The sequence below is a fragment of the Planococcus rifietoensis genome, from assembly GCF_001465795.2.
Lineage (GTDB): Bacteria > Bacillota > Bacilli > Bacillales_A > Planococcaceae > Planococcus > Planococcus rifietoensis.
Map to the genome: position 1 here is coordinate 2,603,356 of NZ_CP013659.2, position 229,323 is coordinate 2,832,678.

234 protein-coding genes, 2 riboswitches and 1 other annotated feature (2 of these 237 cut by a window edge) are annotated in these 229,323 nt (G+C 49.1%); of the genes, 62 read left to right on the forward strand and 172 right to left on the reverse strand.

The genetic code is table 11. The features are described 5' to 3' along the window. The 28 genes from AUC31_RS12850 to AUC31_RS12985 all read right to left on the reverse strand — a co-directional run. Positions 1 to 251: the beginning of a sugar ABC transporter ATP-binding protein gene (locus AUC31_RS12850; protein WP_058383785.1), read on the reverse strand. It extends 1,252 nt beyond the left edge of the window; the window shows 251 of its 1,503 coding nt (coding positions 1-251); it begins with the start codon at positions 249 to 251; its stop codon lies beyond the left edge, outside the window. 26 nt (positions 252 to 277) lie between these two features. Then, positions 278 to 664 (reverse strand): D-ribose pyranase, encoded by a 387-nt coding sequence (rbsD, locus tag AUC31_RS12855; RefSeq protein ID WP_058382806.1) that lies wholly within the window; start codon positions 662 to 664, stop codon positions 278 to 280. After that, a complete protein-coding gene (gene rbsK, locus AUC31_RS12860; RefSeq protein WP_058382805.1) occupies positions 661 to 1,536 on the reverse strand; it encodes a ribokinase in 876 nt (291 codons plus the stop codon). The genes rbsD and rbsK overlap by 4 nt, the downstream gene beginning before the upstream one ends. Continuing rightward, positions 1,536 to 2,516 (reverse strand): LacI family DNA-binding transcriptional regulator, encoded by a 981-nt coding sequence (locus tag AUC31_RS12865; protein ID WP_058382804.1) that lies wholly within the window; start codon positions 2,514 to 2,516, stop codon positions 1,536 to 1,538. The genes rbsK and AUC31_RS12865 overlap by 1 nt, the downstream gene beginning before the upstream one ends. A gap of 144 nt (positions 2,517 to 2,660) precedes the next feature. After that, on the reverse strand, positions 2,661 to 3,029 hold the full coding sequence (locus AUC31_RS12870) for a hypothetical protein (protein ID WP_058382803.1): 369 nt from the start codon (positions 3,027 to 3,029) through the stop codon (positions 2,661 to 2,663). Between the two features lie 78 nt (positions 3,030 to 3,107). Further along, positions 3,108 to 4,520: an MBL fold metallo-hydrolase gene (locus AUC31_RS12875; protein ID WP_058382802.1), complete on the reverse strand. Its 1,413-nt coding sequence runs from the start codon at positions 4,518 to 4,520 to the stop codon at positions 3,108 to 3,110. A gap of 161 nt (positions 4,521 to 4,681) precedes the next feature. Next, complete coding sequence (locus AUC31_RS12880) at positions 4,682 to 5,506, reverse strand: enoyl-CoA hydratase-related protein (RefSeq protein ID WP_058382801.1); 825 nt, start codon at positions 5,504 to 5,506, stop codon at positions 4,682 to 4,684. Further along, positions 5,484 to 6,386 carry an NAD(P)H-dependent flavin oxidoreductase gene (locus AUC31_RS12885; protein ID WP_058382800.1) on the reverse strand — a complete coding sequence of 301 codons (903 nt, stop codon included), beginning with the start codon at positions 6,384 to 6,386 and terminating at the stop codon, positions 5,484 to 5,486. The genes AUC31_RS12880 and AUC31_RS12885 overlap by 23 nt, the downstream gene beginning before the upstream one ends. Further along, positions 6,379 to 7,560 (reverse strand): acetyl-CoA C-acetyltransferase, encoded by a 1,182-nt coding sequence (locus AUC31_RS12890; RefSeq protein ID WP_058382799.1) that lies wholly within the window; start codon positions 7,558 to 7,560, stop codon positions 6,379 to 6,381. The genes AUC31_RS12885 and AUC31_RS12890 overlap by 8 nt, the downstream gene beginning before the upstream one ends. Positions 7,561 to 7,765: 205 nt before the next feature. Next, positions 7,766 to 8,749, reverse strand: coding sequence for a quinone oxidoreductase family protein (locus AUC31_RS12895; RefSeq protein ID WP_058382798.1), 984 nt, complete (start codon positions 8,747 to 8,749; stop codon positions 7,766 to 7,768). 16 nt (positions 8,750 to 8,765) lie between these two features. Next, positions 8,766 to 10,148 carry a short-chain fatty acid transporter gene (locus tag AUC31_RS12900; RefSeq protein ID WP_058382797.1) on the reverse strand — a complete coding sequence of 461 codons (1,383 nt, stop codon included), beginning with the start codon at positions 10,146 to 10,148 and terminating at the stop codon, positions 8,766 to 8,768. A 19-nt stretch (positions 10,149 to 10,167) separates the two neighbouring features. After that, complete coding sequence (locus AUC31_RS12905) at positions 10,168 to 10,941, reverse strand: SDR family NAD(P)-dependent oxidoreductase (RefSeq protein ID WP_058382796.1); 774 nt, start codon at positions 10,939 to 10,941, stop codon at positions 10,168 to 10,170. A 40-nt stretch (positions 10,942 to 10,981) separates the two neighbouring features. Further along, complete coding sequence (locus AUC31_RS12910; protein ID WP_058382795.1) at positions 10,982 to 11,353, reverse strand: MaoC/PaaZ C-terminal domain-containing protein; 372 nt, start codon at positions 11,351 to 11,353, stop codon at positions 10,982 to 10,984. Beyond that, positions 11,304 to 11,777 (reverse strand): FAS1-like dehydratase domain-containing protein, encoded by a 474-nt coding sequence (locus AUC31_RS12915; RefSeq protein ID WP_058382794.1) that lies wholly within the window; start codon positions 11,775 to 11,777, stop codon positions 11,304 to 11,306. Before AUC31_RS12915 ends, AUC31_RS12910 begins: the two co-directional genes overlap by 50 nt. A gap of 98 nt (positions 11,778 to 11,875) precedes the next feature. Next, a complete protein-coding gene (locus tag AUC31_RS12920; RefSeq protein WP_237150610.1) occupies positions 11,876 to 12,928 on the reverse strand; it encodes a phosphotransferase family protein in 1,053 nt (350 codons plus the stop codon). Between the two features lie 16 nt (positions 12,929 to 12,944). Continuing rightward, complete coding sequence (locus AUC31_RS12925; protein WP_058382793.1) at positions 12,945 to 13,790, reverse strand: 3-hydroxybutyryl-CoA dehydrogenase; 846 nt, start codon at positions 13,788 to 13,790, stop codon at positions 12,945 to 12,947. 16 nt (positions 13,791 to 13,806) lie between these two features. Further along, the gene (locus tag AUC31_RS12930; protein ID WP_058382792.1) at positions 13,807 to 14,589 is read right to left on the reverse strand and encodes an enoyl-CoA hydratase/isomerase family protein; all 783 of its coding nucleotides are present in this window, start codon (positions 14,587 to 14,589) and stop codon (positions 13,807 to 13,809) included. A gap of 12 nt (positions 14,590 to 14,601) precedes the next feature. Then, positions 14,602 to 15,345, reverse strand: a complete 744-nt coding sequence (locus tag AUC31_RS12935) for a 2-phosphosulfolactate phosphatase (protein WP_058382791.1) — start codon at positions 15,343 to 15,345, stop codon at positions 14,602 to 14,604. 18 nt (positions 15,346 to 15,363) lie between these two features. Then, complete coding sequence (locus AUC31_RS12940) at positions 15,364 to 15,957, reverse strand: TetR/AcrR family transcriptional regulator (RefSeq protein WP_058382790.1); 594 nt, start codon at positions 15,955 to 15,957, stop codon at positions 15,364 to 15,366. 24 nt (positions 15,958 to 15,981) lie between these two features. Beyond that, positions 15,982 to 16,527 (reverse strand): TRAP transporter small permease, encoded by a 546-nt coding sequence (locus AUC31_RS12945; protein WP_058382789.1) that lies wholly within the window; start codon positions 16,525 to 16,527, stop codon positions 15,982 to 15,984. Between the two features lie 18 nt (positions 16,528 to 16,545). Beyond that, on the reverse strand, positions 16,546 to 17,868 hold the full coding sequence (locus tag AUC31_RS12950; protein WP_058382788.1) for a TRAP transporter large permease: 1,323 nt from the start codon (positions 17,866 to 17,868) through the stop codon (positions 16,546 to 16,548). A 74-nt stretch (positions 17,869 to 17,942) separates the two neighbouring features. After that, entirely contained in the window at positions 17,943 to 19,055 is a 1,113-nt protein-coding gene (gene dctP, locus AUC31_RS12955; protein ID WP_058382787.1) for a TRAP transporter substrate-binding protein DctP, read from the reverse strand. A gap of 57 nt (positions 19,056 to 19,112) precedes the next feature. After that, positions 19,113 to 19,889 carry an enoyl-CoA hydratase/isomerase family protein gene (locus AUC31_RS12960; protein WP_058382786.1) on the reverse strand — a complete coding sequence of 259 codons (777 nt, stop codon included), beginning with the start codon at positions 19,887 to 19,889 and terminating at the stop codon, positions 19,113 to 19,115. A gap of 13 nt (positions 19,890 to 19,902) precedes the next feature. After that, positions 19,903 to 20,889 (reverse strand): NADPH:quinone oxidoreductase family protein, encoded by a 987-nt coding sequence (locus AUC31_RS12965; protein ID WP_335339100.1) that lies wholly within the window; start codon positions 20,887 to 20,889, stop codon positions 19,903 to 19,905. Positions 20,890 to 20,907: 18 nt separating this feature from the next. Continuing rightward, positions 20,908 to 22,134, reverse strand: a complete 1,227-nt coding sequence (locus AUC31_RS12970; protein WP_058382785.1) for an acyl-CoA dehydrogenase family protein — start codon at positions 22,132 to 22,134, stop codon at positions 20,908 to 20,910. Further along, the gene (locus tag AUC31_RS12975) at positions 22,127 to 23,716 is read right to left on the reverse strand and encodes a class I adenylate-forming enzyme family protein (RefSeq protein WP_237150611.1); all 1,590 of its coding nucleotides are present in this window, start codon (positions 23,714 to 23,716) and stop codon (positions 22,127 to 22,129) included. The genes AUC31_RS12970 and AUC31_RS12975 overlap by 8 nt, the downstream gene beginning before the upstream one ends. A 219-nt stretch (positions 23,717 to 23,935) precedes the next feature. Then, positions 23,936 to 24,652 (reverse strand): YebC/PmpR family DNA-binding transcriptional regulator, encoded by a 717-nt coding sequence (locus tag AUC31_RS12980; protein ID WP_058382784.1) that lies wholly within the window; start codon positions 24,650 to 24,652, stop codon positions 23,936 to 23,938. Between the two features lie 199 nt (positions 24,653 to 24,851). Then, complete coding sequence (locus AUC31_RS12985; RefSeq protein ID WP_058382783.1) at positions 24,852 to 25,949, reverse strand: nitric oxide synthase oxygenase; 1,098 nt, start codon at positions 25,947 to 25,949, stop codon at positions 24,852 to 24,854. Between the two features lie 224 nt (positions 25,950 to 26,173). On the opposite strand from AUC31_RS12985, the gene AUC31_RS12990 reads away from it, so the two are divergent. Then, positions 26,174 to 26,974, forward strand: a complete 801-nt coding sequence (locus AUC31_RS12990; protein WP_058382782.1) for an HAD family hydrolase — start codon at positions 26,174 to 26,176, stop codon at positions 26,972 to 26,974. Positions 26,975 to 27,027: 53 nt separating this feature from the next. Here the strand turns inward: AUC31_RS12990 and serA are convergent, their stop codons facing one another. After that, positions 27,028 to 28,614: a phosphoglycerate dehydrogenase gene (gene serA / locus AUC31_RS12995; RefSeq protein ID WP_058382781.1), complete on the reverse strand. Its 1,587-nt coding sequence runs from the start codon at positions 28,612 to 28,614 to the stop codon at positions 27,028 to 27,030. Further along, positions 28,614 to 29,771 carry a pyridoxal-phosphate-dependent aminotransferase family protein gene (locus AUC31_RS13000; RefSeq protein ID WP_058382780.1) on the reverse strand — a complete coding sequence of 386 codons (1,158 nt, stop codon included), beginning with the start codon at positions 29,769 to 29,771 and terminating at the stop codon, positions 28,614 to 28,616. The genes serA and AUC31_RS13000 overlap by 1 nt, the downstream gene beginning before the upstream one ends. 81 nt (positions 29,772 to 29,852) lie before the next feature. Beyond that, positions 29,853 to 30,077: a binding site (T-box leader), on the reverse strand. Between the two features lie 338 nt (positions 30,078 to 30,415). Between AUC31_RS13000 and AUC31_RS13010 the strand changes: the two genes are divergently transcribed. The 5 genes from AUC31_RS13010 to AUC31_RS13030 all read left to right on the forward strand — a co-directional run bounded on the left by AUC31_RS13010 (position 30,416) and on the right by AUC31_RS13030 (position 36,102). Beyond that, positions 30,416 to 31,354, forward strand: coding sequence for a glycosyltransferase family 2 protein (locus AUC31_RS13010; protein WP_058382778.1), 939 nt, complete (start codon positions 30,416 to 30,418; stop codon positions 31,352 to 31,354). Further along, a complete protein-coding gene (locus AUC31_RS13015) occupies positions 31,344 to 31,739 on the forward strand; it encodes a GtrA family protein (RefSeq protein ID WP_058383781.1) in 396 nt (131 codons plus the stop codon). The genes AUC31_RS13010 and AUC31_RS13015 overlap by 11 nt, the downstream gene beginning before the upstream one ends. A 19-nt stretch (positions 31,740 to 31,758) precedes the next feature. Beyond that, positions 31,759 to 34,374, forward strand: coding sequence for a YfhO family protein (locus tag AUC31_RS13020; protein WP_058382777.1), 2,616 nt, complete (start codon positions 31,759 to 31,761; stop codon positions 34,372 to 34,374). 70 nt (positions 34,375 to 34,444) lie between these two features. Then, the gene (locus AUC31_RS13025) at positions 34,445 to 35,083 is read left to right on the forward strand and encodes a superoxide dismutase family protein (RefSeq protein ID WP_058382776.1); all 639 of its coding nucleotides are present in this window, start codon (positions 34,445 to 34,447) and stop codon (positions 35,081 to 35,083) included. 143 nt (positions 35,084 to 35,226) lie between these two features. Further along, positions 35,227 to 36,102 (forward strand): SDR family oxidoreductase, encoded by an 876-nt coding sequence (locus tag AUC31_RS13030; RefSeq protein ID WP_058382775.1) that lies wholly within the window; start codon positions 35,227 to 35,229, stop codon positions 36,100 to 36,102. Between the two features lie 45 nt (positions 36,103 to 36,147). Here the strand turns inward: AUC31_RS13030 and AUC31_RS13035 are convergent, their stop codons facing one another. The 3 genes from AUC31_RS13035 to ytvA (AUC31_RS13045) form a co-directional block, all read right to left on the reverse strand. Next, entirely contained in the window at positions 36,148 to 36,840 is a 693-nt protein-coding gene (locus AUC31_RS13035; RefSeq protein WP_058382774.1) for a YqjF family protein, read from the reverse strand. Positions 36,841 to 36,948: 108 nt separating this feature from the next. Next, entirely contained in the window at positions 36,949 to 37,233 is a 285-nt protein-coding gene (locus AUC31_RS13040; protein WP_058382773.1) for a hypothetical protein, read from the reverse strand. 220 nt (positions 37,234 to 37,453) lie between these two features. After that, on the reverse strand, positions 37,454 to 38,218 hold the full coding sequence (gene ytvA / locus AUC31_RS13045) for a YtvA family blue-light photoreceptor (protein WP_237150768.1): 765 nt from the start codon (positions 38,216 to 38,218) through the stop codon (positions 37,454 to 37,456). A 157-nt stretch (positions 38,219 to 38,375) separates the two neighbouring features. On the opposite strand from ytvA (AUC31_RS13045), the gene AUC31_RS13050 reads away from it, so the two are divergent. Next, positions 38,376 to 39,080, forward strand: coding sequence for a type 1 glutamine amidotransferase domain-containing protein (locus AUC31_RS13050; RefSeq protein WP_058382771.1), 705 nt, complete (start codon positions 38,376 to 38,378; stop codon positions 39,078 to 39,080). Between the two features lie 58 nt (positions 39,081 to 39,138). Next, on the forward strand, positions 39,139 to 39,366 hold the full coding sequence (locus AUC31_RS13055; protein WP_058382770.1) for a hypothetical protein: 228 nt from the start codon (positions 39,139 to 39,141) through the stop codon (positions 39,364 to 39,366). A 60-nt stretch (positions 39,367 to 39,426) separates the two neighbouring features. On the opposite strand, the gene AUC31_RS13060 is transcribed toward AUC31_RS13055, so the two are convergent. From AUC31_RS13060 to AUC31_RS13075, 4 genes are all read right to left on the reverse strand, one after another. Continuing rightward, positions 39,427 to 40,602, reverse strand: a complete 1,176-nt coding sequence (locus tag AUC31_RS13060) for a S1C family serine protease (RefSeq protein ID WP_058382769.1) — start codon at positions 40,600 to 40,602, stop codon at positions 39,427 to 39,429. A gap of 178 nt (positions 40,603 to 40,780) precedes the next feature. Beyond that, positions 40,781 to 42,184, reverse strand: coding sequence for a sensor histidine kinase (locus AUC31_RS13065; protein WP_058383780.1), 1,404 nt, complete (start codon positions 42,182 to 42,184; stop codon positions 40,781 to 40,783). Continuing rightward, positions 42,174 to 42,854: a response regulator transcription factor gene (locus AUC31_RS13070; RefSeq protein WP_058382768.1), complete on the reverse strand. Its 681-nt coding sequence runs from the start codon at positions 42,852 to 42,854 to the stop codon at positions 42,174 to 42,176. The genes AUC31_RS13065 and AUC31_RS13070 overlap by 11 nt, the downstream gene beginning before the upstream one ends. Before the next feature lie 77 nt (positions 42,855 to 42,931). Further along, positions 42,932 to 43,945 carry a GTPase gene (locus AUC31_RS13075; RefSeq protein ID WP_058382767.1) on the reverse strand — a complete coding sequence of 338 codons (1,014 nt, stop codon included), beginning with the start codon at positions 43,943 to 43,945 and terminating at the stop codon, positions 42,932 to 42,934. A 146-nt stretch (positions 43,946 to 44,091) separates the two neighbouring features. Between AUC31_RS13075 and AUC31_RS13080 the strand changes: the two genes are divergently transcribed. After that, on the forward strand, positions 44,092 to 44,418 hold the full coding sequence (locus tag AUC31_RS13080) for a CHY zinc finger protein (RefSeq protein ID WP_083509183.1): 327 nt from the start codon (positions 44,092 to 44,094) through the stop codon (positions 44,416 to 44,418). 83 nt (positions 44,419 to 44,501) lie between these two features. On the opposite strand, the gene AUC31_RS13085 is transcribed toward AUC31_RS13080, so the two are convergent. The 6 genes from AUC31_RS13085 to msrA all read right to left on the reverse strand — a co-directional run bounded on the left by AUC31_RS13085 (position 44,502) and on the right by msrA (position 48,678). Beyond that, positions 44,502 to 44,981 (reverse strand): GNAT family N-acetyltransferase, encoded by a 480-nt coding sequence (locus tag AUC31_RS13085; protein ID WP_058382765.1) that lies wholly within the window; start codon positions 44,979 to 44,981, stop codon positions 44,502 to 44,504. 23 nt (positions 44,982 to 45,004) lie between these two features. Next, positions 45,005 to 45,832, reverse strand: coding sequence for a metallophosphoesterase (locus tag AUC31_RS13090; protein WP_058382764.1), 828 nt, complete (start codon positions 45,830 to 45,832; stop codon positions 45,005 to 45,007). Positions 45,833 to 46,034: 202 nt separating this feature from the next. Further along, on the reverse strand, positions 46,035 to 46,820 hold the full coding sequence (locus AUC31_RS13095) for an ABC transporter permease (protein ID WP_058382763.1): 786 nt from the start codon (positions 46,818 to 46,820) through the stop codon (positions 46,035 to 46,037). Continuing rightward, positions 46,817 to 47,698, reverse strand: coding sequence for an ABC transporter ATP-binding protein (locus tag AUC31_RS13100; protein ID WP_058382762.1), 882 nt, complete (start codon positions 47,696 to 47,698; stop codon positions 46,817 to 46,819). The genes AUC31_RS13095 and AUC31_RS13100 overlap by 4 nt, the downstream gene beginning before the upstream one ends. Further along, the gene (locus AUC31_RS13105) at positions 47,695 to 47,889 is read right to left on the reverse strand and encodes a PLD nuclease N-terminal domain-containing protein (RefSeq protein ID WP_174520006.1); all 195 of its coding nucleotides are present in this window, start codon (positions 47,887 to 47,889) and stop codon (positions 47,695 to 47,697) included. Before AUC31_RS13105 ends, AUC31_RS13100 begins: the two co-directional genes overlap by 4 nt. Before the next feature lie 117 nt (positions 47,890 to 48,006). Next, positions 48,007 to 48,678 carry a peptide-methionine (S)-S-oxide reductase MsrA gene (gene msrA, locus AUC31_RS13110; protein ID WP_058382761.1) on the reverse strand — a complete coding sequence of 224 codons (672 nt, stop codon included), beginning with the start codon at positions 48,676 to 48,678 and terminating at the stop codon, positions 48,007 to 48,009. Positions 48,679 to 48,785: 107 nt separating this feature from the next. Between msrA and AUC31_RS13115 the strand changes: the two genes are divergently transcribed. Beyond that, a complete protein-coding gene (locus AUC31_RS13115; protein ID WP_083509184.1) occupies positions 48,786 to 49,370 on the forward strand; it encodes a protein-L-isoaspartate(D-aspartate) O-methyltransferase in 585 nt (194 codons plus the stop codon). A 21-nt stretch (positions 49,371 to 49,391) separates the two neighbouring features. Here the strand turns inward: AUC31_RS13115 and AUC31_RS13120 are convergent, their stop codons facing one another. Next, positions 49,392 to 49,877, reverse strand: coding sequence for a DUF2243 domain-containing protein (locus tag AUC31_RS13120; RefSeq protein ID WP_058382760.1), 486 nt, complete (start codon positions 49,875 to 49,877; stop codon positions 49,392 to 49,394). A 160-nt stretch (positions 49,878 to 50,037) separates the two neighbouring features. Here AUC31_RS13120 and AUC31_RS13125 point away from each other — a divergent pair, with 160 nt between their 5' ends. Further along, the gene (locus tag AUC31_RS13125) at positions 50,038 to 50,742 is read left to right on the forward strand and encodes a Na-translocating system protein MpsC family protein (protein ID WP_058382759.1); all 705 of its coding nucleotides are present in this window, start codon (positions 50,038 to 50,040) and stop codon (positions 50,740 to 50,742) included. A gap of 44 nt (positions 50,743 to 50,786) precedes the next feature. Here the strand turns inward: AUC31_RS13125 and AUC31_RS13130 are convergent, their stop codons facing one another. From AUC31_RS13130 to AUC31_RS13210, 17 genes are all read right to left on the reverse strand, one after another. Continuing rightward, positions 50,787 to 50,978, reverse strand: a complete 192-nt coding sequence (locus tag AUC31_RS13130) for a hypothetical protein (RefSeq protein ID WP_058382758.1) — start codon at positions 50,976 to 50,978, stop codon at positions 50,787 to 50,789. 167 nt (positions 50,979 to 51,145) lie between these two features. Then, on the reverse strand, positions 51,146 to 51,352 hold the full coding sequence (locus AUC31_RS13135; RefSeq protein WP_058382757.1) for a heavy-metal-associated domain-containing protein: 207 nt from the start codon (positions 51,350 to 51,352) through the stop codon (positions 51,146 to 51,148). Positions 51,353 to 51,388: 36 nt separating this feature from the next. Further along, positions 51,389 to 53,497 carry a type IA DNA topoisomerase gene (locus tag AUC31_RS13140; protein WP_058382756.1) on the reverse strand — a complete coding sequence of 703 codons (2,109 nt, stop codon included), beginning with the start codon at positions 53,495 to 53,497 and terminating at the stop codon, positions 51,389 to 51,391. A gap of 665 nt (positions 53,498 to 54,162) precedes the next feature. After that, positions 54,163 to 54,939, reverse strand: coding sequence for a sulfite exporter TauE/SafE family protein (locus AUC31_RS13145; RefSeq protein WP_058382755.1), 777 nt, complete (start codon positions 54,937 to 54,939; stop codon positions 54,163 to 54,165). A gap of 59 nt (positions 54,940 to 54,998) precedes the next feature. Further along, positions 54,999 to 55,226, reverse strand: a complete 228-nt coding sequence (locus AUC31_RS13150; protein ID WP_058382754.1) for a sulfurtransferase TusA family protein — start codon at positions 55,224 to 55,226, stop codon at positions 54,999 to 55,001. 52 nt (positions 55,227 to 55,278) lie between these two features. After that, on the reverse strand, positions 55,279 to 56,400 hold the full coding sequence (locus AUC31_RS13155) for an MBL fold metallo-hydrolase (RefSeq protein WP_058382753.1): 1,122 nt from the start codon (positions 56,398 to 56,400) through the stop codon (positions 55,279 to 55,281). A 103-nt stretch (positions 56,401 to 56,503) separates the two neighbouring features. Further along, on the reverse strand, positions 56,504 to 57,061 hold the full coding sequence (locus tag AUC31_RS13160; protein WP_058382752.1) for a sulfurtransferase TusA family protein: 558 nt from the start codon (positions 57,059 to 57,061) through the stop codon (positions 56,504 to 56,506). 45 nt (positions 57,062 to 57,106) lie between these two features. Beyond that, entirely contained in the window at positions 57,107 to 57,403 is a 297-nt protein-coding gene (locus tag AUC31_RS13165; RefSeq protein ID WP_058382751.1) for a rhodanese-like domain-containing protein, read from the reverse strand. An 18-nt stretch (positions 57,404 to 57,421) separates the two neighbouring features. Then, on the reverse strand, positions 57,422 to 57,787 hold the full coding sequence (locus AUC31_RS13170) for a rhodanese-like domain-containing protein (protein WP_058382750.1): 366 nt from the start codon (positions 57,785 to 57,787) through the stop codon (positions 57,422 to 57,424). 29 nt (positions 57,788 to 57,816) lie between these two features. Then, positions 57,817 to 58,296: a DsrE/DsrF/DrsH-like family protein gene (locus tag AUC31_RS13175; protein ID WP_058382749.1), complete on the reverse strand. Its 480-nt coding sequence runs from the start codon at positions 58,294 to 58,296 to the stop codon at positions 57,817 to 57,819. Positions 58,297 to 58,456: 160 nt separating this feature from the next. Further along, complete coding sequence (locus AUC31_RS13180; RefSeq protein WP_058382748.1) at positions 58,457 to 58,717, reverse strand: metal-sensitive transcriptional regulator; 261 nt, start codon at positions 58,715 to 58,717, stop codon at positions 58,457 to 58,459. A gap of 171 nt (positions 58,718 to 58,888) precedes the next feature. Further along, the gene (locus AUC31_RS13185) at positions 58,889 to 60,007 is read right to left on the reverse strand and encodes an MBL fold metallo-hydrolase (RefSeq protein ID WP_058382747.1); all 1,119 of its coding nucleotides are present in this window, start codon (positions 60,005 to 60,007) and stop codon (positions 58,889 to 58,891) included. Between the two features lie 28 nt (positions 60,008 to 60,035). Continuing rightward, on the reverse strand, positions 60,036 to 60,422 hold the full coding sequence (locus AUC31_RS13190) for a DUF302 domain-containing protein (RefSeq protein ID WP_058382746.1): 387 nt from the start codon (positions 60,420 to 60,422) through the stop codon (positions 60,036 to 60,038). Between the two features lie 129 nt (positions 60,423 to 60,551). Further along, entirely contained in the window at positions 60,552 to 61,931 is a 1,380-nt protein-coding gene (locus tag AUC31_RS13195; protein ID WP_237150613.1) for an SLC13 family permease, read from the reverse strand. Positions 61,932 to 61,942: 11 nt separating this feature from the next. After that, entirely contained in the window at positions 61,943 to 63,445 is a 1,503-nt protein-coding gene (locus AUC31_RS13200) for a tripartite tricarboxylate transporter permease (protein WP_058382745.1), read from the reverse strand. Positions 63,446 to 63,460: 15 nt separating this feature from the next. Then, positions 63,461 to 63,919, reverse strand: coding sequence for a tripartite tricarboxylate transporter TctB family protein (locus AUC31_RS13205; RefSeq protein ID WP_058382744.1), 459 nt, complete (start codon positions 63,917 to 63,919; stop codon positions 63,461 to 63,463). 112 nt (positions 63,920 to 64,031) lie between these two features. Then, a complete protein-coding gene (locus AUC31_RS13210; protein ID WP_058382743.1) occupies positions 64,032 to 65,039 on the reverse strand; it encodes a tripartite tricarboxylate transporter substrate binding protein in 1,008 nt (335 codons plus the stop codon). Between the two features lie 218 nt (positions 65,040 to 65,257). On the opposite strand from AUC31_RS13210, the gene AUC31_RS13215 reads away from it, so the two are divergent. Further along, positions 65,258 to 65,470 (forward strand): hypothetical protein, encoded by a 213-nt coding sequence (locus AUC31_RS13215; protein ID WP_058382742.1) that lies wholly within the window; start codon positions 65,258 to 65,260, stop codon positions 65,468 to 65,470. Positions 65,471 to 65,582: 112 nt separating this feature from the next. On the opposite strand, the gene AUC31_RS13220 is transcribed toward AUC31_RS13215, so the two are convergent. The 8 genes from AUC31_RS13220 to AUC31_RS13255 form a co-directional block, all read right to left on the reverse strand. Next, complete coding sequence (locus AUC31_RS13220; protein WP_058382741.1) at positions 65,583 to 66,251, reverse strand: response regulator; 669 nt, start codon at positions 66,249 to 66,251, stop codon at positions 65,583 to 65,585. Continuing rightward, complete coding sequence (locus AUC31_RS13225) at positions 66,251 to 67,843, reverse strand: ATP-binding protein (RefSeq protein WP_058382740.1); 1,593 nt, start codon at positions 67,841 to 67,843, stop codon at positions 66,251 to 66,253. The genes AUC31_RS13220 and AUC31_RS13225 overlap by 1 nt, the downstream gene beginning before the upstream one ends. 149 nt (positions 67,844 to 67,992) lie before the next feature. After that, complete coding sequence (locus AUC31_RS13230) at positions 67,993 to 68,439, reverse strand: OsmC family protein (protein ID WP_058382739.1); 447 nt, start codon at positions 68,437 to 68,439, stop codon at positions 67,993 to 67,995. A gap of 17 nt (positions 68,440 to 68,456) precedes the next feature. Beyond that, positions 68,457 to 69,395, reverse strand: a complete 939-nt coding sequence (locus AUC31_RS13235) for a carbohydrate kinase family protein (protein ID WP_058382738.1) — start codon at positions 69,393 to 69,395, stop codon at positions 68,457 to 68,459. A gap of 191 nt (positions 69,396 to 69,586) precedes the next feature. Next, on the reverse strand, positions 69,587 to 70,417 hold the full coding sequence (locus AUC31_RS13240) for a MetQ/NlpA family ABC transporter substrate-binding protein (RefSeq protein ID WP_058382737.1): 831 nt from the start codon (positions 70,415 to 70,417) through the stop codon (positions 69,587 to 69,589). Positions 70,418 to 70,429: 12 nt separating this feature from the next. Further along, positions 70,430 to 71,101, reverse strand: a complete 672-nt coding sequence (locus AUC31_RS13245) for a methionine ABC transporter permease (protein ID WP_058382736.1) — start codon at positions 71,099 to 71,101, stop codon at positions 70,430 to 70,432. Continuing rightward, positions 71,091 to 72,104: a methionine ABC transporter ATP-binding protein gene (locus AUC31_RS13250; RefSeq protein ID WP_058382735.1), complete on the reverse strand. Its 1,014-nt coding sequence runs from the start codon at positions 72,102 to 72,104 to the stop codon at positions 71,091 to 71,093. The genes AUC31_RS13245 and AUC31_RS13250 overlap by 11 nt, the downstream gene beginning before the upstream one ends. A gap of 71 nt (positions 72,105 to 72,175) precedes the next feature. Beyond that, positions 72,176 to 72,283, reverse strand: a riboswitch (SAM riboswitch). A gap of 46 nt (positions 72,284 to 72,329) precedes the next feature. Continuing rightward, complete coding sequence (locus AUC31_RS13255) at positions 72,330 to 73,124, reverse strand: carbon-nitrogen family hydrolase (protein WP_058382734.1); 795 nt, start codon at positions 73,122 to 73,124, stop codon at positions 72,330 to 72,332. An 85-nt stretch (positions 73,125 to 73,209) separates the two neighbouring features. Here AUC31_RS13255 and AUC31_RS13260 point away from each other — a divergent pair, with 85 nt between their 5' ends. Continuing rightward, positions 73,210 to 74,379: a pyridoxal phosphate-dependent aminotransferase gene (locus tag AUC31_RS13260; protein ID WP_058382733.1), complete on the forward strand. Its 1,170-nt coding sequence runs from the start codon at positions 73,210 to 73,212 to the stop codon at positions 74,377 to 74,379. Positions 74,380 to 74,413: 34 nt separating this feature from the next. Here AUC31_RS13260 and AUC31_RS13265 read toward each other — a convergent pair whose 3' ends face one another. Next, positions 74,414 to 76,690 (reverse strand): purple acid phosphatase family protein, encoded by a 2,277-nt coding sequence (locus tag AUC31_RS13265; protein WP_058382732.1) that lies wholly within the window; start codon positions 76,688 to 76,690, stop codon positions 74,414 to 74,416. A 265-nt stretch (positions 76,691 to 76,955) separates the two neighbouring features. Beyond that, positions 76,956 to 77,477 carry a signal peptidase I gene (gene lepB, locus AUC31_RS13270; protein ID WP_058382731.1) on the reverse strand — a complete coding sequence of 174 codons (522 nt, stop codon included), beginning with the start codon at positions 77,475 to 77,477 and terminating at the stop codon, positions 76,956 to 76,958. Positions 77,478 to 77,630: 153 nt separating this feature from the next. Between lepB and AUC31_RS13275 the strand changes: the two genes are divergently transcribed. Continuing rightward, a complete protein-coding gene (locus AUC31_RS13275) occupies positions 77,631 to 78,533 on the forward strand; it encodes an acetamidase/formamidase family protein (protein ID WP_058382730.1) in 903 nt (300 codons plus the stop codon). Between the two features lie 107 nt (positions 78,534 to 78,640). Beyond that, positions 78,641 to 79,660: an SEC-C metal-binding domain-containing protein gene (locus AUC31_RS13280; RefSeq protein WP_058382729.1), complete on the forward strand. Its 1,020-nt coding sequence runs from the start codon at positions 78,641 to 78,643 to the stop codon at positions 79,658 to 79,660. Positions 79,661 to 79,694: 34 nt separating this feature from the next. Here the strand turns inward: AUC31_RS13280 and AUC31_RS13285 are convergent, their stop codons facing one another. Next, on the reverse strand, positions 79,695 to 79,907 hold the full coding sequence (locus tag AUC31_RS13285; protein ID WP_058382728.1) for a hypothetical protein: 213 nt from the start codon (positions 79,905 to 79,907) through the stop codon (positions 79,695 to 79,697). A gap of 341 nt (positions 79,908 to 80,248) precedes the next feature. Here AUC31_RS13285 and AUC31_RS13290 point away from each other — a divergent pair, with 341 nt between their 5' ends. Further along, positions 80,249 to 80,767 carry a DUF421 domain-containing protein gene (locus AUC31_RS13290; RefSeq protein WP_058382727.1) on the forward strand — a complete coding sequence of 173 codons (519 nt, stop codon included), beginning with the start codon at positions 80,249 to 80,251 and terminating at the stop codon, positions 80,765 to 80,767. A gap of 9 nt (positions 80,768 to 80,776) precedes the next feature. On the opposite strand, the gene AUC31_RS13295 is transcribed toward AUC31_RS13290, so the two are convergent. Continuing rightward, on the reverse strand, positions 80,777 to 81,253 hold the full coding sequence (locus AUC31_RS13295; protein WP_058382726.1) for an acyl-CoA thioesterase: 477 nt from the start codon (positions 81,251 to 81,253) through the stop codon (positions 80,777 to 80,779). Between the two features lie 136 nt (positions 81,254 to 81,389). Between AUC31_RS13295 and AUC31_RS13300 the strand changes: the two genes are divergently transcribed. Next, positions 81,390 to 82,217: an AAC(3) family N-acetyltransferase gene (locus tag AUC31_RS13300; RefSeq protein WP_058382725.1), complete on the forward strand. Its 828-nt coding sequence runs from the start codon at positions 81,390 to 81,392 to the stop codon at positions 82,215 to 82,217. Between the two features lie 75 nt (positions 82,218 to 82,292). On the opposite strand, the gene AUC31_RS13305 is transcribed toward AUC31_RS13300, so the two are convergent. The 4 genes from AUC31_RS13305 to adh all read right to left on the reverse strand — a co-directional run bounded on the left by AUC31_RS13305 (position 82,293) and on the right by adh (position 85,141). Then, entirely contained in the window at positions 82,293 to 82,880 is a 588-nt protein-coding gene (locus AUC31_RS13305; RefSeq protein WP_058382724.1) for a Fic/DOC family protein, read from the reverse strand. Then, positions 82,873 to 83,061, reverse strand: a complete 189-nt coding sequence (locus AUC31_RS13310) for a hypothetical protein (RefSeq protein WP_058382723.1) — start codon at positions 83,059 to 83,061, stop codon at positions 82,873 to 82,875. The genes AUC31_RS13305 and AUC31_RS13310 overlap by 8 nt, the downstream gene beginning before the upstream one ends. 180 nt (positions 83,062 to 83,241) lie before the next feature. Continuing rightward, positions 83,242 to 83,601 carry a DUF779 domain-containing protein gene (locus tag AUC31_RS13315; protein ID WP_058382722.1) on the reverse strand — a complete coding sequence of 120 codons (360 nt, stop codon included), beginning with the start codon at positions 83,599 to 83,601 and terminating at the stop codon, positions 83,242 to 83,244. Between the two features lie 19 nt (positions 83,602 to 83,620). After that, a complete protein-coding gene (adh, locus tag AUC31_RS13320) occupies positions 83,621 to 85,141 on the reverse strand; it encodes an aldehyde dehydrogenase (RefSeq protein ID WP_058382721.1) in 1,521 nt (506 codons plus the stop codon). 209 nt (positions 85,142 to 85,350) lie between these two features. Here adh and rluF point away from each other — a divergent pair, with 209 nt between their 5' ends. Both rluF and AUC31_RS13330 read left to right on the forward strand, forming a co-directional pair. Continuing rightward, on the forward strand, positions 85,351 to 86,058 hold the full coding sequence (rluF, locus tag AUC31_RS13325; RefSeq protein ID WP_058382720.1) for a 23S rRNA pseudouridine(2604) synthase RluF: 708 nt from the start codon (positions 85,351 to 85,353) through the stop codon (positions 86,056 to 86,058). Positions 86,059 to 86,069: 11 nt separating this feature from the next. Then, the gene (locus AUC31_RS13330) at positions 86,070 to 86,786 is read left to right on the forward strand and encodes a DUF6904 family protein (protein WP_058382719.1); all 717 of its coding nucleotides are present in this window, start codon (positions 86,070 to 86,072) and stop codon (positions 86,784 to 86,786) included. Between the two features lie 32 nt (positions 86,787 to 86,818). On the opposite strand, the gene AUC31_RS13335 is transcribed toward AUC31_RS13330, so the two are convergent. Continuing rightward, on the reverse strand, positions 86,819 to 87,118 hold the full coding sequence (locus tag AUC31_RS13335; protein ID WP_058382718.1) for an AraC family ligand binding domain-containing protein: 300 nt from the start codon (positions 87,116 to 87,118) through the stop codon (positions 86,819 to 86,821). Positions 87,119 to 87,137: 19 nt separating this feature from the next. Beyond that, complete coding sequence (locus AUC31_RS13340) at positions 87,138 to 87,563, reverse strand: CBS domain-containing protein (RefSeq protein WP_058382717.1); 426 nt, start codon at positions 87,561 to 87,563, stop codon at positions 87,138 to 87,140. Between the two features lie 194 nt (positions 87,564 to 87,757). Here AUC31_RS13340 and AUC31_RS13345 point away from each other — a divergent pair, with 194 nt between their 5' ends. Further along, positions 87,758 to 88,528, forward strand: coding sequence for a SurA N-terminal domain-containing protein (locus AUC31_RS13345; protein WP_058382716.1), 771 nt, complete (start codon positions 87,758 to 87,760; stop codon positions 88,526 to 88,528). A gap of 84 nt (positions 88,529 to 88,612) precedes the next feature. Here the strand turns inward: AUC31_RS13345 and AUC31_RS13350 are convergent, their stop codons facing one another. The 4 genes from AUC31_RS13350 to AUC31_RS13365 form a co-directional block, all read right to left on the reverse strand. Then, positions 88,613 to 89,335 (reverse strand): amino acid ABC transporter ATP-binding protein, encoded by a 723-nt coding sequence (locus AUC31_RS13350; protein WP_058382715.1) that lies wholly within the window; start codon positions 89,333 to 89,335, stop codon positions 88,613 to 88,615. Between the two features lie 12 nt (positions 89,336 to 89,347). After that, positions 89,348 to 90,016 (reverse strand): amino acid ABC transporter permease, encoded by a 669-nt coding sequence (locus AUC31_RS13355; RefSeq protein WP_058382714.1) that lies wholly within the window; start codon positions 90,014 to 90,016, stop codon positions 89,348 to 89,350. A gap of 27 nt (positions 90,017 to 90,043) precedes the next feature. Further along, the gene (locus tag AUC31_RS13360) at positions 90,044 to 90,883 is read right to left on the reverse strand and encodes a transporter substrate-binding domain-containing protein (protein WP_058382713.1); all 840 of its coding nucleotides are present in this window, start codon (positions 90,881 to 90,883) and stop codon (positions 90,044 to 90,046) included. Between the two features lie 73 nt (positions 90,884 to 90,956). Beyond that, positions 90,957 to 91,796 carry a MurR/RpiR family transcriptional regulator gene (locus AUC31_RS13365; protein WP_058382712.1) on the reverse strand — a complete coding sequence of 280 codons (840 nt, stop codon included), beginning with the start codon at positions 91,794 to 91,796 and terminating at the stop codon, positions 90,957 to 90,959. Between the two features lie 269 nt (positions 91,797 to 92,065). Between AUC31_RS13365 and AUC31_RS13370 the strand changes: the two genes are divergently transcribed. Genes AUC31_RS13370 through AUC31_RS13385 form a run of 4 tightly spaced genes read left to right on the forward strand, consistent with a single transcriptional unit; the run spans position 92,066 to position 96,073 of the window. Next, entirely contained in the window at positions 92,066 to 92,818 is a 753-nt protein-coding gene (locus tag AUC31_RS13370) for a carotenoid biosynthesis protein (protein WP_237150615.1), read from the forward strand. Then, entirely contained in the window at positions 92,815 to 93,492 is a 678-nt protein-coding gene (locus AUC31_RS13375; protein ID WP_058382711.1) for a lysophospholipid acyltransferase family protein, read from the forward strand. The genes AUC31_RS13370 and AUC31_RS13375 overlap by 4 nt, the downstream gene beginning before the upstream one ends. Then, the gene (locus AUC31_RS13380; protein WP_058382710.1) at positions 93,489 to 94,592 is read left to right on the forward strand and encodes a glycosyltransferase family 2 protein; all 1,104 of its coding nucleotides are present in this window, start codon (positions 93,489 to 93,491) and stop codon (positions 94,590 to 94,592) included. The genes AUC31_RS13375 and AUC31_RS13380 overlap by 4 nt, the downstream gene beginning before the upstream one ends. Next, entirely contained in the window at positions 94,589 to 96,073 is a 1,485-nt protein-coding gene (locus AUC31_RS13385; RefSeq protein ID WP_058383776.1) for a phytoene desaturase family protein, read from the forward strand. Before AUC31_RS13380 ends, AUC31_RS13385 begins: the two co-directional genes overlap by 4 nt. Before the next feature lie 65 nt (positions 96,074 to 96,138). On the opposite strand, the gene AUC31_RS13390 is transcribed toward AUC31_RS13385, so the two are convergent. From AUC31_RS13390 to AUC31_RS13475, 18 genes are all read right to left on the reverse strand, one after another. Beyond that, positions 96,139 to 96,972, reverse strand: coding sequence for a phytoene/squalene synthase family protein (locus tag AUC31_RS13390; protein WP_335339101.1), 834 nt, complete (start codon positions 96,970 to 96,972; stop codon positions 96,139 to 96,141). Further along, entirely contained in the window at positions 96,969 to 98,420 is a 1,452-nt protein-coding gene (locus AUC31_RS13395; RefSeq protein WP_058382709.1) for a phytoene desaturase family protein, read from the reverse strand. The genes AUC31_RS13390 and AUC31_RS13395 overlap by 4 nt, the downstream gene beginning before the upstream one ends. Further along, positions 98,417 to 99,943, reverse strand: coding sequence for a phytoene desaturase family protein (locus tag AUC31_RS13400; protein WP_058382708.1), 1,527 nt, complete (start codon positions 99,941 to 99,943; stop codon positions 98,417 to 98,419). The genes AUC31_RS13395 and AUC31_RS13400 overlap by 4 nt, the downstream gene beginning before the upstream one ends. A 560-nt stretch (positions 99,944 to 100,503) precedes the next feature. Further along, positions 100,504 to 101,067: a 3D domain-containing protein gene (locus AUC31_RS13405; RefSeq protein ID WP_058382707.1), complete on the reverse strand. Its 564-nt coding sequence runs from the start codon at positions 101,065 to 101,067 to the stop codon at positions 100,504 to 100,506. Positions 101,068 to 101,299: 232 nt separating this feature from the next. Then, on the reverse strand, positions 101,300 to 102,745 hold the full coding sequence (locus tag AUC31_RS13410; RefSeq protein ID WP_058383774.1) for a DEAD/DEAH box helicase: 1,446 nt from the start codon (positions 102,743 to 102,745) through the stop codon (positions 101,300 to 101,302). A gap of 82 nt (positions 102,746 to 102,827) precedes the next feature. Further along, on the reverse strand, positions 102,828 to 104,699 hold the full coding sequence (locus AUC31_RS13415) for an alpha-E domain-containing protein (RefSeq protein WP_058382706.1): 1,872 nt from the start codon (positions 104,697 to 104,699) through the stop codon (positions 102,828 to 102,830). Further along, positions 104,700 to 106,157: a circularly permuted type 2 ATP-grasp protein gene (locus AUC31_RS13420; RefSeq protein WP_157073502.1), complete on the reverse strand. Its 1,458-nt coding sequence runs from the start codon at positions 106,155 to 106,157 to the stop codon at positions 104,700 to 104,702. Between the two features lie 140 nt (positions 106,158 to 106,297). Continuing rightward, positions 106,298 to 106,840, reverse strand: coding sequence for a hypothetical protein (locus AUC31_RS13425; RefSeq protein ID WP_058382705.1), 543 nt, complete (start codon positions 106,838 to 106,840; stop codon positions 106,298 to 106,300). A 118-nt stretch (positions 106,841 to 106,958) separates the two neighbouring features. Next, positions 106,959 to 107,873: an HD-GYP domain-containing protein gene (locus AUC31_RS13430; protein WP_058382704.1), complete on the reverse strand. Its 915-nt coding sequence runs from the start codon at positions 107,871 to 107,873 to the stop codon at positions 106,959 to 106,961. A gap of 88 nt (positions 107,874 to 107,961) precedes the next feature. Beyond that, on the reverse strand, positions 107,962 to 108,432 hold the full coding sequence (locus AUC31_RS13435; RefSeq protein ID WP_058382703.1) for a hypothetical protein: 471 nt from the start codon (positions 108,430 to 108,432) through the stop codon (positions 107,962 to 107,964). Positions 108,433 to 108,674: 242 nt separating this feature from the next. Further along, on the reverse strand, positions 108,675 to 110,162 hold the full coding sequence (locus AUC31_RS13440; RefSeq protein ID WP_058382702.1) for a glutamate synthase subunit beta: 1,488 nt from the start codon (positions 110,160 to 110,162) through the stop codon (positions 108,675 to 108,677). A gap of 65 nt (positions 110,163 to 110,227) precedes the next feature. Beyond that, positions 110,228 to 114,811, reverse strand: a complete 4,584-nt coding sequence (gltB, locus tag AUC31_RS13445; protein WP_058382701.1) for a glutamate synthase large subunit — start codon at positions 114,809 to 114,811, stop codon at positions 110,228 to 110,230. Between the two features lie 470 nt (positions 114,812 to 115,281). After that, the gene (recQ, locus tag AUC31_RS13450) at positions 115,282 to 117,057 is read right to left on the reverse strand and encodes a DNA helicase RecQ (protein WP_058382700.1); all 1,776 of its coding nucleotides are present in this window, start codon (positions 117,055 to 117,057) and stop codon (positions 115,282 to 115,284) included. Positions 117,058 to 117,215: 158 nt separating this feature from the next. Next, a complete protein-coding gene (locus AUC31_RS13455) occupies positions 117,216 to 117,701 on the reverse strand; it encodes a DUF4334 domain-containing protein (protein ID WP_058382699.1) in 486 nt (161 codons plus the stop codon). A gap of 18 nt (positions 117,702 to 117,719) precedes the next feature. Next, positions 117,720 to 118,505, reverse strand: a complete 786-nt coding sequence (locus tag AUC31_RS13460) for an SDR family oxidoreductase (protein ID WP_058382698.1) — start codon at positions 118,503 to 118,505, stop codon at positions 117,720 to 117,722. Between the two features lie 68 nt (positions 118,506 to 118,573). After that, the gene (locus tag AUC31_RS13465) at positions 118,574 to 119,074 is read right to left on the reverse strand and encodes a hypothetical protein (RefSeq protein ID WP_058382697.1); all 501 of its coding nucleotides are present in this window, start codon (positions 119,072 to 119,074) and stop codon (positions 118,574 to 118,576) included. 157 nt (positions 119,075 to 119,231) lie between these two features. Next, positions 119,232 to 119,585 (reverse strand): helix-turn-helix domain-containing protein, encoded by a 354-nt coding sequence (locus AUC31_RS13470; protein ID WP_058382696.1) that lies wholly within the window; start codon positions 119,583 to 119,585, stop codon positions 119,232 to 119,234. A 181-nt stretch (positions 119,586 to 119,766) separates the two neighbouring features. Further along, a complete protein-coding gene (locus tag AUC31_RS13475) occupies positions 119,767 to 120,396 on the reverse strand; it encodes a pentapeptide repeat-containing protein (RefSeq protein ID WP_058382695.1) in 630 nt (209 codons plus the stop codon). Positions 120,397 to 120,510: 114 nt separating this feature from the next. On the opposite strand from AUC31_RS13475, the gene AUC31_RS13480 reads away from it, so the two are divergent. From AUC31_RS13480 to AUC31_RS13490, 3 genes are read left to right on the forward strand one after another with little or no spacing between them, the layout of a single operon-like run. Next, on the forward strand, positions 120,511 to 121,206 hold the full coding sequence (locus AUC31_RS13480) for a DUF1538 domain-containing protein (RefSeq protein ID WP_058382694.1): 696 nt from the start codon (positions 120,511 to 120,513) through the stop codon (positions 121,204 to 121,206). Continuing rightward, positions 121,203 to 121,946, forward strand: a complete 744-nt coding sequence (locus tag AUC31_RS13485; protein WP_058382693.1) for a DUF1538 domain-containing protein — start codon at positions 121,203 to 121,205, stop codon at positions 121,944 to 121,946. The genes AUC31_RS13480 and AUC31_RS13485 overlap by 4 nt, the downstream gene beginning before the upstream one ends. Further along, complete coding sequence (locus AUC31_RS13490) at positions 121,930 to 122,619, forward strand: P-II family nitrogen regulator (protein WP_058382692.1); 690 nt, start codon at positions 121,930 to 121,932, stop codon at positions 122,617 to 122,619. The genes AUC31_RS13485 and AUC31_RS13490 overlap by 17 nt, the downstream gene beginning before the upstream one ends. A gap of 38 nt (positions 122,620 to 122,657) precedes the next feature. Here AUC31_RS13490 and AUC31_RS13495 read toward each other — a convergent pair whose 3' ends face one another. Beyond that, complete coding sequence (locus AUC31_RS13495) at positions 122,658 to 124,286, reverse strand: catalase (protein WP_058382691.1); 1,629 nt, start codon at positions 124,284 to 124,286, stop codon at positions 122,658 to 122,660. Positions 124,287 to 124,543: 257 nt separating this feature from the next. Here AUC31_RS13495 and AUC31_RS13500 point away from each other — a divergent pair, with 257 nt between their 5' ends. Next, entirely contained in the window at positions 124,544 to 125,695 is a 1,152-nt protein-coding gene (locus AUC31_RS13500) for a CDP-glycerol glycerophosphotransferase family protein (RefSeq protein ID WP_237150618.1), read from the forward strand. Positions 125,696 to 125,800: 105 nt separating this feature from the next. Here AUC31_RS13500 and AUC31_RS13505 read toward each other — a convergent pair whose 3' ends face one another. Continuing rightward, positions 125,801 to 126,565, reverse strand: coding sequence for an exodeoxyribonuclease III (locus tag AUC31_RS13505; protein WP_058382689.1), 765 nt, complete (start codon positions 126,563 to 126,565; stop codon positions 125,801 to 125,803). A 173-nt stretch (positions 126,566 to 126,738) separates the two neighbouring features. Between AUC31_RS13505 and AUC31_RS13510 the strand changes: the two genes are divergently transcribed. Further along, positions 126,739 to 128,016 carry an MFS transporter gene (locus AUC31_RS13510; RefSeq protein ID WP_058382688.1) on the forward strand — a complete coding sequence of 426 codons (1,278 nt, stop codon included), beginning with the start codon at positions 126,739 to 126,741 and terminating at the stop codon, positions 128,014 to 128,016. Positions 128,017 to 128,057: 41 nt separating this feature from the next. On the opposite strand, the gene AUC31_RS13515 is transcribed toward AUC31_RS13510, so the two are convergent. Next, on the reverse strand, positions 128,058 to 128,816 hold the full coding sequence (locus tag AUC31_RS13515) for a YkuS family protein (protein WP_058382687.1): 759 nt from the start codon (positions 128,814 to 128,816) through the stop codon (positions 128,058 to 128,060). A gap of 481 nt (positions 128,817 to 129,297) precedes the next feature. Beyond that, positions 129,298 to 130,422, reverse strand: a complete 1,125-nt coding sequence (locus AUC31_RS13520; RefSeq protein WP_058382686.1) for an ABC transporter ATP-binding protein — start codon at positions 130,420 to 130,422, stop codon at positions 129,298 to 129,300. 231 nt (positions 130,423 to 130,653) lie between these two features. Here AUC31_RS13520 and AUC31_RS13525 point away from each other — a divergent pair, with 231 nt between their 5' ends. The 3 genes from AUC31_RS13525 (at position 130,654) to AUC31_RS13535 (ending at position 133,817) form a co-directional block, all read left to right on the forward strand. Then, positions 130,654 to 131,979 carry an ABC transporter substrate-binding protein gene (locus AUC31_RS13525; RefSeq protein WP_058382685.1) on the forward strand — a complete coding sequence of 442 codons (1,326 nt, stop codon included), beginning with the start codon at positions 130,654 to 130,656 and terminating at the stop codon, positions 131,977 to 131,979. A gap of 12 nt (positions 131,980 to 131,991) precedes the next feature. Next, complete coding sequence (locus tag AUC31_RS13530; RefSeq protein ID WP_058382684.1) at positions 131,992 to 132,906, forward strand: carbohydrate ABC transporter permease; 915 nt, start codon at positions 131,992 to 131,994, stop codon at positions 132,904 to 132,906. 98 nt (positions 132,907 to 133,004) lie between these two features. After that, positions 133,005 to 133,817 (forward strand): carbohydrate ABC transporter permease, encoded by an 813-nt coding sequence (locus AUC31_RS13535; RefSeq protein WP_058383772.1) that lies wholly within the window; start codon positions 133,005 to 133,007, stop codon positions 133,815 to 133,817. A 96-nt stretch (positions 133,818 to 133,913) separates the two neighbouring features. Here AUC31_RS13535 and rlmN read toward each other — a convergent pair whose 3' ends face one another. Continuing rightward, on the reverse strand, positions 133,914 to 134,987 hold the full coding sequence (gene rlmN, locus AUC31_RS13540; RefSeq protein WP_058382683.1) for a dual-specificity RNA methyltransferase RlmN: 1,074 nt from the start codon (positions 134,985 to 134,987) through the stop codon (positions 133,914 to 133,916). Positions 134,988 to 135,152: 165 nt separating this feature from the next. Here rlmN and AUC31_RS13545 point away from each other — a divergent pair, with 165 nt between their 5' ends. Next, on the forward strand, positions 135,153 to 135,620 hold the full coding sequence (locus tag AUC31_RS13545) for a VOC family protein (RefSeq protein ID WP_058382682.1): 468 nt from the start codon (positions 135,153 to 135,155) through the stop codon (positions 135,618 to 135,620). A gap of 741 nt (positions 135,621 to 136,361) precedes the next feature. Here the strand turns inward: AUC31_RS13545 and AUC31_RS13550 are convergent. The 3 genes from AUC31_RS13550 to AUC31_RS13560 form a co-directional block, all read right to left on the reverse strand. Next, positions 136,362 to 137,876 (reverse strand): succinyl-CoA:acetate CoA-transferase ScpC, encoded by a 1,515-nt coding sequence (locus tag AUC31_RS13550; RefSeq protein WP_058382681.1) that lies wholly within the window; start codon positions 137,874 to 137,876, stop codon positions 136,362 to 136,364. A gap of 247 nt (positions 137,877 to 138,123) precedes the next feature. Further along, positions 138,124 to 138,768 (reverse strand): LytTR family DNA-binding domain-containing protein, encoded by a 645-nt coding sequence (locus AUC31_RS13555; protein WP_058382680.1) that lies wholly within the window; start codon positions 138,766 to 138,768, stop codon positions 138,124 to 138,126. A 100-nt stretch (positions 138,769 to 138,868) separates the two neighbouring features. Further along, positions 138,869 to 140,374 carry a succinyl-CoA:acetate CoA-transferase ScpC gene (locus AUC31_RS13560; RefSeq protein WP_058382679.1) on the reverse strand — a complete coding sequence of 502 codons (1,506 nt, stop codon included), beginning with the start codon at positions 140,372 to 140,374 and terminating at the stop codon, positions 138,869 to 138,871. Positions 140,375 to 140,597: 223 nt separating this feature from the next. On the opposite strand from AUC31_RS13560, the gene AUC31_RS13565 reads away from it, so the two are divergent. After that, positions 140,598 to 141,803, forward strand: a complete 1,206-nt coding sequence (locus tag AUC31_RS13565; RefSeq protein WP_058382678.1) for an MFS transporter — start codon at positions 140,598 to 140,600, stop codon at positions 141,801 to 141,803. 268 nt (positions 141,804 to 142,071) lie between these two features. Next, the gene (locus tag AUC31_RS13570) at positions 142,072 to 142,968 is read left to right on the forward strand and encodes a MerR family transcriptional regulator (protein ID WP_058382677.1); all 897 of its coding nucleotides are present in this window, start codon (positions 142,072 to 142,074) and stop codon (positions 142,966 to 142,968) included. A 49-nt stretch (positions 142,969 to 143,017) separates the two neighbouring features. On the opposite strand, the gene AUC31_RS13575 is transcribed toward AUC31_RS13570, so the two are convergent. From AUC31_RS13575 to AUC31_RS13615, 9 genes are all read right to left on the reverse strand, one after another. Beyond that, positions 143,018 to 143,203 carry a hypothetical protein gene (locus tag AUC31_RS13575; RefSeq protein WP_058383771.1) on the reverse strand — a complete coding sequence of 62 codons (186 nt, stop codon included), beginning with the start codon at positions 143,201 to 143,203 and terminating at the stop codon, positions 143,018 to 143,020. A gap of 378 nt (positions 143,204 to 143,581) precedes the next feature. Beyond that, entirely contained in the window at positions 143,582 to 144,880 is a 1,299-nt protein-coding gene (locus tag AUC31_RS13580) for an NCS2 family permease (protein ID WP_058382676.1), read from the reverse strand. A gap of 264 nt (positions 144,881 to 145,144) precedes the next feature. Further along, on the reverse strand, positions 145,145 to 146,356 hold the full coding sequence (locus AUC31_RS13585; protein ID WP_058382675.1) for a NupC/NupG family nucleoside CNT transporter: 1,212 nt from the start codon (positions 146,354 to 146,356) through the stop codon (positions 145,145 to 145,147). Between the two features lie 126 nt (positions 146,357 to 146,482). Beyond that, positions 146,483 to 147,835: a DHA2 family efflux MFS transporter permease subunit gene (locus AUC31_RS13590; protein ID WP_418054986.1), complete on the reverse strand. Its 1,353-nt coding sequence runs from the start codon at positions 147,833 to 147,835 to the stop codon at positions 146,483 to 146,485. A gap of 176 nt (positions 147,836 to 148,011) precedes the next feature. Then, on the reverse strand, positions 148,012 to 151,119 hold the full coding sequence (locus AUC31_RS13595; protein WP_058382673.1) for an efflux RND transporter permease subunit: 3,108 nt from the start codon (positions 151,117 to 151,119) through the stop codon (positions 148,012 to 148,014). 107 nt (positions 151,120 to 151,226) lie between these two features. Continuing rightward, entirely contained in the window at positions 151,227 to 151,472 is a 246-nt protein-coding gene (locus AUC31_RS13600; RefSeq protein ID WP_058382672.1) for a hypothetical protein, read from the reverse strand. A gap of 470 nt (positions 151,473 to 151,942) precedes the next feature. Beyond that, complete coding sequence (locus tag AUC31_RS13605) at positions 151,943 to 153,109, reverse strand: TraB/GumN family protein (protein WP_058383770.1); 1,167 nt, start codon at positions 153,107 to 153,109, stop codon at positions 151,943 to 151,945. A gap of 130 nt (positions 153,110 to 153,239) precedes the next feature. Next, positions 153,240 to 154,082 (reverse strand): KPN_02809 family neutral zinc metallopeptidase, encoded by an 843-nt coding sequence (ypfJ, locus tag AUC31_RS13610; protein ID WP_058382671.1) that lies wholly within the window; start codon positions 154,080 to 154,082, stop codon positions 153,240 to 153,242. A gap of 59 nt (positions 154,083 to 154,141) precedes the next feature. Then, the gene (locus AUC31_RS13615; RefSeq protein WP_058382670.1) at positions 154,142 to 154,738 is read right to left on the reverse strand and encodes a class I SAM-dependent methyltransferase; all 597 of its coding nucleotides are present in this window, start codon (positions 154,736 to 154,738) and stop codon (positions 154,142 to 154,144) included. Positions 154,739 to 154,888: 150 nt separating this feature from the next. After that, positions 154,889 to 155,067: riboswitch (Lysine riboswitch) on the forward strand. A 126-nt stretch (positions 155,068 to 155,193) separates the two neighbouring features. Here AUC31_RS13615 and dapA point away from each other — a divergent pair. Further along, on the forward strand, positions 155,194 to 156,084 hold the full coding sequence (dapA, locus tag AUC31_RS13620) for a 4-hydroxy-tetrahydrodipicolinate synthase (protein ID WP_058382669.1): 891 nt from the start codon (positions 155,194 to 155,196) through the stop codon (positions 156,082 to 156,084). Between the two features lie 45 nt (positions 156,085 to 156,129). On the opposite strand, the gene AUC31_RS13625 is transcribed toward dapA, so the two are convergent. Together AUC31_RS13625 and AUC31_RS13630 are read right to left on the reverse strand one after the other, a co-directional pair. Continuing rightward, entirely contained in the window at positions 156,130 to 156,966 is an 837-nt protein-coding gene (locus tag AUC31_RS13625) for an STAS domain-containing protein (protein ID WP_058382668.1), read from the reverse strand. Between the two features lie 132 nt (positions 156,967 to 157,098). Next, positions 157,099 to 158,100 carry a cell wall-binding repeat-containing protein gene (locus AUC31_RS13630; RefSeq protein ID WP_058382667.1) on the reverse strand — a complete coding sequence of 334 codons (1,002 nt, stop codon included), beginning with the start codon at positions 158,098 to 158,100 and terminating at the stop codon, positions 157,099 to 157,101. A gap of 298 nt (positions 158,101 to 158,398) precedes the next feature. Here AUC31_RS13630 and AUC31_RS13635 point away from each other — a divergent pair, with 298 nt between their 5' ends. Then, the gene (locus tag AUC31_RS13635; protein ID WP_058382666.1) at positions 158,399 to 159,229 is read left to right on the forward strand and encodes a DUF2382 domain-containing protein; all 831 of its coding nucleotides are present in this window, start codon (positions 158,399 to 158,401) and stop codon (positions 159,227 to 159,229) included. Between the two features lie 45 nt (positions 159,230 to 159,274). Here AUC31_RS13635 and AUC31_RS13640 read toward each other — a convergent pair whose 3' ends face one another. The 5 genes from AUC31_RS13640 to AUC31_RS13660 all read right to left on the reverse strand — a co-directional run bounded on the left by AUC31_RS13640 (position 159,275) and on the right by AUC31_RS13660 (position 163,429). Beyond that, positions 159,275 to 159,913, reverse strand: coding sequence for a Yip1 family protein (locus tag AUC31_RS13640; protein ID WP_058382665.1), 639 nt, complete (start codon positions 159,911 to 159,913; stop codon positions 159,275 to 159,277). 150 nt (positions 159,914 to 160,063) lie between these two features. Continuing rightward, on the reverse strand, positions 160,064 to 160,951 hold the full coding sequence (locus tag AUC31_RS13645; RefSeq protein WP_058382664.1) for an SDR family NAD(P)-dependent oxidoreductase: 888 nt from the start codon (positions 160,949 to 160,951) through the stop codon (positions 160,064 to 160,066). A 17-nt stretch (positions 160,952 to 160,968) separates the two neighbouring features. Then, positions 160,969 to 161,877: an SDR family NAD(P)-dependent oxidoreductase gene (locus tag AUC31_RS13650; RefSeq protein ID WP_058382663.1), complete on the reverse strand. Its 909-nt coding sequence runs from the start codon at positions 161,875 to 161,877 to the stop codon at positions 160,969 to 160,971. A gap of 243 nt (positions 161,878 to 162,120) precedes the next feature. After that, complete coding sequence (locus tag AUC31_RS13655) at positions 162,121 to 162,870, reverse strand: anti-sigma factor (RefSeq protein ID WP_058382662.1); 750 nt, start codon at positions 162,868 to 162,870, stop codon at positions 162,121 to 162,123. Next, entirely contained in the window at positions 162,851 to 163,429 is a 579-nt protein-coding gene (locus AUC31_RS13660; protein ID WP_058382661.1) for an RNA polymerase sigma factor, read from the reverse strand. The genes AUC31_RS13655 and AUC31_RS13660 overlap by 20 nt, the downstream gene beginning before the upstream one ends. Positions 163,430 to 163,810: 381 nt before the next feature. On the opposite strand from AUC31_RS13660, the gene AUC31_RS13665 reads away from it, so the two are divergent. Next, positions 163,811 to 164,794 carry a class F sortase gene (locus AUC31_RS13665; RefSeq protein ID WP_058382660.1) on the forward strand — a complete coding sequence of 328 codons (984 nt, stop codon included), beginning with the start codon at positions 163,811 to 163,813 and terminating at the stop codon, positions 164,792 to 164,794. A 1,577-nt stretch (positions 164,795 to 166,371) separates the two neighbouring features. On the opposite strand, the gene AUC31_RS13670 is transcribed toward AUC31_RS13665, so the two are convergent. Then, positions 166,372 to 167,733, reverse strand: coding sequence for a hypothetical protein (locus AUC31_RS13670; protein ID WP_058382659.1), 1,362 nt, complete (start codon positions 167,731 to 167,733; stop codon positions 166,372 to 166,374). Positions 167,734 to 167,864: 131 nt separating this feature from the next. Here AUC31_RS13670 and AUC31_RS13675 point away from each other — a divergent pair, with 131 nt between their 5' ends. From AUC31_RS13675 to AUC31_RS13685, 3 genes are all read left to right on the forward strand, one after another. Next, positions 167,865 to 168,371, forward strand: a complete 507-nt coding sequence (locus tag AUC31_RS13675; protein WP_058382658.1) for a DinB family protein — start codon at positions 167,865 to 167,867, stop codon at positions 168,369 to 168,371. 95 nt (positions 168,372 to 168,466) lie between these two features. Continuing rightward, on the forward strand, positions 168,467 to 168,766 hold the full coding sequence (locus tag AUC31_RS13680; RefSeq protein ID WP_058382657.1) for a hypothetical protein: 300 nt from the start codon (positions 168,467 to 168,469) through the stop codon (positions 168,764 to 168,766). Positions 168,767 to 168,922: 156 nt separating this feature from the next. Then, a complete protein-coding gene (locus AUC31_RS13685; RefSeq protein ID WP_058382656.1) occupies positions 168,923 to 172,096 on the forward strand; it encodes a bifunctional diguanylate cyclase/phosphodiesterase in 3,174 nt (1,057 codons plus the stop codon). A 48-nt stretch (positions 172,097 to 172,144) separates the two neighbouring features. Here the strand turns inward: AUC31_RS13685 and AUC31_RS13690 are convergent, their stop codons facing one another. Then, positions 172,145 to 173,203 (reverse strand): LLM class flavin-dependent oxidoreductase, encoded by a 1,059-nt coding sequence (locus tag AUC31_RS13690; protein ID WP_058382655.1) that lies wholly within the window; start codon positions 173,201 to 173,203, stop codon positions 172,145 to 172,147. Positions 173,204 to 173,622: 419 nt separating this feature from the next. Between AUC31_RS13690 and AUC31_RS13695 the strand changes: the two genes are divergently transcribed. Continuing rightward, on the forward strand, positions 173,623 to 174,903 hold the full coding sequence (locus AUC31_RS13695; protein WP_083509190.1) for an alpha/beta hydrolase: 1,281 nt from the start codon (positions 173,623 to 173,625) through the stop codon (positions 174,901 to 174,903). A 74-nt stretch (positions 174,904 to 174,977) separates the two neighbouring features. Here the strand turns inward: AUC31_RS13695 and AUC31_RS13700 are convergent, their stop codons facing one another. The 4 genes from AUC31_RS13700 to AUC31_RS13715 all read right to left on the reverse strand — a co-directional run bounded on the left by AUC31_RS13700 (position 174,978) and on the right by AUC31_RS13715 (position 178,127). Then, positions 174,978 to 175,688 (reverse strand): ABC transporter permease, encoded by a 711-nt coding sequence (locus AUC31_RS13700; protein WP_058382654.1) that lies wholly within the window; start codon positions 175,686 to 175,688, stop codon positions 174,978 to 174,980. Then, positions 175,685 to 176,530: an ABC transporter ATP-binding protein gene (locus AUC31_RS13705; protein WP_058382653.1), complete on the reverse strand. Its 846-nt coding sequence runs from the start codon at positions 176,528 to 176,530 to the stop codon at positions 175,685 to 175,687. Before AUC31_RS13705 ends, AUC31_RS13700 begins: the two co-directional genes overlap by 4 nt. A 137-nt stretch (positions 176,531 to 176,667) precedes the next feature. After that, positions 176,668 to 177,603, reverse strand: coding sequence for a response regulator transcription factor (locus AUC31_RS13710; protein WP_058382652.1), 936 nt, complete (start codon positions 177,601 to 177,603; stop codon positions 176,668 to 176,670). A 137-nt stretch (positions 177,604 to 177,740) separates the two neighbouring features. Beyond that, positions 177,741 to 178,127, reverse strand: a complete 387-nt coding sequence (locus AUC31_RS13715) for an RDD family protein (RefSeq protein WP_058382651.1) — start codon at positions 178,125 to 178,127, stop codon at positions 177,741 to 177,743. A 115-nt stretch (positions 178,128 to 178,242) separates the two neighbouring features. Here AUC31_RS13715 and AUC31_RS13720 point away from each other — a divergent pair, with 115 nt between their 5' ends. Next, positions 178,243 to 178,848, forward strand: coding sequence for a hypothetical protein (locus AUC31_RS13720; RefSeq protein ID WP_058382650.1), 606 nt, complete (start codon positions 178,243 to 178,245; stop codon positions 178,846 to 178,848). A 53-nt stretch (positions 178,849 to 178,901) separates the two neighbouring features. Here AUC31_RS13720 and abc-f read toward each other — a convergent pair whose 3' ends face one another. The 3 genes from abc-f to AUC31_RS13730 all read right to left on the reverse strand — a co-directional run bounded on the left by abc-f (position 178,902) and on the right by AUC31_RS13730 (position 181,509). Further along, positions 178,902 to 180,524 carry a ribosomal protection-like ABC-F family protein gene (gene abc-f / locus AUC31_RS13725; protein WP_058382649.1) on the reverse strand — a complete coding sequence of 541 codons (1,623 nt, stop codon included), beginning with the start codon at positions 180,522 to 180,524 and terminating at the stop codon, positions 178,902 to 178,904. 94 nt (positions 180,525 to 180,618) lie between these two features. Further along, positions 180,619 to 180,753 (reverse strand): hypothetical protein, encoded by a 135-nt coding sequence (locus AUC31_RS17995; protein WP_257721097.1) that lies wholly within the window; start codon positions 180,751 to 180,753, stop codon positions 180,619 to 180,621. 93 nt (positions 180,754 to 180,846) lie between these two features. Continuing rightward, on the reverse strand, positions 180,847 to 181,509 hold the full coding sequence (locus AUC31_RS13730) for an HAD family hydrolase (protein ID WP_058382648.1): 663 nt from the start codon (positions 181,507 to 181,509) through the stop codon (positions 180,847 to 180,849). Between the two features lie 96 nt (positions 181,510 to 181,605). On the opposite strand from AUC31_RS13730, the gene AUC31_RS13735 reads away from it, so the two are divergent. After that, positions 181,606 to 182,382, forward strand: a complete 777-nt coding sequence (locus AUC31_RS13735; RefSeq protein WP_058382647.1) for a potassium channel family protein — start codon at positions 181,606 to 181,608, stop codon at positions 182,380 to 182,382. 131 nt (positions 182,383 to 182,513) lie between these two features. Here the strand turns inward: AUC31_RS13735 and AUC31_RS13740 are convergent, their stop codons facing one another. Then, complete coding sequence (locus AUC31_RS13740; RefSeq protein WP_058382646.1) at positions 182,514 to 183,581, reverse strand: aldo/keto reductase; 1,068 nt, start codon at positions 183,579 to 183,581, stop codon at positions 182,514 to 182,516. Positions 183,582 to 183,671: 90 nt separating this feature from the next. Beyond that, a complete protein-coding gene (locus AUC31_RS13745; RefSeq protein ID WP_058382645.1) occupies positions 183,672 to 184,301 on the reverse strand; it encodes a TetR/AcrR family transcriptional regulator in 630 nt (209 codons plus the stop codon). Between the two features lie 223 nt (positions 184,302 to 184,524). Here AUC31_RS13745 and AUC31_RS13750 point away from each other — a divergent pair, with 223 nt between their 5' ends. Both AUC31_RS13750 and AUC31_RS13755 read left to right on the forward strand, forming a co-directional pair. Continuing rightward, positions 184,525 to 185,247, forward strand: a complete 723-nt coding sequence (locus tag AUC31_RS13750) for an ABC transporter ATP-binding protein (RefSeq protein ID WP_058382644.1) — start codon at positions 184,525 to 184,527, stop codon at positions 185,245 to 185,247. Beyond that, positions 185,244 to 186,272: an ABC transporter permease gene (locus tag AUC31_RS13755; protein WP_058382643.1), complete on the forward strand. Its 1,029-nt coding sequence runs from the start codon at positions 185,244 to 185,246 to the stop codon at positions 186,270 to 186,272. The genes AUC31_RS13750 and AUC31_RS13755 overlap by 4 nt, the downstream gene beginning before the upstream one ends. A gap of 52 nt (positions 186,273 to 186,324) precedes the next feature. Here AUC31_RS13755 and AUC31_RS13760 read toward each other — a convergent pair whose 3' ends face one another. Both AUC31_RS13760 and AUC31_RS13765 read right to left on the reverse strand, forming a co-directional pair. Next, positions 186,325 to 186,681: a hypothetical protein gene (locus AUC31_RS13760; protein ID WP_058382642.1), complete on the reverse strand. Its 357-nt coding sequence runs from the start codon at positions 186,679 to 186,681 to the stop codon at positions 186,325 to 186,327. A gap of 97 nt (positions 186,682 to 186,778) precedes the next feature. Then, entirely contained in the window at positions 186,779 to 187,894 is a 1,116-nt protein-coding gene (locus tag AUC31_RS13765; protein ID WP_058382641.1) for an MBL fold metallo-hydrolase, read from the reverse strand. Between the two features lie 263 nt (positions 187,895 to 188,157). Between AUC31_RS13765 and AUC31_RS13770 the strand changes: the two genes are divergently transcribed. Continuing rightward, positions 188,158 to 188,703: a plastocyanin/azurin family copper-binding protein gene (locus tag AUC31_RS13770; protein WP_058382640.1), complete on the forward strand. Its 546-nt coding sequence runs from the start codon at positions 188,158 to 188,160 to the stop codon at positions 188,701 to 188,703. 277 nt (positions 188,704 to 188,980) lie between these two features. Next, positions 188,981 to 189,994, forward strand: coding sequence for a DNA/RNA non-specific endonuclease (locus AUC31_RS13775; RefSeq protein ID WP_237150620.1), 1,014 nt, complete (start codon positions 188,981 to 188,983; stop codon positions 189,992 to 189,994). Between the two features lie 164 nt (positions 189,995 to 190,158). On the opposite strand, the gene AUC31_RS13780 is transcribed toward AUC31_RS13775, so the two are convergent. Continuing rightward, complete coding sequence (locus AUC31_RS13780) at positions 190,159 to 190,593, reverse strand: DUF4357 domain-containing protein (protein ID WP_058382639.1); 435 nt, start codon at positions 190,591 to 190,593, stop codon at positions 190,159 to 190,161. 256 nt (positions 190,594 to 190,849) lie between these two features. Between AUC31_RS13780 and AUC31_RS13785 the strand changes: the two genes are divergently transcribed. Continuing rightward, positions 190,850 to 191,404, forward strand: a complete 555-nt coding sequence (locus AUC31_RS13785) for a hypothetical protein (RefSeq protein ID WP_058382638.1) — start codon at positions 190,850 to 190,852, stop codon at positions 191,402 to 191,404. A 308-nt stretch (positions 191,405 to 191,712) separates the two neighbouring features. Here AUC31_RS13785 and AUC31_RS13790 read toward each other — a convergent pair whose 3' ends face one another. From AUC31_RS13790 to AUC31_RS13805, 4 genes are read right to left on the reverse strand one after another with little or no spacing between them, the layout of a single operon-like run. After that, positions 191,713 to 194,133 (reverse strand): DEAD/DEAH box helicase family protein, encoded by a 2,421-nt coding sequence (locus tag AUC31_RS13790; RefSeq protein ID WP_058382637.1) that lies wholly within the window; start codon positions 194,131 to 194,133, stop codon positions 191,713 to 191,715. Then, positions 194,126 to 194,452 carry a nucleoside triphosphate pyrophosphohydrolase gene (locus AUC31_RS13795; protein WP_058382636.1) on the reverse strand — a complete coding sequence of 109 codons (327 nt, stop codon included), beginning with the start codon at positions 194,450 to 194,452 and terminating at the stop codon, positions 194,126 to 194,128. Before AUC31_RS13795 ends, AUC31_RS13790 begins: the two co-directional genes overlap by 8 nt. A 26-nt stretch (positions 194,453 to 194,478) precedes the next feature. Further along, positions 194,479 to 197,367, reverse strand: coding sequence for a DEAD/DEAH box helicase (locus AUC31_RS13800; RefSeq protein ID WP_058382635.1), 2,889 nt, complete (start codon positions 197,365 to 197,367; stop codon positions 194,479 to 194,481). 27 nt (positions 197,368 to 197,394) lie between these two features. Beyond that, entirely contained in the window at positions 197,395 to 197,793 is a 399-nt protein-coding gene (locus tag AUC31_RS13805; RefSeq protein ID WP_058382634.1) for a (deoxy)nucleoside triphosphate pyrophosphohydrolase, read from the reverse strand. Positions 197,794 to 197,986: 193 nt separating this feature from the next. Here AUC31_RS13805 and AUC31_RS13810 point away from each other — a divergent pair, with 193 nt between their 5' ends. The 4 genes from AUC31_RS13810 to AUC31_RS13825 all read left to right on the forward strand — a co-directional run bounded on the left by AUC31_RS13810 (position 197,987) and on the right by AUC31_RS13825 (position 200,547). Then, the gene (locus AUC31_RS13810) at positions 197,987 to 198,349 is read left to right on the forward strand and encodes a cyclic-phosphate processing receiver domain-containing protein (protein ID WP_058382633.1); all 363 of its coding nucleotides are present in this window, start codon (positions 197,987 to 197,989) and stop codon (positions 198,347 to 198,349) included. Between the two features lie 314 nt (positions 198,350 to 198,663). Further along, positions 198,664 to 199,446 (forward strand): alpha/beta hydrolase, encoded by a 783-nt coding sequence (locus AUC31_RS13815; RefSeq protein ID WP_058382632.1) that lies wholly within the window; start codon positions 198,664 to 198,666, stop codon positions 199,444 to 199,446. Positions 199,447 to 199,638: 192 nt separating this feature from the next. Next, positions 199,639 to 200,016, forward strand: coding sequence for a hypothetical protein (locus AUC31_RS13820; protein ID WP_058382631.1), 378 nt, complete (start codon positions 199,639 to 199,641; stop codon positions 200,014 to 200,016). Positions 200,017 to 200,073: 57 nt separating this feature from the next. Continuing rightward, the gene (locus tag AUC31_RS13825; protein ID WP_157073503.1) at positions 200,074 to 200,547 is read left to right on the forward strand and encodes a hypothetical protein; all 474 of its coding nucleotides are present in this window, start codon (positions 200,074 to 200,076) and stop codon (positions 200,545 to 200,547) included. A gap of 255 nt (positions 200,548 to 200,802) precedes the next feature. Here AUC31_RS13825 and AUC31_RS13830 read toward each other — a convergent pair whose 3' ends face one another. Both AUC31_RS13830 and AUC31_RS17765 read right to left on the reverse strand, forming a co-directional pair. Then, positions 200,803 to 201,810 carry a hypothetical protein gene (locus AUC31_RS13830; protein WP_058382629.1) on the reverse strand — a complete coding sequence of 336 codons (1,008 nt, stop codon included), beginning with the start codon at positions 201,808 to 201,810 and terminating at the stop codon, positions 200,803 to 200,805. 463 nt (positions 201,811 to 202,273) lie between these two features. Beyond that, complete coding sequence (locus AUC31_RS17765; RefSeq protein ID WP_157073504.1) at positions 202,274 to 202,438, reverse strand: hypothetical protein; 165 nt, start codon at positions 202,436 to 202,438, stop codon at positions 202,274 to 202,276. 231 nt (positions 202,439 to 202,669) lie between these two features. Between AUC31_RS17765 and AUC31_RS13835 the strand changes: the two genes are divergently transcribed. Together AUC31_RS13835 and guaC are read left to right on the forward strand one after the other, a co-directional pair. Next, positions 202,670 to 203,464 carry a DUF817 domain-containing protein gene (locus AUC31_RS13835; RefSeq protein ID WP_058382628.1) on the forward strand — a complete coding sequence of 265 codons (795 nt, stop codon included), beginning with the start codon at positions 202,670 to 202,672 and terminating at the stop codon, positions 203,462 to 203,464. 123 nt (positions 203,465 to 203,587) lie between these two features. Beyond that, positions 203,588 to 204,571 carry a GMP reductase gene (guaC, locus tag AUC31_RS13840; protein WP_058382627.1) on the forward strand — a complete coding sequence of 328 codons (984 nt, stop codon included), beginning with the start codon at positions 203,588 to 203,590 and terminating at the stop codon, positions 204,569 to 204,571. Positions 204,572 to 204,633: 62 nt separating this feature from the next. Here guaC and AUC31_RS13845 read toward each other — a convergent pair whose 3' ends face one another. The 12 genes from AUC31_RS13845 to AUC31_RS13905 all read right to left on the reverse strand — a co-directional run bounded on the left by AUC31_RS13845 (position 204,634) and on the right by AUC31_RS13905 (position 214,894). Beyond that, a complete protein-coding gene (locus tag AUC31_RS13845; protein WP_058382626.1) occupies positions 204,634 to 205,629 on the reverse strand; it encodes an ABC transporter ATP-binding protein in 996 nt (331 codons plus the stop codon). Beyond that, positions 205,595 to 206,611 (reverse strand): ABC transporter ATP-binding protein, encoded by a 1,017-nt coding sequence (locus tag AUC31_RS13850; RefSeq protein WP_058382625.1) that lies wholly within the window; start codon positions 206,609 to 206,611, stop codon positions 205,595 to 205,597. The genes AUC31_RS13845 and AUC31_RS13850 overlap by 35 nt, the downstream gene beginning before the upstream one ends. 7 nt (positions 206,612 to 206,618) lie before the next feature. Then, positions 206,619 to 208,178, reverse strand: coding sequence for a glutathione ABC transporter substrate-binding protein (locus AUC31_RS13855; protein WP_058382624.1), 1,560 nt, complete (start codon positions 208,176 to 208,178; stop codon positions 206,619 to 206,621). Between the two features lie 20 nt (positions 208,179 to 208,198). Beyond that, positions 208,199 to 209,086 carry an ABC transporter permease gene (locus tag AUC31_RS13860; protein WP_058382623.1) on the reverse strand — a complete coding sequence of 296 codons (888 nt, stop codon included), beginning with the start codon at positions 209,084 to 209,086 and terminating at the stop codon, positions 208,199 to 208,201. Positions 209,087 to 209,101: 15 nt separating this feature from the next. After that, positions 209,102 to 210,043, reverse strand: a complete 942-nt coding sequence (gene nikB / locus AUC31_RS13865; protein ID WP_058382622.1) for a nickel ABC transporter permease — start codon at positions 210,041 to 210,043, stop codon at positions 209,102 to 209,104. A gap of 368 nt (positions 210,044 to 210,411) precedes the next feature. Next, a complete protein-coding gene (locus AUC31_RS13870) occupies positions 210,412 to 210,861 on the reverse strand; it encodes an Lrp/AsnC family transcriptional regulator (RefSeq protein WP_058382621.1) in 450 nt (149 codons plus the stop codon). A 229-nt stretch (positions 210,862 to 211,090) separates the two neighbouring features. Then, the gene (locus AUC31_RS13875) at positions 211,091 to 211,537 is read right to left on the reverse strand and encodes a GNAT family N-acetyltransferase (RefSeq protein ID WP_058382620.1); all 447 of its coding nucleotides are present in this window, start codon (positions 211,535 to 211,537) and stop codon (positions 211,091 to 211,093) included. A 71-nt stretch (positions 211,538 to 211,608) separates the two neighbouring features. Beyond that, on the reverse strand, positions 211,609 to 211,806 hold the full coding sequence (locus AUC31_RS13880; RefSeq protein ID WP_058382619.1) for a hypothetical protein: 198 nt from the start codon (positions 211,804 to 211,806) through the stop codon (positions 211,609 to 211,611). A 504-nt stretch (positions 211,807 to 212,310) separates the two neighbouring features. Then, positions 212,311 to 212,718 carry a DUF4181 domain-containing protein gene (locus tag AUC31_RS13890; RefSeq protein WP_058382617.1) on the reverse strand — a complete coding sequence of 136 codons (408 nt, stop codon included), beginning with the start codon at positions 212,716 to 212,718 and terminating at the stop codon, positions 212,311 to 212,313. A gap of 81 nt (positions 212,719 to 212,799) precedes the next feature. Continuing rightward, a complete protein-coding gene (locus tag AUC31_RS13895) occupies positions 212,800 to 213,537 on the reverse strand; it encodes a metallophosphoesterase family protein (RefSeq protein ID WP_058382616.1) in 738 nt (245 codons plus the stop codon). Positions 213,538 to 213,627: 90 nt separating this feature from the next. Further along, the gene (locus AUC31_RS13900; protein ID WP_058382615.1) at positions 213,628 to 213,936 is read right to left on the reverse strand and encodes a hypothetical protein; all 309 of its coding nucleotides are present in this window, start codon (positions 213,934 to 213,936) and stop codon (positions 213,628 to 213,630) included. Between the two features lie 136 nt (positions 213,937 to 214,072). Then, positions 214,073 to 214,894 carry an SDR family oxidoreductase gene (locus AUC31_RS13905; protein ID WP_058382614.1) on the reverse strand — a complete coding sequence of 274 codons (822 nt, stop codon included), beginning with the start codon at positions 214,892 to 214,894 and terminating at the stop codon, positions 214,073 to 214,075. Between the two features lie 98 nt (positions 214,895 to 214,992). Here AUC31_RS13905 and AUC31_RS13910 point away from each other — a divergent pair, with 98 nt between their 5' ends. From AUC31_RS13910 to AUC31_RS13920, 3 genes are all read left to right on the forward strand, one after another. After that, positions 214,993 to 215,508 carry a TetR/AcrR family transcriptional regulator gene (locus AUC31_RS13910; RefSeq protein WP_058382613.1) on the forward strand — a complete coding sequence of 172 codons (516 nt, stop codon included), beginning with the start codon at positions 214,993 to 214,995 and terminating at the stop codon, positions 215,506 to 215,508. A gap of 90 nt (positions 215,509 to 215,598) precedes the next feature. Beyond that, complete coding sequence (locus AUC31_RS13915) at positions 215,599 to 215,973, forward strand: hypothetical protein (protein ID WP_058382612.1); 375 nt, start codon at positions 215,599 to 215,601, stop codon at positions 215,971 to 215,973. 170 nt (positions 215,974 to 216,143) lie between these two features. Beyond that, the gene (locus AUC31_RS13920; protein ID WP_058382611.1) at positions 216,144 to 216,521 is read left to right on the forward strand and encodes a hypothetical protein; all 378 of its coding nucleotides are present in this window, start codon (positions 216,144 to 216,146) and stop codon (positions 216,519 to 216,521) included. A 53-nt stretch (positions 216,522 to 216,574) separates the two neighbouring features. Here the strand turns inward: AUC31_RS13920 and AUC31_RS13925 are convergent, their stop codons facing one another. After that, entirely contained in the window at positions 216,575 to 216,865 is a 291-nt protein-coding gene (locus AUC31_RS13925) for an RNA polymerase alpha subunit C-terminal domain-containing protein (protein WP_058382610.1), read from the reverse strand. A 145-nt stretch (positions 216,866 to 217,010) separates the two neighbouring features. Here AUC31_RS13925 and AUC31_RS13930 point away from each other — a divergent pair, with 145 nt between their 5' ends. After that, on the forward strand, positions 217,011 to 217,385 hold the full coding sequence (locus AUC31_RS13930; RefSeq protein WP_058382609.1) for a hypothetical protein: 375 nt from the start codon (positions 217,011 to 217,013) through the stop codon (positions 217,383 to 217,385). Between the two features lie 48 nt (positions 217,386 to 217,433). On the opposite strand, the gene AUC31_RS13935 is transcribed toward AUC31_RS13930, so the two are convergent. From AUC31_RS13935 to AUC31_RS13945, 3 genes are read right to left on the reverse strand one after another with little or no spacing between them, the layout of a single operon-like run. Continuing rightward, positions 217,434 to 217,985, reverse strand: a complete 552-nt coding sequence (locus AUC31_RS13935) for a class I SAM-dependent methyltransferase (RefSeq protein WP_058382608.1) — start codon at positions 217,983 to 217,985, stop codon at positions 217,434 to 217,436. Between the two features lie 23 nt (positions 217,986 to 218,008). Continuing rightward, on the reverse strand, positions 218,009 to 218,938 hold the full coding sequence (locus tag AUC31_RS13940; RefSeq protein ID WP_058382607.1) for an NAD(P)/FAD-dependent oxidoreductase: 930 nt from the start codon (positions 218,936 to 218,938) through the stop codon (positions 218,009 to 218,011). Then, positions 218,935 to 219,351: an Rrf2 family transcriptional regulator gene (locus tag AUC31_RS13945; RefSeq protein ID WP_058382606.1), complete on the reverse strand. Its 417-nt coding sequence runs from the start codon at positions 219,349 to 219,351 to the stop codon at positions 218,935 to 218,937. The genes AUC31_RS13940 and AUC31_RS13945 overlap by 4 nt, the downstream gene beginning before the upstream one ends. Before the next feature lie 315 nt (positions 219,352 to 219,666). Between AUC31_RS13945 and AUC31_RS13950 the strand changes: the two genes are divergently transcribed. Next, a complete protein-coding gene (locus tag AUC31_RS13950; RefSeq protein ID WP_058382605.1) occupies positions 219,667 to 219,954 on the forward strand; it encodes a hypothetical protein in 288 nt (95 codons plus the stop codon). Between the two features lie 91 nt (positions 219,955 to 220,045). Next, positions 220,046 to 220,654: a type 1 glutamine amidotransferase family protein gene (locus AUC31_RS13955; protein WP_058382604.1), complete on the forward strand. Its 609-nt coding sequence runs from the start codon at positions 220,046 to 220,048 to the stop codon at positions 220,652 to 220,654. A 49-nt stretch (positions 220,655 to 220,703) separates the two neighbouring features. On the opposite strand, the gene AUC31_RS13960 is transcribed toward AUC31_RS13955, so the two are convergent. From AUC31_RS13960 to ccsB, 8 genes are all read right to left on the reverse strand, one after another. Next, a complete protein-coding gene (locus AUC31_RS13960; RefSeq protein WP_058382603.1) occupies positions 220,704 to 221,267 on the reverse strand; it encodes a GNAT family N-acetyltransferase in 564 nt (187 codons plus the stop codon). An 88-nt stretch (positions 221,268 to 221,355) separates the two neighbouring features. Then, positions 221,356 to 222,132, reverse strand: coding sequence for a YtvA family blue-light photoreceptor (ytvA, locus tag AUC31_RS13965; protein WP_237150621.1), 777 nt, complete (start codon positions 222,130 to 222,132; stop codon positions 221,356 to 221,358). A gap of 78 nt (positions 222,133 to 222,210) precedes the next feature. Continuing rightward, positions 222,211 to 222,603: a hypothetical protein gene (locus AUC31_RS13970; protein ID WP_058382602.1), complete on the reverse strand. Its 393-nt coding sequence runs from the start codon at positions 222,601 to 222,603 to the stop codon at positions 222,211 to 222,213. Between the two features lie 190 nt (positions 222,604 to 222,793). Continuing rightward, the gene (locus AUC31_RS13975) at positions 222,794 to 223,264 is read right to left on the reverse strand and encodes a FixH family protein (protein ID WP_058382601.1); all 471 of its coding nucleotides are present in this window, start codon (positions 223,262 to 223,264) and stop codon (positions 222,794 to 222,796) included. Between the two features lie 14 nt (positions 223,265 to 223,278). After that, a complete protein-coding gene (locus tag AUC31_RS13980; RefSeq protein ID WP_058382600.1) occupies positions 223,279 to 224,658 on the reverse strand; it encodes a PepSY-associated TM helix domain-containing protein in 1,380 nt (459 codons plus the stop codon). Positions 224,659 to 224,920: 262 nt separating this feature from the next. Next, on the reverse strand, positions 224,921 to 225,112 hold the full coding sequence (locus AUC31_RS13985) for a hypothetical protein (RefSeq protein WP_058382599.1): 192 nt from the start codon (positions 225,110 to 225,112) through the stop codon (positions 224,921 to 224,923). A gap of 21 nt (positions 225,113 to 225,133) precedes the next feature. Continuing rightward, the gene (locus AUC31_RS13990) at positions 225,134 to 225,322 is read right to left on the reverse strand and encodes a hypothetical protein (protein ID WP_058382598.1); all 189 of its coding nucleotides are present in this window, start codon (positions 225,320 to 225,322) and stop codon (positions 225,134 to 225,136) included. A 30-nt stretch (positions 225,323 to 225,352) separates the two neighbouring features. Continuing rightward, a complete protein-coding gene (gene ccsB / locus AUC31_RS13995; RefSeq protein ID WP_058382597.1) occupies positions 225,353 to 226,549 on the reverse strand; it encodes a c-type cytochrome biogenesis protein CcsB in 1,197 nt (398 codons plus the stop codon). A 378-nt stretch (positions 226,550 to 226,927) separates the two neighbouring features. Between ccsB and AUC31_RS14000 the strand changes: the two genes are divergently transcribed. Beyond that, a complete protein-coding gene (locus AUC31_RS14000) occupies positions 226,928 to 227,383 on the forward strand; it encodes a GNAT family N-acetyltransferase (RefSeq protein ID WP_058382596.1) in 456 nt (151 codons plus the stop codon). A 48-nt stretch (positions 227,384 to 227,431) separates the two neighbouring features. Here the strand turns inward: AUC31_RS14000 and AUC31_RS14005 are convergent, their stop codons facing one another. From AUC31_RS14005 to AUC31_RS14015, 3 genes are all read right to left on the reverse strand, one after another. Beyond that, positions 227,432 to 227,971, reverse strand: a complete 540-nt coding sequence (locus AUC31_RS14005; protein ID WP_058382595.1) for a GNAT family N-acetyltransferase — start codon at positions 227,969 to 227,971, stop codon at positions 227,432 to 227,434. Between the two features lie 12 nt (positions 227,972 to 227,983). Beyond that, the gene (locus AUC31_RS14010) at positions 227,984 to 228,274 is read right to left on the reverse strand and encodes a hypothetical protein (protein WP_058382594.1); all 291 of its coding nucleotides are present in this window, start codon (positions 228,272 to 228,274) and stop codon (positions 227,984 to 227,986) included. A 68-nt stretch (positions 228,275 to 228,342) separates the two neighbouring features. Beyond that, positions 228,343 to 229,323 carry the end of a cell wall-binding repeat-containing protein gene (locus AUC31_RS14015; RefSeq protein WP_058382593.1) on the reverse strand. The gene runs 2,073 nt beyond the window's last position, so 981 of the gene's 3,054 nt are visible here — the last part of the coding sequence; its start codon lies beyond the right edge, outside the window; its stop codon occupies positions 228,343 to 228,345.

Consider the following 229,323-nt stretch of genomic DNA (forward strand, 5'->3'; position numbering starts at 1 on the left):
TCCTGGTGGATGACGGCGATACCTTCCGCTTCCGCCTGCTTTGGTGAAGTAAATTCGACTTTTTTACCTTTCACCTCCACCGTTCCGGAGTCACGCGTGTAGATGCCGGACATGATTTTCATCAAGGTCGATTTGCCGGCACCGTTCTCACCCATCAAGGCGTGAATCTCACCTTTTTGAAGAGAGAAGTGGACATTTTTCAAGACAGCGTTGCCGCTGAACGACTTGCAAATATCAGTCATATTGATCATTTCGGTCATTTCGTTCACCTGCCTCATTAAAAGATGACGCCCGACTGGAGAATGACATTCGCATAAGGGCTTGCTTCCCCTGTGCGGATGATCAGTTTGGCGTTATGGCTCATCGCCTTTAATTCCTCGTGGCTCAGGTAGCGGCAATCCAATTGCTGTTGCATGCCAGCTTCCAAGCCTTTATTGTGATCGCTTATTTCCCGGGCAATATAAGCCGCTTCCGCTTCGAAATCCTCAAGCACTGCATCCAGCACCGTCTCAAATGAAGGCTCCCCGATGCGGTATGATAAATCGATGCATGGTACATGTTCCGGTACCGGCAGCCCGCAATCGGCAATGACGAGCAAATCCGTATGCCCGAACCGTGCCAAGTGGCCGGCGATATCGCGATTGATCATGCCTTGTTTCTTCATTCTCCTGCCTCCATCCGGGACACGACTTCCATACGGTTCGGCATGCCGCCTTGCGCCCCGAATTTCTCCACCGATAAGGAGGCAGCGGCATTGGCAAAGCGGACAGCTTCTTTAAACTCACTGCCTTCAGCTAGTGCAACTGCCAAGGCACCGTTAAAAGTATCTCCCGCGCCCGTCGTATCGACCGCTTGTGTCGGAAACCCTTCGACAGTTACATGCTTGTCGCCATCGAAATAGCGGGCACCATTTTTTCCAAGTGTCACGACCATTCGATTCGGATAACGTTCCAGTTCAAGTTCCCAATTCGTGCCGAACAACTCTTCCGCTTCGGTTTCATTCGGCGTCAAAAAGTCCGCTTGTTTCATCGCCTCCGTGAACCCACCGGCTGGCGCTGGATTCAAAATAGCCGGGACCCCGAGTTCTTTGGCAAGTTGCAGCGTATATTCCACCACCGGAATCGGCAGTTCCAACTGGAGAATGACCATCGAACTTTTTTCGATTGCCTTTTTCTGTGCATCGATGTCCGATTTCGTCAGTTCGTGGTTGGCACCTGGGACGACGATGATGCGATTGTCGCCTTCTGACAATAGGATATTGGCGATTCCGCTCGCCCCATCCGTTTTTTTGACGCCTTGCGTATCGATTTGCTCTTTTTCCAGCCCTTCAAGAAGCTGTGTACCGAATGCGTCGCTGCCGACTGCCCCAACCATATGGACTTGGTCGCCGAGCCTCGCTGCTGCGACTGCCTGATTGGCGCCCTTTCCGCCAGGCACGGTCGTATATAAATTCCCTAGCACCGTTTCACCTTGCTTCGGAAAACGTTCTGTTCCTACCACAAGGTCCATATTGATGCTGCCCACTACTGTAATCATCATTCCACACTCCTTGTTGTGCCGCGTAAGACAAGCTTGACCGGAATTTCGTAGAAGCTTTCTTCAACGGGCTTGTTCTCGATCCGCTTGATCAAGACGCGGGTGGCGATTGCGCCCATTTTGTAAACGTCCTGTGCGACGGTCGAGAGCCCCGGCGACAGCATCTCGCCCATTGCGATGCCATCGAATCCGACAATCTGTAACTCGTCCGGCACGTTTCTGCCGAGCAGAACAGCCGCTTTCAAAGCCCCTGCTGCCGATACATCACTTGAAGCAAATATGCCGTCGATTCCGGGATCGTTGTGCAATTCACGTTCAACGATCTTTTGCGAATCGGCATAATGAAATGGGCAAGTGACGATGCGGTGATCGACATCCGCTTTTCCGATTGCTTCCATAAACCCCTCATAACGGTCGTTCGCCGGGTTCAGCGCTTCCGGCCCTCTCAGAAATAGGATGTTTTGGCATCCACGCTCAAGCAGTGCATTCGTCCCAAGCACCGCACCTTCTTTATTATTCGATGAGACGACCGGAATCTTTTCATTGATCGCCCGGTCAAGCGCCACAATCGGCAGCTTGGTATTTGCGTAATGGGGAGCCTCCAGTTGGTTGGAGGTGACGATAAAGCCGGCGATGTATTTTTTCTTCAAGGTCTCGATATAATTTTTCTCTTTTTTCGGATCTTCATCGGAGTTGCATAAAATCACCGTATAGCCGTAGCTCAACGCCACATCTTCCACTGCCCGTGCGAGCTCAGGAAAAAACGGGTTCGTGATGTCAGGCAAAATGAGCCCGATCAAATTGGAGCGTTTCGTGTTCAAAGAGCGTGCAACCGGATTCAATTCGTATTCGAGTTCCTCGACCGCCTCTGTGACCGCTTTGGCGGCATCTGCGCTGACATAGCCGCTGCCGTTCAAAAAACGTGAAACCGTCGCAACGGAAACGCCTGCTTTTTTCGCTACATCTCTGATCGTTGTCATCGCTCTTCTCCGTTCTCGGGTTATGTGTAACCGGTTACACATACTATAAAACTTCCCTTTCTTCTTGTCAACGCGATTTTTCATTTCACTCTGTGCCGAAGTCCATAAAAAAACACCCCGACAATGGTGTCAGGGTGCTCATAATCAATATACCAGCATTCGCTCGCCGCAATCTTCTTCGGATAAGCTATAGCTGATGACGCTCTTTCCTTTTTTCCGCAGCAAGCGGACAGCCATATTCTTTTCCATCGCATCAGAAGCGATAATGTGGATCGGCCGGTTCGGTATTTCATCGTAGCTGCGGATGAAATAAGCCACCGGCAGTTCGAATGCGCCTTCGATGGGATCTTTATAAGAAACATTATAGGCTCTCACATCCAGTAAGAGAATATCACCATTTTCTTTCAGGTTGTCTGCACAGTCGTGCTTGACCCCTTTGGCCGTGACATAGCGTTTATAGAAACCGTTGGAGCCGGCAAGAGCCAGCAGCGCAATCGGGATGCCAATACTCATTGTTTCGATCTTCCCCTTCTGGATTATGTTTTTCAAAGGAAAACCGCCGAAGCCAAAGCTTAAGCGGTTGTGTCCCAATTATTGTTTCACGGATGCGACTTCTTGCTGCCATTTGCTGTAGCCGCCTGTCATATTGACCAGGTTATCGATGCCGTTCGCTTTCAGGACGCTCGCAGCGATAGCGGAACGGGCACCCGCCTGGCATTGCACGATGATCGTTTTGTCTGTATCCACTTCATCCAAGCGGTTTTTCAAGGTACCGACCATAATGTGCTCGGCGTTATCGATATGGCCTTCATCGAATTCCGTTTGATTGCGGACATCGAGCACATACGCTTCGCCTTTTTCAACCATTTCATTCGCTTCGGATGGCGAGACGTTTTCATAAGAAGCCAAGTTGTCCGCTTGTGCCAGGACAGTTTCTGCCTCTGCAAAACCGTAGACTTCATCGATTCCGACTGAACGGAGGGCACCCAATGCTTCATCGAGTACTTCCGTGTCGAGAAGCAAGTACAAAGGTTTGTTGTAATCAACGACCCATCCTGCCCAGTTCGTGAAGGAATTGTTGAACGGAATGTTGATCGTCCCTTGGATATGGCCTTTGCTGTAGGCATCTGCCGGGCGCATATCAAGCACTTGTTTGCCTTCTGCAAGAAGCGCTTCGACATCTGCGGCTGATGTAATTTCTTTCAGTTCCGGCAAGTCTTTGATCAGTTTCTGGCCGACTTTATTGACCGATTTCATCACCGCAAAGTAATACGGCGGCTCCGGTTGGCCTTCGAGCAAAGCTTTCTTGAAAGAAGCCTCATCATCAAATTGCATCGCCCAGTTAAAGGCTTTTTCGTAACCGACTGTCGTCGATGGAACCGCGCCGAGCGCTTTACCGCAAGCGGATCCGGCACCATGCGCCGGCCAAACTTGTAAATAATCCGGAAGCGCCTTGAAGCGTTCAATCGATTTGAACATCGACGCCGCACCTGAATCGGACGTACCTTGGATGCCTGCCGCCTTTTCCAGAAGATCCGGGCGCCCGACGTCGCCAACAAAGACAAAGTCGCCTGTAAAGATGCCCATCGGCTTATCCGCGGATCCGCCTTTATCCGTCAATAGGAATGAAATGCTCTCCGGGGTATGGCCTGGCGTGTGCATCACGTCAAATACCAGGTTGCCGATTTTGAACTGGTCGCCGTCTTTCAATAGTTGATGGCTGATTCCATCCAGGTTCTGATATTTCCAATCGGCATCGCCTTCATCCGAAACATAGAGCTTCGTGCCGAAACGGTCATTCAGTTCCCGTGAACCGGATACAAAGTCAGCATGGATATGCGTTTCAAGAGCGCCAACAAAATTCAGTTTCTCTTTTTTCGCCAGTTCTTCGTATGCTGTGATATCGCGCATCGGATCAACGACGACTGCTTCACCTGTTTTTTGGCACCCTACTACATAAGATGCGTGAGCCAATTTTTCGTCATAGAAATATCGTAGTAACATGGAATCAATCTCCTTTTGTTTGTTTTCGTTTTCTTAAGCTTAATATACCCCATAGGGTATAAATTGTAAACACATATGCTTCACATTTTTATCGGCTTTCTTTAACACATTAAAAAAGCTTCAGGAGGGCAGCAACTGCACTCTTGAAGCTTAAAGGCGTGTTATTTTTTTTCATCAAAAAAATCCGGAAGCTCGCTCGCTTTCATTGGAAACTCCGCTTTACGCTTGTCGACAAAGGATTGAATGCCTTCATCCGCATCAGCATTTTGCCCCGCCCAGTGGAGGAACTTCGATTCCGCAAGATGCGACTCATGCGGATGATCCGCGCCAAGCATCTTCCATAATAATTGGCGCGTAAAGCTATTGGATGTGGCGGCGGTATTTTCTGCAATGTCCCGTGCGATTTCATATGCTTTTTCAAGCGGATCTTCCGATTCATATTGCATGAGCCCCGCCTCCACCGCTTCAGCCGTCGGGATGTAGCGCCCCGTCAGTGTCCATTCGAGTGCTTTTCCGATGCCGACGATGCGCGGCAAAAACCAGCCGGAGGAAGCTTCCGGGCCGATGCCGCGGCGTCCGAAGACAAAGCCGATTTTCGCATCTTTTTTGACGATGCGGATATCCATCGGCAAAGTCATGGTCATGCCGATGCCGACCGCAGGGCCGTTGATGGCGGCAATGATCGGTTTTTTCACTTCATAAACTTGGTTACTGACCTGCCCGCCGAGGTCCCGGTATTCTTCCGCACTTTGTTCGGAAGCGAACGTCGAGCCGCCGTCCGATAAGTCCATCCCGGCGCAAAACGCCCGCCCGGCACCGGTCACGACAATGACGCGCACTTCGTCGTCGGCATCCACATTGCGGTAGAAATCCAATAATTCTTCGTTCATTTGTTCCGTATAGGCATTCATTTTTTCAGGGCGATTCAAGGTCAATGTCAGAATCCCATCCGATAATTCGGTTTTAATGGTTTCGTACAAGCGCATTCACTCCCTCTTCATATTCCCGCTCCAGCTGCTCGACAGCTTCCTTGACCGTCTCGCGCTTCGTCACCGTCGTCACGCCGTGTCCCGCCGACCAAATATCACGCCATGCCTTGGCATTGACGAGATGAGACAAATCGACTTCCTTTTTCGCCTTTAAGGTTTTCGGGTCGATGCCTTGTTTCTCAAGGCTTGGGATGAGGACATTCACCGGAACGCCGCTGAACGAATCGGTATAAAGAATGTCTTCGATCGAGGAGTCGATGACCATCTGCTTGTACTCTTCGGGCGCGCTGCTTTCTTCGACCGCCAAAAAGCGCGTACCCATATAGGCATAATCTGCGCCCATTAATAAAGCAGCTGCCACATCTTGGCCGGTCGACAAAGAACCCGACAGGATGATGGTGCCGTCAAAGAACTTCTTGACCGCCGCAATGAAAGCGAACGGATTGAGCGTGCCCCCGTGCCCGCCAGCGCCTGCGCACACAAGGATCAATCCATCGACGCCGCTTTGTGCCGCTTTCTTCGCATGCTTCGCATTTGCTACATCTGAATAGACGAGGCCGCCGTATGCATGGACGATTTCGAGTACTTCTGCAGGCGAGCCAAGCGACGTGATAACAATCGGCGGCTGATGCTCACGGATCAATTCGACGTCTTCGTCGTAGCGCTTGTTCGAACCACGGTGGCTGATGAAATTGACAGCCCACGGAATATCGCCAAGCGCTTCTTTCACTTCAACGAGCCATTTCGCGCATTCTTCAGCGGGACGCGCATTCAATAGAGGGAACGAGCCGATGACACCGGCACGCCCTGATTCAATGACCATCTGGGGCGTCGACACAAGAAACATCGGCGCCACGATAACCGGCAGTTTAGGCATGTTTAATCACCACCGCAATTCCCTGTCCGCCGCCGATGCATAGGCTCGCGACTGCATATTTCCCGCCACGGCGTTTCAATTCATAAGCCGCTGACAGCAAGATACGTGCGCCGCTCGCACCGACCGGATGGCCAAGCGCAATCGCCCCGCCGTTGACGTTCACTTTCGAACGGTCCAGACCGAGTTCTTTCTCCACCGCCAAATATTGCGCCGCGAACGCTTCATTCACTTCGACCAAATCGATGTCATCAATCGTCAGTTCCGCTTTTTCCAGCGCACGGCGGATGGCAGGGACCGGGCCAATGCCCATGATTGTCGGATCGACGCCGGCGACATGCCAAGACACGATGCGGGCGACAGGCGACAAGCCATGCTTTTTGACTGCATCTTCCCCTGCCACAACAAGAGACGCCGCCCCGTCATTGATGCCTGAAGCATTGCCCGCTGTTACGGAGCCGTCTTTCTTGAACGACGGGCGCAGTTTCGATAAGCCCTCCGTATTGGCATCCGGTTTGATGTGTTCATCTTTGTCGACTACAACCGTGCCTTTACGGGTTTTCACTTCGACTCCGACGATTTCTTCATCAAACTGTCCGCCAGTTGCCGCTTTAGCTGCCCGCTGGTTCGATTCGACCGCGAATTCATCTTGGGCTTCACGGGAAATACCGTATTGCTCCGCCAGTTTTTCGGCCGTCATGCCCATGCCGCTGCCGGTAAATTGGTCAGTCAGCGTCGCGAGCAGCATATCTTCAAACTGCATCGGCCCCATCTTTGCCTTGCTGAAACGCTGCGTGAAATTCGCATAAGGCGACATCGACATATTCTCCGCACCGCCAGCCAAGACGATATCCGCTTCACCGAGCAGAATGTGCTGCGCTGCGGAAACGACTGCCTGCGCACCCGATCCGCAAAGCCGGTTTAATGTCAGGGCCGGCACTTCTTGGGGAACACCTGCATTCAGCCCGATATGGCGCGCCAGGTAAGCTGCATTGACATTCGACTGGATGACATTCCCGTAAATGACGTGATCTACATCTTCCGCTTTGACATTCGCTCTTTTGAGCGCTTCCACCGCTGTCGCCGTGCCAAGTTCTGTCGCATCGGTATTCGCAAACGACCTACCAAAAGCCCCAAATGCCGTTCTTGCTCCATCTACTAGATATACAGGTTTCATGTCCATTTCTCCTTTTCACCCTCTATTGAAAGGGCTTACATATTTTCGTTATACTTGTCAGAAAATTTAATTTTCCATTCAATCATACCGCCCAGTATGTGCTTTTGCAAAAATATTTTACCTTCTATTTAAAATTCAACGCTTTGTTTAATTTAATTTGCGGATCACCAGAAAAAGAAGACCCATGACGAGTCTTCTTCTATCGTTAAGGAAGCAATACCAGTTTCCCTTTACTTTTCCGGCTTTCCATAAGTGCATGGGCTTGCGCTGCCTGTTCAAGCGGATAGCGGCCAGTGATCGACACGTTCAATTGACGCTGTTCAAGCAGTTCGCTGATGGCCGCTTCTGCATTCTTCAAAAACCCTGGACGCTGCTTGCGGTAGGTGCCAGTGCTGTACCCGAGCACCGCCCGGCAGCTTGAATGGAGTTCGTCTGTTTTGACATTGCCCGGAACAGAGCCTTCGTTGGCATGGCCGAATGACACGATGCGGCCGAAAGGAGCCAGAACCTCAAGACTGCGCTCGAAATTTTCACCAGCAATTGTATCCAGGATGACGTCCACACCCTTGCCGCCCGTCAGTTCAGCGACCACTTCTGCGAAGTTTTGTTCGCGGTAATTGATTGCAATCGCGCCAAGGTCTTCTACCACTTTCTTTTTCTCTTCGCTGCCGACCGTTCCGTAGATTTCCGAGATGCCGGCAAGTTTCGCCAATTGGATCGCGGTCGTGCCGATGCCGCCGGCTGCTGCGTGAATCAAAACCGATTCACCTGGCTGTATCCGGGCGACTTCGTGCAACACATTATAGGCGGTAATGCCGACAGTCAAAGTCGCTGCCGCTTCCTCAAAGGAGACGCTGTCCGGAATCTTGTAGACAAGCTGGTCAGAGGCGACGACATATTCCGCGTAGGACCCGGAAGCCGGGAATGCACGCACACGGTCGCCTGCAGACAAGCCGGTCACTGCGCTCCCCGTTTCCTCGACGATGCCCGCGCAATCCAGCCCTGGCGTGAAAGGCTCGTTATTTGACACGCCGTGATATTGTCCGAGACGCGCTTTAATATCGGCAAAGTTGACACTGACCGCTTCGACTTTGATGAGCACTTCGTGGTCTCTCGCTATTGGTTTTGGCACTTCCTGAAGCTTCAATACTTCAGGAGGACCAGTCGTTTCTGCAATGATTGCTTTCATGTGGACGCCCCTTTCCTTAGAAAATCAACAGGCAGGCACCGATGACCAGGCCGCCGTAAATCAAGGCGATCATCGTATAGCCCATGATGTCGCGGATTTTCAAGCCAGCAATCGCAAGCAGCGGAATCGCCCAGAATGGCTGGATCATATTCGTCCAACTATCGCCCCAAGCGACAGCCATGACGATTTTCGCGGGATCGACGCCCATTTCGAGCGCTGCCGGAAGCATGATTGGCGCCTGGACCGCCCATTGGCCGCCGCCTGACGGGATGAAAATGTTCAAGATTCCTGCCGACAAGAAGGTGAACAGCGGTAAGGTTGTTTCATTTGAAATATTAATGAAGAAATTCGACATCATGACAGCTAGCCCCGAGGCACCAAGCATGCCCATGATTCCTGCATAGAACGGATATTGAAGCACGAACTGGCCGACGCTGCTGACGGATTTCAACAAGCCTGCTGCCAATTCCCGGACATTTCCGAACATGAGAAGCGCAGCCGTCAAGAAGATCAAGTTGACGGTATTCAAATCGAGCGAGAAGCCATTCATATAGAAATGATTGATCAAATAACTTAAGCCAAGGAATCCGCCGATCAATGGAATGAGGCGGGACTTCTCGATTTTGTCGTTTGGATAATCCTCATGATCTTGCACGGCTTCCTCAGTGACCGTGTCTTCCAGTCGCGCCGGATCTACCAAATAGCGATCTTCAGGATTGCGTGGATGGATAAAACGCATGACGAAAGGAAGCGTGAAGAACAGGATAACAACAATTGCAATATTCACTGCTGATAACAGTGTTTCCGATATTGGCACGATTCCGATATCGCCTTCAAATACATGCCCTGCGGTCGCGACAAAAAGTGCCGGCGAAGAAGACAAGCCGCCTTCCCAGATCAGAAACCCTGAATATCCTGCAGCGACGAGCACACGGTAATCGACGTCGTGCACTTTCTTCGCGACCAGTTTCGCGATGATTCCCGCCACAACGAGGCCGAAAGCCCAACTGATGAGAGACGCGCCAAGTGCCGTGAAGGTCACCATCAAAATCGCGGAATTCGGCCCTTTAGGGATGCCGGCGATTTTCTCAAGCGCCTTGGAAACGGTCGGCGTCAAAGCCAGAGCGTAACTCAATACGAAGGTCGTGATGATCTGGGCCGTGAAAGTCAAAAGGCCCCACATGCCGTCTCCCCAGTGGCGCATCATATCGATCGGCCCGGAATCCGTAAAGAGCACCCCTGCAATAAACGCAATCGCCGTCAGCAATACCGCGAATACGAATGCATCCGGCAGCCATTTCTCGGCTATTTTGGCGAACACATTCGCTACTTTGGCGAGCGGATTGTTCTGCTGTTTCTCTAACACTGGATCTCTCTCCGTATTTCTCCCATTTGCCATCGTCTTTCCCCCTCAGTATCTAATTGGCGGTCCAGCCGCCATCTACATAAAGAATCTGTCCCGTCACGTAGCTGGATGCTTCCGACGCCAGGAATAAAGCTGGGCCGATCATCTCGCCTGCTTCACCCATGCGTTTCAGCATGGTTCTGCTGACTAATTTTTCCAGCCGTTCCGGATCCTGTAGAAACGGTTCTGTCATCGGTGTTTTAATATAAGCTGGCGCCAAGGCGTTGACGCGGATATTATGTTCAGCGAGTTCCGCTGCCCACACTTTCGTCAATTGATTGATCCCGCCTTTGCTTGCCGCATAGCTCGTCTGGAGCGGATTGCCGACTTGCCCCATAATGGATGAAATATTGATGATGCAGCCGCTTTGTTGGCTGATCATCCGCTTTGCTGCTTGTTGGCCAACCAGGAAGATGCCTTTTAAATTGGTACCGAGTACCCGGTCCCAGTCTTCTTCCCCGACTTCCACAAGCGGCTTACGTATATTCATTCCAGCATTATTAACAAGAATGTCCACTCCCCCGAAATCAGCATCGATGAATTCGAATAACTTAGCGACGGCTTGTTTGGATGTCACGTCCGCAGATTTCCAGGAAACATCCAGTTTTAGAGCTTTCATTTCATCCGCCGCTTCCTTGAGCACTGTTTCATCGCGCCCGGTAATGAGCACTTTAGCACCGGCATGGGCGAGCCCCGCTGCAATCGCCAGGCCGATGCCTTTGCTGCCTCCGGTAACGAGTGCTTTTTTTCCAGCCAGACTGAAACTTGGATAAGTAAATTCCTCCACTCTTCTCTCCCTCTCTCTATTTGCAGAAATATTCCGTTAATTAAACAGACCACTCTTCCAGTTCAAAGCTTCCAACGAGCTTTCCTATGCCGGATGCGTCTTTGATCTGCAGCTCACCGGCATTATCCGTCGTCAATATCCCTTCAATGACGAACGCTTCCCCGGCATGTGCCATGCCGACAAAACGCACGGTGAATTTTGTCAGCTTCCTGCCCGGAAACCACTCATCCAGTGCATCTGCAGCCCAGCCCATCAATAACATGCCGTGGACGATCGGTTCCTTGAATCCTTTGCTGCGGGCGACTTTCGGAACCGTATGGATCTCGTTAAAATCGCCTGAAGCACCTGAATAACGCACCATATCAATCGGCGCGAGTGCTTGTTTTTCGATGTCCGGCAATTTCTGCGCCATGCTGTTCCCGCCTTTCGATTAAAGTCGCCCGCCCGATGCAGACCACTTCATGGTCTTGATTGCGGTACGTCGTTTCAATCAAGTAAAAACGCTTGTCTTTTTTATCGAATCGATCGGTCAGCACGGCTTTGGCGGAAATGACATCTCCGCTGATAATGTCCTGTTCGTATTCGAAACTTTGCTCCCCGTGCAAAATGTCATTTGGGTCTAGCCCCCAAACCGCGAACAATTGATAGAAATCCCGTTCATTCCAGAAATCGATGACTGTCGTATATGTAGGCGGAGCCGGAATATCTCGATATCCTGCATCCACTGCTGCTTCCTTATTGAAATAAACCGGATTCCTTAAACCGATGGCCAATGCGAACTCCCGAATCTTACCAGCTTCTACAACAAACGGCGCATAGTGAAATTCCTGTTCCATCTCTTTTCCCTCCTCATTCTGGCTAGCCCGCTCAACGACTTGGCCGGCCCAAAGGCATTGTCATCCAATCAATCGAGAAGAAGCGCTGCAATTGCTTGCTATAACACTTCTCCCCTGCGCGTCCGGTTCGCCATATCGATCAAGTTCGCGACCGCTTTATTCAAATGGCGGAAACGCTCATCTTCAATTTCACCGTTTTTCCAGCGGTAATAGATTTGCTGCAAAATCCCGGCCAGCTTATAAAACCCGAACGCTAGGTAATAGTTGATGTTCGACACATCGCGCCCGCTTTGCTTCGCATATTCGTCCACGAACTCCTTGCGGCTGTAGAAGCCTGGTTGGCTCGAAATGATGTTGATGCCGATATCTGCGTCTTCCGCCTGCCCCCAATAGGCCAAAGTCGAGCCGACATCGCTCAGCGGATCACCGATTGTCGAAAGTTCCCAATCGAGAACGCCCGTCGCTAGCCCCGGATTTTCTTCATCAATGACCATATTATTCAATTTAAAATCATTGTGGACGATCGTTGTTTCTTCATTAACGGGGATATTCGCTATGAGCCATTGCTCCAGCTCTTCAAGCCCTTCGACATCATCGGTTTTGGAGTGGTGATAGCGTTTGATCCAGCCTTTCACTTGGCGCTCCATGAATCCTTCCGGTTTGCCCATCTCGGCGAGTCCGGCTTCTTTATAATCGATCGCCTGCAGCTGAACCAATGTCGAGATGACATTTTTCGAAATGACCGGCCCTGCTTGTTCCGTGTTCCCGTATACTTCCGGAAGTTGTTCATCGATGACAAGCCCCTGTTTTTTCTCCATGACGTAAAAATGCTTGTCCATTACTTCGGGATCTTCACAATATACATAGGGTTCAGGTGCCAGCGGAAACACTGGATGCACTTTTTCGAGCATTTTGAATTCGCGTTCCATATCGTGCGCTTTGGGCGGAATCTCACCAAACGGCGGACGCCTCAAAACGCCTTCCCAGTCCCCGATCTGCAGGAGATACGTGAGATTCGAGTAACCTTCCGAAAATTGGCGGACGGCCATGTCGCCTTGTGGCAACTCCGGCATTGCATTTCTCAGGAAGCGCTCGACTTTCTGCCAATCGACTTCCTGTGTTTTTTTCGTATTCGGTGTTGCCTCGCTCATATTGACGCCCTCCATGTCATTCGTATTTAAAGAATCCTTCTCCCGACTTTCTGCCGAGCTTGCCGGCGCGCACGTATTGTTTCATCAAAGGCGCCGGCCTGTATTTAGAGTCTTTCGTTTCTTCGTAAAGTGTTTCGGCCACAAACAGCATCGTATCGAGCCCGATTAAATCAGCCAACGCCAGCGGGCCAATCGGATGGTTTGCGCCAAGTTCCATGCCTTTATCGATATCCTCCGCTGAAGCGATGCCCTCCATCAACACAAAGACCGCTTCGTTGATCATCGGCGTCAAAATCCGGTTTACCGCAAATAAAGGCGCTTCCTTCACGGAAATCGCGGTCTTGTTGAAGCGCTGCGCAATTTCATGCGCCCGCTCAAAGGTTTCGTCGCTCGTTTGTTCAGCCCGGATGATTTCGACCAGTTTCATGATCGGCACCGGGTTGAAGAAATGCATGCCGACGACTTGTGCGCTGCGGCCCGAGCTTGCAGCCATCTCCGTAATGCTGAGGCCTGATGTGTTCGTCGCGAAAATCGTTTCCGCTTGGCAGATGCGATCGAGCTTTTCGAATAATTCCTTTTTCGGCTCAAGTTTTTCGATGATCGCTTCGATGACGATATCCATCTCTTTTAAATCATTGATTTCCGTGCTGGGGTGTATCCGCTCCCATACGGTCTCACGCTGCTCTTCGGTCATGCGCCCTTTTTCGACGTTGCGGCGCAGCGTTTTGTCGATACGCTGCATCCCGCGTTCCAGCCCTGCCGGATCGAGATCATATAAAATGACGTCCATGCCGCCTTCTGCACCGACTTGCGCGATCCCGTTCCCCATTGTCCCGGCGCCGATTACTGCCAATCGCTCCATTTGTTCATCCCCCTCATCATTTCCCTGTGAAATTCGGTTTGCGTTTTTCAATGAAGGCTTGAACGCCTTCATCCATGTCTTCCGTGCCGACCAGCTTCGCGAACATCCGCGTTTCCAAAAACTGCGCTTCGGATAGAGGCAAATCCAAGCCTTCATCAATCGCTTCTTTTGCGAAGGCGACTGCAAGAGGCCCTTTTCCGGCAATTTGTTCCGCCAATGCATAAGCCGTTTCAAACGCTTGCCCCTCTGGCACCAGCCGCTCAACGAGTTTCGCTTCGTAAGCTTCCTGTCCGTTGAGCCAAACTCCTGAGAGGACGAGTTCCTTCGCTTTTCCGGGTCCGACCAGACGGGAAAGCCGCTGTGTTCCGCCGTATCCTGGCAATATGCCAAGACCCGTTTCAGGCAGCCCGAATTTTGCGCTGTGGTCCGCAATGCGTATGTCGCAGGCAAGTGCCAGTTCCAGCCCTGCACCAAGCGCTAAGCCATGAACTGCGCAGATGACAGGGGCTTTCCCTTCCGTCAGCTTGTCGAAAATCCGTTTTCCCTTTTCCAGCAATTCGATGCCACCCATTTTAGTCAGTTCCGGAAATTGGCTGATGTCTGCCCCGGCAGCAAATGCCTTAGCACTTGCCGAGCGCAGCACGACTGCCCGCACTTCTGTTTCCTGCAACGCATCGATCGCTTGGTCCAACTGTTCCAACACCGTAGCGTTCAGTACATTGAGCGGCTGGTGATCCAATGTGACCACCGCGATGGAATCATTTATTTCGAGGTGTACAGCATCCAGCTGATTCGTCATGGAGTTCCTCCTTTACTCAGTACTTCTCACTTGATTGCGTTCGTTGACGATCATGCCGCCTTCATAGACCGGCACCACATCCAGCTTTTCGTGATGGCGGATGACGAACTCTGCCGCTTCAGGGAACTTAAAGCGTTTGAGCAAATCCGCTGTTTCGCTGTCCAGCAATTCGTTGAAGCCTTCCGCATAAGAATTGCGGTACGCTTGTTGGGCAAGCTTCGCAGCATCCGACAACTCATAGCCTCCCCACTTGTCCAGATGCTCGACCAGTTGGCCGGCACCGATAAAATCTTCCATCGAGAAACGATCGTCATTTCCTGAACAGATGAGCACAATCGATGAGCCGTCTTGTTCCTGATGGATGCGTTCAGCTACACGGTGACCGTTCACCAAGGACGAAATGTACAATCGCTTTGCATTTTTCGCTTTTTCAATGGCGATCGTGCCGTTCGTTGAACAAATGATGGCTGCTTGCCGCTCCGGACTGTATTTGAGGGCGCATGGATCAGGGTAATCAAATCCTTCGAGTCCCTCGCCTTTCGACTCGCCCAGCAACAGATGCTCGGCCTCCTGCAACTTCGACAATTCGAGCGCCTGTTCGCTTCCGAGAACCGCATGCACCGGCTCATAATTGCGGTCCAATAGAAAAATGATCGTCGATGTCGCGAGGAACACATCGATCACTGCGGCTGTGCATCCCGCAAGCCGCTCTTCCCTCACTGCTTCTTTCTGCGTAATGACGTGTATTTTTCTCATTTCATCAATTCCTTCAAATCAGGATGTTTTCCTCAGCATCTTCAATAACAGATCGGCGTAAATCTCTTCCACATCTTCAGGCGAATACTTGCCATCAGGTGAATACCATACTTGAATCCAGTTGGTCGCCCCCAAAATGATCATGCGCGACATTTTCTTCTCCGGAACTTCGAATTCTCCGCGCTCGACGCCTTCGTCGATGATCCGGTCGAACAGCTTTGCATAATCATCGCGCTTTTCGATAATTTCCGGGATATTATCCTCTGAAAAAGTCGTTTCGGGTTTGACGATCAAATTGAACACTTCTTTTTCGCGGATTGCCACTTCAATGTGATGGCGCAAAGCCATGCGCATCTTCTCAACAGACGCTACTTCCGCCCGGACAATCTCTTCCATCTTTTCTTTCGCTTCCGTCAAGATCAAGTCGTGGCAGCGATACAACAATTCTTCTTTGTTCTTGAAGTAATAATAGAGAGCACCTTTTGTCATCAACAATTCTGCAGCAATGTCTTCCATCGTTGCATTATGATAGCCCTGCCGTGAAATGACCAAACTGGCTGAGCGAAGGATATCCTCCCGTTTTTTCGCGGCTTTCCGTTCCCGTAGATTCATTCCACTCCCTCATTTGCTGGTTTATTAGAGATCTTCCACTGGGCCTTTGGGTTCTTCCATCAATAGGCTCGGTTTCTTCTCCAGTATGTTTCGGATCAGGATGAACAGGTTTTCAATGACAATCATTCCAAAAGCAATGGGGATCAAGAAGAAAAACGGATACAGCGGATACAATGTTCCTGCCGCCGGGAACGCAATTTCCCGCTCGAGTCCATCCATGGCATAAGCCCAGCTAAACTGGACAATCAGCACCAAGACGAAAAGCTCCAGCAAAATCATCAGCAGAATGATCGCTTTTTGCATGCCTGCCCCGAAACGGTCGAGAAGTAAATCCATCTTCGGCAAAACGCCCGAAGAATAGACATAAGCGAGGCCGGGGAAAACAACCAGCGGCATCATATAGTTCTGGATGATTTCAAACCCGCCCCGGATCGAGCTCGAGAATAGCGTCCGCATCATCACGTCATAGACGATCAATAACATCATCGCTACAACGGCGATGCCGCTGATCCAAATACCGATAAGCTTTAAATAGTGAAAAAGCCGATACGCTTTCCATACACCTTTCATCTTGCTTCCCTCCTTTTGCTACATTGAATTCGGCAGCCAAGTCGCGAGTCCTGGGAATGCGATCATCAATCCTGTCACGACCACCATCGCAACCAAGGCAAAGACCGTCGTCAATCGGAAAATCGATCCTGAACTGATGCCACTGACACCCGCGACCGCATAGACACTTAGCCCAACCGGCGGTGTAATCAAACCAATGGTACAAATGACTGCCACAAATACCCCAAACCATAAGACATCGACTTGCAATTCGACAATGATCGGCAAGAGCACAGGAATCGACATCAAAATAACCGCTGCCCCTTCGATAAACATGAACATGATGAACAACACGATGGAAATGGCAATCAATACAAGCGCCGGCGTATCCATGATCGGTTCAATCCATTCAATCAAACGCCTTGGCAATAACGACAGGGAAACAAAGCGCCCGAAGATTTGCGCGCCGATCATGATGATCATGACCATCCCCGTCAGCTTCACTGTTTCAATTAAAGAGGTTTTAAAGAACGCGAAATTGACTTTACCCAATAAAAACGCAGCGATCAAACCGACAAACGCCCCGACAGCACCCGCTTCGGTTGGCGTGAAGACGCCCGAATAAATGCCCCCGAAAATGATAAAGACGATTGCCACGGCAATGATGCTCGCGATGATTAAGCGAAGAACCGGCACTTTTTCTTCTGCAGCGGCGTCTTCGGTTACTTCTTCCTGCGTAGCCTGCTGTTTTTTCTTGCCCAATTGGAAATAGACGAGCATGACAGCGATAAACACCAGCATCGTCAAAATTCCCGGGATGAAAGCGCCGACGAATAGGCTTCCGACCGGCGTTTCGGTAGCGACCCCGTAAAGGATCAAGATGATGCTCGGTGGGATGATCCCGGAGAGCGAACCGCCGGAAGCTGCGACTGCCCCAGCAAGCGGTGCACTATAGCCGTGCTTGCGGAGTTCCGGAATGGCGACTTGGCCAAGCGATGCAGAAGTGGCGGTCCCGGATCCTGAAACCGCCCCCAATAATCCGCCGATAATCAAGGTCAGGACGCCAAGTAAACTATTTTTGCCTTTCGACACTTTATGAACCATGTAAAAGATGTCCTGGACGAGCCCCGATTGCAGAATGAATTGCGCCATCAATACAAACAATGGGATCGTCGTCAAAGTATAACTGGCCACGCGGTTGAACGGTTCGTTGCCGAGAAGACCGGGCAAAATGCCGAACCCTTCCAAGAGAATCAGCCCGATAATCCCACTCGCCAGCAAAACGGAGTGGATATACAACCCCGCCAGCAGCAAAACGATCATCATGGCCAAAATGATTCCAATAACCAGTAAATTGTCCATTCTCTGGCCTCCTTGCCTCCATTATGGAAAAAGAGGATAGCGACACCTCAATGCGCTATCCTCTTCTTGCTTGCTTATTCCAAATTCATGACCGCTTCCGGCACTTCTCCGCCTTCTTCAATCAAGAGATCTCTCCACATTTTGACCACTTCATTGCCCGGCAATCCATTGTCTTCCAGGAGTTTCGCGTAATCTGTCCACGTATCTTCAATGCCTGTATTGAAGTGATCTTGCACTTCCTGATCCAATTCACTGAATTCGACAAACTTCCCGCCATTTTCTTCATTTTCCGGAATGATCGCTTCCGCACGGTCCATCCATTCCTGGGCACCGGCTTCGAAAATATCTTCATTGGCTTGAGTCATCGCTTCCTGGACATTTTCCGGGAGTTCATCCCATCTGCTTTGGCTCATGCCGATAAATGCATTGAAATGGCCGAAGTTGATGCCTGTGACCGTATAGCGGAACAAATCCTGGAAGCCGTATCCGGTCCAATCGGCGATGCTGTAGAATGCCCCTTCAAACGTGCCGCGGCTGAGGGCATCGTAGATTTCCACAGCAGGCATGGTCACGCTATTGATGCCGGTTTTCGCGGCATACATTTCATGGATGCGGGAAGGCGTGCGAAGGGAAGTGCCTTCGACATCGCTGACCGAATTGAATTCTTTCCCTGTCGTGGAAATGGAATATTCCTGTGTTGTCGATACCGGGAATACTTTAAAATCGCCGAATTGCATCTCTGTATACGTTTGGCCATCCGCCAGTTCTTCTTCGCTTTCCAACAGCTTTTTCCAGGCGTTGGAAGCGATCAACGTATCGGAATGGTTGAGCGGCAGCATCGTCACTTCAGCCATCGGAAATTGGTCCGGCTGATAGATCGGCAACACCAAAGCAACATCGACCGTCCCGCTTTGAAGGGCGTCGCCTTCATCCGGAACCGAAACCAATTCTCCGCCAGTGAAAGTTTCAAATTGCACTTGGCCATCTGTCAATTCTTCAACACGTTCCATCCAAGGAACCATTGAAGCTTCCCACCATGCATGCTGCGCGCTTAATCCCGTAGCTGCGCGAAGCGTGATTGTTTCCCCTTCCGAACCGCCGCCTTCAGATTCTCCCCCGCCGCACCCTGCGAGTAGAAGGGTCATTGCTGCACCTGCTGCTAAAAAACGAGAACCGTGTTTTTTCATAGAAAATACCTCCATCCGGTTTTTGTGCCGTGGCCGCATATAATGGTAACGCTTACATTATTTCCCTTGAAATTCAGGTTTGCGTTTCTCAAAGAAAGCAGCGACGCCTTCTTTATGGTCTTCAGTCTGGAGAAGCAACGTCTGGATGAGATTTTCTTGCATTAATGCCGCTTCCTGCGGCAATTCATCCAAATGGTTGACCAGGTATTTGACGTATTTATTGCTGACGGCTGGCCCTGCTGCGAGAAATTCAGCAAACTCCACAGCGGCTTGGCCGACATCCCCGCTCGATATACGATTGATCAAACCGTGATGTTGCGCTTCTTGCGCGCTGATCACTTTTGCGGAAGCGATCCATTCCTTGGCGAGCGGTGGGCTGATTCGTTTGCGGAGCCCTTTGATGAGCCCAAGGTCGGGAATGAGGCCGATATTCGAGAAGCTCAAAGCGAATTTTGCGTCTTCGTCTGCCACGATGAAATCCGCGGCGAGCGCCAAGCTGAAACCTGCTCCTGCGGCATAGCCGTGAACCGCAGCGATAATAGGTTTATCACTGTCCATCAAAGCTTTCGATAAACTGGAGACAAAATCGATCCATTCAGCAACTTCGTGCGCGCTACCCAATGACTTCATCGAGGCAATGTCGCCCCCTGCAGAAAATGCTTTTCCTTCCCCTGACAGGACGATGGCTTTGACAGCCGGATTCCTTTCCAATTGCTCGAGCGCCGCGAGCATTTCTGCGACCATTTCCCGCGATAAGGCGTTGAGTTTATCCGGCCGGTTCATATGGAGCCTTGCGATGGATCCGTTCACTTCAGTTTGGACAAGATTTCCCATAGGCTTTCCCCCTTTATGGTGTAACGACTAATTTCCCGTATGTTTTTCGGCTGCCGAGCTGATCGAGTGCGTCGATGACTTCATCGAATGCGAATTCTTTATAGATGAGCGGCTTGATGGCTCCTTCTTTATACAGCGCCATCAACTCGTGATGGGCTTTCATCACCTGGTCCGGCATCAAATTGCGGAACAAGCCGAAATGCACGCCGACAATCGAATAATTTTTGATCAAGGCATGGTTGGTCGGTGCATCGGCGATTCGCCCTCCGGCAAAACCGATGACCAATATACGCCCTTCAAAGGCGATGCATTTTCTTGAACGATCGAAGGTATCACCGCCGACAGGATCGAAAATAACATCTGCCCCTTTGCCGCCGGTCGCTTCTTTCACTTTCGGGACGAAATCCTCTTCGCGATAATTGATGACGATATCCGCTCCAAGTTCTTTGCATACCGCAAGCTTATCCGCACTTCCGGCAGTCGCGATGACAGTCGCGCCTGCTGCTTTGCCGAGCTGAACCGCGGCCGAGCCGACACCGCCTGATGCGGCATGGACCAGCAATACTTCGCCTTTTTTCAAATGGCCTGAGCGATGCAAGGCAAAGTAGGCTGTTTGGTACGTAATGAATAGCGCTGCCGCTTCTGCATAGGAAAGTTCATCCGGAATCGGGAAGATCCCTTCCTTCTTGACGATTGCCCATTCGGCAAGGCCGCCGCTTGGCAGCATGGGCGTCGCGAGAACGCGCTGTCCGATGTCGCCCTGTGTGCCTTCACCGAGTGCTTCGATCGTTCCGGCGATTTCTGCCCCGGGCGTAAACGGGAGCTCTGGTCGTTCCTGGTATTTTCCTTGGCATTGCAGAATATCAAAGAAATTGAGCGCTGCCGCTTCCACTTTGATGAGCGCTTCGCCCGCGCCTGGGCTTGGCTTCGGTAATTCTGCAACCGCCAAAGCCTGTTTTGGGTCGCCGAGCTCTGTCACTTGCCACGCTTTCACTGTCATCACTCCCCTCTGCTTCTATTATTGACGTGCTTCATTCGCTTTCAATTGTTCACGTAGTTCTAGGCGCCCGACATCGCGCAAATGGACTTGATCCGGCCCGTCGACAAGACGCAGCGTGCGTGCGTTTGCGTAATGTTCCGCGAGCGGGAAATCCTCTGTCAGTCCGGCGCCGCCGAATACTTGCATCGCCCGGTCGATAACATTGATCGATACTCGCGGGGTGGCAATCTTGATCATGGCGATTTCTTTGCGCGCAGCTTTCGCACCGTGTTCATCGATTTTGTGCGCAGCGTTCAAGGTCAACAGCCGAACCTGTTCGATTTCGAGGCGGCTTTCGGCGATGATTTCCTTGATGACATCTTTTTCCGCTAGTGTCGAACCGAAGGCGACGCGGCTTTCTGCCCGTCTGCACAGAAGTTCAAGCGCGCGTTCGGCAGCGCCGATTGCACGCATGCAGTGATGGATGCGTCCTGGCCCGAGGCGTCCTTGCGCGATTTCGAATCCTCTTCCTTCACCGAGCAGCATATTGCTCACCGGTACGCGGACATTGTCGTAATGCACTTCAGCATGTCCTTGCGGCGCATCGTCATAGCCGAATACGGTGAGTGGGCGGACGATTTTGACGCCCGGTGTATCGAACGGCACAAGGATCATCGACTGCTGTTTGTGCTTTTCGGCATCCGGGTCGGTTTTCCCCATGACGATCGCGATGCTGCAGCGCGGGTCCATGGCACCTGTGGTCCACCATTTCCTCGCATTGATGACGTATTCATCGCCGTCACGGACGATGCTGCTTTGGATATTGGTGGCATCGGATGAAGCGACATCTGGCTCGGTCATGGAAAAGCACGAGCGGATTTCACCATTCAATAAAGGCTCGAGCCATTGCTTTTTCTGCTCGTCCGTACCGTATTTTACGAATACTTCCATATTGCCGGTATCCGGTGCGTTGCAGTTGAAGATTTCTGGCGCGATAAGCGACCGGCCCATTATTTCACATAAATGGGAATACTCGTAATTCGATAATCCTGCTCCGTATTCTGGATGGTCGAGGAATAAATTCCACAAGCCCTGCGCTTTCGCTTTTTGCTTCAGTTCTTCGATGATCGGCGGGATGGTCCAGCGGTCGCTGGCTGTTTCCTTGTATTCTTTTACTGTCTGTTCAGCTGGATAGACAAAGTCATCCATGAATTTCAGCAGTTCCTGGCGTAATTGTTCCGCTTTTGGCGATAATTCCTTAAGCATTTGATCGACCCCCTGTTTCTTTTAATGTGTTTTTTAAGATCTTTCCTGACGCATTGCGCGGCAGGCTTTCCAATAGCACAAACTGTTCCGGCACCTTGAATTTCGCGAGCGTCTTTCTGCAATGCGCCTGCAACTCCGTGAAATCGTCTGGATCAAGTTTCGGTCCGACGACAAATGCTTTCACTTTCTCTCCGAACACCGGATCCGGTTCTCCGATGACAGCGGCCTCGACGACATCCGGATGGCTTTTCAGCGCATCTTCCACTTCGATGGAGAAAATTTTCTCGCCGCCGCGGTTGATCATGTCTTTTTTACGGTCGCGGATATAGACATAGCCGTCGTCATCCATAATGCCGAGGTCGCCTGAATGCCAGTAGCCGTCGGTGAAGCTCGACTGGTTGGCAGCGGGGTTATCCCAGTATTCCTTGATGATCATCGGCCCTTTGATATACAATTCGCCGGATTCCCCGTTCGGCACGGTGCGTCCTTCCGGGTCGACGATTTTGATATCTGCGACTTCGACCGGCAAGCCGACCGATGTCACTTTCGACTCGGGATAACTCACTGGCATCAACGTGGCGGGCGATGTCGTTTCCGTCGCTCCGTACGCATTGTGGAGCTGTGCATTGGGGAACGCTTTTTTCAGCATTTGAAAAGTCTGCTGATAAATCGGGGAACCGCCGAACGCCACTTTCTTCACAAATCCGAACGAATGCTGCTGGAATTCTTCGCTCGTCGACATCATGATGAAAATGGTTGGCACATTGAACAAAAAATTGATTTCGTGTTTCAAGATCAGCTGGATATAGTGTTCATTTTGATAGCGCTTCATGCTGTAGGCAGTACCGCCAACATAAAACATGTGAAGCAGCTGCCCGACCAGCCCTGTCACATGGAACATCGGGACAGCGACTAGCGTTTTCATCGAATCATCGGTCTCAAAACGGCGTTTGTAATTCATCACGCTGTGCACCGCATTGATATGCGCCAGCACCGCGCCTTTAGGCCGGCCGGTCGTCCCTGATGTATAGAGGATGAACGCACCGTCCTGTTCACCGATGTCCACTTGTTTAAATGCAGCCGACTCATCGAGCAGGTGGCTGTAAGAATTTTCGCCCCCGATGATAAAGATTTCAGGTTGTTCCGTCTCCTGCAGCCCGCTGTTTCGAGTGGCTTCTTTCACTTTCTCCGCATATTCCGCTTCTACAATCAAGAGCTTCGGCTTGGAATGCCCGACAATGTATTGCAGTTCTTCGACTTGCAGTTTGACATTGATCGGTACCATGATCGCCCCAGCCTTGGCACACGCGAAGACGACGACTGGAAATTCAGCGCAATTCCCGATGACCGCACCCACCCGGTCGCCCACTTGGATGCCGCGCTGTTGAAGGTTGGCGGCAAGCGTGGTCGATTGCCCGTCAAGCTCCAGGTAGCTTAAAGTCTGTTGTTCCGTGACGACTGCTGGTTTTTCTGCGTAGCGCGCCACAGTATCTGTAAGCAATTGGCCGATTGTCGAAGGGCGCTGTGCAAACACCTTCACTTCCGCCCGCCCAAAAAGTTCCATCGTTTCAATAGCTGCCAAACGAAAGCCTCCTTTTAAAGAAAATGTAAACCCTTACATCTTGTCTGAAAAAAATAAACTTTCCGGTCATTTATTAAACGTTGATTCAAAAAAAGTATACGTTTTAATATTTTGAATTACAAGTTAATTTTTAAATTATTTTAAATATTCTTTTTATTCATTATCGCAAAAAAACTTCTGCCCATTGTTGGACAGAAGTTGACTGGTTTATGGAATTTTTTATACCAAGTCGACGTTGTGATAGACCTGCTGGACGTCTTCGAGGTCTTCGATGGCATCGACCATCTTTTCGAATTGCGCCTGGTCTTCTTCTGACAGCGGCAATTCATTCTGCGGCAGCATCGTCAATTCAGCGACCGTGAAGTCGGTGACGCCGTCCGCTTTGAACGCTTCTTGCACGAGGTGGAACTGATCCGGTTCTGCATAGACGATGACCGTGCCTTCTTCTTCGAGGATGTCGCGCACGTCAATATCCGCTTCCATCAACAACTCCAGCGCTTCGTCTGCCGACTTGCCTTCTACGCCGATAACTGCCGTATGGTCGAACATATAGGCTACCGATCCGCTGACGCCCATATTGCCGCCGTTTTTGCCAAATGCTGCGCGCACGTCGGAAGCGGTGCGGTTGACGTTATTGGTCAAGGTATCGACAATGACCATCGAGCCGTTCGGTCCGAATCCTTCGTAGCGCAGCTCGTCGTAGTTTTCTTCCGATCCGCCTTTTGCTTTTTCGACAGCGCGGTCGATGATGGCTCTTGGCACGTTATAGGTTTTGGCACGCTCGAGCACGACTTTCAATGCCTGATTCGACTCCGGGTCCGGTTCGCCTTGCTTGGCGGCTACATATATTTCACGGCCGAATTTTGCATAGATTCGGCTTGTGTTGGCATCTTTGGAAGCTTTTTTCTCTTTAATATTATTCCATTTGCGTCCCATTGTTATTCCTTCTTTCTCAAATTTCTTACGATGAAGAACATCATTTCATTCTATTATAATACAATACCTTCCACTCTATCGACCTTCAGCCTTAAAAAAACCGTCTTCCATCCGCTTATTTTCTTTACCCATACTAAAAATCGCTTTAGCTCTGCCAGCTGTGAATAGCTCCAGCGGGACAGTCAAAGCGATTGAATTTTCATTCCCCATAAGGCGTTTGCTGGTAAAAATAATTCGGTTTGACAACGTCGTTTTTATAAGGCTTATGGAAAATGTGCGTAGTTGCCGGCGACATCGGCGGGATCAGCCACGCCCAATTGCCCGTGACTTGGCGCCCTTCCCGTTCTTCGATTTTCTCGAAATTCTTGAACTGCTTGGCGGCGGTATGGTGATCGACGATGGTCACGCCCGCCTCCGCAAATGATTCAAGCACTGCCACGTTCAATTCGACGAGCGCTTTGTCTTTCCATAGTGTCCGCTGTGAACTCGTGTTGAGTCCCATGATTTCCGCCATTGCAGGCAACAGGTCATAGCGATCTTCGTCCGCTAAATTGCGTGCGCCAACTTCCGTTCCCATATACCAGCCATTGAAAGGCGCCATGCAATATTCAATGCCCCCGATTTCAAGCTTCATATCGGAGATGAGCGGTACTGCATACCATTTCAGTCCGAGCTCCGCCATAGCTGGCCAGTCAGGATGCCCGATCGCCACTTCAGGTTTGGCGTCGGTCGGCAGTTCGAACCATTTGGGCTGCTTGCCGGCTTCGCCGATCACCACCGGCAATAGGTCGAACCCGCTGCCCACACCTTTCCATCCCAGTGCCTCGCATTGTTTGGTAAATGCAAGAGACGAAGAGTCGCCGATGATCCGGCCGTCCCGTTCATACCCGGCATAACGCAACAATTGATGGTTCCAGATGCGCATCCCGCTTTGGTCTGACTGCTTGAAAATCGTAATGGCCGGGCGGATTTGCCCTCCGTTGAATGCAAAGCGCAAATGGCGGACGATGGCCGAAAATACTTGTTCTTCCGTTTCCGCTTCGCGTTCATCAAAAATTTCCAAAGTCCGCCAAAACAAACGCCCGATGCAGCGATTGTTATTACGCCACGCCATGCGCGCCCCATGCTGCAATTCTTCCATTGTATGTAAATAGCTGCCCGTAGACTCGATTTCCTGTTCAATCTCCGCTACACGGCTACGGATTTCCTGTTCGCCTTTTCCCAGTTCCAAATAGCAAGTTTCAATGAAATGAGCTGCCTCTTCCAATAACAGAGGGCGTTGTGCAAGCTTTTCCATAGTTTCACTCCTTTCCGTACATCGTACCACCGGAAGTGGCACACGGTCGTCAGATTTGTGACAACTCTTTGATTTTCAACTGCGCTTTAGTACACTATAAAAAGTGAATTAAGTATTTTGAAAATTAAAAGAGAGGGATGCAGTCGCTTCAGGCGGACGCTTTCCACTCTTTTATAAGATTCATCTAATTGATACATAATAAAATAGCAAGGGAGTGGTTCGATATGGTGAAAGCGATTTTCTTTGATTTGGACGACACTTTATTATGGGATCAGCAAAGCGTGAAAGAAGCGTTCCGTGAAACATGCGAATGGGCAGCGAAACAAACAGGTGCCGATTGCAGTGGTTTGGAACAGGCGGTGCGGGAAGAAGCCCGCAAGCTGTACGCGGGCTATTCGACACATGCCTTTACGCAAATGATCGGCATCAACCCGTTTGAAGGGCTGTGGGGGCGCTTCGATGATTCGGGAGACGATTTCCAGAAACTTAAAGAAGTTGCGCCAGGCTATCAAGACGAGGCTTGGACACTTGGACTGAGACGTCTCGGCATTGACGATCCTGCCTTAGGAAAACAACTCGCCGCGTATTTTCCGGAAGCGAGAAAACGCAACCCGATACTTTACGAAGACAGTTTGGAAGTGCTCGATCAATTGAAAGCCCGTTTCGATTTATTGCTGTTGACCAATGGATCGCCAAGCCTGCAGCAGATCAAGCTCGACATCACACCGGAAATTACGCCGTATTTCGACCACATCGTCATCTCCGGCGCATTCGGGCGCGGCAAGCCCGACGCTTCCATCTTTGAACACGCTTTGTCAAAGTTCGGCTATGCCCCGGAAGACGTATTGATGGTCGGCGACAACCCGTTGACCGATATTCTCGGCGCTGAGCGTGCCGGCATTCCGTCAGTCTGGTTGAACCGTGAAAACAAGATGCCTCATGAAACGGTAGTTGCCACTCACGAAATTAAGAACCTTCGAGAGCTACTGCCTTTGCTCGAGCAATTGAAAACTGTATCTAAATAAGAAAAGCGCCCGCCCCGATTGGTCTCTTGACAATCGGGGCGGGCGCTTTATTTTTACAGATCGATCGCCGTAACGCTTTCGATTTCTTCGAGTTTCTTCAATTCTTCCAAATCTTCCGGATCGGCATGCTTGTCGATCGACAACATCATGATGGCATCGCCGCCGGCATTCGATCGTCCTACCTGCATCGTCGCGATATTGATGTCTTCTGCCCCGAGCAATGTACCGACACGGCCGATGACGCCTGGACGGTCATTATGGCGGATGAACAACAGGTGGCCGTTCGGCAGGAAGTCGACGATGTAATCGTCCACTTTGACGATGCGTGCACCTTGCCCGTTTAAAAGCGTACCGGATGCTTTCCTTGTGCCGCTCTGCGTTTTCACTTCGACAGTAATGAGATTGGTAAAGCCGCGGGATTCGGTCGACTTGTGTTCGTTGACATGAATGCCTTTTTGGTTGGCGATATACATCGCGTTGACGTCATTGACGTGCTTGCCGAGATGGCGTTTAAGCATCCCTTTGAGCATATTGCGCGTCAAGGGGCCGACTTCCAGGTTAGCGAGTTCGCCTGAATAATAGACATTCACTTCATCAGCCGTTTCACCTGTCAAATCAGTGAGGAACGTACCGATGCGTTCTGCCAAATCGAAATATGGCTCGATGCGTTTCATGATTTCTTTCGGCACAGACGGCAAGTTCACCGAATTGCGGACCGTTCCGTATTTGACGAAGCTGACAACATCTTGGCTGACATCGACTGCGACGCTTTCCTGCGCTTCGAATGTGCTCGCCCCGAGGTGAGGCGTCGCGATGATCTCCGGCAATTCCAGCAAGCGGAAATCGACCATCGGCTCTTGTTCGAAGACATCAAGTGCAGCCCCTGCCACTTTGCCGGACTTCACCGCATCATACAAGGCACTTTCGTCGATGATGCCGCCGCGTGCGCAGTTGATGATCTGCACGCCGTCTTTCATCACTTTAAAAGCTTCCGCATTGATCAAATGCTTGGTTTCTTTGAGTAGCGGTGTGTGAACTGTGACAAAGTCAGCCGCTTTCAAGACATCTTCCACCGAACCGAAATCGACGCCGAGTTTTTCCGCTTTTTCAGCAGTCAAAAATGGATCGTAGGCGATAATGTTCATCCGTTGGCCTTTAGCACGCGCCGCCACTTCTTGGCCAATCCGCCCGAAGCCGACAACGCCGAGCGTTTTGTTTTTCAATTCGACGCCGACATAGGCTTTGCGGTCCCATTTGCCTTGCTTGAGGGAATTATAGGCTTGTGGAATTTTGCGTGCCATTCCCATGAGCATCGCCATCGTATGTTCGGCGGCCGAGTTGGTATTGCCGTCCGGTGCATTGACGACAATGATACCGTGCTCGGTTGCCGCTTCCAAATCGATATTATCGACCCCGACGCCTGCGCGGCCGATAATTTTCAAATTGGATGCTTTTTCGATAAGTTCTCGCGTCACTTGCGTCTGGCTGCGGACGAGCAATGCATCGAACCCGTCGATGCGTTCGGCAAGTTCAGCTTCAGACAAATTCGTCTCCATGACAATGTTGATTCCGTCGGCGTGGCGCAGTGGATATACGCCTTCTTCTGATAGAGGGTCACTGATCAACACATGAAATGTCATTATTTATCCTTCCCTTCTAAAAAGACTTGCTGCGCGGCTGCGATGCCTGCGCCAAGCGTGATGTCTTGTCCAAGCTTTTTCAAGACGACTTCCGATGCGGCAAGCGCCTGCAGCACTTCCGCTGGAGAGCAATAACCCATATGCCCTATGCGGAAGATGCTCTTCGCGAGATGCTGCTGGCCGCCCGCAAATTCAATGGCAAACTCTTCTTTCAGCACTTTACGGAACTTTTCTGCGTCAAAATTTTCCGGATACACAGCGGTAACGGTCGGCGATGCATCCTCATCGCTTGTCAGCAAACGGACGTTCAGCGCTTTGAATGCCGCGCGTGTCATATCGCGCATCAAGCGGTGCCGGCGGTAAACGTTCTCCAGCCCTTCTTCCTCCAATAAATTCAGCACTTGCTGCAAGCCGTAAAGAATGGAGATGGCCGGTGTAAACGGCGTCGTGTCTTTTTCGATATTGTCGCGGTGCTTTTTCAAATCCAAATAAAAGCGCGGCTGCGGATTGGCTTCGATTTTTTTCCATGCCCGTTTGCTCGCTGCGATGAATGCGAGACCCGCCGGCAGCATGAACGCTTTTTGGGAACCGGTGATGACAACATCGATGCCCCGTTTGTCCATTTCCGTCTCTGTACCCGCTACGCATGAAACACCGTCAACGACGATCAGCGCGTCCGATACTTGTTTTACCGTCTCGGCAAGTTCTTTGATCGGGTTCAGGACGCCAGTTGAGGTTTCACAGAACGTAGAGAAAATGACGCGAATGTCCGGATGCTCCCCAAGGAAGTTTTTCACGGCTTCCGGATCCACCGCTTGTCCCCATTCCACGTTGAACACATGTGTCGTGATTCCGTAGGCTTGGCAGATTTTAGCGAAACGCTCGCCGAAGGCACCGGTGACCAGTACCATTACTTCTTCGCCTGGCGCCACCGTATTGACGACTGCACTTTCCAGCGCGGAAGTTCCGCTGCCTGTCAAAATCATCACTTCTTCTTTTGTGCCAAATACTTTTTTCAATTTCGGGCGGATATCTCTGATCAATGAATACGTGCTTTCCCCGCGATGCCCGATCATCGGTTGTGCCATGGCACGCCCTACACTTGGCGGAATCGGTGTCGGTCCTGGAATTCGCAAAATTTGTTGGTCTGTCAGCATGATAATGTCCCCTTTCGATTTGAAAAAATTGATTCTGGAAATTTGTATACAAAAAAAGACTCTACGCCCCACATCCAAGATGCAAGGGGCGAAGAGTCTCTAGTCGCGGTACCACCCTAATTCACTGCCCAATTTGCAGGCAGCCTCATTAATATCATGCGTAACGGGCATGAAGCGGATGGGCCTACTATAGTTTCGGCACATCTATTCGGGAGTGCTGCCAAATGCCGGAACCGCTGATTCGCACCACCCATCAGCTCTCTTTGGATTCCTCTGCACATGGCCTATCTCCGTCGCAATAGTTAATCGATATAAGTGAATTGAGTCCATCATATATACGGAAAAAACTATTGTCAATATATAAAAAATATTAAGATTTCTTTGCAAGCGTTTCCAATGCTGGTTCCACTATAGGCATCGGTGCCAAAAAAATAATTTCATTGCCTGCCCATCCTTTCAGAGAATTCCGCATTCTGAGATAATTCAGCTGTGATGGCCCGCACATGCCAGTGGGCTTTATTTTGCGTATAATGGATAGAGCTTCCCTTTTCACTTGTTGCATTTTCCAGGAGTAATGCCCTGAAAAATGGGTAAATGGATTTTCAGGGAAGATTTTGAATGCCCATTGAAAGGAGAACACCATTATGAAGCTGATCTCTATTATTGTGCCAGCTTTCAACGAAGAAGCGAACATCGCTTCGATGTACAAGACTTTGGTGCAAGAACTTGAGCCGCTTCCTTATCTGTATGAAATCATGTTTATCAATGACGGCAGCAGTGACGGAACTTTAGATGAAATACTCAAACTCGCCAACGAACACGAAACCGTAAAATATATTTCTCTGTCCCGTAATTTCGGGAAGGAGTCCGCTATGTTTGCAGGGATGAAACGAATCAAAGGAGACGCTGCCATCCTGATGGATAGCGATATGCAGCACCCGCCCACGCTCATCTGCGAAATGATCCAAGGCTACGAAGAAGGCTTCCATCAAGTCGTCGCCAAACGTTCTCGCAAAGGAGATTCGAAACTGCGCAGCGCATTGTCTTCCCTATACTATAAAGTGGTCAATTCCGTAACCGATGTCAGCTTCGAAGATGGCGAAGGCGATTTCCGTTTGCTGAGCCGCAAAGCCATCAATTCCATCTTGTCGCTTAGCGAGAGCAACCGCTTTTCCAAAGGCATCTACTCTTGGATCGGCCTCAGCAAGAAAACCATCAGCTATGAAAACGTCGTGCGCGCAGAAGGCGATTCCAAATGGTCCTTCGCAAGCCTCGTCAATTATGGCATCGACGGCATCATTTCATTCAATATGAAACCCTTGCGCATCTGTTTTTACACGGGATTTCTCGTATTGTTCCTGTCCTTGCTCTATATCGCTTTTACGTTTTATCAAATCATGGTACGGGGCGTCATCGCGCCTGGTTATTTCACGACCATCACGGCGATCTTGCTGCTTGGCGGCATTCAATTGATAAGCCTTGGCGTCATCGGCGAATATGTCGGGCGCATCTATAACGAGACGAAGCAGCGGCCCCATTTCTTGGTCGACATGAGCAATGTGGATGAATACGATGAATCTTAGGCGCCTGAATACGGAGTTTACCCGCTTTGTTTTTGTTGGGGTCGTCAACACGCTCAGCTATTACTCCATCTACCTGTTTTTGCATAACATGCTCGATTGGGCCTATATGCTATCCCATATTATCGGATTCTTGATCAGCTTAAACATTTCGTTTTTCTTGAACACTTACGTAACGTATCGCGTAAAACCGACATTGAAGAAGTATTTGTATTTTCCGCTGACACAAGTCGTGAACATGTCAGTTTCCACATTCCTGATCTTCATATTCGTGGAATTCCTTCATATCAACAGCAATATCGCGCCCTTTGCTGCAGTGATTTTCACCATTCCCGTGACCTTTGTCGTTTCGGGAAAAATCCTGAAAGCGCCGGCGCAATCCAAATAATCACAAAGACGGTGGCATTATGCGTTCTTTTCGTCCCTATCTTCTACTGACAGTTGCATTTTTAGCCATGGCCATCATCGGCCATGGCGTCTTTCTGTTTCAATGGACCCAAAACCAGTTCATGGCCGGACCCAATGACGGCCTCGCCCAGATGATGCCGTTCAAGCAATTGCTTTATGACCACTATACGCAAGGCGAATTCTTCTATTCCTTTGATTTTGGGCTTGGGGCTGGTATTTTCAGCGAGCTGTCGTATTATTTTTCCACGTCTTTCGTGTATATCTCGACACTCGTGATTGTCTATTTACTCGACTCCCTCCAATTGATTGGTGATCCGGATGTCCTGTTTTGGGCCAATGCTTCCGTGTTCATCAGCATCGCCCGGTTGACGATCGTACTGATCGTCACTTATACATTGTTCCGCTATATGCGCATTTCACGCTTATCGGCATTAGTCGGGGCAAGCATCTATGGCATCTCGGGAATGTACTTCCGCCACGCGGCTTTTTGGGAGTTTTTTGCGGATGCGTTCATCTGGCTGCCCTTGCTGATTTTCGGCACGGAAAAAATCTTCCGCGAACAAAAGCCGGGCTGGTTTATGTTTGCGATCGCGATTTCGATGATTGACAATTTCTATTTCGCTTATATTAACTTCCTCTTGGCAGGCATCTATATTTTATTCCGCTTGTTCATCCCGCTTGAAAAAACGGAAACGAAATGGAAAAAGGCCATTGCATTGTTCTTGATTGCCGGGTTGATCGGCGCGGGCATGTCCATGGTGTCGTTTATCCCTTCTGTCTATGCGTTCTTGAACAACCATCGACCAGCGTTCCAGCAGGACATTCTGTGGTTCGAGGAAACGGAGAATCTCCTTTTCATGAGCCGTTATATCTTATTGCCGGCCATGTTCATGCTATTCCTCTTCATTCCAGCGCTGTATAAGCTTCAGCGTTTCCGTCTTTTTGCATTGATCGGCATCCTGACGATCGTCTTGTATCACAGTCCGATGGTTGGCAGTATTTTCAACGGGTTTTCTGCACCCCAGCACCGCTGGGAATACTTTATGTCATTTGTGGCTGCAGGCGCCATTGCCAGCGGCTTGGATCATTTTCATAAGCTGCGCTTGAAAGATGTTGCCCCGGCTGCGATTTTGACTGCTCTTCTTTATGGATGGTTCGCTTGGCGGGATGAAGCACTTGAATTCACCACGCTGTATCCCCGCTTGGCACTGGCCGGTCTCGTACTGACCTTGGCAGCCGCTTTGGCAGCTACGGCCATTCGGCAGCGATCGCAAAAACCGCTGCTGGCTGCTGTGCTGCTGGCTTTGGTGTTGGCAACCGCCAATGTCTACCAAATCGAAAAATTGCTGGATAACGCCGATATCGCGGATGTCGATGAGGCTTTAATTACCGGAGAAGATTACGACAACGCGGAAGTTCGTGCGTTGATCGACGAAATCCAAGGACGCGAAACGAGCGAAATGTACCGCATCGACTGGATGGAAGGCGTCCGCAACAATACGCCGATCGTCCAAGGCTTCCAAGGGCTCAGCGCCTATTCCAGCATCTTGAACAAAAACTTGCTGTACTTCTATTTATACGATTTGGAGATCGACATGCAGCGGGAAAGCGTCAGCCGCTATGCGACACTCGGCAACCGCAGCAATCTCCACAGTCTCTTGCAAGGCAATTATGCGATACGGGAACGGGACGATCCGAATGTGCCATACGGTTTCCGCAAATTTGCCGCTACCGATAATTTCATCGCTTATCAAAATCGCTACCCACTGCCTTTCGCACGGCCGGCTTTCCAGGTCTATCAAGAGTCCCAGCTAGCGGATGAGCCGCCGTTGCTGCGTGAACACGCCATGCTCAGTGGAATCGTTTTGGATGAAACGGCTGAAACCGAACCGCTTCCCGACCGCTTCCCGGGAGAAGCTGAGTACGAAATCGAAGAAATGGGCGCGAATTATGAAGACGGCGTGCTTGATATTTCCGAGGAAACCGGCGGAATTGATTTGCTGCTCGATGAAGCTCCGGAAGAAGGCGATTTGTATATCTCTTTCCATCTGGAAAATACAGCAGCAGACCAGGGCTTCCCGCTCGAAATCAATGAATATCAGACGACACGCAAGTCCAATCAGTCGATTTACAAGACCTTCGTCGACGATTTGACAATCCGTGTCGAGGCTGCTCAAAAAATCAAAATCCGCATGCCTGAAGGAACATATAAACTGACGGATATTGAAATTGTGAAAGAACCTTATGCCCTTTTAAGAGAGCAAAATGCTTTGGCAGACCGCACGACCAATTTGAAAATTGACGGCAGCCAAGTTGATGTCACTTACGATAATCAAGACGGTGCCCCTTACCTCAATTTATCGATTCCTTACGAAAGAGGTTGGCAGGCGACCATCAATGATGAACCGGTTGATGTACTAAAAGCCAATTATGCGTTTTTAGCCGTTCCGCTCGAGGACGGAATGAACAAAATTGAGCTCCGTTATCGCCCGCCATTCTTTTTGCCTTCCCTGTTCATCAGTATATTATCGCTCGTCATCGGCCTGTTTTGGCTGCGCCGGCGAAAAAGCAGCGAAGCCCGTGAATATAAGCCAAAAGACACCATGACGAATTGACGGGTTTAGCTCCCCTCCTACATGTGTAAGGTATGGTAATAACAATTTTTAGGAGGAGGGAGTAAATACGATGAGATCATGGTTGATGCTTATGCTTTTAGGCCTTTTATTGCTGCTGGCGGCATGCGGTGACGACACAACAGAACCTCCAACGGAAACGGATGGAGCCGAACCGCAAGAGGAGGAAGTGGAAGAACAAGAAGGTGAGCCACAGGATGGGTCAGGAGGCGAATCAGAAGGTGATGCTGATGTTCAATTGCTGACGGTTGAATTCCTGAATGCAGACGGTGATGCTACCGGTACTGCTGAATTGACACAAGAGGATAACGGGGTCATGGTCACATTGAATGTGGAAGGATTGGAGCCTGGCATGCACGGCATCCATTTCCATGAAGAAGGAATGTGCGAAGCGCCTGATTTTGAATCAGCAGGCGGGCATTTCAACCCGACCGGCGCAAGCCACGGAATTGATAATCCCGAGGGTCCTCATGCCGGCGACCTTCCGAATATCGAAGTTGCCGATGATGGCACGTCAACGGACGAACTGACAGCCGAAGAGGTCACTTTGCAAATCGGGGAAGATAATTCATTGTTGAAAGAAGGCGGCACAGCGCTCGTCATCCACGCTTCAGAAGATGACGGCCAAACCGATCCTTCCGGTGATTCCGGTGAACGCGTCGCTTGCGGCGTAGTAACAGCCGAAAACTAAACACTAAACCAGCCAGGGAATCTTCTCGGGCTGGTTTTTTATTGTCCAACAAAAACCCGTGTAAGGATAAAGGTTTTCTTCGCGTTTAGCCGGAATCGGAACGGGAATAACTACCATATATTCAGATCGAGGAGGACGCTTACATGTCAAAAGATAAATACGAAAAAATCCATGATCAAATCGACCCGCAGGAACAAGACCACCAGCCAGGGGTAGAAAGCGAAATGTCCCCACAACCGATATACGATGACGAGAATTATAAGGGAGCAGGCAAGCTGGAAGGAAAAGTCGCATTGATCACAGGAGGCGACAGCGGAATCGGCCGCGCCGTTGCGATCGCTTATGCCAAGGAAGGCGCGCACATTGCGATTGCTTACTTGGATGAACACGAAGATGCGGATAAAACCATTGAAGCCGTAAAAGCTTACGGTGCAGAAGCGCAGAAATTTGCCACGGACGTGAGTCAAGTGGAAAACTGCCACCAATTAGTTGTCGATGTCATTGCCGAATTCGGGCAATTGAACGTTCTCGTCAATAATGCGGGCAAGCAATTCCCGACAGAGGATTTCCTCGACATCAGCCCGGAACAATTACATGAAACCTTTGAGACGAATATTTACAGCATGTTTTATCTATCCCAAGCCGCCTTGCCCCATCTCTCTAAAGGAGACAGCATCATCAATACATCATCCGTGACGGCTTATCGCGGCTCGCCGGCACTCATTGATTATTCATCCACTAAAGGAGCCATCACCAGTTTCACGCGTTCATTGGCTGCGAATGTCAGCGAACAGGGCATCCGTGTCAATTCAGTCGCACCAGGCCCGATTTGGACGCCGTTGATCCCTGCCACATTCGACGCTGAAAAATCCGGCAAGCAAGGCGAAGACACGCCGTTAGAACGGCGCGGACAGCCGGCTGAACTCGCCCCGGCATACGTTTATCTCGCCTCCACCGATTCCACATATGTGACAGGCCAGGCAATCCATGTAAACGGCGGAGACTTCATCACTTCATAATATTCCAGTTAAACAACAAGCCGGCCACTCCATGTGGCCGGCTTTTCAAATCGTTTCCTTCACAGGTGGATAAAACCGTGTTTTTTGCAGCGCTGAGAAATGGGCTAGCGGCTCTTGCCTATTCCATCCAGCAGGAAGAAATCCAGCAAGCGAATTCTCGGCTATTTCTATATGAATTTTTTGCAATTGCCACGGGACGTGATCAATATCCACACGGTACAGGACCGTTTTCGGCTTTGTCCATAAACAATAACGTTCCGTCAGCCATCGCTCGAGCTCTGATGCCTCCAGCATTCCGGCGCTTGGCGTGAAGCCCATCCGGAAACTCTCGCCAATAACTGGTTTAGCGAGGCGGCTCGTAAATGCATAACGCCTGTCTTTTTTCACAACTTTCATGCGGGCATATCGGTATGGAAGAAATCTCCCTGCACTCGCCGCTTTTACCGCTGGCAGGCTATCGGCATCCAGGCTAAAAAAATAGACTCCAGACCGGCCGTTACACGTTACATAGGTCCTTACATTCAATTCGCGGTAGGTTCCCACAATGGGAAATGGCAAAGAAAAGCGCAGACGCGTGTGATCGGCAATAAACGGAACGACGCCGACCCACGCTCGGCCTTCGAATAAATCAATTTCTAGTTCTTCCGGCACAAATGGACGCAGTGCATCGGGCGAAATCGGCCAATGCAAAAACACCAGATCCCGCCAGGTCTGCGCCATGATCCATGGCTTTTTCATCTATCCATCTCCCTTTTAAAAATATTCATAATGAAACAGGACAAAGAAAAATTCTCCGTCCCGTTTCATACGTTTATCCTTTCAACTTGTCTTCACCTTATTTTTCGATTATTTGTCTCCACCTATCCGTCCTTCGCTATTTTCCTTGGCGTCTTTCGGATGCCCGCCGTCATAATCGGAATCGTTGCCCCCTGCATTAAACTCTTTCTTTTGTAGTTCTTTCTGTGCGCTTTCTTTTGTCTCGCCGACTCTGCCTTCACTGCCGGGAATGCTGTCCTGGGGCTGCCCGCCATCGTAATCCGAGCTATTGCCCCCTGCATTGAATTTCTTATCTTCTTTATCCGGGATCTCATGATTTTCAGGTTCTTCACGCTGGTTATGGTCTGTTCCCATCGTTACGCCTCCTTGGAAAATCTGGAATTTCTGTTCCCTAATAATCTACCCAGCCTTAAAAGACTAAAACCGAATAAACTATTTTTTCAGTTTATTAACCAAATAGTAATAGTATTGTTTAGACAATAGATCAAAAAGCAATATTAAAATTCCTTTTATTGTAAAAATAAACACATAAAAAAACCTCATTCTACCTGAATGAGGCTTATCAATTATTCGTCTATTCATTAATATCAGCTAATGCCTTCTCGATGCTCGAGTAGGTTTTCAGCATATTGTCCCGGTCCAAGTCACGCACCAATTCGGTTGCCGCTTGGGGAGTGACACCGGTAATGTACAGATGGCTTCCCATAATGCGGAGCGCTTCGCAAATCTGTGTGAACCAATGGAGTGGAGATTCCTCGTTCCATGTCAATCCGGTAATATCGAGAAGCGCATGCTCAATCCGATGCTCGCTGACGTATTCGCATAATTTCACTTTCAATGCTTCAAAACGCTGCAAGCTCATCGTCCCCACGAGTGCTACCGTAGCAACGTTCGGCTGTATCGATAAAATCGGCAACATCAGTTTCTCGATTTCGCTTTCATTTTCACTGAGCGCTTCTTGCTGCATTTTTTCAACGGTAATATCTGTCTGGGTACCGATAAAATAGAGCTTTTCTTCGACAGTTACCGGGGCAATCGCCAGGCGGTTCCAAAACGGTGTTCCGTCTTTTCGGTAATTGCGTAAAATCACGGTCGTTTTTTCCTGGTTTTTGATGCCTTGCCGAATTTGGTCAATGGCATCAGGAGCCGTTTTCGGGCCTTGCAGGAAACGGCAGTTCTGGCCGAGGAGTTCTTCTTTGGCATAGCCAGTCATTTCCGTAAATGTATGGTTTGCATAAATGATTGGATTGTCTTCTTTTGCGGGATCTGTGACGATGGTGCCGACTTTGCTGCCGTCCAGCATGGCTTCAAGCAGCTGAATCTGTGTACCCACTTCCATTTTCTCCATATAAATTAGTTCACCTCAAATTTTTACTCATATTATTTTAACACAGCATGGCGCACAGCCAAAACCGGGAACTTCCGGAAGTTTCAGGAATCCGTCAAAGGGTAAATGTACAACAAGAGCTTTCTAAAGAAATGGAGAGGATACGCAAATGGCAAAAGTATTGGCAGTATTATCAAGCGGCTATTCAAACGAAGAGCATAATTACGTAACCGGCTGGTGGGCAGAAGAATTATTCGAGCCTTTATCCGAACTTGAAAAAGCAGGCCATTCAGTAGGTCTCGCTTCCATCGACGGCGGTAAACCGGTCGTCGATCCTTTGAGCCTTGATAAGGCTTATGACCCCGAAGGCAAATATAAAAAATTATACGATTCCGGCATCGCAGATAAGACAACACCAGTCGTCGATGTACGGGCAAGTGATTACGATGCCATTATGATCGTCGGCGGCCATGGCGCGATGTTCGATTTGGCGCATGATGAAAATCTGCACGCCGTCATCAACGTCGTCCACGAAACAGACGGCATCGTTTCTGCTGTTTGCCACGGGCCGGCCCCGCTTGTTTTCACGAAAACGAAAGACGGCAAGCCCTTATTGCAAGGCTTGAAAGTGACAGGATATCCGAACGATATGGAGCCTGAAGAAGTCGACGGGCTTTTGCCATTCAGCCTTGAAGATGAAATGGCCAAAATTGCGCAATACGACAAGGGCGATGGCCAAGACGAATACTTTGTTTGGGGCAGCGACCGCCTCCTGACTGGCCGCGATCCTGGTTCCTCACGAGCATTCGGCCGTGAATTGGCGAAGAAATTGACCGAACTGGAAGAGCATCAACTCGACAAACACCTGGACTGAGCACTCGCTTGAAGCAATAAGCTGCACAATAATACCGACTATTGGAGGAGGAAATGGAATGGATAATAAAAATAACCATAATGAAAAAGACAGGGAACAGGAGTACATGAAAACGAGTAAGCAAGAAGTTGACCACAAGACGTCAGCACATAAAGAAGGGCTTGAAGAACCGAAGAAAACAGGCTATCCGCCGTTACAGCTTGGATTGATCATTTTTGCGATCGCCGTTTTGGTGATTGTCGGATTTGCCATCGGTTTTGACTGGTTCGGCCTATTCGGAAATTAATGGCGTTCGGTGCAAAAAGCGGCAGACAGTATTTCCTGTCTGCCGCTTTTTTGTATGTCCTTAAATTTGTTCACTCAATTGGACGTCGAAAGTTTTCAATTCGCCATTCCGGTAAGCTTTAATCGTCACAGTCCCTTGTTCTTCCACTTCCGTATAGAGATATTGGCGAAGTTCCAAAACAGAAGAAACAGCTTGGCCATTCAATTCAACGATGGTATCTTTCGCTTCGATTCCTGCTTCAGCTGCGCCCGATCCTTCCTGTACCGATTGGACGACAATGCCATCTTCCACTTCACTCGGAAGGTTCAATTCTGCATTTCTAATTTCTGCAGGTATCTGTTCCAGTTCAAGCAATGCGACGCCTAGAGACGGACGGGACACTTCCCCTTCTCCTTCAAGTTCCGAGATGATTGGGATCGCGGAATTGATCGGAATCGCAAGTCCGATGCCTTCCACTGCATCCTGTGCAATTTTCATCGAGTTGATGCCAATGACTTGGCCTTGTGCATTCAATAATGCGCCGCCGCTGTTGCCGGGATTAATCGCGGCATCGGTTTGAAGCACTTCTGACTGCCAATCTTCCTGGCCGTCTTTATTGATATCAATCGGGACAGCGCGTTCTGTCCCAGAAATGACGCCTGTTGTCACCGACCCAGAAAATTGAAGGCCAAGCGGGTTGCCGATTGCAATGACTGGCTCGCCTGATTTCAGCACGGAAGAATCGCCAAACTCTGCAACTGTGTCAATTTGCGCTCCCGCGACTTTCAGAACAGCAAGGTCGGTCCATACATCCGAACCGAGCACTTCCGCTTCGAGTTCTTCGCCGTTCGCCAAAGTCACAACAACTTTTTCAGCGCCTTCCACTACGTGATGGTTGGTGACGACGAATGCATCGTCCCCTTGTTTTTTATAGATGACGCCTGATCCTGCTCCTGCTTCTTGTGTAGAGGTTTGGGCAAATGGATTATTGCCTGCTTGCAGATTGGATACGCCGACCACAGCCTCTGCCGTCGCGTCAACGGTTTCTGTCACGTCTGTCGTGACAATCGCCGAGTCGCTTTGCAGTTCACTCGTTTGGACGCCGGCAGTGGCGGATTCCGTTTCACCCAAATCGGTTCCAGTGACTAGCGTGCCTACCAGCAACGCACCTGCCAATACGCCTCCGAAACTGGAAGCCATATAGCGTTTCCACGGATTTTTCTGATTGTCTTGCCGTGTTGTATTGTAGTAGCCCATTATTTTTCCATCCCCTTTAATGATTGGTTGTCGTTTGCCTTATGGCTTTCGATATTCTTATCATACAAAGCAGATATGAAAAAATTATGACCAAACATGCAACAGAAATGTAAAGTTTTCGCGTAGGCCAGATGCCAAAAAGCCTGCCGCAACAACCGGCAGGCTTTCAATGTTTCAATTACTTATTTGATTGTTTATGCGGCAGGCGGATCGTGAATTTGGTTCCGCTGCCTTTTTCGCTTTCCACTGAGATTTCTCCGTCGTGCAAATTAACCAACTGGCGGACGATGGAGAGGCCCAGCCCGAACTGGCCGCTTCCGCGCGACATATCCGCTTTATAGAAGCGGCGCCAAATCATTTCCAATTCGTCGACCTCGATGCCGTCTCCGGTATCTTCCACTTCCAGCACAGATGCGCCGTCTTCCGAGCGGGCGCGCAGGAAAATATCGCCGTTTTCGGTAAATTGGATGCTGTTTTTGACGATGTTCACCAGGATTTGAATCAACCGATCCATATCCCCATAAATCATCTCACCTGGCTCGGCTTCGATTAACAAGCGGTCGCCTTTTTCGGCTGCCTGTAATTGCAGCTGTTCTTGGATGATTTCCAACAGCTCGGCTGCTTCGATCTCTTCTTTCATCAACGTCACTTGATTCGACCGGATTTTCTCGTAATCCAAGTTTTCATTGACGAGGCGCATGAGCCGCTTCGTCTCATCACTTACAAGACGGATGCCTTTTTCGCGCTGCTGTTCTTCGATCATACCGCTCTTCAAGCCTTCGATGATGCCGGCAATGGTCGTAAGCGGCGTCCTCATCTCATGAGAGACATCCGCCATAAAGCGCCGCCTGCGGTTTTCGAGCTGTTCGATTTCTTCATTGGAGCGCTGCAATTTGTCCGCCATGACGTTGAAGTCATGCGCCAAATCTCCGAATTCGTCAAAATTCGATTCCGGCAAATTGACTTGGTAATGTCCTTCGCTGATCATCGAAGTCGCTTTTCGCATGCGCTGCAGCCGTGTCACGTGAATTTTGGCAAGCAAGAGGCTGAGCAGCAAGGCGAATGGCAAGGAAATGGCAATCACCGCGACAAGCGTCCGATTCAATTCCGTCACCATTTCCCGGATTCCGCTCACAGGCGAAGCCAATAACACGCCGCCAGCGAGCGTGCTGCCTTCGACATACGGCAGCGCCACAAACGTCATCGACCGCTCAAAGCGTTCGACATCCCGGTAGACGACCAAGGTTTCGCCGCGTTCGATGACATTCCATTCTTCAGGAGTCAGCTCGACCGACGGAAAATTGCCGTTGATTGGATAAAGAATCCGGCTTTGCTGGTCGAAGACGATGAAATTGATGTTCTGCGCTTCAAGCACCGTTACATAGGATTGCAGATCTGTACCTGGGCGTGCCTGTTCCAGTTCCTGGAGGATCTGCTCGCCGTAGCGCTCCAACTCCTCCGCCTTGTCCGAATACGCCACCCGCTCGCCGTAGAAAATGAACAGCGTGCTTAAAATGGCCACCGCAAACACGAGGACGCCCATATGGCTCGCAATCAATTGATAGAAATACTTAACCCGCAAGTTCTTCAAATTTATAACCCACTCCCCACACCGTATGGAAGAGCTGGTCCCCTTCCGGAATTTTTTTGCGCAGCCGTTTAATATGGACGTCTACCGTTCGTTCATCGCCGTAGAACTGATAGCCCCATACCTGTTCGAGCAATTGCTCCCGGCTGAACACTTGCTTCGGATGTTGCAGGAAAAAGACCAGCAGATCAAATTCCTTCGGTGTTAGATTGTCGATCGCTTCGCCGTCTTTGACGACTTCGCGTGTTTCTTTCCTGACATGGAAATGGGATGTGCGGATGCCGTCCTCAGCCGCTTCGCCTTTTCGCGCCCTTCTGGTTACTGCTTTGATGCGCGCCATCAAGGTCAACGGGCTGAACGGCTTGGTCACATAATCATCTGCTCCCATTTCAAAGCCGATCACTTGGTCGGATTCACTGTCTTTCGCTGTCAGCATGATGATCGGCACTTCGCTTCCCGTTTCGCGGATTTTCCGGCACAGCGCGATGCCGTCCATTCCTGGAAGCATCCAATCCAGGATCAGCAGGTCAAAATCCCCTTCCTGGAATTTATGGTAGCCTTCCAGCCCATCTCCAGCGAATTCACCTTCTAGGCCTTCTTTTGAAAAAAACAATTCCAGCATTGAACTGACACTCGGGTTGTCTTCCACCACCAAAATTTTCATGATTCCCACCTCCAAGTTCCGCTTTCATGTGCACATAAAGTCTAAAAAGCCGCCCTGAAACGGGGCGGCCACATGGTTTAAGCATTCTTTTCTCGCTTTTTCAGCTTATCATAGAGGCTGCCGATCATCTCGTAATCGATGGCGATATTGTTTTCGTACGCATATTTTACGCCGTAGCCAAGCGCCAGTGTCATGGAGCTCGCCACTGTTCCCCCGATGACCGAACCTGCCCCCGGAATAAATTTCAACGCCTGGCGGTAGAGGGTATGGCCAATGGTCTGCGTAGCAGTAATGACGATCATGTCTTTTGCCGCTTTTTTTGTTAAAGGCTTATCGTACAGATTCGACAATTTGACGATGAGTCCGACCTGCAGCGTCGTCAATGGCAATACGTCCGATCCTGGAATCGGTGACGCGCCGATGATTCCAGCTGAGACCCCGGCCCCCACGATCCAGCGCGTGGCAGCCGACGATTTCTCTTTCATGCTTTTGGCGAAGAGCAGGTCTTTCCCCTTCTTTTCCAGCAACAGCAAAATTTCTTTCTTCAGCAGATCCAAGTTCTCCCCTGTTTTTGAAGACACTGGGATCACTTTGTATTTATTGTTTGTGTGCCCTTTGATGAATCTGATGATCGAGGGGATATCTTCTGCTGCATCGATTTTATTTAAAACGATGAGGATGTCTTTATTGTGTTTTTCGATCTCGGCGAATTTTTGTTTTTCGCTATCTGAAAAGACTGTCCCGGCAGCGTTCAGGAAAAATAGCACGACATCCGATTGCTGGACGAACTCCAATGTCTTTTTAGGGTTTTCATCATTCGGGTCGTTAAGCCCGGGCGTATCCATGAACTTGATGTTTTCGAGGCCGCGGATGTTGTAAGGATCTACGCTGACCGTCTCGCCAGGCATCGGATTGGTGCTGGCAATGTCTTCACCGATGATTTTATTCACCGTTGTCGATTTCCCGGCATTGACTTCGCCGATCAATGAGATCAGCAAATCCTGCTCGAGCGTATCGCTCACTTTCTTCATCTCATCTTCAAACACTTTATCCATCGCACGCATGACTTCATCTTCGAATTCCTTAACCATTGGCCCGTCTCCTCCTTCAAGGTACTTAACCTTATTATAAAGGCTGGGGGCGTTCGCGACCATTTTCAGCCATCCCCTGCACTCGCCACCGGCTCCAATTCATAGTAGCATGAAAAAATAGACGATTTTAAAAGGAGTGTCTGTCCATGTGTGAACGCCCTCCCGTCATTGGGCTCGATGTCGATTCTGAAACCCGTTGCCGCCATTATCATTCGGAAAACGATCGAATTGCCATTCGCTTCCATTGCTGCGGAAAATATTTTCCTTGCTTTGCTTGCCATGAGGCCGCGGGCTGCGGCGATACGTCTGTCTGGCCGAAAGAGCAGTTCCACGAAAAAGCCATTCTTTGCGGAGCATGCGGCAACGAGCTGTCCATCCGTGACTATCTCGATTGCGCTTCTTCCTGCCCGCGTTGCGCCGCTGCTTTTAACCCCGGCTGTAATTTACATAAGCACTTATATTTCGAAGTTTAAGATTATTGGGATTAACTTCCACTTAATAAAAAAATCGCCCAAGAAGCCGTTTTTCACAGCGTTTCGGGCGATTTTGGGATAAGTTATTTCACTTTCAGGCACATTGCGAATTGCTCGCCTTTTTTGCCCATGACTCTTCGGCCGGTGTCTTCAAAACCGGCTTTTTTGTAGAGGTTCTGCGCAGCGGTATTGCGTGCATTGACGCCGAGTACGATCTCGTCAAAAGCTTCGAATTCTTTTTGCAGAAAAGCAGGCAGCGCTTCAAGTGAGCCGGTTGCGATGCCGCGCCCTTGAAATTTAGGATTGACGGAGTAGCCGCGCAATAGCAAAGCTTTTGGGTTATCGGAATAGCGTTTCCGGTCCTCCGATTCATCCAGCTCGAAAAATCCGGCCACTTCGCCGCGCGCGCGGATGACGATGAAATGCTTTTCCGGATTCCCCGCATCCCGCTTGATGAGTTCTTGCGGCATAATGGTGAATTCCTGCTGGTCCGCTGGGAGATCATAAGAGACATCTGTTCTTTTGGTATAGCAATGCAGCGTCACTTCACTTTTTCTAATCACAAAAATCGGTCCCCCTACACTAGTTATTCATTCTCCAACGTCACAACCACGATTTCGGGCAAATTGAAAACACGCAGTGGAAATCCACTGTTCCCAAGTCCCCGGCTCAACACAAGCTGCGTGTCCCCTGATTCGAAGACGCCTTCTGTCATGCTTGGAAACCAGCCTTGCCCTGGGGCGATCAAGCCGCCAAGCCCTGGGATACGAATCTGGCCGCCGTGTGCGTGCCCGGCGAAAACGACATCGATGCCTTCGCTTGCATAAGTCTCCAATTGTTCAGGCCGATGGGCAAGCAGCAAAGTAAACGCGTCGTTGAGCCCAGCTTCTGCGATGCTGTTGCGCGTAAACTCCTCTTCATGCAGATAGATATCCATTAACGGATCGTCGATACCCGCAATTTGTATCGCTTCCCCATCCTGTTCCCACATGACCGAGCGATTGCGCAACACTTGGACACCGCGTTCTTCCAAGGCAGGGACAATTTCATCATCCAGCCGATTCGACGATACTTCGTGGTTGCCGATGACATAATACACTTCACTCATCTCAACCAGCCCATCAACAGCCGCCAAACTTCTCTCCAGGTCGTAGCGGTCGCTATCAATCAAATCCCCGGTAATGAAAATGGCATCCGGATTCGCCGCTTCGACTTTATCCAACAAGGATTGCTGTTGATTCCCAAATTCAGCGTTGTGAAGGTCCGATACTTGGACGATGCGCTTGCCGGCAAATGCAGCCGGCACGTTTTCCGATTGGACCGAATATTCGGTCGTGACAATCCAGTTATTATTGACCCAGGCAAATCCCAGCAGGAGCAATGCGACAAAAATCAATGCAATCAGTTTCTTCATATTTTATTCCTCAATTCGTTAGTGTGGCCCGTGCGTCCATTTTATCGGCCATTGTGCACGAGTCCTGGCTTGGCATCATAGCAGTTCTGCTTGAGTGCCAATCCGCTGCAGCATAAAAACTCTCCAGCGCTGTGCCAAATCCTGTTCTTATTCTACCAGCATTCGCCCAAAAGAAAAGCAATCAGCTAATCGCTGATTGCTTCTATACTTTCGTTTTCGCGCGGTTCCTTTTCGAGAACCAAATGCCCAGTGCCGCCAATCCAATCAAGCACACCAGCGAGAGCGCAAGCGTCCAGATCAGTGCTGTCACATCCGGCCCGATATCCAGGAAAGACGCTGCATAATTTGGAAGCTTCAGCGGCGACCATTCCCAGCGGCTGCCGAACAGGCTGTCGATAAGCTGCAAAATAAGCAACGTGGCAAGCGTCAACGCAGCAGCCAAACCCGCATTCGGCATCGACGCACTCGCAAATAGCACCAAAGTGACCACCAATACCAGCCATAAACTATACGTCGTCGCAAACGCCAGGAACTCACCGAACGGAACTGCCGCAAACAGCACAGCCGTGTAATAATAACCAGCCAAAAAACCTGCCCATACGCTGATCAACGCTACAATGGAAGCCATCAGCCATTTGCTGAGGAAATAGGATACATACGATAATGGCCGTACATATAAAAGAGTCGCCGTTCCGTTTCTGCGCTCGCCCGCAATGCTCCCCATATAAGCGAGAACGAGGACAAGCATGCCGATCAACTGGAATTGACCCATGACCGCGACCATCAATTGTTCAGGTTCCGGATCCGGCAGTTCGATAACAGCACCATCCGGCAACCCTCCTGTGGCATCGAGAATCTGAGGAAGGTAATAATTCGATAAAGGTTCTGTGATGCCCAACAGAATAAAGACGACGGGAATCCAGAAAATCTTAAAATTGCGCAAGTTCTCACGCCATTCCTTCAACAGCAGTGTCGAAAATTGCTTCATTTTCCAGCCACCACCTTCAGGAAAATATCTTCCAGGCTGGCGGTCTGTTGTTCGACTCCAACCACAGGCAGGCTTTTCACTGACAGGAAACGGAACACATCCTGCATGATCGGCCCCTCCGCTTTTACAGGCACAATAACTGCTGTGCCTTGAACAGCAGATGGCCACGGCGATTCACGCACAAACCTTTCCGCAGCGTTAGTGTTTTCAAAGCGAATCCGAATTTGCGGGTCCGCATAGCGGCTGCGCACCTGGCTGAGGGAACCGTGTTCCACGAGGCGGCCATTCTGCAGAAACAATAGCTGGTCTGTCATTTCTTCAGCATCGTTCAAAATATGGGTAGAGTAAAGAATCGTCGTTTGGCCAAGCAGTGATTTCAATAATTCCATCACTTCCCTTCGCCCGGTCGGGTCCAAGGAAGAAATCGGTTCGTCTAATAACAGCAAGCTTGGCTGGTGCACCATCGCTTGCGCCAATCCGAGCCGCTGCTTCATGCCTCCTGAAAAGCCGCCGATTTTCTTATTGGCTACTTGACCTAGCCCGACAAACCCCAATGTCCGTTCTGCCTGCTGGCGGGCTTTTTTCGAATCGACGCCGCTCAGCTTAGCGGCCATTTCCGTAAATTCCAAAGCCGTCAGCCAGGGAAAGAATCGCGGGTATTGCGGCAAAAAGCCGATCGATAAGTTTTTCTTGCGCTGGATTTCTCCTGCTGTCGCTTCCAGCAACCCAGCGAGCATCGACAGCGTCGTGGTCTTTCCAGCACCGTTTGGGCCAATCAATGCCGTTGCACTGCCTTCTGCAAGCTCGAAGCCCAACCCGTCAACTGCTTGTTCGGTGCCAAAGCGCTTCGTTAATGACCTGACTTCCAATACGTTCAATAATTCCGCCTCCCTATGACAAAGTACAGAATCGGCCCGATAATATTCAACAAGACAATGATCGCCGCCCACATCCACTTCGGACCGTTCGGATTTGGGTTTTTGATCAAATCCACTAATGCGAATATCATCAATGCGATCTGCAAAACCAAAATGGGCAGCACCAATAGAATTGTACGTTCATCCAACATGTCCACGTTCCCCCCCTGCATCTTTTTTCTCTATTGTTATTTCGGTATGGCTGTCGGCTCTCCCTGCAACAGCATAAAAAAAGACCGCAATCAGCGGTCTTTCCAGCACTCATCACATTACCATTTCAGTTTGAGCAGCACTTGCCGAAGAGCATCCCTGTGCTCTTTGTTAATCGGCCATCCGTTGATTTCTTCGATCAATTGCTGACGGCTGCCGAAGCCTTTGACAAACCCGTTCAGCCGGGCTGCGAAAGTCGACGGTGTCAGAAGCCCCAGCTCGGGATAAAGTTCTGCCAATTGTTCAAGCGCTTTCGGATAGCGTTTTAAATAATATTTCTGATGGCGCTCCTCCGCTTCCGTAAATCCGTCGAACGGCCGGATTTCCGTTTCGACCGGCTCGTTCAATTGCTGCTCTTTTTCTGCCTTCAGTTTCTCGATGATGTGCTTTTGCTCTTCGGACTGCCAAAATAGCAAGGAAATGTATTGGCGACCTTTGTATGCATCACGGTTCGGATAATGGCTGCGCCAAAATTCCTTGACGATTTCTTCAAAGCAAATCTGTCCGGGATCAAATTCTACTTGGATGGTTTCAGTATGGTCTCCCATCTTCCTGTATGTAGGATTGTCCGAAGTGCCGCCTGCATAGCCGGTCCGTGTCCGGATCACGCCGGGCAATGAACCGAACTGTGCATCCGGGCTCCAAAAGCAGCCCATCCCAAAGGTTGCGGTTTCAAGATTCGCTGTATCTGGCAAGTCCTGTTCAAGTACTGAAATTATTGTGCTTTCCATATGCGTTTCCTCTCCTTAAGAGCCACCCTTTGTGCTTCGGGCCATTTTTCCTTATGATAGTAGCAAGGAGTCCATCAAACAAATCGAACGAAAGCAGGTGTATCTGCATGACTGTACGTAAACAGGACATCACCGCTTATTTCCGCTCACTTGACCGGGGCTCGTTCATGGATCGCCACCAGCAAGATGCAGGGCGAGACGAAGCTTTGCCAATTGGATATGGACAGACGATTTCACAACCTTCACTCGTGTTGGAAATGACCGTTGCACTCGCTCTCGACGACCATCACAAAGTGCTGGAGATTGGCACAGGGTCGGGTTTTCAGACAGCGCTACTGGCAGCTTTTTCACGTGAGGTCTACACAGTCGAGAAGATTCCACAGCTAGCTGAGAGCGCCAAAAAGCGGCTCGAAGCGAAAGAATTTAAAAACATCTCGTTCCTGCTGGGCGATGGCAGCCTCGGCTGGCCTGAACACGCACCGTACGACCGGATCATCGTCACTGCCGCTGCTTCGGATATTCCAAAAGAATTGGTGGACCAATTAGCTGACGGCGGACGCATGATTATCCCTGTCGGCAGTCGGTACAGTCAGGACCTTCTCGCCATCGATAAAACCATCGATGGAAAACTGGAAAAGACAGCGCTCGAAGCTGTCCGCTTTGTCCCATTGAAAGGGAAGTATGAAAATTAGGGTATAGTAGAATAAAGGGGATTAATCGCCATCCCTCGAGGCGTTGCGCAAGACCGACCAGCCGAGCAAAAACAGGAAAGCGGCTGTTCCGAGCCATAGCGATTCATAGAAAACGGGGTCGCCAGTGTCCCTGACTGTATGCAAATTCAATAGCAGGCGGAACACCAAGCTGTCGAATATCAGCAGCACGCCGCCTCCAATCAAGGCACTCCCTGAAAAACGCGCTGGCCAAAAGGCTTTGCGCCTAGCCAAATCGGCAGCAATCCATAGAGACAAAACCGTCAACGCCCAGCCGATGACCTGGTAAATTCCTTCCCCCGTCAAAATCGCTTGGGGACCATTGCCTTCGTAGAAATGATGCCATTGCAAGAAAAAATGGAAAATGCTTTGCTCGAGCACTGAAAACATCCCGGCACCGAACAATAAGCCTGCCCAAAAGTTCCGGGAAGTGTGGACGCGCCGGTTTCTTGCTGTCGTAAGATCTGTCTTGCGTTCTGCCGAAACCATTCGATCCACCCCTTTTGAATTCCGTCCGTATCCGTTTTCCATTTATACCCGCTCTGCCGGTCCCTTAATCGCGCTGGGCTGTTCAGTGCATTGCACGTCCAACATAATAGACAATGCCATATCCCGCACACCAATTACATTATTCAAGGAGGCGACCCATTTGCAGAATTCCAAAACCATGCAAAGTGAAATCGGCGGCTATATTTCAACCGTCATCCGTGAACACTTCGGGAAAGGCCCGACATCTGTATTCGTGATTGTGAAACCACCTTTTGTCATCGTCCACCTCAGAGGTTTCCTAAGCCCGACAGAAAAGATTTTGCTCCAGAAAAACGAGTTTAGGCGCGTGATGGAAATCCGCCATTTGCTGATCGAGGAACTGAAGCCAGATATTTGCGCTGCCTTCTCCCGTGCTTCTGGCGAAAAAGTCGAATCGATTTATTCCGATTGGCATCTGGAAAACCAGACCGGCATGCTTATCGGGGTCATGGCTAGCCGGGAAGCTGCCGCTGAATTTGACTGGCAGTCCGATGCAACGCAAGAAGCCCTTCACGATTCAGTCGTGGAAGCCAGCCGAAAAGCCGAAAAAAAACCTGAAAGCACCGAGTTGTTCTGGTTGAATGACCGGACCTTATTGATTGAACGGACGGGCTTCTTAGTGGAAATTGAACGTGAATTGATTCGCAATGGGTTGGCCGAAGAACTGAAACAAGTGAAACGGCCTCTCGAAAAGCGCTTGCTTTTGAAGGAAACCCCGTTCCCTGATCTGCTCAAACGGGATATCCGTGAGATTTTCCTCGATTGGGAATTCTCGACGGACATCAGTTATATTCTTGTCTTGCTTGAGCCGAATAAACATTCTTAACATGAAAAAGCCGCCCAATTGGCGGCTTTTTTTCTCTATCCAATTTAACCGACAGTCGACTGTGCAGTTTGGCAATGCGGGCAATGTTCGTATTCCTTTTCTGCCAAGTTCTCCACATACTCCAGTTTATCGGTAAACTCTCTTTGATCTATAGGCGTTTGCAAAAAGCCGCAGCTATCTCCTGCAAACTGGCTATGATGGATTTTTTTCGTTCGATGATCTACAAAATAACCCATGACTGCTTCCCCCCTATAAAAAAAGCCGAAAAGAGCCTCTCAAAATGAAAGGAATCTTTTCGGCTTTGCCTCCGGCGCTATGGTCCGCGGCATTTGACCTGTTATATACAGTTATTGCTTTTCAATGATTCCTATTGTACAGGAACACCCACTGTGTGGCAAAGAAATCACTCCACGTGAAATCCCGCTTCTTTAATGAGACGGATAATCTGGCTTTCCTTGATCTCCGTTTCGTCCAGCTCCAGTTTGACTTCGCCATCTGCTACGTTCACCAAAGCCCGTTCAACGCCTGGCTCTTTCAGCAGTAAATCCTCCAGTTCGCGAATGGGGCGTTGTGATTTCGCTTCCGTTACAAATATCGTCATTTTTCTCATCAGTGATTCTCCTTCCTGTGCATTTCCTGGGAAATATCAAAACTTCATTTTCAATTTGCCTTCTTCCAATTCCAGGCTGGCATTGAACTTTTTGCCGTTCTTCGAAACGAATCCTTTAATGACAGGGGTTTTCCCTCTGGTGCATAAGTATTCGATATGTTTGGCGGTCAACCTTTTTTTCAAAAATACCGATGGAAACGACTGCTTGCATCCATTGGCGTGTTCCGTACAGCCATATGAGCCCCTGCGCGAAACAATCGAGCCTTTTCGGCAGCGCGGGCATATCGCAATTTCCGTTCCTTGCAAGGCTGGCATTTGATCTGGCATGCCATTATTGCGCAACTGCTCCGGGACATCTTGCAGCAGCTTCTCGATGAATTTTCCAATAGTGGCAAGAAACACTTCCGACGAGCCTTCGCCTTTGCCGATTTTCTTCAAATAGCTTTCCCATTTTGCGGTCATCGATGGGCTCGACAGCAAATTGCCTTCAATCGCTTGGCATAGCATGCGCCCTTTTTCTGTGACTGATACGATATTTCTCTTAACCTCAATATAATTATGCCGCTTAATCGTTTCAATGATGCCGCTGCGCGTCGCTTCTGTCCCGAGCCCTTCGACTTCCTTGAGAATTTCGCTGTCGGCTACGTCTTCCGCGAACTTCCCGCAGGTTTTCATCATGGCGATCAGCTGCCCTTCCGTATAGGGCTTCGGCGCAGTGGTCGTGCCTTCAATAATGGCAACCGCTGCCGCCACTTGCTCGTGTGCCGCCAATTCAGGTAGCGGCGGATCCTGCTTCGTTTCTTTGGCTGTTGGAAATAAGGATTTCCAGCCTTTGTCGAGTTCTATCCGGCCCGTTGTATGGAACTCAAGCCCTTTGACATCAGTTACGACTTTCGTTTCGGCATATCGGTAATCCCGGTGGAACATGCCGAGCGTCGTACGCATCACTTCTTCGTATAAATGCCGTTCGTCCTGCGGCAACCCTTCGATTTTACGGGCTGTCGGCAAGCTCTTCGTCGGGATGATGGCATAATGCTCCTGCACTTTTGTGTTATCGACGAAACGCTTTTTCGGTGTTTTTGAAGCAATCGGAAACGGTGCATCGATAAGCTTTTGGTAACTCTCCACTTGGGCTGACAAATAGCCGAACTCTGCCGATGTGATATGGCGCGAATCGGTCCGCGGATAGCTCACCAGCTTCTTCTCATAGAGCTTCTGCATTGCTGACAGCACTTTTTGCGGGCTGTATTTCCATTTCCGGTTCGCGGCTGCCTGCAAGCTGGATAAGGAGTGCAGCGGCTGCGGCGGGATCTGCTTCTCCGCCGTCTTCAATTCTTTGATGTGGCCTTGCGCTTTACCGTCCGTCAACTCATGGGCAGCCAGGAGCTCTTCCGCTTTTTTACGCTCTTTCGCTTTCAGTTTCGCTTTTCCTTTATAGCTGCCTTTCGCGGCTTTGAATTTCCCTTCGATTTCGTAGAACGGCTCCGGCTTGAACGCCTCGATTTCCTTTTGGCGCTGATAGATCAAAAATACCGTCGGCGTCTGGACGCGTCCGATCGCAAATACTTCGTGGATGCCGCGCTCTTGAAGCAGCAGTGAGTAAAGCCTTGAGCCGTTCATGCCGACCAGCCAGTCGCTGATTTGACGCGCCCGCGCTTCTTCGTACAGGCGCAGGTCTTCCTTGTTGTCGCGCAAATTGCGGAACCCTTCGCGCACTTCATCCACTTCGAGTGAATTGATCCACAGCCGTTTAATTTTTTTGCCGCGCACGCCGGTCTGCCGGTAGATGCTGTAAAAAATATTCGAGCCTTCGCGGTCTACGTCGCAGGCATTGATGACAGTATCGGTTTCTTTCATGAGTTTTTTGATGATATTGAATTGCTTCGATTTGCCGCGCGCTACTTGGAATTGGTATTCGACCGGCAGAATCGGCAAAGAAGCGAGCGACCATTTGCCCCATTTCGGGTCGTAGGCTTTCGGCTCTTTCAGTTCGACGAGATGGCCGATGCCCCAGGTAATGAACGCACCTTCTGGGAAAATCGGATTCGGCGCCACTTCCATATAGCCTTCCCGCTTCACCGTCTTGAACGCATCGCCATACGCTTTCGCCTGGCTCGGCTTTTCGGCTACAATTACTGGTTTCATGCTGTTCTTCCTTTCCCATGCTCTTTGTTTCATTGTACTCTTTCCACTGAAAAATCCAAATGAAAGCTAATTGGCATTTCAGTAGTTAACTGCTTTGTTGGACGGGTTTTAAATGAAGATAGGGGGGGCTTGTGGCAATATTTCTGAAGTTGAGTCGAGCTTCGCCTTGGTATTCGCCGCCCTGCTTTGGGTTGGCCTCTTGCCATAAGCCAAGAAGAGCACTTGTCTTATGGCGTCGGCTCACCCTTGGTGCTTGGCGGCTTGAAGATTTCATTGTACGAAGATTGATTAGATAGATCTGCTTCTATATTCAGTTGCCGGCTAGTGGGGAAATCGCGTCCCTAGTCTAGCGTAGAAATAGAGAATGAGGGTTTTCCTGTGGACATGTTGCTGAAGTGGATTCGAGCTTCACCTTGGTATTCGCCGCCCTGCTTTGGGTTGGCCTCTTGCCATAAGCCAAGAAGAGCACTTGCCTTATGGCGTCGGCTCACCCTTGGCGCTTGGCGGCTTGAAGATTTCATTGTACGAAGATTGATTAGATAGATCTGCTTCTATATTCAGTTGCCGGCTAGTGGGGAAATCGCTTCCTGCAAAGCCTGAAACAAAATCGCATGTACTTAAGAACACAAAAAAAGCTTCCGGCAGCTGCCGAAAGCTTTTCGTTCTTATAGAATATCGAGCCAAATTTTGATCGCTGTACCTAAAATCAACAGCGACAAGATCCACTGCAATAATTTGGTGTTCGCTTTTTGGCCCACTTTTGCACCCAATGGAGCTGCCAGGATACTGGCCACGATCATCACGGCAGCCGGACCATACAGGATCTGGTCGGTGACGATTTTACCGACCGTTGAACCGATGGATGAGATAAATGTAATCGCCAACGAAGTCGCAATGGTCATGCGAGTTGGAATACGCAAGACGACCAGCATGATCGGCACCAGAATGAAGGCGCCTGCTGCACCAACGATTCCTGCCGCAATTCCGACGATGAACGCCAGGCTTGCAGCAATCCACTTATTGAATGTCACTTGATCTGCCGGAATGTCATCCAAGCCTTTTTTCGGGATGAACATCATGACGACTGCGATGGTTGCCAGGATGGCATAGACGATGTTGATAGCCGACTCAGACAAAAGAGTCGAGCCGTACCCGCCGATAAAGCTCCCGACTAAAATGGCGCCGCCCATATAGGCGATGAGGGACTTATTCAAATAGCCACTGCCCCGGTATGCCCATACCCCCGCGATTGTCGCGAAGAATACTTGAATGGCACTGATGCCTGATACTTCATGTGCTGAAAATGCCGTGTATCCCAGCATGACCGGGATATATAACAGCATCGGATACTTGATGATGGAACCGCCGATTCCGACCATCCCCGAAATAAAGGAACCGACAAAACCGATCAAGAAAATAACAATCATAAAATCAATACTCATGGAAACTCACCTTCCCAAAAAGCATTTCTGCTCTTCTTTGCAATCTAGATGGCTGATGCTCAGCCCTTTTTGATCCAGAACTTCAGCACGTCGCCATCGACTTGCTCTTCCAAGAGCTCGTGGCCGCCTGATTTCGCCCAAGCAGTCAAATCTGCTGAAGCGCCTTTATCTGTTGCTTGGATTTCCAAGACTTGCCCGGAATCCATGTCTTTCATTTCTTTTCTTGTTTTTACGATCGGCATTGGGCAAGCCAAGCCTTTTGCGTCTAGTACTTTATCTGCGTTCATCAAAATCTCTCCTTTAGAATGTTTAATTATAGTTACTTGCTATTAATTCAACTTAACGTACGGCGCAGCGGTTCGGGCCGATTTCCATTTCACGTTGCATTTCGTCTTCTGGCGTAATCTTGCCCATATTGGTCTTGCGGATATCCTGGTAAGCATTCGGCTGTGGTGGCAGATTCTTTGTCACCATATCGCGGAACTCCTGCTCATCTTCGATATTCAATCCGTGATTTTCTTTGAACAAGTCGCCCAATTTTTTCGCCACGCTGCCGTCTTCGTTCAATTCATCCATGATCATGAAGTGAGCCGGCAAAACGACCAATTCGTTTGCAAGCGCTTGGTAGCGGCTGTATAGAGATTCGCGCAAATCGCCAACCCAGTCTTCCGCTAGCCCTGCAAGGTCCGGGCGTCCGATAGAATCGATGAACAGGATATCACCTGTCATCAAGTACTGATCATCAACGATGAATGAAGTCGAACCGATTGTGTGTCCTGGCGAGTAGAGCGCTTCAACTTTCGAGTTGCCGAATGCCGCGTCAAAGCCGCCTTCAAGCGGTGTATAATCGAACACCACTTCTTCAGCGTCAGCTGGCGGCAAGTAATACGTTGCGCCTGTCGCTTGTGCAATTTGGCGGCCGCCTGAGATATGGTCCGCGTGAAGGTGGGAATCGAATACGTGCTTGATCGCTGCGCCTTTTTCCTGCGCGAAGTTCAAGAAGACATCCGTCATGCGAGTCGCGTCAATGACTGCCGCTTCCCCGCCTGAAATAGCCATGTAAGACAAGCAGCCTTTGCCGATGCGGACAAATTGGTAAAGTTCTCCGCCATCTTTCAAATCGCCGACTTTCACCGGCTCCAAGTGCTCGCTCCATGCTTTCATGCCGCCTGATAGATAAGCCGTTTCCACGCCTTCATCCGCAAGCATATCTGCCACCATGATGGAAGATCCTTCTTTGGCGCAGACGACCAAAATATCGCGGTCTTTCGGCAATTGATCGATGACTTCTTCAACGCCGTCCAATAAATCAAAATATGGAATGTTCAAGTACTGGATGTTGCCTCCTTCGATTTTCCAATCAGCGAATGCGTCGCCGTTGCGGACATCAAGGATGAACAATGGTTCGTTATCAATTACTTTGCGGGCTACTTGCGCCGCTGTCATTGCTTTTACTGACATACACAAATTACCTCCCGGGGTATATTTTATATCAAAAAAAATTACTGTCTATATTTCTCAAGCTTGGATAGCACATTCCGGCTTGGCGCCAGGACTGGCCCGATTACTCGGTTTTGCCAGTCCAATCACGCATGCCAGGCACTACGTTATACAAAGTCTTGAACCCTTTTTTCGCCATCATGTCGCCAGCAACTCCGCTTCTGCGGCCTGAATAGCAGATGATGTAAATTTCTTGGTTTTGATCCAATTCGTTCATGCGATTTTCCACTTCACCGAGCGGAATATGCTTGACGCCAGGGATATGCGCTTCATCGTATTCTTCTTGCTCGCGAACATCCAAAATGTTCAACGAATCACCGTTTTCAACGCGTGCTTGAAAATCAGCGAGCGATACTTCAGGGATTTCAATCGTCTCTTCTACTTCATTTGCGCCGTCTTTGCGCAAGTAATGAAGCAACACGTCCCCTTCTGTTTCCGTACCGATGTATTCATGGCCCGAGCTTTTCGCCCATGCCTGCAAATCGGCTGTGGACCCTTTATCAGTTGCTTGGACTTCCAATACTTCACCAGAACCCATGTCTTTCATTACCTTTTTCGTCTTGACGATCGGCATTGGGCATGCGAGCCCTTTAGCGTCCAATACTTTATCTGTTTGAACCATTAATCATTCTCCTCCTTTTTATGAATCCGAGCCTGTTGCTGAAGATTACTCGGTGTCGCCTTCCCAGTTCATCATGCCGCCGTCCATATTGATAACGTTATAGCCGCGGTCTTCCAATAACCGGCTGGCCATGCCACTGCGGTTGCCAGAACGGCAAATCATGATATGTTCTTTCGATTTATCGATATCCGGCAAGCGGAACTCCAACAGGCCAAGTGGAATATTGACGGCTCCTGGAATTTTTCCTGCAGCGACTTCTTCTGTTTCGCGCACATCGATCAGCGACGCCTCAGGGTTGTTTTTGATGTATTCCTGAACTTCTTGTGTAGTCATGCTTTTCATGTTAAATTCCTCCTCAAATTATCCGCGGTAACTGCTCATTCCGCCTCTGATATTCACTATATTGGTAAATCCGTTTTTCTTCAATAATTGGCTCGCTCTGCTGCTGCGCATGCCGCTTTGGCAGATGACCAGTGTTTCTTTGTCCTTCGACAATTCATTTACACGCTTCGGCAAATCATTCAATGGAATGTTCTTGAAGCCTTTAATATGGTTCGCTTTGAACTCTGCAGGCGTCCGGACATCGATATACTGCTTATCTTTCTTGCCGAGTGCAGGTTTCAGTTCGTCAGTGGACATTGTCTTGATTCCTTTAGTTGGTGCAGTAAAGCGGGAGATCGCGAAATAGGCAATAACCCCGACTGCAATCCAGAGCAACCATTCCATCTATACTTCATCCTTTCCACTTTTGGGAGTTAGATAAACAAGTTGACGTTGCCGTCTTCTGCGTCGCCAAGGTAAGCAGCAACTCCTGCATAGACGATATCGTCAAGCAACTCTTCCTTCTGTAAACCTAAAAGATCCATTGTCATCGTGCAGGCAACCAATTTAATGTCTTGCTCCTGAGCCATCTCGATCAGATCCGGCAAAGGCATTGCGTTATGCTTTTTCATCACTTGCTTGATCAGTTTCGGGCCCATGCCCCCGAATTGCATATTGGAAAGGCCAAGTTTATCAGCGCCGCGCGGCATCATTTTTGAGAACATCGTTTCGAGACGGCCTTTTTTGATTGCTGGCGGATTTTCTTTGCGGAGTGCATTCAATCCCCAGAATGTATGGAAAATGGTAACTTCGTGATCGTAAGCTGCTGCCCCGTTTGCGATAATGTAAGCGGCCATTGCTTTGTCATAATCTCCGCTGAAAAGTACGATTGTTGTCTTCTTCTGTTCTGCCATTCTGTAAATTCCTCCAATAATTACCCCTATGGGTATATTTTATTCCAAAAAAAAGAACGTTTTATAGTGGCGCCGCACTTCTTTTCAATACCCTATAGGGTATATTAAAGCATATATTCTACTATGTCAACAGGAAACTTCTTTTTTATTTTATCCCGTTTTAACGGCTTTTTACGAGAAGCTCGACCGCTTCTTTTACGACGTCTTCCGTACTTTCGCCTTTTTCCAAGCTATCGCGTACACAAGACTGCAAGTTTTCACTGACAATGACTCCGATCGTCCGGTCCACTGCGCTTCTTACTGCTGACAGCTGGGTCACTACATCACGGCATTCACCGTCTGCTTCGACCATTTTGATGACTCCGCGCAATTGGCCTTCAATCCGCTTGAGGCGGTTTTCAATCTTTTTATCGTATTCCATCAGACAAGCCTCCTGTTCAAAATATAAAGTGAAGTTGTTATGCCTATAATATACCCCTTAGGGTATAATGTCAAACGAAAAAATCGTAAGTTCTTTTCACTTTGTCTGATGTTATTTTAACATGTAAAGTCCCCGCCAATACAGCAGGGACCCTTGTATAGCCGGCACTGCTTAGACCGCGCAGTTGTTCGGGCCGGTTTCCATTTCTTTTTGTTCGTCTTCGGATGGGATGATTTTCCCCATATTCGTTTTGCGGATATCTTCATAAGCGTTCGGTTGCTCTTTCAAGTTTTCCGTCACACGTTTGATGAAACGTTCTTCATCATCGATATTGAGCCCTTCATTTTGATTGTACAGCTCGCTGAGTTTTTTGTGGACGCTGCCGTCTTCGTTCATTTCTTTGACGTCTGCATAATGTGCAGGCAAGACAATTAAGTCTTTCGACAGGTCATCGTAGCGTTCATAAAGCGTTTCATGCAGGTCTTCTGCCCAATCCGTCGCTTTCCCTGCAAGGTCCGGACGGCCGATCGATTCAATGAACAGGATATCGCCTGTCAGCAAATATTCATCGTCGACGATAAATGAGGTACTGCCGATCGTGTGGCCAGGCGAATAGAATGCCTTGACCTTGGCTTTCCCTACTTCCACGATTGTTCCATCTTCAACTGGTTCATAACCGAATACCACTTCATCTGCGTCTTCCGGCGGCAAGTGATACTGTGCGCCGAACTGTTCGGCCAATCTTCGGCCGCCTGAAATGTGGTCGGCATGGAGATGGGTATCCAACACATGAGTGATTTTCGCCGAATGCTCTTTTGCGAAGTTTTCATACGGTTCGGTCATTCGTGCCGCATCGACCACTGCCGCTTCGCCATCCGATTCAATCAAATAAGACAGGCAGCCCTTGCCGACCCGGACAAATTGATAGATCGCGCCGCCAGTCTTCAAGTCCCCAATTTTCACCGGTTCCAATTGTTCACTCCAGGAAGCCATCCCGCCTTCAATGGAAATGATGTTTTCAAATCCTTGGTCCTGCAGGTACTCCGCCGCTTTCTTCGATGTATTGCCTTTTGCACACATTGTATAGAGCGGCTTTTCCTTCGGCAGCTTGTTGATTTCTTCGCTGCTTTCTTCTATTTTATTGAACGGAATATTATGCAATTCCACTTGGCTGCCTTCTACATGCCAATTTTCCACATCTTCTTTGCTGCGGACATCGAGAATGGCAACAGGTTCATTGTTCATTACTTTTTCTGCAATTTCTTCAGCAGATGCAAACTTAACTGTCATGTGAAAATCCCTCCATATAGTTTTACATTTATGCGGTTCGGTCGATGCAGCTGATCAAGCGGTTTTCGATATCTGCAGCCACTTCAGTCAATTTGCCGCCATCTTCAGCCATGCCAATCAGTGAGGTCGGCTTTGGCATGCCAATCTTCGTTTCTTCCCCATCTTTATAAACAACGATTTTGCATGGCAGGAAATAGCCGACCATCAAGTTTTCAGAGAGTACCGTATTCGCTTCTTTCGGATTGCACACTTCCAAGATTTTATAAGATGTATCGAAGTCCTGCCCCTTTTCCTGAAGTTTTGCCGTCAAATCGAAGTTCCATAAGACGCCGAACTGCTCTTCTTTCAAGTTTTCCTCGAGCGATGCCACTGCTTCATCTACAGATTTGCTAGTCGTAACGGTGTAATCAAACATTTTTTCTGCCTCCTCTTATTTAAAACGCTTCTAGAATTACCCTACCCCCTATTTTTTCAACTAAACATATCACCCATACTCAAACAAAAAGGCCAGCCTTCTAGAAAGGCTGGCCAAGATAATTGTTCATCACCAGATGAAAACCGCAAAAAGGATGGCGATTGCCGTGATGACAGCACTTGAAAAACTGCCGATGAGCAATTGTTCACGCTGGGAAAATGCCCCTTTTTGAAAAGCTAAAAAAGTTGTGGGGGAATGAATCGGCAAGATGGTGACGCCGCCGATGATCATGATCAATAAAAACGCCATTGGCAAAATCGGCAAGCCCAACATTTCTGCAAAACTGACGATGATTGGAAAAATGACAATCATCGATGTGGAAGGCACGACAAACAAAAAGCGCAATAGGAAAATGAGACAAGCGATAAAAATAATATTTACCCCCTGGCCCATTCCTGCTGGCAGCAGTTGAATCAATTGGCTCGCCAGGACACCGGCCGTTCCGTTTTCTTCTATTAAATAGCCAAGTGAAAATGAGGCGCCGAGCAATAGGAAAGTTTCCCAGTCGTAATCCCGGACGAGCCGGTCATCAACAAGCCCATTCACCGGCAATGCATAATAAGCGAGCAACAGGAAAGGCCCCACGATAAGCGGAATCTGTTCCTGATCGATGACGATCCAGCTGATGATCATGGCGAAAAACGGAATGATCACCCACCAAAAACGTTCCGGCAAGCGGGCGGCAGGTGCAAATTCCATCTGCTCCATCTGAGGCACGGCACCACTGCGGCGTTTAAAGAAGAACCAGACACCGAAACTGACCAATAGCAGTGACAGCCAAAGCGCAGGTGCGATGCGCACAAACCAGCCGAGCCATGAAATTTGGATGCCTCCGAAATCACTCAGCAATTGAGCCGCTAAAATCGGGAATCCGCCGCCGGTGAAGACGATCATCGTCGAGTTCTGGTTCATCATGCCGATGACATAAAAGCTGAATTGGCGGAACACGCTTCTCTTGCCGAGTGCAAAACGGTCGTTCACTTGCTCGATGATCGGCTCAAGAATGCGGAACCTGGCGACAGCGGAAGGCAGCAGGATCGGCAAAAAGACGATCAATAGCGGCAAGCCGACCAATAGCCGCTGGACTTTCCCTTTGCTCATTTTCAATAACACGCCGACAAAGACTTGATCGGCTCTCGCTTTCACCAGCACTTTGGAAATCAAAGTCAGTGCCAGGATAAAATAAAGCGCATCCGACAGAAAACCGGCAAAAGCCTGCTCCGGCTCTTCCGTTAAACGGAAAAGCAGCAGCAGGCCGAGCACCAGAAGACTCGAAGCGCCGAGCGGCATGGCGCTTACCGTCCACAAACCAATGGCGATGCCAAGCAATAGCAGCGTCAGTTTCTGGTCATCCGTATAAGCATCCAATAAACCGAACGCCCATAAAAGAGCAAAACCGGCGGCCAGCAGAAAAGCAAGAATACGCGGCACTAGCTTAGAGTTTCTCACTTTTCCACCCCTTAACGTTGTTTATATGCCAGCCTATTGCTTCTCCATTTCAGGAATGCCGGAACCAATAGTGAAACGAGTGCAACCAAGAGCAAGGATAGCGGAAGCGGAGTATCGACAAAAATGCTCAAGCTGCCGTTGGAGATGGTCATGGATTGGCGGAAAGCCTGCTCCATCATGCCTCCAAGGATAAATGCCAAGATGAATGGCGGTGCTGGGAATGAAAAGATCCGCATCGCAAATCCTAATGCGCCGAATACCAGCAGCATGTATAGGTCAAAGACGTTGAAGCTGATCGAATAGACGCCGATTAAACTAAACATGATGACGAGGGAGATCAGTAAAGGACGTGGAATGCTCAAGATTTTTGCCAAATATGGAATCAATGGCAAGTTCAAGATCAACAGGAACACGTTCCCGAGATACATGGAAGCGATGATGCCCCAGAAGATTTCCGGGCGGTCGGTCATCAAGAGCGGTCCTGGCTGTACGCCAAGCACAAGGAACGCGCCCAACATGACAGCCGTCGTACCCGAACCTGGAATCCCTAAGCTCAAAAGCGGGACGAACGCACCGCTTGTCGCGGCGTTATTGGAACTTTCAGGTGCTGCGAGCCCTTTGATGGACCCTTTCCCGAACTCTTCAGGATTTTTAGCGATTCGTTTTTCAAAAATATAACTGATGAAAGAAGCGATGGTCGCTCCTGCACCTGGCAAGACGCCGAGCAAAAATCCGACAAACGACTGGCGGCTGACTGGCCCGCTCATTTCTTTCAAGTCTGCCTTGGACAACTTCAAGCTGCCCAGTTTCTGGTCGTCGCTCAAGCTGCGGTTTTTGCGGTTCAGGATCAGCATGCAAACTTCAGCGACCGCAAAGAGGCCGAGTGCGATGATCAAAAAGTCGAATCCGTCGAACAAGTTAACGTTCCCGAATGTAAAACGCTGCGTCCCTGTCTGCGGGTCGATGCCGATCGTGACGACCATGAAGCCTGCGACGGCTGCGATCATCGCTTTGATCGTCGAGCCTTCAGAAAGACTGGAAATCGCGGTCAAGCCCATGAACATCAAGGCGAAATACGCTGGCGGCCCGAAAGAAATCGCTACGCTCGAGAGCGCCGGCGCGAGCAGCATCAAGAGGACGACCGAGACGGTCCCTCCGATGAATGAAGAAATCGCCGCAATGGCCAGCGCTTTCCCGGCCTTCCCTTGCTGGGCCATCGGATAGCCGTCGAATGCTGTAGCGACCGTTCCGGAAATTCCCGGGGCGTTCAACAGGATCGAAGAAGTCGACCCGCCGAATACAGCCCCGTAATAGACGCCCGCCATCATGACGAGTGCCGGTGCCGGGTCCATCCCGTATGTAATCGGAATCATGATCGCAATGGCGCTGATCGGGCCTAGCCCTGGCATCATCCCGATCAAAGTACCGACGACAACGCCGATCAGTACGAACATGATCCCTTCTAGACTTAAGGCAACTTGAAAACCGGTCAATAGACCTTGAAATGCATCCATATGGAAACTCCCTCCTTAAAATGGCAAGATGCCGCGCGGCAAGACAATTCCCAGCGCGAAAACGAAAATAGCATACATAACAATCGGGAACAGAAGAGAGACCAATATATTTGTCTTCCATGCTCTATAACCTAAAAACCACGAACAGAAGAAAATGAATAAGGCCGTCGTGATGATAAAGCCGATCGCTTCAAACAATAGAATGTAGACAAAAATCATGGCAAATACCGCGGCAATGACCCCCAGTTCTTTTTTGGGGATATTGCGCTTTTCCTTTTCGGCATCCGTTTCCACTACACGGGAAAAGAACAGGAAGACGGACAGCACCAATAACAAGATGCCCAAGCCCTTCGGAATGACATCCGCATCGATCGGGGCATATTCGTAATTGGGCAATTGAAAACTTAAATATAAATAGACGGCCGCAATAATGAAAATCAGCAGCCCCAACTTCCGGTTTATGCTTGCAAGCAAACGAAACGCCTCCTTTTGACTGAAAAGAGAGAAACCGAATGCTAAAGATCCGGTTTCACTTTTTTACTTTTGAGCTGCTTAGGCAGCTATATGTTCTGTGGCAAAGAAAATTTTATTGGCCTAATCCAATTTCCTCGAGCAATGCGGCAATTTCCTCTTTTTCGCCTTCGAGGAATTCGCTGTATTCTTCACTGCCCATATACATTTCGTTCCAGCCGTATTTCTCGCGGACTTCCGCAAATTCTTCGGATTCACTCAATTCCTGGAATTTGGCTTCGTAATAATCGACCGCTGCCTCGTCCATGCCTGGAGGCCCGAAGAATCCGCGCCAGTTGACGAAGCTCTCATCGATGCCTTGCTCGATCGCTGTCGGGAATTCGGAAAGCACTTCCCCTTCCATGCGTTCTTCTGCCGTCACACCCAGAACTTTGATATTGCCGGCACGCACTTGCTCGATTGTTTCACCGACACCTGTCGAGAACACATCTACCGAACCGTTCAGAACCGCTGTCAAAGCACCGCCTTCTTGGTCAGAAACGTATTTGATCTTTGTCGGGTCCACGCCTGCCGCTTTGGCGATGCGGACAAATTGCATATGGTCCATGCTCCCTGGAGCGGAAGTACCGATAACGGTGATGCTTTCCGGATCGTCTTTCATTTGGTCGAATAGATCGTTCAAATCTTCAAATTCGCTATCTTCACGAACCGCGAACGCGCCGTAGTCAGCAATCATATTGGCAAGCGGCGTAAAGTCTTCATGCCCATGTTCCGATTGGCCGTTGAGCGGCACGAACATCAGTGGCGGTGAAGCGACGAACATGCTGTGGGCGTCGCCTTCTTTTGCGTGGACATAAGCCCATCCGATTGCCCCGCCTCCGCCTTCACGGTTGATGACGGTCATGTTTTCATCGATGATTCCCGTTTCGCCGAAGACCCGGGCAACTTCACGAGCTGTCGTATCCCAGCCGCCGCCTGACCCGGCCGGCGCCACCATTTCAATCCCTTTCGACGGTTCGAAGGTTCCGTCTTCTCCTGCTGTGTTGGCCGTATCTTCGGATCCGCACCCGGCGAATGCTAAAGCGCTTACAGTCAAGACACTGGCAAAAATCGTTTTCTTCATTTTATTTCCCCCTCAGTTCAAGTAGTTTTCTTATGAGTTGAAGTATAACTGTGAATTTTCAGAATGTAACCGTTTGCAAAATAAGCTGTATAAAGGATTTTGTGAACATTTTGTTCATAAAGTTCATGCTAAATGACTTGGTTTACTGATATTTCATTAATAGGAAACTACAGGGAGTTATGCTAGAGTTTAAAGAGTAAACTTTAAGGAGGCCCACTATGAAACGCCTACCAGATGCAACTCCCGGCATGGCGGCCATTGCGCTCAGCATCATACTAGCTCTCAGCATAGGAAGCGCCATCATGGCACAAAGCTATTTTCGTTATGTAGAAGTGACCGAAGCAGCCGACCGCTGTTACGAGTTGGGCGGATTTCCTGAAATCGAGAAAAACGGTTGGCAAATGACTCATTTCGAATGCCACACCGACTGATTGCCGACAACGAAACGATAACGCAAAAAAGCAACTCCCCTAATTCAGGGAGTTGCTTTTTTGGGGAACTCTAGAGAAGTGTGTCTGCCAGAGCTTGTCACTCGCCTTCACTTCATTTAACAAAGTATTTCCGTTCCGGCCTGCCGACAATCCCGTATCCAAGCTCAGCGTAGCAATCATCCGTCGACACCAAATATTCCAGATAGCGCCTGGCGGTCGTACGGGAAGCGCCCATCTCTTCGCCCATCTTCTCAGCCGTTACGCCTTCCTCGTATTGCTCCAACAATTTCTGCACTTTCTGCATCGTCAGCGGATCGATGCCTTTGACTGCTGGCGCTTCTTTTTTGACTGCCTTGACGCCAAACAGTTCATCCAAATACTCCTGGTCGATGGTTTCTTGGTTCGACAGCTTTTCCCTGTCTTTCCGGTATTTCTCGATGGTTGCAGTGAACTGGCTAAGTTCGGCTGGCTTTAAGATGATGCCTTTTACGCCTTTGCGCAGCGCCGTTTCGATATACTCCCTCTCGTTTGCTGCCGAGACGAGAATGACGTCGGTCTCCGGGCTTTCTTTCCTTAACTCATCGATCAACTCGATGCCGAGCCCGTCCGGCATGTAATTATCCAATAGCACCAAATCCGGCCGCTCTTGTTTGACCGCCGCCAGTGTCTCAGCGCAGTCTTTTGCTTTCGCCGCCAGTTCCACTTGTTTGATCTTTGCTAAAAATTTCTCGTGCACTTGCGCGACACGAAAATCATCTTCTGCAATCACTACCCGCAGCATTATGCCACCTCCATCGTTTTTTTCGGGATAAAGACGCTGAATACCGTCCCGCGCTGCGGCGTTGAATCCACCTCAATCCAGCCATTCAAGTCTTCGACCGCTTGTTTGACGATCGCCAAGCCGTAGCCTCTGTCCGCTTTTTCCAGTTTCGTGGAGAATCCTTGCATGAAAAATTGATCGAGGTTTTCGGTTTCAATTCCCCGCCCGCTGTCCTGCACTTCAATGACCAAGTCGTTGCCGATATCGGTAATGAAGAAAGACACTTCTTTTCTGTCGCTCGACTCGACTTCTTCAATGGCATTGTCGATCAAATTCCCGACAATGTGAATGACTTTGGAGATATCAACATGAGCAGGCAATTTGGCGAGCGAACTGTTTTCATCCACCGACAGCTCGACTTTTGCTTCGGAAGCTTTCCCCATTTTGCCGAGCAGAATCGCCTGGACTTTTTTATCTTCGATATGATTCAGCGTATGCTTCGTCTGCTTTTCATGATGATGGGTCTCTTGCTGGATCAGCCGGACCGCTTCCTCGGTCTCTTCCAATTGCAGAAGCCCGGATATGGCATACAGCTTATTGGCGTATTCATGCGTTTGCGCCCTCAGGCTTTCCGAGTATTGGCGGATTTCCGAAAGGGTTTCCAGCACTTCCTGCACTTCCGTTTTTTCACGGAATGTCGAAACGGCACCGACCATTTCCCCTTCTGCCCAAATCGGCTTTTGATTGACAATAAAAACGGTACCGCCAATGAGGATTTCTTTGTTCTTCCATGAATTCCCTGTCGTCAAAGTTTCGCCCATCCTGAGTTCCGGCAATATGTCATCGGACGGTGTATGGAGAAAACTTTGGTCCATGGCGAGCATTTTTTCTGCGGAGCTGTTCAACTCTGTGATGCGGCCGTCTTTATCGATGGCGATGACCCCTTCGATAATCGATGACAGCAAAGCTTCCCGGTCCTGGTACAAACGGGCGATTTCACGGGGTTCAAGCCCGAGCGTATCTTTCCGGATATTCTTCGCCAGCAGGATGCTGCCCAGGACGCCGATGACGAGTGTCAATAGAGCCAGCGCCATCACGTCCATAATATTGCCGAAAATGATTGCTTCGATATCGTCAATCATATATCCCACCGACACCACACCGATGACGCGCCCGTCACCGTCATAGATCGGCGCTTTGCCGCGCAGGCTTCTGCCGAGCGAGCCGAATGCTTCGGACACATAGACTTTGCCTTCTTGAAGGGCGCGCTCGTTATCGCCGCCGACCATTCGTTTTCCGATTTTGTCGGGATCGGGATGCGAATAGCGGATGCTCTCCCTATTGCCGATGACGATGAACTCTGCGCCCACTTGCTTGCGCAAATACTCAGCGATCGGCTGGATTTGCAGCGCCGGTTCCTCGTCGTCCATCGCTTCGACGATCGTCGGCATGGCTGAAATGCCGATCGCCGTTTCCTGCGCTCGCTGGCCGATGTTCTCTTTGATTTCCGCAATTTCCTGATAGCTCAAAATCCCGCCGAACACCACTGTTGTCAACAGCACGAGCGAAGTCGTCAGCAGGATGATTTTGGTTTGCAGCGATAATTTTTTCATGGCACCCGTCCCCTGTATAGACCGTTTTTCATTAAATGTAGTCTACCATATCCCGAAACGGCCGAAAGAAAAAATATTAGAATTCTCTAAAAACATTATTTTACCACTAAAAAGCCCTGTTCTCCAAAATGGAAAATCAGGGCTTCGCTTTATGCTCTTGTAATATCGGCTTCCAGTTCGACTGCGACATTTCCTTGAATGGCGCGCGTAATCATGCAGGAAGATTCTGCTTTTTCCGCGAGTTTGTGCGCCAGCTTGAATTCCTTTTCCCCTGCATCCGCCGACAATACGACTTTCGGGCGGTGGATAATCTTTTTATAGGTGATGACGCCATTTTCGACTTCAACGATTCCTTCCGACTCCATTGTCAGCGACTCTTTTGCAAGTTTGCTGCGCTCCATCATCGCGGCGAGCGTGATGATATAGCAGGTCGCTGCCGCACCGAGCAGCATTTCGTCCGGATTGGTGCCGACCCCTGGGCCGTCCATTTCCGGGGGAATCGAGATTTGCGTCTTCAAATTCCCCGATTCGATTGTCCCGACATCGTTTCGATTGCCGGGCCAGTCTGCTGTTAAATGAAAACTATGCAAAGCCATTGCTGTTTCCTCCTCTTCTATTTCCAATCTTCCATATCTTCGCTTCGCGGCATCGCTGTGATGGCTCCCGCCCGTGTTGCACAAAGAGCCCCCAGCTTATTGCCAAAGCCTGCGCAAGCAATCAATTGTTCCTGGTTTTTTGGCATGCCGTTTAAATGGACATGGCGGATGATGCCTGCCATGAACGCATCTCCGGCCCCCGTCGTATCGACAGGCTTGACCGGCACGACCGGCACATGGATCGTCTCGTCTTTATATACCGCATGCGTGCCATGTTCCCCGTCCGTGACAAAAACGACAGGCAGCCCGTAAGCCTTCAGGCGCTCGATGCCCGCTTCCATTGAATCAGCTTCCATGAGGAACAATAATTCTTCGACCGTCAATTTCAAAATATCCGCCTGCGGCAAAAAGCGCAGGACGGTTTGACGGCACAACTCCTCGCTTTCCCAGCGCAGCGGCCGGATATTAACATCGTATGAACAAATCACGCCGTGAGACTTCGCCAATTCCAAAGCCTGCGCCGTCGTTTCACGCGCTTCCGGATGAAACAGCGTCCCTGAGCAAAAATGGAACAGACTAGCCGATTCGAACGCTTCTCCCGCCAGCTCGTCTGCCTTTACTTGCAAATCAGGCGTTTCATTATCATAGGAAGCGAAAACCCGGTCGTTCGTTTCCGTTAAATGAATATATACGCCGCTGATGCGCTTTTCCGGACGTTTAATTGAATGCGTCAAATCGACACCTTCCGCCCGCAGTGCCTGGCAGAAAAAGTCCGAAATCTCATCATCCCCGGTAATCGTGATGAATGCCGACGGGACTCCGAGACGGCTGACGCCTGCCGAGACGTTGACGGTGGCGCCTCCGAGATACAAATCGAATAAATCGTTGTTTTTAGTCGTTGCGATATAGTCGACAAACGCGTCGCCGTAAATCAGGACGTGCCTGTTAGCTTCCATACTTTTCTCCCCTTCTCCAAAGAACCCTTGTCCGTTACAGATACTGCCTGCAGCGGCCTGTTAAAATTCACTTTCCCTATTATTTCAGCAGAAAACAGGCAGGGCAAGGAAAAAAGCCTGAAAAGCGCGGCGCTACAGTATTTTGCATAAAAAACAGCCGAAGAAAATAGCTCTCCGGCTGGGTTCTCCTATTATTCAGCCATCCACTCCGGTTTTCCGAAGCCTTCGAATTGCTCGTCGATGACCGTTTCAAATTCTTCCGACTCGACGATCTCGACCAAATCCGCCGCCAGTTCACTGTCTTCATTTTCGGCTGCAACGGCTACGACATTGCGGTACTGGTCAGGCATGTTTTCGAGCGCCAAAGCGTCAAGCAGATCCATGTCCGCTGCGAGTGCGAAGTTTCCTGGAACGGCGGCAAGGTCCGTGCCTTCAACCGCACGCGGCAATTGCCCCGCTTCAATCGGCTGGAACACCAGGTTCTTCGGATTTTCCGTTACATCTCGTTCAGACGCTTGAAGCACTTCCGCTTCCGGATCGAGTTCGACCAATCCTTCGTCCTGCAGCATCAACAATGCACGGGCACCGTTGACAGGATCGTTTGGAATCGCGATGGTCGCCCCGTCGGATACCGCATCCAGCGAATCGAATTCATTGGAGTAGATGCCCATCGGCGCAGTCGGAACCGTGATCAATGCGCTCAAATCCATATCGTTTTCTGTTTCGAAGTTCTCTAGGTAAACCGTATGCTGGAACAAGTTGGCATCGATTTCCCCGTTGTTCAACGCATTATTGGGCTGGATATAATCGCTGAATTCAATCGTTTCGACGGTATAGCCTTTTTCTTCAAGCGCAGGCACGATCGCTTCGTTCAGCATGTCGCTATAAGGGCCGGCTGTTGCACCGAGCTTGATGTCTTTCGACGCTTCGCCGCCTTCTGTCGTTCCTGTATCCGCTTCTTCTCCGCCGCATGCGGCCAGTGCAAGCGCGCTCGCTGCCAATATCCATGTGAGTTTCTTCATGTCATTCTCCCCTTATCGTTTATCGAGTTTTTTGGCTGTAAAGTCGCCTGCCTGTTGAATCAATTGGACGAGCACGATCAAAATGACGACCGTGACAATCATGATCGTATTATCATAGCGGTAATAGCCGAAGCGGATCGCCAAATCGCCGATGCCGCCGCCACCGACCACACCCGCCATCGCGGAGTAGGCAATGAGGCTGATGACCGTCAACGTAATGCCTTGGATCAAGCTCGCTTTCGCTTCCGGCAAGAGCACGTCTTTAATGATCATCCAAGGCGTCGCACCGACCGCAATCGCTGCTTCGATGACGCCTTTATCGATGTCACGCAGCGCCGTTTCCACAATGCGTGCGAAAAACGGAATCGCCGCTACCGACAAGGAAACACTCGCTGCGACCGGGCCGATTGTCGTACCGGTAATCAATTGCGTCAGCGGGATGAGCGCGACCAGCAATATGATGAACGGAATCGACCGGACGATGTTGACGACAAATCCGATGACGGAATTGACCGGGCGGTTTTCCCAGAACAAGCCGCTGTCTGTGATGAACAATAAAATGCCGAGCGGCAAACCGATGACAAGCGCCACGCCAAGCGAGATACCGATCATGATTAGGGTCTGGTAAAACGCCACTTGGATTTCCGGCCATAATTCGATGATTCGTCCCCATTCAATTCCCATGCTCCATCACCTCCACAATCGCTTCGCGCTGTTCAAGATAGTGAATCGCCTGACTCACGTCTGCTTGGCCGCCTTTTAGTTCCATGACAAAAATGCCGAGGGGCAATTCCTGAATGTATTCGATCGCCCCGTGCAGGAAATTCCCTTTGACCGGATAGCTTTGCAGCATATCGGAAATGACGCCATCTCCAGCGACTTCGCCTTTGAACAAGACTTTGACAATCGTGCCGTCGCATTTCTTCAGGATTTCTTCCGGCACATTGAACGACACGACGCTCGAGATGAATTCCTTCGTCAAAGCGGTCTTTGGATCGGCGAAGATATCGTAGACACGCCCTTCTTCGATGACACGCCCGCCTTGCATAACCGCCATGCGGTCGCAAATCTCCTTGACGACGTTCATTTCGTGCGTAATCAATACAATCGTAATATTGAGCTTGCGGTTAATGTCTTTCAATAAACGCAAGATCGATAAAGTCGTATTCGGGTCGAGAGCGGAGGTTGCTTCGTCGCATAACAGCACGGCCGGTTCATTGGCGAGTGCACGGGCGATGCCGACGCGCTGCTTCTGCCCGCCGCTCAGCTGCGCCGGATAGATATTGCGCTTGTCCGACAAGCCGACCATTTCGAGCAGTTCATCGACGCGTGGGCCGATTTTCTTGCTCGGCGTTCCAGCTGCGCGAAGGGCGAATGAAATATTCTCCGCGACCGTCTTTTGGCTGATCAAATAGAAATGCTGGAAGATCATGCCGATTTTGAGGCGCGCTTTCCGCAAGCCGTCGCCACGCAGCTTCGTTAAGTCCTGGCCGCCGACTTTGACGGTGCCTGACGTTGGCCGTTCAAGCAAATTGATGCAGCGGATGAGGGAACTTTTTCCGGCACCCGAATAACCGACGATGCCGAAAATCTCACCGGTTTTCACTTCCAACGTCACATCATCGACGCCTTTCACCGTGCCGTGTTTGGTTTGATAGGTTTTGCTCAGTTGTTCGATTTGAATCATGCTGTCCACTCCCCCAGGCAAATAAAAAATGCCTCTTTTATCAAAAAAGAGACATCGAAAATTAGAATTCCGACTTATCTTTCAGAATGAATTTCATTCTGCAGGACTTGGCACCTTCCCATATAAATGGGGGTTGCCGGACGTCATAGGGCCTTACCCTCGGTCTCTCTTGATAAGCATGCGTATTTGGTTGTTTTCAATATTACCTGCACGGGCGATAGCTTGTCAATGCGATTTTTCAAACTTTTTGTACAATGGGACGCGTCGGTCATCGAATACCGGAATGCGGCCCCGCACTTCGTCTACTTCCGAAAGATCGATATCGATGTAGCCGCTGCCTTCCTCCTGGCCCATATCCATCCGTACTTCTCCCCACGGGGCGATGACCATCGAATGGCCGCCGAACTCGTTTTTCGGGTCGCTGCCGATGCGGTTTGCCGCGATGATGAAGCATTGATTCTCGATTGCGCGCGCCTGCAACAGGATGCGCCAGTGGTCGATGCGCGCTGCCGGCCATTCCGCAGGCACGAAGATCGCCTTCGCGCCGTTCAGCGCTTGCGCCCGAAGCCATTCCGGAAAGCGGATGTCGTAACAGATGACGCCGCCGTATGTTTCTCCGTCCAGTTCGAACGTGCCGAGCGACTGTCCTTCCTCGAGGTGAATATGCTCGTCCATCAAACCGAAGCGATGCGCTTTATCATATTCAGAAACGACCGCACCTGTACGGTCAACGACATACATCGTATTATAGAAACCATCTTCTTTCTTCGTGGAGACCGAGCCTCCGACGATATGGACGCTGTGCTCTTTGGCGAATTGTTTCAAAAAATCTGCCGTTCGGCCGTTGCTGTCAGCGAGTTCGTCCAGCTGCGTTAACGCATACCCGGTGTTCCACATTTCTGGCAAGACGATGAGCTCCGCTCCATTTTCTGCCGCTTCTTCCAAATAGTTTTTTACACGCTGAAAATTCGTTTCCGGCTCTCCGAAAGCGATATCCATCTGCACACAAGCGATTTTCATATTCTCTCCTCCTGTAGACAGTTTAGCTTAAACTCTATAAGATTTAAGATAGATGTGCAATTATTTAGAAAATGAGGAGGATTTCATGGACTTTTCAAATCGCTTACAAAATCTTCCGGATCAATTTTTCGCCCTGCTTGTTGCAAAAACGGCAAAAGCAGTCGACGAAGGACGAGACGTCATCAATTTCGGCCAAGGCAACCCGGATCAGCCAACGCCCCCGCATATAGTCAAGGCCATGCAACAAGCGGTAGCCGATCCTCAAACACATCGCTACTCGCCGTTTCGCGGCCTCAGTTCGTTAAGGAAAGCCGCTGCGGATTTCTACAAAAAAGAATACGATGTCGATATCGATCCTGATTTGGAAGTCGCTATTTTGTCCGGAACGAAAATCGGTTTTATCGAGTTGCCGCTTGCGTTGCTGAACCCGGGCGATTCGCTGCTGTTGCCGGATCCGGGCTATCCTGATTACCTGTCAGCCGCACCGCTTGCGGATATCGAATTTGATTTGATGAAACTGAAACAGGAAACCGGCTATCTTCCCGACTACAACGAGGTGACAGCCGCCGCGAAAGCACGCGCCAAACTGATGTACTTGAACTACCCAAACAACCCGACCGGCGCGACAGCAGACATTGCGTTTTTCGATGAAACGATTCAATTTGCCAAAGAAAACGGCATCGGGGTTGTACATGACTTTGCTTATGGCCGCATTGGCTTTGATGGCAAGAAGCCGGTCAGCTTCCTACAATCAAAAGGTGCCAAAGATATCGGCATTGAAATGTATACCTTGTCCAAAACGTATAATATGGCCGGATGGCGCATCGGCTTTGCGGTGGGCAATGCCAAAATGATCGAAGCACTCAACCTCGTCCAAGATCATTTGTTCGCCGGCATCTTTCCGGCTGTCCAACTGGCCGCTGTAGAAGCATTAAACAGCAGCCAGCAATGCGTCGAGGAATTGAATGAATTATACGAGAAGAGACGCCAGACGCTGGTGGATGAATGCCGCCGGATCGGCTGGGAATTCGAAGCGCCGAAGGGATCATTTTTTGCCTGGCTGCCTGTCCCCGAAGGCTATACGAGCATCGAGTTCTCTGACCTGCTGCTCGACAAAGTCGACATTGCCGTGGCGCCGGGCAGTGGATTTGGTCCTGGCGGAGAAGGTTTTGTACGCGTCGGGCTATTGGTCGATGAACAGCGCATCATCGAAGCAATCCAACGAATCGAGAAATTGGGGATTTTCACTAAATAGGCAAAAAAAAAGAAGGCATTGCGCCTTCTTTTTTTTATTTTTTATTAACCACCATTTCCATATCCCAATACAGGTCGGAACTGAAACGGTCATCCTGATGCACTTGGGCAGCCAGCACATTCTCGCCGTCTTTCAGATGGGTCAGGGCCTCTTCATCCAAGTAGATGCGCTCGATTCGGTCTTCGCTGCCAACGTCTTCATCGCTCACCGCTTCCTGGTAGTCCTCAAAGCCGAACTCGCCAGTCTCCGGCATATTGAAGCGCATGATTTCTTCTCCATTTAAATACAGGATGACGGCATCATCAACACCAAACTCGACATAGCCGAGGCCGCCGATTTCTTCCGCATCTTCCACTTCAAATGCGGCTCTGAAATACGTCAATGCGATTTTCTCGGTCTCATCCCCGCCATAGCCGACAAGCTTTTCCACAGCACCAAATTCCGGCCGTTCTTCATCTTCCGGAAAACCTAGCGGGCCAGCGCCTTGCGCCCAATCACTATCATCGAAATCGTCTTCAATCCAGTCTGTTTTCTGGTCGCTGCCATCGTCCAGATAACGCCACTCGCTGCCTGCTTCGAGCAACTTGATTTCTTCGTGTGCCACCAATTCGAATTCAATCGCATTGCTTTCCCACACTTTATCGCCATCTTTTACTTCCGCAAATACTTCTACTTTTCCAGGATTTGCACCTTCTGCTGCCAGGACTTTCCCGTCTTTTATTTGGATATCATCACTGCTCGTGCGGTACGTGACCGAGTCAGGGGAAATATCGTATCGCCCGCCTTCGACGTTTTCGCCTTTAAGCTTCAATTCCACTTCCGGATAGAAAGAATTCTCTTCCGTAGCCAGCACGGTGCTGTTCGCTTCGAGTTCCACTTTTTCAAGCGCCGGCACGACCGTTTCGATAGACGGATCTTTGATGATCTCGTATTCGTCGACCAACTCATCGGTATCCGTCCGGTAAGTTTCTAGGCGTAAACGCGTCGGTTCCACTTGGATGTTCATATAAGTTGGCACGCCCCATTGTTCACGAATAGCTGAATACGGCTCCCGTTCATCCTGCATGTAATAGTATTTGCTGCCGCTCGCTGTACTGCCGGTAATATACAAAGTGCCTTCGGGATTGACCGGTGCGTCCCCTTGCATCATGTGATTTTTCAAAGGCTGGAAGTTTTCCATCTGATAAGTTCTCACATAGGAATGGTCATGTCCCATCAACACTGCATCAAAGCCGATTTTGTCGATCGTCGGCACGAGCTGCTCGCGCAAGTTCAGCACCACTTCACTTTGCGAATGTGCAGCGGCGCTATAGATTGAATGATGGAAAACAAGGATCTTCCATTTCCATTCCCTTCCGGCAGTCGCTTCAGCCGTTTCTTCCATGAACTGAATATGCTCTTCCGGATTCTGGCTATTGGAATTCAAATTCATGAACAAGGTATCCCCGTACGAGAAATAATAATCGCCTCCGGAATTATCGTAATTGCCGAGTTCCCAGTTTTCGTTCGGGACATTGAAATGATAGGCGTAATGATAGGTATCGTCATGGTTGCCAATGGTGGTGGCCGCAGGATAATTGCGCAGCGGTTCAGGCGCGAAATAAGCCGCATATTCTTTTTCGGAATAGCGCGCATCGACCTGATCGCCTGCCGACAGGATGAAGCTTGAGTCTGGGCTGCGGTCGATCGCTTGACGCAATGTTCTTTCCCAACCTCTTCGATCTTCCGCAATATCTCCCGATGCCCCGATTTGAGGATCAGCGACCATCACAAATTCATAGGATGATGGATCTTGCGTCTTGAAATGGAAAGCTTGTGTCCAATTGCCACGGCCGTCTCCCAAACGGTACATATAATCCGTTTCATTTTCGAGCTTGGTGATCACCGCTTCATGGGCAGAATAGCCGTAAGTAGCGTTTTTCAACGATGCATCGACCGTTACCGCAGCGTTTTCCGGAAAATCCTCGGTCCTAGAAGAAACTTTTGCGTATTGCACCTGGCCAGCACGCGTTGTACTTGGTGAATACCACGAAAAGTTCATCTCCGACTCATCGCTCCCAGGGGCGAAGGCGATATGAGACGCAGGGTATGAATCATTCGATTCGCTATCCAAAAAGTCCCTGTCCATAAATAACAGCGAACTGGAAAGATGTGACTGAAAAGCTTGGCGCTGTCCCTCCATTAATTGTGCTGCATCGATTTGAAGTGCGCCTTCTGCCGCTTCTGCTCGCCCTTCGTCCAACTGAAAAGCCGCACCGCATGCAATTATCGCCGTAAGAATCCATCGTCCTGCACCCCGCCACATCGTCATCATTACCCACCCCTTCGTAAACAATCCGATCTATTATTTTTCAAATATTCAGTAATTAAATTTTAGCATAATTCAATTGAACTAAAAAGAAATAAAATGTGAATATTTAGAACTATTTAAAAGGAATAGAAATTCTTTTTGCACTGCTTTCCAATTCTTTTAGTTATACTGCGTCACTCTATAGAAAAAATCGCAGCCAACAAAAAAAGCTTTTCCCCGAAGAGCACATGCCCAACGGAAAAAGCTTTAACTAAAAATCTATCTTTCAATCCACGAACCCGAACTCCCTTAAAGGCGCGAAGCGGAATTTCACTTCACCGATCACGTCTTGTTTCTGGATAAATCCCAACACGCGGGAATCTGTGCTATTGCCACGATTGTCGCCGAGGACATAATAGCAATCCGGGGGAACTGAAAATTCACTGGCTAATTGGGGCTGTGCCAGGAATTCATCATTCCTGCCTTTATCCAAATAAGGTTCGTCCAGCGGCTGTCCATTCAGGATAATCTCCCCGCCCGACATTTCAATATGGTCGCCCGGAACGCCAATGACCCGTTTAATAAAGCGGCTGCCGTCCGGTGCAAAAAATACAATCGTATCAAAATTAGCGATTGATGTGGCTTTGCTCAGAACTAATTTATCGTTTTCATAATAACTCGGCTGCATCGATCCGCCTTCGACGATGACCGGCTCGAACAGGAAGTGGCGGACCCCAAAGATAATGAATGCCGTTAGCAACAGCACTTTCATCCATACAAGCATTTCTTTGACCGGATCTTCGTACACTGGCTCTCCTCCACCCCGCTTTTTTCTCTAGTTTACTATAGCGCCCCATGCCTTGCACTCCGAGATTTCTTCCACGATAATGAGAACATGTGAGTTGAAAGAATTATCAGACACGCAGTTGATTTCTATCTTAATTTTAAAGGAGTGGGATTGATGAAAACATTACCTGCACAAGATGTCATTTACGCTTTTTCCAATACACTTAAACCGAGCCTGCGGGTAGCGGCCGGCGATACCGTAAAGATCGATACTTTCGATTGCTTTAAAAACCAGCTCCAGTCGAGCGACCAGGAAGTCGCAGCCATCGACTGGGATCAAGTGAACCCTGCGACAGGGCCGATTTTTATTGAAGGAGCCGAGATTGGCGATGTGTTGAAAGTGGAGATCAAAGATCTTGAAATCGGTGAGCAAGGCGTCATGGTCACTGGCCCAAATCTCGGCGTGATGGGCCACCGGATGGAAAAGATGGAATCGAAAATCATTCCCATCCGAAATGGCAAGGCGGTATTTAACGAACAACTGCAGCTTCCATTGAACCCGATGATTGGCGTCATCGGCGTTGCACCGGAAGGCGAACCCATTTCGTGCGGCACACCAGGTGCACACGGGGGGAATATGGATACGAAACTGATCACAAAAGGCGCCACGCTTTATTTTCCTGTGGCAGTCGAAGGCGCGCTGTTTGCACTCGGAGATTTCCATGCCGCGATGGGTGACGGCGAAATCAGTGTTTCCGGCATTGAAGTGCCGGGCAGCGCCACTGTCCAATTCGATGTTATCAAAGGCAATCATTTAAAACATCCTTTGCTCGAAAATGAAGAGGGCTTGGCTTTTGTTGTCTCGGCGATGACCTTGGACGAAGCCGTTTCCACTGCCGTCGAGGAAATGATTGATCTGTTGCTGCCTCAATCCGATCTGTCCGTCAGCGACATGACCATGCTTATGAGCGCAGCCGGTGAAACGCAGATTAGCCAAGTGGTCGACCCTCTCGTGACGGCTAGGTTCTTTGTTCCACGTCATGTGCTTGAAGGATTAGGTTTCCGTTTATTTTCTTAAAATGGAAATTACAAGGAGATATGGGGCTATTTAGACGTCTGAATCGTCAGACTTTTGAGCGACGAAAGATTTTATGTTACACTCAAGAAAAAATGTAGGTGATTAGAATGGTAGGAAGAAATGATCCGTGTCCATGTGGCAGCGGAAAGAAATATAAAAAATGTCACGGGAAACAACAGACAGTTTCCATCAATGATCTGGTGAACGAAGAGCTGTTCCAAGTCAGACAGCAATTCTTCTCGGAAAACCCGAACCGTGATCAGCTAACGGATTTCCGTGCGCTCCAGCAGGAATGGCAGCCGCGTTTAATGAAATCGATGGCGGAAAACGATGCACAAGCTTTTGTCATCGAAAATTTCCTGTTCATGCAGAAACCGGAACTATGGCAAAACTTCCTGTCTAAGCAGATTGAACAGACGCAGCGCCCAACAACGCAAGAAGTGTTGGAACAATGGTCAAACTTCCGTGTATTCCTCGGCCAATTGGTCTCAGGCGATACAGAAAAAGCGGAATTGAAAGACGCCTTTACCGGCGAAACTTACGTCATGGCAGACCAGCCGCCGACGGATATGGAAGAAGACCAAGGACTTCTTGCAATTCTTCTGCCGGATGCGCGCGCAGGCGAACAAGGCATCTTGTTCTTGAACGGCTATTTGACGATTGTCGGCAAATTTGCCCCATTCTTTGAACAGCTGCAAAAACGCATTGAAGAAAAAGGCGCATCGGCGAACGAAGACTATCTTCGCGAGCATTATCTTGAAGTGGTCGAGCATATCGTCCAATACTCGACAGGCGCTGTCGAAGAAAGCATCGAGCTTTCCGCGGAGCACCAATCCGTCATGGACGAATTGAAAAAACACATCGACGCAGCGGACTTCGACGAAGAAACGGTGACGAATGTGACAAGCATCCTCAACAGCTACCTGGTCAGCCAACAGCCGACCGTACAGAAACCGGAAGCACTCGTTGCCGGCTACTGGCGTTTCCTGCAGGATCACGAGCTGATTCAAGGACCGATGCTTTCTGCAAAAGACTTGAGTGAAAAATTCGGTGTTTCATCCAGCACGATCTTAAAACGCTCTAAAGAGTTCGGTTCTTATTTCGAAGAACTGCTTGCTAAAAAATAATGGAGAAAAGCACCGGAATGCCTCCGGTGCTTTTTTATTCGTCTTTTTTTCGCCTGAACGTGATCAGGATATACAATAAAATACCGGAAACCGCGAAGAATACGTATACGCGCCAAAACGGGCCGTTCAGCCAAGTGGCCGATGCAAACCCAAGCCAATTGTTCAACACTGTCAAAAGAAACAGGGCAATGCTCAGGAAAAATATACCCATACCCAAAAAGCGGAAAATATTACGGACAGTTCTCATTTTTTCACCTCTCCTCCCAGCTCTTTACCTCCTCCTATTCCCCAAATAAGAGGGCTTGAACAGAAAAGACGCAGCGCTTTGAGACAGTGCTGATTTCGTGGCTGTTAATTTTTTCTTTTCCACACTATAGCTATCCACAAAATGCCGTTTCACTGTCCTATTTCTAGGGAAGCCCCTTAATATATGCGAAAAACAGCAGTTATGCACATTAATTAACAAAATTCCGTGGGTTATGTGGGTAAATGTCGAAATTTACAGTCGATTTTTAATAATTATAGACTTATCCACATGTTGATAAGTCCAACTTATCTTTTCCCACCTCAAAAAGGAGGAAGAGCCGCATGTTTGAAATTACGTGGGACAGTTTCATCCGGATCGTCACAGTAGGGGTTCTGGCGTATATCGGGTTATTGGTGTTCTTAAGAACTTCCGGAAAACGAACCTTGACGAAGCTTAATGCCTTCGACCTCGTCGTAACTGTCGCTTTGGGTTCAACTTTGGCGACCATCCTGCTCGACAGCAAACTGAGCTTATGGGAAGGCCTTACCGCATTTGCCGTCCTGATCGTCCTGCAGTATCTGATTACGTTTACGGCAGTGCGTTCGAAAAGCTTCAATAAACTCATCAAATCCGAACCGCGGCTATTGTTTTCAGAAGGGAAATTCTTGGAACAAGCCATGCGCGACGAACGCGTCAAAGATATAGAAATCATGCAGGCGGTGCGCAATTCAGGCGAAGGCGACTTGCAGAATGTTAAAGCTGTCATTCTCGAGACGGACGGCAGCATGTCGGTCATCACCACTCAAGCAGGCAATGCCCTTGCCAATGTAAAAGCGCAATCAAAAAAGGATCCCTTGTAGGATCCTTTTTTATCTTGGCGTTTTTGCTCGTTGTTTCCGGTGTTCCCTGCGTGCAGGCGCTGAATCAAAAAATAGCTTCTCGCCTTCTGTTTCAGGAAAGACTGGCGGTACCGGTGTCGGTTTTCCGTTCTCACCAATCGCGACCAGCGTCAAAAATGATTCGGTCGTCAAGCGTTCTTCCCCGGTTTCCAGATTCTTCGATTTAACGCGTACATACACTTCCATCGACGTTCTGCCGGTTGATGTGACGTTCGCTTCCAATTCCAGGACGTCGCCGACTTTTGCAGACGACAGGAAATCCACCGAGTCGATCGAGGCCGTCACGACGATATGGCGGCTTGCATGTTTCATGGCCGAAATCCCGGCAATTTCATCGATATAGGCAAGCACTTTTCCGCCGAAAATCGATTCCATGTGATTGGTGTCTGGCGGAAGCACCAGCTTTGTCTGTATGGTCCGTGATTCGCGCATAGGTTTCGCTTCCATGTATTCTCCTCCTCTTTCTTCCTTAAGGCTATTCCCGCTGCCGGAATTTTTCAATCCCGATGCATTTATTCTTACGTAAAAATAAAAACCGACATTCCGCCTTATGGTAAAGTGGAAAAAAGGGGGAATTTAGTACATGTCTGATCTTTTTCAAATTCTGAACACACCCGATTTCCAATCCAAGGATTCGCTGAAGCGGCAATTGCAGCAACTCGGGATTGTTGCGGGCGATCACCTAATGGTCCATTCCTCACTGAAGTCGATGGGCTGGATTGCTGGAGGCGCGCAAGCAGTTGTCGAAGCTTTGATGGAAGTCATCACTCCTGAAGGCACTCTCGTCATGCCTTCCCAGTCTGCGGATAATTCCGATCCTGTCTATTGGATGGCTCCGCCAATCCCTGAGAATTGGCATCAGCCCACACGCGAACAGATGCCGGCTTATGATCCCGATCTGACGAATATGCGCGGAATGGGAAAAATACCGGAATGCCTGCATCGCCACCCGGCGACAATCCGAAGCCCCCATCCGACTCATTCATTTATCGCCTGGGGGCGTCTTGCCGCTGAGTGGATGGCTGAACAGCCGCTGGAAGATTCGTTCGGTCCCGCCTCGCCTCTCGGGAAAATGATGGCGCATCAAGTGAAGATCCTGCTCATCGGCACCGGTTTCGATTCATGCACTGCACTCCATTATGCAGAATTCCTGCAGCCGGAACGTACGACTTCCCCGCAAGGCGCAGCGATGTACGTTAACGGAGAACGTCAATGGGCCACCTACGATTGCGTCGATATGGATTCAGACCGCTTCCCGGAAATCGCCAAAGACTTTCCTGGAACTATCACTGAAGGCGTTCTCGGACAGGCCGAAACCCAGCTCACTGAGATGCGCCCGCTTGTGGAGTTTGCTATCGACTGGCTCCAGCGAAATCCAGCGCCGCAAGAACAGCAGGAACAAAAAAATTAAACAATATAGGCTGAAGCGGCAGGTTGCCTGCCGCTTCAGCCTACTTTTCTGTCGAGATGCACCCAGTTGGTACATTCAATTGATGATTTCACCCAATAAAACTTCCAAACGTTCATTGTCTTTATTAAAAGAGTCCACAAATGCGTTAATGATATGGGCAGGTTCTTCAATCTTCGCCCAATCCAACAGGTAGCCGGCATTCAATGCGAGTTGGCGGGCGAATTCGCGGACCGCCCTGCCATTGCCTTCACGGAAAGGATGGAGCGCATTCAATTCCGCCAAATAATGGGCGAGGCGCTGAATAAAAACGTCTTTGCCCATCCTCTTCAAATAAGACTCTTCAGCCAATTCATCGAAAAGCTGCTTCAGCTGGCTGGCCAAGTGTTTGGGATGGGCGAATGTCGAACTTCCTTTAGACGTCATTTCCTCTCGCAGCTTTCCGGCAAACGGATAGACGTCCTGCAACAGGCAGCGGTGGATATCGAGAAACACGTTGAGATCCGTTGGGTCTTTCGGCTTTTTTAATTGCAGTTCCGACAAGCGGTAAAGCGCGTAGACCGTTTCCAATTCCTTCAGCTTGTCTTCGTCCCGGATATCGAATGCATTCACCAACACATCGGTTCCAGGGTAGCAATACATGGACGTGTGCTGGTATTTAGACATCGAAGCGTGCTTTGATGGCCTGGTGGAATTGAGCTTCCGTCCGTTCTCCGGTCAGGACAGAGCGGACAAAATTCCGGTCTTCATGGGTCACATCAAACCCTTCCGTTACGAGAGAGTGTGCGGCGCAGGAAATCGCGTGATTTGCTTGTTCATGGGATACCCGGTTAGCTAAATTCGTCACATGGATGACCACCTTTCATTCTATCATTATAGCATTTTGACGCCTTTTTTTCCACGATTCCCTCTCTTCAAAAATGGTGAAAATGGCTTCCTGACCGCCTTTTTCCACCTTCATATCCTGTGTTTTCTTTCGGCTGATTCACGAAAAAAATCCCGGATGCTGGGCATCCGGGATTTCCGCTTATTGTTTTTGCAGTTCTTCAGTTTCTTCTGCCGTGAAGACGCGCGAACGGGTCAAGAATCGCTTTCCTTCTGCTCCTTCAAGTGAAAACATCCCGCCGCGCCCAGGCACAACATCAATGATCAATTGTGTATGGCTCCAATAATCAAACTGGCTCTTGTGCATATAAAACTCGCTGTCGCCGATGACACCCATCAATACGTCCTGATCGCCAACCATCAAATCACCTTTTGGATAGCACATCGGAGAACTGCCGTCGCAGCAGCCTCCCGATTGATGAAACATCAATGGCCCGTGCTTTTCCTTTAACGTGTTGATCAGCTCCAAGGCGGCGTCTGTGGCGATTACCCGTTCTGTCATGGCTAGCCCTTCTTTCTGATCAGAAGAACCCAAGCTTGTCTTCGCTATAGCTGACGAGCATGTTCTTCGTGTTTTGGTAATGGCTGAGCATCATCAAATGATTTTCACGCCCGAACCCGGACATTTTGTAGCCGCCGAACGCTGCGTGTGCAGGATACTGATGGTAACAGTTTGTCCATACACGCCCCGCCTGGATGCCGCGGCCGAAACGATAAGCCGTATTCGTGTCGCGCGTCCAAATGCCAGCCCCAAGGCCGTAAAGCGTATCGTTGGCGATTTCCATCGCCTCTTCTTTTGTTTTGAATGTAGCGACTGCGAGGACAGGACCAAAAATCTCTTCCTGGAAAATACGCATTTTGTTATCGCCTTTGAAAACTGTCGGCTGGATATAGAAGCCTTCTGAAAGATCGCCTTCCAGTCGGTTGCGGTCTCCTCCTGCCAGCACTTCTGCGCCTTCCTGCTTGCCGATCTCGAGATAGGATTGGATTTTCTCCAATTGCTCAGTGGATGCTTGCGCTCCCATCATCGTCGCCGGATCCAGCGGGTTGCCGGTCTTGATTTCTTCCACGCGTTTAATGGCGCGCTTCATGAATTCCTCGTAAATATCTTCCTGGATCAAGGCACGGGATGGGCATGTACATACCTCACCTTGGTTCAAGGCGAACATGACGAAGCCTTCCACCGCTTTATCAAGGAATGCATCGTCCTGGTCCATGACATCCTTGAAGAAGATGTTCGGTGATTTTCCGCCCAGCTCGAGCGTCACCGGAATGAGGTTTTGAGACGCATACTGCATGATCATGCGGCCAGTCGTCGTTTCACCGGTAAAGGCGATTTTGCTGATGCGCGGGCTCGATGCAAGCGGCTTGCCTGTTTCGATCCCAAACCCGTTGACGATGTTCAGGACGCCCGGAGGCAGCAGATCACCAACCAATTCAGCCCATACAAGTATGCTGACCGGTGTTTGTTCAGCCGGCTTCAAGACGACGCAGTTTCCTGCTGCAAGCGCAGGGGCCAATTTCCATACCGCCATGAGAAGCGGGAAGTTCCAAGGGATGATTTGGCCGACTACGCCGAGCGGCTCATGGAAGTGATAAGCGACCGTGTCGTTGTCGATTTGGCTGATTCCGCCTTCTTGCGCGCGAATCGCGCCGGCAAAATAACGGAAATGGTCGATAGCGAGCGGCATATCAGCATTCAAGGTTTCACGGACCGCTTTCCCGTTATCCCAAGTTTCAGCGACCGCAAGCATTTCCAAGTTCTCTTCCATGCGGTCGGCAATCTTTAAGAGGATGTTGCCGCGTTCTGTCGTGGACGTTTTCCCCCATGCTTCTTTCGCAGCATGTGCAGCGTCCAGCGCCGACTCAACGTCCTCTGCACTTGAACGCGCCACTTTTGTGAACACTTTGCCGTTTACCGGTGATAGGTTTTCGAAATACTGCCCGTTTTTCGGCGCCTGCCATCCACCGTTTATATAATTATCATATTGCTCTTTAAAATTTACTTTTGCACCATCTGTGTTTGGAACTGCATATACCATTCTACATCTCCCCTTTGCTTGGTTTAGCCCCGTTATGTATACGCTTTCAATTCACGCTTGGCGCACCATTTATTTCAGGGCTCGCCTCTATATATTGTCAAATAAATCGGAAAATTGCAACTGTTAGCCTACAAATTTTTTTCTTATAAGGGACATCTGGAGTATAATGGGACCAGACAGTGGAAATATACAAGCGAAAGGGTTTTTTTATGCGAATCAATAAATTTCTCAGTGAGACAGGCATCACCTCGCGTCGCGGGGCGGATAAATTCATCGAAGCGGGACGTGTCGAGATCAATGGCCAAAAAGCGGAGCTCGGTAGCAAAGTCGACCCGGAAGACGAAGTACGCGTCGATGGCAAACCGGTCCAGCAGCCAAAGCGTGCGTACGTTTACTTGGCGCTGAATAAACCAGTCGGCATCACCAGCACAACCGAACGCCACATCGAAGGCAATATCGTCGACTTCATCAACCACCCGGAACGCATCTTCCATGTCGGGCGGCTCGATAAAGATTCGGAAGGGCTTATCCTTATGACAAATGACGGCGACATCGTCAATGAAATCCTGCGGGCCGAGCACGAACATGAAAAAGAATACATCGTGACGGTCGATAAACCGGTTACCGATGAATTTTTGGAGAAGATGGAAAGCGGCGTCGAGATTCTCGACACGGTGACGCTTCCCGCCAAAGCCGAACGGATCGCTAAGCACGTATTCAAACTGACCTTGCAGCAAGGGCTCAACCGGCAGATCCGCCGCATGTGTTCAGCGCTCGGCTACGATGTGAAACGCCTGCAGCGCATCCGCATCATGAACATCCGCCTCGGCAATTTGAAGGCCGGCGAATGGCGCGACCTGACAGAAGAAGAAAAACAGGAACTGTTCCGCCAGCTCGATTACCAACCGAAACGCTAAGGAGGCATTTTATGCTAAGCATGAAAACGACGCCGAACCATACCGGCGTCAAGATCAGCGGAGATTATTTCGATTTGGATGAACTGAACCAAGCCATCTACAAAGTCATCGGCAAAGAAGGCGAATACCACGGCTATGAAGGGTCGCGTTTGCGGATACTTGGCGTTTCCTACGAAATCCGCCACGCCGCACAAGGCGACCGCAATGTCGAGTTCGTCTTCAATGGCTTACATGAGAACACGAAAAAACAGCACGGCTTTATCGCCCCCGACAAGAACATTTATTTCTCGGCGGAGGTGCTATGGCCAGAGCTTTTGTATGCCGCTTATGCACTCCGTGATTTCGTCCGGCTATACGGCGACAAGCGCGGCGACTTGCTGGCTGACACCTACACCCCGGTGATTGCAAAATTCCAGGCGCTTGTCCTTGAGTGCCTGCAAGGCCATGTGCCGGGTGAAGAATATGCAGCGATCCTGGAAGCGTTCCGCAAATCGCCTTCGGTCAATGAGTATGCCGTGCAATACGTCGACCTGTTGAATTTGAAATACATTGGCATGAACAGGCAGCAGCGTGAAAAAAGCCTATCTGCCATCGCCATGAAACTCACACTCCAGGATTCTGAATACCAAGCATTTCGCAAACAAGTCATCGACGCGGCGGCTCCTGGAAAACAGCCGATCCACGAAATCGGTATCCAGGCAAAATACCCCGAGCAAGTAGAATGGTAAAAAACCTCTCGAGCCTAAACTCGAGAGGTTTTTTACGCCTTAATTTGAAAGACCAATAAGTCGCTGTCCTCCGCTGCCAACAGCTGGTGCTTTTCCATTGGGGCGAGATGCAGAACGTTTTCCGGCGTTGCTTCTAGCGTTTCGCCTTCCGACGTGAACTGCACACGCCCTTTCCGCACCACGATCACCACTTCTGCATCCGCATGATGTTCCGGGATGGATTCACCCTTGCGCAATTGAATGTTCATGACTTTGGCATTGGCCATCTGCAGCACAGCGGCACTATTCTTTACTTTCTCATCCAATACATTCGGGGTTTCTTTCGTTTCCATTTCAAGCCTCCTGTTTTGCTCAACGGCGCGGCTTGGCCGGTTCTGAAACTTTTTCGAGCGCGGCCTCCGCTTCACGCGGCGCTTTGCCTCTTACTGCGATATCGCCGAGCGAGACGATGCCGATGACTTGTTCTTGCCGCACGATCGGCAACCGGCGGATTTGGTGCCTCGCCATCAACGAAGCCGCCTCCTCAACCAGCATCTCTTCCGTTCCGGTGATCAAGGTTTCCGAGAAAATTTCTGAAATCAGCGCATCTGCCCCGAGCTCTTCGGCGATGCCTCTCAGGACAATGTCACGATCCGTGACGATGCCGACAATCCGTCCTTCTTCACAAATTGGAATCGACCCGACATTAATTTCACGCATCTTGGCGGCAATGTCTTGAATCGTTACAGTTGGCGGGCAAGTTTCTACATCAGTTGTCATTATTTCCGCTATTTTCATGCCGTCTCCTCCTCGAATTCTCTCTATTAATAGTCTTTATCCTCTTTTGAAGGCTGAAAACGTCATTAGTAAAAAGAATAGGTATTTCCGTCTTATTAATTTACACCGGCTCACGCTCTCAAGGGTTCTCGCTTCCCATCGAATTCCAGGCTATGTTACACTACCGGACATTATGCGTTGGAAGGAGAATGACAATGATTAAAAAATGGTTTTTAGGCCTATCCCTTGGTACATCGCTCATTGTATTGTCAGCATGCGGCGGTGCCGATGAATCCGCAGAAAACGAAAACGCGCAACCTGAAACTGAAGAACAAGCCCCTAGCGGCGAGGAAAGTGCCGGGCAACCGGAAATGCCAGAGCCTGATTTGGAAGGCGTCCCTGACGTCGTGGCAGAAGTGAACGGCGAAGAAGTCAGCAAAGAGGAATTTGAAACAGCCTATACCGGGCAATTCCAGCAAGCGGCCATGCAAGCACAAATGTCCGGCCAGGAAATCGACCAGAATCAATTGAAAAAACAATTAGCTGAAAGCATGGTCGGCCAGAAATTGCTCGTTCAGGAAGCTGAAAATCAAGAACTGACCGCGTCCGATGAAGAAGTGGACCAAACTTTGGAACAGTTGGCACAGCAAAATGGGCTCGAATCGAAAGATGAATTCCTATCAGCCTTAAACGAGCAAGGCATGGCGGAAGATGAAGTCATGTCCCAAATCGAAACTCAAGTGAAAGTGGACCAGCTGATCGCTGAATCCGCCGGAGATACCGACCCTAGCAACGAAGAATTGGAAGCAGCCTATGAGCAACTCAAAGCCCAGCAAGAACAAATGGGCAGCGAAGAAGAACTCCCTGCTTTTGATGAACTGAAACCAGACCTTGAAGAACAAGTCAAAATGCAAAAAGAAAACGAAGCTACCCAAACACTTGTAGCGGAGCTGCGTGAAAAAGCAGACGTCACGATTAATCTTTAATACAAAAAACCAGATCCGGATGAACCGGATCTGGTTTTTTTGATTAGCTGTAAATGATACTTGGTTTACTGGGCCGCGAAACGCTTATTCCACCAATTGGATGAATTGGCGCGTCCGTTCGTGCTGTGGGTTCCCAAAGAAATTCTCCGGGTCGGCGGATTCGATGATGGTCCCTTGATCGATCATGATGATGCGGTCTGCCACTTCCTTGGCGAATTTCATCTCATGTGTCACGACGACCATCGTCATGCCTTCTTCAGCGAGCTGCTTCATAACCTGCAGCACTTCCCCGACAAGTTCCGGGTCGAGCGCTGAAGTCGGCTCATCGAAGAGCATCACTTTCGGTTCCATCGCAAGCGATCGGGCAATCGCGACGCGCTGTTTTTGCCCGCCCGATAATTTACTCGGATAGACATCCGCCTTATCGCTCAAGCCGACTTTCTCCAATAGTTCACGGCCAAGCTTTTTCGCTTTTTCCTTGTTCATTTTCTTGACCGTAATGGGTGCTTCGATGACATTCTCAAGCACCGTCTTATGCGGAAAAAGATTGAAATGCTGGAAGACCATGCCGACTTCGGCGCGGATCTTCGTCAAATTGTCTTTTTTCGGATCGACTTTTTTTCCGTCGATCGTGATGGATCCTTCGTTGATCATCTCTAGGAAGTTAAAACATCTGAGCAGCGTACTTTTGCCGGATCCGCTGACCCCGACCAGAACAACCACCTCTTGGGGCTGGACGTGGAGATCCACGCCTTTCAACACCTCGAGATCACCAAAGGATTTGTGTATATTCTCTCCAATAATCATAATTGCGCCTCCTTAGGTTTTGTCCACATCAAGCCGGTTTTCATACAGGCGCAAGAGCAGCGTGAAAATCATGACGAGCACGAGGTAGTAAACCCCGACGACCAGAAATGATTCGAATGGCTGGTAGGACTGCGCAGCTTCCCGATTGCCGAGGGAAAAGATTTCCGCAACACCAATAATATAGACAAGCGACGAATCTTTCAGCGTGATGATGAACTGGTTGCCAAGCGGCGGGATGGATCGGCGCAGTGCCTGCGGGAATACAATCCGCTGCATCGTCTGCTTGCGGTTCATCCCAAGCGACATACTCGCTTCGCGCTGGCCTGGGTCCACTCCTTGGATCGCTCCGCGGAAAATCTCTGCGATGTAGGCGCCATTATGAACACCAAGCGCAATTGCCCCTGCCCAAAAGTTCGACATCGTGTAAAATTCAACAATTCCAAAATACAAAAACATAATTTGAACAATCAAAGGCGTACCGCGAATGATTGTAATGTAGATGTTGGCAATTGCTTGTAAAATTTTAGAACCCGAAATCTTCATCAGCGCAAACACTAAGCCGATTAGCGTTCCGAGAATGACACCAACAGCCGTCAATTGCAAGGTGACGAGTGTAGCTTCCAGGAAGCCTGGATACGTTCGAATAAAAACATCATAAACCGTGACAAGTAATTCCGGCATACACATCCCCCTCTTTACTTCAAGTCATTATTCAAGAACTTCTACGCCTTCAAGGTCAATATCGAGGAGATTGCGGCCGAACCATTTTTGTGAAATTTCTTCGTAGGTGCCGTTCTCAATGATTGTATCCAAGGCTTCATTAACTGCAGCAAGTAGTTCCTCATCATCTTTGCGAACAGCGATGGAAGGCTGCTCTACCCATAGCGGTTCTCCCACCATTTCAACAGCCAAGCCCTCATTCTGGGCTTCGAATCCGACTACGTCTGCTGTAATAACGGCATCAAGACGGCCTTCAATTTCTAAATCCTGTAAAGCTACTACATCACTGGAATAGTATTGGATATCATCGGTATGTTCTTGAGCCACCGTATCATATGTCGTCTGGCCGACTACCCCAATCTTCTTATCTGCCAGATCATCAACAGATTGGATATCGGTCGTTCCTTCACGTACAAAAATGGCGCCTCCTGAATAATAGTAGGGATCAGAGAAGCTGACTTGTTCGGCGCGCTCTGCCGTTTTAGACATTGAACCGATAATTGCATCAAAGCGGTTTGAGTTCAAACCTTGGATGATGGTTTCAAATGGTGTAGTCACCGGACTGGGTTCCAGTCCCATCTCTTCTGCAATTGCATTGCCGATATCAATGTCAAACCCTTTAAGTTCGCCTCCTTCTTCAAAACTGAACGGTTTGTATAGTCCACTAGAAGCAGTTGTAAATTGCCCTTCTTCAAGAAGGTTCAAATCACTTCCTGCCGCTCCTTCGCTTGATCCTTCCGAGCCGGTGGTTGAGTCATCCGATCCACAGGCTGCCAAAAGCATGCCTGCTGTTAAAATTACGCCTGCCGTTGTAAATTTTTTATTCATCTTGCTCTCCCCTTTTCGTATATGTTTGACCAAAACGCCGAAGCGATTCGGGACGTGCCTGCAATGGGTTGTGTTATATGAAGATGTCCTGATCAGTGTAAGCCGTTTCTAGCCGTGCCAGTTTTTCTTTCACTTTCGCATGCTCTTTGACATAGACAAAGCGCATGACCGATGTCAATAACGCATGGACCGCCGTATAAGAATCAATATTCAAGTTCGCATTGACGGAAACGGTGAGTACGATGTCGGCGCTTTTCGCAGCTGGCGATTCTTCCTTGTCGGTCAAGACGATCACTTTCGCCCCTTTACGCTTTGCTTGCTCCAAAGTATCCATCAAGGTGCGCGTATAGCGCGGGAATGCGAACGCAATGATTGTATCGTGCGGTCCAAGTTCGGCCATCTGCCCATAATAGGCGGCAGTGCCCGGCTGCATCATCGCTGTATTTCCGAGTGCACTGCCAAGCCAGCCACCGAACCATTCAGCCAAGCCGAAATCGAAGAAATTGCCTGTGACGTAGCGCTGATCAGACTGGCTGATGCGGTCGACCACTTGCAATAAACTTTCTTCATTAATCGTTTGCTTGAGCTTGAGGATGCTGGTGATGTCTGCATCGAGCAAGTTTTCAAGAAACGACTGGTCCGCAGCAGCAGGCTGTTCCTGCTGCGCATTGTCCAGCCGCTCTTCCGCCAGCTTGCGCTGGAGCGTATGCTGAAACTCTGTATAACCCTTATAGCCGAGCTTCTGTGTCCACCTGATGACGGTCGATTCGCTGACCTGTACGCGCCTTCCGACTTCCAAGGCGGATGAAAAAGCAATGAAAATCGGTTCGTGGAAAAAGAGGTCTGCTATCTTTTTTTGCCCAGAACTGAAATCATTATAAGAAGCTGACACATTTCGCAGTAAATCCTGCATATTCATTCCCCCATCGCAAGAACACGCGTAGTTGCTTGTAATATAGTATATACTTTTGCAGGATTCCCTTCAATATTTTACTGAAAATTCTGCTAGCGTTTATGACATTTTTCTCATAAATATACCGTTATACCAGCCTTCACGGTAAAAACACACAAGGCAAAAAAAATTTCATTATCCCGTATATTAAGTGCTCTGCCCTTTTCTTTCGCCTTTTCCGGCTATTGTTGTACACTATTTGTATAACTAATTTGGATGAGGTGCTGCTCGTGAAATGGGAAGATCGGATTTTTAAGTTATTCATTTTTTGGTATATCTGCGGTGTTATCTTGCTGGGTTTTGATTTATTGCCATCTTGGCTGGAATGGGCAAACGCCTTCTTCCTCATCCTGGCGGGAACACTCGGCTTCCTTTATTTATGGCGGCGCTTTGGCCCTGCAATCGGCGGGTCGATCGGCGTACTCATTTTCTTCTCGACCTTCATCGTCGAATGGGCTGGCGCAGACAGCGGTTTCTTGTTCGGTTCTTACGATTATACCGACCGCTTCGCCCCGAATGTCTTCGGCGTGCCGATCGCAATCGGGTTCGCTTGGCTCATGGTCATGGCGACAAGCCATGTCATCGCGCGCTGGATTGTGCCAGGCGGCGGCTTTCTTTATGCAGTCACTGGAGGCATTGCAGCGGTCATCATTGACTTGATCATCGACCCTGTCGCCTATAAAGTGAAAGGCTATTGGTTATGGGAAGATACAGGTTTCTACTATGATATTCCGTGGACCAATTTCACCGGCTGGTTCATCGTAGCGTTCATCCTTCACCTTATACTCGATGCCGCCTTCAAAAAGCAAAGGCTTGAAGTATCAGCTGGCCAGGCCGAAAAGCGCATGGCTCTGTTGTATGTACTGATGATCGCCTTGTTCGTGCTGCTCGGGTTGATCAACGGATTATGGCTCGCCGCCTTCCTGACCTCTATCTTGACGGCCGCAATTGTTGTCTTGGCATGGAAGAGGCGGCCGCAATGATCCAGGCGAAAAAATCGGCGCTCTTTGAACGCGCATTCGCCCTGTATTTAATGCCGTCGATCCATCGTTCTTTTTCTCATTTGTACGGCCGGAACATCCGCCCGCCTAAAGGGCCGGCGCTGATTATTTCAAACCACAGCTCCTGGTGGGATGGGCTATTGTTCTTCTTTTTAAATCGGCGCGTCTGGAACTTGGACGTCCATATCATGATGCACGAACACGGACTAAAAGAATTTCCTTTTTTCCGCCGGCTCGGCGCCTTTTCAATCGACCGCAGCAATCCGAAAGATATTTTGGCTTCGCTGCGTTATGCTGAGAATTTATTGAAACAAGGCAAAACGGTCATCCTGTTTCCGCAAGGCGATGAATATCATTTGGAAACGCGCCCGCTGGAATTTCATACAGGCGTCCTGTATTTGATGGAGAAATGTCCGGAGATTCCGCTCGTCCCGGCACGCTTTTATTATTCAATGCGCCGTGAAAAACAGCCCGAAGTGTGGATCGACCAAGGTGACAGCCTGACACTTGGTGACATCCCTGCCGGTACAAGACACGAACGGACCTTATGGCTGCAGGAGCGGGAAACCGCCGCGCTCGATCAATTAAAACAGGAAGTGCTCAAAGAAAACTACGAAGAATTCCAGGAAATGCTGAAAAGGAGGCGCACCTCATGATCACGGCTTTGATCGTCATCCATATCGCCTTTTTCTTGTGGATTGTCTTCAACCGCCTATTCTTGCCGGCGCTTCCTAAACAACCCCTAGTGAAAGCAGATCCGCTCGTGTCCATTCTCGTGCCGATGCGCAACGAAGAACGCAACGTGCCGACGATTGTGCGTTCATTAAAAGAAACCGACTGGGAAAAAGCCGAATTCATCCTTTTGAATGACCAATCGACTGATGGTACCCAAGCGGCACTTGACCGGGAAATTGCGGGCGATAAGCGCTTCACGGTCCTGCAAGGCGTCGAACTGCCTGCCGGGTGGATCGGCAAAGTCCATGCCTGCCACCAATTGCAAAAACACGCTTCCGGCGATTACTTATTCTTTGTCGATGCAGATGTCCGTTTCCGCAAGCAAGCGGTGCGGCAGACACTCGGCTTGATGGAAAAACGGCACGCTGCCCTATTGTCTGGATTCCCTGCTTTTGAAGTGCCGGTGTTCTTGAGTAAATTGCTTGTGCCGATGCTTCATTTCGTCATTTTATTCCACTTGCCACTGGCGCTGGCGAATTACGCAAAATTCCCTGCAGCTACCGCGGCAAATGGCATGTGGATGGCATTTGAACGAAAAGCTTACGAGTCGATCGGCGGGCATGAAGCCGTGCGAACGTCGCTCGTCGAGGATGTACATATTGCACGCACCTTGAAACAAGCTGGCCATAAAGTGCTGCTCGCCAATATTACCGCTTCGGTCAAATGCCGGATGTATGAAACGCCAGCGGAAGTATGGGAAGGCTTCCTAAAGAACAGCTACACCGGCATCGGGCGTTCGCCATTGATCGCCATCGTGCTCACCTTGTTCTACAGCGCCTTTTACATCTTCCCCTTGTTTCTCGCAGCAGCCGGCCTTATAACGGCCAACTGGATCTGGCTCGTGCCATACGCGCTGACCGTTTTGCAGCGCTGGTATGTTGACATGGTGACCAATCAGCGCTGGTATTTGGCGTTTCTCATCCCGCTTCAAGCGGCCGCCATGCTCGCAGTCCTGCTCACGGCCATGAAAAAATCCTTAAAAAATGAGTCTTATACATGGAAAGGCAGGCATTATTCATGAACCGACCACATATCGCCATCGTCGGCGGCGGGCTTGGCGGCTTGTCTGCTGCAATTACGCTCGCGAACGCCGGCTTGCGCGTCAGCCTATTCGAGAAAAATAGCCATTTCGGCGGCAAGCTGATGCCTGTTGCACTTGGCAGCTATCATTTCGATTTCGGCCCGAACACGATCACCATGCCGCATATTTTTCGCAAGGTCGTCCAACAGACCGGTCGCGACCCTGATGAGTATTTCCAACTTGAAAAACTCGCTGTCCATACGCGCAACCATTTCTCAGACGGCAGCCACATCGACTTTACGGCAGACCGCGCGCAGATGATCCGACAGCTTGAAACGCTGGACCCTTTTGCCGCCGGTAAATACGAAGCGTTTTTGGCTGAAGTCGCACGCCTGTATCGTTCATCCGAACAGTATTTCTTTCCGCTGAGCTTCCAGTCGATTCGGGATTATTTGTCCCCATCACTCGGGGTGGCCATGCTGAAGGTGCGCCCGCTTGAATCGATGGACCATTTTTTCAGCCGCTATTTCAAGCACGAAGGCTTGCGCCAGGCAGTCGGGCGCTACGCTACTTATATCGGGTCATCGCCTTATAAAGCCCCTGCCACGTTTGCGATGATCGCCCACCTTGAACTTGCGCAAGGCGTCTTTTACGCAAAAGGCGGAAACGTGTCGATTGCACAGGGCTTTGCAGCGGTCGCAGCGGAATGCGGCGTGGAAATGCATTCCGAAACAGCAGTCGTCCGAATTTTGACTGAACAAGGCGAAGCATGCGGCGTGGAACTCGCTGATGGAGAACGGATTGCCGCCGATGCTGTCATCTTAAACGGAGATTTATTGTCGGCATTTCCTGAGTTGGTGGATGAAGCAGAGCGCCCGTCTTTCCGGGATGCAAAGCGCGACCGGTTCGAGCCATCGATTTCTGCTTTTGTCATCACTGCCGGACTGGACGTACGCCTGCCCGAACTGAAGCATCATAATGTCTTCTTTTCGGCTGATTACCCGCGCGAGTTTCAGGAATTGTTTGCCGAAAAACAATACAGCGACGAGCCGACCATCTACATCAGCAACTCATCCCATTCGGACCCATCCGTTTCGCCGCACGGGGACAATTTGTTCATTCTCATCAATGCACCCGCCCTTACAGCGCAAGGTGATTTGCAGATTGACCCGCAGCAATACAAAGAACGAATTTACGATTTATTGGAACATTATGGAATAAAAATACGCAACCACCTGCAGGAAGAACGGATCTTCACTCCTGAATTCATCCGCGATACGTTCGGTTCTCACCGCGGGGCTTTGTACGGGCCGTCATCCAATCACCCTAAAGACGCCTTTTTGCGCCCATCGAATGCAAGCCGCGACATCAAAGGGCTGTTCTTTGTCGGCGGAAGTGTTCACCCTGGCGGCGGCTCCCCAATGGTTACATTGAGCGGCTTGAATGTGGCGCGGCGCTTGATCAAAAGTTATTCATCTTAAAATAACCAAAAAAAAAGCTGTTTCCATCCGCCACAACTGGCGGATGGAAACAGCTTTTTTCTATTTTATAAGCATTGCAAAATGGACTGCTTGGAATCGTCCGTGACGTAATGCTTTTCATGAAATACCGTATATTCTTTCGAGCGGATCGTCGACAGGATTTCCCGGTAGACAAGCGCGGCGCCTTTGACCGGCACGCGGGAGGACAACGGATAATCATTGATCGTTTCAAATGCGCGGTCATAATGGAACTCCGCTATACTGGCGAGTTCTTCCCACACTTGGATGAACGATTCCGACACCGTGCCGCTTCCTAGCGCTTCCTCGGCAAGGCCGTATTTGCGCATGATGTCCTGCGGCAAATAGATGCGGTCCATCGACAAGTCTTCTCCGATATCACGAAGAATATTGGTGATTTGCATGGCGTAGCCGAGCGAAATCGCGCCGTCTTTCAACAAAGCTGTGCGCCCAGGCGCGAGTATCGGCAACAGCATCAGGCCGACCGTACTCGCGACATGGTAGCTATAATCCAAGAGTTCATCGAGCGTACGGTAGCGGTTGATCGTCAAATCCATTTCCTGGCCTTTAATCAATCCGTAAAACGCGCTGGCATCCATATCGTAGCTTTCAAAAACGTCTTCAAGCGCCAGCCACATCGGATCGTCCCACTGAATTGAACCTGCTAGAAATTCGTCAAAGTCCTTTCGGAACGCTTTCAGCTCAGGTTCAGGATGGCTGCCCTCATCGACGATATCGTCCACTTTCCGGCAGAAGGCGTACACCGCCCATACGGCTTTGCGTTTTTCTTTCGGCAAGAGGGAAAATGCTTTATAAAAGCTCTTTGAATTATCGGCAATAATGCGTTCGCAATAGCTATAGGCTTGCTTCAATTCCATCATGAACCGCCCCTTTCTTTCAAATCGCTGTGGATTCTGTCAGCCAGCAATTTCGCGCCTTGCATGACGATCGGGATGCCGCCACCCGGGTGGACAGAGGCCCCCACTGCATACAAATTCTCCGTGTTGTCGGGTTTGACCTGCGGTCGGAAAACTCCAGATTGCCGCAATGTCGGCCCGATTCCGAAGCTGCCTCCCTTGAACAAGCCAAACGCTTCTGCATCTTGCGGCGTGCGCACGTCCATCCATTCAATCGACTCCCGGATGCCTGGAAACGACAATGTCTCCATCCGGTCCAAAATACGCCCGATCCATTGTTCGTCATTTTTCCAGTCGATTTCTGTGCCTGAAGGAACCGGCACGAGTACATAAAGCACCGATTTGCCTTCAGGAGCCAAGGAATCGTCAATAACAGAAGGATGGAATGTGTAGAATGCCGGGTTTTCCGTTTTCTGCCCTCTGACAAACACATCTTCCATATGCTCTTTATAATCATCACCGATGAAGAATTGATGGACATTTACGTCTTCATAGACTTTGTCCAACCCAAAGTACAGCAGCACGCAGGCGGAAGAAGGCGTGTATTCTTTCTGTTTCTTCATCGGCGCTAATTGGTTGATTCCGGGGAAATCCCCATTATAGACGATTGCGTCATATTGCTCTATGCCGGCTGCTGTTTCGATTGCTGTCGCACGGCCGTCTTTTTTCAAGACGCGTTTGACAGCGGTGTCCAGCCGGATCTCAGTGCCGCGGCTGCGCAATTCCTGTTCCATGACAGGGATAATGCTCGCATAGCCGCCTTTCACATAGTAAACCCCGTGCTCATGCTCACTGAACGGTACAAGTGAATACATGGCCGGCGCACGGTAAGGATCCCCACCGATATACAGCGCCTGAAGGGAATACGCCAGTTGCAATCGTTCATCCTTGAAATAGTTTTCCATTAACTGATGGACAGATTGCTGTGGTTTCAATTTCATCAAGTTGCGGATATTGCGGAAAGTCCAAAAATCCGCTTTGCGGACAAAATCATGTTCGAGAAAAGCAGGCTTGCCGATATCAAAGCGCTTCTGCCCTTCATCCATAAAGCGGATAAACCCACCTTTATCTTCCGGAAATTGCTCTTCGACTTCCTGCAATTGCCGCTCGCGCCCAGGGTATTTCGTATACACTTTGCCGTCTGTGAAACGGATTGTGTAAAGCGGGTCGCATAGTAATAATTCGATGCTTTCAGGATCAATTCCTGCCTGGGCGAACAAATCGCGGAACATTTCCGGCAGCAAGACGATGGTCGGGCCTTCATCAATTCGGAAGCCTTCCCGTTCCACAAACGCCATCCTGCCGCCGAGCTTGTGTTCTTTTTCGTAAATGGTGACATCATAGCCGAGCTTTGTTAAATACAGCGCGCCCATCAAGCCACCGACACCGCCTCCGATCATGGCTATTTTCATACATATCCCTCCACTTTCGGAAGCGGGCCAATCGGAATTCCGGATTTGCCGTCTTCTTTCAAGATGCCGTTCGTGGTGATGCGGGCAGATTCCAAAATTGTCGGCAAGCCACTGCCGGGATGCGTTCCGCCCCCGACCAGCCAGCAATTGTCGAGCTCTTCAAACTTATTATGCGGTCGGAACACCATCATTTGCGATAATTGATGCCCTAAGTTGAATGTGGCGCCGCGGTATACGGAGTAATCCGATTCCCAGCCGAATGGCGTCAGCATCTTCTCGACTTCGATATGGTCGCGCAGGTTCTTGAAGTCGGTTTTTTCTTCAATAATATCCAGCACCAGCTCGCGGAAAGCTTCCTGTTCGTGCTCCCAGCCGATATCGCTGAAATTATTCGGCACCGGCGCCAAGATATACAGCGCCGACTTGCCTTCCGGAGCCAAAGTTGGATCCGTGACGCTGGCATTTTGGATGTAGATCGATGGATCCGCTGACAAGATGCGGGATTTCGTCATTTCCTCGACATTCTTCTGATAGTCTTTCGAAAAAACGATGGTGTGATGCGACAAGTCGTATTTCTTATCGAGCCCTAAGTACAGCATGAATGTGGAACACGAATATTTTTTCTTGTCTAGCTTTTTAGGGGTATATTTTTTCAAGATGCCTGGCTCTACCAAATGGGTCATTACGTGTGCAAAATCGCCATTGATGACCACTTCATCCGCTGCTTCGCGGCTGCCGTCATATAAGTCGACGCCTTTTACTTTACGGTCCTCGATCCATAATTTTTGGACGCCTTTATTGAGATGGATGCGGCCGCCCATTTCTTTGACCGCCTTCGCCATCGCCGCCGACAATTGGTTGACGCCGCCGATTGGATGATAGATGCCATACGCGTGCTCCATATAAGACAGGATCGTGAACGCGCCCGGACATTCCCAAGGCGACATGCCGAGATATTTTGACTGAAACGCGAATGCCATCTTCAGGCGCTCGTCTTTAAAATAACGGGACAAGACATCGTAAAGTGTCTTGCCTGCTTCAAGTTCAGGAATCGCTTTGATCACTTTCGGCTGCATAAGGTCCGTCATGCGGTCCATTTTCGTCTGCAACAGCGGAGACAGCGCTTCGAGTTTCTTGCCTGTGTCTTTCATGAAACGCGCGTAGCCTTCCCCATCGCCTTTGAAATTGTCATCGATTTGCTTGCGCATGGCTTCAGGGTCGCGCGTCATCACCAAATTCTGGTCTTCGAAGCGCAGTTCGTACATCGGGTCCAGTTCGATCGCTTCCATATAATCGTGGACATTGCGTCCAGTCGTTTCGAATAATTCCTCCACCAGATGAAGCATGCTCAAAAACGTCGGTCCTGTGTCGAATGTGAAATCACCTAATGTCAATGCAGCATTGCGCCCGCCGATGCGGTCATTTTTTTCGTAAATGTCGACTTGATACCCTTTGCTCGCTAACAGCATTCCTGCTGCCAAGCCTCCTGGCCCCGCTCCTATAATAATCATTCGTTTTGCCATTGCGTAAGCCCCCGTTTCGCCTCTTAAAAGTTATACAATATCTATACAAACAGTATATACATCTCTTCCCTAAAAGACTAATTATTTAACCTCTTTATGGTGCTTGTTTTTTTATTCAGCGTATACGGGGCATCAAATCCGTGCTTTCAGAAGAATCGCTTCCTGGGTCTGGCATTTGTGAAGATAGCAAGGGTTTGTTTGTGGAGTTATTTCGGTTTTTGGAATGAAGCTTCTTGTGGCTATTCGCCGCCCTGCTTTGGGTTGGCCTTTAGCCATAAGCCAGGAAGAGTGCCTGTCTTATGGCATCGGCTCACCCTGGGTGCTGGGCGGCTTAAAGATTTCATTGAGTCTGGTGTATTTAGTCAGTTCTGCTTCTGTAGTTAGTTGCCGGCTAGTGGGGGAATCGCTTCTTGAAGAATGGTGTGTTGTAATGAAGTGCTTCAAGTGAAAGCTAGTTGGATAATGGATGCCTTGAAATATCAAAGACTCCCCCGCCTTATATACTTCTCTCGTGAAAAGCGTCATAAAAAAACCCGGCTGATGGATCAGCCGGGTTTTGCTTATTTTAGGATTTTAACTTTTACGTTCTTGCGTCCCCACTTGAGCGCTTGGCTTTGGGTTGGGATGAAGACGTCGATTTTCTTGCCTTTGATTGCGCCGCCAGTATCTCCAGCGATTGCGGTGCCGTAGCCTTCCACCCATACTTTAGAACCGAGCGGGATGACTTTTGGGTCGACCGCGATGACTTTAATCCCTGGGTTCTTTTTCAGGTTAATGCCTGTTCTGGTGATTCCGGAACATCCTCTGCAATACGCCGTGTAGGCTGTTGATGAAACAGTGAATTCCTTCACTACTTTATCTTTGCTTGAAGATGGCGTTGAAGGTTTGGAGATAGTTTGCGCTGTTGTTTTTTTCAACTTCAATTTTTGCTTCGGGTAAATCAAATTCGATTTCAAGCCGTTCCAGGATTTCAGGTTATTGACGGAGACTTTTGTTTGTTGGGAAATTTTATAAAGCGTATCACCGCTTTTGACTGTATAAACATTTGATGCTGCAGAAGTCGTAAGTGAAGTGCCAAGCAATAAAAGTAATGCCATTGTTAAAGCTGCCAATAATTTTTTCAAGTTCCTATCCCCTTTGCGTATCGGATGATTGTGCCTTGCGTAAATCGGTTGAAAGCTTTTCAGTAAAATTAAAATAGCACGGCAAGGTTACAATCATGTGACAGCATTAGGCATATTTGATTACAATTACGCTTTTTTTCGTGACAAAAGAACCCACTCCATTAAATTTCTGTATCACCCAATAGAAAAAAGGCCCCCTCCAAAGCTTACGAAGCTCGGAAAAGGCCTAAGATTATTTTTTAGCTTTATGGACTTTCAAGGTTTTGCCTTTGACGGTTTTGTCTTTCATCGCCTTCAAGACATGCAGCCCTTTGCCATTCAGGATATCGATATACGTGACAGTATCCTGGATTTTGATGATGCCGATATCTTCCGCCGTAATTCCCGGTATGCTCGTCAGCGTGCCGACAAAATCGACTGCGCGCAGCTTTTTCTTTTTGCCTCCGTTGAAATACAGCTTCATGATGTCTTGGTTGAGTGCCGCAGCTTTATGTTTTTTCGGCTTCTGGCGGCTCTCGATCTTGTCTTCGAATGCTGGTTTTGCCAAGGCGACTTGCTCTCTTGACGGCCGCTCGACACGCGTGATGTCAAATCCTAAGTAATCTTCCGTCTCTTTTAGGAATTTATCCTCAAATGGTGTGACGAATGAAATCGCTTTGCCGCTCTTGCCAGCCCGCCCCGTGCGGCCGGCACGGTGGACATAGCTTTCCTTCTCGAGCGGAAAATCATAATTGATGACATGGGTGATGCCGTCGATATCGATTCCTCGTGCCGCGACATCGGTTGCGACCAAATAGCGGAATTCGCCGCGGCGGAAATCATCCATGACGCCGAAACGATCTTCCTGGGTCATCCCCCCGTGCAATTGATCGCTTGTGTAGAACAGGCGTTCAAGCCCTTCCGACACCGCATCGACCTGGTCTTTCGTCCGGCAGAAAATGATGCAGCTATCCGGATTTTCGACTACCGTGACATCGCGCAGCAACTGGAATTTATCCTGCTCTTTCACGATGACGAGTGAATGCTCGATGCGCTCTTCCAAAGTATCGGCGGCCTGGATTCCAATATAGCGCGGAGAGCGCATGAAATCACGCTGCAGTTTTTCCAGATGTCCCGGGAAGGTTGCCGAAAACAGCATCGTCGTCCGTTCTTTCGGAAGCTGTTTGATGATCGATTCGACTTGTTCGATAAAGCCCATATTAAGCATTTCATCTGCTTCATCGAGCACCAAATACTCGATTTTTTCGAGCTTCAACGTGCCTTTTTCGATATGGTCGAGCACACGCCCCGGCGTTCCGACGACGATATGGCATTTTTGCTTCAATTCTTCCTTCTGATAGGCAAAAGGATGCTTGCCGTAGATCGCCGCTGCTTTGATGCGCTTGAAACGGCCGATATGAGTGATGTCTTCTTTCACCTGGTCGGCAAGTTCTCGTGTCGGTGTTAAGACCAGCGCCTGGGGCTTGTTTTCATCCCAATCGACGAGTTCGCACAGCGGAATGCCGAATGCAGCTGTCTTCCCGCTGCCGGTTTGCGATTTGACGGTCAAATCGTGTTTTTCAAGAGCGGCCGGGATGACTTGCTGCTGTACTTCGGTCGGTTGTTGGTAGCCAAGGCCTTCCAGCGCTTTTACAATCGGCTCACTGATGCCGTAATCTTTAAATTGATTCGTGTTCATAAGTTCTCCTTCTCCGTTCATCTGTCTTATCTCTTCATTATGGCACGGATCGGGCAGTTTTGCAGTTAAACGATTATTGGCATTATTGGTCGAGCAGGCTGACGGAAACTTTCACATCGAGCGACTGGCTGCCGCCTCTGTAAACGCCCTGGACTGGGCTAACATCGTTGTAATCACGTCCCGTACCGACACGGATATGGTTTTCCAGCGCTTCGACGTTGTTCGTCGGATCGAGCCCGACCCAGCCGATGCCCGGCACCATGACTTCAACCCAGGCATGGCTCGCTGCATCGCCGACGAGTGCGGAATCTTCCCCAACGTAGAGATAACCGCTGACATAGCGTGCTGGGATGTTTTTGCTGCGCAAGATGCCGAGCATGACGTGCGTAATGTCTTGGCATACGCCTTTTTTCAAGTTAAACGATTCACTCGCTGTTGTCGTAACGGTCGTCGAATCGCCGTCATAAGTGAAATGACCGAATAAATATTCCATTACATCGATAGAGTATTGCACCGGATTGCTCATGTCCCCGAGTTCACGGTCAACCAATTCCATCTGCTCTGGCAATATGTACGTATACGCAGTGTTGCTCAAATACGCCATATAGTGTTCGGCAAACAATTGGGAATGGAAAATGACGTTCATCTCCGGTGAATAATCGATGCGGTGGATAAACGGGCTTTTCTGGATGCTGACAATGGACGTCGCTTTCACTTCGAGGTGCTGATGGTGTTCGGCGATAAAAAATGTCTCGACATTATTGCCGAAAATGTCCACATGATTTGTCGTCAATGTCGCCGGCGTGATATCCGCACGGTAAGACAGGAGGCGCTGGCATTCATCCGTTCTCGGTTTCAGGCGGATGGTGTTCATGCTTTGGTCAACGATGGTTTCATAATCAAAAATATTGGTATGCTCGATTTTGTATTTCATAGAAGTTATTCCTTTCATGTCCATCCCTTGGGATTGGAACGCCATCGCTGTCTCGGCTTCGGGATCCGTTAAATAATAAGTGCTGGAGAAAATTCGGCTGATTTCATTGCAGCCATCCTGGAAGCGGTTCAGGAAATGCATCAATTCATCCGAATCCAAAGATTCAATATCCGTTTCGCTGAAAGAAGTCCGGACTTCATCGAGTTTGGCATATAACTCCCATGAATAATGCGACACTTTGCCTTCTTCAAGTTCTTCAACTGCGGCCCGCACATGGTCAAGGCAATAGCGGATCGATCTCGGGAAGGTTTTGTCCGAGATCAAAAAGCCCAGTACTTTCCTTGGTTCCATGCGCGGTGGATTGCTCTTCAAGAACGCGTTATAGCCGTTCGTCATCCTGAGTGCCGCCAGCCAGAAATAATAATCATCGGTCTTTTCTTTCCTGACACGTTCACGCGTCCGTTCGCAGACGACATTCAAGATGCGTGCCGTCTTTTCCGCGCGTTCAAGCCATTTGGCGATTTTGATCATTTGATACGCTACGCCACGGGACATCGAGGATTCAACAATTCCCTGGGAAATAAGCGAAGTCGTTTTGATGTTTTCCAGGAACGCTCTCATGTCACGGACCGAGCTGTTCTTCAAGTCCATGTCATTGAGCGTCAAATACGAACGATTCCAGGTTTCCCAGTAATCATCCGGGATGTGGTCGCGGCTGATGCGGGCATTTTCCCGGACGACCATGGCGCAGCTGGCGACTGAATTGGAATTTTCTTGCGCCATCGCCAAATACTGCACCAGCTCTGATTCCTCATACGTCGGGTTGGCTTTGATCCGGCGCATCGTTTCCGTCGAATCGCAGATCTCAAAAATCAGCCGCCAATCCGAATCGCGCACAAGTTCTTCATCAGCCGCTTCAATCATCTGAAGCAATTGCACGTCGAGGATGCGCGCATTGTTCTCCGCCCGCTCGACATTCCGGGACATCCAATACAGTGAATTTGCAACACGGCTTAACATTTACGCATCCTCCCCTTCTTCTTTCTTTTTGAACACCCATGTGTCTTTTCCGCCGCCGCCTTGTGAAGAATTGACGACAAGCGATCCTTCTTTCAGCGCGACACGGGATAATCCGCCAGGCAGGACATGGGTTGTCTCGCCCCTCATGACGAATACCCTTAAATCCACATGGCAAGGGTAAAACTTGTCTCCTTGGTAAGCCGGTGCGCGGGACAGCTTAATCGTCGGCTGCGCTATATACTGATGAGGCGTTTCAATAATTTTCTCCCTGAACTTTTCGATCAGCTCCTTCGAGGCATGTGGGCCGACGAGCATATCGTATCCGCCGGATGCCCCTACGTTTTTGACGACGAGCTCTTCAAGATGCTCGAGTACCCATTCCCGATCTTCGGGCTTATCAAGCAAATAAGTTTTCACATTATCGATGATCGGTTCTTCGTCCAAATAATAGCGGATCATCTCCGGCACATACGCATAGATCGCCTTGTCATCCGCGACGCCGTTGCCGACCGAATTCAAAATCGCGACATTGCCCTTTTGGTAAGCTTCCATCACGCCGCGTACCCCGAGCGCAGAGTCTGAACGGAATGATTCCGGATCTAAAAAATCGTCATCGATGCGGCGGTAAATGATATCGACACGCTTCAGCCCACGAATTGATTTCATGTAGACGATATTGTTGCGGACGACCAGGTCGCGGCCTTCGACTAAATCCATGCCCATCTGCTGAGCCAGGAAGACGTGATCGTAATAAGCGGAATTGTACATGCCGGGCGTCAATAGCACCGCAAACGGCTTGTCTTTTCTTCCTTTTGGGGCATGGTCCAGAATCGAATCATGCAGGAAGCTCATTTGATGTTCGAGTGTCCTTACCGAATGATTGACGAAAAACTCAGGATACACTTGTCTCATGACGTAGCGGTTCTGATACACATAAGACAATCCGGACGGGTTGCGCAAATTGTCTTCAAGGACATGATATTTGCCGTGCTCATCTCGTATCAAGTCGATGCCCGCCAAGAAAATGTGGTTGTTGAGCGGGATATCGACGCCTTTCATCTGCTTTTCGTAATAATAGGGATTGTCTTCGACTAGATGGCGCGGTACGATGCCTGCTTCGATGATCTTTTGGTCGTGGTAGACATCGTCCAAAAAGCGGTTCAGCGCTTCTGCACGTTGCGTCATTCCTTTTTCGACCACTTCCCACTCTTCCGGCGGAATAATGATCGGCACAAAGTCGAACGGCATCGTCCGCTCCGTCCCTACATTATTATGGTAGACAGTGAAAGTGATGCCTTGGCGAAGAAACGATAACTGCGCCGTTTCATGCTTTTCCCTTAGTTCATCTTCTGAAAATCGCTTGATTACTTCATGGAAGGTTTCGTAATGGGCTTTCGGTTTTCCATCGGGCATAAACATTTCATCAAAAAATGGACTGGTTTTATAGTCTTTAAACACGTGGCCGAACCCCCTCTGTTAGAATACCTCCAGTAATTGCCGTTGATTTTTAAAAGATATGAATTTTCTGTCTACTGGAAGGAAAGAAAAAGCCATGCCCATGCTCGGCATAGCTGTTCTTTGTTCTATTATAACCGAAGTTATTTTTTCGTTGTGCCATCATTTGAAAAATTGCCAGAAGATGTATCGCTTTCTGGATTCTTTTTCAGCGATTCTGTGTAGGAAGTGCTGCCGCCGAATGCGCCGCCGCTCGGTTTATCGGACTCCGTAGAGGAACCAGCAGACGAGAATGTGTCTTTATTCGCTGTAGATGAAGTTTGGTTCGTTGAAGAACCCGAGCCTTGTGTCTTGCCGACTTCATCTTGGACAGTCTTGTTCGCTTCGTCGAGCGCATCTTTTTCCTTATCCATCATTTGCTGCTGCTTTTCGATCGTCGTCTTGACGGTTTCGACAGCTTTGTTGATATGAGGCTTCACTTTATCAACCATGCCTCCCGATTGCTCGTTGAAGCGGTCCAAATTCTTTTTGATATTTTCTTTCATATCAGCTGTACTTGTCGAAGAACTGCCTGTATTTTGCGTGCTGCCTGTTTCCGATTTCTTCTGAGTCATTGCCGCTCCGATTGCTGCACCTACCCCGAGCAATACGAGCTTGCTGAAAAATCCACCTGATCTTCTTGCCATGTGATGATCTCCTCCTTCATTTAATAAAACTTAGTGTAGTAAGTATAGACGTAATTGCCTATTTTCAAACATCGCTCCTATACAAAAGTAAAAGGACACTCTTGTGAAAGAGCGCCCTTTACGGTGTGTCTATTAATTTTCCTTCTTCCAATAATACCTGCTTGAATGCTTTCACAACGTCCTCATCATATTGGATGTCGATTAGCCGCTCGAGCTCATCCATCGCATATTGGGCGGTGAACGCTGAACGATAGGCGCGGTCTTCCGTCATCGCGTCGAACGTATCGCATACCCCGATGATCTTCGCCTCAAGCAGGATTTCATCACCTGTTAAGCCAAATGGGTAACCTCTTCCATTCACGCGTTCATGGTGCTGCTCGACAATATTCGCTATATCCTTATATGGGGTGTCGCGAATCATATCAGCACCGTCTCCTGGATGTTTTTTCACCAGGTCGAATTCTTCGTCGGTCAATTTGGCAGGTTTTTTCAATACTTCTTCAGGAATATTGATTTTGCCGATATCGTGGAGGATGGAAGCGAGAAACAATGACTCTGTCCGTTCTCTCGTCATTTTCATTTTGGAAGCTGTCTTGATCGCATAACCAGCAACGCGAGAGCTATGGTTAAAGGTATAGCGATCTTTATGTTCGACTTTTTCACCGATTTTCCGCAGCTCTGCGATCATTTTGCTGGCATATTGAAAAACTGGGAAATTTGAAACGGATAACAAAATAACATCTTCTATAACTGTAAAATTTACAGGTGCTTCTAATTTTTTGCATGAAAAGAAATCATCTTTGATGAGATGGACTTCATTGCCTTCTATTTCTGCCTGAATTTCCCCATCTATTATGTAATAGAATTCATGAGCCTCAGCGGCTTCGCTCGGAATCAAAATAAAAGTTTTATCTTTTAAAATAGTTTGTTTCATTAGTTCCAAACCACTACCTCTGCCCAATAAAGAAAGAGTGGTAGCATCGTTTTCAACTTTTTCCAGATATTTACCTTTTAATATATCCAAGCCTTTCACAAATTCACATCCCTTAAAATATAAAAAAATGAGAGTAAAGTTTCCTCTACTCTCATACTACTCTTTTTATAAAGTATCTACAATATTCTTACCAAGCAACCACAATAATCGGATCAATCTTAGCAGTTTTATCTGCGAAATCTTCTTCCACTAGGACGATGTCTGCCACGACTCCTGATGCAGTGGCACGTTCAATTCCTTCTAATGTAATCTCTTCAGCTTTTTTCTGCAATGCTTTAATCAATTGCGCGATTTCTTCTTCGTAATTCGCCGTAAGTTCGGCTTGTTTCGCTTCGTCTTCTTCAGATGCTAAGTTATTGACGTATTCCTCATGCAACTCAGCGGCTTTCTCTTGGTTTTTGACGATTTCAGCCTCGATTTTTGCATTGACGCTATTGATGTCTTTGATCGCTGCCTGAATCTCTTCGCTCATCCCTTCCTCAATTTCATAATATGGGACTTCTGATACTACCAGCAGTTCTTCCGCAAATGCTCCGTTCGCCAGCGATAAAATCATTAGGAATGACAAAGTGATAGCTGCAATACTTTTCTTAAACATTAAATTTCCCCCTGACATTTAGTTGAGTTCGTAGGTTATGAATACTAGTCATGACTATTTACGATTTTAACCATAGTCCTACACTGAATAGTATATATAAACCAGGACTTTGGCACAATACGAATGTAAAAATTAACAAAAAATAAATATTTGTATTTTCTGAAAAATCACCCATTATTATTCGTTTATAAAAAAAGAGTTCGCAACTTTACATTGCGAACTCTTTTTTACTGAATTCTTCTTTAAGGCAATACGGTGCTGCCCATCAAATACCGGTCGCATTCCCGTGCAGCTTCACGGCCTTCGTTGATCGCCCAGACGATCAAGCTCTGGCCTCTGCGCATATCGCCAGCCGCAAAGATGCCTTCGACATTTGTGCGGTAATCGCCGTATTCAGCTTTAACGCGTGAATTGGCGTGCGTTTCCACATTCAATTGGTCGATCAGCAGCTGTTCCGGCCCGCTGAAACCGATAGCGATTAGGATGAGGTCCGCTTTCCACACTTTTTCCGTACCTGGAATTTCTTCGCGGATGCGGTTGCCTTGCTCATCGATTTTCAGTTTAACGTTAACGGTATGGACTTCTTTTACATGTCCGTTTTCATCGCCGACAAATTTCTTCGTCATGACCGCATAAGCACGCGGATCGTCACCGAACGTTGCGGCAGCTTCTTTATGGCCGTATTCTACGCGATGGATTTTCGGATACTGCGGCCACGGATTGCCTTTTTCGTCACGGAGCGCGCCTTTTTGATCGTAGACATCGAATTGCACAAGGCTCTCGCAGCCGTGGCGTACGGAAGTTGCGAGACAGTCTGTGCCCGTGTCCCCACCGCCGATGACGATAACATTTTTTCCTTTTGCCGAAATATAATTGCCGTCTTCCAAATCGGAATCGAGCAAGCTTTTCGTGCTGGCATGCAGGAAGTCCATTGCGAAATGCACGCCTTCTAAGTCACGCCCTTCGACATCGATGTTGCGGTGCACAGTCGCGCCAGTCGCCATGATGACCGAATCGAAATCATCGCGCAATTTCGTTGCAGGATAGTTTTTGCCGACTTCTACATTTGTCACGAACGTGATGCCTTCCTGTTCAAGGATTTTAACGCGGCGCATGACCATGTCATACGGCAATTTCATTTCAGGTATGCCGTACGTCAGCAGGCCGCCGATGCGGTCGCTTTTTTCGAACACGGTTACGGTATGGCCCGCTTTGTTCAACTGGGCTGCTGAAGCAAGCCCGGCAGGACCTGAACCGACTACAGCTACTTTTTTGCCGGTGCGGTGTTTCGGCGGTTCCGGAACGACCCACCCTTCCGCAAATCCGCGCTCAATGATCGAGCGTTCGACCGTGCGGATGGCGACAGGCGGTTCGTTGATGCCAAGAACACAAGCTCCTTCACATGGAGCTGGGCAAGCGACGCCGGTGAATTCCGGGAAATTGTTCTTCAAATGTTCGCGGTGAAGCGCTTCTTTCCATTGGCCGCGATAGACAAGATCATTCCACTCCGGAATCAAGTGATTGACCGGGCAGCCGGTCGTGCCATTGTCGAGATCCATGCCAGTCTGGCAGGTCGGGACGCCGCAATCCATGCAGCGCGCCCCTTGCTTTTGTACTTCCTGTTCAGATAGCGGAATCGTATAGTCTTTCCAGTCTTTCGTCCGCTGTGCCGGGTCGCGTTCTTTTACAGTCTGACGGTCATATTCCATAAATCCGGTTATCTTCCCCATCGTTTCCCTCCAGTTCGCATATTTTCCAAGCTTTCCTCTATGAAAGGCAGCTATTGCCGGCGCTGTTACTTGCCGGCTGAAGCCATTTTGCTTTCTTCGAATGCGGCCATTTCAGCATCGAATTTCGCCATGCCGCTGTCTTGCAGCTTGCTGATGCGTTCGTTGATCTTCAAATAAGCTTTCGGAATGACGCGGACGAATTTCGCCGAAAGAATCTCCCAATGATCCAATACACGTTTGCCATTCAGGCTTCCTGTGTAGCGGACATGGTTCTCGACCATCTCTTTCAGTTCCGCGATTTCCGAAGGATCTGCGAGCGGCTGCATATGCACCATTTCAGGGTTGCAGCGCGCGCTGAATGTTTCGTCTTCATCAAGAACATAAGCGACACCGCCTGACATGCCGGCTGCGAAGTTCTTGCCGGTATCTCCAAGAATGACGACGCGCCCGCCGGTCATGTATTCACAACCGTGGTCGCCGACGCCTTCGACGACGATTTTGGCACCCGAGTTCCGGACGGCAAAACGTTCTCCGGCCATGCCGTGGATATACGCTTCCCCAGCCGATGCACCGTAAAACGACACGTTGCCGATGATGATGTTCTTCTCGGGAAGGAATGTCGAATCCGCTGCCGGCTTGACGATGATCTTGCCGCCGGATAAGCCTTTTCCGACAAAGTCATTGGAGTCTCCGATCAAATTGAGTGTCATGCCTTTTGGAATGAAAGCACCGAAGCTTTGCCCGGCTGAACCTTGGAAGTTCAATGTAATGGTATCTTCCGGCAAGCCTTCTGCACCGTATTTGCGGGAGATGGCACTGCCGATGATCGTACCGGTCGCGCGGTGGATATTACGTATGGCTGTCGATACTTCAACCCGTTCGCCATTTTCGATCGCATTGCGGCAGCGAGGCAAGAGTTCCTGCACGTCGAGCGTATGCTTCAAACCGTGGTCTTGCTTGATCGTTGCATAGCGGCCGACTTTTTCCGGCAGATCCGGCTGATAAAGAAGCTGCGTCAAATCCAGCCCTTCCGCTTTCCAATGCTTGATCGCTTTATTCGTTTCGAGTACATCGGTGCGGCCGATCATTTCGTTGATGGTGCGGAACCCAAGCTCCGCCATCAATTCGCGTGCTTCCATGGCGATAAAGCGCATGAAGTTCGCGACGTGATCTGCTTCGCCCGTGTATTTTTTGCGCAGTTCCGGGTTTTGCGTCGCAATCCCGACTGGGCATGTATCCAAATGGCAAACGCGCATCATGACGCATCCGAGCACGACGAGCGGTGCTGTCGAGAAGCCATATTCTTCGGCACCCAAGAGCGCCGCAGTGACAACGTCGCGGCCGGTCATCATCTTGCCGTCTGTTTCGACGACGATGCGGTCGCGCAGGCCGTTCAATAGAAGCGTCTGATGCGTTTCCGCAAGACCGATCTCCCATGGCAAGCCGGTATGCTTCAAGCTGGTTTTTGGTGCCGCGCCTGTGCCGCCGTCATAACCGCTGATCAACACGAGATCGGCACGGCCTTTGGCAACGCCAGCTGCAATGGTGCCGACACCGACTGCGGACACCAACTTCACGCTGATGCGTGCACGCGGATTGGCGTTTTTCAAGTTGAAGATCAACTCCGCTAAATCTTCGATCGAATAAATATCGTGGTGAGGCGGCGGTGAAATCAATTCGACGCCTGTCGTCGAACCGCGCACTTCCGCAATCCACGGATATACTTTCTTGCCTGGCAAATGACCGCCTTCTCCAGGTTTCGCCCCTTGTGCGACTTTGATCTGGATTTCGTCAGCATTGACCAAATAATGGCTCGTGACACCGAAGCGGCCCGATGCAACTTGCTTGATGGCGCTTCTGCGGCTATCGCCGTTATCGTCCGGGATAAAGCGCGACACTTCTTCGCCGCCTTCTCCTGAGTTGCTGCGTCCGCCAATTTTATTCATCGCGATCGCTAAGGCTTCGTGGGCTTCTTTACTGATTGAGCCGTAAGACATGGCGCCGGTTTTGAAGCGTGCACAAATCTCTTCGACCGTTTCGACTTCTTCGATCGGGACCGGCGTGCGGTCTTTAAATTTCAATAAGCCGCGCAATGATTGAAGGTTGGCTTTTTCATCCGTCAAGAGTTTCGAATACTTGCGGAATGTATCGTAATTATTCGTCCGGCACGCTTGTTGAAGCGTGTGGATCGTCATTGGGTTGTATTGATGGTCTTCGCCGTTTTCACGGTACTGATATTCATCGCCGGATTCAAGCGCCGGATTCGCTCCTTCGCGGTCCGGATAAGCAGACGCGTGGCGAAGCAGCACTTCTTTGGCGATAATATCGAGCCCAATGCCCCCAAGGCGCGATGATGTACGTGTGAAGTATTTATCGATAACATCCATATGAATCCCGATCGCTTCAAAAATCTGTGCGCCTCGGTAACTTTGAATGGTTGAAATACCCATTTTAGACAATATTTTGATAATTCCATCTGTCACGGCTTGTACATAGCTCGCTTCGGCTTGTTCGACGTTCATGCCGTGGATATCGTCTTTCGCCACCAAGTCTTCGATTGACTCGAATGCCAGGTAAGGATTGATTCCTTCTGCACCATAGCCGATCAGCATGGCGAAATGGTGGACTTCGCGCGGTTCCGCAGACTCGAGCAGGATGCTCATGCGTGTCCGCGTACCTTGTCTGATCAGATGGTGATGGAGCCCCGATACCGCAAGCAGTGCAGGAATCGCCGCATGTGTGCTGTCGACGCCGCGGTCAGACAAGATGACCAGCGTGGCGCCTTGTTCGATGGCATGGTCCGCTTCTGTGAATAATGCTTCCAAGCGCGCTTCCATTGCCTCTGCGCCTCCGTCTGCTTCAAACAAGATCGGCAAGGTGACGGCCTTGAACTCCGGCAAGTTCTGCTGGCGCAGTCTTTCAAGCTCTGCATTTAGCAATACCGGTGTTTCAAGGCGGATATGGCGTGCGCTTTCCGGTTTCGGATCCACCAAATTGCCTTCTGCCCCGATCGTCGTCCGGGCTGCTGTGATGATCTGTTCACGGATGGCGTCAATCGGCGGGTTGGTGACTTGTGCAAACAATTGCTTGAAATAGTTATACAAAAGCTGTGGTTTTTTCGACAATACCGCAAGCGGTGAGTCGTAGCCCATCGAGCCGACCGGATCTTTCCCGTCGGATGCCAGCGGTTTAATGATTTTCTGGACTTCTTCCTGCGTATAGCCGAAAGCAAGTTGCTGTTTCAATAGCCCTTCGCTGTTTGGATGAACCACTTCTTTCGGTTCCGGCAAATCGCTCAAGTCGAACAAATTGTTTTCGACCCAATCTTTATAAGGGAGTTCGGAGGCAATCTGCGTTTTGATTTCGTCATCCGGGATGATCTTGCCGGCTTCGAGGTCAACCAGAAGCATTTTCCCTGGGCGAAGGCGGTCTTTATAGATGATGTCATCCGAAAAGATATCGAGCGCTCCGACTTCTGAGCCGAGGACGATCATGCCGCTTTTCGTAATATAATAGCGCGCCGGGCGCAAGCCGTTGCGGTCGAGGCAAGCTGCGATCTGGCGGCCGTCTGTAAATACCAGTGCCGCTGGGCCGTCCCATGGCTCCATCAGCGTGCTGTGGTATTCGTAGAAATCGCGTTTTTTCTTATCGATCGATTTGTCGTTGACCCATGGCTCCGGGACCATCATCATCGCCGTATGCGCAAGCGAACGGCCTGATAGATGAAGGAATTCGAAGCAATTGTCGAACATCGACGAGTCGCTCCCTGTCTCATCAATGACCGGCAGGACTTTTTGCAAGTCTTGGTCATTGAAATAAGGAGAATTGCAAGCGAGTTGGCGTGCTCTCATCCAGTTGACGTTTCCGCGAAGCGTATTGAATTCGCCGTTATGGATGGAGTAGCGGTTCGGGTGGGAACGCTGCCAGCTCGGGAAGGTATTCGTACTGAACCGTGAGTGGACGAGTGCCAACGCCGATTTGAATTCGGGATGGTTGAGGTCGATATAGAATGAATCCAGTTGTTCTGGGATGAGCATGCCTTTATAGACGATCGTTCCGGCAGACAAGCTGCTGAAATAGACGTCTTTAAATTCTTCCACGCCGCCCATTTCCTGCTCAATGCGTTTACGGATAATGTATAAACGGCGCTCCAAGTCCATGCGTGTCTCGAGTTCTGCTGATGCGCCGATGAAGATTTGGCGAATGACCGGTTTGGTTTTCGCCGCAACATTACCGACAAACGAATCGTTGACCGGTACAGGGCGCCAGCCGAGTGATTCCTGGCCTTCTTCTTTGACAATGCGTTGGATGATGTCTTTCGCTTTCATCCGGAGATCATAATCCTGGGGCATGAAAATCATGCCGATGCCGTATTTTCCTTCTTCCGGAAGAACGATTCCTTCTTTTTCACATTGCTTCAGGAAAAAACGGTGAGGAATCTGTGTCAAAATACCGGCGCCGTCCCCCGTACTCGTATCAGATGATTGGCCGCCGCGATGCTCCAAGTTACACAGGATGTTCACTGCGTTCTGGACAATGCTGTGCGATTTTCTGCCGTCTATATTAGCGATCATCCCAATACCGCAAGCTTCGTGTTCCTGGTCGGGATGATACAGTCCTTGTGCGATCGGATACTCTTTCTTACTCAATTGAACCGCCTCCTTTTACACGCTAATTTGTCATAATATTATGATAGTATATCATATAACTGAATATATATACAATTGCATTTTGTGAAAAATTTATCAAGTACATGAAGATTCATCGCAAACCCTAGCATTTAAAGTGAAACCGCTTTCAATTAAAGGCCTATAGCGATTCTTCTTTATTCGCTATTTGTGTATATTGATACAGTATTTTTTTCAGCGTCTTCTCTTAGCAGCTGTTTTTCCCAGTAATTAGACAATTCTAGTTGGAGTCTTATGATTGATCATTTGGAAAAAGCTAGCGCGCAAAACTGATTCTCTGGCTGTGTCGCGATAGAAATTTCTATATAAAAAGAGCGCGGAAAATACATCATTTTCCGCACTCTTTTCGAATAACTATAGAAATTTCTTGATTTATCCATTTTTTCATACTGGTACATAAGGCAAATGCCTCTATTAAGGCAACCGAATTGCTACGAATTATTCACAGTTTCATACATCCGGATCGCTTCAAGAAAGTATTCCCCGTACTTCTCCAGTTTGTTGGCGCCGACACCGCTGACTTCCAAGAAGGCTTCGTCATCTTTTGGTTTGCGCGCCACCATGTCCTGCAAACTTTTATCCGAGAAGATGACAAATGGCGGAACTCCCGCCTCGTCCGCCAGTTTCTTGCGGACCGTACGCAATTCCTCGAACAATGGATCGTTGGTGGCGATTCGCTTCGTGACAACCGCGCCTTTTCTCATGACGCGGCGTTTTCCAAGCAGCACATCGCGCCCGCCATCTGGGACGAAGATTGTCGGAAAGCTGCCTTGTTCGACTGCCAGCAATTCCTGTGAAATCATGAATTCGATGAGGTTCGATACTTCTTTTGAATTCATGTGTTTCAACACGCCGTATGTCGATAATTGATCGAATCGGAAGTCGAGCACTTTTTTATTGCGTGAGCCGGTCAATACTTGGGCAGTCATCGTCTTGCCGAATTTCTGGCCCATGCGGATGACGCACGACAACACTTTCTGGACATCTTCCGTGACGTCCTGACCTTCCCTTTCGTCGACGCAGTTTCCGCAATGGCCGCACGGTGCTGCACTCCCATCACCGAAATAATGGACGATAAATTGCTGGAGGCAATTTTCCGTATGGCAATAGTCGACCATCCCCTGGAGCTTCTTCAACTCTCCCGGGATGCGTGAAGGGTCCTGGGCCTGATCGATCAAAAAGCGCTGCGTCTGGACATCCTGAGAAGCGTACAGGACGATGCACTCACTTGGCAGCCCATCTCGTCCTGCGCGCCCAGCTTCCTGATAATAGCTTTCCATGTTTTTCGGCAGCTGGTAATGGATCACATAACGGATATTGGATTTATCGATGCCCATTCCGAATGCATTGGTCGCCACCATCACGGTCACTTCATCGTTCAAGAAGCGTTCTTGCCCGAGGCGGCGTTCGTCATCCGGCATGCCGGCATGGTATTTTGCTGCCTTGACGCCGCGTTTGACTAGCGATTCATAGACCGAATCCACCGTTTTGCGCGTCGCTGCGTAAATGATGCCTGCCTCGTTATCGTTTTTCTGGACGTAGTCACGGATAAAGCGCTCACGGTCCTGTCCTTGAATGACTGAAAAACTTAAGTTCGCCCGTTCAAATCCGGTGATAACGGTATTTTGTTCTTCGATATCCAAGATGCGGCAAATATCTTCCCGCACTTGAGGCGTCGCTGTCGCGGTCAGGGCTAGAACAGTCGGATTGTCTGGGAAAATTTCCAGCATGCGGCTGATCAGCCGGTAGCTCGGACGGAAATCGTGGCCCCATTGCGAGATGCAATGCGCTTCATCGACTGCGATGAGTGGCACTTTGACGCCTTGCAAGCCATCCAAAAACATTTCCGAATCGAGGCGCTCTGGCGCAATATACAATAATTTGATGATGCCCATCTGCACTTCATGAAGGATTTCACGGACTTCATAGACATCGAGCGAACTATTAATAGAAGCAGCTGGAATTCCGGCTGCCTGTAAAGAGTCGACTTGATCTTTCATCAGGGAGATCAGCGGCGAGACGACGATGGTCGTTCCTTCCATGGCAAGCGCAGGAATCTGGTAGCACATCGATTTCCCGCCGCCTGTCGGCATGACGCAAATCGTATTTTGGCCGTCGAAAACTTGTGTGATCGCCTGCTCTTGGCCGGTCCGGAAGCTATCATACCCGAAATGCGACTGCAGTAATTTTCTTGCTTGTTCCAACACCTTTGAACACTCCCCATACTGTTTTACTATGAACGTAGCTTACCATATTTGAAGGGCTATTTCTTTTTTGGCATACGAAAAGCCACCCTGGAAAATTGATTATTTTCCGGGGTGGCTGAAAAGGCCTTTTTATTTGGATCGTGCAGGTGAAAATGATCTCAGGCGTATACTCTTGCCAACAGGAAGAAATACGGCCGCTTCATGCCTTTCCAATCCATCATGCCCAACAGCACGTCATCATTCACTTTGCGGAAATGATCTTGGATTGGCAATTGATCGTAAATCATCACCGCACTCGTTTTTCCGCGCCATTCCATCTTACGCAGCCGCGCTGCACCTCTCGCACCGCCCAATAGTTGAGCGATCAGCGCGGGCGGAAATGGATGCAGTGGAAACGGTTTTCCAAAAGGAGTTTTAAACAATAAAGGATCGACATGCTCAGCGCTGTGAAAAGCCTTGCCATACCAGCCCGATTTTTCAAGCCACCCATCCATTGGATGTCCCGAAGACAATTCGCGCCCTTTCCACGTGCCGAGCAATTCATGTGGTTCGACTGGCTCAAGCGCATCGAACAAACGGCAAGCTTCACCGGTATTCTGCGCGCCATGCTCCACAATTTCCCAAACCGGGCGTTCCGGCTTCATGGCTCTCTCCCTTTCCGCTTAAATCTCTAACTCCCAATGCTTCGCTTCTTCCTCTTTCATTTGCTGTTCGGTTTCTTCAGGATAAGCTGTACGGAATTTATGCGAATCCTGTGGAATGATTTCGACCATCTTGTCGATCATGTCCTGCGGATCGAATTGATCTTCCAAGCCTTTTTCAGCTTCTTTCATGTCTTCAGGGCGCGTGAAGTGGATTTTCTCATCAAACCATTTCCACTTCGCTTCTGCACTGCGGTCATTAAAGCCTGTGTCGAATGCGCCCGGATTGATTGTTGCCACTTGCACGCCGAACTCTGCCATTTCCTTGCGCAATGTTTTCGCAATCGCTTCGATGGCATGCTTTGTCGCTGTGTAGGGGCCGACATAAGGCGTTGACATAATGCCTGCCATAGAAGACAGGAAGATAATCTTGCCTCGGCCTTTTTCGACGAATTTACGTGCCGCAATTTGCGCCGTTTCGAGTGTCTGGAATACATTCACTTCGAATAGTTCGCGGAAGTTCGCCATCGGCACTTCACCGAGCGCGCCGCCTTCATTGACGGCGGCATTCGCTACGAAGATATCAAAATCGTATTCGAGCATCTGTGCCAGATCCTGCGGGTTTTTTATGTCCATCTTAAATGTCGTCAGTTCCACTCCAGCAGACGCTGCCGCTTCACGGAGCGATGTTACCTGCGGAGCTGTTTCGACTGGCGCAATCACTTTATGCCCTTTTGCCGCTAGGCCCAGTGCTGTGCCTTTACCGAGCCCGCTTCCGGCTCCTGTAATGAAAATCGTTTTACTCATTATTGTCTCCTCCTGATTCTGTAGGTTGCTATCATTTGTCTTCCCCATAGCAAACAGAATAAACAGGTTTAATTGAGCCACCATTCTTTGCGGTCCATTTCTTCCGCAAAATGGGCGTATTCAGAGAGCGTTTCCTCCAACACTTTTTCGCTCCGGGCCAGCATGCGCTCCCTTGCTTTTTTCCGTTTAAAGCGCCGCCCATAGACGGACTGCAATTCATCATAGGAAACTTTCAATTCGCGGAAACTCGCCGCAATTTCATCGTCTTCATCCGATAATAACGAAGCCAGCATCCCGATTTTCCCGTACAGTTCTTCCACTGTATAGCGCTCGCGATCCTTGTAGAGGATGCCGGCCACAATCGATGCCGGCAGTTCCTCGTCCACTCCCCGCGCCAAGTCTGTCAGCAATTCAATCATGATGCGCCGGTTGCTCGCCAGCGACAGGACGTAAAAAATATGTGGAATCTGATCGACCGGCGTTTCTTCAATATATTCATCAATTTGCCTGATCAAGTCCTCCGCTTTCAGATGGTCGATGAGAATGCCCAGCCGGTATGTTTCGTACATTATGTATCTTCTCAAACCCTCACCGCCATTTCCTTAAGTCTCCTTTTTATTTTGACAGATAATTCTGTTAAAAACAATTCATCAATGGTTCTTGCCACACGAAAAAAAGCCTGTCTCCCTTATTACAGGAAAACAGGCTCACAATTCTTTGAAGACATCAAGTTGCTAAGCCGTAGCTGCCCATGCGGCGCTTCACTTGGATAAAGGAAGCCGCCTCGGCGAGTTCCGCTTCATTCAATGGCTGGTCATCGAGCATCACTGTATATTCGTTCAGGAAATTCGTATTTTGAAGATCGACATTGATCGTCCGGTCATTGCGGTCCAATAAGCTATCCACAGAAATCTCAAAGAAATCGGCAAGGCGTTCCAGGTGCACTACTGATACTTGTTTCTTTCCGCTTTCATATGCCCAAACCGTACTTTTCGCAAAGCCTAGACGGTCCGCAAGCTCTTCAGGGGAAAGGCCTCTCGCTTCTCTTAAGTCTTTTATTTTTTTGCTTAACTGCTTCATAGTTGATTCCTGCTCCTTTTAATAGATTTCTAATTATTTTAAATATACTGCAATTAAAGTGAATGAGCAATCATTTTATGGATAATTTTTTAAAATAGCTTGAATATTTAGTGAACAGTATCTATTTAATTCAATAATTGGAAACCAAACAGGCCATAAAGCATACAAAAACCGAAAAAGTTTATTTTGTGATGATTAATCCCAACTTTCGGGCAAACAGCAAGGCTTGATCAGTAGATACTTTGCACCCCGCCAGCAATTCCGGAGTCAATTGCAGCTCTTCAAAGCGGCTTGAACTGAAATCGGTGCTTTTGAGAGAAGTTCCCGTGAAGTTGGCTTCGTTTAAATCACTGTCCAGAAACTGCGCATTTTTCAAATCGACTTCATAGAAATCCGCTTGCCGCAGAACGCTTTCCTCAAACCTCACATCGCTTATATGGGAAAACCCAAAAACTGAGTAATCGATGCGGCATTCTTTAAAATGCGTATAGCGGATCGTACTTTCTGTAAAATCCGTCCCGAGCAACCGGCAATTTTCAAACTTCACCCGGTGGAATACCGCACGGCTCATATCCGCATTCGATAAATCACAATTGATGAACACCACATCCGCAAACTCGCTGCGTTCCCATTCGCCATCCAAAAATCGGACATTTTCAAACAGCACCCGGTCAAAATGGATTTTTCCTGCCGCCAATTCCTCGGAAACAATCCGGCAGTCATGGACATATTCATCATCTAATGCTTCAATAAAAGAAAAAGTTTCTAGTTCGGATGGAAGCATCGGCTCAGTTTTCTTGTTCTTTTTCATCATCAGCCCTCCTGGTTCGCATATATTCTATTTCATCTTACCGATTATAGAGCCCCCTGTCCCATACGCCGCGCGAGTTGCATCAAGCCAAATCCGTCGTAAAGGAGATGCTGCATGGAAAATGTCAAAAGTACGTTCAAAGAAGTCGCCTCTGCCATTCTTCCTGTCACGATTGTCGTCATCTTGCTTCAAGTGCTGGTTATCCGCCTGCCGCTTGAAGCACTGCTGCAGTTTTTGATCGGGGTCGTTTTTGTCGGGACCGGCTTTTTTCTGTTCCTGCTGGGGGTCAACGCAGGGCTGCTCCCGATCGGTGAATTGATCGGCAAGAAGCTGCCTTTGACCCGCAAGCCTTGGCTGATCATCGGGACAGGCCTGGTGCTCGGGCTCGCGGTCACGATTGCCGAACCGGATGTCCGCGTGTTGGCCAATCAGATCGAGGACGTTTCAGGAGGCGATATTTCAAGAAACGTCCTGATCTTATCCGTGTCGGTCGGCTTGGCAATTTTCGTCAGCTTAGCGATGGTTCGGACGCTGTTCAGCATCCCGATCCATTATATGTTGATTGGTGGATATACTTTCGTCTTCCTGCTTTCCTTTTTTGTTCCTGAAGCATTCATCCCGATTTCCTTCGATGCCGGCGGGGTCACGACCGGCCCGATGGCAGTTCCTTTCATCTTGGCACTGGGCATCGGCGTCGCCTCCGTCTTGCGATCCGATAAGCCCAGCAGCGGCGAAGGCTTCGGCTTGATTGGGCTGGCTTCGATCGGCCCCATTATCGCTGTCATGCTCCTGGGGGTGCTGTACCGGTGAACTTGCATATTTTCCAAGGTTTCGGGGAAGTGCTGATCGAAGTCAGCGCAGCGCTTCTCCCGCTTGTGGTGTTCTTCAGCGTATTTCAATTATTCATGCTTAAGTTGCCGAAAGAACGCGTGCTGCAAACCGGACTCGGATTCGTTTTGACGTTTTTTGGATTGGCCTTTTTCCTGCAAGGCGTCCATATCGGCTTCATGCCCTTTGGTGAATTGATGGGAGCGGAACTTGGCGATTGGCAATACCGCTGGGCGATTATCCCGATCGGATTCGTGCTTGGCTTTGTGGCGACTTTTGCCGAACCAGCCGTCCGCATCATGAATGAGGAAGTCGACCGCGAAACGGGCGGATATATTTCCTCGCAAGTCATGCTTTATACCTTGTCGACAGGTGTCGGTTTATCTATCGCTTTGTCGATGCTGCGGATTTTGACGGGCTGGTCGATCTGGTATTTTATCCTGCCGGGCTATCTTATCGCCCTTTTCCTGATCTTTTTCTCTACACGCACATTCATCGCCATCGCTTTTGACTCAGGCGGCGTGGCTACCGGGCCGATGACCGTCACGTTCATCGTCTCTGTGGCAGTCGGCATTGCCTCTGTCACCGAAGGGCGGGATCCGCTTGTCGATGGCTTCGGGATGATTGCACTCGTGGCATTGACGCCGATCATTTCCGTACTCGTTGTCGGCTTACTCTTTAACCGAAAGGCAGGGAATCAAAACCATGAATCTGAATCATAGACTGATGATTGCCATCGTAAAACGCGGCGCTTCAAGGGACGTCATCGCAGCGGCGAAAGAAGCCGGTGCGGACGGCGCGACAGTGCTGTATGCGGAAGGAATCGGGAGAAACGAAAAGCCCACTTTTCTCGGGCTTCCCGCTACACACGAAAAAGATGTCGTCTTTATCGCTGTTGACGGCGAAATCGAATTTGCCGTCGCAGAAGCCATCAGCCATGCCGGAAAATTAGGCAAGTCAGGTTATGGCCTCGGCTTTACTGTCCACCTCAGCAAGTTGCTGGGGGTCCCCCATCTCACCGAACGCGAAGACGACCGCAAAAAGAAGCGAGGAGTGGAAAAGATGCCAGAACCGAAAGATTTTCAATTGATTGTAACCATCGTCAATTCCGGAGATTCCGGGCAAGTTGTCAAGGCAGCCGCAAGAGCCGGTGCTGAAGGCGGAACGATTTTAGAAGGGCGCGGCACCGGGGTCAATGAGCAGAAAAAGTTCATGAACTTTACGATCGACCCGGAAAAAGATGTCGTGCTGACATTGGTGCCTTCTGCATTCGCGGAAAAAGTGGTCGCGAGCATCGAACAAGCCGTCGACCTCGACGCCCCAGGAAAAGGCATCGCATTTTTGATCGACGTGGAAAACGTGTTCGGCGTCAATCATTCCTCGTTGAATCCATAAGAAAAACCGGTGAGTCCTGGACTCACCGGTTTTTCTATTTAATAACGTTCTGCTCCGTGCCCTTTAGCGCTGGCAGCTTGAGCTACTTTGCTCGCTGCCGGCTTGCCGTAAAGCTTCGGTTCGGCGTTGTCACTGTCTTTCATTTCGTTCATTTCCTTCACTTTCATATCGATATTCTCACGGACGCGGCGGCCATAGTCTTCATCGGCCTGCGTGAAGTGATGCACCATTTCCTCTTGGATGCGCGGATCGCATGCTGATAGCGCATCGCCGAGATTATTGATCAATTCTTCTCGCTCCCAATCCTCGAAACTGCGATAGGTTTCACCGGCCTGGCCGTAGTTATTTGTCCGGTCGATCGGTGCCTTCGTCAATTTGCCTTGGTATTCCGGCTCATGATCCGGAGTATCCGGGCGGTCGGCTTCCTTGAACCCGCCAAGTACAGACGGTTCATAATTGATGTGCGGATTTTTCGCGTTTTCGCCGCGCGGCACATCCATTGCCCCTCCGTATTGATTGGTCGCTACACGTTTTCTCGGCGCGTTGACCGGCAGTTTCAAATAGTTTGCCCCGATGCGGTAACGCTGTGTGTCGGAATACGAGAACGTACGGCCAATCAACATTTTATCATCGGAGAAATCCATGCCGTCGACAAGGACGCCTGTTCCGAATGCTGCCTGCTCAATTTCCGCATGGTAGTTTTCAGGATTGCGGTTCAAGACCATTTTCCCGACTGGCAGGAATGGGAATTTATCCATCGGCCATAATTTCGTGTCATCCAGCGGGTCAAAGTCGAGTTCCGCATGTTCGTCGTCGCTCATGATCTGCACGAACAACTCCCATTCCGGATAGTCGCCGTTTTCAATCGAATCGTAAAGATCTTCCGTTGCATGCCCAACGTTTTTCGCCTGGATTTCATCGGCTTCTGCCTGAGTCAAATTGCGGATGCCTTGTTTTGGCTCCCAATGATATTTCACAAGGACTGCCTCTCCTTTGTCATTGACCCATTTATAGGTATTGACCCCAGAGCCCTGCATGTGTCGGTAGGTTGCTGGAATGCCCCAAGGGGAGAACAGGAACGTGATCATATGGGTCGCTTCCGGGGAACGGGCGACAAAGTCGAACATCCGCTCCGGATCCGGCACATTGGAGACCGGGTCATTTTTAAAGGCGTGGATCATATCCGGGAATTTCATCGCATCACGGATAAAGAAAATTTTCAAGTTATTCCCGACGAGGTCCCAGTTGCCGTCTTCTGTATACATTTTCACAGCAAAACCGCGTGGGTCTCGGGCTGTTTCCGGAGAGTGGCGGGATCCTGCTACTGTAGAAAAGCGCACAAGCAATGGCGTCTGTTTGCCTTTGCCCGAAAATACTTTGGCGCGCGTATATTTTTCAACCGGCTCGTCGCCGACTGTTCCATAAGTCTCGAAATAACCGAATGCTCCAGCACCACGTGCATGAACGATGCGTTCCGGTATTTCTTCACGGTCAAAATGAGAGATTTTTTCGATGAAGTTATAGTTTTCAAGAGTAGCCGGCCCGCGATTTCCGACAGTTCGCAAATTCTGGTTGTCTTTTACCGGATGCCCTTGGCGATTCGTCAAGGTTTCCTCGTTTTCGCCTTCAGACATTTTGTTCTTAAGCTCTTCATTATGGTCCTTCATGAGAATCCTCCTTCATTTTAATGCCATCATTTCCCTCTTCCCACACCCGCTTTTAAATAAACCTATTTTCTGCCAAATCATCCCTTCGACGCAGACTCATCCTTTGCAAGAAGTGCCCTTTATCATTTGAAAATTAAACCCGCCTCCCTTGGAATAGACAAATCCCGCTGGATATGGAAAACTAGAATGGAATCGACTAACAGAAAGCAGGGCTGGAAATGAGCGTTACCTTGAAAGAAAAAGGGAGATGGGACCCTTTGAAAGTTTTTTTGAAAGTATCAGTGGCCTATATTCTCTCTCGGTTTTACCGAAATGCAAAAGGTCCGAAAATCGCCCTGGTGGGAGGAAACCTCGGAGAAAAATACGAAGACAATGCTTCCGTATTTCATAAATATGTGGTGAATAACCATGCAGAACAAGTCACGGCTTATTGGATGTATGACCCGGCGACCGACTATGCGAAGAACGGTCGTATCCCAAATGCCGTAGCGCTTGGCAGCTTCCGTAATTACTTGCTGTTTTTCCGCGCCGATTACACGTTTCATGGGCATTCCTTGCTTTATGACATCGTGCCATCCGCCGATAAATTCTTGAATTTGAATCGCCGGACGGTTATTACGCATGTCAGCCACGGCATCGAAGGCTTCAAGAAAATCCTCATCCAAAAAGAGGATGTTCCACTCCTCAAGCGGACTGATTACTTCAACTGTGCCTCGCGCTATGAATACGAGTTGAAACGCGACAAATGGAAAATCCCTGAAGAAAAACTCATCATCACCGGATTCCCCCGTTTTGACCGCTATTTGCCAAACCAGCAGCCACCAAAAGAAATGAAGCGCATCCTCATGATGATGACTTGGCGTGAATGGCTGTTTGACCTCTCAAGGGAAGAATTTCTCGAAAGCAATTACTTCCGCAGCACGATCGGCTTATTGGAGCACGAAGGAATACGAAATCTCCTGAAGTCTAATGGCATCCGTCTACAAATCGCCTTGCATCCGTTCATGAAGCGATTTGAAGAGCACTTCTTTTCGCTTGCCGACCAGGATTACGGCATCGAATTCCTGGATTTCAACCACGCATCCATTGAGCGTTCAATCGAAGAAAACGATATGCTTCTGACGGACATCACTAGCGTTTCCTGGGACTTCCTGTATTTGAACAAACCGATCATCTTCTTTATGTTCGACCAACAGGAGTATACGGAAAAACGCGGTTCCTACCTCGACCTCGATAAAGATTTATATGGATATAGATCCCCGACAGTAGAAGATGTCTACAACACGCTCACTTATATGGTGGACAACAATATTACGCACAACGAATGGTACGGAAAAGCTAATGAATACATCGACTATTTCGACCAGGACAACTGCAAACGACTGGCACAACGTGTCATGAACGTTTAAATGTTTCACGTGGAACTCTATTATGAGACAAAAAAAACGGCAAACCTGAGATCGTTCAGGCTTGCCGTTTTTTCAGTTTACCAAATGAATAGAATGAATAAGCCTTTAAGACGGTAAATTGCTCAGTTGCAGCTCCACAGGGCAATGATCTGAGCCGTGTACATTTTTGTGGATCGACGCACTCTTCAGTTTGTCGACGAGACGGTTGGAAGCAATGAAGTAATCGATGCGCCAGCCGACATTCTTCTCACGGCAATTCGAACGATACGACCACCATGAATAATGGCCGCCTTCATCCGGATGGAAATGGCGGAATGTGTCCACAAAACCGCTGTCGAGAAAATCACTGATCTTTCCGCGTTCTTCTGGCGTGAAGCCCGAATTCTTTTTATTGGCTTTCGGGTTTTTCAAATCGATTTCCTGATGCGCCACGTTCAGGTCTCCGCATAAAATAACAGGCTTTTCGAGGTCCAATTGCTGGATATACGAAAGCAGCTTGTCTTCCCATAATAGCCGGTACGAGAGGCGAAGCAACCCATGCTGGGAGTTCGGCGTATAGCTATTGACCAAATAAAATTCAGGGAACTCCAATGTGATCAGCCTGCCTTCTGAATCGTGCTCCTCGAGGCCGACCCCATAATGGACATTCAGTGGGCGCTGTTTGGTGAAAATCGCTGTGCCTGAATAGCCTTTCTTCTGTGCATAATTCCAATATGTATGATAACCCGGAAGCTCCAAGTCAATCTGGCCTTCCTGCAATTTGATCTCCTGAACGCACAAAATATCAGCTTCCACTGTCTCGAAGAAATCCATAAACCCTTTTTTCATCACGGCCCGCAGGCCATTTACATTCCATGATATCAACTTCATGCCACTCACTCACTTTCTGTCATCAGTGTAGCGGAATAAAGGCTTTGCCTCAAATGCAGAGGGTTGATTGTCTTTTTTTATCTTGTAAAATTTCAGCAAATATTCAGTCAAAACTGTCTTTTTTTAGAGTCTGTCTTGTACAATAGACTTAATAAAAAAGGAGGCCTTCGGCTATGGCGAAGTTCACGAAACCGGAAAAAAGCTGGGCGTTATACGATTGGGGCAGCTCCGCTTATTCCATTATCATCACCACCGCAGTGTTTCCGCTTTTCTATAAAGCAGCCGCAACAGACGCCGGCGTAGGACTGGCAGATTCCACTGCTTATTTAAGCTACACGATCGCTATCTTCACGTTTATTTTGGCAATGCTCGGCCCGTTGCTCGGCACCATTGCCGATTATGAAGGAATGAAAAAGAAGTTTTTCACCGTGTTTTTCGTTCTGGGTACAGTTTCGACGGCGATGCTCGCTTTTGTCCCGGAAGGCCAGTGGCTCTGGCTCTTGATCTGTTATGTGTTCGCTGCGCTTGGTGCGACCGGCGCGAATCTGTTCTATGATGCTTTCATTGTCGATGTCACAACTGAAAAACGCATGAACCGCGTGTCTGCATTCGGCTATGGGCTCGGCTATATCGGTTCGACCATTCCGTTTGCGCTCGCCATCTTGATCATTTTGCTCGCCCAAAACGAAATCCTTCCGCTATCTGTCACGAACGCCAGCCGGCTTGCCTTTTTGATCACCGCCGCTTGGTGGATCCTGTTCTCGATTCCTTTATTCCGCCATGTAAAACAAAAGCATTTCATCAAACGTGAAGCAAGTCCCGTCGTCCAAAGCTTCCGCCGGCTCAGTAAGACCATCCGGGAAATCCGGCAATACCGCGCTTTGTTTCTGTTCCTGATTGCGTACTTTTTCTATATCGACGGCGTCGGCACAATCATTTCCTTATCCACTGCCTACGGAACCGACCTTGGATTGAGTGCAACCAGTTTGTTGATCGTCTTGTTTGCCACTCAAGTCGTGGCTGCACCTTTTGCAATTCTCTACGGCAAGCTCGCCGATCGCTTTACTGGAAAGAAAATGCTGTATGTCGGCATCTGTGTCTATATTATCGTCTGTGTCTACGCAGTCTTCATCGAAACTATCATGGATTTCTGGATTCTTGCGATGCTGGTTGCCACTAGCCAAGGCGGCATCCAAGCATTGAGCCGCTCTTATTTCGGCAAGCTGGTGCCTAAGCAAAATGCCAATGAGTTTTTCGGCTTCTACAATATTTTCGGCAAGTTTGCCGCGATTACGGGGCCTTTGCTTGTCGGCATCACTTCCCAGATCACCGGCAACTCCAGTTTAGGGGTTTTGAGTTTGGTCGTGCTTTTCATCATTGGCCTGGTCGTTCTTATCTTCGTCCCGGAACCCACGCCTCATGACCCTGTTGATGAAGTAGCAGCTGAATAACAAAAAGGCCTCCCGCAACAGCGGGAGGCCTTTATTCATGATTAATTATTCTTTTTCGCGTCAGTTGGCTCGACTTTGATCTCGCCGTCTGAGTTTTTGCCGAGTGATGATTCACCAAATTCTACAACATCCACGCCGCCGGCATCTTTCTCAGCTTTCTTGATTTCTTTTTCTACTTTCTTTTCAGCCTTGTCATGCTCTTTTTGGGCTTTTTCTTCTTTTTTCTCTTCTTTTTCTTCAGCTTTTTCTTGCTGCTTCACTTCTTTTTCAATTGCTTTCTCTTGTTTCTTCACTTCTTTTTCTTCTTTTTTCTCTTCGCGCTTCGCTTTCAGTTCGTCAGCTTTCACTTTCGCCTGCTCGATGGAAGTGTTCACTTTTTCACTGGAATCCGAAGTTTTCGCTTTCACTTGTTCCTGTAATTCCTTGCCGCTCTTAGGCGCAAGCAAAAGTCCGGCTGCGGCACCGATCAAAGCACCTGTCACAGCGCCGGCAACAAAGCTTCCGCCGCCTCCGCCTGATTCAGAACCGTATTCCTGTGCCATTGGTGCAGGCGACTGGATTTTGCCTTGGCGCACGAGACGCTCTTCGACTTCCTCTACGATTTCAAACAATGTGCGCCCTCTTGCTTCAACTAATGAAACGCTCATGTGGAAATCCGTCAAATCTTCCTGGTCACGGACGACCACTACGTCGTAATCGGGTGCATCTGTTTTCTTTTCAAGCATTTCTGCACGATACCCTTTTTGTACTAACGCATCGCGTACGGATGTAAATGGATGTTCAACTGCAATTTTTACCATTCTGTGTCCACTCCTTTTTTATGAAAACTCTATGTTAAGTTGTTTTCCCCTAATCCACGGCTCTAAACTTATCCTTTGCGAACTCCTCCATTTTTTTCAAATTTTCACGCTTTGAATAGCTTTGTGAATACACTTATTCATAATGAAAAATTTTAGCATTAAATAGGGAATCGCCGCCCTGCTTTGGATTGGCCTCTTGCCATAAGTCAGGAAGAACGCCCGTCTTATGGCATCGGCTCACCCTTGGCGTTGGTCGGCTTTAAGATTTCTTAGAGATATATGAGTATCCGTGGTTTCACTTCTCGATTATTCATCTGCAGATGGGGGAATCGCTTCCCTGCATTGGGACAGATGGTGAAACTTTGTGAATGTGGTCAATTGAAACAGTTACAAGCAGTGGCTTGTTATTCATTCTCATGCTGATCGATTGCATACAAAAACCCCGGCCCGGCATATTTTAGCCGGTCGGGGCCGATGGATTTTATACGGTTACTGCTGCGCGTTCTACAGCTTTGATGCGTGTCCCGGTTTCTGCATCGAAGAAATGGACGTGCGCCATGTCGAAAGCGAGTGTTGCTTGGTGACCTGCTTCGATCGTTGTGGCCGCATCGACGCGGGCGATGAATTCCTGGTCCTCGTAGACAGCGTGAAGGATTGTCTCAGCGCCTGTCAGTTCGGATACCGTGATCGTCGCATCGAATTCACTGGCCGGAATTTTCGACAGGTCTTCGTTGTTGACGTGGATATGTTCTGGGCGGATGCCGAGCGTGACGGGCTTATTGTCATAGCCTTCCCCTTTCAACACATCCAATAGCTTTGCAGGAATCGACATCTTTTTACTTCCTACAGCGAAAGTGCCATCAACCAGTTTGCCTTCGAAGAAGTTCATCGCCGGTGAACCGATGAAGCCGCCAACAAAGCGATTTTCTGGGAAATCATAGACTTCTTTCGGCGTACCCACTTGCTGGATCAAGCCATCTTTCATGACAACGATGCGGGAAGCCATCGTCATCGCTTCCGTTTGGTCATGAGTGACGTAGATCGTTGTCGTTTTCAGGCGGTTATGCAATTTGGAGATTTCTGCGCGCATCTGTACGCGCAATTTCGCGTCCAAGTTCGACAAGGGCTCATCCATCAGGAATACTTTGGCATCGCGGACAATGGCGCGTCCAAGGGCCACACGTTGACGCTGACCGCCTGAGAGCGCTTTCGGTTTTCTGTTTAGGTAGTCTTCCAATCCGAGGATCGCAGCAGCTTCGTCTACGCGTTGCTTGATTTCCGCCTTTTTGAACTTTCTCAGCTTTAAGCCGAACGCCATATTTTCATAGACTGTCATATGTGGATACAAGGCGTAGTTTTGAAATACCATGGCGATGTCGCGTTCTTTTGGCTCGACATCATTCATGCGTTTTCCATCAATGAAGAATTCGCCTTCCGAGATTTCTTCCAACCCTGCGATCATTCTCAATGTTGTCGATTTCCCACACCCCGAAGGACCGACAAAAACGATGAACTCTTCATCTTTTATATGTAAATTGAAATCGCTGACGGCCAGCGCCCCTTTATCATACCTTTTGCCTAATTGATCGATCTTAATTTCTGCCATGTCCCAGTCTCCTCTAATACTTTTTCTTCTATTATAGAGAATATGCAGTAAATTACAAATATATATTTGGCAAGTGCAATCCTCTACTGTATACTCGTTGCTAATGAAGCTGGAATATTCTGTACTAATAGAGACATGAATAGCGAGCTCCTTAACATCTTTCTGACCATTTACTTCGCCTGGCAAAATTTATGGTTTTCGAAGATATTCACACATAAGGAGAGGAATATCATGAAAAAAATGTACACCGTATCCGCTGCCTTTTTAGCCTCCTCATTATTTCTTACAGGATGCGCGGGATTTCAAACCGGCAATGGCAACGATAGCTCTACGGAAAACGAAGATGGTAAAGTCGTTCTCGATTTCTGGACCTTCTGGGGCTCCGAAATCCGCCGTCCCGTCATCGAAAAAATCATTACCGATTTCAACGAATCCCAGGATGAAATCGAAGTTCAGCATACTTACCTTCCTTGGGGAGACATTTGGACGAAAGAACTCGCAGCGATTGCAGCTGGCGACCCGCCTGATGTAGTCATCAATGACATCAACACGACCGCTCTCCGAGGAGAACAGAACCAGGCGATGAACCTGGCTGAGTTCTTATCAGAAGACGATATTTCAGGCCAGTTCTATCCGGAACTATGGGATGCCACACTTTACGAAGGCGATTCTTACGGCATACCGTTCAACACCGATACGCGGGTGCTGTTTTACAACAAAGATGCGTTTGAAGAGGCTGGGCTAGACCCTGAACAGCCCCCAACTACTTGGGCGGAACTTGAAGAATATGCAGCAAAGCTCGACGTAAAAAACGGCGATGACTACGAACGCATCGGGTTTTATCCATTATGGGGCATCAATTACGACGTCTGGATGCTGAATGCCAATGGCCACAACTTCATCAATGAAGAAAATGACGTCTTGATCGACACCGAAACCAATCTTGAAACGCTCGAATGGCTGAAAGGCTGGAAAGATAAATACGGCGACGATGTCATTAATTCCTATAAAGCTCAAATTGACAGCCAGCAAGGCAATCCGTTCTTCAACGGCAGCCTCGGCATGTACGTTAGCGCACCAACTTTCTACACACAAATTCGCGATTATGCAGATGACTTGAACTTCGGTGTCGCAAAATTGCCGGAAATGGAACCAGGCAACGGCCCTACGAGCTGGGGCGGCGGATTTGTCGCCGAGATTCCAGCCGGCGCTTCGAACCCTGAAGCTTCTTATGAATTCATCAAATACTTGACGGGCGCTGAAGCCCAAGAATATTGGGCGGTCCAGAACTTCGACAGCGTCGCCAATATCGAAGCCGCTGAAAACGCAGCACAGTCCGAAGAATTTACGGAAGATGGCACCATGGTCTACAGCATGGCAACTGAATATATGAGCGATACTCTCCTTACACCGGTGCCGGTATCTGCCCCTGACTTCATGGGCAGCGTCAATCCGAAAATCGATGAAGTATTCCTTGGTTCGAAAACGCCAAAACAAGCGCTTGAAGAAGCACAGGCAGACGTCGAATCATTGATCGAAAAAAATACACGCGAGTAAGGAGGGCTTCGCTTGGCTAAAACAAAGTCGGCTATGCGGCGGAAAGAAACGATGTACGGTTATATTTTCGTCATGCCGTGGATCATCGGGTTTCTTGCTTTTACGGCAGGTCCCCTGCTCTTTTCACTGTTCGCAAGTTTTACCGATTACAACATTACAACCCAGATGGACTTTGTCGGAGCTGAAAACTATCAAGGGCTCTTCACCGAAGACGGTTTGTTTTGGACATCCCTTTGGAACACTTTGTACTATGTGCTATTTTCCGTCCCATTGACGACAATGGGCGCGATTTTCCTGTCGGCACTCCTGAACCAGGACGTTCCGGGCATCCGCGTATTCCGCACACTGTACTATTTGCCTGCGGTGCTGTCGGGGGTCGGCGTTTACCTATTGTGGATGCAATTGCTCGATCCAGGCACGGGAATGATCAATTTAATACTCGGATGGTTCGGCATCGACGGGCCCAACTGGCTATTCGATCCCGAGTGGACCAAACCTTCTTTAATCTTCATGAAGCTGTGGAGTGTCGGCGGTGCGATGCTCTTGTATCTCGCCAGCATGCAAGGCGTTTCCAAGACTTTGTATGAAGCGGCGGAAATCGATGGCGCCAATACATTCCGCCAGTTTTTCCATATCACCTTGCCGATGATCACACCGGTCATTTTCTTCGATGTGGTGACCAGCCTGATCGGTGGCTTCCAGATTTTCCAGGAAGCTTACGTCATGTCGAGCAACGGCGAAGGCGGCCCGGCGAATTCCTTGTTGTTCTATAACCTATATATGTGGCGCCAGGCCTTTGAGAACTTCAATATGGGCTACGCAATGGCCATGTCCTGGATTCTGTTCATCATCGTATTTATCCTGACTATGATCAACTTGAAGCTCGCTCCGCGCTGGGTCCATTACGAGGGAGGCGATAATCGATGACCTCCCGTCAAGAAGATACCCGCTACATCGAAGAAGCAGGCACCACGAAGGATATCAAAAATCCAAGCTATTTCGAGCATCATGGCAACCGGAAAAAAATGCTGAAACTCATTAATTTCGTGTTGCTTGCAGCAGGAAGCTTGATGATTTTATCGCCCTTATGGTGGATGTTCTCGACTTCCCTGAAGACAATGGCTGAAGTGATGTCATTCCCGCCCACTTTCTTTCCGGAATCCTGGAATTGGTCCAATTACATCCGGACCTGGGAAGCGGCACCGTTTACCCAGTACACGATCAATACGCTCGTCATCACCACCTTGGTCGTTATTGGCAATGTCTTGTCGAACTCGTTTATCGCATATGGTTTTGCCAAAATTCCGTTCCGTGGGCGCAATGTGCTGTTTGCGATTGTGCTGGCGACGATGATGATCCCGGGATTCGTTACCTTGATTCCGCAGTACGTCTTGTTCGCCAAGCTCGGCTGGGTGAACACCTATTATCCTTTGATCGTGCCGGCCTTTTTCGGCAGCGCGTTCAACATCTTCCTATTGCGGCAATTCTACATGACGATTCCGAATGAATTGATTGAAGCAGCGAAGATGGAAGGCGCCAGCCATTTTTATATTTGGCGCAAGATTGGCTTGCCGCTCACCAAGCCGGCAATCGCCACTGTTGCTATTTTTTCATTCAACGGTGCTTGGAACGACTTTCTTGGCCCGCTGCTCTATTTGAACGACGAGAACCTGTATACCTTGCAAATCGGCTTGCAGGTCTTTAAAGGGCAGCTCAATACCCAATGGAACTACCTGATGGCCGGCTCATTGCTCGTCTTGCTGCCAGTCATTATCATTTTCTTCTTTTTCCAGAAGTATTTTATTCAAGGCATCAATTTACAGTCTGGCGGAAAATAATAAAAAGCTTGCAGCCACTGGTTGCAAGCTTTTTATCGTTGCGCCTAAAAACAAAAAGCCCCCGAAAAATTCGGGAGCTTCCTGCCTATCGTGCTATTAGACCGTTGCCGGTTTTTTCTCTTTTTTGATCTGCTTGCTGCGTAGCTGTCCGCAAGCAGCATCGATGTCTGCGCCTTGTTCGTGGCGGACACCGCAATTGATGCCTTTTTTCTTCAATGCATCATAGAATGCACTGATGGCTTCAGGCGTGCTTTGCTGGTATTGGTCGTGCTCATCAACCGAGTTGTAAGGAATCAAGTTGACGTAAGATAAGTGACGCTTGTTTTCAAGCAATTTCGCCAGCTTGTTCGCTTCTTCGACATGGTCGTTGACGTCACGCAGCATGATGTATTCGAACGTGATGCGGCGGTTCGATTTTTCCAAGTAATAATCGATGGAGTCCATCAATTTTTCAACCGGATAAGCTTTGTTGATCTTCATGATGCGTGAACGCAATTCGTTCGTCGGGGCGTGGATAGAAATCGCCAAGTTGACTTGCAAGCCTTCATCCGCATAATCGTAAATCTTCGGCACGATGCCGCTTGTGGAAACCGTGATGTGGCGCGCTCCGATTGCCAACCCTTTTTGGGAGTTCACAACGTGGAGGAAGTCCATCAAGTTTGTGTAGTTGTCGAACGGTTCGCCGATGCCCATAACGACGATGTGGCTGACGCGCTCTTCTTTTTGTTCCGCATCGAAATGCGCCTGCACTTGCATAATCTGCTCGACGATTTCACCCGCGTTCAAGTCACGGCTCTTCTTCAATAGGCCACTTGCGCAGAAACTGCAGCCGATGTTGCAGCCGACTTGTGTCGTTACACAGACCGAGTTGCCGTATTTAAAGCGCATAAGAACTGTTTCGATCAAGTTGCCATCTTGCAAACGGAAAAGGAATTTAATGGTGCCATCAGACGATTCTTGCTTGACTGCCTGGTCCAATGTACGGATCGCAAAACTGTTTTCCAAAAGCTCGATGCAATCCTTCGATAAGTTCTTCATCTCCGAGAATTCAGTGACACGTTTAATGTAAAGCCAATCCCACACTTGTTCCGCGCGGTATTTCTTTTGGCCATTTTCTACAAACCAATCTTTCAATTGTTCTATCGTCAATCCATAGATGGAATTTTTCATATTAGGACCCTCATTTCAGAATTTCACAATTGCTTATTATAATACTAAAAATCCAGTCTGGCAACAACTATTTTCCACTAATTCCTTTGACACCTGCTGTATTTCTGCATATTCCCTGACGGAGAAGGGTACAGAATCAATACAGCAAAAAGGAGGAGAATCATCATGGCAGCAATTACGCATGTGGGGCTGGCGGTCCCCGATTTAGACAAGGCAATTACATGGTACCGAAAAGTATTCGATTTTCATATTTTGGCGGGGCCATTTGATTTTGATGCCGATACGGAAGGGCCAGAATCCATGACGAACGATCTGCAAGGCCCGGAAATCCGCAAAATGCGCAATGTCCATCTTATGTCTTCCGACGGCTTCGGCATCGAATTATTCGAATTTCAGGACCCTTCTTTTTCTGAAGAGCCGCCGCGGCGTGCAGGATTTTTCCATATTGCCTTGGTAGTCGATGACATCGTCGAAACGATTGAACGCGTCGTCCAGCACGGCGGGCGCCAACGCAGCAAAATGTGGAACATCAATAAAGGCAAACCGCATTATCTCGTCTATACTGAAGATCCGTTCGGCAACATCATTGAATTGTATTCACGCAACACATCAGAAATGTATGGCAATCGTTGAACAGAAAAGAGAATACTTGTTAAAAAAAGCTGATGTCCATTGCGCCGGACGCTTTCCGCGGGCATGGCCTCAGCCGCTTCGTCGCTAACGCTCCTGCAGGGTCTTCGGCTCATGTCGCTCCGTCGCGTTGCTCCGTCACTGCTCCCGCTGGAGTCGCCGGCTACATTCCCATCAGCAAATACCGCTGGAGCATTTAACAAACAGATTATCGGAAATAACCCAACCAATTTCTCAAGTTACATTCATTCAAGAAACTTATGAAATATCATTTTGAAGATATTAAAGTCAATTTAAAACCGGACAGCCTAGGTGGCTGTCCGGTTTTCAGAGTGTTGAAGAAGTCTATAATCTGCTATGAATGAAAAAGGAAATCACCATTTCTACATTCAAAAATCAATGTGCTATCTGAGTATTTGGAGAAGCGTTTGCTCTTAAAACCTTCTGCTCAATAATGCTGCGCATTACTTCGCAAAGATAATGTCTCCCTTAGGTCGACCTTATCTTTCCTGTGGGACTAGCGGGTTTGAGAGACCCCGCCAGGCAATGAATGAGCGAAGCTGTGCTGAGCACATTCATTTGCGATGCTCGAACGTAGTGAGAGTTGAGCAACGTTTTTAGTGACGAGGAGGCTCGATTCCCGCCCCACGGAAAGCGAGCGATAAGCTTCGGAAAATACGGTTTCCTGAGTTTCTCGACGGCCTGAAAACCGGACAGCCTATGTGGCTGTCCGGTTTTATTTGTTTAGACCAATTGCTCTTTTTTCACGAGCATCGTGCCGTTTTTGGCTAATGATTCGTGCCATGAGAAAGCTTTCTCTAAGACGTGCGGCGTCTGGCCTCCGCGTGTCAGCGCTTCTTCGTAATACTCGCGCATTTGCGGGCGGTAGTCCGGGTGGACGCAGTTTTCGATGATGACTTCCACGCGCTGGCGCGGCGCCAGTCCGCGAAGGTCGGCATAGCCTTGCTCGGTGACGACTACATCGACATCGTGCTCGGTATGGTCGACATGTGATGCGAATGGCACTACACTCGAAATCTTGCCGTCTTTTGCGGTTGATTTCGTGACGAAGATAGCGAGGCGCGCGTTGCGGGCAAAGTCTCCTGAACCTCCGATGCCGTTCATCATTTTCGTACCGGAGACATGCGTCGAGTTGACGTTTCCGTACATATCGAATTCAAGCGCTGTATTGATTGAGATCAAGCCGAGCCGGCGCACGATTTCGGGATGGTTCGAGATTTCCTGCGGGCGCATGATGATCTTGTCGCGGTATTGGTCGAACTCGCTAAACACTTGCTTCATTTTCGGCTCAGACAATGTAATTGAACAGCAAGAAGCGAAATCCACTTTGCCGGCATCTATCAAATCGAAGACTGCGTCTTGGAGCACTTCCGAATAGACTTCCAGGTTTTTGAATTCCGAATCGATCATGCCGTGAAGCACGGCATTGGCGACAGAGCCGATGCCGGATTGAAGCGGAGCCAGTTTTTCTGTCAAACGGCCGGCTGCAATTTCACTGCGGAAAAAGTTCAGCAGATGGTCAGCCATGATTTTCGTGTCTTCATCCGGCGCTACGATGTTCGACGGGGAATCTTCCTGATGCGTAAAGACGATGCCGCGCACGCGCTCCATGTCGACCGGGATGCCTTTTGTTCCGATGCGCTGGTCCACGGAAGTCAACGGGATCGGGTCGCGCTCGCCTTGTTTGCCGGTGTCGTAAATATCATGGATGCCTTCAAACAGTTCAGGCTGGGCCGCATTGATTTCCACGATGATGTTTTTCGCGTGTTTGACGAAAACGGATGAGTTGCCGACAGAAGTCGTCGGGATGATCATGCCGTCTTCTGTGATCGACAAAGCTTCGACGATCGCGAAGTCGATTGGCTCGATGACCCCTGAACGAATCCATTCCGCTGTATGGGACAAATGATGATCCACGAAATACATATCGCCGGCATTGATCGCTTTGCGCATCGCCGGTTCTGCTTGGAACGGTAAACGCTTGTTGACGATGCCCGCTTCTGCGAACAATCGGTCGATATCGGACCCGAGGGAGGCACCGGTAAAGACATTGACTTTGAAGCTTTCCGTTTCAGCACGTTCAACCAGCGCGTAAGGAACCGCTTTCACATCTCCCGCTCTTGTAAATCCGCTAAGTCCGAGTGTCATGCCATCTTGAATCCACGCTGCCGCTTCCTGCGCTGTAACAACCCGGTCCTGCAATTCTGCCGCTTTGATTCGCTCAAGTTTCTTTTCCATTCCATCCACACTCTCTTTCTGTAAGTTTTATCTAATATATGTTATTTTTTGAAGCGTTTTCATATTAACGGGTAGCATATTTGTTCTTCCAATAAAGAAGACAGGATGCAAGACACCCAATCTATTTGTCTGATTATTAGCTAATATTAACTGGTGAAGAAGCGAAAAAGGGAATATCCGAATGGAAGAGTGCATACCTTGGGTCAAACAGAAAATCGGCTGTCCGAGGCAGCATTTTCATGCGTTCTCAGAAGCCGAGTAATTTACGAAAATAGCTGGAATACGATTGGCTGACGGGCAAACGGTCTCCATTATCCATTGCTAGCACGAATGTGGAATGGGTATCGGGATGAATTTCTTCAATATGGTGGACGTTGACAATAAACGACCGGTGGCAGCGGATGAATGAATCTCTCGGCAGCAAATATTCGAATTCCTGCAAGGAGTTTTTATTCGTTCCGGAAAAATCTGCAGCGTGGACATGGGTTTTTCGGTCCTTCACTTCAAGGTAGCGCACATCGGTGAATGGAATCGGCTTCCAGCCATCAGGGCTTTTCACCGTCACGACCGATTTCCCTTCTGTATAAGCCGGATAGATCGCCATGACACAGCCCGCGAGTGCGCCATCTTCTTCAAATGGCACCGCCATGCCGTGATACGGCACTCCGAACACTTCGCGGTTGATGAATTCCGACGCTTTTTGGCCGGTTGTCAGCGCTTTATGGGCGATGGTGCCTTCACGCACTTTATCCCCTGCCTTGATCTTCAAATCAATGCGTTTGCTCGGGCGATAATAAGTATATTCTTCCATATTAGAGACCGCTATCGAGACTTCATCGGAGAATAGCTCCCCCATCACATCCAATAGCGGGCCGGGTGTAATTTTTTCCATCGCGCACGTGCCTCCAGTAACATTCAAGTGGTATTAGTATACCTGACTTTGCATGAACAGAAAAGTTAGGCTCAAGGCCGCCGCTTAAGTTTCCTCCCAATTATGGCGATTTCTTTAACATCGTTCCGTCGCGCATGTATTTTGCGTGCCACGATAAAGCTTCATCGAGGACATGCGGCGTATGCCCGCCTTGAGCAATTGCCCTATTGAAATAATCCTGCAGTTGCGGGCGATACTCCGGGTGGACGCAATTCGCGAGGATCCGCTCCGCCCGTTCACGGGGCGCCAGATTGCGGATATCGGCAAAGCCGTGTTCCGTAACCAATACGTCTACATCATGTTCCGTATGGTCGATATGTGAAGCGAACGGCACGATACAGGAAATCCGCCCATTCTTGGCGGTGGATTTGGTGACGAAAATGGCGAGCTGCGCGTTGCGGCCGAAATCCCCCGAACCGCCGATGCCGTTCATCATTTTGGTTCCTGAGACATGGGTCGAGTTGACATTGCCGTATAAATCGAATTCCAAGGCGGTGTTGATCGAAACGAGCCCCAGACGCCGAATGATTTCTGGGTGATTGGAGATTTCCTGCGGCCTCAGCACCAGTCGATCCCGGTAGCGGCCGAAGTTTTGATAAATTCTTTCCATATAAGGCTGCGATAAAGTGATTGCCGACCCGGAAGCGAATAACGCTTTGCCGGAATCGAGCAAATCGAACACCGCATCTTGCAGCACTTCAGAATACAGTTCCAGCCCTTCGAATTCCGAATCGAGGAGGCCATGCAACACTGCGTTCGCAACGGACCCGACACCTGATTGAAGCGGTGGCAGGTTTTGGTTCAGGCGGCCAGCTTGAACTTCGCCGCGCAAAAATGCAAGCAAGTGGCCTGCCATGATATCCGTTTCCGCATCCGGCGGCTCGATCGGTGAGGGCGAATCCGCTTGATCGTTCCAGACGATGCCTTTGACTTTCGAAGTATCGACCGAAATGCCTTTTGTGCCGATGCGGTCCCGCGGCGAGACGAGCGGAATCGGTTGTCTCGATCCGACCGCTTGCGGTTCGTAGCAATCGTGGAGCCCTTCCAATTCCAGCAGTTGTGCGGTATTGATCTCGATAATGATCTGCTTCGCATGGTGGGCGAATACCATCGAGTTGCCGACGGAAGTAGTCGGAATCAACAAGCCGTCCTGCGTGATGCCAAGCGCTTCGATGATGGCAAAATCAAGCGGGCCCGCAACTCCCCCCCTGACCCATTCCGCTGTTTGAGATAAATGATGATCGACAAACTGAACCTTTCCCGAATTGATTGCAGAACGCATCAAAGAATCAGATTGATACGGCGCACGTTTTCGGACGATGCCCGCCTGTGCGAAGCGGCCATCGATTCCGGAACCGAGCGATGCGCCGGTATAGACATCGATTTGAAACGGCTCTTCATGCGCGCGCTTTACCAAGGCATTTGGCACGGCCTTGGCATCGCCTGCGCGCGTGAATCCGCTGAGCCCGACCGCCATGCCATCCTTTATCCAGGAGGCTGCCTGTTCAGCACTAACTATCCGTTCTTGCAGAGCTGTTAACTTGATTCGTTCGAGTCGTTGATCCATCGCTATCCCCTCCCCCTTGTCGGTCTTGGATATTACTTTATACCCTTGAAGACACCCTTCAACCCGTTTCGATTTTCAGCCGACAAAAAAAGCTTTCAGCCCCGTGGAAAAGAAAATGCGCATGGCGATTGCAAAGTGATTGACAAGCTTTGGAAGTATCCATAATATGGGGAAGTCAATATAACCGTCATGTGTACATATATATAAGAAAGAAGGCACCCCAATGTCCAAAGACCAACGCAAAAAGATCCTGATTTTGATGATCAATATGTTCATCGCCATCGCCAGTTTCGGCATCATCATCCCGATTTTGCCGTCATATCTCGTTTCCATCAATCAAGGCGGCATGGCAGCCGGCTTGATGATCGCCATCTTCGCCGCTGCCCAGTTCCTCTTCTCGCCGATCGCCGGCAAATGGGCCGATCAATACGGGCGCCGCATCATGATCATCTGGGGCCTTGCGGGGCTCACTTTATCGATGTTCATTTTCTATGCTTCCGATTTTATTTGGGTGCTGTATTTCTCCCGCGTCATCGGGGGAATCGGCGCGGCCATGCTGGTACCGGCCATTTTTGCATACATCGCTGACATCACGACTTTCGACCAGCGTGCAAAAGGCACAAGCCTGGTATCTGCGGCGATGTCACTCGGCATCGTGATCGGGCCGGGAATCGGCGGCTTCCTTGCCGATTACAGCTTAAAGCTGCCGTTTCTCGTGTCAGCGCTCGTGTCGCTCGCAGCGGTGCTGTTTTCCGTTTTTGTCCTGAAAGACAGCGACGCCGAAAAAGCGGATCCAGATCTCGCTTTGACGATGACGCAATCCGAATCGATGTTCAAAAAAATTGCCCGTTCGACTTCGGTTCCTTACTTTTTGCCGCTGGTCATCACGCTGGTCATGAGTTTCGGCTTGCTTGCCTATGAATCCGTTCTCGGGCTTTATCTCGACAATCAATTCAATTCCACTGCGAAAGATATTGCGTTCATGATTACCGCTACCGGTACGGTCAGCGTCATCGTGCAATTGTTCGTCGTTGACCGCATCGTCTCGCGCTTCGGGGAAATCGGCGTCTTAATCGCTTTCCTTGGCGTCGCAGCTGGCGGCTTTCTCGCATCGCTATTTGCAAGCAGTTATGTCATGTTCTTCGGGGTATCGCTGATTATCTTCCTCGCGACTTCGATTTTGCGCCCGGTATTGAATACATTGATCTCAAAACTCGCAGAAGGCGAAGTCGGCTTCGCGATGGGCATGAACAATGCCTATATGAGCATCGGCAACGTTATGGGCCCGCTTCTCGCCGGCATTCTGTTCGACATCAATATCATTTTCCCGTTCATTCTCGGCCTCTTGCTGCTATTGGCAACACTCGTCATCACAGCAGGCTGGCAGCGTTCAAGATCCGCTAAGCAGGCACGCGCCGTCGAACAATGACGCGGAACTTCAATCGAATGCTTGCCGCTAGTTAAGTTTGTATCACTTTTATATTCGAAAAAAGACAGAGCAACCGATAAACTGCCCTGTCTTTTTTCCATTTAAAGGATTTACTGTAAGACCTTACACTACGGGTCAGTGTGTTTTATCTATGGATTTGTTTTTTCTTGCCTTTTTCTGCTAATTGAAAAAGCCAATAGCTTTACGCTAGGCATAGTTGGTTGTATAATATTTGTATAACAAAAAACTACGGAATGAAGGTCATGCTATGTACAATATCAAAGCTGCAGCCAAAATACTCGACATGCCCAAAGTGACCATCCGTTCCTGGGAGACGCGCTATAATGCCATCACGCCTGCGCGCACAGAATCGGGTCATCGCCTGTATTCCGATCAAAACTTAGAGGATTTGAAATGGCTGAAAATCCAAGTTCAGGAAAACGGCATGAAAATCAGTGAAGCTGTGAAAAAACTGCACAGTTCAAGGAAACAATTCTATCATCCAGAAGTCACCGATTCACAGGAACCTATTGAGTATGCCAAGCAAATTGAAGAGCTGTACCAGGCCGCTGTAGAAATAGACATTGACCGTTTTAATTATTTACTCGATTTGAAGTTCTCGCTATTCCACCATCAGACCGTCTTCTTCCATATCATCGCGCCGCTCATGGTGAGGATCGGTGCGGAATGGGAAAATGGCCAGATCAGCGTCGCACACGAACACATGATCACCAATATCATCCAGCAGCGTTTCAACCAGTTTTTCCGTGTCTTCCCGGTAGCGCCCCATTTGCCGAAAGTACTGGCGCTTAGCCCGAGCGGCGAGCATCATCAGCTCGGCTTGTTATTGTTCTCGCTGTTCTTGCGTGAAAACGGCTTCCACGTCGTCTATACGGGACCGGATACACCGCTTGAGGGACTTGCAGAAATGGTGGCCAAACAAGACTTTAAACTGGTGTGCATGTCTGTTATGACGCCAAAAAGCCGCCCAGTTGCCGAACAATACATTAAAGAACTTTCTGACACCATCCCTGGCCTTCACTTTCTGCTCGGGGGCCAAGGCATCGATTGCGATGACGAAAAAATCAACCGTTATTGCATCGGCACCACACTTGAATCCTGGCAGCAATGGCTCGACGAATTCAAGACAGCCCAGATCTCATAATTTCACAAGAAAAGCCATGCGTGAAGGAATCCTTCGCGCATGGCTTTTTTTATTGATTATCGAGTTCCTGGTATTGTTTCATGTACGGCCCGCTGTCCGCTACTTCCGAATGGTAAAGCGCCTTTAACGCAAAGCTTTTCTCAAGCTCCATTTCCTTCATCAATACCTTCAGCCGTTTTTTTAGTTCCGGCTCTTGGTTGACCAGTTTCTCCATATTCGATTTAAAATAGCGCATCGTGATCCGCTCCTTTTCTTTTATTATAACACGGCAAAGCAAAGAAAAAGCGCATCCATCAAACGGATGCGCTTTTTCACATGTCTGGATTCTTGAATCGTGTTTTCCGAAGCTTAAACCGCCCGCTTTCCGTGGGCTCGCGCCCAAGCCTCCTCGGTTTGCGCTACTTTCGCTGCGCTCAAGCATCGCAAATGAATGAACTCGGCGTTGCCTCGCTCATTCATTCCCTGCGGGGTCTCGGTCGTCTCGCTGATCCACCGGAGTCGGGCGGACGCTTCTCCAAACACTTAGAAAGTTTATAGACTATTTGTTGCGTAAAATCAGTTGCTTTCTAATTTTAGCGACTTATTCTAAGTGTTTAAAAAACATCAGCTTTTTTCAACCGACCACGTGGAACACGTAATTGACGAAAAACAGACAAGCAATCACATAAAGAGCCGGGGAAACTTCACGCCATTTGCCGATCGCCACTTTCAGCACCGGATACAGGATAAACCCGATCGCAATGCCATCCGCAATACTGTACGTAAACGGAATCAGCGCGATGATCAACAATGCCGGGAAAGTCTCGCTCATGTCCTTCATGTCGAGATTCTTGATATTCTGAAGCATCAACCCGCCGATGATGATTAAAATCGGCGCAATCGCGCTGTCGGGAATGATCTTAATCAGTGGAATGAAAAACGCTGCACCCATAAACAAAAAACCTGCCGTCAGTGAAGTCAAACCGGTGCGTCCGCCAGCAGCCATCGCTGCCGCACTTTCTACACTGGCCACCGTCGGGCTCGTGCCGAGAAATCCTGAAGCCATCGTCGAGACCGAGGTCGCCTGGAATGCACGCGAATACTTTTCCGGACGATTGATGAAATTCACCTGTCCGTGGACGAGGCCGATGTTTTCAAACACCAACACCATCGTCAAGGAAAATACCGCAACCCAGAACGTCGTCGACAAAAAATTGCCGAACGACATCGCACCAAACACCGCGAATGCTTCTGCCGTATTGACGCCTGGTTCGCTCAATTGGCCGAGATCGATCATGCCGAAGAAATACGCAATGACCGTTCCCAGTACAATGGTGATCAGAAAATTCCCCGGCACATTGCGGATGAATAAAATGATCGCGAGCAAAAACGTCACGACTGTCGACAGTACGAGCGGATCTGACAGCGAACCGAGCGAAAGAATCGCCCCGTCGCCTGGCCCGACAATGCCGCCTTTCTCAAGGCCTAACAACATCAGAAATAGCCCAAGCCCGACCGTGATCGCTTCTTTCAGCGAATTCGGCACGGCCTCGCTGAGCATTTTCGAAAAGCGCGTAAACGCGACAAAGACGAAAATGACACCCGAGACGAAGACGACCGCAAGCGCTTCCTGCCAGCTCAGCCCCATCGACTGGACGAGCGTATAAGAGAACAATGCGTTGATCCCCATGCCCGGAATGAGCAAAATAGGCGCATTGCCCCAAAAGCCCATCAACAACGCCCCGATGACGGAAGCGGCAATGGTGCCGATGATGGCGTACTCGATTGGCATGCCGGACTCCGATAAAATCAGTGAGTTGACGGCGATGATGTACACAACGGTGAAAAATCCGATCAAGCCGGCTGTCATTTCCCGCTTGATGGTCGTCCCGTTTTCGTTAAGACCGAAAAACCGGTCCATCCAATTTGCCATAAGACATACCTTCTATGAAATTAGCCCTCTCCCTACCCGCTCTGCCTAAAAATCAGGTGAGCCAAGATAGAAGTGTAATCTTAAAAAAAGCCGCTGTCAAGGCATTTCTCTTGAAAGGAAATGGATGGTTATGCAGTCATTTATCTCCCAATTTCAACAAATCGCCTAAACCTTTCATTGAAGAAAAAAACCGCCTGTTCCCTGCTCATCACATTGGATGAACAAGGGAACGGGCGGTTTTTGATTCGAACTTGGAACTATTGCTTAAACGAACATCCCAGCGATTGCCGCACTCAAAAGCGACGCAAGCATACCCGCTGCAATGGCACGCATGCCAAGACGCGCGATATCCGGGCGGCGGCTTGGCGCCATCGCACCGAGGCCGCCAAGAAGGATGGCGAGTGAGCTGAAGTTAGCGAATCCGCAAAGCGCGAAGCTGACAATGATAACTGTTTTAGGAGACAGGTTCGCAATTTCTGGAGCGAATGCCGTGTAAGCGACAAACTCGTTCAAGACGAGCTTCTGCCCAATATAGCTTCCGGCTTGTACGGCTTCTGCCCATGGCACACCGATTGCGAACGCAAGCGGTGCGAAGATGTAGCCTAGAATGCCTTGGATGGTGATATTTTCAGCGCCGAACCAGCCGCCGATGCCGCCAAGGACACCGTTTGCCAATGCGATCAGCGCGATAAACGCAAGAAGCATCGCCCCGACGTTCAATGCCAGCTGAAGGCCGTCAGAAGCCCCGCGTGCAGCTGCATCGACGACGTTGACGGAACGATCGTCTTTTTCCATGACAAACTCTTTTTCTTCGATTTCTTCCTGTTCCGGAATCATGATTTTCGCCATGATCAAGCCGGCAGGCGCCGCCATGAAGCTGGCAGCAAGCAAGTATTCAAGTGGAACACCGAGGAGCGCATAGCCGGCAAGTGTAGAACCTGCAACCGATGCAAGGCCCCCGGTCATGACCGCGAACAATTCGGACTTGGTCATGTTCGGAAGGAACGGGCGGACGACAAGCGGCGCTTCCGTCTGGCCGACGAAGATATTGGCCGATGCCGAAATCGATTCCGCTTTACTCGTGCCGAGCAATTTCGCGAGCGCTCCGCCGAGTATGCGGATAATGAATTGCATGATGCCCAAATAATAAAGTACAGAAATTAAAGATGAGAAGAAAATGATGATCGTCAACACTTGGAAAGCGAAGACGAAACCGAATCCTTCTGTATCCGCTGCAGGACCGAAAACAAACGCGATCCCTTCACCAGCATAGTTGATGATGTTTTGTACGCCTCGCGACAAACCGAGCAAAGCCTGTCTGCCAAGTTCCCATTCCAGCACCATGAACGCAAACGTAATCTGTATGGCCAATCCGCCGAGAATCGTCCGCGGCTTGATGGATTTTTTCCCATCAGAGAACAAGAAAGCGATTCCAAGAACGACGATGATACCGAAGATGCCCCACAATAAATTCACAACTTCACCTCATTAAAAGTAGTTTTATCAGAAAATTGAACAAGTTTTTATCATTCATTGTCTGTCGTCAGACATCTTACCAAATCTAAAAGGATAAGTAAATGCACATATTGTGACATCTTCCACTCATCCCTCGCTTTGCTCCTGGGCCTTTGGATTTTTCATAAAGAACGCCAATACGATACCAATGGCACTCAATGCACCTGTTACCATAAACGAAATATTAACCCCGCGAATCAACCCTTCCACCCCGTAGCGGTCCGGGTCGAGCGCTGCGCTGGTCATGATCGTCACCAGCAGCGCCGTGCCGATTGAGCCTGACACTTGGCGCATCGTATTGCTCATGGCGGTGCCGTGTGGAATGAGGTCATCAGGCAATTGGTTGAGCCCGGCTGTCGTGACAGGCATCATCACAAGTGCGACGCCAAACATGCGGATGGCGTGCATGACGGTCAAATAGACAAAAGCCGTCTCGGCCGTCAACATCGTAAACTGGAAGGTTGAACCGGTAACGATCGACAGCCCGGCAACCGCCAGCCATTTGCCGCCGACTTTGTCGAAAATACGGCCCGCAATCGGGTTCATAAGCCCCATAATGATCGCGCCAGGCAGCAGCATGAGCCCCGATTCCAGAGCGGTAAATCCGTGCATGTCCTGCATGTAGATTGGCAAGATCGTGGCACTGCCAATCATCGTGACGAAAACGATAATGCTGAGAATCGTTGACAAGGTGAACAAGCCGTATTTAAAGACGCGGAATTCCAAAATCGGCTGCTTGAGCCTGCCTTGCCGGCGGATGAAAAACCATAAAGCGACAGCCCCGACACCAATCGAGGCGATGACTGATACGCTGCCCCAGCCGGCTGCCCCGGCACTCGAAAAGCCGTACAATAAGCCGCCGAATCCTAAGGTCGACAACATGATCGACAAAATATCGATTTTCGGGAAAGTCCGTTCCGTCACATTGCGCAAGAAGAAATACGCCAGCGCCAAATCGATGAGCGCGATCGGAATGACGATATAGAACAAAGATCGCCACGGATACTGACCGACCAAATACCCCGATAAGGTCGGCCCGATTGCCGGTGCGAAGGAAATGATCAAGCCAAACATGCCCATCGCCTGCCCTCGCTTTTCAATCGGGAAGATGACGAACAACACCGTTTGCGCAAGCGGCATCATGATGCCTGCACCCGATGCCTGTACTATGCGCCCGACCATCAAAGTTGCAAAGCCGGGTGCGAGCGCACAGATGATCGTGCCGGTGGCGAATAAGCCCATTGCGACAAAAAACAAATGGCGTGTTGTGTATTTATTGATTAAAAAAGCCGTGATTGGAATCATGACGCCATTGACGAGCATGAATACCGTTGTCAGCCATTGTGCCGTATTGGCAGTGATGTCCAAATCTTCCATAATATGAGGCAAAGCGGTGGCGAGCAGCGTCTGATTGAGTATCGCCACAAACACGCCAGCCATCAATACCGCGAGCAACGGCTTTCTATGCCGCGCTTCTAATTCCAATGTTCCCAAGCGCATCGCCCCCTTTTCTCAAAAATTGCCCTTTCTCTCCTGCTTACCCCATCAAGCAAGCTTTACTCTGCCCTGTAAAAAAAACAAAAAGCCGCAAAGTCCGAGGACTCTGCAGCTTTCCATCAGGCAGCTTGTTTCTTCTCCTTGCGCGAAATGACGATGCGATGGAATAGAAGATAGAGCGCTGGGATCATGACCAATGTGAACAACCCGGAGAACGTAAGCCCCGCAATGATGGTCACGGCCAGTGGTTCAAACAAAGGATCGCCGGAAAACGCGACCGGCAGCAAGGCCACAATCGATGTCAGGGAGGTCAGCACGATCGGCTTGATGCGCGCGTATCCGGATTCGATGATCGCTTCTTCGATGTTGAAATCTCCCGTCAGGCGGCGTGCTTCGACAAAGTCGATGAGCACGACCGCGTTCCGGACGACAATCCCCGTCAAGGAGACGATTCCCATGACGCCAAGGAAGCTGAGCGGCGTCTGCGTTAAGAACAAGCCGAGAATTGCGCCCGAGATGCCGAGATAGACGGCGATCAATACAAGGAACGGCAAGCCGAACGACTTGAACTGGAATGCAATGACTAGGTAAACCAGCAATAGCACGACTAGGAACAAAATGCCGATTTCAGCGAAGAATGCTTCCTGGTCGGAGTTCTCGCCGCCAGTCGACAGTTCGTAGCCGGCCGGCAAGTCCGCGCGTGCATTATCGACGACGTCGAGCATCTGGGCTTCGAAATCATCCGCTTCACCGAACGCACGGAGCGTGATGGCACGGTCTCCTGATTTATGCGGCACTTGCGCAAGCGCCGTTGTTTCCTGTGCTGTCAACAGCTCGTCCAGGCCGATCAATTCAGGCGGCCCTGGCTGCGCAGCAGCGGGAGGTCCCGCTTCGCCGCCGGCTTCATCGCCGCTCACAGCAGAACTCGATGCCGGCAAACTGAAGTCAGCGAGGTCGATCGGTTCGCCTTCTGAAATGCCTGCTTGCTTCAAGACGACTTCATAAGGCGTCTGCCCTTCATACAACGTGTAAAGCGGGACGCCTTGCGTCAGAAGCTGCAATTGATTGGTGACCGTCGACAAGGCAATGCCATTGTCTTCAAGCGTCTCCTGCTCCGGCACATATTCAATCGCCGGTACAGCAGCTCCGAGATTATCGGTCACGACGGTCGCACCGTTTGCGAGCATTTCTTCTTCGAGCGTGTCACGGAGTGCAGCGAGTTCATTGATATCTGCACCTGTCGCCGTCACGGTCACCGGTGCGCCGACTGGCGGCCCTTGGACAATCGTATCGAGGAAGATCTCTGCATCCGGGTAGCGTTCGCGAAGTTCCGGTTCCCATTTATCGATAAATGCGGAAGCGGAAGTCGCTTCCCGGTCGATACGGAATGCCACTTGGCCCGTATTGGCACCTGTATTGTCCATGGATGAAGCAAACAGGTTCGGCAGGCCTTCACCAGTAAAGACGGCCGTTTCGTTGACATCGCCGTCTTCCTGAGCCACTTCCTGCGTCACTTCACGGATGAACGCATCGGTTTCTTCAATGGTAGTGCCTTCCGCAAGACGCACGTTCATCGTTACTTCTTCGCGGTCCGCTTCAGGGAAGAATTCAAACGGCGTGAACAAAGCGAGCGACAGCAGGGCAGTCGCAATCACCAGTCCGCCGATTCCTGTGAGCCAAGGGCGTTTCATGACGCCTTTCAGCACTTTTCCGGAATATACTTGTGCTAACTTTTCAAGCGGTTTGCCAAGGAATCCCGGCGTATCGGAAATTTTGCGTTTTTTACGTTTCGTGCGCAAATACTGCATCATCGGCACGAGTGTAATCGACAGTACCGTCGAAGCCAAAATGGTGGTAATCAAAATACTCGGCAGCGCTTTGATGAACGCGCCGTTTCCGCCCGATAATAACAAGAGCGGAGAGAACGTAACGACAATCGCCAAACTGGACGACACAATTGACGGATAGACTTCCCGAACGCCGTTGATGGCGCCTGCCATTGCATTGTCGCCAAGCTTATAACGGCGCTGGATATTATCGTTGACAACGATGCTGTCGTCGACCAATATCCCGATCGCAATAATCAAGCCGATGACGGAAATCTGGTTCAAATCGACGCCGAGCGACGGGATCGGGATGAGCCCAATCAACACCGAAGCAAGCACCGTCAACGCTACGGCAAACGCTCCGTACAGCGTCAACCCTGCAGTGGTGACGACCAATACAGCGAGCACCGCGATCAACAGTGAAATATAAAGCGAACTGAAAATCTCATTGACGTTTTCAGCCTGTGACACATAGCGTTCAGCTGAAATGCCCGCAGGCAAGTCTTCATTGAAGGCTTCGATCACTTCGCTGACGCGGTCATCGACAGACGGCACATCCTGGCCGGTCTGTAAAAAGACGGTATAGGAAATCGCCGGCTCGCCTTCGAACGTGACGATGTCTTCCGCCGGAACTTCGGCCAATTCGACCGTTGCTACATCAGCAAGCGGAACCGCTGCTTGGCCGACTTGCAGTTCACGCAGTTTTTCGATGCCTTGGCTTTTCTGCACGGTCAAGACGAATTGCTGCTCGCCGTCGCTATGGGTGCCAAGAGACAGCGGCTGATTCGCTTGCTGCAAGCTTTCAAGCACTTCGAATGGCTGCAATTGATTTTCTGCGAGCGCATCTCCATCGAGTTCGATGACGACCTGCTCGCCGTTCAATCCTTTAATTTGTGTACCGGCAACACCGGATACCGCTTCGACTTCATCCGACAAGTCCGCAAGCGGCTCTTCGAGTTCCGCAAGTTCCGCTTGGTCTCCGTAGAACATATAGGAAACCAGCGGGAAAGTCAGATCCAGCTTTTCAACGCTGGTGTCCTGGGCTTGGTCCGGGAAACTGCCGGCGGCGCGCTGTGTTTGCTGCTGGATCGTATTGATCAAGCCCTCAGGTTCAACGCCGTCTTCGATTTCGAGTGTAATGATGGAAGCCGAATTCGCTGAAATGGAATTCATCGACGCGATGCCATCAATGCTTTGCAGCTGTCTTTCAATCGGGTTCGTGATGCTCGTTTCCACTTCTTCCGGCTCTGCGCCAGGCAAGATCGTCGAAACCAGTACGAGCCCTGGAGGCGTTTCAGGAATTTCACGCTGCGGCAGCGTCAGGAAAGTGTAAACCCCTACCAACATGAGGATCAAAATCAAAAAGATGAATAATTTACTGCGTTCGAGTATGTACTGCATAAGGATTATCTCCCTCCGATTGTTGTATAACTATTGTATAACTACTAATCAGAAAGCACCACTTTAAACACTCAAAAACCGGCCGAAAAATTTCGGCCGGTTCCAGGTTAAACTTTTGCAGGACGCCGCTGTTTCAGGAAATACGCTCCGATGAACATCAAAAGCGGCGGCAAGATGCTCAATTTGAACACCCAGCTGTCATCTCCCATAAAGATGAGGCCCATCGGCAAAAGTGATGCAAGCCCTCCCCAAAACAACGCTTTCCACGATCTTTTCCAAACTCCGTACAATCCGAGCAGCAGTGCAGCAATCACCAGCGACCACAATAAGATCCCCATCAACAGGAAATCCATCTCCATGCGCCTCCGTTCGGTTTTATACTTTAGTTATACTCCTTTTTCTGATAAAAATCATTCATTAAGAGTACTTTTTATACATTTTTATGCGGGTATCTAGAAATGAAAAAAGCTTCCCCCTAAATTTTTGGGGAAGCTTTTTTATTAGAAGAATAAGTGGAGTCTCGAAGTGTTTGGAGAAGCGTCCGCTCGTAAAACCTTCTGCTCAATAATGCTGCGCATTACTTTCGCAAAGATAAAGTCTCCTGTAGGTCGACTTTATCTTTCCTGTGGATTAGCGAGACGACCGAGACCCCGCAAGGAATGAATGAGCGAAGCTAAACTGAGCTCATTCATTTGCGACGCATCTGCCACGCAGATGTGGGAGCACAAGGGTTTCACAGCGACTGAGGAGGCTTGGGCGCGAGCCCACGGAAAGCGAGCGGTAAGCTTCGGAAACACGTTTTCAGTGGTTTCTCCACATCTAATTATAAGTTTTCGAAAAACAAGCGCAACACGTCCGCGCCGCCGATGAATGTGCCGAGCGAACTGCCGAGATTGGTCAATACGATCACCAGCAATACACGTGTCACTTTATTGTCCCAAAAGCCTTTGACGGTGAACACGTCTTTCGACAAGGTATCGAAATCCCCAACATTCGGCCGGCGGACAAAAGCTTGCGTGAGCCCTGAAAACCAGCCCGCCGCAACGAGCGGATTGAGCGATGAAATCGGCGCGGCAACAAAGGCGGTGAGGATCGCAAGCGGGTGGCCGAAAGCGACCGCCGCACCAATCGCGGCAAGCGTGCCGTTCCAAAGAATCCAGCTAACCGCCTGGTCAAATCCAGCGGCCGGGTTTGCATAAAATGTATACGCAATTATCGACAAGATGAGCAGCGGAATGGCCCAACCGATAATCTTCGGCCATTTCGATTTTTTTGGCACTTCGTTGAGCGCCTTCAAATCCTGCTCTTGATGGATTTCACGCGTGATGCCGGGAATATGGGCGGCACCGAGAACTGCGACGACCTTTTTCCCAGGCGCTTCTTTGATTTTTTGCGCCAAATACTGGTCGCGTTCATCGATAAGCGGCTTTTTGATGCGCGGGAAGGCTTTCGTGAAATCGTCCATCACCGCGTTCAATGTATCTTGCTGCTTCATCTTCTCCAGTTCCTCTTCGGAAATCGATTCCTTGCTGAAGATGCTGAAAAATACAGACGAAATCAGCTGGGTTTTCCCCATCAGCCCGATATTGCCCCAAATGCGCGAAAACGTCACTTGGATATTGCGGTCGGCAAGGACCAGCTCTGCTCCGGTCTCTTCTGCCGAACGGATGCCCTGGATCATTTCCGAACCGGGCTTGATGCCGAACTGGTCAGCTAGACGGTTTTGGAATGAGGAAATGGCCAAGTTCATCAATAACAGGCTTGCCTTCTTGTCCTTGATAATTTTAAAGATATCGGTTTCTTTCCATTTCTTATCCTGCATGACCGATTCATAGCGCTGTGCGTCGAGTTCGATGCACACGGAATCCGGCCGTTCGCGTTCGACGACTTCCTTTACCTGCTCTGCGCTCAGTTTGGACACATGCGCGGTGCCGATCAAAATCAATTGTTTGCCGTCCACTTCGAGACGGGTGATATTGTCTTCGGTCATTATTTCTTGTGTCATGAGTGTACTTCCTTCATAGAATAGGATTTCTTCTTCATTTACGGTTGCCGATGAAAAAGACTGTCTATTCTTTATAATGAATCACCAAGCGCAAAATATCAATCTTTTCGAAAGCTTATAATTCTGGCGCGTTAAACGTATTGCCCTCATTCAGATCACCGGCACGGAAGCCTTTATAGAACCATTCCTTACGCTGTTCAGAAGTGCCGTGAGTGAAGCTTTCTGGTACAGCGTAGCCACGCGTTCGCTTCTGGATTGTATCGTCGCCGACCGCACTGGCAGCCGTCAGGGCTTCTTCCAAATCCCCTTCTTCCAGATAGCCCAAGCCTTGAGCATGATGCGCCCAGACGCCCGACAAATAATCCGCCTGTAATTCCAAGCGCACTTGCAATTGATTGTATTCGGTCTCGCTCAGCTGATTTCGCGCCTGCTGGACATCCCCAAGCACGCCAAGCAGGTTCTGCACGTGATGGCCGACTTCATGCGCGACGACGTACGCCATTGCAAAATCACCAGGTGCGTTGAACTGACGCTCGAGTTCATCGTAAAAGCTTAAATCGATGTATAGCTTGGAATCCGCCGGGCAGTAAAACGGCCCCGTTGCAGAACCGGCCATGCCGCATGCTGACTGGACGCTTCCGGAAAACAGCACCAAAGTCGGCTCGACATATTCCATGCCTTCTTCAGCAAACACTTCCGCCCACACCTCTTCTGTATCTGCGAGGACGACCGATACGAAATCGGCCAGTTCTTCTTCCCGCTCACTTGCCACATATGGTTCCGAAGTAGAAGTTCCTCCGCTGTCGCCGAGTATCGCTCCCGGGTCTCCCCCGAGAAACGTGATCAACAGGACAATCAGCAAGCCGCCAATCCCGCCGCCGGCAAGAACTGGCCCGCCAACACTGCGCCCTCTCCTGTCTTCTACATTCCTGCTGCCCGCTCGCCCTTTCCATTTCATAACCGAAACCCTCTTTCCGCATCCATTTTAATAAAGCTATACCCGTTTCATTAGAAACTTTAATCCCATCTTGGCAAGCGGTAGACCAAAAATCGTTCGCGTGGATCGTCCGCCCCCACTGGCAGCGCAATATCGCTGATCAATTCAAAAGCAGTACGCCGGTCGAGGAAATCGGTATACTCGATTGCCGGATAAAATAAAATCACTTCGACTTCCCGGGGATGATCGGCTACTGATGCCAAAATCTTATCTACTACCGTCATGAACACCGGATCGGAAAACGGATTGAAAAAATAAAACCAGCGGTCATCCGGATGGATCTCATAATCTTGTGCATAGCCGTTAATGAACTCGATATCCGGTTTTCCCTTAAAGCGCTGCAAATTCCGCAGTGCGGCTTCGTGAAGCGAAGGGTCGACTTCCACTCCTGCAGACGCCGTCCCGAACAAATGATGTGCAAAGAAATTCAAACGCCCTTTGCCGCTCCCGAAATCGACCAGCCTGCCATTGCCCTTCAGCGGATGTGCCTTGAACAATCTATCCAGCCACGCATAGGGCGTCACTTCGAAACGATGTTCATGCATCGACGCGTTAAAGCCCATCTGCTCCCCACCCGTGTGGATATTCAATTGCCGATCCATTTGATGATCGTCCATCTGTTTGCCTCCTTTAATCTATTGAGAGCAGTTCAAGCCGCAGCTTTCTATTCCCACATTTTGCAAAATAAAAAATACTTTTTCTCTTGCCATTCCCATTTCTTTCTGTTATATTACAGCTAATTCAATAATTTCTTGCTTCCTTAGTGGAGCGAGGATAGAGGCGCAAAAACCATCAGTACGCAATCCGAGGAGTATGAGCTCTTAAGAAGATTGCCGAAAGGGGGATTTGCCGAAGCGGCAGGATGCTCATATTCCTGTGCGCTGGTTCTGCACTGAAGAAGTGTCGGACTGTCATATAGGAAACTATATGGAGGGCTATCTGACGAACAGGAACGATTGGTAAACATTGTTTCTAACGGCAGCAACGGGCCCCCGTTGCTGCCTTTTTGTTTACTCCGGACCGGCCCCCACCTCTAACTTTTGAAAAAAACTTAGAAAAGGGTGTGTTCTCTATGAAATTCGGTCAAGTGATCACTGCGATGGCGACGCCATTCGACTCAGACGGTGAAATCGATTTTCAGGCAACAACAAATCTCGTGGAATATCTAATCAATAACGGTTCGGACGGCATCGTCGTCGCCGGGACAACCGGCGAATCGCCGACTTTGTCAACAGACGAAAAAGTGGCACTGTTCGTCCATGTTGTCACTGTCGCAGACGGGCGTGCAAAAATCATCGCGGGCACCGGCTCGAACAATACGCGCGCTTCGGTCGCTTTGACCCAGCAAGCAGAGCAAGCGGGCGTCGATGGCATCATGCTCGTCACCCCTTACTATAACAAACCATCACAGGAAGGCATGTACCGCCATTTTGAAGCGATCGCAAACGCGACGGCGCTTCCGGTCATGCTCTATAATATTCCGGGCCGCAGCGTCGTCAATCTATCAGTCGATACCATCGTCCGCTTGTCGCTTATCGACAATATCACCTGCGTGAAAGAAGCGAGCGGAGATTTGGATGCTGCTTCAGAAATCATTGAACGCACAAGCAGCGACTTCGCCGTCTATAGCGGCGACGACAGCCTGACTTTGCCGATGCTTTCTATCGGCGGAACGGGCATTGTCTCAGTGGCTTCGCACATCATCGGCAATGACATGCAGGAGATGATCAAATTATTCCGCACAGGCGATACAGCTGGAGCCGCCGCGCTTCACCGCAAATTGCTGCCGACGATGAAAGCGTTGTTCGCAGCACCGAGCCCAAGCCCGGTCAAAGCGGCGCTCAACCTATTGGGCGTCCCGGTTGGCGGCGTACGCTTGCCGATGCTCGCATTAACAGAAGAAGAAACTGCTACCTTGCAGCAATTCCTGCCGTCCGCTAAACAAGACGCGGTCACCAATTAAAAAAAAGCTTCGCAGATCCGTTGTTTCAGGGTCTGCGAAGCTTTTTCAATTATAGACGTTTTCCAGGGCGCGCTTCAAACTGCCCCCAATGTTCAATGTCCGCACATCCACGCCGAGTGTGGTCAAGGATTGCGCAGTCTCCGGACGGATCCCCGTCAACACCGCTTTGACACCGATCAACTCCAGCGACTGGATGATCTTAATGACTTGATCGGCCACCATCGTATCGACCCGGATCACTCCTGATAAATCGACAATCAATGTATTGATCTTCAATTCACTTGCCGACAAGAGCGTGCGCTCCAAAATATAACGCGCCCGGTCGATTTCAATGCTGCCGACGAGCGGCAAAATGGCGACCGAATCGCTGATTGGGACGACAGGTGCCGACAATTCCAGAAACTCCTGGCGTGCTGTCGCTAAATTGCGTTGATAAGAAGTCGTATACGCATGGGTATAGGAATACGTCGCATGATCTAAAAGCGCATGCAATAATTCCGCCGCATCATACGTTATTTCCGGGGAAATAGCCAAACGGCGGCCTTCACTTTTAATCAAGGTCGCAATGTGCTTCCGGTACAATGCCGTTTCAGCAAGCGCCACATCCAAGGTCATGCCGTGCTCCAAGAAAAAGTTCCCGGTGGCGGTTCCCCACTTTGACATATCCGCCATGATTTCTTCTTCGCGGCAGCTGTTCTGCAAGGATTTGCCGAGCAATTCAATGAATCGAACGCGCTCTTCCAACACCAGTGCCGAAAACTCCCGGTTGCTTTCCACCAGTTCTTTCGGCAAAGCCGCATGCCGCTCTTCCTGAATCAATTCCGCAATCATATATTTTTCTTCTTCCACTCGTTTACCGAATAACACCATTTCTTTTTCCATTGGTACCTCCGTCAATTGCTGCTCGCTTTATTTCTTGCAACGGATTCATTATACCTAATCTTCTATACAAGAAATAGCTTTTTGCTTTTACTGAGAAAAAAATGCCTGCCGGTTGGCAGGCATTTTCAGGTATTATTTTGCAAATAATTGTTTCAATGTTTCAGAAGAAACGGCTCCTTCGCCGCCGAGAATTGTGTAGAAGGAATCTGGTGTTTCGAAGTTCTGGATTTGTTGTTTAGATGCTTCAGATGGCGTTTTTGCAGTCAAAACTAATGCTCCACCGTATGAAGCTGCTAAAGCACTCCCCGACAATGCATCCGGATAGTTTGCTCCTGTAGCAATAAAGGTTTCACTTTGATTTTCGATGAATCCGAACTCTAGTGCGAATTCATTGAATTCTTTATTTGTCTCATAACGAGTTTTTCCAGCGATACGGATTGGGTCTACGAACAAGTCTTCAACTGCCGGCCCAACTGCACCTTCACCGCCAACGATGATTGGCCATTCTGGCTGGTTCGCTTTGATGTAATCAGCAACGACTGTTGGTACAGCGCCTGATGCTGGTACTAGAAGGATTGGATCTGCATAATAGCCTGCAGCTGGAGAAACAGACAATGAATCAGCAAAGTTTGCGCCAGTCGCTACATAAAGAGTATCCCCCATGCCCACTTCTTCTGCGATATTAACAGCAGTCTCATAACGTGTTTTTCCGTTGATACGCTCTACATTGATCTTAAGTGCTGAGATTTCTTTTTGTACTTTTTCAGAAATTGCGCCAGTTCCACCTACCAAGATAACTTTCTTTGCGCCAAGGCGCTTCAGCTCAGCAGCAAATCCTGTAGGCAATGAATCTTTTTTCGTCAAAAGTAAAGGAGAGTAATATGCGCCAGCCAATGGTGTTGCAGCCAATGCATCCGGGAAATCCCCGCCTGTTGCTACAACGACTGTTTCAACACTGTTATCAGGCCAGTCCTGAGAGACTTCCAAGCTCGTCTGGTAGCGATCGCTTCCAGCAAAACGGTAAGAATTGTCTTCAGTAAGTTCAGCTGCAGATGCTGCACCAGTCGGTAAAATTGCTCCAAGAGCCAAAGCTGCAGTCAATGCTGCAGTCGTCAAAACTTTGCTATAAGTCATCGTTATTCGTTTCCCCATTCTGTAATGTATTCATTTCTTTTCCAATTATATGATATTTTATGAACATTACAATAGGTTTACAAAAATATTTTTTAGTAGGCATAAATACTTCTTCGCCACTTCAATTTAAACAATAATTTAATAACTCCACAGATTCTTCTTCAACTTCTCATTCATGACTCTTATCCTCTTCTTCAAATTTCCTAAGCTGTGCCAAGGTTTATGAACTCTCGCTTTCCGGGTACATAAGCCATAACGCAGACACGGCAAAACATTGACCTTACAGGAGGATGCTATTATGCAAAAACACGGCCATAAATTGATCGGCACGTTTGATGTGCAGGCGGAAGTGATCCATGAGATAGGTGAATTGAAAGCACAAGGATATAAGGAAGAAGATATGTACGTCGTTGCTTTGAACGGACAACAACTGCAAATGGTACAAGGGCAGACGGATGTCCATTTAAATACGGACGAGGGCGATTTCATGGACAAGTTCAAATCGTTCATTTCCGGCGAAGACCCGACAAAAGATGCGCTCAAGCAAATGGGCCTCTCCGACTTTGAGGCGGACGAGTACTATAAGCAAATCCAAAGCGGCAAAATCGTTCTATATATAGACAGTGAATACGGCATGAATTACCAGAATTTCGATGCCGCCGCTGCCAGCTTATCTGGAAATGGGCGTGCCCAAGAAGATCGGCCAACAACCGAAACGCCTGATTTGAGCGACGAACAACGGATGGAACTTCACGAAGAACGCTTGGCGGTCGATAAGAAATGGGTCGAATCCGGAAGTGTCGATATCCGGAAGAACACCATTGAAGAACAACAGACGCTTGATGTTCCGTATGAACGGGAAGAAGTCGAAGTCGAACGCCGCCCAGTCAATCAGGAGCTATCGGAATATGAAGCGAGCGGCCACTCCGCTGAGACTTACGAAAAAGACGGCCTTTGGCATATTCCCGTCATCGAAGAACGCCTGGAAGTGCGCAAAGTGAAATATGTCAGCGAGGAGATCATCGTCCATAAACGCAAAGTCCAGGAGACAAAGCATATCAGCGAAACGGTGCAGCGTGAGACAGTTGATATTGATGAAAATAATGTCCAGCGCTATGAAAAGCCTTAAACAAAAAAACGACCCCAGATTTTGGGGTCGTTTTTTTGTGTTTAATTAAAATGCGGCAAACAAGAACATCGCTAACAAGGTAATGATGACAACTGCCAACAGCACGGACGGGATCACAATTACGAAAAATCCTTTCCAAGCTGAAAATCGCTGTGCTTCTCCAACTGCTTTGCACTGGATTACAAACGTCCAAATGCCGACGATAATCACGGCTGCCAGCAGCAGAAAGCCGATTACCATACCGAGACCCGTGTCAGGCTCTGACATGGCGGGGTCTACTTCTGCATAGAAAGTTGACGGTGATGTGAGCAGCCAAATTAGCCACATCGGCAATAGCCAAATTTGCGGAATGCTTGATGTGACGACCGCACGGAACATTTCCGAATACGTCCCGACGCCGCCGAATAATTTTCCCAACAGCTTATAAATGCCGGAAATGATGGCGATCCCAGCGACTGCAGAAAGTGGCCCGAGCAGTAAGGCGCCAAGAATCACTCCTGTGGCCGGAAACATTTCCTCACCACCGGAAGCCCCGGAAAGCGCCCCTGCAAATCCTACCAGCACTAACAGTAAGACGATAAAGCTGGTAGTTTTTTCTTCGATGACATAGCGCACCGTCTCACGTGGGCGCGTCCAGATGGCGGTAAATGGATTCAATTCAGCGTACGCAGTCGGCTCATTCATTCAGCAACCCGCCTCGTTTCCCTTTTTCTGTATATCTCATGAATATTTCCCCCTTTTATTCCCATCTAATCACACTCTCCTATACTTGTAAATGACTGGAAGAAAGATAACGGACTGCATGCCGTTAAAAAAAGCTTAGGCAGCTGCTGCCTAAGCTTTCGGATTTCCGTCTTCAGGTTCTTTCGCTGACTGTCCAGGTTCATAGAGCGTTCCGCTATGCGGTGCTTCAGGCGGCGTTTTCTCTAAATTCATTTTGACGAATCTTGCCGAGCGCTTCTCCAGCATCTTCGGCGCGATTCGCGTCAGCAAGCGCACGGTTTTCATCTTCCGCCCGACTTCGACGACTTCTTTCGGTTCGTCGATCAAATCGATGATGACTTTGACTGCCTGCATCGGATCATCCATCGGTTTCATGTCGACCACATTGCCTGAATAATTCCCAGCGTGTTCGAACCACGGCGTGTCTGTCGCCCAAGGGAGTACTGAACAAACATGGATATCTTGATGCCCTTCCAGTTTCATTTCTTCGTTAAGCGCTGAACTGAAACCGAGAACAGCATGTTTGCTTGCGCTATAGCCGGTGAAATAAGGAAATGCGACATCGCTCGCCACCGAGCCGATATTGATCAAGGTGCCGCTGCCGATTTCCTTGAAATGGCGCAGCGCAAAATGGCTCCCGTTGACCGTTCCTTTGACATTCACTTCCACCATGCGCGCAAGGTCTTCAAGCGGAATATCGGTGAATGGGCCAATTACACCAACCCCTGCGTTATTGATCCACACATCGATTTTCCCGAAACTGGTCAGCGCTTCCTCGAACAGCCACGCGACGTCCGCTTCACGGCTGACATCCATCGTCACTGCAATGGCGTTCGGCCCGAGTTCGCTCGCAAGCGCTTCGATCAAGCCGGTGCTTCGCGCTGCCAATACCAGATTCGCGCCGTCTTTCGCCAATTGCCGTGCCACTTCCTTGCCGAGCCCGCTGGAGGCGCCGGTGATGACGATCGTTTTGCCGCGCCGTGATTGTTCCTGTGCCATGCCGCCTCCCCCTTTCTTCACTGCTCTTCTTGTTGTTCAAAGCGTTCCCGCAAATCTCCTGAAACCGCACGCCCTTCTTCAACCGGCTCGTGCAAGCTGCCGGAAGTCAATTCCGCAGCCGGCGCTGATTCAATCATCTCTTTGAGTTCCTGTCCGCCAAGCCCTTTCGCAACTCCTGGAAGGAACTGCCCGAAAATGGCTGCTGCTTTTCCCTTGTTGCCGACTTCCAAAGTCTTTCTCGGTTCATCGATCAACCCAAGGATGGCATCGATCACTTTGGCCGGGTCGTCCGGCGGCCCGACCAGGATTTCGTGTCCTGAATAATTGGCCGCGTGTTCTGTCCATGGTGTATCGGTGACCCACGGATCGATCGAACAGATATGGACATCCGGATAGTCTTCCAGCCGAAGCTCTTCGTACAATCCGTTCGATAAGCCGCTGACCCCAAATTTACTGCCGGTATAGGCAGCTCCGTAAGGCATCGGAATCTTGCTCGCAAATGAGGAGACATTGATCAAGATGCCGGACTGTTGCTCTTTGAAGCGGCGCAGCGCAAAATGGCTGCCATAAATCGTGCCAAGCATATTCACTTCCACCGTCCGGTTCAAATCGCGCAGCGGGGTATCGATAAACGGTCCATACACGCCGATCCCTGCATTATTAATCCACACATCAATGCGCCCGAAATTATTCATCGCCGCCCTGTGTAAACTTTCTACATCTCTGGCCTTGCTGACATCGGCTGTCACCGGAATGACCAATGGCCCGAGCGAATCCGCGAGCTCTTCAATCAGCCGTGTCCTGCGGGCAGCAATGACCAATTTCGCTTGTTGACCGGCCAAACGTTCCGCCAGTCCGCGGCCGATTCCGCTTGATGCTCCTGTAATGACCACCACTTTGCCTCGATTCGACTGCTTTGCCCCCACAGTGCTCGCCTCCTTCTTAAAAAAGCGCAGAATTTTGTATTCATTTACCCCTTTTAAACATATGGGAAACGCTTTAAGACACCGGTTGATAAGAACAGTTCTAAAGGTTTATTTATTGTTCTCACTCCCCTTCTATACACCTACGTTAGGGTAGGGTTCCGCGGGATTTTTCCCATAGAAAAAGAGCGGCACTTGTAGAAGTGCCGCTCTTGTACAATATCCTGTATGGACGCAGAGATAAATTTAAGCTTCTGGATCGATCGCTGCGCTCAGGACGACTTCGCCCTGTGGCGTCTCGTTTCCGCGATTCGGTTCCAAAGTAACTGCGATGGTATCCCATCCTTCAGTATTTTCATCGAGACTGAAGAATACCGCACCTTCGTTTTCCTGGCTCGGCGTGAATGCACCGGTCGGAATCGGCTGGCCGTCTTTCAATAGCCATACTTGATAGACTTGGTCTCCGCTCGTCGGTTCCAATTGATTTGCCTGAACTAAGAGATTCAATGCCCCTTCTTCATGGACCAAGGCAGCTGTTCCTGTTCCCTCAAATGCTTCGCTTGCCTGCAAATCCACTGTTTCGAAAGCGACTTCAGGTGCTGCTGGAGCGTCGGGCTGATCGCTTAGTTCGTAAAACGCGTAGGCGTTTCCGAGCAGCGAGACGAGCAGCGCCGCCGCGACGAGCGGTGTCCACTTTGATGTTCTGAACCCGCGCTTTGCCATAGGAGCAGGCGGGGCCGGTCTATCACGCTTTTTCGGCTCTTCTGCCAAAGGCGTTTGTTGCGCTTCCTCGTCGAAGACCGCATCCAAAATACGCGCCTTCATGCCGGCATTCGGTACTACCGGATCCGCAAGATAAGGGAGTTCTCCTGTCGCATCAACGATGTCACGACATTCCGGACACTCCGCTAAATGTGCTTCAAACTGTTTTTGCTCTTCTTCATTCAAAGTGCCATTCAAATAATCGATCAATTGATCACAATTCACGTTTGTCATCCAGAACTCCCCCTTCCTGCACCATTTGCAAGGATGTCTTCAATTTCTTTAATGCCAAGCGGATCCTGCTCTTGACGGTTCCGAGCGGAATGCCGCATTTTTCTGCGATGGTTTCATGCGTGTAGCCCTTGAAATAAAATAGATGTACCATTTTTTGCTGTTCCTCCGATAAATGCCGGACGGCTTGATGAATCTGTTCGCTCTTCTCTTGCCATTCGGCCGTTTCTTCAACCGAAGAGTCGGTGCTTTCCACTTCCGCGATTTCATCCAATGGAACGGAAGGTTTTTTCTGTTTGCGGATCAAATCCACTGCCGCGTTGCGCGACATCGTCACCAGCCAGGCCACGAACTTTCCTTTGCTTTCGTCATAGCTGCCAACCCCGCGCCACACTTTGACGAACACTTCCTGCAGCGCTTCCTCTGCCAAATCACGATCACCCGTCATTTTGCATAGATAGGAAAACAGCATTTTCTCGTAGCGGTCGTACAATTCCTCGAGCGCAGCCTTATCTTTTCCCCTGACGCGCTCGTATAACAATGCGTCTGAAATTTTTTCCATGCCGTGTCCCCTTTGTTACAGATTTCGTATACTAAGCTTACTATACTCTGCAGCATTTAGGTTGCTTGACTCTAATTCGTTATTACTTACCCAACGCAGCACATACAGAAATAGTTCACTTTTACTGCATTATTCTTCTCTTCTTGCCTCTATTGTGTCTAAAAAAGGGCAACTTGACGATTCGTCAATTTTTCAAAAAAACCCTTTCCCTTATAGTGATCTAAATTGTTGGTTTTTCCGTTATTACTATATATGAACTATAATAATGAACTATATGCTTTAAGGATTCCAGAGGGACTTTTAAGCCCTATTTATCCGCTCGCATGCTATTAGTTACGAATAAAGCAATCAATTATCGGACCACGAAAGGTGGATGTGCAGATGAGACAATATTTAATCATGGGATTGGCCACAGCGCTTTGTATCACCTTATTTTTCATTTTAGATCCACTGAATGGAAATAATCCCGAAAAACCTGAAACTAAACAACAAGAGACGGTACAGACCGCAGCCAAACCGGCTGAACAGAAAACACCGAGCGAACGGCTCGATACGCAATACAAGGACAAAATCGCCGAATTCCCGGTGCGTCCGGCACAGCAAGAAAAGCTGTCTGAACTGCGCCAAGAGCGGCTGGACAATCTTGAAGGCATGAAGCCCGCTCGCATTTCGATTCCTTCCATAGGAGTCGATGCGGCGATTGAAGAAACCGGCGTCTTGGATAACGGCGAGATGGGCGTACCCGAAGATGTCGATCAAGTCGGCTGGTTTGAACCAGGCTTTAAGGCTGGTGCAGAAGGAAACGCTGTACTCGCAGGCCATGTCGACAGCCTTACCGGTCCTGCAGTGTTTTATGAATTGGATCAGCTGGAAAAAGGCGATCAATTCACGCTAACGGATGCAGACGGGCGCGAAATGGTGTTCGAAGTTCGCGGCACCTCGAGTTACATCACGGACGAAGCGCCAGTCGAAGAAATCTTCGGCCGTTCGGACCAGCGCATGGTCAACCTGATCACCTGTACCGGTGACTTTAACCGCGACATCGGCTCACACGAAGAACGCCTCGTCGTCTCAGCCGAACTCATTTCCGATTCCGCGATGAAAGAACAGGCACCCGATGCGCCAGACAATTTGAAACTGACCGCTTCTAGCTTGTCATGGCATGCCGTACGCGACGATGCAGTCATCGGCTACCGCGTCTACGAAGAAGATCTCGAGAGCGGCGAATCCGAACAGCTGGCGACAGTCTCGCTATTCGAACGCAAAAGCATTCCGCTTGAAGCTGACGAATCGAAGCGCTATTACGTCGTAGCCGTCAACGTCGACTTAAAAGAATCCAAGAAAGCTTATATACCTGAAGAATAGCGAATCCCCTTGTCCGGTCATGCCGGGCAGGGGGATTTTTATGTAAGACAGGACTTGTGAAATAAAGAGAAGCTATTGGAAAGCTTCCGCTTTTCGACTGCGTTGCAGGGGGCTGCTTGGGGCTCGCAGGATGCGAGTCATGCAGCTGATGCGACAGGACGTCGCGCTTTCAGCTGCCCGGGGATGGGGCGGGTGCCCGGCCAATGTGCCAAAGAGCGTGGCACGTTTGTCTCGCCAGCCCGCGCGGTCCCACAGGCGTCAGCCCCCTTCCACTCCGTCTCTAGTTTTAAAGTGGAAGATCGTTTCTTCAGTCCTTTTAAATTATCCTGTGAAAACGCATCCTATTCTGTTGCTTACTTGAAATAGGCCGAAGAATGAAGTGTCATATGTCTCCACTCACTAAGCAAACCAACAAGCAAGCATAACCTATCCAAGAACCGGTTTATCAGACGCAACATCTCAGGAAGCGATTCCCCCGCTAGCCGGCAACTAGTTACAGAAATAGCCCCAACTAATCACACCACTTTCGATGAAATCTCTCAGCCGCCGAGCGTAAAAGGGGGAGCCGATGCAATAAGACAGGCGCTCTTCCTGGCTTATTGCGGAAGGCCAACCCAAAGCACGGCGGCGACTACTCAAGTGAAGTTCGAACAGAACATAAAAACAATTTCACCGTCAACCCTCGCATGCCTCCCATATGCTCGACTCGGGAAGTGATTCCCCCGCTAGCCGGCAATCCCATACAGAAGCAAATCCGATTAAACAATCTGCACACAATCAAATCTCCCAGCCGCCTAGCGCCAAGGGTGAGCCGATGCCGTAAGCCAAGCGCTCTTCTTGGCTTACGGCAAGAGGCCAACCCAAAGCCGGGCGGCGACTATTCAGATGACGCTTTAATAGAATACCGGAACAATTCCACAAGCAAACCCTCGCTATCTCATTACACACTAGACTCGGGAAGCGATTCCCCCACTAGCCGGCAATCCCATGCAGAAGCGGATCAGATTAAACGCACCAGAATCAACGAAATCTCCCAGCCGCCTAGCGCCAAGGGTGAGCCGATGCCGTAAGACAAGTGCTCTTCTTGGCTTATGGCAAGAGGCTAACCCAAAGCCGGGCGGCGACAACTCAGATGACACTTTAATAGAATATCGGAACAATTCCACAAGCAAACCCTCGCTATCTCATTACACACTAGAATCGGGAAGCGATTCCCCCACTAGCCGGCAACTGACTAAAGAAGCAAATCCGATTGAACGATCTGCACACAATCAAATCTCCTAGCCGCCGAGCGCCAAGGGTGAGCCGATGCCGTAAGACAAGTGCTCTTCTTGGCTTATGGCAAGAGGCTAACCCAAAGCCGGGCGGCGACAACTCAGATGACACTTTAATAGAATATCGGAACAATTCCACAAGCAAACCCTCGCTATCTCATTACACACTAGACTCGGGAAGCGATTCCCCCACTAGCCGGCAAATTGATTGAAAAAGAACCCAGAAAATTTCCCACCCTATTTTTCACGACAAAAAAAGCCGGAGAGGTTCAACCCTCTCCGGCTTTCAAAATCATCTCGCTATTATTGTTTTCTTGTGCGTACAGCAACTGTCGTGATCAATGCTGCAAGCAATAGTCCAGCCAATACGTATAGGTAAGGAGCTGTTGAGTTCGCGCTCATGCCGCCCATTCCTGTTGAAGGCATTTCAGATGGCATTTCCGCTTCACCGAACTGTTCTGGGAATTGGTCAGTGATCGCTGCAGACAATCCAGCTGCTGGCATTGTCATGTGTGCGTATGCTTCACGGATCGAAGCGTAAGCTGTTTCGTAATCTCCAGCAACGTAGCTATCGAATGCTGTCAGCAATTGTTCAACGTGCGCTGTCAAACCTTCTTCAAGTGCATCAGCCGGGATACGGCCTTCAGTTGCTGATTCCAAGAATGCTGCTTGGTCCACGATGTATTGATCCAATTCAGCACGTGCTTGTTCTTGTCCTTCTTCATTGCCTTCACCAGTGGCTGTCACATAGTCGACAAAGTAGCCGATGTGAGATTTCCACGTTTCTTCAAATTGTGCGCCGGCTTCTTCGCCGTAAACTGAACCGACTGCTGCAGAAAGGTCATCTGCGTTGGCCAAAAGTGCGCCAGCTGCCTGGTCGAAGCTCTCCGCTCCATCAGCGCCGTCTTGCATAGCCATTGCCGCAAGCCCAGCATGCTCTGTGAACGTTGTGTTCAAGCTTGCACGTAGATCAACTGCCGGCGTATCCGGGTTTGTGTTATCGAATTTCTCAGGGAACTGGTCCGTGATTGCAATCGACAAAGTTTCAGCGAACATGCTCATGTGGTGGATGGATTCGCGCTCCCACTCATAAGCTGTTTCGAAGTCACCTTCTACATATGCATCAAATGCACCGATCAATTGATCGACGTGGACATCAAGTCCTTCTACGACTGCTTCTTCAGACAAACGTCCTTCAGTAGCAGTATCAAAGAATTTTGCTTGCTCAACTTTGTATTCTTCCAATTCAGCCAGTGCTTGTTCTTTGCCTTCTTCATTGCCTTCTGCCGTTGCTGTTACATAATCAACGAAATAGCCAATGTGTGATTGCCAGATAGCATCGAATTGTTCTGCGCCTTCATCACCATAGACTGAAGCGACTGCCGCTTTCAAGTCTTCAGCGTTTGCCAATAATGCGCCGGACGCCTGGTCGAAATCTTCTGCTCCGTCCACACCTTTACGCATTGCTTCAACTGCGAGGAAAGCATGCTCAGTTAATACCGTATCAAGCGCGATGCGAAGTTCTGCCGCTTTCGTTGCTGTCGGCGCCTCCATCTGCTGAGTCGATTCACCGTGTCCTCCTCCGTGGCTGTCTGCAAGTGCTGCTGTCGGTACAAGTAGGGATAAGCTTAGTGGCAGTGCCACCAACAATTTATTCATTTTCATCATCCATCACTCCTCAGTTGTTTTTTAGTGTTCTACTTGCTCAACGGAAGGGAGATCAGTTTAGATCACTTTTTTTAAAAAAACTTTTTAAATTGCCAGAATCCATTAATTTCACAGAAGTCATTAATGCTATGCTAGATGAAAATGAACGGACAGGGGCGACGCGCATGCAGATTTATTGCGAACAGGTATTTCATCAATTGGAACTGATCGTCACATCGACCAGCGAATTGATCTCTTCTATAGAAGAAAGCGTTTGGGAAATGCGGCCGACTGACGGAAAATTTTCGATCGGCGAACTCATCGGCCATATCGCGCTCATCTGTGAAGCAGACCTGCGCATTGCAAACGGGGCCTCCGAAACCGAGATGAGCGCATTTTACAGTTCCAATACGCCAAAGTCGAAAGAACAAGCCATTACCGAATTGGCACACAGCTTCGAACAGCTCAAAAACAGTTACCTTCCATTAGATGAAAGCCAACTCCAAGAAATCCATACCGCCTATTGGGGTGTCAGTTACAGCCGCTTCGAATGGCTGCTCGAAACGCTCGTCCACCTCACTCACCACCGCGGCCAACTGCATTCGATGATCGTCCACAGCCTCGGCAAAGATCCAAAAATAGCATTGTTCGAATAAAAACCCGAAACCCGCATCGCTTCGCTTATAAATTTCCGGTTTCGGGTATGGACAAAGACCCATTCGAAATTCCAGAGAAAGCCAGGTGTTAGTAAATGTCTACATTGAACCAGCCCGACCTGTCGCGCATCAAAGAAGTAAATCCCGATACACTCGGTGAGGACTATCCCGTGCGCCGCGTAGTTGTGGAGACGACGCTATACTCGGCTTATTTTGTTCCTACGAGAGGAACTGACGGCCCGCCTTACGACATCCTCGTCATTGAACATCCCCCTGCCACAGCTGTTTCTGCGTTCATCTGGTGCCGCCGCATCCAAGGAACCGGTACGAAAATGGAAGTGGTCAAAGAAATCACCAATGCCATCGATTATATGCGCAACCGCGGCGATAATTGATTAGCCATCTTTTACTATTTCATAGACGCTTTATTTTTATTTATTGCCATAAATTTCTTTTAAATATAAGCTTTATGGGTATTTTTTCTGTACTTTCGTACTGCTTAGCTGGGGTATAATAGCCCCATAATCTGATCGCGAAAGGACTGTTCCCCTATGCCTCTCGAATTTGCGCGCTTGGTGTTTATAGCATTTTCCGTCTTGACAGCCATCGCCGCTTCCTATATCGCCCTTCTGCTGATCGGCCGCATCGCCGACCGCAGCCGCACCCATCCGTTGTGGTGGGTCGCAGGGGGCTCACTCGTCTTCAGCATAGGCGTTTTTTCGATGCACTTTATCGGCATCGTGGCTTATCAATCCACTTCTCCTGTGCAGTACGACCCGGTCTTATTAGGAATTTCTCTAATTGGTGTGGTCGGTGCCGTCTATCCAGCCTTTTATGTATTATGCACTTCTCAGCCGACCAAGATTCAATTATCTTTCAGCGGTATGTCTATAGGGGCCGGTGTATTGTTCATGCATTATATCGGAAATGCAGCTGCACAAGTTCCGGGCGACCTTGAATTCCATCTATGGCCGTTTATCTTGTCCATTCTATTGGCATTCGGCCTTTCCATCGCCGCCACTTGGACATTCGCGCGCAATCGTGCACGTTATGTTACGGCCGGCAGAAAAATGGCCAGCGCCCTCATTCTCGGCGTCATGATCTCCACCGTCCATTACTGCGGATTGCTGGCGATTCGCTACTCGACTTTCCCAACGAATGCAGCTTCCTTCACGAGCCTCAGTATCGCTTTTGTAGTGCCATCACTGATTTTGCTGCTGCTGGCGATTGCTGGTTATTTGGCTTACCTCGACCGTAAACAATTGATCAACGAACAGCGCTATTTAAGTAAAATCCGTGAAAGTGAACGACGATTCCGCAGGCTTGCGGAAATGTCTCCTGAGGCGATTGCCATTCATAGCGGCGGCAAGCTACTGTATGTGAACGAAGCTTGCCTGAAAATGTTTGATGAGCCCGACGCAGATAAATTGATTGGAACCGCCGTGCTCGACTATGTCCATCCCGAATATCATGAAATAGCGAAATTGCGCATCGCTTCCATGAATCAGGGGCTCAGCACTCCGCCTGCCGAACAATTATGGGTAACTCCAAAGGGCGTGCGGCATGAAGTTGAAGTGACTGGCATGGGAATCGAGTTTGAAGGTGCTGCAGCCGTCCAGCTATTGATTCGGGATATTACGGAACAAAAGAAAGTGACACGCGAACTTGAATACAATCGCCAACGCTATGAATCGCTCTTCCATAACAATCCGGATGGGATATTCTCCATGGATATCGAAGGCAAATTCATTGATATGAATGACTCCTTTGAACGTTTGCTTGGCTATAGCAGCGACGAGCTCATTTCAGTTCCATTGCGTGAACTGATTGAAGAAGCACAACTTGATGCAACTAGAGTGAAATTCTGGCTTGCGCTTGAAGGCATTACTCAACATTATGAAATAATCGGCATTCAAAAATCCGGACGCCGCATTTCCTTGCGTGTGACTCATATGCCAATCCTGACTGATGGAGTGGTTACAGGGGTTTATGGAATCGTCAAAGATATCTCAGCGGAAAAAAGAGCCTTGGCGCTGTTAGCGGAAAGTGAAGAGAAATACCGTTCATTGTTCGATTACAACCTTGATGCCGTTTTTGAAATGGACATCAACGGACGTTTTGTCAACGCCAATGGGATGACCGAAGAGTTAAGCGATTATACCCGCGAGGAATTGATTGGCATCGATTTCACGCCGCTCATCGCGGAGAACCTCGAGCGCGTGCAAAGCTATTTCGCACTGGCGCTTTCTGGCGAGGCGGTCAATTTCGAACAGCGCATCATACGCAAAGATGCCGATATCATCGAAGTCGATATCAACGCGGTGCCGAAACGCAGAAACGGTGAAATCGATGGCGTCTTCGCAATCGTTCGGGACATTACCGAGAAAAAATCGACCGAACAGAAAATCAACAGCTTGGCGTTCACGGATCAGCTCACTGGGCTTCCAAATCGCCACTGGTTCTACCAAAACATTCGCGAAGTGCTGTCGAGAACAGAAGAACAACAGCAAAAAATCGCTGTCTTGCTAGTCGATTTCGACGATTTCAAAAGCGTCAATGACTTGCTAGGGCATTTCGGCGGCGACCAATTCCTGAAAATTGTCGCCAACCGCATCCATTCCTGCCTAGGGCCGAATGACGCGATTTCACGGTTCGGAGGCGATGAGTTCATCATCGTCTCGGAAAACACGACCGAACCACAAGCCCATGCGCTGGCCGAGACAATTCTGCAAATGATGCGTGAGCCAGTGCAATTGCTTGGGCAGGAATTTTCCGTAACCTTGAGCATCGGCATCGCCGTGCAGACCGGCTGCGAAAGCGACGGCGAAGAACTGATCAAAGAAGCCGATTTTGCGATGTATTCCGCCAAGCAAAACGGCAAAAACAACGTACAATTCTTTACCCATGAACTTGACAGCCAGATGATGCGCAAAAGTCAAATGGAGCAGGCGCTGAAAAAAGCGCTCGACGAACAACAATTCTCACTTCATTACCAGCCGCAAGTAAATTTAGCGAACAGTAAAGTGATCGGCTACGAGGCTCTTTTACGCTGGCAATCGCCATTCGGCAATGTACCGCCGTCGGAATTCATCCCGATCGCTGAAGAAACCGGACTTATCGTGCCGATCGGCGAATGGACCCTCCGCCAAGCCTGCCGCGACAGCAAAGAATTTTGTGCACTCGGGCACGCTGCGGAAAAAATCTCGGTCAATGTCTCAGCTCGACAATTCAAGGATCCGGACTTCAGTGAAAAAGTGCGCGCCATTTTCGAACAGGAACAGGTCGACCCGGGCCGCTTTGAAATCGAAATCACCGAAAGCGTCATGCTCGATATCGAACAGTCCGCACGCATCATCTGCGAGCTAAAAGAACTCGGGCTGCGCATTGCCATCGACGATTTCGGCGCTGGTTATTCTTCGCTCAACGTCGTAAAAAATATCGAAATCGACACCTTGAAAATCGACAAGTCCTTAATTGATGAAGTGCTCATCAACCGGCGCAATTTGTTTATCCTTGCCGCCATCATCGAAGTCGGAAAAAATCTCGATGCCCGCATCGTCATCGAAGGCATCGAACTCGAAGAACAGGCAGAACTCTTGCAGCCCTTCGGCATACTTGGGCAAGGCTATCTGTTCAGCCGGCCGCTGCCGCCAGAAAAGCTCGATGCGTTTCTCAACGAGTCGGAGTATGTGGGGGCAAGCACCCCGGCGAAGCTCTTGGAATAACCAAAAGGCGCGCAGCTTATACGGCTGCGCGCCTTTTTATGTGTCCTGTTAATCGTTGCGCGTGTATTTGCGCACTGCCGGCAAGATTTCCGTCGACAATAACTCCAAATTGCGCTCAAGGCGCTCCATCGGCACGCCGCCAAAATCCATTTGTGCGATATAGCGCTGATGGCCGTAAAGTTCGTGCTGGTAAAGAATCTTCTCAATGATTTGCTGGGGGCTCCCGATATTCATGACGCTTTCTTTCGTCGCGCCGTGTTGGAACGCTTCTTGTGGATAACCGCGGCCGTTGGTTTTGACCATCCCTTTATCCACATGTGGATAATATTCCGCGAGCGCTTGCTGCGTCGTCTCGGCGGCGTTGAAGAATCCAGCCGTCGCAACCGGCAATTGAGAAGCGTCGTGCCCAGCTTCCGTCGCGGCATTTCGGTAAGCATCGATGGTCATTTTGAACGTTTCCGCAGGTCCGCCGAGCGTTGCGAGCATCATCGGCACACCGGCATGTCCCGCTTTGACGGCGCTTGACGGATGTCCTCCGACAGCGCGCCAAATCGGCAGCCGCCCATGTTCCGGCCGCGGTAAAATCTGGGCATCTTTTAGCGATGCGCGGAAGCGGCCATTCCAGTTGACGGTTTCCTGCTCATTGATTTCAAGCAGCAGCTTAAATTTTTCTTCATACAATTCTTCGTAATAGCGGATGTCGTAGCCAAGCAAATCGAACAGCCCGACACGCGATGCACGTCCCGCAATGATTTCCGCGCGCCCTTCCGAGATCAAATCGATCGTCGCAAAATCCTCGAAGACACGCACTGGGTCCGAGGTGGAAATAATCGTTGAAGAACTTGAGATTTTGATTTTTTTAGTTGCCTGTGCAATCGCCGATAGGACAACCGAATGCGCTTGCGTAGCGAAATATTCCTGATGGCTTTCACCAACACTGAAAAAGTCGACGCCTGCCTGTTCGGCAAGCTGCGCGAAGCGGATGATTTCGCGGACCCGCTCCCCTTCCGATTGCCGTTTTCCTGTATGTGGGTCTGGCAGATGATCGCCGAGTGTATAGATGCCGAACTCGAGGCCGTTGTTCGGATTGATGCGGTATTGTTCCATGTTCTCCGTCCTTTCGCCTTGCGTTTTCCCAATCCTTTTCAGTATAACGGTACGCACGACGGTGTGGAAATCATTCATTCGGCTGAAAAGAGGGAGGAAAATAGGGTTCTTCTAGTGAAGTGTATATTAGTGAAAAACTTAAACTCGTTCTGGGCGGACGCTTTCCGCGGGCATGGCTGGAGCCTCCTCGGTCGCTACGAAAACCGTGTGCTTTCACATCTGCACAGCAGATGCGACGCAAATAAATGTGCTCAGCTTTGCTTCGTCCATTTATTTCCTGCGGGGTCTCCAGACTCATGTCGCTCCTTCGCTGTGCTCCGTCACTGCTCCCTTAGGAGTCGCCGCCCTCCACTCTTTAATCTCTAATATTCTATTCGTTGTAAAACAAACTCAAAGTTATAGCATTAGGAGGCCAACAGATGAAAAAATGGACAGCCGCCGCATTGGTGTTTGCAGGAATCCTGCTCGCTGCCGGATGTTCCGGCACTGACAACGAAGACACGGCAGAAAGCGAAACGGATTCGAAAATCGATGGATTTTGGCAAGGCGCGATTGAAATTCCAGGACAGCCGATCCCGTTTTCAATTGAATTCGCTGGAGACGAAGGCAGTTTGAGCATTCCGCTGCAAGGCATTGAAAATTATCCCTTGTCGACAGTTAAGTTTAATGAGCCGGAAGTGGCTTTTGACGCCACCATACAAGGCGAACGGTTAGTGTTCGAAGGTAAATTGAACGCAGAAAAAATCACCGGCCAGATGACGCAGCAAAACCAAAACTTCCCGTTTGAACTCGAGCGCGGCGAAAAAGAACAAGCCGCCGATCCCGAGAAAATCATCGAAACGGCAGTCGAGGGCGGCATGATGCAAGCGCTCGAAGAAATTCCGGAAACGGACGGGCCCCACCCCGCAGCGATATTGATCGCCGGTTCCGGACCGACCGATAAAGACGGCAACTCACTGACGCTCACCGGCAAAAACAATAGCTTGAAGATGCTCGCTGAAGAATTGAAAGCCAAGGGCATCGCCGTGATCCGCTACGACAAACGGGGTGTCGGCGACAATGCGGCACTCGCAAAAAATGAGTCCGAACTGCGCTTTGACGATTATGTAGAAGATGCCGCGGCTTGGGTTCGCTTAGCCAAAGAAGATGAGCGCTTTACGAATGTCGCGGTCATCGGCCATAGCGAAGGCGCGCTCGTCGGCCTTGTTGCCGCCAATCAAGAAGGCGTCGATTCCTATGTATCGCTGACCGGCGTCGGGAGAACAGCGGATGAACTGTTAAGAGAGCAGCTCAGCACTTTGCCGGCCGCACAACGGGAGGAAGCGGATGCGATTCTCGAACAACTCGCACAAGGCGAAACGGTGGACGACGTAGGCCCGGAACTGCAGCAAATCTTCCGGCCATCCGTTCAGCCGTACCTGCAGTCGTGGATGGCGTATGACCCGATCGAACAAGTCGAAAAACTCGATGCACAGGCAATGTTTGTTGGCGGCACACGCGATTTGCAAGTGCCGGCACGGGATGCGGAACTGCTGCACGAAGCGAAATCCGGTTCCGAACTATTGATTGTCGACGGCATGAACCACGTATTGAAATCCGTACCGGATGACCAAGATGCGAATATGGCGGCTTACTCCGACCCCGAATTGCCGCTTGTAGATGGTTTGGTCGATCGAATTGCGGAGTTTTTGAAAAACTGATCCTACGCAACGGACCTTGCCTTAAAAATAACCAATAAAAAATCCGGCTGAACTTTTCGGTTCAGCCGGATTTTTTATTGGTCCATCAAGCGCTTTTTATAAAGGACAAACGAAATAATGGTCAGTACCACTGTCCATACCGAGATAATGATAAACGGTCTCGCGAGTTCCCCAGCAGCCGCTCCAACTTCCATCGCCACCAGTAACTCGCTCAATTGGCTGCTCGGCAAATAGCGTAGCACTTCCAAAAACGGATACTGTTCTTCAAACGCCAACGCAAATGGCCCGGCCGTAAAGATGATCAATACCGGAAAAACCGATAGCGAGGCTTCCAGCAACGTCTTTGAGTACAAGCCACAAATCGTCCCGATAGCTGTATAAAGCAGGATGGAAATCCCAAGCGCTGCCGCGAGCAGCATCACATTGGAGGTCTCGTAGCCGAATAAATAGGTGGTGAACGCCAATACAGCCGCTGAAATCAGGAAGACGAGCGCACTTTTGCCAATCAGCACATCGAGCATTGAAGCCGGGGTCATCATGAGCGAACGCAGCGTATTGCGCTCTTTCTCCTCCGCGATCAAACACGCCTGCACGAAACTGGTGAGCATCGCCAGCGAAAAATTCAGGATGAACGCGTAAATCGCCGCCTGCTCGCCCGCTTCTGTCCGGTACAGGAGCGCAAAGGCGATGGGGAACACGATCATGATCGACACCGCATAGTTTCTCGAGAATTCTTTGTAGTCTTTGATAAAAATGGCTTGGATGCGTTTTAGTGATACGTTCATACCAATTCACTCCCTGTCAGTTTGATGAAAATATCGCCCAGGCTCAGCTCATTCGTATACATGCGGTCGATTTGCCCGCGGCTCATCCATCCGGCGATGGCCGCTGCTGAATCTTCGTCCATCGACAGGCGCTCTTTTTCTCCCGATGTCAATTCCACAGTGAGTGTGCCGTCGCGATGCGTTCTTTTCAATTCATCAGGGGCCCCGATTGCACGAATCTCTCCCTTGTGTAAAATCGCTACGCGTTCGCACAGCGTTTCCGCTTCCGTCATATCATGGGTCGTCAAAAAGATCGTCGTCCCCCGTTCATTCAAATAGCGCAAGCCTTTATGGATATGCGCCGTGTTGACCGGGTCGAGCGCGGACGTCGGCTCATCCAAAAACAGCAATTCCGGCTCGTGGATAATTGCGCACGCCAACGTGACGCGCTGGCGCATCCCTTTCGACAGCACACTGACCCGCTTTTTGCGGTCGGCATTCAAATTGACGAAATGGAGCACTTGGTCAATGGACGATTTGGGTAAACCATATAAACGCCGAAACACATCCAGATTCTCTTCAATAGATAACCGTTCATACAAGCCGCTATTGTCAGTTAAAATGCCGAAGCGCCGTTTCTGAGCTGTTTTTTGCATCATTCTGGACGGCATCTCCATGACAGCAGCATGCCCGTCCGTCGCTTCTAATTGGGCAGTCAAAATCTTGAGCAAGGTCGTTTTTCCGGAACCGCTCGGCCCAAGAAAGCCGAAAATCTCTCCCTTCGGAATTTCGAAAGATACATCTTTTAAAGCCATATTGCCGCCAAATGCTTTTTGGATATTCTGTACGGAAATTGCATTCATGTGTGCCACTCCTTTTCGTTGATAACACCAGCATAGTAAGAAAAAGGAGCAGACGCTTTGTGATTCCGCTAATATGTACCATTTCCCGGCCGAACTGTACCGTAAAATCCGTGATTCGGTGATTATTTCCCGGGAAATTAAATGTTCAGCAGCTCTTTTAATTCGGCTAATTTCGTCCTCGACAGCGGCACGACGGAATCTTTTCCGGTCGTCAAACGCAGACTATAGCTGTTTTTCGTCCACGTGATCAATTCCCGCACTTTTTGTAGATTGACGATATACGAGCGGTGGCAGCGGAAAAATCCGTAATGCTGGAGTTTGTCTTCCAATTCCGCCAAGGTGAGTGCGCACGTATAGGTCTCCCCTGCCACATGCACCACGGCCGAGCTATTGATGCTTTCGATATAATCGATTTCCGGTGGGTTGAACAGAATGGTTTTATCGTTCTTTTTCGTCGGGATTTTTTGGATCTTGAACTCCGCTTCGCCGGTTTCGTGAGCATTTTCCGCTTCATCTTCAGCATCCGTTATATCCAATAGATGCAACCCCGCTTCATCCAAACGGTAAATAGCATCGCAGCTGATCAGCGCATCTTCCAAATTGGCAGTGAGAATCAGGATCTGTTTTTCTTCCGACAATTCTTCCAACAGCCGCTTAAATGCCAATTGATCGGGTTCCTCGAGCTGAAAATACGGCTCCTCCAGGACGATAATCGGCTGCTGTGCGTAATAAACGCGCAGCAAGGACAAATAGATTTTCTTCGAGGCCGGCAAATCGGCAATTCTCACTTTCTGGTATTCGCCTAATTGAAACAGCTGAAGCATTGAGCGGACCGGTGTGTCGTGGCCGCTGAGCGACTTCATAAAGCGCAGCAATTCCTCGACGGTCAAACGGGTGTATTCGCCTTGTTCCGCAAATGACAAATAGGCATCTCCCCGCTCAGCAAATTGGGCCAGGAGGATTTTCTTGCGCTGGACATTGGTCTGGATGCCCAGTACTTTGCCTTTCTCCATGTTCAATTCCAGCGACGGGATGATTTTCTGTCCGTTTAGGCTCATTTCTCGAATGTTCATAGTCTCCTCCTACCTCACGAAAAGATTCTTACAATTATTGTAACCTTTCTTTTGCCGCTAGAGACAGTTTCATTTTCAGAAATTGTGTTTTTTATACCATACAAAAGACGGCACCCCATTGGATGCCGCCTCATTGGTTAGTTATCGAGTTCACGCACTAAGGTGTGGGCGTATCGGTCATGCGGCATTTGCGCCCCCATGTCCTGCCCGCGTTGGTTGAACCACTGCAGCGTCATCACCGAATCGCGGTGTGCCACGCGCTTCAGGATCTGTTCGCCCGTCAGTTCGCCGCCTTCTGCATTTTCGATTTTGATGCCGGCTGCTTTGTGGCCGACTGTCTGCCCACACGTCTTCAGCTGCGCATATTCAAGCCCCCAGAATACTGCAGTTGGGGTCACGAGCGCATGGACCCACTCTTGTTTGAACTTTTTCCGCAGTAGCGGCTCCACTGCCGCGGTTACTGCTGCAGAAACCATCACGTCGATGGCAAGTGCCTTGCCGCGTTTTTTCAATAGCTTATCCATTCCCATTCCTCCCTGATTTTCCGTCTCTTTCCATTATACTGAATGGACTCCGTAAAGACAGCCGGAGCTGGATGCGTTATGATAAGGAAAAACCAAGGAAAACGGGGTGACACGCATGGCATTTCTAGTGATTTGGCTGATGATGATTGCATACGCTGTCTTTTTCGCGCCTTCGGGTTCCGGCGGCATCGAGTTCGGCCCGCTTCTCATGGGCGATTGGGAAGGGGTCGACCCGCTCATACTCGCTATCTTCAACTCGCTCGGCATCTTCCCGCTCGTCTTTTTGACGCTTCTTGTGCCGAATGACCGCTTCCGCTGGCCGGCGTGGCCGTTTGCGCTCGTGTCGTTCGGCGTCGGGGCGTTCTCGCTATTGCCGTATTTCGCATTCGGCGACAAGCCGCCAGAGAAAAAGCGCCGCGGGCCGAATTGGCTGCACCGAATCCTGCGCTCGAAAGCATGGCTGATCTTTGTCGCCGCCATCAGCATCATCAATTTCCTCACCGTCTTCCGCGGCTTTTCGCCACAAGCTTACGCGGAAGCGTTCCAGACTTCGAGTTTGGTATCCGTCATGACCATCGACTGGTTCGTGCTGTGGGGATTGTCGGTCTACGCCACCTACCGATTCTTGCCAGACGCGAACTTCAAGCAATTGGCTTTATTGCCGGTAGTCGGGCCGATACTGGTATTATTGTTTAACCGTAATTCAAATAAAACACAATAAAAAACGTTCCTGGCATAATGCCGGGAACGTTTTTTGTTCGTTACTTCACTTGATCATTGCAGGATGCCGTCAGCGTTTTTCTGCTTTTCCGATGCCCATTCATACGAACCTTCATGCAAGGTGAGGGTTTGGTCTTCAATCCAAGCAACTTTCGTGAACAGCTTCTGCAGGAAATAACGGTCGTGGCTGATGGCGATGATCGTGCCGTTGAACTCCTTCAAGGTTTCCTCGAGCACTTCACGCGATTCGATGTCGAGGTGGTTGGTCGGTTCATCCAATATCAGCACATTGCAGTCTTCTTGCATGAGCTGCGCGAGACGCAAACGCATTTTTTCGCCGCCACTCAGATCCTTGACGCGCTTGAAGACGTCGTGGCCATAGAACAGGAATTGTGCGAGCAAATGGCGGGCGTCGCCTTCTGTTATCGACAACTTGTCACGGAACGCTTCGATAACGCGCGCCTCTCCGTCGAACGCCTCAAACTGCTGGGCGAGATAGCCAATTTTGACATTGCTGCCGCGGCGCACTTCCCCGCCGACCGGTTCGACCTCACCCAGTAAAATCTTCAGCAAAGTCGATTTGCCGGTGCCGTTGTCGCCGACGATCGCTAAGCGGTCCTGCCAGTAGACGGACAGCTCGACATCGGCAAACAGCACTTCATCGCCGAAGCCGTGGAACACATCCTGCAGCTCAAATACCCTTTTGCCGCTGCGGTCGTTGGCTTGCAGCTTCAACTTCATCGCCTTTTCCGCTGCCGGGCGCTTCACTTTTTCCATGCGCTCGAGCATCTTCTCCATCATTTTCGCTTTGCGGAACAAATCCGGATTCGGCGGCGAGGCTTCGTTCGCCCATTGGCGCAGGCGGCGTATGGATTCCTTGATCTTCTGGATCTTCTTCTGCTGTTCTTTATACGCCGCAAATTGCTGCTCCATCTTCGCCTGCTTGTTGCGCAAATAGGCATCGTAATCGCCTTTGCTTTCCCATATCTCGCCGTCTTCGATTTCATAGACTTTGTGCACGACGTTATTGAGGAACTGACGGTCATGCGAAATGACGACGACCGTGCCGCTGTAGTATTCCAAGTAATGTTCGAGCCATTCGATCGCCGACAGATCCAAATGGTTCGTCGGTTCATCAAGAAGCAGAACGGAAGGCTTGCGCAAAATGAGCTGCGCGAGCATCACTTTCGTCTTCTCGCCGCCGCTCAGCGAATCAAACCGCTGCCCCGTCAGATGCGCGACGCCAAGGCCGTTCGCCACGGCTGCAATCTTGGATTCGGTTTCATAACCGCCGGCTTCCATAAACTGCTCCTGCAGCTCGCCGTATTGCCGGAGTACCCGTTCGTCCGCACCGTTTGCCAGCTGGGTTTCCAGTTCGCTAAGCCGCCTCTCGATTCCGTGCAATTCGCTGAAGCTTTCGTTCAAGACTTCGTACACGCTATATCCCGGGTAGTTCGGAATTTGGTGCAGATAGCCGATCTGGGTGTTTTTCGTCCGGATGATCGTTCCGTCGTCCGGTTCTTCCAGTCCCGCCAGCAGCTGGAATAAAGTCGTTTTGCCCGAGCCGTTGCGGCCGACGACGGCGATCCGGTCTTTTTCATTGATCTCGAGCGATAGATTGGTGAAGATTTCATTGCCGCCGATAGATTTCGTCAGTTGTTGTGCTGTGATTTGCATCGTTTACGCCTCCAGGACGCAGCTGAAAATCGGTACAAAAAAAGACCGCCCCATACCGGGCAGTCTTCTCTAATAGTGAAAAGAATGTCAGATATCAGCTGCGCGTGATTTTGAAATTGACTAAAAAAGGACAGACTTCTCCCGTCGGCGTCAAATCAAACGTAATGACACGTGTGAAATACAAAGCTTCCTCCATTTTCACACCCATCACCGCAGCACATTTCTCCATCTTTTCACCTCCGTTTCGTTTAATTGTCTCAATATTACCACATCTCTTCATGGAAAGGAATATCCAAATGCGCTATTTCTGTCAATTCGTTGATTATCCCTTGACCTGTGCGTGGCTCAACACAGCTGTAAGTTCCGCCAAGCCATCAATCACCGCGTCTGCTTCTTTCAGTTCCTGTTCCTGCGCAAAATCAAAGCGGCAGCCGACCGCCAACAAATCGTTCGCTTTTGCCGCGCGGATGTCGGACAAGCGGTCTCCGACAACTGCCCCTTCTGTCACGCCGTATTTCACTTTGATCATGCGCACGAGTTCAGCCTTGTCAGACGAAATGGCTTGTTCGATGCTGAACGTCTCCGTCACCCACTCATTCAAGCCGTAATGCTCAACAATCGCCGCCAAATAGCGCACCAGTCCATTGCTGGCAATGAAAATGCGGTAGCCTTCTGCAGCTAGTTCAGCTAACACTCTCCTAGCGTCAGGGTAAACCTCCCCTTTGCCTTCAGTGATATTTGCGATCAATCGTTCAAGGAAATACGCATCCATCTCGCGCTTCGTCTCGTCGGACTTTTCCGACAACAGCGCTTCCCATACTGCCGGCAGCGGCACACCCATGATGTTTCGGTACGCTTCGATTGGCGCCGCGCCTTGCCACTCGCCTCGTTCGCGAAGAACCGCGAATGCTTCTTCCAACGACTGCTCCAAAATCGTGCCGGTCTGGAACAAGGTGCCGTCCATATCAAAAATGATTGCTTTCATTGACTCTCCCCCATCTTCGTTATTCCTTGTATAACGAAATAGATGTCCACTGCGTTGCATACTCCATGTATACTGAAGAAAAAAGGAGGGAAACACTTGATTATCCTTCGTCGGCTCTACCTGCAAGTGACCAGCCTGTCCTGGTTGCTGCTCACCATGAGCACAATTATTTTAATTGCCTTCAGCACATTCATGATGACGGCAATCGAACCGTCAACGTTCGCCAGTTACACGGACGCCTTATGGTTCACCATGACGACGATTTTGACCGTCGGCTACGGCGACCTCTATCCCGTGACGTTCGGCGGACGAATTTTCACTATCGTTTTTTTGTACATCGTCGGCATCGGCTTGTTTGCAACGTTTATCGGAAAAGCGATCGAAAGCCTATCCTTACATAGAAGAATGAAAGAAAGAGGTGAGTTAATGTATAAAGGACGCAACCATATCGTCATCATTGACTGGTCATACAAAGCGGAAAATGCGATCAATGAAATTTTGAAACAAGATACGCAAACTGAGATCGTAGTCATCGACCGGTTGGAAAAGGCAAAAGAGCTCAATTCAAGGGTTCATTACGTCAGGGGAAATGCCACCCACGAAGAAGTATTGAGGCAAGCGAACGTCCAGCAGGCGAAAGCGGTTTTAATTTTTGCGGATGACCGCATCGAGGACCAAATGCTGACAGACGGAAAATCATTACTGATCGCCACGGCCGTCGAACGGATGTCACCCGGCGTCTATACGACTGTCGAAGTCGAGCGCGAAGAACATCTTCCGAACTTTTCTCATGTCAAAGTCGATAAATTCATCATGTCCAACGGCACTATCGCCAAGATGGCCGTCAATTCCATCTTTTCTGAGACGATATAATCGAAAAAACGGAAAGCAGTTCATGACTGCTTTCCGTTTGTGCTCAATCCATATCCTGCATCACGATGAAAAAAAGGGAAGAAGCATGAATAGCTTCTTCCCTTTCTGCATGAGTCTCTGTGGATGTGGAATTATTTAATTCCCATGGAATCCTTATAGCCTTTCAAATAGCCAATCTCGGATGGGCTCGCCATTTCGGGCGCGCTCATCGCACGGTGCCAGTTCGGGTAGATCGGGACCGGACGCGCCGCTTTTTCAATCAGGCTATGCTCGTCTTGCTTCAGCTTGATTTTATAGGACGCGATGTTTTCCTGCAATTGCGCTTCGTTGCGCGCGGCGATGACGATCGGGCCGACGTTCGGGCGGTCGCGCACCCACGCATAGGCGATTTGCGGAACACTTGCGTTATGGTTTGCGGCCACTTCCTCAAGCGCATCGATCACTTGGTACAAGCGCTCTTCGTCTTGTATCCAAGGCTCAGGCCAGCCGCCGCCTTGGCGCGTATCTTTCGGCGCTTCCTTGCCGCGGCCGATCTTGCCGTTCAATAAGCCTTCACCGAGCGGGCTCCAGATCATCGAGCTGACGCCAAGTTCTGCACCGGCCGGAAGCAATTCGTATTCTGCTTCGCGCGCTTCCGGCGTGTAGTAGATCTGCTGCGTTGCAGGCGGAATCTTGCCGTTTTGTTCAGCGAATGTGTGCGTCTTCGCAAGCGCCCATCCACTGTAGTTCGACACACCCCAATGGCGGATCTTGCCGGCTTTGATCAAGTCGTTCATCGTCTCGACCGTCTCTTCGACCGGTGTCTGGCCGTCCCATAAATGGACGAAATACAAATCCAAGTAATCGGTGCCGAGGCGCATCAGCGATTCATCGATTGATTTCAATAGATTCATGCGCGAAGCGCCGCGTGAATTTTGGTGCTCGTCAAACGGAAATCCGGTCTTCGACGTCAGCAATACTTTATCGCGCTTGCCGCGAATTGCCGCGCCGAGTACTTTTTCGGCATTTCCTTGCGAATACAAGTTGGCGGTATCGAACATATTGATGCCCGCATCGAGCGACATGTCGACCATGCGGCTCGCTTCGTTTTCCTGGATATTGCCCGCCGCTTCAAAGCCGTTCGTGCCGCTGAACGGGACGGTGCCGAGAATGTATTTCGGGACGCGCAGCCCCGATTTGCCTAGATTAATATAATCCATTATGAAGGTCCTCCTAGTAACGAACTGTTTTTTCTGTCAGTCATTCTCTACCCGCTTAGCCCCCCTCGACAAACAAAAATTACCGCGGGCTTAGTACGGCGGTTTTTCAGGCTTGCCGCCTGTCAATCCGGCCGCAAAGAACGGGCCCTTGATGGTCATCGTCGAAATGATGCGCGCGATTTCTTCCGGCGGTTCGCCGGTGTCGCCGTTTAGCCATTGCTGGATGACGCCGATATGGGCCGAGGCGATATAGGCAGACAAGTATTGCGGCGGCACGAGTGAATCGCCGGCACCGAATAGGACGTCTTGATTGCGCTCAAACAGTGCTTTACTGAGGAATTCCTTCATTTTGACCTGGAAGCCGGCATCGCCTTTTGGCCCCAATAACGCCTTCATCAAACTTTTATTGTCATGGAGAAATTCAAAGAGCGGCACCGGCACCGCGAAATCCTGGATGTGCTTCATGCCTTCGATGAGCTGCGGGATGTTGCGGATGATCTTGATTTCCATCTCCTCGATCAAGTGCTGCTGGCATTTCTCCATCAAATCGTATTTGTCCTCGTAATGGCTGTAAAACGTGCCGCGGTTGATATTGGCGCGCTCAGTAATGTCCTTGACGCTCATCGCCTCAAAGCCTTTTTCTTCAATCAATGCAATCAAAGCGGACCGAATCGCCCGCTGCGTCCGGATGACGCGTAAATCGGCTGGTTTCCCGTCCATTTCCATTCCTCCCCCGTGTGTTTTCCGACACTTTTCCCCACACTGTCGCTTAAGCAACACATTGCCTGTTTTTGATTATTGTTCCGCCATTGCCAAGGAATTATACTGAAGCCAAGAACTAAAACGACAGCTTGTTTATTATCTTAGCCGCAACTGAACCCAAATAACAGCACAGCGCCATGCAAGACCTAACAGTGCTCGAATAAACAAAGGAGGAAACCCTATGGACATCCAGCTTTCGCATGTCAACAAACGTTTTGGCGACGCGTGCGTCATCAAAGATGTGAGCTTCACCGTTGCAGCGGGGGAAATCTGCTGCTTGCTCGGCCCGTCCGGTTCCGGCAAGACGACCTTGATCCGCTTGATGATCGGCGCATTGCCGGCAGACAGCGGCACGATCCGTTTCGGCGACACCGAAATGCCGAATATGGCGATTCTCAAACGGCTCGGCTTCATGCCGCAAAATGACGCTTTGTATGAGGATTTATCCGCACAAGGCAATCTGGCGTTTTTCGGCGGATTGTACCATCTCCCGAAACGCACACGTGAGGCGCGCATCGCCGAAGTGCTCGACATGGTCGAACTGACCGATCACAAACGCAAACTGGTGAAGAATTTTTCCGGCGGCATGAAGAAACGCTTGTCGCTCGCCATCGCGATTTTGCACGAGCCGGATATCCTGTTCCTTGACGAACCGACCGCCGGCATCGACCCGGTCCTGCGCCGCAAGATCTGGGCGCAGTTCCAAGCACTTAAAGCACAGGGCACGACAATCATCGTCTCGACGCATGTCATGGACGAAGTGATCGAATGCGATAAAGGGGCGCTATTGTACAACGGCAAGCTCATCGAATACGACAGCGTCGACCGTTTGCTCGAAAAAACCGGAAGCGGCCGCATCGAAGAATTGTTCTTCGCCGCTTCAGAAAGCGAGGCGCGCCCATGATCCAGCTAGCGAAACGCGTCATCCGCCAGACCGTCAACGACAAGCGCAGCGTCATGCTCATCCTCGTCGCCCCGCTGTTGATCCTGACCTTGGTCTACTTCCTGCTCGGCGATTCGGATTACGTCGCAACGGTCGCCATCGACCCGGACGCTGTTCCCGCTCCCGTCATCGATGCATTGGAACAGCAGGAACTCGAGCTGGTCGACATCACCGCCGACGAAGCCGATCAAGCACTCGATTATTTGCAGCAGCACGAAGACATCGACGCCGTCCTGCGCTTCCCGGAAAATTCCGGAATGGACATCACGCTGTACGAACCGTCGACAAAAGGCGCCACGGCGATAAGCGAAATCCAAGAAGCGATGGCGACCATCAACCCAACAGCTGAAGCAGAGGTCAGCTATGTTTACGGCACCCAAGACCAGAGTTTATTCGATTCGCTCGGCTACGTCTTTCTCGCCTTGTTCTCGTTCTTTTTCGTGTTCATCATTTCCGCGATGGCACTCGTGCGGGAGCGCAGCCGCGGGACGCTCGAACGCCTGATGATGACGCCGATCCGGCGCGGTGAAGTCATTGCGGGCTACACACTCGGCTATAGTGTCTTTGCCGTCATCCAAGCGATCATTATCGTCTTGTACGCAGTGTTCGTGCTGCAGCTGAGCAACGAAGGGAATATCGGCTGGGTACTGCTGACGATGGTGCTGCTCGCCGTCACCGCCGTATCGTTCGGCGCCACCATATCCATTTTTGCGGGCTCCGAACTGCAGGTCGTCCAACTGATTCCGTTCACCATCATCCCGCAAGTGTTCTTCTCAGGGCTCATCCCGTTGGACTTGATCCCGTACCATCTCGGCCACTTATCCTATATCATGCCGATTTATTACGGAGCCGCCGCCATCAAAGGTATCATGGTCTACGGCGACGGGTTCTCGGACATCTGGAGCTATCTCGCCGGACTCACGATTTATGCGCTCGTGCTGTATGTCATCAACACGCAAGCCTTGAAGAAATTCCGCAAACTATAGAAAAAAGCGGACGAAGCCTATGCCTCGTCCGCTTTTTCGTGTGTTTAAAAACTTATTCGGCCCAAAGAATCTGGTACGAGCCGCTCGGTTCTTGTTCCAAGCGGCAATTATCGGACAGGATCGGCCGGAACGCTTCCACTTGCGCTTCATCCATGGAAATGCCCGACAGCCCGTGTTCGGTCTCTGTGTAATCAAGATCCGCTTCCTGGTCGAATTTGATGCGCAACAGATTCTTCGCGCCGTTGATCGTCAAAAATTTCACTTGGTAGCCGTCGCGGAATACCGCCTCAAGCTCACTTCCAAGCGATGCGAAATTATCGTTTTTCAGAAGGTCGCCGATTTCTACGCCTTCCCGGCGAACCTTTTCGATGCGGATCGCATCCGGCATGGAAATTTTGGTCAATGTCATACTATCCCTCTTTCCGAATTTCTAGTGATGCACCCATTTTAGAAGAATGGCGCATGAATCTCAAATCTTGGAAACCGGCTCAAGCGAACAAGTTCAGCTATTGCTGTTCCCACCAGCGCGCCGTTGTGTACGAATCAAGCCCGGCCAAAGAAAGCGTCTCGCCGATTCTTGGCGTCAACAAATCCATACCCGCACGCTGCGCTTCTTTTGAGGCGCGCTCCACTGGATCTGTCCAGCTATGAAACGCCAAAGTGAACGCCGCCCAGTGAACGAGCATCATCTTATCTCCATGAACGTCGAGCGCCGCCTGCACCGACTGCTCCGGCGCCATATGCGAAGTTTCCCAGCGCGGGTCGTACTGGCCGCCTTCCATCAACACGAGGTCGAACGGGCCGTAACGTTCGCCAATTTCTTTGAAATGGCTGCCATAGCCGCCATCTCCGCTCGTGTAGAAACGGGTCTCGCTGCCAAGCACGGCCCAGCCTCCCCACAAAGTCGAATTGCGGTTGAACAAGCCGCGCCCCGAGAAATGCTGTGACGGTGTCAACACGAGCGTCAAGCCATTAAACGCCGCTTCGTCCCACCAATCCAGTTCGGTGATACGTCCCGCTTCCACTCCCCAGCGCTCAAGATGCGCCCCGACACCGAGCGGCACGAAGAAATGCCCCACTTTACTTTCCAGCGCACGGATCGATCCGTAATCCAAGTGGTCGTAATGGTCATGCGTCAGCAGTACCGCGTCGATTTCCGGCAGCCGCTCGACGATTTCCAGCCAGTCCATGCTATAGCGCGCGCTTCCCACAAACGCCAAAGGAGACGCCCGTTTTCCGAGCATCGGATCGACGAACAGTTTGAGCCCGTCGATGCTCAATAAAAAGGTCGAATGGCCGAACCAAGTCACGCTATCTTGCACATTGTCGATGGCTTGCCAGTCAATGTCCGCTACCGGCAACTTCCCCAAAGGATTGCGCTGGACGTCACCGGCGAGCATGGAATCCTTCAGCATCGACAGGCCTTCTGACATGCGAATGACGGGCTCTGTGGAATCCGCATTGGCGAATTTCCCTTCCCGGTAATTGCCCAGTCCCATAAAGCGGTCCCGCTGGCGCTTATCGGGGGTCGACCCGAGCGGCGCGTAGAGCTTTAAAAAAGCGCCCGACAGAACGGAGACGGCCGCAGCGCCGGCAACTGAATACAATATCAATTTTTTCATGGCTCCTCCAATGTCGAAATGTATTTCACTGCAGCAAGCAGGATTCTCTGGTTTTCACCATAGCTTTATTTTCCCTCATTGGATGTCTGCTCAAACGGCTTTTTACAGATTCTCATCTACTCTTGAAAACGCTGTACCATAAGAGAGAATTCATTTCCCGGTGCGCCCAAAAAAATCGAACCCCTTCCATAAAAGTTGATCTATTTCGCTTGCCGCTGCGTTCTATAAGCAAGAAGCAACTACAAGGAGGAGGATGAAATAACATGGCCAACAAAAAATTCACTTTACTGCTCGCTGCCGGAATGCTGTCACTCGCCGCGTGCGGTCAAGACGACGCTGCCATTGAAGAAGAAACGCAAGCTCCTGCACAAGAGGAAAGCACGGATACAGAAGAAATGCCGGAAGAAGAACCGATGGAAGACATGGAAGAAGAAACGGAAACGGAAGAAGATTCTACAGAAGAAGAGCCTGCTGAAGAGCCTGCGGAGGAAGAACCTGCAGAAGACGCCGAAAGCAGCGAACAGGCAAGCGCCCCTGAAGCGATGAGCGGCGAAGCTTCCGACTTGTTGTCGAACGGCGAAATGACCAGCTTTGTGTTCAATGAAGCCGGAGAATACGCGATCTACTGCGAACCGCATCCAGTCATGCAGATGACGGTCATCGTCGAAGAAGGCGCAGAAGCTATGGATAAAGTTTCCGTCGACATCGCCGATTATGAATTTGGCGAAGAAACGATCACCGTCGCACCGGGCACGACCATTGAATGGACCAACCAGGACCAAGTGCAGCACAATGTCGCGTTTGAATAAAACTCTTTTACACAAAACAGCACGGACACTAGGATCCCCAGTGTCCGTGCTGTTTTTTATGAGAATTTTTCTATAGAAAGGCGCTGTCTGGTACTGCCACAAATCAAGTTCGACATCTGTTAGAGAATCGGGATATCGGAATTCACTCCACACGCAATGTAAATTATTGGTACAATAAATAAAAATGGAGGATATTTCTTCTTTCATTCACCGCTACGTATCAATTGAAACGGATAAAACCTTAACGAATACCATACAACTAGAGGAGTGTCTCCAATTGAAAAAGCAACTGAATTATTGGATTGTCCTGCTATTGGCCATCTTTATGGCCGGCTGCACGGAAACAGAAAATGCCGCAACACCTGAAACCGAGGTGCAGCAAGAAGCGGCCGGTGAAACGGAAGCAACGGAAGAAGTGGAAGCCGAGACCGAAGCGACAGAAGCAAGCAACGAGGAAGAAACTGCCGCAAGTGACACGGAACAAGCCGACACGACGGTTGAAGAAGAAGCCGAAGCAGAGGCACCAGCCGTGGAACCTGTGGATGAACAATTCGAAGGATACGAACTCGTTGAAGTCGACGGCGGCGATCTGTCCGGACACCGCGAAGCGAAAACCGTCGTGTCCGTCGGCTACGGCGACCGCGAATACTGGGCGTTTACGAATGAACACGGCCAATTAGAACGCGTCACGGCGGACGAAATTATTTTGCAAGATGACACGAGCGAAGATGTATTAGATTCCGGCCGCTACTATTCCGACGAAGCCAAAGTGCCAGGCGTCGAAAGTGACATCTTGGACGAAGGGCACGTCATCGCCGATTCACTCGGCGGGGTCTCGAACGCCTATAACATCACGCCGCAAGAAAGCACGCTCAACCGCCACGGCGACCAGGCGTATATGGAAGACGTCATTCGTGATGCGGGCGGCGCCACGGATTTTGAAGCCATCATCACCTATCCCGATACCGAAACGCAAGTGCCTTCCAGCTACCAATACAGCTATACCGTCAGAGGCAACGAAGTGGTCGACACATTTGATAACGTCAACCCCGATGAAGTCAACGCCTCTCTCGGCTTGACCGACAGCGAGCCCGCAGAAGCGGAAGCAAGCGCTCCGGAAACGAGCAGTCCAGCGGCAAGCGGTGACGTCTCGAGCGTCGACGCCAACGGCAACGGCCAAGTGACGATTCAAGAAGCGAAAGACGCCGGCTTCACCATGCCGATCATGAGCGACCATTGGCTATATCCGCATATGGACGATAGAGATGGAGACGGGATGGTTGGGGAATAAAGTTAGGTACAGTAAGTGCACCTCAAAATTAGCCTAAGAAAACACTGAGATCTTTTCAGTGTTTTTTCTTTGTGGAAAAACGCAAAAAAGCACCGCTCCAGGCGATGCTTTTGCCGTCTCCTATTCAGTTGTGCACTGGGAATCATCTTCATATAATCCGGCACTTAAATCTTCTTCCAATCATGCGCGCCTTTCGCCCATCCGCCGATCGCCACCCCCATCGCAATTAAAGGGGATGCAAATTCCACATCTTCCATCACCAAATACTGGTGGCCGAGCGGCATCAATTTGCCCGACAACAATAGCTCTTCCCGCAGCTTCAAATAACGCTTCGGGCATTTCGGCGTGGTCGATCCCGCAAACTTCGAGCCGCGCTGCACGACAAACTGCTCCCCTTGGTAAAACCCGCTCGCATCCGCCCCACGTTTCGACGTGATGTAGAACAATTCCGGCGGCGTCTCATGATAAAGCTTCACCATGCCGCTATCAAACGGATCGACCGCCTGCTCTTCCCCCGTCGCCGGATCCACCTCAAAAAAGCGGTACACTTCCCCAAACTCCGGATGCTCAATCGCCGCAACAAAAAACTCCTTTTCCATCAGCCTTCCTCCTATTCTAAGAAAAATGCCTTTCATCTCTTAGATAGATGGAAACTGCGAAAAAGGAGACAGGATTGTGAAAGTTTTTTTAAAAATTTTGTTGTTACTTTTGAAATTTAAATCATCAGCAGCTTCGTTTGAATATTATTGGTGTGTTATAAGACTAGATGTTCAATTTAACTGGATAAAAACTTATTAAAATCTGAATATTATGATAAAATTAAAGATAATATTACTACTGAAAAGAGGGATGATAATGAGAAGTGTCTGGATATTTATCATGTTTTTTGGGCTCATCTTATTTGGATTGAGTGGTTGTGTTGCCGACTCTCAAGAAGATGTTCAAGAAGTAGTGAATACAGCAGATACTGAAAAAACTGAAACAGTACTAAGTCCAGAAGAATATTATTTAGAATACACTAGACCCGTGGTTACACAAGTATGGACAGAATACGATGAAACACACGATGAAATGATAAACCAATGCTTTGAAATCGATGCGTATGACCGAGAAGAAATGTATAATTGCATGATACTTTTCATCGATAAGCATGAAGAAATGAAAAAAACTGTGGAAGAGCTTCCTATGGAAGGTCTGACCGGAAATTTATCGCATCTAAAATCTTTTCAAGAAAACTCTTTACTGGCGATTGATCGGCGTATCAGTTACTGTCGAGCTATTATTTCAGAACTTGGTGACAACGGTATTCGCCAAACAACCAAATTTGAAGAAAACCTAAAGATGGGGAACCGTCACAGTATCGATTCTATGGATGATATTGAAGCATATGAAAATTCACTAGGATTTTAGCAAATACTTTTCACTACAAAGATAGAAATCGTTGACAATGCGATAAAAACTTTAAACTCATTGTTTTTCAGCCTATCAATCCATTTTCAAAAAAATTCTATTAGCGCTGGATTTTATTAAATTATATTTTTTCGTAAAACTATAATAGTCCAACTTTAATTAGTGTAATTAAAAATTAATTCCCCTTCATTAGTAGTCTACTTCTGTGAGTTCAAATTTTCTCGTAATTTTTGTTTATCGCATGCTCTCAAAAAAAACCAGGAAATACACAAATGAAGCCCCAACTCCGTTGCTTTATTTGTGCCTTCTTAGGTTTTATTCGTGTTATCACGTGCAAAATAAGCATGCAGCCGATATTCCGCAATTGCCTTTGTCCAATCATAAAGAATTCTCCGATGTTCATTACTTGGCGATAGATTCAATGAAAACAAATTATCATTGAATGTCACCAAGCCATCTTTCGCACTGCCGCTCCATTTCGTCATCGGCATGCGCTCAATCAGATCTGCAATTTTCTTTTCATCGTAGTCTCTGAGCTTTCTGCTCTGTACATCATTGAAATCAGCATTCAAACGGTATTGTTTAGCCGTCAAGAACTCATGAAAGTATGGAGCGGCTTCTACTGGCGTGATTGGTTCAAGCCAGCTCTCCACGCCTTTTGACAGCATATAGCTCAAGACGACCATCTTATAGCTTTTGTTCATGCCAGTCTTCTCGACTTCTAAAAACCAATTCTGGTGCTTTGTCCATACTTCAATCTCATCTGCATTCAGCTCCGCCGCATAAGCGAGCAGGCCGAACCAGCTGCCAAATTCCTGCCTAATCGTTTTCGAATCCGCAGTCCCTTGGAGATGAAATTCCAAATAAGTGGGACGCCTGCCGAGCTCCCGTTTTAATTCACGGTAAGCAAGAACCATTGCTTCTTTTCTAGGTGCGCGTTTTTTCCGCAGTTCTTCCAATAAATTGACGACTGCCAATTCTAAATTGAAATCGCAATTCGCAGGGACCAAAGGCTCGACGCCTTGAGCTTTTCCTTTAGTCTGCGGCGCTGTATCGAATACGGATAGCTTCAAATCCGCGTTGCGGTAATTACCGATAAAGTCAATAATCACGCAATGATCCTTTTCGTCCGCAATGCGCAGTCCCCGGCCGATTTGTTGAGTGTAAACCGTAAGCGACTCGGTCGGTCGGATGAACAGCAAGGTATCGACTTTCGGAATATCGACGCCTTCATTGAACAAGTCGACCGTGAAGATAATTTCCAAGTCTCCTGAATCCAACTTAGCTCTCGCCGCTTTTCGCTCTTCTGCAGGCGTGCCACCCGATAAACTCATCGAACGAATGCCGCGCTCCCGAAAAAATTGATCCATAAACTGTGTCTGCCGGACCGTCGAACAAAAGACAATCGTGCGCGTCTGTTTATGCTTTTTCCACGCTTCAAATACCGCTTCAGCATAGTCTTCCCTCAACTGCACCTGAAGCAGTTCCTCTTCATCATAGCGGTTCCCGATCCAGCGAATCTTCGAGTAATCGGTATTGTCGTATACGCCAAAATAAAGAAACGGCGCCAGCCAATTGCGTTCGATGGCATCGAGGAAATGAATGGAAATCGCGACGTTGCCATCGCATAACGCGTATACATCCTGATTGTCCATCCGGTCGGGCGTTGCCGTAATTCCGAGCAAAAACTGCGGGTCGAAATGCTCCAGCAACCTTCTGTAAGTCGGAGAAGCTGCATGGTGGAATTCATCCACCACAATTAAATCGAACGCATCCCGCTCAAATTGATCCAAGTGATACTCACTTCCCAATGTATAGATGGAAGCAAACAGAAAATCCGCGGATGTGTCTTTTTCAGTTGCATGGTAGAAAGCAGATTTTTTATTGGGATGAATTTTCTGGAAAGACTCTTTTGCCTGCAAGAGAATCTCCTGGCGATGGGCGACGAACAACACTCGCTTGAATTTTTTCGCAAAAAATGCCGCGAGATAGGTTTTCCCGAGCCCTGTCGCAAGTACAGCCATCGCGCGAGTGTACTCTTCTTCTATAACAGTATCAAGTGCATCGAGCGCTTCCTGCTGGGCAGGTCGAGGCTCTAACTCGGTTATGTAAGGTGCTTCTGTTTCAATAATTTCCTGGGGCTGTGATGAACCAAGCATAAGACCGGTTTCTTCCGCTTCTGACCACACAGGGCTGATAGGCCGTTTGAGATTCGCTTTCTCATGAAGCGCTTTATATTCCTGAAGTGTTTCTTTGTTGAGAGGAATCGTCTCATCCGCATAGAAATGCGCTAAAAACTGCTCGGCCGCTTCATCAAATACCGTCTCATCTACTGAGGTCGGAGCGATCAAATTCCATTCCACCCCTTCGGTCAATGCGGAGCGGGATAGATTGGACGATCCAACGATCAGATGCGACGTTTCCTCACCGCGGAATAAATATGACTTTGGATGAAAGGAAGCACCTCCACTTTTCCATAGGCGAATTTCAGCAGAAGGTAATTCTTCGAGCAAGATCCCAAGTGCTTCCGGTTGGGTTACGAAGAGGTAGTCACCAATCAATAGCTTGATTGGCACACCTCGGTCCGCTGCTTCTTTCAAAAATGGTGTCACGATTCTCACACCCGACTTCATTGCAAACGCGGTGATCCAGTTGATTTCTACAGCCTCTTTTGATAACCGACCCAAGTGGCCTATGAGTTGCGAGGTCACCAACTGCAGTTTACTCATCTTCAACCTCGATTAAAAAGATTCTTTCTTTAAATCCGCCGCGCTTCTCGGCTTTTTTCACACGGACTTCTTCAACTTCTTCGAATGAAGATCCATTGAGTTCAGCAGCAGCATGAATTAGTTCAAGGATGTCTGCGAGCTCTTCGACCGCGTCTTTTGGATTATCAGTTTCTTCAAATTCACGGAGCTCCTCAGTGAGTTTCTTCGTTACTTCTGTTCTGTATTCTTCTTCTGATAAAATGCGGGTTTTAAATTGAAGACCGCTGTTTTCGATTACTTGTGGGATTTTGTCTCTGACTAATTTATTGTAGGTAGGCATAACTATTCTCCTTTTCAAATAATTTATTAAGACTCCACCAAATACCGATAAAGCTTCTGCTCTACCGAATTCTCCAACTTCATATCCATCTGAACCACTGGGATATCCCGGTGGTTTTTGTCTTTCATAAGGGATTCTTGGACGGAATTTGTATCAGGCAACGCTCTACCTAAATAGTAGAAGTCACCACCCTCATCGTCGTCTTTTTTGACGAAAATGTGGATGTCCGTCCCGTTTTCGCTAGCTTCAAGGATCTTTTTGACTTCGTCTGAGGCTAGGCTTCGATTACTGCGCGTAAACCAGTGCATCGTCTCTTGATTGATCAGTTCATCTCCGTACGCGACACTCGATTCAACTTTTTCACTTTTGTGATAGGTCACAAAGATCGGACAGGTGCCGTGCTTGGTTTTATATCCATAAATAGTGGAACTCTCGTCATTGTCCCAGTTCAACAAGCGACAGACATCCTTGCGGGTGTATTTTTTATGCAGGGTGAGTGCTTGCTGTTGATTATATCGCACACTATGCTGTCTTGCGGTAGCGAGCAAGTCTCCTACTGCATTTCTAAAGGAACTGTTTTCTCGTAAACTGTTTTGGATTTTTTCGTTCCATCCAAGCAAGTTCCCTTGTCGTTCAATGAGTGGTTTTTTTCCATACTTGGTCTTTCCACTTTGATTGAAAAACTCTAAAGTAAATACGCGCATGACCGAACGGAAGGTTTGGTCGTTCCAGGAAATCCCTTCAGCATTCAATTGCTGCTGGTACTCTTCTATCGAAACGTCTCCTTTTTGCAAAAGCATTTCCGCAAGTACGATTTCATGCACGCGCTTGCCGTTTAAAATCTCCAGCGACAGCATCGTCATCACTTGTTCTTCGTACGCTCCCCATAACGGATCCACTTCTTTCAGCTTTAACAGAAACTGATGATAAGTATTGTATTTTTGAACGATGACGAGCGGATCGATCGAGTTGTGCAAGGTAAAATCATGCATCGAAGGAATGTGACCGATGCGGTTTTTCAGCGCGATATACGCTTCTCTTAATACCTTGAGATCCGTCAGCTTACTATTGGAAATCGCTTGGAATATACGATTTTTGGCGATCATTTCAAAATTCACCGTGGAAACGCCCGTGATGTAATTGGTATCTTTTAATGAACGACGGATATTGTCTTTATTTTGAGAGCGATCGTCAGATAAAGCCATCGGAATCAGGTAGTTATTTTTATAGTTACCAATGAAATCGATGATCGTCACGAATTCTTTTGAGTCATGCTTACGCAGTCCACGGCCCAATTGCTGGATAAAGATAATGCTCGATTGCGTTTGCCGCAGCATGACCACTTGGTTAACACTTGGAATATCGATTCCTTCATTAAAGATATCAACGGTCAGGATGTAATCAAGAAGACCATTTTCGAGCCGTTCGACTTGGCGAAGACGTTCTTCTTGAGAAGTATCCCCCGTTAAGGCGACGGTTTTCAGTCCTCTTTCATTAAACGCCTGAGACAATTGATGCGCTTCATCTTTGCGACTGCAAAACATCAAGCCTCTCAATTTTTCGCCTGAATGTCCGTAGTAATCGATCTTTTGCAGAATATGATCGACGCGTTCTTCTGCCACAAGCTTGGAAAAGGCAGTCGCTTCATCAATAACGCCTTCATCGTATTCGAGCTCTGTCACGCCGAAATAATGAAACGGACAGAGCATATCTTCTTCCAATGCTTCCTGTAGTCGAATCTCATACGCGATATTGTAATCAAACAGCTCAAAAATATTAAAATCATCAGTCCGTTCAGGCGTTGCGGTCATGCCAAGTAAAAATTGCGGCTCGAAATGATCGATCACACGCTGATACGAATGAGCACCTGCTTTATGGACTTCGTCGATCAGAATATAATCAAAGCTTTTCGGATCCAACTGGCGCAAAGTTTCTTCTCTCGATAGCGTTTGAATGGTTGCGAACACATAGCGTGCATGTAGATCCCGGCGACTACCGGATAAAAAGCCAAACTCTTCTTCTACTCCACCTAAGATCTTCATATAATCTTGTTTGGCTTTTTGCAAAATTTGTTCACGGTGAACGATAAATAGCATACGCTTTGGCGCAAAGCTGCGGACATCAAAGGCGGATAAATAAGTTTTTCCTGTTCCGGTCGCAGAAACGACCAAGCCTTTTTGATGGCCTGCTTCGCGTACACTTTCGATTTGATGCAATGCGCTTACTTGCATTTTATTTGGCTCAATATGTATGGCATCTTCTACTGGATTGGGTGTGTAGACTTCTGGAAACTCCGCAACTTGTTTGGCATCCTTACGGTATTCAATCGGAACGTACTGTTTTTCGTAGTTATGGATCCACGTTTCTGTTAGCACTTCCGCTTCGTTCCATACCACTTCAAACTGCTCGTTGAAATGATGAATGAGTTCTCCATTACTATGGGAGGTAAGTTTGATATTCCATTCATAGTTCACTTTTAAAGCTTGAGCCGTTAAATTGGAGCTGCCGACGATCAAAGTTTGATGGGTATCATGTGTGAAAATATAACCTTTTGAGTGGAAGCCTTTTTTATTCGATAAACGAACTTCGACATTGGTAATTTTCAAAAGCTCTTTAAAGATTTTCGGGTGATTAAAACTTAGAAAAGTCGATGTTAAAATACGACCTTTGATTCCTTTTCGGTCTAAATCCGCTAAATGCGATTTCAATGTCGCGAGGCCACTTTCTGTAACAAATGCTACGGAAAACAAAAAGGACGTACATTGGTCCAGCTCTTCTAATAAGGTATTGAGTACGTAATGATTAGAAGCTGTGTTGTTAATCAGCAATTTCGGCTTAAAGCGATCCGTCGTTTGGTAATCACGGTCGATAAAGCCTCTTTGTAAGGATGCACTCAATTCTTTTGCAATATCCATGCCCATTCCCCTTATCCTTGTGAAGATTTAATTGACGAACGTTGCCGCCAGTTTCTCAATTGCTGGAATATCCGCCGGCGCCCAGTCTAAGCTCGGTAGTTCGTGTGCCGCCAACCATTTAATCTCAGTGTGCTCCGTCAATACCGGTGTGCCTTTAGTGAGTTTACAATAGTAGGTTTGCAAATGAACGATTCCAAAATCGTATTCATAGCTCGTATGTTCAACTTGCTCACCAATCTCGACTTCGCAATGCATTTCTTCTTGAATTTCGCGCCTTAAGCTCTCCTGTGGAGTCTCGCCTTGTTCGATTTTGCCTCCTGGAAACTCCCATAAACCGGGAAGACTTTTCTCCATTCCACGCTTCGCGCAAAGAATCCGGCCATTGTCGATAATGACCGCTCCTACGACATGAATGTCTTTTTTCATTAGTTTCTTTCTTCCCTTCACTGATCATTTTCACCTATCATAACATATGTAAAATATCCCCTATTTTAAATTTGAAATCCAACTAAATTTAACGTTAAATTTTCATTCCTTCTATCAAAAAGAACATTTGTTCTGTATAATGAAACTCACTAAAAACTACCCAAAAACGTTAAAATCGAGGAGGATGAAGTCCATGAAAAAAGAAATCAATTTGTATGTCGACGATTTGAGGGATTGCCCAGAAGGTTATGTAGTAGCGAGGAATATAGACGAGGCGATTGATTACCTCGAAAACTATAAGGTGAAAATCCTGTCTTTAGACCATGACCTTGGGGAAGATGCAGACGGCCAACTGCTGCCAACTGGATATGATTTGGTCAAATTGTTTTGCGAGCGAGGTTATCATGCCGATAGGATTTACATTCACACGGACAATGGGGCCGGTCGGGAGAATATGTACCATACTTTGAAAGGTGCCCAGCGGAGAGGCTTTATCGCTCCAGATATTGAGATCTATCACTATTCGATTACGGTGAACCGTTATTCTGGTGATTAAAACACTCTGAGTTAAAATTTTTTAGATTTACTGCTTTGATTTCTTCAACAAACTTGCTCACCCTAAACCAAAGGCAAAGACGCCTTCTTGTTAAATGCTTGCCGCATTTATGGAGGCGTCTTTTGCTGTTTCTGTTTTCATTTTGTTTAAACCGATCTGCCCCATTATTATGAAATACTTCTAATATCTAAACTCGACTTTTTTTCGCTATGGAAAGGAAAGATAATCGACAGCCATTTGAAATGGCGTACAATATCTAATAATAGATATCTATACAGCCAGTCATTCTAAGCAGTTATAAAGGAGGTGCGGCTTTGTTAGAAACATTTCATACATATATCTCTTCATTCAAGCAAGAAAGATTAATCCGGGTATATCTGCCAAAAAGCTATTCGACAGAAAAGAAGAACTATCCCGTGTTGTATATGCACGATGGGCAGAATGTGTTCCAAGACTTGGAGGCGATTGGTGGGAAATCTTTGGATCTTGAAAATTATTTGGATGCACATGAATTGGACCTTATCGTGGTTGCAGTCGATCAAAATCCGCAGGCAAGAATTGATGAGTATTGTCCTTGGGTAAGCGGTGAATACAGCAAAAGCATATTAGGCAAAGAGAGCACAAAAGGCGGAAAGGGCATGCACTACGTGGATTTTATTGTCAGCGAACTAAAGCCGCTGATAGACAGCAAATACCGCACAATCCGAAATCAGAGCGCGATGGCCGGTATTTCTTTAGGCGGCCTTATCTCTGTTTACGCTATGTGCCGCTACCCTCACATTTTTAACCACATAGCTGTCCTGTCTTCTGCCTTTTACCGCAATCAAGAAGAAATCATGAAGTTGATCGAGCAGACGGATCTGTCGCTGGTTGAAAGTGTGTATATGGATTGCGGATCCAAGGAAGCGGGAGTTGACACGGAAGTGAGCCAGAAATTTCTAGCTTCCAATCAAATGGTCTATGAACTACTAAAAGAAAAAATCCCTAATACTCAATTCGAAATCATTGATGATGCGGAACATAATTATTCGTATTTTAAAGAAAGGGTCCCGAGTGTATTTGGATTTTTAACATCAAATGATTTCCGTGAGAACTAGAACTCAGTTACTCGAGGGAACTGACTATACATATAAAAAAGTTTTATCCTTTATCCAATTGAAGAATACTCAGTGGCCGATTGAGAAACCCATATTTACCACGTGCAAAGCACCCACCTTCCGTAATATTCCAATCTATCCTCTGTTATACTGGAAGAAAGAGGGTTATATTCCAGGAAAGGAGAATAATGCATGAAAACTTACTGGTTGCTCGGCATCGTTTTGCTTGTCGATATAACTTTGCTGTTGGTGGACGATTACTTTCCGGGCGCACTCAATTCTTTAGGAATTCCGGTATGGTCATTGTATGCGCTGCTTGGGGTTTTGTTTCTTGTGAGCTTACTAACGCATAACCCTGAACTGGAGAAACGCTTTAGGCTCCATGAATTAATATTGTTGGCTGTCTATCCTATGCTTGTAATGATTTTATTGACGATACTTGGCGGCGACTCAGAGAGCGGCCTCTCTGTCACAAGCCCCTTCCTTTGGGTCTTCTGGGGAATCATTTTGTGGCTGGGGTGGCGTGATTATAAAAAGGAAAAAGAGCAGGATGAGCAAACGCTGGAATAAACGTTTTTATACAAAATGATAGGTAGTCTTGGTATTTAAATGGAAAGGGCGGATACAGTGGAGGAAGCACAACAGGAGATAAAAGAAATAAAAAAGTTAAAGAAGATGCAATTGCTCTGGGGTAACCTCTTAATGCTGGTGACTTTCTTGTTGCTTAGTTATTTATTGGGGAACGGAAAAATTTTATTCGTAACCTGGGTACTCGTCATATTTCTCTTAATATTGACCATTCTCAGCTTATATACCTTGGTAACAGGAACGATCATCGGGACAAAGAATACGAGGCGCGTTCGGGCATTCGATCGAAAGTGCTGGGGAGAGAAGAAATGGAAGCGCAATAAAATAATTGAAATTGTTCTATACACAGTTTTGGGTATCGGCATAACCGCGTTGGCCTTTAATACGGATTTGGATTCCTCCCATCGGAATTTGTCTGACTTCGCCTTCCCGTTTGCGGGGGCTTGGATAGGTTATAACTTAGGTGAAATCATGAGAATAGCAGCCTTAAAAGAGCAGCCAGCGAATAGCTAGCTGCTCTTATTTAACTGAAGGAAACGTTAAATGAAAATGTCCCTCGAAAAGCCATGATGCATTCCGATCATGGCTTTTACTATTTCCGTCCTAAATATCCACAACGCGTGAAGAAAATGAAATTGACCTCATTTTTGGCCATTTTAAAGATGCGGTCGAGTTTAAACAAGAGGCGCCCAGCCTAACTGTGGTGCACCTTTTTATAAACTGTCTATGAAACGAGACGCGGATCAGTTTTCGTTTTTCCTTTCTCCTTTAGCCCCCTTTTTCTTTTGGTGTAGACTCTTTTTTCTTTTGCGGGTTTTGCGGGCTGAATGCGGCAAGAGTAACAGCCCTTTTCTTATGGGTTTTACTAATAATTTTACTCAGGTTTTTCTCAATATAACGCAGCTGTTGATGATTTATTTTTTTGGCAGCAACGATGTCATATCTCCATCTCGCTGGCTTTATAATACTTACATATTGATCACTTTCTCTAATGCGCTTGAAGTGACGGCGCTTATCATCCCATGCGATATAATGCTTATCATACATGCCCTCATGTTCGTTTCTCAAACTAGGCAACACAATATACACATCACCTTTTATCCCTTGAGTTCGTTGTTGATCTATATCAGCTGTTGCGGTTTGCCAGGTGATGTACGCTATCCGATTTTTGTACTCCGAATCGGTCTCTACTGCCATTTTCTTCGGATAAATTGGCTTTTGTTTTCTAGAAAACAATTCTGCAATGATAAAAGAAAAATCCCCCTCATCATGAGACAAAAATCGTTTCTCCAAATGTCTTACATCAATCCATTTCCCTTTTGTGTCTATATCCTCTGCCATGTCTCGCACAATCAACACAGCGGTAGATGCGCTGCTTTTCACATAGGTAATATACGCCTCATCGTATTGTTGACTATTTATTAAGCGAGCTGGTTTAGCTATATATCGACCATTTTCTTCCGCTTTACACGTAGCATAATCCATATATCTCTCAATGTAATGAGCTCGTGCTACTCCAGATGGCCCTTGTTTTCTTTTAGCTTTTACTAGTTGTTTCTTGCGCTGTTTTTGCTCTTCGATTTTTTGTAGAACTCCAGAGTTATTTACAAGATAGTCATTCGTATACGATTCACTACAGCCATAACAAATTTTCCATTGTTTAATCCACAGATGCTTTACATCTAATTCGCTGGTGGTTCTTAAATAATCTTTCACTTTCTTTTGCAACCGGTTATTTTCATTTACTACTTGTTCCCCGCAAATGATACAGTCCATCGTACAACTCCAATCGTTATGTTAGTTGAAGAAAGAAATGGCCCCACTTCTCGTTCAAGCAAAGCATCAATTTAAAAAGCCCATTATCGATAATAATTACATCTATCATTATAAAAAATAAGAACACTTTGCATTTTAACAAGCTCCAGCTGAGATTTTTCTTATATTACCATTTATTAGAAAATTATTCCATATTCATTAAAGAACTATTTTTACTCACCTGCTTTTACATCACGTGATTTTTAATGGTCAAACATCGTGTTTTATCAGTTAAAAGTGATGTTTCGCATCAAACTTGGATAATATTACTGATTGATCCGTTGGGCTAAACGGAAAAAACCCCTCGGTTCCCAGACCAAGGGGTTTTTGAGACTTCTCAATTTTCAAGGTTCTTCCCTATCTTTTCCCAATCGGCAGCTATCAGTCATTTGCTTCTTAATTTCACTAAGTTAAAGAAAATGAGTTAAGATACAGCATCGTCTTTAAGGAATCCTATAATAGAAACTATAAGACCTAACAGCACGATTATGTATTCAATTCCTCCGATGCTAGTAGCCGTATCCAACACAAGAATTCCGCCAAGAATCATAAATGAGATGCCTAGTAACATTAATTTTATTGATTTCAACAAACCCCTCCTCAATCAAATACATTACTTAAGTTCATATACTAACATTCTAATACAAGCACTTAACTAATCGAATAGTTGAATCAAAACCAAAAAACTTTAGTTCCCGGAACTAAGGTTTTTTAGCATCTTCATGATTTTGTCGATTTTCCTCCTCTACCTTCCCCTCGGCAACTTCCACCCACCCACAACGTCCATTTTTAAAACTCTACTTCCAGGAGGCGCTGTGTAATGAAAACGTTTTGGCTGTTCGGATACAGGCAAGCACTTTGCTGCATTTTTCCCGTCATCATATTCGCGGCACTCGCTTTGTCGAAATACATCGAGATTCCTTATCTGCCCCGTTATGATTTTATTTTGCTGGTGTGCATACTCGCGCAAGTGTTCATGCTTACGTCCAAACTGGAGACTTGGGATGAGTTTAAAGTCATTTTGGTGTTCCACGCAATCGGGCTTGGCCTGGAATTGTACAAGGTCCATATGGGCTCGTGGGCGTATCCTGAAGAAGCCTGTAGCAAGTTTTTCGGCGTGCCACTCTATAGCGGATTCATGTACGCCAGCGTCGCGAGCTATATTTGCCAGGCGTGGCGGCGCTTCGACTTGCAGATGTATGGATGGCCGAAGTCTTTCTACAGCATCGCCATCAGCGTCTTAATCTACGCGAACTTTTTCACGCATCATTTCACCTACGACATCCGCTGGGGGCTGAAGCTATTATTGGTACTGATTTTCTTCCGCACAATCGTGACGTTTCGCATCGATGAGAAAATCTTTAAGATGCCGCTGATCTTGTCGTTCCTGTTGATCGGATTCTTCATCTGGATCGCGGAAAACATCACAACCTTCTTTGGCGCGTGGCAATACCCGAACCAGGAAGCGGCCTGGTCGCTCGTCCATATCGGCAAAATTAGCTCGTGGTTTTTGCTCGTCATCATCTCGGTGATTATTGTCGCCCAGCTGAAGCGAGTGAAAAGTTCATTACAACATCCCACGCGAAGTAGTGTGATAGCAGAAAAAGAAAGCTGATAGAAAGTTTTGCGCTCCAAGCAAAGAACTTTTGACATTCCCCATTAAATGGAGTAAATTATCACATGGACGAACAATCATATTCGTTCTATCTAATAATATTCGTGTTTAGGGGTGTAATTAATGGAAAATGTATTTGATTACGAAGACATACAGTTAGTTCCTGCAAAAGCAGTGGTAAATAGCCGTTCAGAATGTGACACATCCATAGAGTTTGGCGGGCGCACGTTTAAACTACCGGTCGTGCCGGCCAATATGCAGACAATCGTCGATGAAAAGATCGCCAAATTTCTGGCTGAAAATAATTACTTCTACATCATGCACCGTTTCGAGCCGGAAAAACGCTTGGCGTTCGCGAAAGACATGCAAGAGCAAGGCCTTTATGCCTCGATCAGCGTCGGGGTCAAACCGGAAGAATACGAGTTCGTCCAGCAGCTAGTGGATGCTGGCGTGACGCCGGAATACATCACGATCGATGTGGCGCATGGCCATTCGAATGCAGTGATCGACATGATCGGCCACATCAAAAAATCTCTTCCAGAAAGCTTCGTCATCGCCGGAAACGTCGGGACACCGGAAGCGGTGCGCGAGCTGGAAAATGCAGGCGCAGATGCGACGAAAGTGGGCATCGGGCCAGGCAAGGTATGCATCACGAAGATCAAGACCGGTTTCGGTACAGGCGGCTGGCAATTGGCCGCGCTGCGTTTATGCGCGAAAGCTGCCAGTAAACCGATCATCGCAGACGGCGGCATCCGGACTCATGGCGATATCGCGAAATCAGTGCGTTTCGGCGCGTCGATGGTGATGATTGGCTCATTGTTCGCAGGTCACGAAGAATCCCCGGGGCAAACCGTCGAACAGGACGGCAAGCTCTTGAAGGAATACTTCGGTTCAGCGTCTGAGTTCCAAAAAGGCGAAAAGAAAAACGTTGAAGGCAAGAAAATGTATGTGGAATTCAAAGGCTCGATGAAAGATACTTTGACCGAGATGGAACAGGATCTGCAGTCGGCGATTTCCTACGCGGGCGGCAACCACTTGCTCGCCATCCGCCAAGTGGATTATGTCATCGTCAAGAATTCGATTTTTAACGGCGATAAAGTGTATTGATCTATTAAATAAGAGCATTAGAAAAGCCGATTGCGGGGAATTCCCTGCAATCGGCTTTTCGTTTATCCCGGAAAATGACATGCTGCAAAATGATTTTCCCGGTGTTCGATAAATTCAGGCTTGTCGACTTTGCACACCTCCTGTGCGATCGGGCAGCGTGTATGGAACGGGCAGCCTGTCGGCGGATTTGCCGGGTTGGGCATTTCCCCGACCAAGCGGACACGTTCTTTTTTCGCTTTGACGGTTGGCCTTGGAATCGCAGACAACAAGGCTTGCGTGTATGGGTGCAAGGGGTTTTTGAAGATGCTCGAAACATCGCCCATTTCCACTGTGTTCCCTAGGTACATAACTAGCACGCGGTCGCAGAAATAGCGGACCACTCCGAGGTCGTGCGAGATGAACAGGTAAGACAGATTGTATTTATCCTGCAGTGTTTTCAACAGCTTAAGCACTTGCGCTTGTACCGATACATCCAACGCTGATACCGCTTCGTCACAGATGATGAACTGCGGGTTGAGTGCGATGGCTCTCGCGATGCCGATACGCTGGCGCTGCCCGCCGCTGAATTCGTGCGGGTAGCGGTCGTAATGTTCTGCTTTCAAGCCGACTTCCGTCAGCAAATCCATGACGGCGGTTTTGCGTTCCTGCGCTGACATATCGGTATGCATGCGGAATACTTCGTCCAACGCGTGCCCGACGCGCTGACGCGGATTCAGTGAAGCGTAAGGATCCTGGAAGATCATCTGCATTTCCTTGACGAACTTCTTTTTTTCTTTCTTTTTCAGGTCCTGTATTTCTTGCTGATCAAACTGGATTTTGCCGTCGGTCAGGTCTTCCAGGCCGAGGATCGTGCGCCCGAGTGTAGACTTTCCGCAGCCGGACTCGCCGACAACGCCGAGGCTTTCGCCTTTATACAATTTTAGCGACACCGATTCCACCGCTTTGACGTTCCCGGTGACTCGCTTCAAGACGCCGCTTTTGATCGGAAAGTATTTCTTCACATTGTGCAGCTCCAACAGGATTTCAGGTTTTGGCGGCAAGGTCTCTGCTGTGTTCATCTAGTTCCACCCCCTTTTTCTCGGCATACCAGCAACTGGCAAAGTGGCCGTCTGACACCGTGATTTCCGGCGGCACTTCCGCTCTGCACTTGTCGGTCGCGAACGGGCAACGCGGATGGAAGCGGCATCCTGTAATCTGTTCATCCAATCCCGGCATATTGCCAGGAATCGGTTCGAGTTCGAAATCCGGATCGTCCACGTTCGGGACCGAGTTCAGCAAGCCGCGTGTATACGGGTGCTGCGGATTCTCGAAAATCTCTTCGACCGGCCCTTCTTCGATTTTCTTGCCGGCATACATGACCATGACGCGGTCGGCGACTTCAGCGACGACGCCCATGTCATGGGTGATCATCATAACGCCCATATCGAAATCCTTTTTCAAGTCATTGATCAAATCTAAAATCTGCGCCTGTATCGTGACATCAAGCGCCGTCGTCGGCTCATCCGCAATCAATAGGCTCGGGTTGCAGGCGAGCGACATCGCGATCATCACGCGCTGGCGCATGCCGCCGCTCAATTCATGCGGGTACTGGTTCAGCCGTTTTTCAGGATTCGGGATCCCCACCTGTCTCAATAATTCGATGCCCTGCTGCGATGCATCTTTTTTCGAAACGCCTTTATGCAGCATCAACGGTTCACGCAACTGATAGCCGATGGTCAATACCGGATTCAGCGCTGTCATCGGCTCTTGGAAAATCATCGACATCCGGTTGCCGCGAAGCTTGCGCATTTGGTCTGCCGACAGCTGTTGAAGCGGTTCGTTGTCCAACAGGATTTCGCCGCTTTCGATTTCGCCATTAGAAGGAAGCAAGCGCATGACCGATAACGAGGTGATGCTTTTTCCGCAGCCCGATTCCCCGACGATGCACAGCGTTTCTCCTTTATGGACATGAAATGAAACGTCTTTGACGGCTTGCACGGTCCCGCCGGAAGTGCGGAACGATGTCACCAAGTTTTTCACTTCAAGCAATGCGTGTGTCATATTTCCCCTACTCTCTCGTTACGTTATACAAGCTCCATTGTCCGTTCGGATCCATTTGCAAACCTTGGATCGATTGATCTGTCGCTGATGTCACGACCCCGTGATACATGACAATCGCTGCATCTTCAGCGAGCATCAATTGGTTCGCTTCGTTCAAAATCGATTGGCGTTCTTCCTGGTCGATCGTCGTGCGGGAGGCTTCGACCAATTCGTCGAATTCCGGATTGTTGTATTGCGCACGGTTGGAAGCGCCGATGTTATCTGAATGGAAGTTCGGGTACAACATTTCAGAACCGTCGCCTGTTACATTCGACCAGCTCAAGAATGTCAGGTCATACTCTCCACTGCGTGCAGTATCCAGGAAAGTCGCCCATTCCATCGTTTCAATTTCGACAGTGAATCCAGCTTCCGTCAATTGGGACTGGACGATTTCTGCCATCAAGATGAAGTTGTCGCGGTTGGCGGAAAGCAATTTGATCGGCTCGTCGCCATAGCCGTTTTCTTCCACCAATTGCTTCGCCATTTCAGGATCATAAGGTGTTCCTGCGTCATCCGCAGATTCATCGTAGCCGAATACTTGCGGCCCGAGGATGCTGTCGCTTCTGACACCCAAATCGTTTAAGTTGGCAACGAACGCATCACGGTCGATCGCACTTGCTACCGCTTTACGGAAGTCCGGATCTTGGTTGCGGTCTTTTGAATGATTGAACGTCAAATAATAAACTGGTGTGCCGTCTTGTTTCGTTACTTCTACATTATCAATCGATTCGATACGTGAAATCTGTTCTGTCGGCAACGCATCGAGGAAGTTGACTTCGCCTGTCTGCAACATAGAGATCGCGGTTGACGTTTCAGGGACTACTTTGAAGACGACGCGGTCGAGTTCCGGTGCACCGCCCCAATAATCTTCGTTTTTCTCAAGCACGACTTGGTCACCAGTTGCCCAGCTTGAGAATTTGAATGGGCCTGTGCCCACTGGTTCTTGCATCAAATCTTGCTCCTGGTCAGCAGTCGGGCTGACGATCGCTGCATTTGAGTGGGATAAAGCGGCCAATAGCGGGCCGTATGGATATTTCGTTTTGATTTCCACAGTGTTTTCATCGACTACTGTAATTTCATCGACCGGCTCCAACAGGGAAGCCCGCGGCGCAGCTGTTTCTGGGTCGCGCAGCTTATCGAATGTGTATTTCACGGCTTCCGCATTGAACGGTGTGCCGTCTTGGAACTCAATGCCTTCTTTCAAGGTAATAACCCATGTCAGATCGTCTGGTGTTTCGTAGGATTCTGCGAGCATCGGCTCGATTTCCATCGTTTCAGGATTTCTGACGAATAGTTTTTCATATACTTGTTCTGTAACACTTGAAGAGACCGAATCATTGGTCATAATCGGCGAAAGCCCTACCGCATCAGTTGTGGAAGCGTAGATGATTTCTTGGTCGACATCACTTGATCCTCCTGATGAATCGCCGCCTGATCCTTCTGCGCCTTCAGGAATGGTGCTTTCTGAACAAGCGCTTAACACCAGGATGCCGAAGAACGCCAGTAGTACGAGCCAGTATTTTTTCATAAATGATTCCCCCTATTTTGTTATTCTTGTAAATCCATGTTCGGATCGAGCGCATCGCGCAACCCATCACCGAGTACATTAAAAGCAAAAACCGTCAGCATGATCGCAATGCCGGGCACGATGGTCAAATGAGGCGCTGACCACATAAAATCCTGCCCCTGCGAAATCATGGCGCCCCATTCCGGTGTCGGAGGCTGTGCGCCGAGCCCTAAATAACTAAGTGCTGCCGTGGAAAGAATGGCTGTGGCCATACGCATCGTCGCAAACACGATGATGGGTGCTGAAGCATTCGGCAAAATATGGCGGATCATGATGCGCAGATCCGACGCTCCCATCGAGCGCATCGCCATGATGTATTCTTTCTCTTTAATGGAAAGAACCGAGCCGCGGACGATACGCGCACAAGTCGGAATCGACCAGATGCTGATGGCGATCGCGACATTCACAAGGCTTGTGCCAAGAATTGCAATGATCAGCATCGCCAGCAAGATTCCCGGGAATGAGAACAACAAGTCGACGAATCTCATGATGATCGCATCCAGTTTCCGGTAATAGCCTGCCAAGAGTCCAAGGATTGTTCCGCCAATCAATCCGAGCGATACGGCGGTGATGCCGACCACCAATGAGATTCTGGCGCCGAAGACGATCCGGCTCCACACGTCGCGTCCGTAATTGTCGGTCCCGAGCCAATGCCCGTCACTGAACACCGGCAGTTCACGGTTCGCCAAGTTTTGGGCTGCTGGGTCATGCGCTGTCATAAACGGCGCAAATAGCGCTAAGATGATCTGCAAGATGACGATGACTAAGCCAACAATCGCCAATTTATTTTTAAACAAGCGCTTCATTGTGGTGACAATGTATTTTTCGCGCTTTTTGTCTTTCGTTTTTACCGACTCGACAGTTGCCATGATCCTCCTCCTTTCTTAGTCATATTTGATTCTCGGGTCGATATAGGTGTAGATGATATCGACCAGCAAATTGACGAGTACGAACAATGTCGCGACCAACAGAACTGAGCCTTGCACCATCGGGAAATCGCGGGCTGCAATGGCATCGATCATCAGCCGCCCGACGCCGTTGATGGCGAATACCTTTTCGGTGATAATCGTTCCGCCGAGCAAGAAGCCGAAGTTCAACCCGATGATCGTAATAATCGGGATCATTGCGTTTTTCAATGTGTGGATCCAAATAACGTTCTTTTCTTTCACGCCTTTGGCACGTGCCGTTCTGACGTAATCGGCGCGGATGACTTCAAGCATCGAAGACCTCGCCATGCGCGCAATCATCGCAGCCGATCCTGTCCCTAACGTGATCGCCGGCAGGATCAATTCCTTGATGCCATCGAGTGTGTACCAAGGGCTCGACATGCCCCCTACCGGCAACCATTGGAGATTCACAGCAAATACGAGGATCAATAACGCCCCGAGCCAGAAGTTCGGGATGGAGATGCCGGCCAGTGCGAACGTGGTCGCTGAAACGTCCAGCCAGGAATTTTGCCTCAAGGCTGAGATGAGGCCTGTGATGATTCCGATAATCACGGCGACGATCATGCTCGCGACAGCCAATTTCAATGTATTGGGAAAGCGCACCATGATCGCGTCTGCCACGGGCTGCGTCGTCTGATAGGAATAACCGAAATCGCCTTGGACGGCATTTCCTACATAACGGGCGTACTGCGTCAGAAACGGATCGTTCAACCCGAGATTTTCTTCAATCGCTTCAATATCGGAAGCAGTGGCTGTCGGTCCGCCAATGACAGCAGCCGGATTCCCGGGCGCTATATGCATGGACGAAAAAACAAGAAACGATATGCCGAACAATAAGAACACCAATTGCAATGTTCGCTGGATAATAAGTGAAACCAAACCCCCACCTCCTAGACATTAGTAAAGCATTTATCCTTTTTTGATTAACAAAAGAATAAATATTGATGTTCTACAGTATAAAGTAATCGAATATTAAATTCTATATGAATTTTCAATTAATACATAAAAAATCGTTATTTTGGTTCTTTAAGCACTAAAAATTAAACTTTTAGTTACTCAATGTCGGATTAATTGTAATTTCTTATCCATTTTGTTCTTTCATTTGGAAAATCGCGACATTTCATTACGGTACACAAAATAAAAACCAGCACCCTAAAAAAATAAACTGCTCCACGCTCGTCGAATTTCTAATAGACGAGGGCGATGCAGAATAAATTGGGTGCTGGTTTTTTAATTTTTCGTGGCTATTACAGTTTAAGTCCATTTCTACTTTTGAATCTTCGCAGCAGGATATGGCTTTCGACTCGCGTAATGCCTTCGAGTGCATATAATTCTTCGTTGATGAACTTTTCCAGATCGATGAAGTCATCCACCAAAACGTGCATGTGCAAGGTGGAAGGCCCTGTCATCTGATAGCAGCTGGCGACTTGCGGGTTGTCTGCCAAGGCTTGTGCCACTTCGACGAGTGATCCCGGCTCGCAATCCACTTCAAAGAATCCGGAAACTTTCTTGCCAACCTTTTCGCTGTTGATCACAACGGTAAACTTCTCGATGACGCCTGCCTCGATCAGGTTTTGAACTCTTTCCCGGACGGCGACACGGGACAGATTCAATTCTTTTCCGATATCCACATATGAAGTGCGGCCATTCACCGTCAACAACTCTAGAATTTTTTTATCGGTATTATCCAACTTCATGTTTTACACCTCTGATTCGATAGAATGACTTCATTATATCCATTCTCCGTAAGATTGAAAATGTGCGTTTTATTTCAGAACTGGTATTTGAGGCATAGTTGCCTTATCAATCCACAACTACTACTTGCGACAAGACTCCCGCCTCTAAGCTTTGCGGATTTTCCTTATGATACCACATGTCAAATATCCCCTATTACTTTGGGCACGGGGATACGTTAGATCGACCGCTTCAAGAAAGCAGCTTCTTCTCCAGCACAATCTTCAACTGGCTGCGTGGATCGACTTCCGTCTTCAAGACGTCAAAACCCGTCTGGATATTCAGCAGCAGCATGCCGCGCCATTTGTTCATCGTCTTGGTGCGGACGATTTCGTAGCCCATGTCTTTTAAGTCTTCGTGCTGCCTGCGCATCAGTTCGGAGGCGATTCCAAGCTTTCGGCAATCGGGACGGACGCCGCCAAGCCAACTGTAAAAAATCTGATCGTCCAGGGCATAGCCGATTTTATAGCCTACGACGCATTTGTCTACTAAAGCCACATAGACCAATACAGTTTCCTGGCGGTTGAGCTTCTCCAGCCAGTGTCCCGGCCCATCAAAAATCAGCCGGTGCAGCGCGGTGATTTCTTCTGCTATTCCATAGGGCGGTTCAGAACTGAATTTTTGATAGTGGATGTTCATAAGCTTGCCTCTTTCTGTTCAAATATATGTGTGCATTTCTCTATCTCGAGAAACCCCAGTCTAGACTCCACTTATTTGAGGTTTATGCGCCGGACAGTCTTTAAAATTTCAGCAACTCCCATCGCTATCAACCCGTTCAATGCAGCAAACACTGCGTATAGAACAGTTTGCTCCTCTATCCCATCAGACGCCATTGACATGCCGATCGTAAAAGCGCCCGCGAGCATCATCAAGCTACCGAATATATATAGCATCGAAACTAATTTCATAATATTCTCCTTTTCTTTGCGTATAAAAATAATCGCTGTGTTAAATTAGAGGATCTATCTACCGATTCTTTTGATTACAACGGGACTGTTTGACGAGAAACTTCAGTATGCAGTAGATAGACCCTGCAAATGCCCGCTGCGAAGCCAAGCGCTAGAAACACAACCGTTTTGCTATCGACCATATCCCCCCTGATTTCATGGGTGCTTAGTTAGGAAAAGCGAGCCAATACGCTAAAGGTACAAAGAGCAACAAAAAGATGCCGGTGCTGATCCAGGTATGCTTTTTCGGGATTCCCCATCTTTTTTCAAGTGACTGAATATGAATGGAAACCAATATGTATCCAAAGAATCCTAGAAAGAAGCTGGACTTGTCCTGATAAATGGAGAAAGCTCGGATGAGTCCTAAGCCAATCAATAACATGCCAGTTTTGCATAAAATTATGTTGAAATACTGCACTTTCTTTTCTTCTATCATCTTTCCATTCCTTTCAAAAAGCCTGAAATTTAAGCTAAAAAGTTAAAGACGTCGAAATAGATCACCAAGGTGACTGCCGATATCCAAACCGCCATCTCACTCAGTATCAAAACGGCCTGTTTCGGCTGGTCGGAGTGCTTCCATTGGAAATAGGCTCTGACTAGTGAGTCCAATACCATCAAAACAATAAATAACATGAGGTAAAGAAGAATCGGGAACTCCTGAATAAATACTAAATAAATGATAATTACACTCAAGAGCAGCCATAGCCTTTTGAGCCACTTGTCGATTTTTTCATGTCGTTCATTGACGTAATAGGACGAAAAAAAATCTTTCTTTTCTTTTTCGATTTTCAATATTTTTCTGAGCACAAAATTCATTAGGGTGTTAAGTACGACAATCCCTAGAATAACCAATCCGATTTCCAGCCAAAACATGGGCACACCTCCTTTTTGCAAGAGTGATAGTCGATAAAAAAGCCTTTCCTACACTTGGATTTTTTTACAACCCGGGGCCGCTCAACTTAATTTATTTAGCGATTGTTTTCCATGAAAAACCTTTAATATGAACTCTTTTTCAGGAACATTCAATTGTTCATATCCCAAGAGGAAATCTTGATTATCGTAAGGAGCTTGCTTTAATGCGACATTGATTTCTTTGGCCGTTAATTCAATGATGGCATATCTGGCTGACGGCTTGTCATAACAGCCAAGCGATCCCGGATTCAAGTAAGTTCGTTGTGCTGAAGAAAAGTGATGCACCGGATGATGATGCCCGAAACAGACCAAATCGAACGGTGATTCTTTATAAAGCTGATCCAGCTTTTCAGCAGTCGGCTCAGCGTCGATGGGAAGAAATCGCTGCTCGGCGTCGATGTGATAATGAGTAAACAATATCTTGTGACCCTCATGCTCAGCCACTATTTCTTTCGGAATGGCTTTCAATTTAGGCAGCAGGCGGTGATCGAATCGTTTTGCCAACCATTCGTGATGAAGCTTTTCACCGCCTTGGCTTTCGCCATCTTCTCCTTCCAAAATCGCAATCAATTCTTCTTCGTGATTCCCGATAACAAATGAAATGTCTTTTCTGGAAAACAAAATCTCCAGCACTTCGTTGGTCTCGTACCCTATTCCGACCATATCTCCTATACAGTAGATGTGCTTCACTTCAGGCTGCTGATCGATTTCTGCCAATACTGAAAGTAAAGCGCGGCTATTTCCGTGGACATCCGCGATAACTGCGATCGTTGTACTCATCTAATCCCTCTCTTCGAATTCCCCATTTATTTCGTGAAGCTTATCTGAAGTTCTTAAAGACTAAATATCTCGCCCTGAATTTCTTATGGTTTAATCTGCTTCCCGAGCTTCAGCTTTCGATGCCAATTTCCCAAGCAAGCCCTTTTTTTGAATAAACAAGATGACCAGCGCTTGAATCGACATGGCGATAATGACGAGGAACAATTGCGAACTTTGGTAGAAGATATGGGAGAGTGCAAAATAGATTGGACCTGCTGCCAAATAGGAAATGTACTGGTTTTTTGTTGTGATGTAAACGATTGTCGCCAGGCAGCTTGTTATGAGAAGCAACTCTCCAAACACTGAAAGGTAATAAAAAATTCCCTCCAGAGAATAGGCAAGGCCGTCTAAAAGCGTCATTTAGTTTCCTCCTTCATTTACATTAATAGGCTTTCCATTGATGGTAACATTTATTGGAAAAATTGTTATTAATAATCCCAAAAAATCTTCATACAAAAACCCCGCTGTTGGTCAGCGGGGTTCGGTTGTTTATGTATTAAAAGCGTTTCATCTTCTCTTGAGACATCGCTGTTTTCATTCGCGGATAATTAGCGACGGTGCCGCCGTCGATGCGCAAGTCGATGCCGGTGATGTAGGAAGCCGAATCGCTCAACAGGAACTCGATCGCAGAGGCGATTTCTCCCGGTTCGGCCGTCCGGCGCAGCGGCGTGTGGTCAAGCATGGCCTGAATGTCTTCGTAAGCATCCGGCACGTTCATCATGCCGGGCGATACCGAGTTGAGCCGCGCGCCTTTTTCTCCCCACACCCAGGCCTGATCTTCGACGATCAATTGGACGGCGAGCTTCGACATGCTGTTGGCCGCTCCCGCATCTCCTTGCGTGAACTGGTCGAGCGTTTCAACCAAGTTGGCTGAGAGCTGTTGTTTTAAAGCGTCCATATACTGGCCGTTTTGCGGCACCATATAGGCGGTCATCGAGGACACCATGACGGCGGACGTCGTTTCATTCGCAAGCGGCAAAAACGCTTCGAGCACGTGGCTCATGCCGATGACGTTATCCGCCATCTTGCGCTTGGAATCGCTCGCGTTCGATAAGCCAGCTGCATGCACCAGCCCTCTCAAACTTCCGAGTTCTGACGCTTTTTCCGCTAACGTTCCGACCGCTCGTTTCGATGTCAGGTCGGACGTTTCGCAGTGGACATCGGTGATGCCTTGTTGGAAAAGCTGCTGCTTTACTAGTTCGAGGCATTTTTCGCATGAATCCACCAACAGCAGCGTACCTTTTTGGCCGATGTGCTGGGCCAATGCGATGGCCAGATCTTCTGAACCGCCTGTGATCACATAAACATCCTTCGTCATGAGCAATTCCCCCTGTTATCTACTATAATTAGCGTAAGCGTAATTTCCGTAAATAACACGAGACATTTCCTACGATATTGTCTAATGGAGTGACATAAATGATAACAGCGAAACAAACCATTACCGAAACCTTCATCCACTTGCTTGCTGAACAGGATTTCGAGGAAGTGTCAGTCAAAGACATCGTCGCCTATGCCGGCATTTCCCGCTCCACGTTCTACCTGCATTTTACCGATAAATACGAATTGATGGACGCGGTGCGCAGCCAATTGAATGGACGGCTCTTGCAGATCTATGCCGAACCGTCCGATGCAGAGACGATCAACTTAAAGATCTGCCGGCATGTCTTCCGCTACCGTTCGTTCTACCGCCAGGAATTTTCCGATGCCGGGCGCATCCATGAACTCACCAGCCGCTTTGCCGGCCAGCTTGAACACGTCTTTGGCGATGAGGACCTCGCCGTCTTTGCGGGCTGGGGCACGATCGGCTATTTGGCATCCTGGGTCAAAGGTGGCTTTGCGATGGCGCCGCAAGAAGCGTCAGACAAGCTGATGAAAATCATTTTCGCCGATTGGACAGCGAATTTGGCGGATGCGCGGGAACGCAGCAGTTGAATAAGCGAATTTTATTTGGTGTATACTGAAACTTTCCTGATGGCCATGCGTATCTTCCAGAACAACATATGCATGAAAAGGGGAGTTCGTGTGATCATATACTGGTTGACTGGAATCGTCCTACTGATCGATATTTCGTTACTGCTCGTCAACGACTTTTTTCCAGGAACGCTAGATGCGCTCGGCATTCCGCTGTGGACGCTTTTTATTGTTCTGGCTATTGTCGCCTTCACCAATCTGATGACTTACAATCAGGAAATCGAGAAACGCTTCCGTATCTTCTCTACCGGTTTATTGATTATCTTTCCCGTTTTCCTGGTAGTCCTGCTTCCGGCAATCGGTGGGGAATCCTCGACTGGAATTTCACTGACAAGCCCGTTTCTCTGGTTTTACATACTGCTTTTCTTATGGTCTAACTGGCGCCAGCATATAAAGGAATCCAAGCAAGCTGATGAACCCTCCTGATTCCGCTAAAAGAGCTCTCTTTAACCGGAGGGCTTTTTACATTTCCAGCTTATGGTGTCACTGAATCTTCACAGCGGACAAGTGATTCAGTTCAATTACTTTTATCTCGAGCTATCTTTGTTAGACTGAAAGGAAGGCGAATATATGCCAGCTAGGAGAGGATTTTTACGATGAAAACCTATTGGCTTATTATTGCTGTATTATTGCTGAACTTGTCTCTGTTATTGATCAACGATTATTTCCCAGGTACTCTCGCTGAACTCGGGATTCCGACGTGGATCTTGTTTGTAGTCATCGTGTTGATGGCTATCTGCAGCTGGGCCACCGTCAAACCTCGCCGCGAAAAAAAGCGCTATATGATCATCTTTCCAGCATTGATGATCGGCGTGCCGCTGTTGGTCATGGTCGTTTTGACAGCGCTCGGCGGCGAATCCCAGAACAGCATTTCGCTGACGAGCCCGGTCTTATGGATCGGTGCCGCTGCGGCGTTGTGGATTTCCTGGCTCGAGTACATGCGGGCATCTGAGAAAAAAGCAGAGAATACTTAAAGTTTGGATGAAAAAAGGCTCTTCCACCAGGGAGAGCCTTTTTTCATGCGCTATCAGTTTTTGAACGACAATCCCGCTTGCGCCAGGTGCCGCCTCAAAACCGGCAAAGATGCGGGCCCGACGCCGTGAAGCGCCAGAATGTCCTTTTCACTATAACTGGACAGTTTTTCAAGCGTATCGATTTGTTCCCCCAGCAGCGCGTTTCTCGCCGGCGCACTGAGCTCCCGGAGAAATCCGCGTTGCGGCTTGTTTTCCTCGTTGCATACCGGGCATGTCGGACAGTCGCTGCTTTTGTAATACCGGTGGCCGTGATCGCAAATGCGCAATGTCTTTTCAGCAGGCATGTTCATCGCTCCCCGTCGTTTTCTTTATTATAAAACATCCACCATCATTTTTGGGACAGTCGCTGCAAATGAAAGATGCCTGCCAAAGTGGATATTTTGTTACACTGAAAGGACTTACCTGCGCATCACAGAAAGGATTTTTTTCATGAAAACCTATTGGCTCATCTCGGTTGTCCTCCTGCTCAACCTGTCGCTGCTTTTGATCAACGATTATTTCCCGGGTACACTCGAAGCAATCGGCATCCCGGTGTGGCTGTTGTTTGCGATTATGGCGGCCATGATCGTGTTGTCCGCGCTGCGCTTGAAGCCGGACAAAGAAAAGCATTTCTTGATCATCTTCCCGGTCGTTTCGGTCATTTATCCGCTCCTGTTGCTGTTTGTCCTGACGGCTCTTGGCGGCGAATCCGCGAGCGGCTTGTCGCTCACGAGCCCGATTTTATGGATCGGTGTGATCGTGACGCTTGCCGTGTTCCGCCGAACCTACCGGAAAGCGCAGGAAGAGGAAGCGCAACAAGGATAACCTTCGATTGAAAAAAGGCTCTCCCGCTGAGGAAGAGCCTTTTTTGATTTATTTCTGTGCCACCAGCACATACAAGGATTGTGCCGGGAAGAATTTCTCCACCACTTCAAATCCCGCTGCCGAGAGCTGCTGTTCCAAGCCACTAGACGTTAGGCGCGGCGCTTTGGGCCCGCCGGTTTTCGGTTCGAGTTCGATGGCGATCAAGCGCCCGCCTGTCTTCAATACGCTGTGCATATTGTCGAGCACCGGACCGAGCGGCGTGATTTCGTGCAAGACGAGCGATGCGAGGATGATGTCGAGTGAATCTTTAGCGAGCGCTGCGTCTGTTAATTCGCCGGTTACGAGTTCGATATTTTCAATAGACGCCCCTTGCGCTTTTGCGCTGATCAGCTCAAGCATCGCCGGATCGGTGTCGAGCGCATAGACGGTGTCGTCGATTCGCTGTGCGAGCGGCAAGGTGAAATGGCCGGTGCCCGCCCCGAAATCAAGGATGCGGTCGCTTTTTTGGATGTGCAGCTGATCGAGCAAGGCTTCCGCTGTCAGGCCGCCGTTTCGTTGCGGATCGTCCAAATAGGCGATTTTGTTATGGTGCTTGTGCATAGGCTCCCTCTTTTCTGCATGGTTCATTCGCCGAATCGTTCTTCCGTGAAGGCAGCGACAACACTGGTGGCAGCCAGACTTCCCTGTCCCGCTGCGATGATCAATTGCGCGGGCCCCATGGAAATATCGCCGCAGGCAAAGACCCCTTCAACATTGGTGCGCTGCATCGGGTCGGTCTCCACGCCGCCGCGCTCGTTGATGTAGCAGCCCAAATCTTTCGCGATCGATGTGGACTGGTGCCACTCGGCTGTAACGAATCCGCCGGAGCGCTCGATCGTCGTGCCGTCTTCAAACGTGATGGCGCGCAGCTTGCCGTTTTCGCCGTCCAGTGAGCGGATCGGTTCTTCGTAGACGAGGACACCGTGATGCTCAAGCGTTTTCTGCTCCGTCGGCGTGATGTGTTTTTTGCCATTTGTCGCGATGATCAAATTGTTCGTCCAGTTGGAGACGACTTTTGCGAGATGCCCCGCTGCTTCATTTTCCGAAACGATGACCAAGGGCTCGCCGCGCATTTCATAGCCGTCGCAGAACGGGCAGCTGAACAGGCTTGTGCCATAAAACTCCTGGACGCGCGGAATGTCCGGCAAAGTTTCCGTGAATCCGGTCGCGAGGATCACTCTTCTCGCTTGGAATACTTCCCCGCCTTCTGTTTCGATGCGGAAAGCTTTTGGTTCTTTCGTGACCGTTGCGACGCGGCTCGTATTAACTTGCACATCTGGATAATGCGTGAGTTCTTGTTGCGCCAATCGTTTTAGTTCCTGGGGATCGATGCCGTCGCGTGTCAAAAAGCCGTGCGATTCATGCGTCACGCGGTTTCTCGGCTGGTTGTCATCGAACAGCATGGTCTTTTTCAGTGAGCGGCCGAGCACGAGCGCTGCGTTGAGCCCCGCCGGCCCGCCGCCGATAATCGCACAATCGAGCAGCGCTTCCTGGTTTACAAGTGAATCGTTCATTTCCCATCGCCTCCTTGGTGTTGTCCTGCCTGTTCGGCAATATCCACTAACAGCTGTTCCTGGAGTTCTTGTTTCATATTGGCTTCAGCGTCCCGCATGACTTTCTGGATCAGGCAGCCTTCGTGGCGATGGAGCGTGCAGTCGAATAGATGGCTCTCGCCTTCAATCGCCTGGATCACATCGAAAAACGAGATGTCCCGCTCGCCGCGCGCCAGCCGGTAGCCGCCTTTTGCGCCCGGCGTCGACTCGATCAAGCCGGCTTTTGTCAGCTTGGTCAAGATTTTCGACAAATAAGTCGGCGATAACTGCTGGGCTTTCGCCAGTTCCTGCACGCCGATCGACGCATCCCGAGGCAACCGGATCAGCTGCACCATCGTATGCAAGGCGTAGTTCGTAGCATTTGAATATTTCATCGCACATCCTCCTCAACTTCTTTCGCAGACATTAAAGACTCTTGTTGTCTGTAATTTAATTTACCATTTACAAATGTTCCCGTCAACGAGAAACGCTTCGTTTTTATTTCCCGGGCAATGAAGTTCTCACCGTGAAGGCTGCCGGTTAGCAGAAAATGAATCCGGTTGCGACGTGCCGCTTGATAGCGAACAGCTAAACGCGCTACAGTTAAACAAAGCCGAATTGAAACAAGCGGCTGATTGGCAACCGAATACGACAGGCCAATTGATATTCAATCATTGGGACTGATAAAAACGACAAGGAGTTTGGATATTATGGCTGCTTCACAAAACAACGATCCTGAAAAAAGCTTAAAGAAAATCATGACACTCTATGGTGCCGCCCTGTTCCTGGGTCTCGCGATTTCGATTTTCGCCCATCACATCGAAGACATCAGCGGCTTTTTGACCTTCCTCGTGCCGGCAGCGGTGCTGTACTTTTTCGTCTTGTTCGCTTATTTCAAAAAAGGCATATTCCGAAAAATCGCTTACGGCATCATGGCAGTCATCGGCCTCATCAGTCTGTTTATGATTTTCTACCTGGAAATCACCGGCGGCCACTGACACATAGCCACTTCCCGGCAGTGAACGCTTACGACTGTGCTATAATTCGCTTAACGAATAAGCGAATATTCACACGAAAGGAATGAGCAGCATGAACGAGTATGTCCTTTTTGTGCTATTGGACGAGTATGCGGACTGGGAAGCAGCGTCTTTGGCGGCGGCATTGAACGAAGAACCGGAAGGCGACGGCCGCAGATTCGACGTGAAGACCGTATCGCTGACAAAAGAGCCGGTTCGATCAATCGGCGGCTTTACCGTAATGCCCGATTATAGTATTGACGATGCACCGGAGGAATTCGCGGGATTGATCCTCATCGGCGGTAATTCCTGGCGCAAAGACGGCAGCGAACGCGTTATGGAGCTGGTCGACAAAGCAATCAGCCAGCAAGCCGTGCTTGGCGCTATTTGCGACGCCTCGGTATTTCTCGGAAAGAACGGCTTGTTAAACGATGTGCCGCATACGAGCAATCACTTGGAAGATTTGCAGGAAACTTCAGGCGACCGCTACACGAACGAAGCGCACTATCTCCAACAGCAAGCCGTCCGCAGCGGACAGCTCATTACCGCCAACGGCTCCGCCTTCCTCGAATTCGGGAAAGAAGTGCTCGAAGCGCTGAATGCCGCACCGCAAGCGGAAATCGATGAATGGTACGGGTTTTTCAAGCAAGGCTATCACGATTACACAAAGTCACAGCAGTAGAACGCAGAAATCCCCTTGTTCCGATGTGGAACAAGGGGATTTTCTTTGTCTATTTATGATTGATTGAGTAGATCAAGTGATCGACCCACGCCCCGCCTTCATACAGAAAAGCTTCCCGCACGCATTCAAACTTCATGCCCGCACTTTCAGCCAGCCGAACAGAAGCTTCGTTGTCGAGATTGATATGTGCTTCAATCCGGTGGAAGCCAAGCTCGGTGAAAGCAATATCCAGCGCTCCTGTGACCGCTTCTTTTCCGAAGCCTTGGTTCCAATATTGGTTATGGATGGTGTAACCGATGCGTCCCCATTGAAAATCATCGCGCGCCAATGTCGAAAAATCGACCATGCCGATATGGCGCCCGTCTTCTTTTCGGAATACGGCGAACACGTGGGCCGTGTCGTCATGCGCCAGTTGCTGGTGCTTGTCGACCAGCTCCTGAAACCAGTGTTCGGTACACGCACTCATATCCAGTCTGCCCGGATCGTAGACATGCTTCGAGGGCGAACGGCCGTTAAAGCCTGCCAGCCACTCAGCATAATCCGCTCGTTCCAGCGGCCGGATAGTTAACCTCTTTGTTTCTGATGTTGCTTCGAACGTTTCAGCTTCTGCCACTGTCTTCTCCCCTTCAATGCTCTATCATCTGATTAACATTTCCAGTTTATCACAGCAGCATATTTCATCCTTGCTTACCAAGCATTTTCTATTTCGCCTGCAAACGCTGAATGACTTGCTGTACCGTCGCAAAGGTCAATAAAGTTTGATCGTCATCTTTGATATTGACGATCTCCATGGCAGTTTTGGGACTGATGCCGGAAATATACAATTTACTGCCCATCAGCCTCAGCACATCCTGGATCATCAAGAGGTTGGTATAGAGGAAATTCTTCTCCCACAGCACACCCGTGACATCTATGATGATGTGCCGCGTGCGAGTATCGCGGACGAAATGGCTCAATTTCGAGGTCAGGACGTCAAAACGCAAATTGTTCATTTTCCCGACCAAGGCCACTGCTCCGATATTGTCGTCGATCGGCAAAATCGGCAGCATCTGCTCGTTAATTTCCTGTTCTTTTTCGTTCAACTCGACTTGCTGGTCGACTTCTTGGGTGATGTCCGTTTGTGTGCCGATGAAATACAAGTGGCCGTCCATGGTGACGGGTTCAATATTTAGCCGGTTCCAAAACGTCGTGCCGTCTTTTCGGTAATTTTCCAGCGTAACGGTGATTTTCTCGCGCTCTTGGATGGCCTGCCGGATCTTTCCGATGGTGAAACGGTCGGTGTTGTCGCCTTGCAAAAAGCGGCAGTTTCGCCCGATGATCTCGTGTTCTGCGTACCCTGTCAGTTGTGCGAAGGTTTCATTATAGTAGATGATCGGATTGTCTTGTTGTTCGGGGTCTGTAACGACGGCCGCTACTTGGCTGCCGTTCAGCATGGCTTCTAGCAACTCGCTTTTGATTTCTGTTTTTAAGTGGTTCATGTTCATTCTCTCCGATCTATAAGGGTTGGTTTCTGTCATATGCGAAGTCAACATTGCTTGAGTTGGATCGGAGATGGATCATGGTTCGATTTCTTTCAGCGCTGCGGCCAGCCGCAAGGCAAAATTCCGCGGCGGCTCGAGCGATTCCATCGTGATTTCAACAAGGTTCTGATTCATGTGGATGCACTGGCGAAATGCAATTGGCAGCGGAATCGGGAATTTGCGCAAGGTGTCTTCAAAAGCCAGCATTTCTTCCGGCAAGATGTATACGCGGGCTTTATTGACAGCCGCCCCGTCTTGCTGGAAATGCCCGAAGCTGATTTCCATATCCAGTTTGAAAACGAAAAGACTGGAGCCGAGGAAAATGTCCAGTTTCTTGGTTTTCGTAAAATGGAACTTTCCTTCACGGTATTCGCAGCGTGCCTTCAAGGTTCTTTGTACTTCATCAGCAATCAATAACTCTTCGTTCACTTATACCGTCCTTTCGTCCTGTTCCGCGGCTCCAAAAATTCTTACATAATGCTCTATACCCGAAATTATTGCTTTTTTCCCATACATTGAAAATTTTTTCTAAGCCTTTTGCTTATGTCTTTTTAACAATTTTAGTTAATCAGGACTTTATGTGCGGTTCAAGAAGAAAGTTTTGGCAAAAAAACCGCTTTTAATGATGGTGTCCCGAACTTCCCGAATCCGGTTCCGGGCCTTCTTTCAAACTGTCGAGTTCGCTTTCGGAAAGGTCCCCGACAATGAATTGGTAATGGGGATTGCTGATCGATTCTCCGCTTCCGGCGTGCACTTCAAGGAAATAAAGACCATTGCTCTTAAAACTGGCTTCCATTTCATAAACGCCGTCTCCCAGCGCTTGCGCTTCTTTCATCGGATACGGAATCGAGCCATTCTGCTTGCGCACTTCAAAATGAACAAAATTCGCTTCGTTCACCGGTTCACCGTTTTGCGTCAATTCCGCTTGAAAACGCACGGTTTCACCAGGCGTAATTTCTTCGGGCAATTCCGCCACGATCTGCAGCGGCGCTTCTTGCTTATACAAATCTGCCGCATCGCCGCGCACCGAACAAGCGCTTAACAGCAAAATGGCCACAGCGGCCACAAGCGGCCCATAAAGTTTCTTCATTTCCGTTCCCCCTTTCATGCGTTCAGCCATTTCTTCACAGCCGGCAGGCGTTGAATCACGAGCTTATCGAACAGCCAAACGATAACCATCGATAGCCCCGCCAGCGGGAACAACAAGCCGAGCACAATCATCAGTAGCAAAAACGATTTTGTTTTGAACAGCGGCGGCGCTTTTGGAGCACCCATGCCTTTTTTCGGCTTGCGCTTCCACCACAGGTAGACCCCGCTCACGCCCACAAATACAATACCGAGGCAGATGAATAAGCTGATCAATTGATTGATGAGGCCGAATTGCGAACCTTTGTGAAGCGTAATGCCCCACGCAACGACTTTGCCGATGACGCCGTAATTGTCGTAGCGGTAATCGGCCAGCACGGCGCCTGAATATTGATCGATGTGCATCGTTGCCTCATCCTGCGCTTTTGGCGGGAATACGGACAGCGTGTAGACGCCCTCCGGTTCCTGTGGGATGAACACCGAATAGGATGGGTGAATGCCTTCCTGGTCAGCGATCTCGACTACTTTATCGAGCGGCAGCGGAACCAGTCCCTGCACCGATGACAGTGGCACGTCCAAAGTCTCTGCCGCCCATGGCACTTCTGCAATGTCCTGCGTTTCGACGTCCGATTTCGGCGCGTCGCCGATCCAGACAGACGGCGGATAGCCTTCTCCGGTATTGGTCACCATCGCCTGGAAATTGGTTCCCCAAAACCCTGACCACGGAAGCCCGGTCATGATCAAAAACAATAATCCGGCAGACAGCCAAAATGCCGGCACTGCGTGAAGGTCCCTTCTGCGAATCTTCGGCCCTTGGCGGAGGCGCGGGAACAATACCCCGCCCGCTCCGTTCATCTTTTTCGGGAACCATAGGAACAAACCGGTAACGATGAGCACGACCGCCCAGCTCGCTGCCAGTTCAACGATGCGGTCGCCGAGCGTCCCGGCCATCAGCTCGCCGTGGATTTCTTCAATTTTGTCCATAATGCGGTCATCGTTGTTCAATTCACCGAGCGATTCGCCGGTGTACGGATCGATGAACACTGTCATCGACATGCCATCCGCTTCGACCGTCACTTCACTCGAACGCGACTCATTTTCACCCGGGCGGTAGGCCGTAACGATGCCGCCGGGATAGAGCCGGTTCACTTCCGAAAGCTGTTCCGAAACCGCCACCCGTTCTTCTTGCGCTTGGACTTCGTAATAGTCCGCATACAGCACATTCTCAATTTCCGCTTTAAACAAATACACCGACCCGGTGATCGCAAGCAGTACCAACAGCGGCGCGAACAAAACCCCTGCGTACAGGTGCCAGCGCCAGACAGATTTATAAAACTGCCCGCCTTTTGCCTGTTTCGTTTTTTCAGCTGCCGGATTCTCTCTTTTTCCGTTCTCCATCTGTTCCGCCTCTTTCTTATGTATCCTGTTTTATGTAATCTTCGACTCTATTCAGTAAACGTCTAAAATCCGGTTTTAGATTAAAGCCCAGCAAAACTTATGGAATGCCGCTCCAACAAGAAGAGGGATGCGCCATCGTTCAGCGCATCCCCTTTCTTCAGTGCTTCGTCCATTACCCACGATTCATACAACGACGTGCCCGTTATTCTGCTTTAACCGTATTATATACCGAACCGCTGCGACTTTTCCTCTCCCAGCCATTTCAGGAGTCCAGCTCCTCTTCCTGGCCTTTTCGCCCGATCCAATAAATTACGCCTAACAACAAGATGAAGTTTGACACCGCGATAGCCAAATTGGCCGCCAAATCCGGAATAAAGGTCTTCAGGTCAAAGAAGATGTGCCCCCAAGTAACAAGGGCTGACAGTATGATGGCGACTAAAAATGTGCGCTTCATTCTATCCTCTTCCTTCATTTTCTATCCTACTTTTTCAGCTTTTCTTTTCTTCATGTAAGTATAGAAACTGCTGATGCCGACCGCCAAAAGAATGCTCGCCGCTGCCGCGTGATAACCCGACTTAATTGTTTGGCTAAGAGACGATGCGCTGACTGCCGACGATCCCAGTACACTTGCTAGGACGATGACGAGAATGATTCGGTCTTTCATATATTCCCCTCCCCGATTGGAATTAAATAATCATGCATATGAATGCAAGCCTGAAATAACTAAATTGACGAAGACTTGATTAAAAATAATGGTGCCAAAGCCGATAATTGCAAGCCACGCCGTCTTTTCACCCGTCCACTCTTTGCCGATTCGCAGGTGAAGAAAAGCGGCATAGAAGAGGAAAGTAATGAGCGCCCAGACTTCTTTCGGGTCCCATCCCCAAAACCGGCTCCACGCAATTTGTGCCCAAATCATGGCGAAAAACAAGCCGCCTAGCGCAAATAACGGAAAACCGATAACGACCGATCGATAGGAGATCTCGTCCATCAAAGTTAAATCGACTTTATTCGTGAAAGGCTGAAGCAATTGTGAAATTTTCTTCCGCGCAATCAAACGAATCACCAAATACAAGATTGAACCGACCACAAAGGACCACAGTACCGAATTGAGCTTGGCTGTCTCAATGTTATTGGGAATTTCTACAAGCCCCGCATAGTGAGCGGCCGGTTCATAGTTTTCGGCAGTTCCAGAAACGGCTTGCGCCTCATCCGGCACCACAATGGCTGGCAGGGCATACTCATATACCTGGCTCTGGCCTTCTTGATTTTCAAATTGATAACTGGCGCTGTATCCAGCAATTCCGAACGCGGATGTCACAAGAATGAAGCCAACAACTACTACCATGAAATACAGCACTAATTCCAAAAAGAATGCACTTTTGCTCTTGTTCGTTGTATCTACCTTCTTCAATAAATAGATTAATCCTGTTACAAACGATACCGATAACACAGCGCTTGCGGTAGCCACCGTAATGACATGGATCGTGAGCCAGTGGCTTTGAAGCGCTGGAATAAGCGGCGATACTTCATTGGCAAACATGCTGGCATAAGCAATGATCAATATCGCGACCGGCAGCAAGAACAAGCCCATAACCGGTTGGCGGTAAATATAGAAAAATCCTAAAAAGCTCCCAATCAGCATAATGCCGAAGAATGTCAGAAATTCATTTAAATTGCTAACCGGCGCATGACCTGCTGCTACCCAGCGCAAAATAAAATAACCAAGCTGCGCGGCAAACCCGACGACGGTCAAGCCGATCGCAATTTTCACTGCCGATTGCTTTTTCGATTTTACAGCCACTCCAAATGGGATGATTGCGATTAAAAATACAATAAATGAGAAGAACAAGAATGAACTGCTTAACGAAACCAACGCTTCTGTAGACATATAGACATTCCTCCAAATCGAATAATATCGTTCGAATATTTATTCCAATAATACCATTTTTTTCAACCTACATAAGCGACCATTATGTGTCGGTTGCTCCCTAGCATCCATGAAGCGTTTTATAGTAGCCAATCTGTAACTTGCCGAAAGACCTCTACTGTCTATTTTCGAGTTTCTGTCTTTTCCAAAATTATCAATATCAAAGTGCAGGAACATGTTATAGTCAAAAGGTCCAGTGCAAAATACGGACACCCATTACGAGTTTAGGAGGCGTTCATTATGACAAACACACCTATCTTCACCATCTATGACTGCAAGGGGATAGCGCCGAATTGACCTGACTCGTTCGCGTTCCCCGAAATTCGAAAGGGGAAAACTATGAAACTGACAAATGTAAGCATTACTGAAGTGAACGCTGATAACTGGTACGCCTGCTGCGAGCTGAAAGTCGCACAAGAACAACAAACTTATATGGAACCGAATGCGGTGTCCATCGCACAATCGAAGTTCGAACCGAGCCTGCGCCCTTATGCAATTTGTGCAGATGGGCAAACTGTTGGGTTTCTCATGTTCAACTCGGCTCCTGAAGAATTAGACGGCCATTGGATCTACCGCATCATGGTCGACCAAGCATACCAAGGGCAAGGAATTGGAAAAGCTGCTACGAAATTAATGCTCACGGAAATGGCTGATTCTTTCGGTGCCAAAAAAGTGGTGGTTGGCTATCATCCTGAAAACGCCGGAGCCCATCAACTGTATAAAAGCTTAGGCTTTGAAGATCAAGGGCATCGCTTTGGCAAAGAAATGGCTGTAGTGAAGCAATTGGCTGATTGATAAAGCGCAAAAGAGGCCGGACTGGAATACCCCAGTCCGGCCTCTTTTTTATGGATTCTGTATTTTATACAAAACATGCTTTCTTAATGGGCTGCCTTCCGGAACGCGTGGATGCTCGAACTCCCCTGCTTTCTCCATGCCGATCCGCTTCATGACGATTTCAGACGGTGTGTTAATTGTTGAAGTAAACGAGTAGATTTCTCTTTTGCCCAGCTTATCAAACGCATACGCCAGGCAAGCTTTCGCCCCTTCTGTCGCGTAGCCCTTTTTCCAAAATACTCGGTCCAAGCGCCAGCCGATTTCAGTTGCGCCTTCAATTCCGATATCAAAATTAACATCCAATAAGCCAATAAAGCCGATAAACGCGCCGTCCTCTTTTCGTTCGACCGCCCAAAGCCCGTAGCCTTTCTCCTCAAAATGCGCTTCGATACGGTCGACCAATGCGTCCGATTCGGTGCGGCTCAAGGGTTTCGGAAAGAACTCCATTACGTCAGGGTTTGCATTCAAGGCCGCAAACGGTTCACGGTCAGATGCTTTCCACCGCCTGAATCCAAGCCGTTCGGATTCGAATAGATAATCGTTCTCCATCTAATCTTCCTTTCACAATTCTTTTTCCTTTGGCTTTGTTTCTTCTGCCGCTAAAAAGTATTTCGCTTTCCATTCATTGTCTGTCGCTTTGAATAAAAGCACCAGCCCGATAATGAAAAAGAACACACTCAAGACAATCGGGACAACCCCCACTTCCCACAATGCCGATAAAAACAATCCGAACTCTCTCGAATAACCGGTTTCTCTTACCTGCGGCGAATACACCGCCGCTGCGACCAAAGTAAACCCGAACAATAGAATGCCTGAGATGACACCAATTCCCCCACCAATCAACTGCTTCATCGATTTGCCTCCTAATTGAGTTATAAAAAAACAGGCGTCCGGAATCCGAACCGCCTGTTTTTCCTGTCTTACTCGAACAATTGCTGGATGCTTTGCGTCGGCAAAGCGCCTTCACCGCCGAGGATGTAGATTCCTGTGACGTATTTCAGCTGCTCTTGGACGGTTTTCACGGTCGCTGCATTCGGTCCGTTCGGTGCCGTCAAGACGAGTGGTGCTTTTGATTTAGATGCCAGTACAGAGCCTGCGAGTGCATCCGGATAATTTGCGCCAGTCGACAAGTACATATACTCGCCGCCGAATGATCCTTTGAAATGATTGATGACCGCGCTGTTCGTTTCATAGCGCGATGCGCCCGAAAGACGTACTGGGTTTTTCACTTCTTTTGCTGTGCTGTCAGAAACAGCGCCTTTACCGCCAATGATGAAAGTTTTGCTATAAGCTTTTGCTGCGAAATGTGCTTTCACTTCCGCCGGCAAGCCGTTCGGTTTCGTCAGCAAGATCGGCATTTTCTGGCTGCCTGCGACCGGTGCAATCGACAAAGCGTCCGCAAATGTTGAACCGGTTGCCACGACAGCTTGTGTCGAAGTTTTCATTTGCTTCGCGATGTTGACCGATGTTTCGTAGCGGTTTTTGCCGCTGATGCGTTTGATGTTTGTTGCTTTAATGCCGAGTTCGTTCAGTTCCATTTCGACCATCGGGCTGATAGCACCCTGTCCGCCAATTAATGTCACTTCTGTTACTTTCAATCGTTTCAATTCATCTTTTACCGATTGTGGAAGTGAATCGGTTTTCGTGAGTAGCAGCGGTGCGTTTTGATACGCTGCAAGCGGAACTGCACTCAAGGCATCCGGGAAATCGCCGCCTGTTGCAATAACGGCTTTGCCGGATGTGCTCCAGCCTTTTTTCGAAACTTCTACCGCTGTATCGTAGCGGCTTTCCCCACTGAGGCGCTCGGCGAGATTCCATTTATCTTTCAGTACAAGAATCGCTTGTGCCCCGTTCAATCGGCCCCATCCTGAGACAAGGTCAAAGCCAGGTGCCAATTCTTC

Coding starts and splice junctions, on each gene's coding strand:
- AUC31_RS13605 (WP_058383770.1), bottom strand. CDS start 153,109: ATGACCGAAGACAATATCACCCGTCTCGAAGTGGACGGCAAACAATTG.
- AUC31_RS13075 (WP_058382767.1), bottom strand. CDS start 43,945: ATGGTTAAGGAATTCGAAGATGAAGTCATGCGTGCGATGGATAAAGTG.
- AUC31_RS12930 (WP_058382792.1), bottom strand. CDS start 14,589: ATGACGAATCAGCTGGATGCTGTACACCTCGAAATAAATGATTCCATC.
- AUC31_RS13685 (WP_058382656.1), top strand. CDS start 168,923: ATGCCTCTCGAATTTGCGCGCTTGGTGTTTATAGCATTTTCCGTCTTG.
- AUC31_RS13525 (WP_058382685.1), top strand. CDS start 130,654: ATGAAAAAAATGTACACCGTATCCGCTGCCTTTTTAGCCTCCTCATTA.
- AUC31_RS13245 (WP_058382736.1), bottom strand. CDS start 71,101: ATGGGAATTGAATGGGGACGAATCATCGAATTATGGCCGGAAATCCAA.
- dapA (WP_058382669.1), top strand. CDS start 155,194: ATGAAATTCGGTCAAGTGATCACTGCGATGGCGACGCCATTCGACTCA.
- AUC31_RS13385 (WP_058383776.1), top strand. CDS start 94,589: ATGAACCGACCACATATCGCCATCGTCGGCGGCGGGCTTGGCGGCTTG.
- AUC31_RS13235 (WP_058382738.1), bottom strand. CDS start 69,395: ATGGAAGCTAACAGGCACGTCCTGATTTACGGCGACGCGTTTGTCGAC.
- AUC31_RS12960 (WP_058382786.1), bottom strand. CDS start 19,889: ATGGGAAATCTTGTCCAAACTGAAGTGAACGGATCCATCGCAAGGCTC.
- AUC31_RS13580 (WP_058382676.1), bottom strand. CDS start 144,880: ATGGCAAATTGGATGGACCGGTTTTTCGGTCTTAACGAAAACGGGACG.
- AUC31_RS12890 (WP_058382799.1), bottom strand. CDS start 7,560: ATGAAACCTGTATATCTAGTAGATGGAGCAAGAACGGCATTTGGGGCT.
- AUC31_RS13190 (WP_058382746.1), bottom strand. CDS start 60,422: ATGTTTGATTACACCGTTACGACTAGCAAATCTGTAGATGAAGCAGTG.
- AUC31_RS12990 (WP_058382782.1), top strand. CDS start 26,174: ATGGTGAAAGCGATTTTCTTTGATTTGGACGACACTTTATTATGGGAT.
- AUC31_RS12950 (WP_058382788.1), bottom strand. CDS start 17,868: ATGGACAATTTACTGGTTATTGGAATCATTTTGGCCATGATGATCGTT.
- AUC31_RS13425 (WP_058382705.1), bottom strand. CDS start 106,840: ATGGCAAGAAGATCAGGTGGATTTTTCAGCAAGCTCGTATTGCTCGGG.
- AUC31_RS13805 (WP_058382634.1), bottom strand. CDS start 197,793: ATGAAAAAAGACATTCATGTCGTAGGAGCGGTCATTATCGACAATGGC.
- AUC31_RS13295 (WP_058382726.1), bottom strand. CDS start 81,253: ATGGAAGCGAAACCTATGCGCGAATCACGGACCATACAGACAAAGCTG.
- AUC31_RS13780 (WP_058382639.1), bottom strand. CDS start 190,593: ATGGAAAAGGAGTTTTTTGTTGCGGCGATTGAGCATCCGGAGTTTGGG.
- AUC31_RS14005 (WP_058382595.1), bottom strand. CDS start 227,971: ATGGAGAACGATTATCTATTCGAATCCGAACGGCTTGGATTCAGGCGG.
- AUC31_RS14010 (WP_058382594.1), bottom strand. CDS start 228,274: ATGAAGCAGTTGATTGGTGGGGGAATTGGTGTCATCTCAGGCATTCTA.
- AUC31_RS13090 (WP_058382764.1), bottom strand. CDS start 45,832: ATGAAGAAACTGATTGCATTGATTTTTGTCGCATTGCTCCTGCTGGGA.
- ccsB (WP_058382597.1), bottom strand. CDS start 226,549: ATGTCTACAGAAGCGTTGGTTTCGTTAAGCAGTTCATTCTTGTTCTTC.
- AUC31_RS13275 (WP_058382730.1), top strand. CDS start 77,631: ATGAAAACATTACCTGCACAAGATGTCATTTACGCTTTTTCCAATACA.
- AUC31_RS13875 (WP_058382620.1), bottom strand. CDS start 211,537: ATGAACATCCACTATCAAAAATTCAGTTCTGAACCGCCCTATGGAATA.
- AUC31_RS13535 (WP_058383772.1), top strand. CDS start 133,005: ATGCTGAAACTCATTAATTTCGTGTTGCTTGCAGCAGGAAGCTTGATG.
- rbsD (WP_058382806.1), bottom strand. CDS start 664: ATGAAGAAACAAGGCATGATCAATCGCGATATCGCCGGCCACTTGGCA.
- AUC31_RS12970 (WP_058382785.1), bottom strand. CDS start 22,134: ATGCTTAAGGAATTATCGCCAAAAGCGGAACAATTACGCCAGGAACTG.
- AUC31_RS13305 (WP_058382724.1), bottom strand. CDS start 82,880: ATGTCTAAATACCAGCACACGTCCATGTATTGCTACCCTGGAACCGAT.
- ytvA (WP_237150621.1), bottom strand. CDS start 222,132: ATGAACCACTTAAAAACAGAAATCAAAAGCGAGTTGCTAGAAGCCATG.
- AUC31_RS13845 (WP_058382626.1), bottom strand. CDS start 205,629: ATGAACACAGCAGAGACCTTGCCGCCAAAACCTGAAATCCTGTTGGAG.
- AUC31_RS13765 (WP_058382641.1), bottom strand. CDS start 187,894: ATGAAAAAATTGATATTGTATTCAGTTGCCGGCGCTGCGGCCGTCTCC.
- AUC31_RS13025 (WP_058382776.1), top strand. CDS start 34,445: ATGAGATCATGGTTGATGCTTATGCTTTTAGGCCTTTTATTGCTGCTG.
- AUC31_RS13150 (WP_058382754.1), bottom strand. CDS start 55,226: ATGAACGCAGATAAAGTACTAGACGCAAAAGGCTTGGCTTGCCCAATG.
- AUC31_RS13870 (WP_058382621.1), bottom strand. CDS start 210,861: ATGAAGTTGGATAATACCGATAAAAAAATTCTAGAGTTGTTGACGGTG.
- AUC31_RS13680 (WP_058382657.1), top strand. CDS start 168,467: ATGTCTACATTGAACCAGCCCGACCTGTCGCGCATCAAAGAAGTAAAT.
- AUC31_RS13830 (WP_058382629.1), bottom strand. CDS start 201,810: ATGGACTGTATCATTTGCGGGGAACAAGTAGTAAATGAAAATAACCGG.
- AUC31_RS13010 (WP_058382778.1), top strand. CDS start 30,416: ATGAAGCTGATCTCTATTATTGTGCCAGCTTTCAACGAAGAAGCGAAC.
- AUC31_RS13260 (WP_058382733.1), top strand. CDS start 73,210: ATGGACTTTTCAAATCGCTTACAAAATCTTCCGGATCAATTTTTCGCC.
- AUC31_RS12920 (WP_237150610.1), bottom strand. CDS start 12,928: ATGAGCGAGGCAACACCGAATACGAAAAAAACACAGGAAGTCGATTGG.
- AUC31_RS12985 (WP_058382783.1), bottom strand. CDS start 25,949: ATGGAAAAGCTTGCACAACGCCCTCTGTTATTGGAAGAGGCAGCTCAT.
- AUC31_RS13050 (WP_058382771.1), top strand. CDS start 38,376: ATGGCAAAAGTATTGGCAGTATTATCAAGCGGCTATTCAAACGAAGAG.
- AUC31_RS13600 (WP_058382672.1), bottom strand. CDS start 151,472: ATGGATTTCCTGTTGATGGGGATCTTATTGTGGTCGCTGGTGATTGCT.
- AUC31_RS13165 (WP_058382751.1), bottom strand. CDS start 57,403: ATGAAAAGCATGACTACACAAGAAGTTCAGGAATACATCAAAAACAAC.
- AUC31_RS13975 (WP_058382601.1), bottom strand. CDS start 223,264: ATGAAGAAACTTTATGGGCCGCTTGTGGCCGCTGTGGCCATTTTGCTG.
- AUC31_RS13345 (WP_058382716.1), top strand. CDS start 87,758: ATGATTAAAAAATGGTTTTTAGGCCTATCCCTTGGTACATCGCTCATT.
- AUC31_RS13070 (WP_058382768.1), bottom strand. CDS start 42,854: ATGAAAATTTTGGTGGTGGAAGACAACCCGAGTGTCAGTTCAATGCTG.
- AUC31_RS13360 (WP_058382713.1), bottom strand. CDS start 90,883: ATGAATAAAAAATTTACAACGGCAGGCGTAATTTTAACAGCAGGCATG.
- AUC31_RS13880 (WP_058382619.1), bottom strand. CDS start 211,806: ATGAAATTAGTTTCGATGCTATATATATTCGGTAGCTTGATGATGCTC.
- AUC31_RS13895 (WP_058382616.1), bottom strand. CDS start 213,537: ATGAGTACAACGATCGCAGTTATCGCGGATGTCCACGGAAATAGCCGC.
- AUC31_RS13520 (WP_058382686.1), bottom strand. CDS start 130,422: ATGGCAGAAATTAAGATCGATCAATTAGGCAAAAGGTATGATAAAGGG.
- msrA (WP_058382761.1), bottom strand. CDS start 48,678: ATGGAAAGCACAATAATTTCAGTACTTGAACAGGACTTGCCAGATACA.
- AUC31_RS13980 (WP_058382600.1), bottom strand. CDS start 224,658: ATGGAGAACGGAAAAAGAGAGAATCCGGCAGCTGAAAAAACGAAACAG.
- AUC31_RS13550 (WP_058382681.1), bottom strand. CDS start 137,876: ATGGAAAAGAAACTTGAGCGAATCAAAGCGGCAGAATTGCAGGACCGG.
- AUC31_RS13750 (WP_058382644.1), top strand. CDS start 184,525: ATGGACATCCAGCTTTCGCATGTCAACAAACGTTTTGGCGACGCGTGC.
- AUC31_RS13115 (WP_083509184.1), top strand. CDS start 48,786: ATGACTGTACGTAAACAGGACATCACCGCTTATTTCCGCTCACTTGAC.
- AUC31_RS13930 (WP_058382609.1), top strand. CDS start 217,011: ATGAAAACCTATTGGCTCATCTCGGTTGTCCTCCTGCTCAACCTGTCG.
- AUC31_RS13000 (WP_058382780.1), bottom strand. CDS start 29,771: ATGCTGACAGACCAACAAATTTTGCGAATTCCAGGACCGACACCGATT.
- AUC31_RS13670 (WP_058382659.1), bottom strand. CDS start 167,733: ATGAAAATGAATAAATTGTTGGTGGCACTGCCACTAAGCTTATCCCTA.
- AUC31_RS13690 (WP_058382655.1), bottom strand. CDS start 173,203: ATGGAACAATACCGCATCAATCCGAACAACGGCCTCGAGTTCGGCATC.
- AUC31_RS13595 (WP_058382673.1), bottom strand. CDS start 151,119: ATGCAGTACATACTCGAACGCAGTAAATTATTCATCTTTTTGATTTTG.
- AUC31_RS13630 (WP_058382667.1), bottom strand. CDS start 158,100: ATGACTTATAGCAAAGTTTTGACGACTGCAGCATTGACTGCAGCTTTG.
- rbsK (WP_058382805.1), bottom strand. CDS start 1,536: ATGATTACAGTAGTGGGCAGCATCAATATGGACCTTGTGGTAGGAACA.
- dctP (WP_058382787.1), bottom strand. CDS start 19,055: ATGAAAAAACACGGTTCTCGTTTTTTAGCAGCAGGTGCAGCAATGACC.
- AUC31_RS13415 (WP_058382706.1), bottom strand. CDS start 104,699: ATGTTAAGCCGTGTTGCAAATTCACTGTATTGGATGTCCCGGAATGTC.
- AUC31_RS17995 (WP_257721097.1), bottom strand. CDS start 180,753: ATGGAGAAATGTGCTGCGGTGATGGGTGTGAAAATGGAGGAAGCTTTG.
- AUC31_RS14000 (WP_058382596.1), top strand. CDS start 226,928: ATGAAACTGACAAATGTAAGCATTACTGAAGTGAACGCTGATAACTGG.
- AUC31_RS13570 (WP_058382677.1), top strand. CDS start 142,072: ATGTACAATATCAAAGCTGCAGCCAAAATACTCGACATGCCCAAAGTG.
- AUC31_RS13180 (WP_058382748.1), bottom strand. CDS start 58,717: ATGGAATACGATAAAAAGATTGAAAACCGCCTCAAGCGGATTGAAGGC.
- AUC31_RS13340 (WP_058382717.1), bottom strand. CDS start 87,563: ATGAAAATAGCGGAAATAATGACAACTGATGTAGAAACTTGCCCGCCA.
- AUC31_RS13160 (WP_058382752.1), bottom strand. CDS start 57,061: ATGGTTCAAACAGATAAAGTATTGGACGCTAAAGGGCTCGCATGCCCA.
- AUC31_RS13565 (WP_058382678.1), top strand. CDS start 140,598: ATGTCCAAAGACCAACGCAAAAAGATCCTGATTTTGATGATCAATATG.
- AUC31_RS13985 (WP_058382599.1), bottom strand. CDS start 225,112: ATGAAGCGCACATTTTTAGTCGCCATCATACTGTCAGCCCTTGTTACT.
- AUC31_RS13015 (WP_058383781.1), top strand. CDS start 31,344: ATGAATCTTAGGCGCCTGAATACGGAGTTTACCCGCTTTGTTTTTGTT.
- AUC31_RS13510 (WP_058382688.1), top strand. CDS start 126,739: ATGGCGAAGTTCACGAAACCGGAAAAAAGCTGGGCGTTATACGATTGG.
- AUC31_RS13810 (WP_058382633.1), top strand. CDS start 197,987: ATGAAAAAAGAAATCAATTTGTATGTCGACGATTTGAGGGATTGCCCA.
- AUC31_RS13170 (WP_058382750.1), bottom strand. CDS start 57,787: ATGGAATGGTTGCTCTGGATTGCAGTCGGGGTTATTGCCTATTTCGCG.
- AUC31_RS12910 (WP_058382795.1), bottom strand. CDS start 11,353: ATGGCGCAGAAATTGCCGGACATCGAAAAACAAGCACTCGCGCCGATT.
- AUC31_RS13465 (WP_058382697.1), bottom strand. CDS start 119,074: ATGTACGAAACATACCGGCTGGGCATTCTCATCGACCATCTGAAAGCG.
- AUC31_RS13955 (WP_058382604.1), top strand. CDS start 220,046: ATGAACGAGTATGTCCTTTTTGTGCTATTGGACGAGTATGCGGACTGG.
- AUC31_RS13130 (WP_058382758.1), bottom strand. CDS start 50,978: ATGGGTTATTTTGTAGATCATCGAACGAAAAAAATCCATCATAGCCAG.
- adh (WP_058382721.1), bottom strand. CDS start 85,141: ATGGTATATGCAGTTCCAAACACAGATGGTGCAAAAGTAAATTTTAAA.
- AUC31_RS12925 (WP_058382793.1), bottom strand. CDS start 13,790: ATGGAGCGATTGGCAGTAATCGGCGCCGGGACAATGGGGAACGGGATC.
- AUC31_RS13230 (WP_058382739.1), bottom strand. CDS start 68,439: ATGGCTTTGCATAGTTTTCATTTAACAGCAGACTGGCCCGGCAATCGA.
- AUC31_RS13280 (WP_058382729.1), top strand. CDS start 78,641: ATGGTAGGAAGAAATGATCCGTGTCCATGTGGCAGCGGAAAGAAATAT.
- AUC31_RS13555 (WP_058382680.1), bottom strand. CDS start 138,768: ATGGAAAAAATTACACCCGGCCCGCTATTGGATGTGATGGGGGAGCTA.
- AUC31_RS13080 (WP_083509183.1), top strand. CDS start 44,092: ATGTGTGAACGCCCTCCCGTCATTGGGCTCGATGTCGATTCTGAAACC.
- AUC31_RS13210 (WP_058382743.1), bottom strand. CDS start 65,039: ATGAAGAAAACGATTTTTGCCAGTGTCTTGACTGTAAGCGCTTTAGCA.
- AUC31_RS12940 (WP_058382790.1), bottom strand. CDS start 15,957: ATGAATCTACGGGAACGGAAAGCCGCGAAAAAACGGGAGGATATCCTT.
- AUC31_RS13635 (WP_058382666.1), top strand. CDS start 158,399: ATGCAAAAACACGGCCATAAATTGATCGGCACGTTTGATGTGCAGGCG.
- AUC31_RS13800 (WP_058382635.1), bottom strand. CDS start 197,367: ATGGATATTGCAAAAGAATTGAGTGCATCCTTACAAAGAGGCTTTATC.
- AUC31_RS13220 (WP_058382741.1), bottom strand. CDS start 66,251: ATGCTGCGGGTAGTGATTGCAGAAGATGATTTTCGTGTCGCGCAAGTG.
- AUC31_RS12870 (WP_058382803.1), bottom strand. CDS start 3,029: ATGAGTATTGGCATCCCGATTGCGCTGCTGGCTCTTGCCGGCTCCAAC.
- AUC31_RS13490 (WP_058382692.1), top strand. CDS start 121,930: ATGAATCTGAATCATAGACTGATGATTGCCATCGTAAAACGCGGCGCT.
- AUC31_RS13935 (WP_058382608.1), bottom strand. CDS start 217,985: ATGCACAAGCACCATAACAAAATCGCCTATTTGGACGATCCGCAACGA.
- AUC31_RS13615 (WP_058382670.1), bottom strand. CDS start 154,738: ATGGACGATCATCAAATGGATCGGCAATTGAATATCCACACGGGTGGG.
- AUC31_RS12945 (WP_058382789.1), bottom strand. CDS start 16,527: ATGAAAGGTGTATGGAAAGCGTATCGGCTTTTTCACTATTTAAAGCTT.
- AUC31_RS13660 (WP_058382661.1), bottom strand. CDS start 163,429: ATGGAAAAAATTTCAGACGCATTGTTATACGAGCGCGTCAGGGGAAAA.
- AUC31_RS13645 (WP_058382664.1), bottom strand. CDS start 160,951: ATGGCACAGGAACAATCACGGCGCGGCAAAACGATCGTCATCACCGGC.
- AUC31_RS13145 (WP_058382755.1), bottom strand. CDS start 54,939: ATGAGTATTGATTTTATGATTGTTATTTTCTTGATCGGTTTTGTCGGT.
- AUC31_RS13560 (WP_058382679.1), bottom strand. CDS start 140,374: ATGGATCAACGACTCGAACGAATCAAGTTAACAGCTCTGCAAGAACGG.
- AUC31_RS13755 (WP_058382643.1), top strand. CDS start 185,244: ATGATCCAGCTAGCGAAACGCGTCATCCGCCAGACCGTCAACGACAAG.
- AUC31_RS13455 (WP_058382699.1), bottom strand. CDS start 117,701: ATGAAGCCGGAACGCCCGGTTTGGGAAATTGTGGAGCATGGCGCGCAG.
- AUC31_RS12915 (WP_058382794.1), bottom strand. CDS start 11,777: ATGGAACAGGAATTTCACTATGCGCCGTTTGTTGTAGAAGCTGGTAAG.
- AUC31_RS13850 (WP_058382625.1), bottom strand. CDS start 206,611: ATGACACACGCATTGCTTGAAGTGAAAAACTTGGTGACATCGTTCCGC.
- AUC31_RS13790 (WP_058382637.1), bottom strand. CDS start 194,133: ATGAGTAAACTGCAGTTGGTGACCTCGCAACTCATAGGCCACTTGGGT.
- AUC31_RS13695 (WP_083509190.1), top strand. CDS start 173,623: ATGAAAAAATGGACAGCCGCCGCATTGGTGTTTGCAGGAATCCTGCTC.
- AUC31_RS13575 (WP_058383771.1), bottom strand. CDS start 143,203: ATGCGCTATTTTAAATCGAATATGGAGAAACTGGTCAACCAAGAGCCG.
- ypfJ (WP_058382671.1), bottom strand. CDS start 154,082: ATGAAATGGAAAGGGCGAGCGGGCAGCAGGAATGTAGAAGACAGGAGA.
- AUC31_RS12965 (WP_335339100.1), bottom strand. CDS start 20,889: ATGACAGTGAAAGCGTGGCAAGTGACAGAGCTCGGCGACCCAAAACAG.
- rluF (WP_058382720.1), top strand. CDS start 85,351: ATGCGAATCAATAAATTTCTCAGTGAGACAGGCATCACCTCGCGTCGC.
- AUC31_RS13945 (WP_058382606.1), bottom strand. CDS start 219,351: ATGAAATATTCAAATGCTACGAACTACGCCTTGCATACGATGGTGCAG.
- AUC31_RS13175 (WP_058382749.1), bottom strand. CDS start 58,296: ATGGCAGAACAGAAGAAGACAACAATCGTACTTTTCAGCGGAGATTAT.
- serA (WP_058382781.1), bottom strand. CDS start 28,614: ATGACATTTCATGTGTTGATCAGTGACCCTCTATCAGAAGAAGGCGTA.
- AUC31_RS13225 (WP_058382740.1), bottom strand. CDS start 67,843: ATGAAAAAATTATCGCTGCAAACCAAAATCATCCTGCTGACGACTTCG.
- AUC31_RS13375 (WP_058382711.1), top strand. CDS start 92,815: ATGATCCAGGCGAAAAAATCGGCGCTCTTTGAACGCGCATTCGCCCTG.
- AUC31_RS13590 (WP_418054986.1), bottom strand. CDS start 147,835: ATGGCTGGCGTGTTTGTGGCGATACTCAATCAGACGCTGCTCGCCACC.
- rlmN (WP_058382683.1), bottom strand. CDS start 134,987: ATGAAAAATTCCATCTATGGATTGACGATAGAACAATTGAAAGATTGG.
- AUC31_RS13905 (WP_058382614.1), bottom strand. CDS start 214,894: ATGACGAAGGATGTTTATGTGATCACAGGCGGTTCAGAAGATCTGGCC.
- AUC31_RS13300 (WP_058382725.1), top strand. CDS start 81,390: ATGTCTGATCTTTTTCAAATTCTGAACACACCCGATTTCCAATCCAAG.
- AUC31_RS13545 (WP_058382682.1), top strand. CDS start 135,153: ATGGCAGCAATTACGCATGTGGGGCTGGCGGTCCCCGATTTAGACAAG.
- AUC31_RS13950 (WP_058382605.1), top strand. CDS start 219,667: ATGGCTGCTTCACAAAACAACGATCCTGAAAAAAGCTTAAAGAAAATC.
- AUC31_RS13265 (WP_058382732.1), bottom strand. CDS start 76,690: ATGACGATGTGGCGGGGTGCAGGACGATGGATTCTTACGGCGATAATT.
- AUC31_RS13920 (WP_058382611.1), top strand. CDS start 216,144: ATGAAAACCTATTGGCTTATTATTGCTGTATTATTGCTGAACTTGTCT.
- AUC31_RS13035 (WP_058382774.1), bottom strand. CDS start 36,840: ATGAAAAAGCCATGGATCATGGCGCAGACCTGGCGGGATCTGGTGTTT.
- AUC31_RS13215 (WP_058382742.1), top strand. CDS start 65,258: ATGAAACGCCTACCAGATGCAACTCCCGGCATGGCGGCCATTGCGCTC.
- AUC31_RS13435 (WP_058382703.1), bottom strand. CDS start 108,432: ATGTTTAAGAAAAGTATTGCAGCTATCACTTTGTCATTCCTAATGATT.
- AUC31_RS13710 (WP_058382652.1), bottom strand. CDS start 177,603: ATGAACATTCGAGAAATGAGCCTAAACGGACAGAAAATCATCCCGTCG.
- AUC31_RS12865 (WP_058382804.1), bottom strand. CDS start 2,516: ATGACAACGATCAGAGATGTAGCGAAAAAAGCAGGCGTTTCCGTTGCG.
- AUC31_RS13135 (WP_058382757.1), bottom strand. CDS start 51,352: ATGAGAAAAATGACGATATTTGTAACGGAAGCGAAATCACAACGCCCC.
- AUC31_RS13055 (WP_058382770.1), top strand. CDS start 39,139: ATGGATAATAAAAATAACCATAATGAAAAAGACAGGGAACAGGAGTAC.
- AUC31_RS13820 (WP_058382631.1), top strand. CDS start 199,639: ATGAAAACTTACTGGTTGCTCGGCATCGTTTTGCTTGTCGATATAACT.
- AUC31_RS13335 (WP_058382718.1), bottom strand. CDS start 87,118: ATGGAAACGAAAGAAACCCCGAATGTATTGGATGAGAAAGTAAAGAAT.
- AUC31_RS13770 (WP_058382640.1), top strand. CDS start 188,158: ATGGCCAACAAAAAATTCACTTTACTGCTCGCTGCCGGAATGCTGTCA.
- AUC31_RS13060 (WP_058382769.1), bottom strand. CDS start 40,602: ATGGGCTACTACAATACAACACGGCAAGACAATCAGAAAAATCCGTGG.
- AUC31_RS13095 (WP_058382763.1), bottom strand. CDS start 46,820: ATGAAGCAATTTTCGACACTGCTGTTGAAGGAATGGCGTGAGAACTTG.
- AUC31_RS12900 (WP_058382797.1), bottom strand. CDS start 10,148: ATGGCAAATGGGAGAAATACGGAGAGAGATCCAGTGTTAGAGAAACAG.
- AUC31_RS13315 (WP_058382722.1), bottom strand. CDS start 83,601: ATGACAGAACGGGTAATCGCCACAGACGCCGCCTTGGAGCTGATCAAC.
- AUC31_RS13785 (WP_058382638.1), top strand. CDS start 190,850: ATGAGAAGTGTCTGGATATTTATCATGTTTTTTGGGCTCATCTTATTT.
- AUC31_RS13390 (WP_335339101.1), bottom strand. CDS start 96,972: ATGATGGAATTGAAGCAAGCCTATAGCTATTGCGAACGCATTATTGCC.
- AUC31_RS13740 (WP_058382646.1), bottom strand. CDS start 183,581: ATGGATTATATTAATCTAGGCAAATCGGGGCTGCGCGTCCCGAAATAC.
- AUC31_RS13030 (WP_058382775.1), top strand. CDS start 35,227: ATGTCAAAAGATAAATACGAAAAAATCCATGATCAAATCGACCCGCAG.
- AUC31_RS13185 (WP_058382747.1), bottom strand. CDS start 60,007: ATGACAGTTAAGTTTGCATCTGCTGAAGAAATTGCAGAAAAAGTAATG.
- AUC31_RS13730 (WP_058382648.1), bottom strand. CDS start 181,509: ATGAAAGCAATCATTTTTGATATGGACGGCACCTTGTTCCAGACCGGC.
- AUC31_RS13625 (WP_058382668.1), bottom strand. CDS start 156,966: ATGGAAAAAGAAATGGTGTTATTCGGTAAACGAGTGGAAGAAGAAAAA.
- AUC31_RS13910 (WP_058382613.1), top strand. CDS start 214,993: ATGATAACAGCGAAACAAACCATTACCGAAACCTTCATCCACTTGCTT.
- AUC31_RS13480 (WP_058382694.1), top strand. CDS start 120,511: ATGGAAAATGTCAAAAGTACGTTCAAAGAAGTCGCCTCTGCCATTCTT.
- AUC31_RS13505 (WP_058382689.1), bottom strand. CDS start 126,565: ATGAAGTTGATATCATGGAATGTAAATGGCCTGCGGGCCGTGATGAAA.
- AUC31_RS13355 (WP_058382714.1), bottom strand. CDS start 90,016: ATGCCGGAATTACTTGTCACGGTTTATGATGTTTTTATTCGAACGTAT.
- AUC31_RS13290 (WP_058382727.1), top strand. CDS start 80,249: ATGTTTGAAATTACGTGGGACAGTTTCATCCGGATCGTCACAGTAGGG.
- AUC31_RS12880 (WP_058382801.1), bottom strand. CDS start 5,506: ATGCGCTTGTACGAAACCATTAAAACCGAATTATCGGATGGGATTCTG.
- AUC31_RS13350 (WP_058382715.1), bottom strand. CDS start 89,335: ATGATTATTGGAGAGAATATACACAAATCCTTTGGTGATCTCGAGGTG.
- AUC31_RS13440 (WP_058382702.1), bottom strand. CDS start 110,162: ATGGGGAAGATAACCGGATTTATGGAATATGACCGTCAGACTGTAAAA.
- AUC31_RS13040 (WP_058382773.1), bottom strand. CDS start 37,233: ATGGGAACAGACCATAACCAGCGTGAAGAACCTGAAAATCATGAGATC.
- AUC31_RS12875 (WP_058382802.1), bottom strand. CDS start 4,520: ATGTTACTACGATATTTCTATGACGAAAAATTGGCTCACGCATCTTAT.
- AUC31_RS13655 (WP_058382662.1), bottom strand. CDS start 162,870: ATGACAAACGTGAATTGTGATCAATTGATCGATTATTTGAATGGCACT.
- ytvA (WP_237150768.1), bottom strand. CDS start 38,218: ATGGAAGTGGGTACACAGATTCAGCTGCTTGAAGCCATGCTGGACGGC.
- AUC31_RS13940 (WP_058382607.1), bottom strand. CDS start 218,938: ATGAACGATTCACTTGTAAACCAGGAAGCGCTGCTCGATTGTGCGATT.
- AUC31_RS13255 (WP_058382734.1), bottom strand. CDS start 73,124: ATGAAAATCGCTTGTGTGCAGATGGATATCGCTTTCGGAGAGCCGGAA.
- AUC31_RS13200 (WP_058382745.1), bottom strand. CDS start 63,445: ATGGATGCATTTCAAGGTCTATTGACCGGTTTTCAAGTTGCCTTAAGT.
- AUC31_RS13120 (WP_058382760.1), bottom strand. CDS start 49,877: ATGGTTTCGGCAGAACGCAAGACAGATCTTACGACAGCAAGAAACCGG.
- AUC31_RS13705 (WP_058382653.1), bottom strand. CDS start 176,530: ATGAATGCAATTTCCGTACAGAATATCCAAAAAGCATTTGGCGGCAAT.
- AUC31_RS13795 (WP_058382636.1), bottom strand. CDS start 194,452: ATGCCTACCTACAATAAATTAGTCAGAGACAAAATCCCACAAGTAATC.
- AUC31_RS13715 (WP_058382651.1), bottom strand. CDS start 178,127: ATGGATAAGCTATTGAAAAAACGCGGCAAGGCACTTGCCATCGACGTG.
- AUC31_RS13475 (WP_058382695.1), bottom strand. CDS start 120,396: ATGAAAAAGAACAAGAAAACTGAGCCGATGCTTCCATCCGAACTAGAA.
- AUC31_RS13665 (WP_058382660.1), top strand. CDS start 163,811: ATGAGACAATATTTAATCATGGGATTGGCCACAGCGCTTTGTATCACC.
- AUC31_RS13495 (WP_058382691.1), bottom strand. CDS start 124,286: ATGAAGGACCATAATGAAGAGCTTAAGAACAAAATGTCTGAAGGCGAA.
- AUC31_RS13855 (WP_058382624.1), bottom strand. CDS start 208,178: ATGAAAAAATACTGGCTCGTACTACTGGCGTTCTTCGGCATCCTGGTG.
- AUC31_RS13890 (WP_058382617.1), bottom strand. CDS start 212,718: ATGTTTTGGCTGGAAATCGGATTGGTTATTCTAGGGATTGTCGTACTT.
- guaC (WP_058382627.1), top strand. CDS start 203,588: ATGGAAAATGTATTTGATTACGAAGACATACAGTTAGTTCCTGCAAAA.
- AUC31_RS13365 (WP_058382712.1), bottom strand. CDS start 91,796: ATGCAGGATTTACTGCGAAATGTGTCAGCTTCTTATAATGATTTCAGT.
- AUC31_RS13395 (WP_058382709.1), bottom strand. CDS start 98,420: ATGAAAATAGCCATGATCGGAGGCGGTGTCGGTGGCTTGATGGGCGCG.
- AUC31_RS13860 (WP_058382623.1), bottom strand. CDS start 209,086: ATGGCAACTGTCGAGTCGGTAAAAACGAAAGACAAAAAGCGCGAAAAA.
- AUC31_RS13400 (WP_058382708.1), bottom strand. CDS start 99,943: ATGGCAAAACGAATGATTATTATAGGAGCGGGGCCAGGAGGCTTGGCA.
- AUC31_RS13460 (WP_058382698.1), bottom strand. CDS start 118,505: ATGAGTAAAACGATTTTCATTACAGGAGCCGGAAGCGGGCTCGGTAAA.
- AUC31_RS13240 (WP_058382737.1), bottom strand. CDS start 70,417: ATGAAGAAACTCACATGGATATTGGCAGCGAGCGCGCTTGCACTGGCC.
- AUC31_RS13745 (WP_058382645.1), bottom strand. CDS start 184,301: ATGGACGGGAAACCAGCCGATTTACGCGTCATCCGGACGCAGCGGGCG.
- AUC31_RS13760 (WP_058382642.1), bottom strand. CDS start 186,681: ATGACATTGACCAAAATTTCCATGCCGGATGCGATCCGCATCGAAAAG.
- AUC31_RS13330 (WP_058382719.1), top strand. CDS start 86,070: ATGCTAAGCATGAAAACGACGCCGAACCATACCGGCGTCAAGATCAGC.
- AUC31_RS13410 (WP_058383774.1), bottom strand. CDS start 102,745: ATGAACACGAATCAATTTAAAGATTACGGCATCAGTGAGCCGATTGTA.
- AUC31_RS12885 (WP_058382800.1), bottom strand. CDS start 6,386: ATGCCTAAACTGCCGGTTATCGTGGCGCCGATGTTTCTTGTGTCGACG.
- AUC31_RS12980 (WP_058382784.1), bottom strand. CDS start 24,652: ATGGGACGCAAATGGAATAATATTAAAGAGAAAAAAGCTTCCAAAGAT.
- AUC31_RS13835 (WP_058382628.1), top strand. CDS start 202,670: ATGAAAACGTTTTGGCTGTTCGGATACAGGCAAGCACTTTGCTGCATT.
- AUC31_RS13380 (WP_058382710.1), top strand. CDS start 93,489: ATGATCACGGCTTTGATCGTCATCCATATCGCCTTTTTCTTGTGGATT.
- AUC31_RS12895 (WP_058382798.1), bottom strand. CDS start 8,749: ATGAAAGCAATCATTGCAGAAACGACTGGTCCTCCTGAAGTATTGAAG.
- AUC31_RS13470 (WP_058382696.1), bottom strand. CDS start 119,585: ATGAAGCAGTTAAGCAAAAAAATAAAAGACTTAAGAGAAGCGAGAGGC.
- AUC31_RS13105 (WP_174520006.1), bottom strand. CDS start 47,889: ATGTTGGATGAACGTACAATTCTATTGGTGCTGCCCATTTTGGTTTTG.
- AUC31_RS13640 (WP_058382665.1), bottom strand. CDS start 159,913: ATGAATGAGCCGACTGCGTACGCTGAATTGAATCCATTTACCGCCATC.
- AUC31_RS13900 (WP_058382615.1), bottom strand. CDS start 213,936: ATGACGCTTTTAGACGGCCTTGCCTATTCTCTGGAGGGAATTTTTTAT.
- AUC31_RS13515 (WP_058382687.1), bottom strand. CDS start 128,816: ATGGTAAAAATTGCAGTTGAACATCCATTTACATCCGTACGCGATGCG.
- AUC31_RS13700 (WP_058382654.1), bottom strand. CDS start 175,688: ATGAACGTATCACTAAAACGCATCCAAGCCATTTTTATCAAAGACTAC.
- AUC31_RS13140 (WP_058382756.1), bottom strand. CDS start 53,497: ATGAAACCAGTAATTGTAGCCGAAAAGCCGAGCCAGGCGAAAGCGTAT.
- AUC31_RS13250 (WP_058382735.1), bottom strand. CDS start 72,104: ATGATTCAAATCGAACAACTGAGCAAAACCTATCAAACCAAACACGGC.
- AUC31_RS13020 (WP_058382777.1), top strand. CDS start 31,759: ATGCGTTCTTTTCGTCCCTATCTTCTACTGACAGTTGCATTTTTAGCC.
- AUC31_RS13155 (WP_058382753.1), bottom strand. CDS start 56,400: ATGTCAGTAAAAGCAATGACAGCGGCGCAAGTAGCCCGCAAAGTAATT.
- AUC31_RS12935 (WP_058382791.1), bottom strand. CDS start 15,345: ATGAGAAAAATACACGTCATTACGCAGAAAGAAGCAGTGAGGGAAGAG.
- AUC31_RS13720 (WP_058382650.1), top strand. CDS start 178,243: ATGGCATTTCTAGTGATTTGGCTGATGATGATTGCATACGCTGTCTTT.
- AUC31_RS13285 (WP_058382728.1), bottom strand. CDS start 79,907: ATGAGAACTGTCCGTAATATTTTCCGCTTTTTGGGTATGGGTATATTT.
- AUC31_RS13990 (WP_058382598.1), bottom strand. CDS start 225,322: ATGAAAGACCGAATCATTCTCGTCATCGTCCTAGCAAGTGTACTGGGA.
- AUC31_RS13675 (WP_058382658.1), top strand. CDS start 167,865: ATGCTAGATGAAAATGAACGGACAGGGGCGACGCGCATGCAGATTTAT.
- AUC31_RS13925 (WP_058382610.1), bottom strand. CDS start 216,865: ATGCCTGCTGAAAAGACATTGCGCATTTGCGATCACGGCCACCGGTAT.
- abc-f (WP_058382649.1), bottom strand. CDS start 180,524: ATGCAAATCACAGCACAACAACTGACGAAATCTATCGGCGGCAATGAA.